We start from the raw sequence: 230686 nt of genomic DNA, 5'->3' as shown, positions 1-230686 counted from the left end.
AAAGCCCCCGCCTATCCGCTCATCACACATGACCCCTACTTTTCAATCTGGTCGTTTACCGATCAGTTGAATGGCTCCGTAACCAAACATTGGACGGGTGCCGATCAATCCTTAAGTGGATTGATCCAAGTAGACGATCAATTTTACCGTGTACTAGGCGCAGAAAAAACAAACTACCAATCAATAGTGCCCACTCAAGAAGAGCAGGCACTGGAATTAAAATACAGTTTTGAAACTTCGGGCGCAGATTGGACGCTACCCGCATTCAACGATGCCGGTTGGAAAATAGGTGCCACACCTTTCTTGGATCGTGTTGAAGGAAAGGGGACATTGTGGAACACCCGTCATATCTATGTTAGAAGAACGGTTTCCATTCCGTATCCTAATCAGGCCAACCTATATATAATAGTTAAGCACGACGATGGCGCTGAATTGTACTTAAATGGTACACAAGTGTATGCCTCGCCCGACTATATTTCAAAATACCGGTACATCAAAGTTGACGACAAGATTCGCGCTCTTTTAAAGAAAGGTGAAAACCTCTTCGCACTTCATGTTGAAAATACCGGAGGTTATGCAGGATTCGATTTCGGTATGGTTGCTGAATTGCCTTCTTCCGTTCCTGCTAATGTTCACAACGCCATTCAAAAATCGGTTCGAATCAATCCTACCCAAACTATTGTGCAGTTTACCTGCGGAGCTGTTGATGCCACTATTACCTTCACTTCTCCCTTATTAGTGAAGAACCTCGATTTGATGGCTCGCCCCGTATCGTATATCAATTATTCTATTAAATCGAACGACAACAAACCGCATAGCGTAAAAGCTTATCTCGGCGCAGCGGCAGCAATTGCAGCTAATTCCGGAGGTCAGCAGGTGAATGTATCAATTGAATCAATGGGCGCTATTAGCAGTATCAAATCGGGTACGGTAGAGCAGCCCGTTTTACAAAAGCGAGGTGATGATTTGAGAATAGATTGGGGGTATTTCTATACAGGAGTATCCGTTCAATCGAAACCCATTCAATACATCAGTTCGGAACAAAAAGCTTTGAGTTCTTTCGTAAATGCAACCTACGGTGAAACAGCTCCTCAAACGGGAACCGGTTTTATGATGAATACCGTGGTTGATCTTGGAAAAATAAGTGCCGTTCCAAAAGATCAATTATTTCTTTTAGGATACGATGATCTTTATTCGGTGCAGTATTTCGGAACCAATTTGCGTCCTTGGTGGAATCGGAAAGGCAATCGCACCATTTCGCAAGAAATGAATGCAGCCTTAACCGAATACCCCAGGGTACTGGACGAATGTAACAGCTTTAATAAGCTAATTGAGCAAGACTTATTTAAAGCCGGCGGTCAGAAGTATAAAGAATTAGGAGTGCTGGCTTACCGACAAAGCATTGCAGCTCATGTGCTGGTTCAGAGTCCTACCGGCGAAATTCTATTCCTCAGTAAAGAGAACTTCAGCAATGGTTCTATCAATACTGTCGACGTTACCTATCCTTCAGCTCCTTTATTCATTGCCTACAATCCGGAATTGATGACGGGAATGTTGAACGGTATTTTTTATTTCAGCGAAAGTGGAAAATGGAAAAAGCCTTTTGCTGCACATGATTTGGGTACATATCCTTTGGCCAATGGGCAGACTTATCCCGAGGATATGCCCGTAGAGGAATCAGGTAATATGATCATACTTACCGCAGCAATCTGCAAAGCTCAGGGTAATGCTGCTTACGCCAAAAAGCATTGGGAGTCTTTGTCGCAATGGGTGAACTTCTTGGTAACCGATGGCTTTGATCCTGCTAATCAATTGTGTACCGATGATTTTGCCGGTCATCTCGCGCGCAATACCAATCTTTCTTTGAAAGCCATTGTAGGCATTGGTGGCTATGCCATGCTTGCCGATATGTTGGGCGAAAAAGCAATAGCAAAAAAATACAGAGATACGGCTGCGGCAATGGCGCAGCGTTGGGCAATAATGGCAAATGATGGAGACCACTATAAACTCACATTCGACAAAGAAAACACTTGGAGTCAGAAATACAATATGGTTTGGGATAAGGTACTCGGTTTGAATTTATTTCCGGAAAAAGTGTACGCGAAAGAGGTAGATTATTATTTGACAAAGCAACTAAGTTTCGGACTTCCTTTAGATAGCAGAAGAACCTATACCAAGAGTGATTGGATTTTATGGACGGCTGCTTTAACAGAAGATCGATCAAAGTTCGAAGGGCTGATTGCTCCTGTCTATAAATTTGCCATGGAAACTCCTACAAGGGTGCCTTTGAGCGATTGGCATGAAACAAAAGATGGCGCTCAGGTTGGATTTCAGGCAAGAAGTGTGGTTGGTGGCTATTATATGAAAGTGCTGAAAGATAAGTTTAGAGCAAAAGCATTGACTTCAAAGAAATGAGTACACTGAACATACTAAGAACGAATTCGGATCATCCCGATTTTCAATATCTGGTAAAAGCCTTGGATCGGGAGTTGGCCATTATTGATGGCGATGAGCATGAGTTCTTTGCACAATTCAATAAAACAGCAAATCTTGCAACGGTACTGGTTGGTTATGAAAATAACCAACCGGTTGCCATTGGTGCGCTTCGTCCATATGACAGCGAGGTAGTTGAAGTGAAACGAATGTATGTAGTGGACTCGCTTCGAGGTAAAGGGATTGCATCGCAAGTATTGGCGGAGTTAGAAATATGGGCGGCCGAACTTGGATTCAAAAAATGCATTCTCGAAACCGGGAAAAAGCAACCTGATGCCATTGCTTTGTATAAGAAGAACGGTTATGCGGTGATTCCTAATTTTGGTCAATACGCCGAAATAGATAACAGCGTCTGTTTTGAGAAGACTCTTTAAAAACACTTTCTTTCAAACAAGAACTTCATTTTCTATCTAAGTATCTTTTTGTATCTTACGGGTCACCGATTGCTGAGATATGATCGCTCGATTGTATCGAGTTTTAACACTTAAACCAACGCAATTCGGTGGAATCAAAAACAACTTCACTTAAACGGGTACTAAAACCTGTCCATGTATGGGCGCTTGCCGTGGGCCTCGTAATTTCCGGAGAATATTTTGGATGGAACTACGGATGGAAAGTAGCCGGTACCTTGGGCTTTTTCATTGCTACACTGATTGTAACGGTTTTGTATACCTGCTTTGTATTTAGCTATACCGAGCTTACCACAAAAATTCCTCATGCCGGTGGAGCTTATGCCTATGCTCAAAAAGCATTTGGAAATCTTGGCGGTTGGATTGCGGGATACGCAAGTTTGGTAGAATTTCTCCTAGCCCCACCTGCTATTGCTCTTGCATTAGGCAGCTATGTTCATTTTCTTCATCCCGGTATTTCAGTGATGACGGTTGCCATTGGCGCCTACCTGCTTTTCACGGCCGTCAATATTTTGGGAATGAAAGAGTCGGCAATTCTTAATCTAATAGTTACCATTTTGGCCATCGGTGAATTACTGATCTTCCTCGGCGTGTTGGCGCCTCATTTTGAATGGGCGAAGTTCAAAGCACATAACACAGGCTTTGGTTGGCCGGGAGTGTTCGAAGCATTGCCCTTTGCGGTATGGTTGTACCTGGGAATAGAAGGAGTGGCCATGGTAGCCGAAGAGGTGATCGATCCTTACAAAACTATTCCCAAAGGTTATATTCTGGGTATTCTCACGCTTGTATTATTGGCAGTAGGTGTGATGTTGGTGTCGGGGGGTGTAGGTGATTGGCGAGAATTGAGTTCCATCGATTATCCTCTGCCCAAAGCCATTGCAATGGCACATGGAGAACAGTCGTTTTTGGCAAAGCTTTTTGCCGGTATCGGTTTGTTTGGATTGATTGCTTCCTTTCATGGTTTAATGATTGGTTATTCGAGGCAGCTCTTTGCATTATCTAGAGCGGGTTTATTGCCACGGTTTATAGGGTGTGTAAATTCAACTTTTCAAACACCACATTGGGCTTTGATTGTAGGCGCCATTATTGGCTTATTGTCATTGGCCACAGGCACTACCGATAAAGTGATTATTTTATCTGCTTTTGGAGCCATCGTTTTGTACATTATAAGTATGTTAAGTTTATTTCGGGTTAGAAGAATACCGGGTGTGGAGAAGGGCTATCAAACCCCCTTCTATCCTGCACTGCCACTTGTTGCATTAGTGCTATCATTGGTCTGTTTAGTAGCCATGGTTTGGTACAATCAGTTTCTAGGTATCTTGTTTTTCTCTATCTTAGGCTTGATCCTTCTCTTCTATTTTTTAGTTAGAAAAACAACGTGAGCTATCAACACACCATAGGCATACATTCTTATTTGTTCAAAGACCTTAAAACTCTTTTGGCAAAGGCGAGTCCACTTCGTTCCGGCGACGAAGCGGCGGGTCTTGCGGCTACATCCAATGAAGAAAGAGTGGCGGCTCAAATGACCTTGGCCGATTTACCACTCTCATCTTTCATGAACGAAGCAGTGATTCCTTATGAAACGGATGAAGTAACCCGATTGATTTTTGATCAGCACCACGCAGAGAAATTTCAATCCATTGCCCACTTCACTGTTGGCTCCTTCCGCGAATGGCTTTTGGCCGATGAAACCTCAGGTGCTGTTATCGCTTCGATGCGTGATGCTTTTACTCCTGAAATGATTGCCGGGGTTTCTAAAATCATGCGAAACCAAGATTTGATTTTGGTGGCACAGAAATGTGAAGTCGTTACCAAATTCAGATCTACGGTAGGTTTGAAAGGGACACTGGCAACACGATTGCAACCGAACCATCCCACCGATGATCCCAAAGCGATTCTCGCTTCAATTATTGATGGATTGTACTATGCCAACGGTGATGCTACAATTGGCATCAATCCTGCAACTGATAGTCCGGAACGCGTTTTGCAATTGCTGCAATTGATAGATGAACTTCGAACACATTTTGATATTCCAACACAGTCTTGTGTATTAGCACATGCTACCACAACGCTGGCCTTGGCAGAGAAAGGGGCGCCGGTTGATCTGATGTTTCAATCAATTGGAGGTACACAGCAAACCAATGAAAGCTTTGGTATCTCTATTTCTTTACTAAAGGAAGCGCGGGAAGCCACTTTGGCCTTGAAGCGAAACGAACGCTCCCAACAAGTGATGTATTTTGAAACAGGTCAGGGCTCATCATTAAGTGCCAACGCTCATCACGGAGTGGATCAACAAACTTGTGAAACTCGTGCCTATGCTTTGGCGAAATATTTCGATCCTTTTCTGGTAAACTCTGTTGTAGGCTTTATTGGCCCTGAATATTTATACGATGGAAAGCAAATTACCCGGTCCGGATTAGAAGATCATTTTTGTGGAAAGATGTTGGGAATTCCCATGGGACAGGACATTTGCTATACCAATCATGCCGAAGCAGATCAAGACGATATGGACAATCTCTTGAGTTTATTGGTGTTGGCAGGCTGTAATTTTATCATGGGAGTTCCCGGTTCAGATGATATCATGTTGCATTATCAAAGCACTTCCTATCACGATGCGCTCTATGTGCGTAAGGTATTAGGAAAGAAGCCTGCACCGGAATTTATGAATTGGCTGGAACAGCAAGGCATGGTGAATGAATCGGGTTTATTGTTGCCCTCATCTTCTATTAAATCTCGATTGCTGTCTTATATATGAGTGAAGAATTGCCATTAAACAGTGCATTGTCGAAAGACAGTTGGGAGTATTTAAAGAAATACACCAATGCCAGAATTGCATTGGGTAGAGCCGGAACTTCATTGCCCACTCAAGAAACGCTTTCTTTCAAATTGTCGCACGCACATGCAAAAGATGCCTTGTTTACCAATTTCAATATTTCTGCAATACTAGACTCGTTGAAGCAAGCAACGCTGACTACCATTGTGGTTCATTCTAAGGCATCCAATAGAACAGCCTATTTGAAGCGACCTGATCTAGGACGTGCATTGGAAACAGAAGGATGGTGGATTGACTCGCAAGAGGCATTCGATGTATTGATAGTGGTGGCTGATGGATTATCACCGCAAGCAGTAAATGAACAGGCAGGTGCATTAGTAGTAGCGCTCTCAAACCTATTTCAGCAATCAAATTTGAAAGTGGCGCCTATTGTTTTGGCGAAGGAAGCGAGAGTGGCTATTGGTGATGCTATAAATGATCAAGTAAAAGCAGCATTGACCATTGTATTGATAGGAGAAAGACCAGGGCTATCGGCATACAATAGCTTGGGGGCTTATCTAACTTATAATGCCAAATCCGGTTTTACAGATGAAAAACGAAACTGTATCTCAAACATTCATTCGAAAGGATTGAGTATTGAACACGCCGCAGAGAAGATCTTTTCATTGGGAATGGAATCCCTTCGTAAGAGAATTTCAGGTGTTGCATTAAAAGACAAGGACTCAAAAAACGAGCTGCATCCTTAAGTTAGTGCGAAGTTTCGCCGCCCGATTTCGTACTTTTGCATTTCAATCAACTGAAGTAAACTATAAATGGAGTCTCACCAACGTAAGCAAATCATATTTGTATTAGGATTATTAGCAGCCATTTCTCCTTTCTCTATTGATATGTACCTTCCCGCTTTTGAGTCTATTTCCAAAGACTTGAACGTTAGCATGGATCGGGTATCTTATTCATTGTCGGCTTATTTTGCCGGTATTTGTGCAGGACAAATGTTGATGGGTCCGCTTCTGGATCGCTACGGTCGTAAGCCCATTCTATATATTGGATTAATTGGTTACTTACTTGCTTCCATAGGGTGTTCGGTTTCAACTTCAGTTGAAATGTTGATTGTATTTCGTTTCTTCCAAGCACTAGGAGGATGTGTTGGAATGGTAGCTCCCAACGCCATAGTACGTGATTTGTTTCCAATTACAGAGAGTCCGAAGATTCTTTCCATGTTGATTCTGATTTTAGGTGTGTCACCCATTCTCGCTCCAACGGTTGGTGGCATTGTGGTAGCTCATTTTAATTGGAATACTATTTTCTTAGTACTAACCGGCATCGTTGGTTTGATCCTATTTGCAGTATACAAGTACTTGCCCGAGAGTAAAGGTCCGAATCCCGAAATATCCTTAAAGCCAATACCCATACTTAATGGTTTTGGCAGCGTGTTGAAGGAACGACAATACCGTGTGTTCGCAGCAACGAGTTCTATTGCTGCATCGGCTGTGTATACATATCTTGCGGGCGCCCCATATATATTCATGAAATTATTTGGCGTAAGTGAACAGTCTTTTGGTTGGATCTTTGCAGTCATCGCTGCCGGATTGATCACTTCTAGTCAATTGAACCGACTTGTTTTGAAAAGAAGGAACAGCCAACAAATTCTTCGCATAGCATTGCCTACACAAACTGTAATTGGAGTATTATTAGTGGCAGGTACTTATTTCAATATTTTAGGACTTGTAGGAACTATTATAGCGCTTGTACTCTTTTTGAGTTGTCAAGGCTTTACATTCCCCAATGCAGTGAGTCAAGCCATGGCGCCGTTTAGTAAGAATGCGGGCTCCGCGGCTGCTCTATTGGGAGCGTTTCAAATGCTTTGTGGTGCACTCACTTCTTCTTTGGTGAGCCTATTTTTCGATGGTACGGCCATGCCAATGGTAGTGATCATGACAGTGGCTTCTATCATTTCTAGTTCCATTATTCTTGGTTTTGTAAAGAAGAAAGCGGCAGCCGCGTCTGCTTAAATTCGGAAATATTTCTTCCCAAAGAAATAGATCAGGGCTACATTCCAAACAAAATCTTTTCCCGGAATGGTTGATTGAATCTTTTTATTCACCACAGAAGAAAGCACAAAAGCTGTTTTGGGCGAACTGAGTGTAAATGCGGAGGTAGCATAGTAGCCCTCTGCCTTATCCAATTTCAAAAAGTATAGTTGTGGTTGTGCTCTGAAATACAAGCTGGGTGCAATTTTCACATTACCCCAATTGGCATTGATGGTCGCAAAATGAGTGTTGTTAGTAGCGCCTTCATCCCAACCGTGAGAGTACAAATAGTATACGCCAAAATTAAAGTGGGGACTTACAATATAGATCGGGGCAAATTCTACTGCTGTAAATCGAACACTCGTTAAGTATCTTTTCGTGACACCGGATACAACAAAATCTTTGCTTCTAAATACAAAGGAAGGATGCGCTCCTAATGTAAGAGCAAGTTTTTTTCCAATATTTTGACGGTAACGCCCCCATATCACAAACGACCATGGTTTACCGTCCAAAGAAAAGCGAAATTGCGGTTCGAAAGCCCATCGTTTGTGTTTGATATCAAGTTCGAAAATTGCAGCCGGCTTTCCAAGAGACAAAGTTGGGATGGGCGACATTCCATTGTTCGTGACCAAAATGTTTCCACCCACTTGAATACTGTCTTTCGATTGCCCCATAGTTTGCATCGATCCTATCACCAAAACGGATATAGAAAGTACAAATTTTCCCAAAACAGATGATTTTGGCGTGATTTTCATTCGACTACAATTTCGTAAAAACCAGTAACGTATTAAAAAATAATATCACGCGAAAATCTCCCAAATTTTCAATCGAGCCTTACAATTTGCAAGTAAAGGGTTATAAAATTCAAATAATGAACTGTTTCATTTTCGTAACTTTTAATTTGAATGCTATTGCTCTTGTTAGTGGTAGCAGCGCTAACTTGCACTTCGTATGGAACAAATAGAAAGTATCGAGTCTTTTTACAAAAGGAAATTCAACTGGATTCCTAAGAACATTCGTGAGGAGTTAGGGCACTTCAATGTGTTTAAATTGGATCCTTATGTAGGTCCAAACGCTCAGCCGGTGCCATACAAGAGAAGAGACTTTTATAAAATTACGCTCGTTATTGGGCAAAGCAGGGTTCATTATGCCGATAAGGTTGTTCAGATTGAGAAACAAGCATTGGCTTTCTCGAATCCTAGAATACCTTATAAATGGGAAAGTATTGATTCTATTAGAACCGGTTACTTCTGCATTTTCAATGATCAATTCTTTCACCAATTTGGGAAGCTTACACAATATGAAATTTATCATCCGTCGGGTCCCCATGTATTCGAACTTTCTGATGAGCAAAGAAGCTATGTGGAGTCGGTGTTTCAAAAGATGGATGTGGAGTTATCCTCCAATTATGTTCACAAATACGATGTTCTGAGAAATCATGTTTTTGAATTGATACACTATGCGTTGAAGATGCAGCCCAGTTTAAGTTTTGAGAACAAAGAGATCAATGCATCACTCCGTATTTCAACCATGTTCATGGAGCTGCTCGAACGCCAATTTCCAATAGACGATAGCCATCATGCATTGAGTCTTAGAACACCCTCTGACTATGCCGAACAATTAAATGTTCATGTGAATCATTTGAATCGATCTTTAAAAGAAGTCACTTCAAAAACAACCTCTCAAATCATAGCCGATCGCATTACACAAGAGGCAAAGATATTACTACGTCATAGTTCTTGGTCTTCTTCCGAAATTGCATACGCATTGGGCTTTAAAGAAGTAACGCACTTCAATAACTTCTTTAAAAAACAAGTAAACACAAGTCCATTAAAGTTTCGAAATGTTTGATTTTCGTAAAAAATGCATTGAGCATTGTTTTTTAAGAATTATGGAATAAGATAGGTTTGCACTTCGTATAATTTAAAAAAATGGTTATGAACTTTCAAAAGAGAAAACTTGGAAACAGTGGTTTGATGGTGAATCCCATTGGACTGGGCTGCATGGGTATGAGTTTCAGTTATGGTGAAGTGAAGAGTAAAGAAGAAATGACGCCCTTGCTTCATCGTGCAGTTGAATTGGGAGTTGATTTTTTTGATACCGCTGAAGTATACGGTCCTTATATTAATGAAGAACTAGTAGGAGAAGCCTTGGTCCCTTTTAAAGGTAAAGTGGCAATTGCAACAAAATTCGGTTTCAAGCTGAAACCTGATGGCAGTGCCGGTTACTTAGGATTAGATAGTTCTCCCAAAAATATTAAAGCTGTTGCAGAAGCTTCTTTGAAGAGACTAAAAATTGAGGCCATCGACCTATTCTATCAGCATAGAGTAGATCCCAATATTCCCATTGAAGAGGTTGCCGGAGCTGTTGCCGACTTAGTAAAAGAAGGAAAGGTGAAATATTTTGGTTTGTCGGAAGCTGGAGCTAATACTATAAAGCGCGCTCACGCGGTACATCCGGTTTCAGCTTTACAGAGTGAGTATTCTCTTTGGTATCGGAAACCGGAAAAAGAAATCATCCCCTTGCTAGAAGAATTGGGCATTGGATTGGTGCCTTATAGTCCTTTAGGAAAGGGCTTCTTGACCGGAGCCATGAAAGCAGACACGAAATTTGATGCATCTGATTTTCGTTCTACGTTACCACGTTTCCAGGAAGAGGCTATTAAAAAAAATCAACAATTAATTGAGGTGTTGCAAGAAATTGCCCAAAACAATAGCGCTACCCCGGCCCAAATTTCACTTGCATGGCTATTGGCTCAAAAACCTTGGATCGTTCCGATACCCGGTACTACTAAAATTCACCGATTGGAAGAAAACATGAGCAGTTTGCAACTTCAATTAAATGAAAATGAGGTTAAGCGCATAACACTTGCTGCTGAGGCCGTTCAAGTAATAGGCGAACGATACCCTGAACACGTAGAACGCATGAGCGGTTTGTAAGTTGGCCTCAAATTGGTGAGCGTCTCAACATTTTCAGGTTTCGTCTCATTTTTTTCATGCAATTTCTATTCTTGTTAACTTGTAGAGTATTTCACTTCCAACAAGAATTAAAACCATTTAACGATGAAATTGCTAGCAAGCTGTATTGGCTTCGCCCTCTTGCCTTCCATTGTTTTTGCTCAAAGCTGGACAGAAACTTCGAAAGGCGACTTCAACCTCATTACCAATAAATCTGGTCAAACCCTTGGTTATTCGCCTGCTTCCGGAGTGAAGATCATTACGGTGAACGGCTTGGCGTTTAAGGATTTAAATAGAAACGGACAACTCGACAAATATGAAGACTGGCGCCTCCCTGCCGAAGTTCGGGCCAAAGACTTGGCTTCAAAAATGACGGTGGAGCAAATTGCAGGCTTGATGCTTTACAGCGCCCACCAATCCATTCCCTCGGCACCAATGGGGCCTATGCGTTCGTCTACCTATAAAGGAAAGCCTTTCCCGGAAAGTGGCGCAGCACCCTCCGATTTGTCCGACAATCAATTGGAGTTTTTGAAAAAAGACAATCTCCGTCACGTCTTAATTACGTCTGTTCAATCGGCTACCGTTGCCGCTGAATGGAACAACAAGGCGCAAGCTTTTGTAGAAGCACTGGGTATGGGTATTCCGGTGAATACGAGTTCAGATCCTCGTCACGGAGTAGTGGCCACCGCAGAATTTAATTTAGGAGCCGGTGGAAAAATCTCCATGTGGCCTGAAGAATTAGGATTGGCTGCAACCTTTGATCCCGCCATCGTTCAGAAATTTGGAAACATCGCTTCTAAAGAATACCGCGCACTCGGTATTGCAACCGCGCTCTCTCCTCAAATTGATTTGAGCACGGAACCACGTTGGAACCGTTTGGTAGGAACTTTTGGAGAAGATCCAAAATTAGCCGCTGATATGGCTCGTGCCTATGTAGATGGATTTCAAACTTCATATGGTAAAGATGAGATTAAGGATGGATGGGGTTTTGGTAGTGTGAATGCAATGGTGAAACACTGGCCCAGTGGTGGTCCGGAAGAAGGGGGCCGTGATGGTCACTTCTCTTATGGAAAATTTGCAGTGTACCCCGGAAAGAACTTTCAACAACAAATGGCTCCTTTCTTAAACGGTGCGTTTAAGTTGAATGGAAAAACAAAATCTGCTGCAGCCGTAATGCCTTATTATACCATTTCATTCAATCAGGATACGGTTAATAAAGAAAATGTAGGTAATGGCTTTAGCAAATACATAATCACCGATTTGCTTCGCAAGAAGTATAAGTATAATGGTGTGGTTTGTACCGATTGGATGATCACTGCCGACGAAGGAAAAACACCTGATGTTTTCATGGGTAAGTCATGGGGAGTTGAAACGCTGACGGTTGCACAACGCCACTATAAAGTGTTGATGGCCGGAGTGGATCAGTTTGGTGGAAACAATGCTGCAGGCCCGGTAATTGAAGCGTATCAAATGGGAGTGAAAGATCATGGAGAAGCGTTTATGAGGAAGCGTTTTGAAGAATCAGCTGTTCGTTTGTTAATGAATATTTTCAGAACCGGTTTATTTGAGAATCCTTACTTAGATCCTCAACAATCTGCTGCTACAGTGGGTAAAGCTGAATTCATGAAGGCCGGTTACGAAGCGCAATTGAAAAGTGTGGTGATGATCAAAAATAAAGCAAAGGTATTGCCGGTTGCTAAAATGAAGTCTGTTTACATTCCCAAAAGAGTGATTCCTGCGGGTAGAGATTGGTTTGGTCGTGTGTCGCCTGAAAGAATTGAAGATCCCGTAAATCTTGATGTTGTAAAGAAATTCTACAATGTAACAGATGATCCTACAAAAGCAGATTTCGCCATTGTATTCATCAAATCACCTAATTCCGGAACCGGATACGATCGTGAAGATGTAACAAAGGGAGGCAATGGATATGTCCCCATCAGTTTGCAGTACGAACCTTATACGGCCACCTATGCAAGAGAAAAAAGCATTGCAGCGGGGGATCCTGTAGAACCCGGTATCGACAATCGTTCTTACAAAGGCAAAACGGTTACAACATCTAATAGTACCGATCTGAAATCAATTTTAGATACCAGAAAAGCAATGAATGGAAAGCCTGTTATTGTTTCTCTAGGGATGAGCAATCCAACCATTGTTGCCGAATTCGAGAAATCGGTAGATGCAATTTTGGTTTCTTTTGGTGTACAAGACAATGCGTTGATGGAAATTATCAGTGGTATGGTAGAACCTTCCGGTTTATTGCCTGTTCAAATGCCGGCTAATATGAAAACCGTAGAGGAACAAAAAGAAGACGTTCCTCATGATATGATTCCTTACAAAGACGAAGCCGGAAATAAATACAATTTCGGATTTGGTCTGAATTGGAAGGGAGTGATCAGTGATGCAAGAACAGTGAAGTATGGTAAGAAGTAATTAGAACAAACGATAAAGAAAGAGCCGGTGCAATAAATACCGGCTCTTTCTTTATTAGTCGTAGTGAAATCTGCACTTCACAATTTGGATTTCATCGCCTTCAATCCTGTAAATAAGGCGATGCTCATCCGTTATACGTCTCGACCAAAATCCGCTTTACTTGTATTTCAGAGGTTCCGGTTTGCCTATTCCGTCGAATGGGTTTCTTTGAATATCTTTTATGAGTAAGTTGATTCGTTTTAGTATTACTTTGTCTTCTTTTTGCCAGTATGTATAGTCTTCCCACGATTGTTCCACAAATACCAGCTTCATACTAACGTGTTTTTTTAACCATTTTTTTGCCCCTTTTCAGTTGAGCAATAGCATCGTCCAAACGCTTCTCGTTTTTCTTTGACGATAATTCGTGTTGGGTTGCACATAGAGAATTATATTCTTCTACAGAAATGATAACAATGCCAACGTCTTTACCTCTATTAATTACCAGCGTTTCATTCTCTTGTGTTACTTTATCGATATATGCTTTTAAATCTTTTCTAAAGTCAGACAATGTAGTTGTTAACATATTTGTACATATTTATGTACAAATATATGTACAATATGCTAGAAGTCCAAGTTCAAACAAAGAACCCTTTGGTCAAGTTGTAAGTTCTTGAGTTTTGCGCAGCTTCGCTGCTAGAGAATCGGAAAGATGATAGAAGAAGGAGAAATTACTCAGAGAGAATGCATAGCAAACTTCTTCTTCATTTTGAACAAAAATAGACTGAAATAGGGTAGTGTGGATGTGGGTTCGCTTCATATAATTGTGGAATACAAGGCAAAGTTTCAGTTTAGGCAGAATCGTTTTAAAAAAATTTCTTTCCTAATGCCTCAAACTAAAAACCCACAACATAAAACTCATCACTCATCTCACTCCCAACTTCTTTAAATACTCCACACTCTCTTTTATCTTCTCAAACACATCTCCTTCCACTTTATCCATTTCAACAACAAAATAATCGGCGTGTTTGGCTGCATTGATGATTCCCGGAATATTTTGTGTGCCTTTACCAACTGCAGTCATTGGATCGGGATTATCCGACACCAATTTTTCATTCCATTCAGCAGGTCCGTCTTTTACATGTAAATACCGAGCTCTCTTACCAAACTTTGTAATAATATCTGATGGAGTATAACCTGCTACCTTAACCCAATAGGTGTCTATTTCAAAAAAGATCGAAGGGTCTGTTTCTTTCAATAGATATTCAAACACGGGTTTGCCTTCCACTTTGTTTCTAAATTCCCACCAATGATTGTGTAATCCAAATTCGAGCCCCAAGCCTTTTGCAAATACAGCACTCTTATTATACATCGATATCAATTCACGAGTTCCGGCGAGGCTACTATAGCGCTTGTCTTCCGGCCACCCATGCCATATCAATCTATTGCATTCAAAAGCAGCAGCTGTTTCTACAAACACTTTTTGATTGGTGTCGAAAGGTAATTCTACATGACAAGAAGATACTTTCAAGCCCGCGGCTTTAATTGCATCGGCTGCACGTTTTAGCGTGATGTTTTCAGGCCAGAACGCCGTTTCAACATACTTAAAACCAAGAGACGCTAACTTATTCAAGCTTCCTTCTAGATCCGCTTTTATGGCATCGCGAATGGTGTAAAGTTGAATCGACAATTTGCCCTTTGCTGTAGCATCAAACGCTTGCAGTGATTGGGGAATAGCGGCAGCACCGAGGGCTCCACCTGTTAACTGAAGAAACTGTTTTCTGTTCATGTGGAAGTGGAATGTACCACAATCTAAGAAATAAATTTTTCTTGAAGAGGCTGCTTGTTTACTTCTTCCTGTTCTATTCAGTAACTTCAAGTTACAACGATGCCTTTATGCCACAGAACAACAGCTCTCCCGCCATCAACAACCGTGCAACCTCCAAAAATAGTTACGATGCCATTGTGATTGGCTCCGGTATTAGCGGCGGTTGGGCTGCCAAAGAACTCTGTGATGCAGGAATAAAAACGCTGGTACTGGAACGTGGTAGAATGGTGGAACACTTGAACGATTATCCCACTGCCATGAGAAATCCTTGGGATTTCAAGCATCATCTAAAAATGACGCATGATATTACTAGTCAAAACCCCGTTGTTTCAAGGTGCTATGCATTCGATGAAGCCACTCAACATTTCTTCGTAAAAGACAAAGAACATCCTTACGTTCAAGAAAAGCCTTTTGACTGGATCAGGGGCTATCAAGTAGGAGGCAAGAGCTTGCTTTGGTACCGCCAAACGCAACGCTGGAGTCACTATGATTTTGAAGGCCCTGCACGTGATGTCTACGCCGTTGATTGGCCCATACGCTACAATGATCTTGCTGCTTGGTATTCGCATGTGGAACGTTTTGTTGGAATCAGCGGAAACAAAGATGGATTGGAAACATTGCCTGATGGAGAATTCATTCGCCCTTTTGAGATGACTTGTGTTGAAAAAGACATCGCAAGTAAAATAATGTCGGCATATGCTGATCGACATGTAGTACAGGGAAGATGTGCGCATCTTACCGATCCCCAGCCTATTCATTTGCAGCAAGGGAGAGGCCAATGTCAAGCTAGAAATATGTGCGAGCGAGGTTGCCCATTTGGTGGATACTTTAGTTCCAATTCAGCAACGCTTCCCTGGGCAATGAAAACAGGAAACCTTACCATTCGTCCACATTCGGTGGTGCATTCTATTTTATACGATGAGCAGTTAGGAAAGGCGAAAGGGGTTCGAATTATTGATGCGGAAACCATGCAGGAACAAGAGTTTTATGCAAAAGTGATATTTGTGAATGCGGCTTGCTTGAATTCAAATTTGATCTTGTTGAATTCTATCTCACATCGTTTTCCCAATGGTTTGGGTAACGATAGTGGCCTCCTTGGAAAATTCATTGCCTTTCACAATTATCGTGGTACGGTAACGGCTTCTTACGATGGACCGATGGATCGGTATCATTATGGCAGAAGACCTACGCAACCCATGATGCCCAATTTTAGAAATGTGAAGAAGCAAGAAATGGATTTTCAGCGAGGTTATATGAGTTTTTATGAGGCCAATAGGCAAAAAGGATCAGGCGAAGGAATTGGTGAGTCATTTAAAGAATCAATTACCGAACCCGGTCCATGGAATGTGACCATGTCGATGCAAGGCGAAACCATTCCGAAAGAAAGCAATCACGTACGATTGAGCACCGATCAAAAAGATAGATGGGGAATACCGCAGCTTGTTACTTCAGTTGGATACGATGATAATGATGAACGACTGCTGAAAGATTTTCTTAACTCCGCTTCAGAAATGTTGGATGCTGCAGGTTGTACAAATATTCTACAAATAGATACCAAACAAGCACCCGGATTGGATATTCATGAAATGGGTGGGATCAGAATGGGCAATGATCCAAAAACTTCCTTACTTAATAAATGGAACGCCTTGCATCATTGTAAAAATGTATTTGTAACAGATGGCGCTTCCATGGTTTCTACCAGCACACAGAATCCGTCTCTTACCTACATGGCATTAACAGCGCGAGCTGTTAACCACGCCGTAAGCGAATTGAAGAAAGGTAATTTGTAATTAGGGGATTACGATTTCTGATTTCACTGATTTTGCCCAATTGATCAACACCTGCTTTTGGGCTTCTGAAAGTTTTGCGTTTTTGTGCAATCCAAAATAAGTATACGATGCAAGCGGCATTTCGCCCTCCTCAATTGTCTCAACTACTTCTTCCAACTTTTTTGATTGTCTTGTTGCCGGATAACTGAGAAATTCTGAAAAATTCAAATGCTCTTTTCCTTCATTTACGTGATGGTTGAGCCAAAAGCCTACCGGCTGAATTTTTGTATACCAAGGGTATTCAGTGTTGTTCGAATGACAGTCGTAGCAGGCATCTTTTAGAATGACAGCCACTTCTTCAGGTACTTTATACTTCTTATCAATGGAAGCAGTTTCAGGTCCGTTTTGGTTTTTAGTCATGGGAATCAACTGTATGATTACTATCACGCCGATGATTATATAATACTTTTTCATGCAACTTTTGGGTTTGGTTGCTCAAAATTACTGCTTCGCTTGAATCGAAAAACTGATTTTAAACAGGCGACTTCAATTCTTGAATCAGCAATTGGAAGATCCGCTTACTTTAAAACGAATTTTGTACTAGATGATACGAACAACATAGAACCTGAAACCTAAAACCCAAAATTCAAAACCTAAAGCCTAACGCCCAAGCTCCACTCCGCTCACCGCCTTCTTCACAACCGGTGCCACTTTCGTTCCAAACAGTTCAATCGACTTCATCACTTTCTCATGTGGAACAAATCCAACGCTGGCTTGTGCCATAAAGCGCGTGTTGCCGAACAGTTCGTGCTCCAATAAAATTTTATCAATAATTTGTTGAGGACTACCCACCATCAAAGCTCCATTCGGTTGGCGTAAATAATCATATTGCTCTCTGCTCAATGGCTGCCAACCTCTTTCTTTTCCTACTCGATACATCATTTGTGCATAGTGAGGATAAAAGTCATTCGCTGCTTTTTGTGATTCTTCGCCAATAAAAACGTGGTTGTTTACGCCTAATTTAAGAGCAGCAGGGTCATGGCCCACTTGTTTCCAAGCTTCTTTGTATAAATTAATGAAACGTACAAATTGCTCAGGCATGCCTCCAATAATTGCCAACATTAAAGGCAATTTCAATTGTGCCGCTCGAATGGCAGAAGCAGGCGTACCTCCGGCTGCTAACCAAATCGGCAATTCGGTTTGTGCTGCTCTAGGATAAACTCCTAAGTTGTTGATAGAAGGTCGTAGCCTTCCCTTCCAACTAACTTTTTCGCTTTTATTGATTTTTAGTAACAAGTCTATTTTTTCAACGAACAAGTCCTCATAATCATTCAGGTCATACCCAAATAGTGGAAAAGACTCAATAAAAGAACCTCTTCCAACCATCATTTCTGCTCTTCCTTCTGATAGATGATCCACAGTCGCAAACTGTTGGTAAACGCGAACCGGGTCTTCTGAACTTAATACCGTTACGGCGCTGGTAAGTTTGATGTTTTTTGTGATCATGGCAGCCGCAGCAAGTATGGTAGTAGGTGAAGAAACCGCATAGTCGGCCCTGTGATGTTCTCCAATTCCAAAAACATCGAGCCCTAACTCATCGGCGAGTTTAACTTCTTCCATCAAGTTTTTGATACGTGCTTGTGTTTTTGCAGAAGAGGAGCTATCGGGTTCCACATCTGCAAAGCTCATGATACCTAATTCCATAAAAGTAAATTGTACTGCAAGTTAGTTCCTGAAAGGCATTAAAAAATCCGGCACAAAGCCGGATTCAGTATAGTAGCTTACAAGGAAGTAAGTTATGAAACCACATTCATATCGTATACCACTACTTTCGCCCACAAGTGGCTGTAGTTTTCTACGAATTTCAAGTGGATAGGGTCTTTCTGATACGCAGCTTGCGCCTCTAAACTTTCGAAATACATTAACTCGCTCACATCATAGCTATTGTCTACAACTTCTCTTTTTTCAGTAGAGGCTGGAATGCCCACTTGAAGTTTGCTTACATGTTTAATAGCTGCCAGTGTGCGCAATCCTTCTAATAATTTGGCTCTATCGGCTTCGTTTCCGGCATTCTTTAGCCAGAAAAATACATGGTGAACAATCATGGTTTTGTCTGCTTTAGGTTTTTGTTTGTCTTGTCCGAAAATTTTACCAGCAATACCTAAGAAAAATGCGCTTGCAAGAAATTTTCTTCGATTAGATTTTAGCATACGATTTTTTGTCTGCTGGGAAGGTACTAAAAATTGAGAAACTTGTCGCAAAACAACCCCGAATTGTCGCATCGCCCCATTCTTTATTTACTCTAATTTTCTAAATTTGAAAAAACCATATGTAATATGAAGAGTGTATTTGCAACAGTTGATGAATACATCGAATCATTCCCAAAAAAGATTCAGACGGAATTAAAGAAGCTTCGTAAAACCATCAAGGCAAATGCGCCTGAAGCGGAAGAAATGATCGCCTATGGTATGCCTGCTTATAAATTAAACAAAAAACCACTTGTTTACTTTGCAGGCTATGAACATCATATTGGGTTTTATGCAACTCCAACCGGACATAAAAAATTTGAAAAGCGATTGGCAGGTTATAAGCAAGGTAAAGGCTCAGTGCAATTTCCTCTAACAGAACCCATGCCATTGGAACTAGTGGCCGATATTGTTCAATTCAGGGTTCAAGAAAACAATAGTATCAAAAAGAAATAGCTCCAAAAAAAAGTAACAGCAAATGCCTAAAGCCTAAGGCCTACTCCCCAACACATCACACCCGCTTACAATTTCCTAATCTTCACATTTCTAAAAGAAGCCCCACCTTTCCATTCTTGCAAAGCGATGCGACCCTTCGTGTGTTTGCCGTATTCAGGCATTGTTTTGAAATTACTGGTAGCTAAACTATCAAGCCACGCTGTAGATGTAAGATCTTTTTCAACGGTTAGGACCCCGTTCAAATAGAAGGAAATTTTTCCATTTTCTTGTTTGATTTCACTTTCATTCCATTCTCCCTTTGGTTTGTTGGCAGCGGGATTTTTCTGCGGACCAAAACCAAACAAACAACCACTTCTTTTTGCGGGATTCGGAAAATCGGGATGGGCATTGTCGAGCAATTGATATTCCGGTCCCGATCCCCAAGCCTTCATGATATCGGGCCTCTCAAGCACATTGATGAAAACACCGCTGTTGCCGCCTTCTGTAATTTGCCATTCAAACTTTAGATCAAAATTTTCAAACTCTTTGTCAGATACCAGGTCGCCGTGCTCCTCCAGTTTATGTCCATTAGGATTGCATACGAGTGTGCCATTCTTGACTTCCCAAACCGAGGGAGCATTGCCCATATTGTACAAATGCCATCCATTGGTGGTTTTTCCATCGAATAGTAGCTCCCAGCCGTCTTTTTGTTCTTCAGCTGTTAAAATGTTTGGACCACTTGAATTGCATGAACAGACTAGGCCTAGGACTGCAATCAGAGAGAAAATTTTTTGCATCGTTATATTTTGTGCTTTAAAGCTAAGTAAACCTCTTGTACTATTGAAATAAAGGGTCTGAAACATTTCATGACATAATAGTTAATGAGCGAAGGGACTATATAGAAGTGTCATCTTCTATCTAAGCGACTCCTCCGACCGATATTTTGAGCTGACCTTCGAGGTCCCTGAGCGCTCCGCAGGAGCAGTCGAAGGGCAGACCGTAGGTCTAGTCGAAGGGCCGATGAAGGTCCAGCGAAAAATATCGATACTTTAATAAAAAAATGCGGCGTCATTCCGAACGACTGAGTTTGCAAAGCAAACGAAGGAGAGAGGAACCTCGGAACGAGTTTTATAGAAAGAATCCAATTTTGAAGCATTAAAGCTACATGGTATTAAGTAGTTTAGTTGTTTAGTTTTTAAGTTGCTTCACCATTGACTCATGGCGCTCATGTACACGCAAGAATGCGCAAAAGCACCAATTCAAACCAGTGTCTTGTGTAAAGCGCTAAAACTTAAGAACTAAACAACTTAATAACTTAAAAACTCACCAACGAGTTTAGTGAAAAAAATAGTTTCAATAGCAACCCCTCTCTAACAAACTATATTTCTCGCATCCTTCTTCAGGCCTTCGGCCTTGCGAAGCATGCTCGAAATGGCTTCGGACATTGTTTTTGGCAGAGATAGACAAATGGTACTTAAAAAATGGAGTCATTTTATCTATATAAGAAGGATGCAACAAAGCAGATGTAGGAGAAAGGAAGCTTGCTTTTGAAACCATCGGTTTTTCTTGATTAGCCAATAGCACAACGCGTTAAACAACAATGTAGCATTTCGTTCATGTAATTCGGAACCCGTGGTTCGAAAAAAGTCAGTATATTCCATAACCAAATTGCCTGCTTATATGAAAAAGCTTCTTAAAGATAGTTTCAGTGCATCCTATTTTTGTGCATGCATTATGCTCCTTTTCCTTATTCTAACTATCAAAGCCAACGCTCAAAAACAAAAGACAGACACCATTAGCGTCGTGCAAATGATTGATATAGTGTCTTTGAAAATAGATACTATTTACTCCATCAATAAGCACATTGAAGCTCCTAATTGGCATAAGGACGGATACTTGATTGTGAATTCTTACGGCAAGCTTTACACCATTGATTTGAACACTAGACTTATGAAAGAACTTCCAACCGGTTTCGCCACGGAATGCAACAATGATCATGGCCTTTCGCCCGACCATCAATGGTTGGCTATTAGTCACAACAACAAAGCTGATACGGCTAAAAAACCCTATAAGTCTGCCATCTACATTCTTCCGGTGCAAGGTGGTACACCCAAGCCAATCACTTCATTAACACCATCGTATTGGCACGGCTGGAGTCGCGACGGCAAAACACTAGCCTATTGTGCTGAACGTAATAACAATTATGATATCTATTCAATTGATATAAATGGAGGTCAGGAGCACAGGCTTACAACTGAAACAGGATTAGACGACGGTCCCGATTATTCTTACGACGGTAAATACATTTATTTTAATTCGTATAGAACTAACCATATGCAAATTTGGAGAATGAATACAGATGGCTCTAACCCGGAACAAATGACCTTCGATGAAAACTCCAACTGGTTTGCTCATCCTTCTCCCGATAATAAATGGATCGTTTACATCGCATATACTTCTGATGAAAAACAACAGCATCTATTTGGTAAGAATGTGAAGCTCAGGTTGATGGACGTGAACACGAAAAAAGTAAAAGATTTGACACCTGTTTTCTTTGGTGGACAAGGCACCATCAATGTTCCTTCCTGGAGCCCCGATAGTAATAAAATAGCCTTTGTTAGCTATATCGTAAAATAAAAACACAACACAACCACTTGCATATGAAAAATGACAATGCATCTTCGAGAAGAAGGTTTCTTCAAAAAATTGGTGCAGCGAGTATTGCCTCTGCCGCATCTCCTTTGGCCTCTTTTGCCGCAAAAGAAAAGGCAGAAGAGAGAATGATTCGATACGAAAAGAAAATTTCAACCGGTGATAAAATTCGATTGGGTGTAATTGGGTACGGAGTTCAAGGCCATTTCGATTTAGGTACTGCTTTAAAAGTTCCCGGAGTAGAATTGGCGGGCATCTGCGATTTGTATTCCGGAAGAATTGAGAATGCCAAAGAGACCTATGGTGCCGATTTGTACACCACTAGAAATTATAAAGATTTACTCGATAGACCAGATATTGATGCGGTTCTGATTGCAACACACGATGTATGGCATGCCAAAATGGCCATCGATGCCATGGCAAAAGGAAAACATGTGTATCTGGAGAAACCCATGATCTATAAGATCAAAGAAGGCTACGATGTAATTGCAGCACAAAAGAAATACGGCAAAGTATTGCAAGTAGGAAGCCAACGTGTGAGTAGTATTGGATTGGCAAAAGCAAAAGAACTATTGGCAGCGGGTGAAATTGGAAAGCTTAACATGGTAAATGCTGTATACGATCGTCAAAGTTCAATAGGCGCTTGGGAGTACACCATTCCCAAAGATGCCAGTGCAGAAACAACCGATTGGGAGCGCTTCATTGAGATCACTCAAAAAATGGAGTACGATTCTAAGAAGTTCTTCTGGTGGCGTGCTTTCAAAGAGGTAGGAACCGGTGTGGCAGGTGATTTGTTCATTCATTTACTTAGTGGAACCCATTTAATCACCAATTCAAAAGGCCCGGAAACAATTTACAGTACAGGTCAGTTCAGTCACTGGCTCGATGGCAGAAACATGCCCGATGTAATGTCGGGAGTGATGCAATACGGCGCAAATGACAATCACCCGGCCTTTCAAATGACCTTACAAGTAAATTTTATCAGTGGAACAGGTGGGCAGGAGATCATTCGTTTGGTAGGTTCTGAAGGTACCATGGATGTTCGTGGTAACGATATTACTGTAAAACATAGCATCATGCCCGAAGCTCCGGGTTTTGGCGGCTACGACTCTTTATTTACGTTCTCGAAAAGCATGCAAGCTGAAATGCAAAAGGAATACAATGAAAAATGGACGACCGAGCAACGTAAAAAGAAAGTAAAAGAAGACGTGATTTTTAAAGCACCACCCGGCTATAGTGAACACCTCGATCACTTTACCAATTTCTTCGATGCTATTAGAACCGGAAAACCTGTGGTTGAAGATGCTACCTTCGGTTTCCGTGCAGCCGCTCCGGCTCTAGCTTGTAATGAAAGCTATTTTAATAAAAAGATCATTAAATGGGATCCCGAAGCAATGAAACTGAGATAATTAGTTTCATTGAAAGTTTGTGAATTTGTAAAAAGGGGTGCCTCGGCACCCCTTTTAAACTAATTAGCTAATCAACCAATCTTCAAATTAGTCTATCACATCCAAATGATACTCTTGCACCAACGCCGGATTCTCCGGCGATAATGTGAAATACATTCTCGCGTCTTTTTTCGAACCGTGAATAATGCAATAGCCTCGCAGTTGATTTTCAGCAACCATTTCTCCTACGCTCACAATACTTCCAATTTCATCAAATACTTTTTTCGATTGATCTTTTAAGATGTCGATAGGATAGTCGTCGAAAAAGTTCTCTGCAAAAATGTTAGGCTTTGAATTCCAAGTAGGAATAACAGCGATCAACTCTTTTTGTCTTTTTGCAAGAATTGGAGATACACCAACCAATCTTGGTTTCAAATCGGCCATCGTTATCAATGTATCAACAATTTGCAGATTCATTGCAGAGCAAGGGGCATAGGTAATGTTTCCAAAGAATATTACGCCAATGCCATATTCAGGAAGAAAGCGCCAATTACTACCGTATCCCGGCAATCCGCCACTGTGGCCAATTACCACCATCCCTCTTGCGTCACGAAGCCAGTTCAATCCATACGTGTAGCTGGTAGTGGCTATCAGCGTTTTTCCATTAGGAAGGCGGCTTGCAGTATTTAAACCAATGAAACGTGAAGGATCGTGCATTTCTCGAATTGTACTTCTTTTCACCGGAAAAGTTTCGGCATCGTTTCGCTCGGGCCAAGCGGCTTCATGCATGGCCACATAGTTGGCAAATTCTTCCACTGAAGTGATCATACCGCCCATTGATCCATAAATGCCATCGTGAAGTGGCACTTCTTTTCTCCATTTCTCATAAATATACCGATAGCCTACAGCAAACACTTCTTTCGGTACTTCGCTGTACTCGTAAGTTGTTTGCTTCATATTCAAAGGTGCGAGTAAGTATTTTTTTACATAGTCACTGTAATACATACCCGAAGCTTTATGAATAATATATCCCAACATCGCAAATCCGAGGTTGCTGTACTCATAAGCAACGCCAGGAGTATTTGAAAAGCTCAGTCCTTTCGCAATCAGGTCCAACAGTTCTTTCTCTGTGTCTTGCAATTGACGGTCGCCCCAAGGATTGTCCTCCGGAAATCCTGCGCTATGACTCATCAAATGGCGAATGGTGATCAATGGTGCGTCTTTTGTCAGTCCTTGACCTTTCATTGCCGGTATGTATTTTTCAACCGGATCGTCGAGTCGCAACTTCCCTTGATCGCGTAAATGCAAGATGGCGAGTGCCGTAAAACTCTTCGACATCGATGCAATACGAAACAATGATTTTGTTGTGGCGGGAATCTTTTCTTCTAAGTTAGCATAGCCGCCTGCTCCTTTAAATACCAACTTACCATCCACTACAATTCCAAAAGCATAGCCCGGGTAGTGATTTTTCTCTGCAAAGTCCTTGTAGAGTTTTTCAATAATCGGGAATGTTTTTTCGATCTTTTTTAGACGGTTGCTGTCGGCAAAAGAGCCGGCATGATGGTCTTTTGGGGTTTGAGCGTTCAGGAAAAGTGGAAAGCCCAAAACTAAGAGCAGTGCGATTCTCATGTAAATCAGGTTGTTTTCTTCAATTTAGTTAAAATCCCAGCAACTTATTTCAGTTTTTAATTGTCTATTAATTTTAATGTGTTTGAAACTTGGGCATTTTCAACCAAATCCGTTTTTTGATGGTATCTTGAAGCGCACCTATTGATACAAAAATTGCTCGCATTTTCCATGAGATTCAAAATTCTCTTTTTATTGCTATTCATGGCTATAGGGCTGATGCCTTTTAATTTGTTCGCTCAGCAAACAAACCCTTGCGGTGTTGTTGCAAAAATGAGTATTGAAGGCGATTCCGTTTTTTCTGCTCCTGCTTATATTACGCTTGACAATGCGAGTATCAATGCTACCGATTTTAAATTTATAGTGAATGGTTTTCCTTTTGTACTAAATAGTCCGGCCGGGGTTTCGGTAAATACGGGTTTAACCATTGTTCAACTGGTTGCCTATAATGGCAATTGCACTGATACCACAACGGTTCACTATTTCTATTCCGGAAGTTTTCCTGCTGATGTAGATTTTGCAAAACGCTATTATGCACAAGACGGAAGAGAATACGACATGAGAGGATTAACTGCTGCTGCTAATGGCGATTTATTTATCTATGGAAACAGAACCGGTGTGTACTCGTATCAAGAGGCTCAAATGGGTATTTTGATTCGTGCAAAAGCTGATGGCTGCATTAAATGGAGCAGGAAGTTAGAATTGAGCGCCAATGACCTCAGTGATATTACAAACGTGAAAGAATCTTCTGCAGGTTCAATATTCCTATTTCACGGCGAAAGTTCATTTCCTCAATTTTTCTCTAAACTTGATGCTTCAGGAAACCTGCTTTGGACGAGAGCTTTACGCAACTCAACCGGTCAATATGATCGTTTTTTTGCTTTGCAAACAACACCCGACGATGGAGCCGTTGTATTGTCAACACCTAATAATGTAATTGGCTTCGGCGTTACGCGCTTTTCTGCAACAGGTCAAATTTTATGGCAACGCTCGTTAGACTATAATCAAGTGTGGTCAAATTGGCTTAAAACCATGGTGATCAAAGATGGATTCGTATATGTAACAGGTACTGTTGGTTACAATAACTTATTAAATTCTACTGCGTCGGTATTTAAATTGAATTTGAACGATGGTGCTTCTGTTTGGCACAAGCAATACTTAATGGATGGAAAGATCCCAAGTTTGCAAGATATGGTGCCTACAACAGATGGATTAGTGTTGGCTTGCGTTTCGCCCACCGGTAATCCTCTGTTGGCAACTATCGCCGGCTACTTAAAAATTGACTTTGATGGCAATCCTGTAAAGTCTGCTCTTATTGCTGAAAACTACACTCCTGATCCTCAATTTGGGCCATATCAAGCAGGAACCATTCGCATTGCGAAATCCGGCAATAGTTTTTATCTCTCAACGTTCGGGGCGAGTGCATTGAATCTTCAAGGCGATGGTACTAGATCTATTTTGGTTCGTCTTAATAACAATCTTGATCTGGTTTGGGGAAGAGCAACGGGAGGTGTTGGCCAACCACGTTATTATTTCAATGCACCAACGGTTAAAGATGGCGTATTCATCGGTGGTAGAGAACTATCGGCGGCGTTATTGTCCAATTATTTTAGTACCGGTTTTTCCGTTTACCCGGTAGACACTTTAGGCAACAGCTCCATCTATTCTTGTGGTTTGTATGAAAAGGACGCACAGCTGATTGCTACTACTACAACAAGTACCACATTGCAATGGACTACCGATCAAGCCGGAAATTCTGTTGCAGAAGCACCACAAACTCCTTTTGCAAACTACAACCCAACGATGAGGTATACTTGTCCAAGTTTTATTGATTCCTGTAGTTTCCTTAAGCTCACAGGGCAAAGATCTATATGTAATTTGAATGTAACCTACACGTATAGAACGCATAAAAACAAAGGATGCGGACAAGCCATTCTTTGGAAAAACTCTCCAAACATTCAGGTGGTGAGTCAGTCTGATTCTTTGATTAGGGTTAGATTTACTTCAATGGGGCGCCATGTTATTTATGCAAGTACAGTGCTGGCTTGTTCTCCGTTGGAAGACTCAATAGTGATCATTGCTGATTCAAAAACACCGCCACTGAACATTGGAACGGACACCGTTTTGTGTAAAGGGAATACCATGAAATTGAGAGCCGGATTTCGGTATTCCTCTTATTTATGGAGTAATGGAGCAACAGATTCAGTAATCACGATCAATCAACCCGGGCAATATTGGTTGATGGTTAAAGACTCTTGTGACAATGAATTTCGAGATACCATTACTGTATCGGATGCGCCACCCATTCCTTTTTCTATTGGCCCCGATCGAGTTATTTGCGCCGGAGATACCGTTGAATTGAATGCCACATCGGAGTTTTTAAATTACGCTTGGAGTCCTTCGTATCGAATCGACGCTACAAGTTCTCAAAAGGTTGTGGTGAATCCATTGGTTGATACTGTTTATACAGCAATCGCAGAAAAAACACCGGGCTGTTTTGCTTACGATACAGTTCGAATAAAAGTAAATCAATCGACTCCAATTAGTCTTGGCCCCGACAAAAGCTTCTGTTCGGGCGATAGCGCTCTTATTACTCCCGGCGGTGGATTCAACACTTATCTATGGAACAACGGAAGCGCTGCTGCTTCTTTAATCGTAAAGTCGCTAGGTTCTTATTCAGTAATGGTGACGAATAATTTTGGATGTAAGTCTTACGATACGCTACAAGTAACCAATGTTTTCGCACTGCCAAAACCGGTTTTGGACAAAAATTCCATTCTCTGCGAAGCCACTACACGAACATTGGATGCAGGTGCCGGATACCAATCTTATGTATGGAATACCGGAGCGAATTCACAAACAATTGCGATCAATGGATTGGGAGTTTATGCGGTTCAAGTAACTGACAACAATGGCTGCAAGGGAACGGATACTACGCGTATCAATTTTATCCAAACCAATCCAGCTGCTTTTCTTCCGGCTGATACTGCTATTTGTGTGTATGAAAAACTTACTATAAAGCCAACTTCTCCATTCAGTACTTATTTGTGGAACGATGGAACCAACAGTTCTTCCTTGCTCATCAATAAAACCGGCAATTATTGGTTGAAAGTGAGCGATCAATACGGCTGTATTGGAACTGACTCAATAGCTGTAACGGTGAAGACCGATTGCTTGGTAGGAATATTCGTTCCATCGGCTTTCACTCCAAATAGAGATGGGAAAAACGATCTTATCAAACCTACCGTGTATGGAAAGATTGTTAAATACGAGTTTTTGATCTACAATCGATGGGGTACCATTGTATTTCGATCTACTGAGATCAATCAAGGTTGGGATGGTAAGCTCAATCGTCAAGATCAGTCCATCGGAGGCTACGTATGGGTAGTGAACTACCAATTTGAGGGCCAACCCGCCAAGCAACAAAAAGGTACCGTTGTGTTGATTCGATGATCTCACTTATTGCTTACATTTAGGTACTTATTCAATCAATTTTCTTGCATATGAAAAAGCAATTCTTGCTTATCGGCAAATTCTTGCTCTTCTTTTCACTAATGTATTTCTTCACCGCAGTCGTAAAAGCACAAGTTGCCCAAAATAATCTCTTGCCAAGAGTAGTGATTACAGCCGATCCGGAGCTGGATGACGCCAATTCTCTCATTCGCTTCTTGCTGTACAGCACAGATGTAAAAGTAGAAGGATTGATCTATGCCAGCAGTGGTTTTCATTGGACAGGCGACGGTAAAGGAACCAAATGGTATGTAGAAGGAAGAGAGTATACCAGATTTGGTTTGAAAATTTGCCCCTGTGAGCGTTATCGCTGGGACCCCAAAGAACGGTTCATTCACGATGCAGTAGAGACCTACGAGAAGGTTTACCCGAATTTAATAAAACATCATTCCAATTACCCAAAACCATCGTATCTGAAGTCGGTTATCAAATGGGGTAATATTGAATTTGATGGCGATATCTCTAAAGACAGTGAAGGGTCTAATTGGATCAAGAGCTTGTTATTAGACAACAATGCTTCACCACTATACGTAACCGCTTGGGGTGGGCAAAGTACCATTGCACGCGCATTAAAATCGATTGAAGACGAGTTTAAGGCTAAGGCCGGTTGGGATGCTATTCGTAAGAAGGTTAGTAAAAAGTTAGTGATATTGCCATCGGGCGATCAAGACGGAACCTATGAGAAATACATTAAACCGAATTGGCCGGATGTAGAATACAGAGAATTCAAGAATGCAGCAAATTTCGCATATGGGGCACAGTTGAGTGCAACTGAAGAGAATGCTTATTTTCTTACCACCTCTTGGATGAAGGAAAACGTTTCTTCTAAAGGACCCTTTGGTTCATTGTACAGAGTTTGGGGCGATGGAAAGCAGATGGTAAAGGGTGATGTGTTTGATTATTTTGGTGTTCCTGATAAAACCAATGAGGAACTCAGGGCCATGGGATACATCGTTTGGTTGCCGGTTCAAGAAAAAGGCTCTTGGCTAGGAGAGGGGGATACGTTTACTTTTATGAACTTGCTTGATAACGGATTGCTGGCCTATTGGAGAGGGGGCAATGGAGGATGGGGAGGTCGTCAGTTAACAGCGTCTGAATCAAATCCAAACTTCATGCAATTGCCCGACAGTGCTACTTTGGCAGCCAACTCGGGAATGCTGATTACGGCTAGCAGTGCTGCGGAAAGGGCGAAAAAAGCGAATGAAGGAATTCCCTATCCCAATTTCTTTCCTGCTGCGCAAAATGATTTTGCGGCACGCATGCGTTGGTCGGTAAGCGATGATTTTAAAAAGGCAAATCATCATCCAATTATCAAGCTTGATAAATTATACAAAGTGGTGATGAAGCCCGGAACCAGTTGGAATATTAAAGCAACAATCACTGACCCTGATAATGACAAGGTTTCATTTAAATGGTGGCAATTGAGGTCGTTTACCAATCAAACACAATTAAGCATCAGTGATCCTAACTCTTTATCAATTAAGATAACTGTACCTGCTACAGCTAAAGAAGGAGAAATTTTAGAATTGGTATTAGAAGTGAAAGACAATGGCAGTCCGGCTTTAACCAAGTATCAGAAGGTGTTGATTTTGGTGGGGAAGTAAGTCTGTTTATAAAATTCAGAAGGTATTCATTAGATTTATGCAATGAATTTTGAGTGGCTCAAAACGGGCATTGGTCCTTTAAAAGATCTGTTGAGTTTTCTTCATAAGGAAGGGAAAACGAATGACGTATTGAAAAAGTTGGTGATTCGTGAGCTCATCAATAATCTCAATATTTTTCACAATGCTTATTTGAATGAAGTATCTCCGGATGTTATGATTGATTTGTTATCCAACGAATCGATCAAAAAAGCAATAGATGAAAACTTCAAATTCAATAAGCTAAAGCCCGGAACCATTGAGCCCTATCATGTAAAAGACGATCGAAACAAAAAATACATTGGCTGGACTGCTGAGAAATTGATCGATAAAATTGATGAGAAAATAGAGGAGCTCAAGAATCTTAAGAAAATGAACAAGAACTCCGTTCTATCCACCAAGAACAATACTTCGCTTATGCTCAGCAATCTCTATTACAGGATGAAGTTGTTGGCAGATTTTATTAAGGGGCCGAAGTAGTGCTGTTATTTAATTTCCTAACAGCAATATTCCAATTTTGAATTGGTGAACAGGCATCCACCCACCTCTCTTTACATCTTGTAAGTTTTGATAGAAGTATGCAAACTCAAGACCGCTTAAGTGTAAACCAACTCCGGCATTCCAAATTTTTGTGCTCAACGATTTTTTAGCATCGTTTGTCATTCTTGCCGTATAGTTACTTGCAGATGCACCATAGTTTGCTGCTACAAAGAAAGATTGCTGCTTCTCATCGCCATAGCCTTTCTTCTTTGCCTTTCCGATTAGAAAATCTTTTCTCAAGCCTCCCATCAAGAATAACCATCCGTCTTTTTTCTCGCTATTTGTTTTATGGTTGATTCTGAATATATCGATGCCTGCAGTAGCAATGAGTGAAAATCCTTTTTTCCCTAGACCTACACCACCTTGAAGTTCAAAACCTCCACCGGTATTGTAAGTGTATTTGGCAGAATCATTAGCAGGTACGAATCGTTTGTAGTTTCCTCCGATATAAAGTTGTGCAAACAGGAAGTTTGAAGCGACAAGTAATAATGCTAAAATGGACCATTTTTTCATGTTCATTGATTAAGGTGTTAAGAAAACAGACGGGGGCAAGCCTGTTGTTTGAAAGTGTGAATGTATCTAAGCGTACCAATCAGTACTATACCCTTCGCCACGGATTTTTAGTGGAAAAGGCTTGAATAGTGGAAGATCGACTCAAGTTTGAAGAGAATCCGAAATCAATTAGTTTATTTGGCTCAAAAAAAGGAAATTTGCGCCTGTCCGAAGTGGTTTTCAAAAGCTAAAGAACTGATTTTCTGAAGTTTCGAAATTGACCTGATGGCCAATTCTGATCCTGATTATCAAGAAAACGCCCTAAAACAGGCGAAAAAGGGTTTAAACCCTCGAATTTTTGCCCGCTTGAGGTATTCTTAACCTTTCATTAACCCCTTAGGAAATACATTTGATTTTTAATTAAAGAATATGAAGCAACTCTTTGTTCTGTTAGTAGTTGCGGGTAGCTTTTTACAAGCCCGTGCTCAGGACTCAAGCGCAGTAAAAAAAGCCAAAAAAGACTGGAGTAAAGTAAACCTCGGAAACCGATCTAAAGATCACATTTTGCTGCAATTGGGATACAATAACTGGATCGGCAAGCCTGATACCATTGCTACCAAAGGATTTTCAAGAAGCTTCAACATGTACTTTATGTTGGACTTCCCTTTCAAAACAGATCCTCGTATCAGTGTGGCATTTGGACCCGGCTTAGGTTTCGACGCGATGTATCTCAATAAAACTTATGTTGACGTGAGCGGGAAATTGGCAAACAAACTTGGTTTTGTTGACCAAGCAGATACCAACCATTTCAAAAAAGTAAAATTGAACACTACCTATTTGGAGGCTCCAATTGAGTTGCGTTTTTCAAAAGATCCTGAAAATCCAAACAAAAGTTGGAAAGCGGCTATTGGGGTGAAAATCGGAACACTTTTAAGTGCAAGTACGAAGAATAAGACCTATCAAAGTAAAAGTGGTGGCTTGATCAACGGATATACCTTGAAAGAAAAATCGAAGTCTTATTTCAATAATACTAGATTAAGTGTGATGGCAAGAGCAGGTTACGGTATTTATAGCATTTATGCAAGTTATCAAGTAAATGCATTTATTAAAGACGGTTTCGGACCTAATATTCGCCCTTTCCAAGTGGGCTTTACGATCAGCGGACTTTAAAATCGTTAAGATAGTATCGAAACCTGTTGGGTAAAGCCCGACAGGTTTTTTTATTTTTGTAGCATAAATTAAAAGCAATTGTTAGATAAGAAGAATATAATACAGCAAGAGGAGAAAGCAGTGCTGGTTGGCTTGGTACATAAAGACCAAACCGAAGTACAGGTGAAAGAGTATTTGGCAGAATTAGCATTTCTTGCCAGCACAGCCGGTGCGGAAACCGTTAGATGGTTTTACCAAAAGCTTCCTCACCCTGATTCACGCACTTTTGTTGGTAAAGGGAAGCTGGAAGAAATCCGCGACTATGTAAAAAGCAAGGGGATTAATCTGGTGATTTTTGATGATGAACTAAGCGGGTCTCAAATTCAGAATATAGAGAAAGTACTCGAAGTAAAAACCATCGATCGAAGTGACCTGATTCTTGACATCTTTGCCCGCAGAGCGAAGACAGCGCAGGCCAAAACACAAGTAGAGTTGGCTCAATACCAATATCTGTTGCCTCGATTGAAAGGAATGTGGAAACACTTGGAACGCTTGGGTGGTGGTATTGGTACAAGAGGTCCGGGGGAAACGGAAATTGAGACCGACCGTCGTATCGTTAAAGAGAAGATTGCATTGCTCAGAAGAAGATTGCAGGAAATCGATAAGCAGAGCTATATTCAACGAAAAGACCGTGGCGAGTTCATTCGAGTGGCCTTGGTTGGGTATACCAACGTTGGCAAATCTACTTTGATGAACGTATTGAGTAAGAGTGAAGTGTTTGCTGAGAACAAGTTGTTTGCGACCTTGGATACTACTACTAGAAAAGTGGTTTTTGAAAGCACTCCTTTCTTGTTAAGTGATACCGTAGGGTTTATTCGAAAATTGCCTCACCATTTGGTGGAAAGTTTCAAGAGTACCCTAGATGAGGTAAGAGAGGCCGATATACTGTTACATGTTGTGGACGTATCTCATCCTCAGTATGAGGATCAAATAGGAGTTGTAAACAGCACATTACAGGATATAAAAGCTTTCGATAAGCCCATTGTTACCATCTTCAATAAAATGGATCAATACGAGAAGCAAACCTTCGACGAGTGGTTGGAAGATGATGTGAAGGCGGAAATTCTGAGAGAATTAAAGGAACGTTGGGAGAATCAGTTGCAGGGCAATTGTGTGTTTGTGTCGGCTACAGAAAAACAAAACATTGATCTGCTAAGAACCAGTATTCTTTACAAGGTTCGTGAGATGTACCGAATTCGCTACCCATACAAAAGTGAATTTTTCTATTAATGAGCGATCCCAACTATAAATGGTTCAAAGTGGCCGCCAGTGAAGAGGAGTTGATTTTCCCTGAAAATGGCATTCTGGAGCTGGAAGTAGGAGGAAAAACGGTCTGTTTGGGGCGTTTTAACGGAAAATTATTCGCTTTTGCTCAAAAATGCCCGCATGCCGGGGGCTATTTCTGTAAGGGTTGGATCGACGCGTTGGGCAACGTAGTTTGCCCCTTGCATCGGTATAAATTCAACATGGAAACGGGCAGAAATGTAACGGGAGAAGGATATTATCTAAAACGTTGGCCAGTAGAGCTTAGGGAAGATGGGGTATGGGTAGCCCGAGAGAAAGGATTTTTCTTCTAAAAAAGCTAAAAAATTGCATTAGAATACTTTGCAGAAATCAGAAAATTCCTATTTTTGCAACCCATTTAAAGGTATTCCTCCTTAGCTCAGTTGGTTAGAGCATCTGACTGTTAATCAGAGGGTCTCAGGTTCAAGTCCTGAAGGGGGAGCTTCAAAAGGTCATACAGTTCTGTGTGACCTTTTTTATTTTAATAATTCTTCCTGCACAGTTGGTTAGAGTCCCAACTTCCTAACCATCAGGGAATTTTGGTCCCTTATATCCCCCCAAGCCCTTAATTTTACTCTTCTTCTCCATCATGAAACAACACATCTCCTCCATCCTCAAAGTGCTCGAGCTCGCTGAGAAACTGAAAGACGAGCTGCGCCATAGCTATACCTCTACCGGACGACAAGAAAGCGTGGCAGAACATACCTGGAGAATGGCGTTGATGGCAGTGCTGATTGAGCCACTCTTAACCAAGAAAGTAGATACAGCTCGCTTACTCAAAATGATCATCATTCACGACCTCGTAGAAGCAGAAGCAAAAGATACACCCCTTACCGAAGTACTCCGCAATCCTGAACTGAAGAAAGATAAAATAGAACGCGAACGAAAAGCTATCGAAAACATTAGAGCAGCGCTTACTCATACCAACGGACAAGAAATCTACGACCTCTTCTACGAATTCGAAGCAAAAGAAACCTATGAAGCAAAAGTAGCCAACGCACTCGATAAACTTGAAGCGCAACTACAACACAATCACGCCCACATTTCTACTTGGGAAGAAATAGAGTATGAGATCACTTACATGCTCGACAAGCATGTTGTATTCGATGAAACCCTCTTCGAATTGAAGGTTCGAATTGAAGACGATGCTACCCGAAAATTAGAAGCCAACGGAATCAATACCGCTCCTCTAAAAGAGAAACACAAGAAGTACTGATTTCGAAAAAAATACTCCATAAAGCAGGATTCTTATCTAACAAGTTGTGCTATTGGCTAATCAAGAGAAACTGATGGTATCATAAAGCAAGCTTCATTTCTCCTACATTTAATCCGTTACATACTTCTTATATATTTAAAATAATTTCATTTTTTAAGTACCATTCGTCCATCTCTGCCGAAAATGATGTCCGAAGCCATTTCGAGCATGATTCGCAAGGCCGAAGGCCTGAAGAAGGATGCGAGAAATCTGGGTTGTTATTAAAAAAATCCTGTCATCCCGAACGAGCGAGGCTGCGAAGCAGCCGCAGCGAGAGAGGGACCTCAAAACGCGTTGTCATAGTAGAGGCGCTTTGGAAACAGTTTTTTTTACAAAACTCATTGGTGAGTTTTTAAGTGGTTTAGTTATTTAGTTTTTGAGGCTTTGAACAAGATACTGGCTGTACCTTGTGCTTTTGCATTGATGCGCGAACATGAGTGCCATTCATCAATAGCGCAGCAACTTAAGAACTTTAAAAACTCAACAACTCAATTACCTAACAATTAATAGCATGTAGCGCCAATGCTTCGAAATCGGATTCTCTCTGAAAAACCCGTTCCGAGGTTCCTCTCTCCTTCGTTTGCTTTGCAAACTCAGTCGTTCGGAATGACGCCGCATTTTTTTATTAAAGTATCGATATTTTTCGCTGGACCTTCATCGGCCCTTCGAAAATCCCTTCGGGATACTCAGGGACCTCGAGGGTCCAAGCTCAAAATATCGGTCGGAGGAGTCGCTTGGATAGAGGAATACACTTTTATATAGCGTCATCACTCAATAACTAGTATGCCATGAAATGTTTGAGGTCCTTTTCTTTAATAGTACAACACGTTATCATCTATTCTCTTAGACTAATAGCTGCGTCTATTCAAATTACCTGAATGCAGGTAGTAGCGCTTTACTATTCAATTGTACTTTTACAAAAATCAATTCTATGCATCGTTTGGCACTAGCAACTTGCTTACTACTGTTCTCTTGTAACGCAACCACTACCAACAAAGAAGTAAGCGCCACAGCTCCAACAGAACCAGCCAACGTTGAATCAAAAGAACCGGTAGCAAGTGATGCATCAACTGCAACTCAAACAACACCTCCTGCTTCTAACAACGACAACATGGAACAGCCTTCGCAAACATCTAATTTAGACAATCGAATTTTCGGAACTTGGAAAAACACAGAAGTCATCACAAGCGGTTCCGGCGACAATTTCGGGTCTTTCTCTTCTGAAACATTTATTGAATTTACAGCAGACGGAGTATTTGCTACATGGGCGGGACAAAGCGCCGGAAGCGGCGGCGGTCAAAGCTTTGAAAGCAATGACTCTTCTCAAAAACAATCATTGAAGTATCGAACAGAAGATCGAATGATCGTATTCGTTGATCCTTCTAGTGGACAAGAAGCAAAAACAAAATATGCTGTTGATGGGTCTCGCCTCATGCTTTCTGATGGGGCAGGACATAACAAAATTTATATCAAGGAATAACAATTAATCGCTTCTAACTTAATTTATAGCCTTCTGAAACAATTGTCCTGCCTGAGTTTCGGAAGATGCATCCGCTTTAGAGTATTTGGTTTTCTTTAACAATTTGTGATCTAAAAAGCCATTCAAATTAAAAGTGAATTAAATAAGTTCTGCCCTGTTTTTATTTCAGCCAACCTTCTTTTTCTTTGTATTCGAAAGTTGTTTCACCTCTTGCTTCTCTCTCTTAACTATTGAATGTTGTTTAGAATATATAACGTTGTAGTATATGTTATGATATTCTTTTTTGAAGTCTACACCATTGAATGTGGCGCTGGGCCTTCATTTAGGGCGATTGAAATTTGTGTGTGCTTGTGTGTGATCAGTTAACTGTGTGTTAAATGAAATTTCAATCCTTGAAAATGACAACTATTGATTGGTGTTTGTGTTGAACGAATGGGTTCCATATTTAATAGTATTAAACAGTTTGTCTATGAAACATCTAATTACACTTACAGTTTTTGCAAGCATTGCCTTGTATTCATGCACGGTAGTTCGTCAAGGTGAAGTAGGCGTCAAAAGAAGACTTGGTAAAATTGATCCCGAATACGTTCAGCAAGGTGCAGCGGGTTATAATTTATTTACTACCAAAATCATTAGGGTTCCTACTAGAACGGTAAATATTGAAGTGAAGCCGGATCTGCCTTCTAAAGAAGGCCTTACCATTCGTTGCGAAATTTCAATTCTTTATCGTTTGAAGCCGGAAGCAGCCCCGAAAATTGTTCAAAACATTGGATTGAACTACGAATCAGAAGTAATTCTTCCTGTATTCCGTTCAGCTGCTGCCGATGTTACAGCTAAGTTCCTAGCTAAAGACATGCACAGTGGAGAGCGCGCTCAAATTGAGCAAGCAATTAGAAAGCAAATGAGTGAGATATTGGAGCCTAAGGGTTTCATGATCGATAATGTACTAATGAAGAGCATTCGCCTACCGGAAGGTCTTGCTAGAACCATTGAAGAAAAACTTCAAGCAGAACAAGACGCACAAAGAATGGAATTCGTGAAGGAAAGGGAAAAGAGAGATGCAGAAAGAAGAATTATTGAAGCAGAGGGTAAAAAAGAAATTGCTCGCATTCAAGCCGAAGGAGAACAAAATGCCGCCATCATTCAAGCACAAGCTAAGAAGAGAATTTTAGAAATCGAAGCAGAAGGTAAAGCAAATGCAATGCGAATTGAGGCAGATGCTACTAGACGAGCCAATGATACTATCAATAAAACATTGACTCCATCAATTCTTAAACTCAGACAGATTGAAGCATTTAGAGCACTTTCAAATAGTAGTAATTCAAAACTAATACTAACGGATGGCAAGACTCCATTCTTGTCTCTTCCCGATAAATTTTAGTTTGTATTCTTATGGTTGTTTACGGGTTTTAATTTTTCTCAAGGTTGTTAGATTTGAACGGGTTGTATTTTTATACGACCCTTTTTTATGCCTTTTACTCAAACTTCAATTGTTTCGTTCCTTCTTAAGGAAAAATTCCTGTTAGTTTTCGAAAAAATTAATATTGTTGAAGTGAATTCAATTATTAATAATTTCATCCTGTAGAGGTTTCAATTTTTTAATACTTAAGTAAGGTTGAAACCAAGCGATTTGTATTGTCATTTTCCTAAATTTTTCTTCATGAAAAAATTGATCCTTTTGAGTGCGCAATTCGTTTCGTTGTTTTGGGCACATACTTTAGTGGCGCAAAACAACAAAGCCCCTAAACCCGTGTATCCTATTCCAACAGCCGCTCAAATTCAGTGGCATGAAATGGAGACCAATGCATTCATCCATTTTACAACCAATACCTTTACCGACAAAGAATGGGGTTATGGCGATGAAAGCGAAACGGTGTTCAACCCTTCTGCACTTAATACGGATCAATGGGCCGCTACATTGAAAAAGGCAGGTTTCAAAACCATGATTCTTACTTGTAAACACCATGATGGATTCTGCCTCTGGCCATCTGCATATACTGAGCATTCGGTTAAAAACAGTCTTTACAAAAATGGTAAAGGCGATGTGGTGCGGGAAGCACGCGACGCTGCAAAAAAATACGGACTGAAATTTGGTGTCTACCTTTCACCATGGGATCGCAACCGAGCCGATTATGGCACCCCCTCTTATGTTACCTATTACCGTAATCAATTGAAAGAATTGTTTACTAAATACGGACCTGTTTTTGAAATGTGGTTCGATGGAGCCAATGGAGGTGACGGCTTTTATGGCGGCGCCAGAGAGAAAAGAAAAATTGATGGAGCTACCTACTACGATTGGCCTACTACCTTAAACTTCGTTCGCAAAATGGAACCCAATGTCATTTTCTTCAGTGACGCAGGTCCTGGCGTTCGTTGGGTTGGCAATGAAAGTGGAATTGCAGGACTAACAAACTGGAATACAATTACAACAGATTCCCTTTATGCGGGTAAATCAGGAATGGAAGCTTTATTACAAACCGGGTCAGCCGATGGTACCAAATGGGTGCCTGCTGAGGTGGATGTTTCAATTCGTCCGGGTTGGTTTTGGCATGAATCGGAGAATGATAAAGTAAAAACACCTCAACAATTATTCGATATTTATTTGACCTCTGTTGGTAGAGGCTCCACGCTATTATTGAATGTGCCTCCCGATAGAAGAGGGGTCTTTCACGAAAATGATGTGAAGAGTTTGTTGGGCTTTAAAGAATTAGTTGACAACGCATTCGCAAATAATGTAGCGGCGAAAGCGGCTGTTACAGCTTCTTCTTACCGAGGTAAACTTGCAAGTTTTGCTCCGGCCAATATCACCGATGGAAATAAAAATACGTACTGGACTACCAATGACAATGTAACCACCGGCAGCTATACCATAAAGTTGGCAAAAGAGCAAACGGTGAAGTATGTTGTACTCCAAGAGTACATCAAATTGGGACAACGTGTAAAATCATTTTATGTAGAAGCATGGGTAGATGGTTCCTGGAAGAAGGTAGGTGAAGGAACTACGATCGGTTATAAGAGAATTTTAAGCATTGATCCGGTTAAAACCACTCAAATTAAAGTAACTATTGCCGAGGCAAAAGCATGTCCCATTATTTCTAATACCGCTTTGTATTAAAGGTGTTTTTTGAGAAGTAAATACTGAAGAATAGACCGCTTCGCGGAGGAACAGCCGTAGCGCAAAGGTTTTGAGGTTGGAGGTCGTAGAGATTGTGGTTATTTAAGTTTTTGACAGCTTGAAGCTCTAAAAGTCGTTTACTTAAGATCGCAAAGCCGCTGCGCGGTGGAATACAAACCACTGAGGTACGGTGGCACGGAGTTGTTTCGCCTTAGGCAGAGGTAATGACTTTTCGCTGCGAAACCGCTGCGATCGCTGCGCCGCTGCGGTTCAAAAAACTTCGCGATTCCTTCGCGGTCTTAGCGGACTCTGCGGTGAGTCCATTCTAACAAAAAGTCTTAAAGTAATAAAACACTCTTCATCTATATATCTCCCAAACTTTGCTCCGCCGCTAAAATCGTTCTATCTAAATCCTCATAACTCAATGCATTATTCAAGAACCACGCTTCAAAAGGTGAAGGCGGCAAATAGATTCCCTTCTCCAGCATTTTATGGAAGAAAGCCTTGAATTTATCATTGTTCGCAGCCGCTGCTGTTGCAAAGTCAATTACATCATGATCGCTGAAATGCACACTGATCATTGATCCCAATCTATTAATACGATAGGGTTTGCCATGTGCGGCTAATACTTTTTCTAATCCTTTATGTAAATACGCGGTTTTTTCGTCCAGTTCAGAAAGTAAGTTTGGATTGTTTTTTAGGGTAGATAACAAGGTGTATCCCGCAATCATAGCAATCGGATTCCCACTCAATGTACCTGCTTGGTACACCCCTCCCAGTGGAGCAATTTTCTCCATGATGGCTCTTTTGCCTCCAAAAGCACCCACCGGCATTCCACCACCAATTACTTTTCCGTAGGTCACCAAATCGGCATTGATGTTCAAGCGCGCTTGAGCTCCACCGGTAGACAAACGGAATCCGGTCATTACCTCATCAAATATGAAAACGATGCCTTCTTCATCACAGATCGCTCTTAATCCTTCCAAAAAACCGGGCTGTGGTAAAATACATCCCATGTTTCCGGCAACCGGTTCAACAATGATCGCTGCAATTTCATTCTTATTAGCAGCTACTAATGCCTTTACTTCTTCTAAATTATTATAGGCAGCCGTCAATGTATCATTCGCTACACCGGCAGTTACCCCGGGAACGGTTTGAATATTAAAAGTAGCTACACCACTTCCTGCCTTTACTAAGAATGAATCGGAGTGACCATGATAATGACCTTCAAATTTTATGATCTTATTTCTACCGGTATATCCTCTCGCCAATCGAATCGCACTCATACAAGCTTCGGTACCACTACTCACCATTCGAATCAAATCAACATTGGGCACCATTGATTTAATGAGTTCTGCCATCTTGATCTCCAATTCCGTTGGAGCACCGTAAGAAGTTGAATAAACAGCGTATTCTTGAATGGCCTTCACTACGGGTTCGAAAGCATGACCCAGAATCATTGGTCCCCAAGAAGCGATGTAATCGATGTATTGGTTTCCATCAACATCATATAAATAAGCTCCCTTGGCATTCTTGATGAACAAAGGCGTTCCGCCTACACTCTTAAATGCTCTTACCGGACTGTTCACTCCACCGGGAATGCTCTCCTGTGCTCTCGCAAATAATTCCTTACTTTTCTCAATGCTATACATCTGCGTTTTCTTTTACTAATTCTTTGATTTGAAGTTGCTTCGCAACTTCAAATCATTAATTATTAATTATTAATTGTACGGCTTCTTTCGCGAAATAGGTGGCAATTAAATCTGCGCCCGCTCTCTTAATAGAAGTGAGCGTTTCTAAAATGGCTTTGTTCTCATCTATCCAACCTTTTTCCGCCGCCGCTTTGATCATCGCATACTCTCCACTGATATTATACGCACTTACCGGTACTTCAACTTCATTCTTAATGTCTCTAATAATATCCAAATAGCTCAATGCGGGTTTTACCATCACAATGTCGGCACCTTCTTCAACATCCATCACCGTTTCTTTGATGGCTTCAAGGCGATTTCCATAATTCATTTGATAGGTCTTCTTGTCGCCAAAACCGGGCGCACTGTCCAATGCATCTCTAAACGGACCATAGAAGCAAGATGCATATTTGGCACTGTAACTCATAATGCCCGTTTGAGTGAAATTGCTTTCTTCCAAAGCAGCTCTGATGGCGCCAATACGTCCGTCCATCATATCACTGGGAGCTACAAAATCGGCGCCTGCTTCCGCATGACTCACACTCATCTTCGCCAACACTTCTACAGTAGGGTCGTTTACGATTTGACCGTTCTCAACAATACCGTCGTGACCATAACTGGAAAAAGGATCCAGCGCCACATCTGTCATCACCACCATTTCAGGAACAGCGTCTTTGATGGCGCGAATGCTTCTTTGCATCAATCCATTTGGGTTGAGTGCTTCCGTACCTTTATTATCTTTTAAAGCATCTTCACACTTGATGAATAACAATACCGACTTCAATCCCATTGACCACAATTCTTTTACTTCCTTCACGGTTAAATCTAAACTTTTTCTGTAATAACCGGGCATTGAAGCGATTTCAGAGATTTGATTCGTTCCTTCAATAATAAACAAGGGAACAATGAAATCATTTGGTGTAAGAATGGTTTCATTTACCAAGGCTCTGATGGCCGCTGATTTACGAAGGATTCTATTTCTTCTCTGTAAATACATACAATTAGTTTATTCAGTTAACAGGTATTGCTTTTGCGGGCCCATTCAATGCGTTCTTGTTCTTCTATGGCCAACCAATCTACCGGATGAAGGCATATTTCAGTTAATCGTGCTTCAGGGCTTCCGGGTGCAGGCTGATAGTTGTAATCAAAACGCACAGTAGGAGGCAAGCTCATGAGAATACTTTCAATTCTTCCATTCGTCTTCAACCCGAAAATAGTTCCACGGTCGTGTACCAGATTGAATTCTACATATCTTCCTCTTCTGATTTCTTGCCAATATTTTTGTTCAGGACTGTAATCCAGTTTCTTCCTTCTTTCTACAATAGGTATATAAGCTTTAATGAAAGCTTCCCCACAAGTTTTGGCGAACTTGAACCAAAACTCCAGAGGTTGATCTTCACTGGGTCTTTGATAATCGTAGAATATTCCCCCAATACCTCTGCATTCATTATTTCGATGCTTGTTTACAAAATAACGATCGCACTCTTCCTTGAATTTGGGATAGAAAGCTTCGTTGAATTGATCGCAAGCAGTTTTATAGGTTCCGTGAAAATGATAGGCATCTTCATTGAAAATATAATAAGGAGTAAGATCGGTACCACCACCAAACCAACGATCGATCACTGCTCCCTTTTCATTGTATAGTTCGAACATGCGATAATTACAATGAACAGTAGGAACGAGTGGACTCTTTGGGTGAATCACCAAGCTCAATCCACAAGCAAACCAGGAATGGCCATTGATCTTAAGTTGCGTCCGCATTAAATCGGTTACTTCTCCAAATACCACAGAGGTATTCACGCCGCCTTTTTCAAATACATCACCATTGGCAATCACACGGGTTCTACCTCCACCCCCTTCAGGGCGCTCCCACAAATCTTCTTGAAAGCGAGCTACACCGTCGCTTTTTTCAAGGGCGGTGCAGATCTGGTCTTGAAGATCTCTGATGAACGCAATCCACTGGTCTTTAAATTCCATTAGTATCTATATTCTTTTACGGCTTCTACAAATGCTTTCGCATGATCAACAGGAACATTCGGCGTAATGCCATGTCCTAAGTTCGCGATGTATCGCTGAGGTCCGAAGGCGTCGATCATTTCCTTAACCGATTTTTTGATTTCAGGAATGGGTGCCAACAGTTTTGCCGGGTCGAAATTTCCTTGCAAGGTAACTCTTCCACCGCTGAATTGACGGGCCAATTGAGGCGTTAAGCACCAATCGATTCCAATACCTGCTGCGTCAGATTTGCTTAAGTCCTCCAACGCGTACCAACTTCCTTTAGGGAAAAGAATTACGGGTGCATGTGGCTTTAATGCTGTGGCTATTTCAGTTAAGTAGGGTTGCGCGAATGTTTTGAAATCGGCCGGACTTAAAGAGCCTGCCCAACTATCGAAAACCTGCACTGTATCAGCTCCGGCTTTTACTTGAAGTTTCAAGTATTCGATGGTGATGCTTGTGATTTTTTTAAGTAATGCGTGCGCTAATTCTGGCTGAGTGTAAGCAAACTGCTTCGCTTTGTCCCAGGTTTTGCTTCCTTTTCCTTCTACCATATAACACAATATGGTCCAAGGTGCACCGGCGAATCCGATCAATGGCACACGTCCATTCAATTCCTTTTTAGTAAGCGCCAATGCGTCGTACACATATTTCAAGCTTTCCTCGGCACCTTCTGTTACAAGCGCTTCAATAGAAGCTTTGTCTGTAACGGTTTTAGGTAGCAGCGGACCTCTTCCTTCTTCCATCGTTACTTCAAGGCCCATCGCTTGAGGAATTACCAAAATATCGGAGAAAATGATGGCTGCATCTACGCCCACTTGGTCAATAGGCTGCAAGGTGATTTCTGTTGCCAACTCAGGGGTTTGAACGCGGGTAAAGAAATCGTATTTATTTCTTAGCTTGATGTAGTCAGGTAAATAGCGACCTGCTTGGCGCATCATCCAAACCGGTGGACGCTCCGTGCTTTCTCCTCTTAACGTCTTTAATAAAAGATCATTCTTTAAGTTGCTCATCTTCGATTGTCTAGTTTTAAATTGATTCTGCCACTTCCTTGATCATTTGTTCTTTTGATTGCTCAAGTGGCGTATAGATATTTTGTTGTGTGAATTCTTTCAAAGCTGCAGCTGTAGTGGCACCAATGGCCCACAATTGGGCGTTGGGCGGAAATTGGTTTTTGCTGTAGTAGCTATAAACGGCGCTTGGACTGAAAAATAAAATAGCATCATAGGCTTTCTGCACAATTTCCGGCGTAGCGATGTTTTTGTATACGATCCATTCTGTTAGTTGGAAACCGGCTTCGGTCAAGAGATTCGGTAAAGCATCTTTTCTTTTATCACCACAAAAGAATAAAACCGGAAAATCGGAACGCTCTTGTTTGGCAACCATATTGGCCAATTCGGCTGAATTGTTAACGTTTACAGATAACACTTGATCTCCCCAAAAGCTACGTGCCAACTGTTCTGATACTTTTCCTACACAATAGATTTTCCAACCTGTTGGTTTTGTTTTTAGAATTTTTTGAACCCCATGAATAGCGTTGCTGCTAGTAAATACTGCTATTTGTTGTCCACCAATTGTTTCGTTGATTTGTTGAACAGAAGGGCTGTCTGAGATATACTCAATGTCAATAAACGGAATCACATCAACTTGAAGATTTCGAGTTGATAAATAGCTTGACCATTGCTGGTCCAAACTACCGGTGATGAGTATTGACTTATTTTCCTGCATTTTTAATACTTTCTGCGATGCTTTTTCCTCCATTCGCAATGATGGCTGCTGCTGCTTTTGCACCCAGGATTTCAAAATCGCCGGTATCGCTTGAAATTTCAATCTCTGCTTTTTCCTTACCATCGAGGGACAGAATACTACCCTTGAATTGAATACAGTTATTTACCACAGTTGCCAAACCGCTAATTGGAGTAGAACATCCGCCCATTAATTCTTTAAGAAAATCACGTTCTACCTTAGTTGCTATTTCAGTAGCCCGATCGTTTAATTGACCTAAGGCCTCTCTGCAGTAGGTATCGGCTTCTCCGCAAACTACCATGATGGCTCCTTGCGCCGGAGCAGGCAACATCCAATCTAGGTCGATGCTGTTCTTAGGACGAAGATGAATTCTCTCCAAGCCGGCAGCAGCGAATACAGCGCCGTTCCAATTACTCTCTGCCACTTTTCTAAGTCTGGTATTTACGTTGCCACGCAAATTTTCGATGCTATGGTGTGGGTATCGATGCAACCACTGAGCTTTTCTGCGAATGCTACTGGTAGCTATTAACGCTGTTCCGGCGAAATCGTTTAAAAAGGAGGGGTCACCGTTGTACACTAAAATATCGGTATGGGAGGCTCTTTTAAGGATCGCCGCTTGTGCAATACCTTTAGGGAGTTGAGTTGGAACATCTTTCATGGAGTGAACCGCAATGTCAATTCGGCCGTTCAGAAGGGCAATGTCTAAACTTCTGGTAAATACACCTTGAACACCCATGGCATAGAGTGGGGTGGTAAGATCAAGGTCGCCTTCGCTTTTAATGAGAACCAATTCGGCTGCAAAGCCCTTTTCTTCCAGCAAAGCCTTTACGGTGTTGGCTTGCCACAACGCCAACTCGCTGTCGCGTGTTCCAATTTTAATGCTTTTGCTCATGGTGTTAATTTGTTCCGGTTGCAATGTACTCGTGGATGGCATTGATGTACTGACATCCCTTGGTGTTTTCTTCCATCAATTTTACGGCAATTCCGTTTACCACTCGTTGAATTTTTTCTTTGCACACAACGGGCTGTGTTTCCGTAACCGACTGAACATAGCTCACATACAGAGGATGAGCGTGCAATTCTTCTAATTTCGATTTAATTGCCTTCAATACCGGAACAAACTGGCGCTTGCTATGCCAATCCAGGAACTCAACAAGATGTTTATTGATGATGGCCTTCGCCTTGGGAACCTCCGCTAAACGCATATTCAAGGTTTCGTCTTTGATTTTAGACAAAGCGTCTACGTTCACCAAATCAACTTCAGGCCATTCGGCAACAGCCGGATCAATATTATAGGGGATAGAAAGATCGATGAACAACTGAGGTTTTTCTGCTCTCAAATCAGATTTTAAAATAACGGGGCTGGAAGCACCTGTGGCTACAATTACAATATCAGCCTCATTTACTTCTTGGTTGTAATAGGAATTAGAAGCCATTTTGATACCCAATTCTTGCGCTAGGGCTTGGGCTTTTTCTTCAGTTCTATTCATCAAGGTTATTTCGGTAGTACCCAAATAATCGATGATATTTTTACACGTGTTCTTTCCAATTTTTCCTGTTCCCATCAAAAGGATGCGTTTTCCTTCTATGGCGCTTATTTTTTCTTTGATATACTGAACTGCTGCAAACGCCACAGATACCGTACCTCCACTTAAAGCAGTATTTGCTTTTACATCTTTTGAAGCCTGTAACGCTGCATTGGTTAAACGTTCCAAATGAGAACCAATGCATTCTCTCTCTTTTGCAAATTTTACAGCTAGTTTTAACTGACCTACAATTTCATAGTCGCCCAATATCTGTGAATCCAATCCGGATGCCACATCAAATAAATGACGAATACCTTCTTGGCCAATCTTTACATAAGCCATTTTTTGAAAGGCTTCCAAGTTTCCTGAACTGGCATTACACAAGAGCTGCATCAAAACAGCCTCGTTTTCTGCAAATGCATAGATTTCAGTTCTGTTACAAGTAGACAATACAAACAATTCCTGTAGGCCATTCAACACCGCTTCATTTAATAATGACTCGTATTGCTCATTATTAATGGCATATAATCCGCGAACAGAAGCGTCTGTTTTTTTGTAATTGATCCCGACTACGTAAAAATTTGATATTTCCTTATTTCTATTTCCCAAGCGAATGGTTTGAATTATATACGTAGCAAAATTAAATCCGATTGCTTTGAAATCAACGTATGTGTGTCATTACAATGTCATTTGTTATAGGTGATTTTAGTCACTGATTTTCATGATGAAATTCATTCAATTGATTCAAAGATTTTGACAATTCAGTGACAGAGAAAATGGATATAAAAATTTGTTATTTATACTTTTGAAGTTTATGAGCAGAGTAATTGTTTTAATGAACTTAGGTTCACCCGATTCCACAGAAGTTAAGGATGTTCGTAGGTATTTGAATGAATTCTTAATGGACGAGCGTGTGATTGATATTCCATTTCTGGTGCGGAAACTCTTGGTAGGCGGCATCATCGTGCCTTTCAGAGCTCCTAAGTCGGCGGAAGCATATCGATCTATCTGGACAAAGGAGGGTTCTCCTTTAATTGTACTCACAAAACAATTGTTAACGGCTGTTCAATCTAAACTGCAAGATCCCGTTCGCATTGTTATGCGTTATGGAAATCCTTCTACTCCGAGTGTTTTAAAAGAGATACATCATACCTATCCCGATTTGAAAGAGATAGTATTGGTGCCTTTGTATCCACATTATGCAATGAGTAGTTATGAAACGGCTGTTGTGCAGTTCGAAGAGTTGCACAAGAAAGCGGGCTACAGCTCTACCGTAAAAACAATCAAGCCTTACTACGATCATCCTGCCTATATCAAGGCCTTGGCCGATTCTATAAAGCCTTATCTGAACAAAGAATTCGATAAGCTGGTATTGAGTTACCATGGTATTCCGGAGCGACATGTGAAGAAAAGCGATTGTACCGGAACACACTGTTTGAAAGTAAATGATTGTTGTAACGTGCCTTCTGCTGCGCATAAAGTATGCTACCGCCATCAAACCTTTGTAACCACAGATCTCGTTCAAGAAGCGCTCGGACTTCCAAAAGAAAAAGTGGAACAAACCTTTCAAAGTCGCTTGGGACGTGATCCTTGGCTTCAACCGTATACTGCTGCCCGATTAGCTGAGCTACCAAAAGAAGGAGTAAAGAGAATTGCTATTGCTTGTCCGGCTTTTGTAAGCGATTGTTTAGAAACACTCGAAGAGATTGCAGAAGAAGGAAAACACATATTTTTGGAAGCGGGCGGAGAGGAGTTCACGATGATTCCCTGTTTGAATACCGATGAGCAATGGGTCAACACTATCGCTACTTGGGTGGAGGAAATCAGTGCAGGACAAACGGAAATGCTGCTCGCTTAAAAACCTTCCATGGCTTATTATTATCTCAAAGCACTGCATATAGTGTTTGTAGTAACTTGGTTTGCCGGTATGTTTTACATGCCCCGCTTATTTATTTATGCCACTGAAGCCAATGATAAACCCGATCCGGAGAAATCAATTCTTCAAGCACAGTTTAAAATAATGATGCGACGCTTGTGGCTAGGAATTACCTGGCCTTCGGCGATCATTACATTGGTGCTTGGACTTACCGTGCTTTTCAAAGGCAATTGGCATACCCAATTGTTAGAACCTGCAGGTAAATGGGCCTTCATTAAATTGATCTTGGTATTCTTTCTCTACCTCTATCATTTTTCACTTCATCGTATTTACAAACAAGAACAAGCGGGCCTCTATAGATACAGTTCCCAACAGTTGCGCATGTGGAACGAAGTTGCCACCGTTTTCCTCATTGCCATCGTAATGCTCGCAACGGTAAAAAGCGCCATTAGCATGGTTTGGGGCATAGTAGGAATGGTGTTTCTAGTGTTAGTATTGATGCTAGCAATTAAAGTGTATAAAAAGCTAAGAGAGTAATTAAAGGGCTTTAGAGAACCAAGAAAGAACAAGAAGAAGAACAGGGGGTGGCCTTGTGGGGTAAAGCAGTAGATCAAAAAAAGTTGTTTTGGTTTGCGAAGATGTTTTTGGTCTTAACTCCTAAAGCCTAATCTCCAAAACTTCCAAGCACAAAATCTGTGTCTATCTGTTTAATCTGTAGAATCTGTGGTCTCAATATTTGTTTGTTATACTGCTCGACTAAACTTCTCCGAACCCTTTCTTGATAGATGCAGATCAAAACACTTACAAATATTTCGAATGAAGGATGAGCCAAGGGTAGTTACTTGAACTCCGTTTATATCATAATTGATCATCCCGTCGTTTTTTAGCTTCTCTAGTTCATTAATCGAGTAAACTCTAATTAATTCAAGATCGTTTAGATTGAACTTAGTAGTTCCTTTACAACTGATATCCAGTATATATTTCTTAAACGCCACATCTTCTTCCGTTAAGAAATATCCCTTCGTAACAGCCCATTCTCCGTTTTCAATTGATTCGTAGTAATCGTGAAGCGTTTTATGATTTTGCGCATAGGCGTTACCGGAATCAGAGATGCTAGAAACTCCCAGTCCAATAAGCGTAGACGTTTGTTGAGTAGTATAGCCCATAAAGTTTCTATGCAAACGACCTTCTTTTCGAGCGATCTGCAATTGATCATGTGGCAAGGCAAAATGATCCATGCCAATGTCTTCATAGCCGGCTTTTTGAAACAACTCTTTTCCCAACTGATAAAGACCAATTTTCAGTGAGGCATCAGGCAAGTGTGATTCATCAAAAAGTCGTTGCGCTTTGCTGGTCCAAGGCACATGTGCATAGCTGTAAAAGGCCACCCGATCCGGCTTCAGTACTAAACTTTGCTCAATGGTTTTTTTCATGCTTTCTAGGTTCTGCATAGGCAGGCCATAGATCAAGTCAAAATTCACCGATTCATATCCAATCTTTCTGGCGTTTTCAACGGCTGCTACTACGTTCTCGTAAGGTTGAATGCGGTTAATAATGGTTTGAACAGTAGCATCGTGGTCTTGAACTCCATAGCTGACTCTACGAAACCCTAAATTGTACAGGGTTTGCAAATGCTCAATGGTAGTATTGTTCGGGTGGCCTTCAAAACTGAATTCACGGTCTTCGTGAATCGTACAATCACTCAGCAACTCACTCAAGAAGGCATTTAAATTTTCCGGTGAGAAGAAAGTAGGGGTACCGCCTCCTAGATGAAGCTCCCTTAATAACAAGGGTTCACCGTTTAGTAATCGGAGGTACATCTTCCATTCTTTTTTCAATGCCTCAATGTATTCATGTTCTACACTGTGTTGGGTTGTGATCTTCTTATTGCATCCACAGTAGGTACAAAGCGATTCGCAAAAGGGCAAGTGGATGTATAAACTGCTTCCATCGCCGGCATTGGCTTCTTGCAATTTTTTGGCAATCGTTCTTTCCCACTGTTGTACATCTATTTCTTCCTTCCAAAACGGCACGGTTGGATAACTGGTGTATCGTGGAACCGGCACGTTGTATTTGCTCAAAAGCGATTGTGAAATCATGATACAAAGCTATTTACGATGTGCTTGAAATGAGATGAGTTAGGTCAGACCGAAGACAGAGTTTTATCAGAATCCAAATTTTCATTACGAAAGAACCGGCTTGTAATCTAGGAACGTCATTTCTAGAAAGAGTTGTGTTGTACAACCCCATTTCCTATAGTTAAACTATTGAATTTCAATTGATCGTAGTTTTGTAAAGGCTTCCAATATTGTTTCGTATATTTTGAATAATTCGAATATTTCGTTAAATTGGGTTAAATAGAATTCGCTATGAATCAATTGAAGCAATCCCCAAAGAGTACTTTAATAGACCAAGAGCTGGCAAACGAGGCCTATAGTGTCTTAAAACCTCTCGTAGAACAAGAATTGACCGCAGTAGTGTCGGTTGAACTACTTGAAGCCAATCTCAAACTTACACTGCCTTCAGAGGCTATAAAAATACTAGCGGAGAGTTTAAGGTTGATGAGCAAAGGGAGGTCTGTGGCTATAAATGCACAGAACGTTGAAATAACAACACAAGCTGCCTCGGAGCTATTAGGGTGTTCTAGGCCATTTTTTGTGAAACTGTTGGAAGAAGGAAAAATACCTTTTGTTAAGATTGGTAGGCATCGCAGAGTTCGTTACGAAGATGTTTTAGCTTATCAAAAACTTATGAAAATAGCTCAGCGAAAGCAACTAATAGAGATCATGAAAACAGATGAAGAGATAGGAGTTTATGATACATAGAGAAAAACAAAAAGTGGTGTTGGATACCAATGTAATTTATCCCGTTATTGTTCGTGACATCTTATTTTGGTTTGCACACTATGATCTGTTTATTCCTCATTGGACAGAGCATATTTTTCAGGAATGGAAGCGCATTTTGATAAAAAAAGGTATTTCAGAAAATCAAGCAACAGGATTAGTGGAGAGAGCTAATTATGCTTTTCCCAACGCTTTTGTAAAAGATTACCACTTCTTAACGGATCAATTAACACTCCCTGATCAAAATGATTGTCATGTGTTGGCAGCAGCAATTGTTTCAAAGTCGTCAATTATTGTAACCAACAATCTAAAAGACTTTCCGGAGAGTTATCTCAAAACTTTCGAAGTTACAACTAAAACAGCAGATACATTTTTAGCTGATATCATTATAAAGTATCCGGATTTAGCGCTTGATGCATTTTTAGAAATGATTAAATACAAGAAAAACCCTCCAATTTCACCAATTGAAATGCTTTCCATTTATAAAAGAATTGGCCTTTCTCAGTTTTCCGATCAGCTCACTTTGCTGCTATAAAATCCAAAAGCAATTGAATTGGATCTTGCAATAAAAAAGCCCTTCAAATTGAATTCGAAAGGCTTTTAAAGCAGTGGACCTTGTTGGGATCGAACCAACGACCCTCTGATTATGAGTCAGATGCTCTAACCGTCTGAGCTAAAGGTCCGCTCTCTTTGCAGAGAATGATTTCAACAGCCAAAACCATCGAAATCGGCTGCAAAAATAGCAAAATTCCCGATACCTTTTGCAATTCAGCTAAGCGATTGGAAATTAAGTTCCTAACCCACTATTTTTTGTTACCTTACAGCACACAACACAACCTATATTTCGATCGTGAAAAAGTTCCTAACGAATGCTTTGCCGGGCTTCTTAACCCTGCTTTCTTTAAATTCTTTGGGTCAAAGCCCCCAAGTATGGACCACTACTGCCAATCAAACAACTTTACTTCAAAAGGTATCAAACGCTCCCTCCAGCCAGGCGTCGGTAACCATAACCGTTGATCCGGCCAAAACCTTTCAAACCATCGATGGTTTTGGGTACACACTTTCCGGCGGTTCAGCGCAATTGATCAACCAATTGAATCCGGCTACCAAAAAAGCCCTGCTTCAAGAATTGTTCGGCAATCAAGGAATCAAAATTTCTTACTTACGGATCAGTGTAGCCGCTTCCGATTTGCATGATCATTCCTTTACCTACGACGAAGTTGAAAAAGGAGCTACCGATCCCGAGTTAAAAAACTTCACACTTAAGGAAGATGACGCACAGGGTACCGGCCTTATTCCTCTTTTGAAAGAAATCAAAGCCATCCAACCCGGCATTAAAATAATGGCCTCCCCTTGGACCGCTCCTATTTGGATGAAATCAAACCAATCCTATGTTGGCGGCTCTCTTCTTCCTCAATACTACGAAACTTATGCGCGCTATTTGGTAAAATACATCTTGGCCATGAAAGCCAAAGGCATCAACATCGATGCCCTTACGCCACAAAACGAACCTCAACATGGTGGCAACGACCCTAGTATGGTAGTAAGTGCAGAAGAATCTGCAGCATTTATTAGAGACCACCTCGGCCCTGCATTTCGAAAAAATGGAATCAAAACCAAGATCATTGTATGGGATCATAATTGCGATAATCCGCAATACCCTATCACCATTCTGAACGATCAAAAAGCACGACAATACATTGATGGATCCGCTTTTCATCTTTACAACGGCACACCCGACGCTTTATCTGTGGTAAAAAAAGCGCACCCTGATAAAAATCTCTATTTTACCGAACAATGGACCGGCTCAAAAGGAACCTTCGATGGCGACCTGCAATGGCATGTCAAAAACGTGATTATTGGAACACTTCGGAACTACAGCAAAATAGCGTTGGAGTGGAACCTAGCCAACGACCCGCAGTTCAATCCGCATACTCCTAGTGGTTGCACGGAATGTAAAGGGGCGCTTACGATCAATAAAAATGATGTTCAACGCAACGTATCCTACTATATAGTATCCCATGCATCAAAATTTATTCCCGCAGGGTCGAAAAGAATTTACAGCTCTGAAGCTGAAAATATCAGTACAGTGGCATGTGTAACACCCCCCGGGAAAACAGTCTTGATTGTATTAAACGAGAATAAAGCCAATACTACCATTCGAGTTTCCGGTAAAGGAAAAACTTTTACGGTAAGCGTAAATGCCAATAGTGTAAGCACTATTGTTTGGTAAACAAATTGCACATATGAAAAAAATCTGCTTTCTATTGCTCGCATCGAGCATGTCCTTCATTTCCATTGCACAAGTTGCTCGCCCGGCAAAACCTCCCGTTAAGTCCGGCGAAGTAAAGCCGGAACTTATGTCCGATTCAGCATTGCTCGACCTCGTTCAAAAGCAAACGTTTAAATACTTCTGGGACTTTGCACATCCGGTAAGCGGATTGTCGCGCGAACGGAGCAATGTTGCGTACGATTATGGCAATGAAGTGGTAACATCTGGTGGAACCGGTTTCGGAGTGATGTCAGTTATTGTAGCAACTGAAAGAAAGTGGATCACACGCGATACTGCTGCGAAATTCTTGTTAAAGATGGTGAACTTTTTATTGAAAGCAGATTCTTATCATGGCGCTTTCCCCCACTGGCTCGACGGTGCTACAGGTAAAACCATCAAATTCAGTAGGAAGGACGATGGTGCCGACTTGGTAGAAACTTCATACCTGTTCGAAGGATTGCTTTGCGCACGTCAATATTTCAACAACCCAAACAATCCGGTAGAAAGAGAACTGAGAAACAGAATTGGTTGGCTATGGAATGAAATAGAATGGGATTGGTTTACCAAGGAAGGACAAGAAGTATTGTATTGGCATTGGAGTCCCAACAATGGCTGGGCTATGAATTTTCCGGTGCGTGGATTCAATGAGTGTTTGATCATGTATGTACTGGCGGCTAGTTCCGAACGCTACCCTGTAGCCGCATCCGTATACCACAGAGGCTGGGCTCAAAGTAATTTTTTCAAAAATGGGAAAGAGTTCTACGGCATTAAATTGCCGCTGGGATTCGATTACGGCGGACCTCTTTTCTTCTCCCATTATTCATTCCTTGGACTCGATCCAAGAGGTCTTTCCGATAGTTATGCCGATTACTGGGAACAGAATAGAAATCATACGCTCATCAATCGTGAGCATTGCGTGCGCAATCCAAATAGCTTCAAAGGCTACGGTCCCGATTGTTGGGGCTTAACCGCTAGCGATACTTATAATGGATACGATGCCCATTCTCCTACCAACGACAATGGTACGATCACTCCAACTGCCGCCTTAAGCGCCTTTCCTTATACACCGGAATACAGCATGCAAGCCTTGAAAAACTTTTATTACAACAAAGGCAATAAGATATTCGGTGAGTATGGTTTTGTAGATGCATTCAATGAAACAAAAGACTGGACTGCAAAAAGTTATTTGGCCATCGATCAGGGCCCTATTATTGTTATGATAGAAAACTACCGTACCGGCCTCTTGTGGAAATTGTTTATGAGCAATCCGGAAATTCAACGTGGATTGAAGAAATTGGGATTCAAAAGCCCTCACGTAAAATAAATGCCATATGGATCGCAGACTATTCTTGGAGCAAACAGCCATGGCCGGCATAGCTTCATTATTAGGATCAATAGCCTCAATTAATGAGTTGCCACAAAAAAAGATACGCATTGCCGTAATTGGGTGTGGATCGGTTTCAACACAATACTTGCCCCATCTGTCTAAATGCGAATATGTTGAACTCGTGAGTTGTTGCGATCGAAAGTTTGATAGAGCGGAAGAAAAAGCAAAAACATATTCCATCCCTAATAAGTATGCTTCTATTGAAGCCTTGTTGAATGGAGCGGCTTTCGATTTGTTAGTGAATCTCACTGACATGCAAGAACACGAACAGTTGAATAGAAAAGCGCTTACTGCAGGCAAAAATGTTTGGAGTGAAAAGCCAATGGCCAATTCCTACGCAGGTGGCAAGGCATTGTTGGAATTAGCCGAATCAAAAAAACTCCGTTTCTGGGGTGCACCTGCTGTTGTAAACAGTCCTCAATTCGCCTTCATGAGCGAACAACTAAAAAAGGGGACCCTCGGTACCGTAGCCACTGCACATGCCCACTATGGTCATACCGGTCCTACTTGGTCGGCTTTCTTCTATGAAAAAGGTGGAGGTAGTTTACCCGATTTAGGCGTTTACAATATTGCTACATTAACCGGTTTATTAGGACCGGCCAAAGCCGTAATGGCCATGACTTCTATTGTTACTCCCAAAAGAACCGTTGACGATAAAGGAACCATTGATGTAAAAGCGGAAGACAATGCGCATATTATTCTTGATCATGGAAAAGGAGTCATGAGTCACATTCAATGCGGCTTCAATTATTTTGATCCTTATGGTCACGAAGGAAAAGGTCAAAAAAATCATACCATTAAAATTTGGGGTTCTCATGGTAATATGGGATTGATTGGTTACGATTGGGCTCCTTTTGGGGTAGAATTGGCCACCTCTTGGACCGAACCACCAGTAGTGCATGTTCCTGATCCGGGTACTTATGTTTGGCAGCAAGGTGCATCCGTAATTGCTACTGCACTGGCCACACAAACTGAACCTCGAATTAATGCCTATCATGCATTGCATGTGTTGGAAATTATTGAAGCGGCCAGAGCTTCTTCTGATCAAGGAAAGAAAATTACCTTACAGTCGAGTTTCCCTTGGCCCATGATATAAACGAACAAACCTAACATGAAAAAATTATTCTCTACAGCTCCTTTTCAATTTGAAAGAGGCATTGCGGTCATGCGAATCATTACCGGTTTGCTAATGTTGTATCATGGAAAAGACATATTCGATTCCAAGTTGATGCATGAATACGCTACATGGGACACAGTAAAAACTTTTCCTGCTCCCTTATTTATGGCTTATTTAGCTAAAGGATTAGAGTTTGTAAATGGACTGCTGTTGGCAGTAGGCTTGCTTACCCGTTTGAATGCATTATCCATGGCGGCAGTAATGCTGATCATCTGCTTCAAAATTGGGAATGGTAAGTTTTATTATGAAGATCAACATCCGTTTTTGTTTGCCATGATAGCGATCATGTTCATCTTCACCGGCCCCGGTTCTTGGAGTATTGATGAAGCCATCGAAAAGCGACTCAATAAAAATTAAATCGTACAAAATGAAAATGCTGATTGTAAAATGGAAATTATTTGTGCTTGCCATGTTGTTCGTTCAGGTATCAACAGCGCAGCAAGCCAAGCCTGCTTTTTGGGATGAAATACAGGCTTTCAAAAAGAAAGATAGCATTGCACCTCCTCCGGCCAATCCAATCTTGTTTATTGGTAGCTCTTCATTTCGCTTGTGGAGTGGATTGCAAGCCGCCTTCCCGGGATACACCATTGTAAACCGTGCTTTTGGTGGAGCTACTATTCAAGACATGATCTTCTACAAAGAAGACATTCTAAAACCTTACAAACCCCGGCAAATAGTAATGTATTGCGGGGAGAATGATTTTGCGACTTCCGATTCGGTGTCTGTTGAAACAGTTGTTGAGCGTTTCAAAATGTTCTATACTTATACGAGATCTTTATATCCGGGTATTCCATTTCATTATGTTTCAATGAAACCTAGTGTGGCAAGAAAAAGACTCATGCCTAAATACCAGGTAGCGAATGCGGCCATTGCTGCTTATATTCAATCGCAACCCAATACTGGCTATCTAGATGTGTATTCGCCAATGTTATTACCTGATGGTAATCCAAGACCCGATATCTTTATACAAGACAATTTGCATATGAATCCCAAAGGATACGCAATTTGGATTCCTATCATCAAGCCCATTCTAATCAAAGACAAGTAAAACAACAAGAAATGAGATCATTGTTTATTGCAGCTTCTTTACTTATTGCTACTACCACTGTAGCACAAACAGCTGCACAAAAAAAAGCCACCTTCATCAATAATTTGATGAAGCAAATGACCCTCGATGAAAAGATCGGTCAACTCAATCTAGTAACACCTGGCGGAGCAGTTACCGGCTCTGTTGTGAGCAGCGATGTGGAAGCCAAATTGAAAAAAGGCCAAGTTGGCGGTCTGTTTGGAATTGATGGCCCTGCTAAAATTCGTCAAGCACAAGAAATCGCAGTTAAAGAAAGCCGTTTACACATTCCGCTGATTTTCGGATTGGATGTGATTCACGGTCATAAAACCGTATTCCCCATTCCCCTCGGATTGTCGGCAAGTTGGGACATGGCTTTGATTGAACGCAGTGCGCGCATTGCAGCCAATGAAGCCACCGCCGATGGATTGAATTGGACGTTCTCTCCCATGGTCGATATCTCCCGCGACCCACGCTGGGGACGTATCTCAGAAGGCAATGGTGAAGACCCTTACCTCGGTTCTCAAATCGCCAAAGCAATGGTGAAAGGATATCAGGGAGACGATCTTTCAAAAAACAATACCCTCTTGGCTTGTGTAAAACACTTTGCATTATATGGTGGTGCAGAAGGAGGACGTGATTACAATACCGTTGACATGAGTAAAGTGCGCATGTACAACGAATACCTTCCCCCTTACAAAGCTGCAGTAGAAGCTGGAGTAGGAACAGTGATGAGTTCTTTCAATGTGATCGACGGCGTTCCCGCAACCGGTAACAAATGGTTGCTCACAGATTTATTGAGAAAGCAATGGGGTTTTAAAGGAATGGTTGTAAGTGATTACACTTCTGTAAACGAAATGAGCAATCACGGTGTAGGTGACTTGCAGGCAGTTTCAGCTCAGTCCTTGAACGCCGGTTTAGAAATGGACATGGTAGGAGAAGGATTCTTGACAACACTTAAAAAATCTTTGAAAGAAGGAAAAGTAACACTTGCGCAAATTGAAACAGCTTGTCGCCACATCCTCGAGGCAAAATATGATCTTGGTTTGTTTGATGATCCGTATCGCTACTGTAGTGAAGACAGAGCAAAGAATGAAATCTTGAGCGCTGCCAATCGAGCAGAAGCTCGCATGATTGCAGCCCGTACGTTTGTTTTATTAAAAAACGAAAAGCAATTACTTCCTTTAAAGAAAAACGGTACCATAGCGGTGGTGGGTCCCTTGGCCGACAGCAGAAGAAACATGTTAGGTACTTGGAGTGTAGCAGGGCAACACGATAAATCTGTTACTGTTTTGGAAGGAATTAAAGCAAGTGCCGGATCAACAAATGTGTTGTATGCAAAGGGGGCTAATCTTTCGGATGATCCTGTATTTGCAAAGAAGATCAACGTTTTTGGAACTGAAATTGAAATCGACAAACGTTCTCCTGATGAAATGATAAAAGAAGCATTGGAAGCTGCTTCTAAAAGTGATGTGATTGTTGCAGTAGTGGGAGAAGCAGCTGATATGACAGGAGAAGCATCTTCCATGGCAAGCTTAGATATTCAACCCAGCCAGAAGAAACTTTTACATGCCTTGAAAGCAACCGGTAAACCCATTGTAATGGTACTATATACCGGACGTCCTTTGACTTTGAATTGGGAAGCTGCGAATATGGACGCCATCCTTAATGTGTGGTTTGGCGGTACCGAAGGTGGTAATGCAGTGGGCGATGTATTGTTTGGTGCGTATAATCCTTCAGGTAAGCTTTCGGCGTCTTTTCCTTATTCAGTAGGTCAAATTCCTGTGTACCACAGCATGTTGAATACAGGCCGACCCTACAACAACGAAGAGTTTTCGAAATTCAAATCGAACTACCTCGATATTCCCAATCAACCACTGTTCCCTTTTGGTTTCGGATTGAGCTATACAAAATTTGAATACAGTGCGGTAAGCCTTTCGGCGAGCAGCTTGAAAATTGGAGGGACCATTAAAGCAACTGTAACCGTAAAGAATACCGGTTCATTCGATGGAGAAGAAGTGGTGCAATTGTATTTGCGTGATGTGGTAGGTTCTATTTCAAGACCCATGCGTGAACTGAAAGGATTTCAGAAAATATTTTTGAAAGCAGGTGAATCAAAAGAAGTAACTTTCATCATACATTCTAACGATTTAAAATTCTACAACAGCGCGCTGCAGTTTGTGAATGAAACCGGCGATTACGAATTGTTCATTGGAACCAATTCCGCCGAAACACAAAAAGCAGCGTTCAAGTTGACAAACTAACATGCTAACAAACCTTTCATATGATTCGTAAATCATTCTTAATGGCTGCAGTGCTTACTGCAGCCATTTCTGTTTCTGCTCAAGAACTTTATCTGAAACCAGCTCAAGCCACTACCGGATGGAGCAGTTTTGAAAATTTAAACGGAGTCAAAAATGCAGGTGGCCAAAGAAACAAGGAAGCCAAAGGAGCTGCATTCGCATCCGTAAAAGCCGGAGAAACCAAAGTACTGCTCGATGTAAAAGGAACAGGCATCATACAGCGCATTTGGTGTACTATAAGAAACAGAGAACCTAAAATGCTTCGTTCTTTGAGATTACAAATGTTTTGGGATGGTGATGCAAAGCCGGCTGTAGATGTGCCCCTAGGAGATTTTTTTGTAGCCAATACCGGCAAAACTGTTGCTTTTCAATCGGCCTTATTTGCAAGTCCGGAAGGCCGGTCTTACAATTGTTTTATTCCTATGCCATTTCGTAAAGGAGCCAGAGTTTTATTGATCAATGAAGGGACTGAAGATCAGAAAATGCTTTATTTCGATATCGACTTTATTAAAGTGCCTTCCTTACCGGCCAATGCTCAATATTTTCATGCATTTTGGAATCGACAAGCCAACAATCCACTCAAGAAAGACTATGAGATTCTTCCCGGCTTAAAAGGAAATGGAAGATTTCTTGGTGTTAGTGTAGGTGTTTTTGCAAACAAAGAATATGGCAATACTTGGTGGGGAGAAGGCGAAGTAAAAATGTATATCGATGGAGATCATAAGTATCCAACCATCAACGGTACAGGAACAGAAGATTATATTGGAACAGGATGGGGATTGTCGGCATTTTCAAACTGGTATCAAGGTTGCCCCGTAGCAAGCGATAGTTTGAAAACCTACGGGTTTTATCGCTGGCATTTACCCGATGCCGTGTATTTCAAAAATGAGATCAGCGTTCGCTTACAAGAAATTGGAGGTGGAGAGGATACAGAAGTGAAGGCGGCTTTTTTAAAGGGCTTACCAGTGATTCCGATTTCTGTTGATGGTGAAAACGGTTATACCAATTTATTTGAGTTAAAGAAACTACCTGCTATTACTGATGCAGATTTTCCAAAAGGTTGGGTAAATTTTTATCGCGTAGATGATTACAGTTCAGTAGCCTATTTTTATCTTCAAACAACCAGTAGTAACTTACCAACTTTGGCACCACTAGCCGAACGTATAGCAGGTATAAAATAACAACATGAATCAAATTAGAAACATCATATTTGATTTAGGAGGCGTACTCTTGAATCTCGATGTCAACAAAAGTTTGAAAGCATTTCGTGATTTAGGGTTCAGTAATATTGAAGAATATTTTCGAATAGGGCATGCTGCTTCCTATTTCAAAGAATACGAAGTAGGGGCCATCAGCGATCAAGAGTTTGTTGCCGCCATAAAAGCAGAATTGTCATCAGCTGTTTCAGAAGAACAAATCATTGAAGCATGGAACGCTATGTTGCTCGATTTCCCTGAACACCGACTCAATTGGTTGAAAGCACTCCCCGCCAACTACCGAATCTTTTTATTTAGCAATACAAATGGCATTCACCTCGAATCTTTCAAGGCAAGTTTTGAAAAGCGCTACGCCTTTAACATGGATGAATTGTTCGAACAAGCCTATTATTCTCATATCGTAATGATTCGCAAGCCGGATATTGCCTCCTATCTCAAAGTGGTCGATGATCATGGCTTGATCAAAGAAGAAACTCTGTTCATCGACGATGCCTTAGTAAATGTAGAAGCGGCTATCAGCGCAGGAATAAAAGGGTTTCATTTAACGGGAGGAATGGATGTGACGGAGGTAATTGATAATTAAGAATTAATAATTAATAATGAAACAGCCGTTGTACAGGAGGGAGGAGTGAGGATAGAGGAGGGAGGAAGTGAGGAACGAGGAAGAGAGGAGAAGAGGAGAGCTGCGCAAACGCTGCGGTCGCTGCGCCGCTGCAGTGAAAAAGAACAGGGGGAAGAACAGGGGGGCTTTGCGAAATCTTTGCGTTCAGCGGTGAATGTATTTTCTAAAGCCCAACGCCTAAAGCCTATCGCCTAATCCCTCAAACCCAAAACTCACCACTTCTCTTCACTCTTTGATCTCTTCAAAATCGATATAATCATCATCCGAAGCATTCTTAGCGCGATTGGAATTCGATTGTGTTTTTACATAAGCAGGCTCCTGCTGCTGCGGTCCATATTGCTGCTGCATGGTTTCTTGAAAAGTACGCACCTGACGTTTGAATTGACGTGTAGCGCGAATAACAGGAATCAGAAAATTGAAGACAAATCTGAAAACAAAATACCCCAAAAGGATCCATAAAACGGTTGACCAAGTCATGATGGCGTAAAGTTACTGTAGTTGGAGGATGATTGGTGGGGTTTTAACAAAACGGTAGTTCTAATTTGCCAATTAGACAATTTGGGAGCGTGAAAATTGAATAAAAGTCACGAAAACAGCTTGTCAAACACTCGATCCATCCATCCCTGCACCTTATCGTGCTTCAAAAAACTGCCCACAACATGCCCCATAAAGCTCTCTTTCACCGCGTCTACACCGGGCTTCAGAGAGTTTTTTAGCAGCTTCCCGCTATTGTCATGAAAATACTCCCACTTGTGCTCTAAGTCCATTTCCAAGGTTTTTTGTTTCAACTCTAACTCGCTGATTTTCAGATTTAAATCGTTAAGACTCCGAATTCTCTTACTCATAAAAAATGATTTTATTCCTCTGTTTCCTGAGATTTTTGAAGGAAAAGTCTGATCAATGGATTGATAAACAATACTTTACGAAGCAATGTGGCCAAAATTAGCAACAGTACAATGAATCCGGTGGCTATTGCGAATCCGGCAATATAACTTCCGGTGATTTGGGTGAACCAAAACCCTACAACAAGTCCTACAAAAATGATCACCAAAAACACTAAAAACAAGGAAATGATAATCCAGATAAGGGTTCCAAGGATTTGTGAGATCGAACGAACGGCCTTTAATTGGGCCGTCTCCAGCCTGGTATTTACATAATCCATCAATAATTCCTGCACCTGTTTGAAGAAGGATCCAAGATTTTCCGGTTGTGACATACACTCAATTTCTCTCAAGTTCCGTAAATCTTACCACAAAATACTAGGACTAAAGTCATTTCTAAGCTTGATTTTGAATGCTTTTTGGAAGTAATAGGCTATTTACCTTACCTTTGCCTCGGATTTGAAGATAGAAGGGAACGGGGACGTTCCCTTCTTTATTTTTCGGTTATGAATGCAGATCAAGCAATAGACATTATTAAGAAACTGATTTTAGACCTGCTGGCAGATCAACTTCAGTACTTTTTGGTAGAAGTGAAAATAAAACCTACCAATAACGTGAAAGTATACCTCGACGGTGACCAGGGAATTACCATTGAAAAATGTATTTCTATCAACCGACCATTGTACAAACAATTGGAAGAAATGAAACTCTTCCCCAATGATGACTTTTCATTGGAAGTTTCATCTCCCGGTTTAGATGAACCCCTTAAACTTCATCGTCAATACGTAAAGAATGTTGGTCGCCCGGTAGAAGTGATTCTAAAAGATGGCGTGAAAGTAGAAGGCAAGCTGTTAGCTGCCACAGAAGAAGGAATCACTGTTGAAGAAGTAAAAGGGAAAAACAAAAAGAAAGAAGTGCTAGCGCACGAATTCTTATTCGATAACATAAAATCAACCAAACTTCAGGTAGTATTTTAAAATACCGGTTTACCGGATGTAAAAACAAAAGATTATGGCAAGTATTAATCTGATAGAAGCTTTCCACGATTTTAAAGAGGCGGAAAACATTGATCGCCCTACGATGATGAAAGTAGTAGAAGATGTATTCAAAACCCTATTGCGTAAGAAATATGGTGCCGATGACAACTTCGACGTAATTGTGAACGCAGAGAAAGGTGACCTTGAAATCATCCGCCGTCGCCTAATTGTGGAAGACGGAGCCGTAAATGATCCTTTGGCTGAAGTTGCCTACAGCGAAGCAGTGAAAATTGAACCTGACTTCGAAGTAGGGGAAGAATTGTATGAAGAAGTAAACATCCTCGATTTCGGTCGCCGTGCAATCCTTGCCGCTAAACAAACCTTGGCAAGCCGTATCAGCGATTTGAAAAAGAATGTATTGGTTAAAAAATACGGTGATCGCGTGGGCGATATCATCACCGCAGAAGTATATCAAGTTTGGAAAAAGGAAATTTTGTTGATCGACGAAGAAGGAAACGAATTGATCCTTCCTAAATCGGAACAAATTCCGCAAGATTATTTCAAGAAAGGTGAAAACACACGTGCCGTTGTGAAGAAAGTTGAATTGAAAAACAACGCACCTGTGATCATTCTTTCTCGTACTTCTCCTTTGTTCCTCGCGAAATTATTGGAGATTGAAGTGCCTGAAATTTTTGACGGATTGATCGTGATCAAAAAGATCGTTCGTGAACCGGGTGAGCGTGCAAAAGTAGCTGTTGAAAGTTACGACGATCGTATCGATCCGGTGGGCGCTTGCGTAGGTATGAAAGGTAGCCGTATCCATGGTATCGTTCGTGAATTGAAAAACGAAAACATCGACGTGATCAACTGGACCAGCAATACTCAATTGTTGATTCAACGTTCACTCACGCCTGCTCGTATTACAACTATTGATCTCGATACAGAAAACAAACACGCCAATGTATACCTCAAACCCGACCAGGTTTCTTTAGCCATCGGTAAGAAAGGGGTAAACATCAAATTGGCACAGGAATTAACCGGTCTTAGCATCGATGTATTCCGCGATAACGAAGGTGAAGATCATGAATTCGACATCGACCTCGATGAATTCAGCGATGAAATTGAAACATGGATCATCGACGAATTGAAGCGTGTAGGTTGCGATACGGCTAGAAGCGTATTGGAATTGACCGCTGAAGAACTCGAACGCAGAACTGATCTTGAAAAAGAAACCATCACCGACGTTAGAAGAATCTTAAAAGAAGAATTTGAAAAAGAATAAGCATACTGCCATCTGTCGGTAGTGTTGCTTTAGAAACATTAAAATAACTGAATGTCAGAACTTAAATTACCTAGATTGTTGGCTGCTGCCAAGGAGTTCAATGTTGGACAAGACACCATCATTGAATTTCTTGCTGCCAAAGGTTTTAACAGAGACGATCTGAAACCCACTTCCAAAATCACTGAAGAAATGTACCGTAGCTTACAGCAGGAGTTTCAAAGTGATAAAGTGGCGAAGCTGAAAAGCGACCAGATCGATCTTCCAAAAGGAAGCATTGAGGCTAAGAAGAAGAAAGACGAAGAGGCGGCAGCACAAACTAAAAAGGAATCAACTCCAAAAGCAGAAGAAGCACCTGTGGCGGCTCCTGTAACTCCTGTAGTGGAGCCAAAAGTGGAGATTGAAGAGAAGAAAGTAGAAGAAGCTCCTGTTGTAAAAGTGGAAGCTCCTGAAATTGAAGGTCCAAAAGTTTTCGATAAAATCGACTTATCGGCCATCGATTCTTCTACCCGTCCAAAGAAAACCGCGAAGAAGAAAGAAGAAGAAGCGGAACCAGCTCCTGCGCCGGTTCAACCAACTCCTCCTCCTGTAGCAGAAGTAGAAGAGCCTAAAGCGGAAATTCCCGCCGAAGAACCGGTAGCTTCTGAAGATCCCGAAAGTGATCAACCTCCTGTGATCGAAAACATTCGCGCAGAAAAATTAGAAGGTCCTAAGATCCTCGGCAAAATTGAATTGCCTGTTGATAGCGATACCCGTCCAAAACCGGGCGATGAGAAGAGAAAGCGCAAGCGTATTCCCATCGAAAAACGCGACAACACTGGTCAACCTCAACAACAAACTCAAGGACGTCCCCCTGGTCAGCAAGGCCCGCAAGTATTCAAGCGCGGCGATCAGCAAAACAGAGGCGGACAACCGGGCCAAGGTGGAGGTCATCAACAAGGTGGTGGACGCCATAACGACAGACGTGGCGGCAACAACCAAAACAATCGTGGTGGAAACCGTGATCGCACTCCAAGAGAGGCCAAAGAAATCGACGAAAAAGAAATTCAAAATAAGATTCGTGAAACTCAAGCCAAACTGGCCGGTACCGGCGGTAGAGGTAAGAGCTTGAAAGCGAAATACCGTCGTGAAAAACGTCAAGGCCTAGCCGAACAAGGCGGAGGTGAAGAAGGAATGGATATGAAGCTTCAGGTAACTGAGTTCATTAGTGTGAGCGAATTGGCTAATCTGATGGATGTAAGTTTCGCTGATGTAATCAGTAAGTGTATGGGCCTCGGACTGATGGTGAGTATCAACCAACGTCTCGATGCCGAAGTAATTGAATTGGTGGCAAACGAATTTGGCTTTACCGTAGAGTTCATCGATATGGAAAAGCAAATGGAAATGGAAGAAGAAGAGGAAGAAGATGCAGAAGAAGATCTTTCACACCGCGCTCCAATTGTTACCATCATGGGTCACGTTGACCATGGTAAAACCTCTTTGCTCGACTATATCCGTAGTGCAAACGTAGTAGCAGGTGAGGCCGGTGGTATCACCCAGCACATCGGTGCCTATGAAGTAACACTACCAAATGGTAAGCAAATTGCTTTCTTAGATACGCCGGGTCACGAAGCGTTTACGGCGATGCGTGCTCGTGGTGCTAAAGTAACCGACATTGCAGTAATTGTAGTAGCTGCCGACGATGCAGTGATGCCTCAAACTAAGGAGGCTATCAGCCACGCACAGGCGGCGGGTGTTCCAATGATTTTTGCAATCAATAAAATCGATAAAGACGGAGCCAATCCTCAAAAGATCTACGAACAACTTTCTCAAATGAACTTGTTAGTAGAAGAATGGGGTGGTAAATATCAAAGTCAGGAGCTCAGTGCTAAAAAAGGATTGAATGTAGATCTATTGCTCGAAAAAATTCTTTTAGAAGCTGAATTGCTTGATTTGAAAGCCAATCCTGATAAAGAAGCATCCGGTACCATTATCGAAGCTACGCTTGATAAAGGTAGAGGCTATGTAGCAACAGTATTGGTTCAAAACGGAACCTTGCAACAAGGTGATATCGTGGTATCCGGCCAGTATTATGGTCGTGTGAAAGCGATGTTCAATGAGCGTAACAAACGTAAAGACACGGCTCCTCCTTCTACACCGGTTTTGATTCTCGGTTTGAATGGTGCACCACAAGCAGGTGAGAAGTTCAAAGTGTACGAAGATGAAAGTGAAGCAAAAGAAGTAGCGAACCGCAGAGCACAGATATTACGTGAACAAGGTATCAGAACTAAGAAACATATTACCCTCGATGAAATTGGTCGTCGTTTGGCGCTTGGAAACTTCAAGCAGTTGAACTTGATCATCAAAGGGGACGTGGATGGTTCGGTAGAAGCGTTGAGCGATTCATTGCAGAAACTTTCTACGGAAGAAATTGTAGTGAGCGTGGTTCACAAGGCGGTGGGTGCCATCACTGAAAGTGATGTATTATTGGCCACTGCTTCGGATGCCATCTTGTTAGGTTTCAACTGCCGTCCTTCAGCTCAAGCTGCTCGCTTGGCCGAAAACGAAGGCGTGGAAATCAAGCTGTACTCGATTATCTATAATGCCATCGAAGAAATCAAGAGTGCGATGGAAGGGATGTTGGAGCCTACCATTCAAGAAAAAATTACAGCCAATGTGGAAGTGCGCAACGTATTCAAGTTCGACAAAGCCACGGTTGCCGGTTGTTATGTTCTCGAAGGAAAGATCAGCAGAAACTCGAAGATTCGTATCATCCGCGATGGTATCGTGGAATTCCCCAAAGGCGAAGGACAGTCGGCGGAATTGGCCTCTCTCAAACGCTTTAAGGACGATGTTAAAGACGTGGCTTCCAATATGGAATGCGGCTTAACCATCAAGAATTTCAATGACATCAGAGTGGGCGATATCGTAGAAGCCTTTGAAATTGAAGAAGTAAAACGTACGCTCTAATTACTGAGCTACACCCAATAAAGAGATCCCGGAGGCAACCCCTTTGGGATCTCTTGTTAAAAACCTTGTTAAATAAGAACGCTTTGTTCCTCAAAACCCTCTTGAAAAGCTATTTTTGAGAATATCATTTTTGATTATGCGTCAATTAACTCTACTCGTTCTGGCCGCTTTTGTTTCAGTAACCGCCATGGCACAACGTCCCATCATTGCCGATAAAATTGTTGGCATTGTTGGAGACAAAATTATCCTTCGTTCAGATATCTATAACGAGATCTCCGACCGTCAACGTCGCAACGAACCCGTTCCGGAAGGTGCTCCATGCTATCTCCTCGATCAGATGTTGATCATGAAGGCGCTTACCTTGCAAGCAGAGAAAGATTCCATTACCATTTCGGATGAAGAAGTAGACGCTATCATTGAAAACCGCGTTCGTAAGTTTGTTCAAGACCTCGGTTCCGTTGAAGCAGTAGAAGAGATTGCCGGTAAAACCATTTACCAATTAAAAGAAGATTTCCGTAGACCTATTTACGATAACGAGTTGGCGAACAAAATGAAAAAGAAGGTAGTTGAAAATGTTCGCATCACTCCACAAGAAGTAAAAGAGTATTGGGAGAAAATTCCAAAAGACAGTTTACCTTTTTACGAAAGTGAAGTTGAAGTAGGAGAGGTGCTCATTTATCCTAAAGCCAGTCGCGATTTTGAAGTATTGGCACAAGATGAATTAGCCGACTACAAACGCCAAGTAGAATCGGGAAAGGCTCGTTTTGAAACACTTGCTACTCTATATACAGACGATCCGGGAAGTAAAAACAATGGCGGTCAATATTCTATCAATAGAAACGAAAAGAATTTCGATCCAACCTTTGTGCGTCAAGCATTCCGTTTGAAACCCGGTCAAATTTCTCCGGTGTTCAAATCAAAGTTTGGATATCATATCATTCAGATGGTTGCTCGTCAAGGTGATGATGCAACGGTTCGCCATATTCTTCGCATTCCAAAAATCACTGAAACGGAAGTAAACGAAGGAATCATGAAATTAGATTCTGTGAGAGCGAAGCTGATTGCAGGCACTATTAGTTTTGGAGAAGCTGTTAGCAAGTACAGCGAAGATGAAAATGCCAAGTATCTCGCAGGGATGAAGCAAAGCTACAATGGTAGCACCTATGTTACCATCGATCAACTTGATAAAGACCTCGTATTAATGTTGGGTAAAATGAAAGTAGGCGAATACTCAAAGCCTGTTGTATTCAACGACGAGCGTCAAAAGAAAGCCATTCGTATTGTTTATCTCAAATCTCGATCAGAACCTCACCGCGAAAACTTCAAAGACGATTTTAACCGCATTGCCGAGCGTGCGTTGGAATTCAAAAAGCAGGAGGTTTTAGAGAAGTGGTTTGCCACCAAAATCCCCAACTACTACATCATGATTGATGATGAATTCAAAGGTTGTGGAAACCTCAGCAATTGGTGGAAATACGTGTCTACGTCTACTAATTAAGGGTTACCCCTTAATTTTATAAATTTCTTAGGCTTTTTCCAGCCATTAAAGGGCTATTTCTTTAGATTACATAAGTATTTACCAGTAAAAACCCTTAGAGATGGGTTTTCGGAGTAAGTACTTTAATGTATAACTAGGGAAACCCTATATGCATAACCAGCTAAGTAAATCCAATATTGCCACTGAACGTTCCGTAAAGATGTTCAAAACAGATAAGCAATTTCATCTGCTTACAGATGCAAACTGCTTAGCAGATCGTATTGGAATATTACCAAAGGGAACCCCACTCCTCTCATTTCTAGAGCTTAATAGCCAAGAGTCTTGCCACATACAAGTACAAAACTTCGATCCGGCACAGCAGAATACCTTCACTTGTACTATCAAAAACATCACTTGTGTTTTCTCTGTGTTGTTCAATGAAACGGAGGATCTATGGGAATGGGCCATCATCGATCAATTCGAGCCTTTTGCTGTAAATCAAGTAAGTAGCGATTTAGTAGAAGCTGAAAAAATAGAAGAACTCTTTATTGCCAAACAAGAACTCGATCAAATTCTTGCGAACGTTTCTGAAATCGTTTTTAAGTTCGATAATGAGGGTACACTTATATATGTTTCACCGGAAGTGTCAAGAACATATGGATATGTTGTTTCTGAAATGATCGGTACCAACTTCCTTAGTTATGTTTATCCGGCAGACCTTCAAATAGCTGTTGATGCATTGAAAGAAATTGTTGTGTCCCATAAGCCGGCACACAATATTCTCTGCAGAGCGGTATCAAAAGATGGCAGCATTCGATGGCTATCAACTTCTGCTAACTATATTTTTGATAAAGATGGAAGACCCGCTTATGGAGTGGCTTTAGCAAAAGACATAACTGCCAATTACGAAGCACTACAACAATTAAAAGCATCCGAACAGCGCTACACAACCTTTCTTAAAAATACAACCGAAGCAATTTGGCGAATTGAAATACCCGGTGGAATTGACATTGAGTTAACTCCTGAAGAACAAGTTCAACAGATATGGGAGAAGGCATATATAGCGGAGAGTAATGACGCCTACGCAAAAGTGTATTCTTATGCCGATGCACTTCAATTGCAAGGCAAGAAAATTCAAGATTTCATTTCTTCAATTGAAGAGATTAATAAAGAGTCGTACATCGAATTTATTAAAAGTAGATATAAGCTTTCCGATACGGCAACGGTAGAAACAGATCGCTTCGGAAATAAAAAATACTTACTCAATAACCGTATTGGCATCATTGAAGATGGAAAGCTGGTTCGAATTTGGGGTACCCTTCGCGATATTACCGAACAACGTCATGCTCAACTGGCATTAAAAGAAAGTGAGGAACGTTATCGCTTGTTTATCAAACAATCAACGGAGGCTATTTGGCGTGGCGACTTCACTGAACCTATTGATACAAGTTTACCCGCAGAAGAGCAAGTTAAGTTGATGTTTGAGCGCGGCTACTTGGCCGAATGTAACGATCAAATGGCTACCATTCTCGGCTTTACTGTTGCTGCAGACTTATACGGTGCTAAAATGAATGATTTTGTACCCATTGACCACGAGTTCACTCAAATAGCATCTTTGATGTTCGTTCGCAATGGCTATCGAATGTTTAAAGGCCCCTCAGTTCAAACTACAAAGGATGGTATTAAAAAGTATTTCCTTAATAATTTAATAGGAATAGTTGAGGATGGGTTTTTGACACGCATCTGGGGAATACAAACCGATGTAACAGAACAACGCTTGGCCGAGAAAGCGTTGAAAGATAGTGAAGAAAGGTATCGTGCGTTTATCAAACACAGCTCGGAAGGTATTTGGCGTATTGAAGGGGTTCCATACCCGCTCTCCCAATTTAACGAAGACGGACTGATCGATTTCATATTCGAGCATGCAACGGTAATTGAATGCAACGATGCATTTGCTAAAATGTACGGGTATGAGAAAGCAGAAGAGATGAATGGAGTGCGCTTAGACGCAATACTGCCAAAATCAGATCCATTTAATATTGAATATTTAAGATCTTTTATACGGAATGGTTTTCGATTGGAAAATGTTGAGAGCCATGAAATAGATCGCTTTGGCAACCCAATTTACATGATGAACAGCTTGGTGGGTATCGTCCAGAACGATCGACTGGTGCGTGTTTGGGGTACGCAGAAAGACATCACCAAACTCAAAATTGCCGAGAAAGAATTGACCAATCGTGAATTGCAATACCGAGCTCTTGCAGAAAGCGTACCGGTGCTTATTCATCGGTTGAACAGAAAATTCCAATTCACCTATGTAAATAGTGCAGTGAAGCACACATTTAATGTACAACCCGATCAATTCATAGGCAGAGATCCCAAAGAGCTTGGTTTACGCGATGAATTGTGGAAAGTACTTCGCTCAAAAGGGCAACCTGTTTTTGAAACAGCAAAAGCCGAATCGTTCACGTTTACCATTCCTTCAGCCTCTCGCCCCGGTAGTTACTATAATCTGTTGATCAATGTTTCTCCTGAAATAGATGAAACCGGATTTGTACATTCAATTATCGCTATCGCAAGCGATATCTCTGAATTAGCGAAAGCGCAAGATGAATTGTTATACAAAGACAAATTACTCTCGTTCCTTTCCGATACAGCCAATCAGTTTTTAAAAGAAGAAAATTTTGAAATCATTCTTCCTTCTGTATTGAATCATTTAGGTACTGTGATCTCAGCCGATCGGGTATATATTTTCAAACATGAAGGAGATCACGCAAACATCTACTCAACTTGGTTCAATGATGCGGTTTCGCCAATTGGCAATGCCTCCATCATGTCTACGCTTGATTATGCCAGTTATGGCAATCTTAAGTTGGCTTTCAAAGAAAATGTAGGCTATGATTTTGAAAAAGGCAAAGCGAATAGCGAAGGCTGGAACAAGTTGATGCAAGTGCAACATGTAATGTCTGGAATTGTTGCGCCTATATTTAGTGATCAGAGTTTTTGGGGTGTGGTAGTAGTTGATTCCTGCACTAACATTCGATCTTGGAATACGGTGGAGAAAGACTTTCTAAAAGCCTTTGCTTCCACAATGTCATCGGCAATAACACGCCGCATGTCAATCCAACAAATCAGTGAAGGAGAGTCTCGTTTCCGCTTGATGGCCGATAATGCTCCGGTAATGTTGTGGGTAAGTGATGTAGATGATGAAATAGTTTACATTAATCAGCCTTTTTCTGTATTTACGGGGTATACCTTAGAAGAACTTCGAACAAAGCGTTGGGAATCGTTGGTACATCCGGATGATAAGAATATTGCCCTACTTCCTTACAGCGAGCATTTTAAAAAGCGCGAACCGGTAACACTGGAGTATCGACTTCGAAACAAAGACGGAGAATACAGATGGGTACTAGACGAATCCATTCCAAGGACCTTATCGGATGGCACTTTTCATGGCTTCATGGGATCTCTGATCGATATCAATGATAGAAAAATAAACGAAGAAAAGATCAGGTATCAGGCACGTGTTATTCAAGAAGTATCTGAAGCGATCATCTCTGTTGATCTAAAGTTCATGGTCACCTCTTGGAACAGGGGCGCTGAAATGATCTATGGCATACCAGCTGATCAAATTCTTGGGAAGTATCTGGGCGAAAAAGTAGTCTATACTTTTATTGGTGATACGTTTGAAGACTCCATCAACCACATGACTAAGTATGGCTATTGGAGTGGCGAAGTGTTCTTTACTAGAGCTGACGGTAAAAAAGTTTATTTGCATAGTTCGGTTACTTTCTTAACAGATGAGAAAGGAAAACATATCGGCTATGTTGCTAATAATCGAGATATTACTGAAAGACGTAAATCGGAAGAAGCTCTTCGAATTAGCGAAGAACGTTATCGTACAGTGGTGAATGCATTAGGAGAAGGCATCATTTTAAACGATGCAAATGGAGATGTGATTGCCGTGAATGCAAGTGCTTGCGAGATCACAGGATTTAATGAGGCAGATCTGAAATCAAAACGAAATATCGGTCCCGATTTCCAACCCATTCATGAAGATGGAAGCCCCTTCCCAATGGAGCAACATCCATTCAATATCACACTTCAAACCGGAAAATCAGTTCAGGGAGTAATTATGGGTATTCGCAAACCCGACGGAAGTTTGAATTGGATTACGGTAAATACGGAGCCTATTTATTATTCAGAACAAAGAGTGAAGCCGGATGCAGTAGTGGCCTCCTTTGTAGATATTACGGAAAGAAAGACAGCTGAAATTGAACTCCAGCGAAATGAAAAGCAACTGAGAGAATATTCTGAGCGCATCAATGATATCCTGAATAGTATCACCGATGGGTTCATTGCGGTAGATAATCAGATGACGGTATTCTTGTGGAATAAAGAGTTTGAAAAATACACGGGCGTAAGAACCGTTGATGCCATTGGCAAACCGGTGAAAGCCATTTTCCCCGGACTAGATTTGGCCACCTTGAACATGTTTGATCAAGCATTGAAACAACGTAAAACCTTGGTTCAAGAAAGCTTCAATGCGCCTTTCGGTATTTGGTTTGAAATTACAGCCTATCCCTCTACTCAAGGATTGTTTATTTACTTCCGAGACATTAGCTCAAGAAAACGTCAAGAATTTTTATTAGCGCTTGAAAAGCAAGTGTTGGAATTAAATGCCCGACCCCATGCTTCTTTGAAAGTTACCGTTGACTATTTATTGATCGGTTTAGAAAGAGTGATGCCGGGTATTCATTGTTCCGTATTAGGATTGGAAGATGATAGTCAAACCTTGTATACAATTTCAGCACCTAGCATTCCGGAAGCTTATTGTAAAGCAATCGAAGGACTTAAAATAGGTCCTCGTGAAGGATCTTGTGGGGCAGCTTTATATCGTAAAGAAAATGTAATAGTAAGCGACATTACAACACACGAATACTGGGAAAAGTACAAAGATATTGCTCTTCAATTCGGATTAAGGGCTTGTTGGTCTTACCCAATTATTAGTGCACAGAATCAGGCCATAGCTTCTTTTGCCTTATATCATGAACAAGTAACCTATCCTTCGGTAGAAGAAATGCCCATTATTGAGAGAATGGTCAACATTCTTCGCGTGATCATCGAAAGCAAACAGTTTGAAGAACGTATCAAAATAAGCAACGAACGTTACCTGCTGGCCACTATGGCTACCAATGATGCTATTTGGGACTCTGATTTGATCGGAAAAACAATCTATTGGGGCGAAGGATTCCATACGCTGTTTGGTTATAAGGCCGGATACTTTACTGATACCAATCAGGTATATGAGCAATACATCCATCCGCAAGATCGTGCAAGAGTTGTGGAAGGCTTGAATAAATTCATTGCTTCCAGTAGCCAACAAGTGTGGCAGGAAGAATACCGCTTTAAAAGAGCCGATGGTAAGTATGTTTTGGTAAGTGATAGAGGTTTCTTGATTTACAATCAGCAAGGAAAAGTGAGCAGGATGGTGGGCTCTATGCAAGATATTACAGAGAAGCGCGAATTGGAGAAGAAATTGTTAAAGCAAGAATTGAACCGTCAGAAACTGGTAGCTCAAGCAGTAGTGGATGCACAAGAGAAAGAACGTTCGCTAATTGGAAAAGAACTGCACGATAACGTGAATCAAATTCTTTCTACTGCAAAATTGTATCTAGAAGTAGCGAAAAATGAGGAGCAGGAAAAGAATACTTATATCGACATGAGCGTGTCGAATATTTCAAACGCTATTAATGAAATCAGAACCATTTCAAGGTCCTTGGTTCCTGCTAGTATCGGTGATTTAGGGTTAGTAGAATCGATTCAAGACTTAGTAGAAAGCATCAAGCTTGCAAGAAAATTTGAGGTAGAATTTGCGTTTGATGCAGATATCGACAACCTGATTTCTGAACAACAAAAGTTGATGTTGTTCCGCATTACACAAGAACAAATCAACAATGTAATTAAGCATGCAAATGCAAAGCACTTGTATATAAAATTGGGAGTAGAGGCCGGCAATATCAGTCTACAAATTATTGACGATGGACAGGGTTTTGATCCGGAAAAATTGAAGTCGAAGAAAGGAGTGGGCTTATCGAATATTGCGAGCAGGGCGGAACTCTTCAACGGTAAAATGCACATTATTTCAGCACCCACGCAGGGCTGCACATTAAAAATAGATGTACCAATTCTAAACCTTTAAAATTTTAAGTTATGCAGAAAGTAAGTATTCTAATTGCCGACGATCACAAGCTGATCAGAGAAACCTGGAGTTTTATTTTAAACAACGACCCCCGCTTCGAAGTAATTGCCGAATGTGGTGATTCGGAACAAGCCGTAGAACTGGCTCGTATCAAACGTCCACAAATCATTTTGATGGACATCAACATGACACCTATTTCAGGCTTTGAAGCCACCGAAAAAATCCGCAAAGTATCACCGGCTTCGCGTGTAATTGGTGTATCAATGCACTCCCAACCAGCCTACGCTAAAAAGATGTTGCAAATTGGTGCTCGCGGGTATGTAACCAAGAACTCTTCTAAAGAAGAAATGATCAAAGCCATCTTGGAAGTACAAAGCGGCAACAAATACATTTGCGACGAAATCAAAAACAATATCTCCGAATTGGTATTGGAAGAAAACAAAGACACTCCAAATGTAAATGCCTTAACAGAAAGAGAAATTCAAATCATCAACCAAATTAAAGAAGGATTCTCTTCAAAAGAAATTGCGACGCATTTGAACATTTCTTTGAAAACCGTAGAAGTTCACCGCCACAACATTCTAAAAAAGTTGAAATTGAAAAACTCTGCCTCTCTGGTTAACTTCATTAACAGTACGGCAACTTATATCTAAAAAGATCCAACAAAATTTTAGAGGGTACATCCGGCCTAAAGATAAACCCGTAAATCGTTATAGGTTTTGTCTGTAAAGTGCTTGAATAGGGCTTGCAATACTTGCAACGCCCTTTTTTTATTTCTTTCTTGTATACCGATACGAATCCAATATCCTTTAAAGGGTCAAAGTCCAATGTCCACTGGTTAGAGTTTAGTGATTAATCCAATTCCATTGAATAAATCCAAGAAAATCAACATCCTGTAGTTAAACCTCGGTCACACACTTCATTTTACATTCCTATGAAGAAATCGCCCCCCATGCCTATGAAGACTGAGGGGCTTTTTTCTTTTAACATCTTCCTTTCGGTAGTTTCATAAATCGGCTTAACTTTGCGCTTTGATTTACAATCGTAATTCACTTCATGAGCGATGCAATAAAACATGAATGCGGGCTGGCATTCATTAGATTACGTAAGCCGTTTTCGTATTATCAACAACAATATGGTACCGTACTGTGGGGGCTCAACAAGCTCTACCTCCTCATGGAAAAGCAGCACAATCGTGGTCAGGATGGGGCAGGGGTAGCAGCCGTAAAGTTGAATGTGGAGCCCGGGTACCCCTTCATGCAGCGTATCAGAAGCAATGCCAACCAACCCATTGTTGACATTTTCACCAAAATCAACAACGAAGTAAAAGAACTCGAACGTTTTCAAAGCGATATTACCCGCCACCCGGGTCTCATGAAAGGCCATATCTCCTTCCTCGGAGAATTGCTGATGGGCCACCTTCGCTACGGCACCCAGGGTAAAAACAACGTAGAATTTTGCCATCCTTTCATAAAAAGACATACGGTTCCGGCTCAAAACCTCGCATTGGCAGGGAATTTCAACCTTGTCAACACCGAAGAATTGTTCGCACTGGTAAACATCGATCCGGGTGAATTCCAAAAACAAAGTGACTTGGCCGCTATGATGGAAGTGATTCATCATTTCTTAGTAAAAGAAGACGAAGGTTCACCGGAAGATCTAGACGTATTGGATGTGCTGAGAAAGGCTGTGCCTTTGTTCGACGGCGGATTTACCGTTGGTGGCTTGATCGGGAACGGCGATAGCTTTGTTTTCCGCGATGCCCATGGCATTAGACCAGCCTATTATTATATCAGCGACGACGTAATTGTGGCTGCCTCTGAGCGCGCTGCTATTCGCACCGTGTTCAATGTGGGCGAAAACGAAGTTCATGAATTATTGCCGGGCAAAGGAATTGTGGTGAAAGCAAGCGGCGATTATGTGATCGATGAAGTGGTGCCTGCCAAAGAACGCAAGGCTTGTAGCTTCGAACGCATTTACTTCTCCCGCGGTAGCGATGAGAAAATATACAGAGAAAGAAGCCGATTGGGTTACAACCTAAGCGAGCAAGTACTTGCTGCCGTTAACCATGATCTGAAAAATACCATCATCTCCTTTATTCCGAATACGGCTGAAGTAGCCTTCTACGGTCTCCAAAAAGGACTGGAAGACTATCTCACGAATGTAAAAATTCAGCGGATCTTGTCTTGGGGCAAAGATTTCGACGAAGAGAAACTGAGTGAAATGCTTACCCGTCGCGTGCGTGTAGAGAAAATTGCCATCAAAGACGTTAAAATGCGCACCTTCATTACGGAAGATGCGAGCAGAAACGAAATGGTGCAACACGTATACGACATTACCTACGGTACTGTTGAGAAAGGAAAAGACACTTTGGTGGTGATCGACGATTCCATTGTGCGTGGTACAACCCTTAAGGAAAGCATCGTTCGCATGTTGGGTCGACTTCAACCAAAGAAAATCATCATCGTATCTTCTGCACCACAGATCAGATACCCCGATTGTTACGGTATTGATATGAGCAAGCTGGGTGATTTCATTGCCTTCCGCGCTGCTATTGAACTTTGGAAAGAATCGGGCAAAGAACACCAATTACAAGACATTTATACTCGAGTAAAGGAATTGCAACGTACAGGTAACTTGCACACTGAAAATGTGGTGCAACAAGTATATGCGCCTTTCACTCCGGAAGCTATTTCCCGCAAAGTGGCTGAATTGATCACTCCAAAAGGAACACCGTTCCCGGTTCAAGTGATTTTCCAAACCATTGAGAGCTTACACGAAGCTTGTCCTACCAATACCGGCGACTGGTATTTCACCGGAAACTATCCTACTCCGGGAGGTAATAAGGTAGTGAACAAGGCTTTCATCAATTATATGGAAGGAAAGAATGTTCGTGGATACTAAGGCGTTAAACTTGGCAAAAAATTTGCTTTAGATAGTTGCCGTTGCGATGCTGACCTATGATGAAAACGGCATTGGTAAACTGTCTGATTCCTTGGTAAAAACTTTTTTGAATGTTAAGGGGAATTTCTTCCCCTTTTTTATTTCTTTTGAGCTATGAAACAATTGGTATTGGTACGACATGCAAAGAGCAGTTGGGAACTGGGAGACGTTACCGATTTTAACAGAACACTCAACGAGCGCGGTTTGCGGGATGCCCCTGAAATGGCTGCCAGAGTAAAGAAGCGCGCCATCATGCCCGATTTAATCATTACCAGTACCGCGGTGAGAGCCAAAACAACGGCCACCATTTTCAAAGAAATACTACAAGTTCCCGATAGCGCCTTTCAATTGGACGATGAGTTGTATTTGGCAGAATATACCTATTTCATGAAGTTGGTGGCGTCTTGCTCCGACGATGTCAATACCTTGATGCTCTTCTCTCACAATCCCGGAATTACGGCATTCGCTTATTTGATAAGTTCCAAGATCAATGTTAGAATAGACGATATTCCCACTTGCGGTGTGTTCAGTGTGCACATTGATACTGAACATTGGAAAGATTTTTTGAATGCTCCGGTAACCGATTGGTTTTTTGACTATCCCAAATTGGTTTAGGTATCCAAAGGAGCGGTTGATTTCCTATTCACCAACAATACCCCTGCAACAATTAATAAGGCTGCCAGCACCTTGAATGGTGTGAAGCGTTCACCTAAGAAGATCACCGCTATGATGGCTGCGAAAATCGGCTGCGTGTAGATATAGGTTCCGGTAATGCCTGCACCCAAATGATGAATGCCATAAAGATTGAATAGGTAGGTGCAGAAGGTAGCACCCAGTACGATGAAGCTTACGGCGGCAATATCGGCCACTTGAAATTCCGACCAAGGGATGGCTGCAAACTGATTCCAACCGAAGGGAAGTGTAAACAGCAGTCCGAAGGTAAATACCCATCGAATCACGTGAACCGGATTGTACGCTTTCATTAGAGGCTTTACTAGCACAAAATAGAAGGCGTATGAAATGCCGTTGATGATTACGAAAATATCACCCCATAAAATATCAGAAGCGTTACCACTGTGTTCTTTCTGCAAGGCCAGCAAAACAGCACCGCTGATGCCAATCACCAATCCTGCAACTTTGGTGAAGGTAGCGGGTTCTGTTCCAAGCCAAGCTGCTACCATGGTAATGAAGATGGGGGTAACAAGAATGAGGAGGGAAGCGTGAATGCTGAGTGTCATCGATAATCCTTTGATGAACAGCATTTGATTCACAAAAATGCCGGTGAAGGCACATAAGATGAATCGACCAATATGTTCTTTTTTGATTCCTGCCTTGGTACTGGAGAAGAAGAGTAAGATCCACAAGAGAATGCTGCTAACGCCTACTCGAATCACATTCAAACCAAAAGGCCCGACCATTTTTTTAGTGATGTATTGAACCACCGAAAAGTTGATTCCAAAAATTAAATTGGCGGCCAATACTGCAGCATGTGCCTTGCTATTCTTCAATGGAAATTGTTTTTGCAAAAATAGCGCAGTAAAATCAATTGACAGCATCTGCCTCCACTTTCATCAAACACATTAGGTTTGATTTGATCTGTTGATGAAGTTGTTCTTTATTGAATTGTTGAGAAGAATGAAACGGTTGGAATACTGTTGATTGAACAAGTTGCTCAATCGATTCAAAAGAGGCTTCTCCTTGATTTAGGCATGCAGCCCAGCCCTTATCAGCAAAGCGTTTCGCGAGGTATTCTTGTTCTGCCTGACCAGGTGTGGGAATAAGAATGGCTTTGCATCCGAGTAATGCATAGTCCATTAAAGAACTGTATCCGGATCGGCTGATGATGTATTCTGAGCTCGCGATCAATTTGTTTAATTGATTGGCGTCGGCATAACCAATTCGTTCAATACAATCGTCTTGACTGCTTTGTGGGTTTGTTACTGTGCCGCACACTATAGTGAGGGCTTGCTTGTTCTTTTTGAAGCCATTGGTAAGCGACTGTTCTAAAATGCTTCGTTGAGGTTCGGGTCCGGATAGAATGGCGAGGTATTTTCTTTTCTTCTCAAGATTGTTCTCTGGTATCAATCTGGAAATTGGTCCGATGTAGTGAACGGGAAGCGAATGTGACTTCGAAGTCTGCGACAAAGTACCTCCTAAAGAGAGCCTTTGGTCTTCAAGATCGGGAACCCAAATTTGATCAAAGTGTTGGAGGTGTTTTTTGTTGAGGAAGGCTAAGAAACGGTCTACCAGCGCACCCAAACTCGATTTAATCTTCAGTTGGTGGGTGATAAACACGCTTGGAACGCTGGGGTGGTAAAAGCCATAGCGATTATCTGAGACAATCAATTGGGCTTTTCTCTCAGCCAAAAACAAGGTAATCCACTTATTTTCAAATTTGATTTTTGTCAATATTTTTATGGATTGCCGGATTATTTTCAACAGGGTTTTTACCCGGGTTTTTCCGAAGGAAATTTGGTAGCCGGGGAGGGTTTGAAATTCGGCATTGGGAAACTGGGAAACGAGTAATTTGTATTGATTTGAATCACAGGCAATTACGATATGCCACTGTTGTTGCTGGAAGTACTCAATGATGGGAATGGACCGTGAAACATGCCCCAGACCCCAATCTAACATAGCAAAAACGACGGTAGGTTTGTTAAAAGAACTGTTATTTTCACATTTATTAGCCAACCTACACACGATTTTTAATGTAAAATAGTTTTAAATTAGTAAAATTCCATTCTATGAAGAAAGTCAACTTATTTATTTTTGTTTTGTTTGTATCACTAGTGGTTACTTCCTGCGCGAGCAGTAACCGTGCGATGGGTGGATCATCGAAAAAATGCGGTTGCGGTTTGAACAGGGGATTTGTTGGATATTAAAAATCTTATGAACAAATGAAGGCTCCCAATAGAGACATGCTTGTATTGGTAAAAGAACAAGGGGTTAGTTCCGAGTACATTCAAATGGAAATGGAACGAATCCACCAATTGTTGATCTCATTCGAAACCATCGATCGTTTGGTGAATGCCCACGAAGTGATGGACCTAAACCGTTACAAAAGATTGAACAAATACAACGCCGTTGTCCGCGTAATGCAGGAGACGAATTTGAAACCATTCATTTTTATCGTCAACAAAAACTAAACGCCTTGTAAAAGGTTGTTCAAGTAAAGAGATAAAGAAAGGGAGCCATTGGCTCCCTTTTTATTTTTTCTGTTACGTTGATTTTTGAATCCCAGCGGTGCGTCGTTTGCGCGGCGAATGGCTAGCCACTAACTCAATTTCGCCATAGCGCTCTCCAATAGGGCAATAACGTCGGCAATGGCTTCTTCTTTGCAAGTTCCTACACTGAGGCGGTACCAAGGATTGTCTTTACTGCTTCCAAATGCATAAAACGGAACAATCGCAAGTTTTGCCTCATTCAACAAGTAGGCGGTAACATCGGCTTGATTGTTCAAAAGAGTGCCATCTGCTTTTTTCTTTCCTACGGCATCAATTTTAATGGTCAAATAGATGGCTGCTTCCGGAGCAATGGCATCAACCGGGTATCCTTTTGATTTAAGTTGTTGAAAGCCCTCGTATATTTTAGTCAAGCGAACCGAAACTTTTTGCTTGAATTGTTTCAAGTACGTTTCAATTGCGCCACGGTCTTTTAGGTAAACAGCCACCGCTTTTTGTTCAGCCATCGGTGCCCAAGCACCTACGTGTGTAAGAATGGCTTTCATTTTATTGATGATAAAAGCGGGCCCTGTACTCCAACCTACGCGAACGCCGGTTGCTGCGAATACTTTACTGATGGCATCGATGTAGATGGTGTAGTCTTTCATTTCGGGTCGCAGACTAACGGGGTCTACGTGTTTGATACCGCCATACGTGAGGTGCCAATACATTTGATCGTACATCACATAGAGTTTTTTCTCTCCGGCGCCTCTGCGTTTGTTTTCTTCCAATACCATGTCGCAAATGGCTTCCAGTCCTTCTTTGGTGAACGTAGTACCGGTAGGGTTTTGAGGAGAACAAAGTGCTAACAAAGTAGCGGAGCTGATATGGGGTTTCAAGAGTTCAGCGGTGGGCATGAAGTTTGTTTCGGCAGTCGCTTCAATTACTACATGTTCGCCGTCTACGAAATGGGTATAGTGGTTGTTGTTCCAGGAGGGAACGGCGTATACAATTTTATCGCCTTCGTCGCAGATGGCGCGGTAAGTAGCATAAATTAGGGGGCGGCCACCGCAGGCAATGAGTATTTCGTCGGTAGTATAATCGAGTCCTTGCCAGTCTTTGATAAAACTCTTCAGGTTTTCACGCAAATCGAGGTTTCCTTCGGCGGCGGGGTAGTTGGTGAAATGTTGGCGATAGGCCGAAATGATGGCTTCTTCCAATTCTTGTGGAATAGGGAAGATAGCGGGGTCAAAATCGCCCACGGTAAAATTATACACGGTTTCGCCTTTGCGGATTTTCTCGCGGATTTCGCCTCCCAATTTTACAATTTCGGAGCCGATCAATGTTTCAGCTAATTGACTCAATTTCATGGCGCAAAAATAACGGCAATTTTTAAAGCTACCAAGTGTTAGGAATTTTGAAAAAGAATAGGGGGAAGAAGAGGGAGATGGAGAAGAATAGGGAGAGGGAGAAGAATAGGGAGAGGAAGAATTTTCAATTCCATAGGGAAGGACGGGATAAAGGGAAAACTTTGCGAATTCTTTGCGCTTTTCCAAACTTTGCGGTAAGGTAAAATAGCTGAATTTTGGAGTGGCGCCATGAATTAGCGTCGAGTATATTCAATCCCGCATGAGTAACACTTCGGTAGGTAGATCGGTAAAGCCACGAGAAGAGGCGCGTGTATCCAACCCTGTATGAGTTGCAAATCGGTGGTCATATTGGTACGTCCACAAAATGGGGTTAAGTGCATTTTACCCCGGAGGGGTTTCATATCGGTAGAACCAAGAAATGGGGTCAGGTGTATTCAACCCCGGAGGGGTTGCATCTCGGTAGCCATATCGGTAAACCCACGAAACGGGTTCAGGTGTATTTTACCGCGGAGGGGGTTATATATTGGTAGCCGAATCGGTAGTCCTACGAAACGGGGTCAGAAGTAATTTACCCCGGAGGGGTTACATATCGGTAGCCATATCGGTAAACCCACCAAACGAGGTCAGGTGTATTCAACCCCAGAGGGGTTGCATCTGTTGTAGTAGATGTTTTGGATTATGAATAAATGGACCGTTTTCCCGGTATTTTTATACAAATTGATCGTTTAATTATTCAATTTTGCCGAAAGCTGCAAGGCAGCTCTGATAGTTTGGCAAATATATGATTTATAAGTAGATACACTTATTTCAAAAAAATATTCAAATATGCTTGCACGTTACAACCTAATTGATGCTTATTTTTATCCTTTAAACCAATTCTAAGTGCTATGCGATCTTATTTTTCAAGGACAATTTATGTCCCATACCCACACTTTTCCCCAGTCTACACAGACATAGTCTCGAACATATTTCAATCTTCTTTTATTTTTTAGTTTTTACAACGCGCTGTTCAAATAATTTATTTCATTCTGTTGAATATGAAGTCACTAATTAAGCTAATTATTATAACGGTAACAGTATTATTTACATTACAAATAAGAGCGCAAAATAATCCTTATAAGGAAGTAACTATTGCGTCACCAACGGCTGCTTCTTTGGGTAAATATGCTGATGTGCCAGTAAATTCTCACACTGGCTTACCTCAAGTATCAATTCCAATTTACACAGTGAGATATGGTTCAATTGGTTTGCCGATTGGTTTGAGTTACTATGCCGGAGGTTTAAAAGTTATGGAGCCTTCAAGTTGGGTAGGAGCAAATTGGTCATTAAATGCAGGAGGAGTTATTACGAGATCAGTGCAGGGCGCTCCGGATGAAAGAAATATTAGCAGTACTACTGCTCAAGACTATGGCCATTTAAGCAATAAAGGTTATAACAATTATCTGTGGGTTCCAGGTGCTCCTCCCTACAGCTATTCGCCATCTTTTTCTTTTTCTCAACGACAGGATTACCTTGAATTCGCTACAGGACGTAAAGACGGTGAACCTGACATATTCTACTTCAATTTTGCTGGTACATCTGGTAAGTTCTATTTTCATGACGATGGTTCGGTTATAACAGTACCTCAGCAAGATTTGGTTATTAAATATGGCTATACCCCAGGTGTCGGAAAAAGCATAGATAGTTTTGTTGTAATTGTACCGGACGGGACCAAATATTTTTTTGGAAGAACGTCGAACACAACTGATGTAGATCCGGTTGAAAAAACATTTCCGTTCGACGGAGTAAATACCTATCAAGGGCAAGTAGTTTCTAGTTGGTATTTGAACAGAATTGAATCAGCGGATGGAGTGTTTGCGATAAATTTGACGTATGTCTCTGAGAATTATTCTTACTATACTTATTCTGCTTTTCCTGTTGATGCAAGTAGCACTGGCACCAATGAATACAAAGTTTATAAGAACATAACAAATGGCGTAAGATTGGCACAAATCAGCTGGCCTAACGGAGTGGTTAATTTTAATGCAGCTAGTACAGGAAGGTTGGATTTGAATGGAGATGCTATTTCATTTATTGACGATGCAAACACACAGGCTAAAGCCTTACAGTCTATTTCGATTTCAGACGGTGCTTCTGTTTGCAAATCATTTAATTTCACATATGGTTATTTTCAGGATAATACTACCAATGTTCCCTCGAATTTTGTGCCAGGTAATAATTCGAATCCGATAATCACAAAGGATAGAAACCGGTTAAGGTTAGAAACGGTGCAGGAATCATCCTGTGATAACTCGGTTGTTATTCCCGCTTACAGCTTTGAATACTTCACAGAATTTGTTCCAAGACGACTAAGTTTTGGAGTAGATCATTGGGGATTCATAAACGGGGCAAATTCAAATACAGGATTAATCCCTACTTATACTGTTAATGACTTTACACAGGTCACTGGTGCGAATCGTGATGCTGCTTGGCCTGCAATGCGTGGTGGCGCTTTGAAGCGGATAAACTATCCTACTGGAGGCTATACGGATTTCGAATTTGAAGCGAATACTACGTGGATTAGTTTTAATAAAAAAGAGTGGCAGTTCCGATTTACCCAAGCCGCAGGTGGAGATGCAAGCCCCAATTGGGTCATCAGTACTAGAACTTTTACAGGGAATACGTATAGGATATCATTTACCAATTCTAGTGTTGGGTCCCAAGCTTTCTTAAATGTTTATCGAGTGTCCGACAACTTTCAAGTAAATGGATGGGTGCTTGAGGCAGGGGCAACTTTTACAACAAATTTGACATATCCTGCAGGATCGTATCGCATTGAAATGAAAAAGCTTACCAACACCAGCGGTTACCCTGCCATTGCAAACTTTGATGAATGGGTTACGACACCTATTCAAAAAGACGAAACAGTAGGGGGGTTGAGAATAAAGTCAATAACCAATTATGACGGTGTTTCAACTGCCAATAATATGGTTACTAGTTATTCCTATTCTTCCAATGGCAAAAGCACGGGCATACTATACAGCAGGCCAACTTATGTTTATAAAATTAGAAATGATATTTGGCGAGACGTTGGTTTCCAAGATGGTCCGAATTGTGGCTTATATGGCTGTGTGGATTGTAATGGCTCTGCGTTTGCTAAAAGTGGATCAACTATTCGTCCTCTATCAACAACGCAAGGTAACCATATTGGATACAATGAAGTAAAAGAAAGCAAAGTAGGTGGAGGATATACTGTTTATCGTTATTATGGCTCCAATTTATGGGATCTAAACGTTTCAGATGTTGCTGTAAGGTCGATTGTTACAAATGCGGGATGTGAGCCAACGGTTGTTAACTATCCATTTATTCCCTATCCATTTGAATACAAGCGAGGTGAATTGAAGTATGTCGGTATCTTCAATGAGGCAGGACAAATCTTAAAGGAGACCGAGTATTACCACACCTATATAGAGGATTCTATTAAGACTCCTGCATTGATGGTGTCTGTTTCTCCCATTGGTTCTGTAGATCCAATGCTTCCATCTTACTATAATTTAGTGACTTCCAAGAAAGTGCAAATGCAAGTAGTTGAGAAGGACTATGCGCAGGGCTTTGCTGCAGGTATGATGAAGTCTTCCAATACTTATTTTGAGAGTCCCTATCATACAAGTACGACCAGAACTTCTGTAGTGTCTTCAAAAGGTGAAGTATTGGAGAATAGAATAAAGTATAGTTTCGACTACAGGGTTGCTAGTTGTGATACCATAAAAGATGGATGGAATGCCTATGCTACCGCTGCTGCAGCTGCACTACTTCGCTACAACCAAAGGAAAGATACTTGTTCTACACACCTTTGTCGTTGGTGGGCTTGGCAAGCTTATATTAAGGAACTGGCGGATGCGAGAATCTCGTACGTTAACACTCGAAAAGCCAATATTTCAAATGACAATAGCCAATTCAATACCTGTATGTTGAATTGGAAGAACATAAATGCTGACGCTAACTTGAAGCCTGTACTTGAACTACGTAGTAGAAATATGAATGTTCCAATAGAATCTACCTCATGGAACGGTTCAAATATTATAAGTGCCAATTTTGTTCAATATGGATATTCGCTTGCCCCTACAACTATGCCAGTACCTGCCAAAGTTTTTTCAATCCCACTTTCCAGTCTCGCTTCAACTTTTTCTCCGTCTGTTGTGAGTTCTTCGACTATAACTAAAGATGCCAGATATGAGGAAGAGTCAAATGCAAAATTTAGTAATGGAAACTTGGTAGAAATTGTTCCAAAATCCGGGGTTATGACTTCTTATGTTTGGGGATTAAACAATGCGGTTCCTATAGTTAAAGCGACTGGTGTTTCGTATGCTAACTTAAAATCGGCTTACGACGCAGTTAGTGGAAATTTAGCTACACTTCGAGGACATTCCTTGCTGACCAATGCATTTGTAAATACATATGAGTATAACACCATCCTAGGCCTATTGAAGGAGTCAAATCACAATTCCCGAAATCAGACGTATGAATACGATGGGCTGTTTAGGCTCCTAAGGATGCGAGATCATAACAACAACATTATTAAACAATACGAGTATAAATTCCGCTTTGGAGTTTGCGCACCGCTATGGCAGAATGAAGGAGCCGTTTATTGCGAGTCTGTTGCAGGTTCCAATACTGGTAACCAAGTACAACTACAAAGAGATACCAACCCATGCAGTACTACATACAATACAACAAGAACAGTCGTTGTTACCTATAATACAAATTCCTGCCCCGTTTCACTCTGTAATTCAGGGAATTGTTTAGGTCCAGATAAAAAATGTATTAATGATGTATGCACTACGGGCTGGAAAGTGTACACGGGTTCTACGTACGATTACTCGCGTGGACTGTATATCTGTACATTCCATTACGAATGGTCTGATGGTTCTTGGTCGCCAAACTACCAAGAGGAAAGTGCTTCTGATTGTAGTTTTATTATGTAAAAAATAGATGAATATGAAAGCTTTACTGATCATTTTGGTCATGGTATGTTCTTATGCTGTTAAAGGGCAAGAAGCAAGTTCAGCAGATTTAATTGCTGAGAAAATTGCTAATAGGATGAGAGATTCGCTGGATTTGTCTGGAAGTATTCGCGACAGTATTGTTACCATTAACAAACAAATTAACTCTGCAAAGAAGGAAAAGATGGTAGCTGGTGGAGTTTATGATGAGATTCGAAAGCAGATTCAACAAATTGAGAACAGACGAGATTCTTTGTATCAAGCGATACTGCCTGCAGATAAATTTTTGTTGTACAAACAAAAGAAATCGATGCTGATTCGAAATGACTAAAACTGTCCTATTGTAACTATTATTCAATTTCACATGAAGTATTGTTTTCTTTTGATACTAATCTTGATAGGTAAGGGTCAGATTCTGGCTCAAGATTCGGTGACTATCGTTGGATATTCGCAAATAGTTGACATTGGAAAAATGGGAGTGACTGCGAAAGCAATGGTTCATGATATCGAAAAAGCGCAGAAGCGTTATGTAAAAAAGTTTCAAAAGATAGAGAACAAACTATTGAAGAAACTGTACAAGATTGATAGCAGTAGAGCTCAAGTACTCAAAGCAAGCAACCGTGTTTTTTTTGGGTCTATTGAGAGTAGTATTAAGAAAGCCTCTAATGCCAACTATTTTGGAAGACTTGACACATTGATTACTGGACTCGATTTTTTACAAAAGCATTCGAGTGGATTTTCTCAAGCAAGCAATAGTATCAAGGCCTTGTCAAATTCCACCAAGAGTTTGAATGAATTTAAACAAAAGCTTCAAGAGGGGAGAGAGCTTTCTGCACTACTTGAAGAAAGAAAGGCTTTTCTTAAGGAGACGCTAAAGGGTATAGATGTCTCAAAATATTTTAAAAGCTATTCAAAAGAGTTGTATTATTTGAACTCAAGTATTATCGAGATAAAACAAGTGTTTCGTGAACCTCGGAAGGCTGAGGAGAGAATATTGTTTCTATTAAACCAAACGTCACAGTTTAAAGAGTTTTTAAGAGAGCATTCTGAGTTAGCCACTTTATTTCGAATTCCAAACGATCCTTCCGATCCAAGCGGACTGAGTGGTTTAGCTGGACTACAAACAAGATCTCAAGTCGCAGCATTGATTCAACAGCAAATTGGTCCAGTTGACTTTCAATCTGTAAGACAGAATTTGAATGAGGCCCAAGGGCAACTAGAACTGTTAAAGTCGAAGCTGTCTAAAAATCCTGATGCAACTGATGATCTACCAAATTTCAAACCTAATCATCAAAAATCCAAAAACTTTTGGCGGCGTGTAGAAATTGGGTCTAATGTACAGTCAAATCGTGGAAATAGTTTTTTTCCGGTGACAAGTGATGTAGGGTTAAGTGCTGGGTATAAATTAAATGATTTTAGCGTGGTTGGTATTGGCTCCAGTTTCAAGTTGGGATGGGGTGAAGGTGTTCGAAACATTCGTTTTAGTTCACAAGGGGTTGCGCTCAGATCTTTCTTGGACATCAAACTGAAAGGAAGTTTTTGGGCAACAGGTGGGTTTGAGCTGAATTATTGGAATAGGATCAATTCATTGTCGGTTTTTTCTAACTTGAATCCATGGCAAAAATCCGGTTTAATAGGGGTGAGTAAAATAGTATCGCTGAACTCGAAGTTTTTCAAAAAAACAAAAGTTCAAATATTGTGGGACTTTATCGGTAAATCAAACTCACCTAACTATCAGCCTTTTGTGTTTAGATATTCTTACAACTTTAGATAGATATACCAAACTATTCATTAAACCAATTCTTTTGAGTGATGCGTTTCAATTTTGATTTTAAAAGAATCCTGATATATTCAGTTGAATTGAGCTTTTGTGTGTTGGGGTACAGTCAAGTAAAAGCTCAAACAAGCTACAATAGTTCGATTGAAGTAAATTACGTTCGTGTTTGGGAAGCTTCTGCTCCCGAATCAAATGCGACTGTTTTGCCAACTCGTCCGCTGAGAGATGTTAAAATGTCTACCCAATATTTTGACGGATTAGGTCGCCCATTGCAAACAGTTGTGAAACAAGGGTCTTTAGAGACAGGAGGTTCGGCGGTAGATATGGTCGTTCCAAATTTGTATAATGTTTTGGGCCAAGAGGTGAATAGTTATTTACCTTTCGCAGCAACTACAACGGGAGGTAACGCATCAATCAGTGATGGTGGATTTAAGTTGAATCCATTCCAGCAGCAGGCTGCATTTATGAACGCTCAATACACTGGTCAAGGTGAAAGCTACTTTTACAGTCAAGTGAATATCGAGGCTTCTCCTTTAGCAAGGGTGTTGAAAACACTGCCTCCGGGTCTTAGTTGGGTTGGTTCAAATAGAGGTGTGGTTAATGAGTATACTTTCAATCAGGCAGAAGAAACCAACGTAAAAAAGTGGACAGTTGCGCAAACTTCGGGAAGTATACCAACCGTAACCGGTGCGTATGGAGCTGGCGAGTTGTACCGCATGGGAACAGTTGATGAACATGGTAATACGGTATATCAATATAGTGATAAAAATGGAGCTGTTGTTTTGAAGAGTGTTCAATTGGGTACCGATTGGGCTCATACATTCTATGTTTATGATGAGTTTGGTAGATTGCGGACTGTGGTTCCTCCCAAAGCAGTGGCGGCCATCAATACGACTTGGGTGCTTACCACAGCTATTATGAATGAACTCTGCTATCGCTATGAATACGACAAGCGTGGACGTCTGATTGTCAAAAAAGTTCCGGGGGCAGAGGAAGTTAGAATGGTGTATGATGCTAGGGATCGATTGGTAATGACACAAGATGGCAATATGCGAATTGCCAATAAGTGGTCTTATGTTGTTTATGACACCTATAACCGGCCAATAGAAACAGGAGTTTTGGTTAATAGCAGTACTCATACTGTCTTGATGGATGCCGCCTATAATAGTATTTCCTATCCTAGCACAACCGGTTCAACGGTTTTGACAAAGACATTCTACGACAATTACTCTTGGTTAGCTTCTAATGGCAACCCATTCAGTTCATCAAGGTCAGTAACGGATGATGCTTTGCTATTAGCTGCTTCTTCCTCCTATCCCTATACACAGTTTCCGACTCAGTCTACATTAACTAAAGGCCTGCCTACTGGATCGATGGTTAATGTATTGGAAAGTACACAGAACTTGTATACTATCAGTTATTATGATGAATATGGTCGAATGATTCAATGTCAAAAGCAGACACTAAATAGTGGGGTAACCATTGTTACGAACCAATACAGCTATTCCGGACAATTACTATCAAACTATACAAGTACAAAGATCAGTAATACAGGTGCTACCATTGGAAGTCTGACCAAATATGAACACGATGATTTGGGTCGAATAAGTTTAATCAAAAAGCAAGCCCGTTCGTCAACGGGTTTGAATAGTGCAGAGAAGGTATTAGTTCAGAGTGAATACGATAAATTGGGACAATTGAAGAAAAAGACATTTTCTCCTGGATTTGGAACAAGTGGATTAGAATCTCTACAATATGAGTATAATGTTCGTGGTTGGTTACTAGGGGCCAATCGGAATTATACAAAAGATCAAAATAGTACCAATTATTTCGGGTTTGACCTAGCCTATGATAAGATTAGTGGAGTTTTAGTAGGCGCCCAATCGTACTCAGCAGCACAGTATAATGGCAATATTGCGGGAATGACATGGAAAAGTAAGGGTGATGGTGAGAAGCGAAAATATGATTTTACTTACGATGGGATGAATCGTTTGTTAAAAGCCGATTTTACACAGTACACGAGTGGCACATTTAACAAGTCTGCTGGATTTAATTTTGATGTAAAGATGGGGGATGGTGTAAATGCCAACACTGCCTACGATCTAAATGGTAACATCTTGAGAATGCAGCAGTTTGGTTATAAGTTATCAGGAAGCGCTCAGATCGATGATTTAACCTATACCTATGCGACCAATAGCAACAAATTAGTAAAAGTAACTGATGCCTTCAACGATGCAGCAACTAAATTGGGTGATTTTAAAGATGGCTCGAATGCAACGACTGATGACTATACTTTTGACAATAATGGCAATACTATAACGGATCAAAACAAAGACATTACAAGCATAAGCTACAATATTCTAAACCTGCCGCAAGTTGTAATAGTCAATAAGACACCTACAGATATCGAAAAGAATAGCACCATAACTTATACGTATGATGCTTCGGGGAATAAATTAAGGAAAGTTGTACTTGATAAAACGGTGACGCCCAACAAAATAACGACCACCTTATACGCTGGCGGACAAATTTACGAGAATGATGTATTGCAATTGATTGGACACGAAGAGGGGCGTATTCGATTTGTGCCGGCTGATGGTTCAACTGCAGCTAGCTTTCAGTTCGACTACATGCTGAAAGACCATTTGGGCAATGTTCGGATGGTATTGACTGATGAGCAAAAGGTAGAGGCTTATCCTGCGGCTACAATGGAAACAGCAACGAGTACCGCGGAGAATTTACTCTATGCTAATATCAATTCCACCAGATCTACTAAGCCTGCAGGATATCCGGCAGACAGTTACTCTAGCCCTAATACGTATGCTGCTAAAACCAGTGGAAGTGGTAATAAATTAGGGCCAGCTATTATCTTAAAAGTAATGGCAGGCGATAAGTTTAATGTACGAGTAAGTAGTTGGTACAAAACAGGGGGAGTAAGTCCACAAACGCCTACCAGCGCCTTGAATGACTTAGTTAGTGCACTGACCAACTCGTTTGCCAATATGGCTTCTTCAAAGGGGGGACCTACGGCAACTGAATTTACAAGCAGCGGTCTACCCTCCAATGTTGCCAATAGCTTTTTAACTAGCCAAACTACAGTTGCCGGTCGCCCTAAAGCTTATTTAAACTGGATATTGGTTGATGAGCAGTTCAAGTTTGTAAGTGGTAATCCGGATATTGTTGGAGCGAATGAAACCTTTAAGATACATCAGTTTACGGATTTGCCTGTGACTAAGAATGGTGATTTGTACGTTTATGTTAGTAATGAAACACCAAATATTGATGTTTACTTTGATAATTTACAAGTTACTTTGAGTAAGGGGCAGATACTGGAGGAGACGCATTATTATCCTTTTGGATTGACGATGGCCGGAATCTCGGCAAAAACTAATAATTCATTAATAAATTATTTAAGATGGAATGCCGCAAGTCAATTTGAAACACAAGAGCTAATAAATGGAAATAGTCTAGATATATATTCTACATTTTACAGGAGCCTAGATCCACAATTGGGTAGATTTTTGCAAATCGATCCATATGCCAATATTCAGGAAGACTACTCGCCATACCAGAGTATGGACAACAATCCCATAATAAATGTTGATCCACTTGGAGATTTTGCTACTAGAATGGGAGCATGGTGGCACAGATTATGGCATGGTGGTGGCAAAATTGAAAAGAATGAATATGGTGAATGGTCGGTAACCAAAACAAAGATTGTAAATTCGACGAGTTCGGCAGGAGTAACAACTACGGCCATAGTAGCATATAGGTACTACGGGGAGGGAAGAAATCAATATTCTAATGCTGGAGAGGATTACCTGAGACAGGAAGAAATGAGATGGGATATATTTGTAAAAGGAGATCGATCAATATACAAAGAATATCCTTCTCAGGACGAAGCCAATCGTGCGACAATAAATTTAGCTGCTTCTATGGTTTTGCCAAACCCTTTTCTTAAAGGTGGGACTTTGTTTGCGAACAAAGCAAAATTTAGTAAGGAGATTTTATTGTTAGAATCGCAAAGGATGAGAATGCTGAGAATAGTTCAAAACCCAAAGCTTCGTAGCTGGATTGAAAAACTTTGGAGAGCAGGGGCTAAATATGGAGATGGTTCTACTGGAGCAATAATTAAACTTGAAAAAAGCGAAGGTGTAATAACATCTGCGAGCGGCTCGCATGTTCAAAAAGGTGAAGAAGCCTTAGCTGCGATGGCCAAATTTTTGAAAGGTAATTATGGTGAGCTTTGTGAGTCGGATCGGCAAATTGTATTTGAAGTAATTCAAAATCTGACTGATGGAACTGGACTTAGCTTTAAAAAGTAATTTAAGTTGTATGAATAAATTAAATGAGATTGATACGTTTACATTTCAAAAGCTTGCGGAATTATTGTTTGAAACCGTTCCCGAATTTCATGAGTATTGCCTTAAGTCTAAGATTTTTGATGATTTCGAGGTTGGAGGATATTCATTTATGAATGAATTTTCAATAAGGCTAGCAAATGAAATTAACACTTATACATCCTCTGATTTTATAAGTCATTCTTTTACTTATATTAATCTAATTGGTACTAGTAAAAATCTAGAAGTTTTGAATATTCTAAAGGTTGGTATTTTGGAAATACTTTTTACATCTGGCCAAGTTTGTAGAGATTACACTTCAACGATGCTAAATAGTAATGTACAAATTTTGTTCAATGATTATTCAAGATTTTATAGTTAGAATTTCAAGAATATATTGACTAGGCTAGAGATTTGTGATTTTATGCTACCGCTAATTAAATTTGAGTAAGGCGTGTAATGGGTTTATTTCCCTATTCTAAAGCACCAAAAAGATATTAAATGCTTAAAATTACTTTTTTAGAGTTGACCGAACTATATTTGAAAAGCAATAATTGTCATTCCTTTGTGGAGAATCTACGGTGAAAGTACAAGCAACGAAGTAATCTATTTCTTAGGATATTTAATAGTCAATAAAAAGATGACAATACCTAATCCAATCTACTATAAAGGAGACGAGAAAACACCAATTTCCATTTATGATATTTTACAGTCATTCAGAGTAGAGCCGGGTTCTCCAAAGGACAAGGAGAGGCAACGCATTTTAAACTACTTAAATGAAATTCAGTTCCCTAAAAATGGTGTGTTTGTTGAATCGAAACGCTAATGTCGGAATTAATTTAACTGTATTAGTATTACGATATTGGTGGAAGACTTATGTCAGAATAGATTGAAGATAGTAGTTTGTAACTACATTGAATCTTATGTGATTTGTACACGAAATTAGGTCTTGAAGATGTATTGATTGCCAGAGAATGAATTTGTGGGTAACATGAAATAGATTTTAAAATGGATTTAACAGGAAAAGAAACTTTCAAAGAGAATAAGAGGCTATTAATTGTATTCTTATCGATAGTTTTTTTGCTTTTTGCTAATCAACTTTATAGAAGAAATAAAGTTTACAACAACGGTGTTTATTCGATTTGTACAATTGTATATTCCGAAGGCTATAAAGGTGGAATCATGTCAAGAGTAAAATACGAGTATAAAGGAAAGCAATTCACCGATTTGGTCCATACGCCAGGAGGAATGAAGACATTTGGCGATGCTTACTTTATTAAGTTACTTCCCGATAATCCAGATGCATTTGTTTTTTTAGAGGATTTTCCAGTGCCGGCTTGTTTGTTAAATGTAAAGGTACCCCCTGACGGTTGGAAGGAGTTGCCCACTTGTAAATAATAATGGTTTAAATTGTTAGAAAGAAAGTATCAAATTAAAAAACAGTTTTACGAGGTTGCGAAGTATCGTCGATTTCCATTTCTAGTGTATTTTATAATTTTTTTGCGCAGTGGATATTTCCAAGCCTTTTATCATCCTTTCTCTTAACCGATACCCTTCAATGACTTTAAAGATTTATAATGAAACTATTATATCTTATCAATTACAGTTTCTGTGCTAAAGTAGCTAAGAAGCCAAAAATTCCAATCGAGGATATTGCTTCTTCAATTACGAGTACTGAGTGTTTTTTCGCACTAATTGCAATTGAGATTATACTGATCTCCTTTTTGCCGTTTACTATAAACCCATATGTTGGAGTTGGTATTAGCGGCGGGATTTGGTATTTCACTCACTATCCGATCCGTTATTATATCAAAAAAAGAATTGTTCAACTCGACTTGAAGCAAGTGTATAGTCAACTCAATAGTAGAGTCATAGCACTATATGTTTTTCTTTGTCCGTTTATCAATCTTGTAATTTTCTGTTTGTTGATTATCGTAATCATCCGGAAGCTTTTGTAGGACATTAAGAACATTCATATAATCAAAAACGCCTACAAAATCTTGTAGGCGTTTTTGTTAGTGCATTTCTAAGACTTGGCAATTTACTCAATCGCCTTCCAACTCTTAAACAAGGAAATCTTCGTGCTTTCTACCAAACTTTGATAGGCTTTCCATTTGGTGTCGAAGAACCCATTCACGGTTTTAGCGAGCTCGGCAATTTCCTTCTCGGAATTTTCCACCAAAGCGGTTTCAAAACTTCCGGGGGCTAGCAGTCGAGCGCCGATATAATTGTAGGCTTCGTAGTAGCGCGATTGAATGGTTGGATCCAAGCTGGCCGATAATCCTTGCTTGTCTACCTTCTTACCGGAAATTTTTTCTCGTAATACTTTAATAGAGTCTAAGATCGGTTTCGCACTGTTGCGCAAACTATCGGCCTCTTTTCCTTCTATCTTATCCAAACTGGCATTTACCTTGTTGATGATCTCTTCCGCTTCATTGAAACGATCGGTGATGGCAATCAACTTGTCGCCGCTGGCTCTCAAACGCTTCGCCAACGCACGCTGTGCCAATTTCGCTTCGTTCTTATTGCCAATGCGTGGATCGTCTTTTACTACAATCATGGTTGAATCGCTTTCGCCATTGTAAGTGAGCAGAACTTTATACGTACCCGCCAATGCCTCGTCTCCGCCGGGTTCATCAGCATCAGGCTTTGGTTTTGGACTTCCGGGGAAACGATAGCCCTTTTCTTCCATATACCAATATTGACGCTGGAAACCACTGTCTACATTCCATCTCAATGAACGAATTTGATTGCGTTGCTGATCGTAGATCTTTACATACACCGTATCGCTCAAAGTCTTCTTGGTGGTGTCCGCAGGCTTTTTCGTTTTGTTGATTAAAAAGGAAATCGCCGCTCCATAAGGCCTGTTCGATGCATCGTACAAACCGGCCAAGCTCCATTCGTAACCCATGGCAGGACGATAATTCGCTTTGTACGCTTCAGGAGCAGGAAATACCGTCAACAATTTTGAAAGCTGCCCTTTCTTTGCGGCCAATGCTCTGAGCGGACGAATGTCATCCAATATCCACAAGCTTCTTCCGAAAGTAGCGATGGCCAAATCGGCTTCTCTTTCTTGAATAGCAAAATCATAGGTTGAAACAGCAGGATAACCGTTTTTCCATTGTTGGAAGCTGGCTCCATTGTCCATGCTCACCCACAAGCCATGTTCAGTTCCAACAAAAATCAAATTGGGTTCAACGGGGTCTTGAATCATCGTAAGCGCATAGCCTTTTACTTTAGTATCGTCTGCCAATCGAGTCCAGGTTTTTCCGAAATCGGTGGTGCGGAAAATATAAGGTTTGAAATCTCCTCTTCTATAATCGTTGGTTACTACGAAGGCTTCACCGGCATTGTAATTGGATGCGCGAATTTGAGGTACCCAAGCGCCGGTGGGCATTCCGGGAATCTTACCTCTGAAATTGGTCCAGGTTTTTCCGCCATCCGTCGTGAGCTGCACATTGCCATCATCGGTTCCCACCCAAATTACCCCTGCTTGTTTAGGAGAAGGAGCAATGGCGAGAATGGTATTGTAAGTTTCCGCGCCGGTGATGTCCAAAGTCAATCCACCGTTTTCGTTTTGTTTTTGCTGTTCCGGATTGTTCGTGGTTAAATCGGGTGATACTACTTCCCAAGTAGCTCCTTTATTGGTGCTTTTGAATAAGAATTGACTTCCGTAATAGATCGTTTTAGAATCGGTGGGGTCTTGCGCCATCGCCGAGTTCCAGTTGTAACGGAGTTTTACTTTGGGATCGGTTACGCCCGGACGTAAGAACCAGCTTTCTGCTGTTTTGATATTTGATTTTCCGAGATAGCCTCCTTGGCTCATGCTGTAGATCCAATTGGGGTCATCAGGGTCGGCCATTACATCGAAGCCATCACCACCACCCACATTGGCCCAATAATAGTTGCGGATACCGCCATTGGTCCAAGTGTAAGCAGGTCCATGCCAGCTACCATTGTCTTGCATACCACCCATTACATTGTAAGGAATTTGATTGTCTACATTGATATGATAGAATTGTCCAATAGGAAGCTTCTCATCGAATTGCCAAGTTTTGCCTCTATCGTGTGAAACAGCGATACCACCGTCGTTACCGTCGATGATAAAATTGGGGTCTTTGGGGTTGATCCACCACGCGTGGTGATCGGGGTGTACACCACTGTAGGGGATGAGGGTTGAAAAGCTCTTGCCACCATCTTCCGTAAGGGTTACGGTAGAATGGATATCATAGATGCGGTTTTCATTCGCGGGGTCTACATAAATTTCTTGGAAATAGAAGGGGCGGTCGGTTACTTCGGGGCCGGCATTCACCAAGCTCCAGTTCAATCCACCGTCATCACTTCTGTAGAAGCCGTTCTTTGAAGATTCGATTTTTGCATACACTCTTGAGGGCATGGATCTTGAAAAGGAGAGACCAATTCTTCCGATATTGCCTTCGGGCATTCCGTTTTCTTTATCCAGTTTCTTCCAGTTCTTCCCACCATCGTAGGTAATATAGAGTCCGCTGCCAGGTCCGCCGCTTTTGAACACCCAGGGTTGGCGGCGGTGCTGCCACAATGCCGCAATCAATTTATTAGGGTTAGAAGGATCCATCACCAATTCACCACAACCGGTGGTATCGTTGGCGTAGAGAATTTTCGACCAAGTTTCTCCTCCATCCGTTGTTTTAAACACACCTCTCTCAGGATGTTCTCCATAGGGGTTGCCAATAGCGGCAGCATATACTACTTGTGGATTGGTAGGGTCGATGATAATGCGGTGGATGTTGCGGGTTTTGTCCAATCCCATCTTTTTCCAGGATTTTCCCCCGTCCATCGATTTGTAAATACCTTCTCCAATATTTAATGAGTTTCTGGGGTTTCCTTCACCTGTTCCGGCCCATACCACGGCGGGGTTGGACTGTTGAATGGCGATGGAACCGATGTTCAGCAAGGGCTGTTCGTCGAAAACCGGCGTCCATTCATTGCCGCCATTGGTTGTTTTCCAAACACCTCCGGAAGCTGCTCCCAAGAAGATGATATTGGGATTGCTGTGAACGGCATCAATGGCGGTAATACGACCGCTCATGCCTGCCGGACCAATGTTTCGAGGCTTCCAATTTTTAAAGTGTTGATTGATATTTACTTGCTGTGCGGCAACCGCCCCCGAAAAGAACAGGGCGACTGTGAGGAATTTCCATTTCATTAAGCAGAGATTTTGAGTCTAAATGTACTACAAAGATGGTAATTAGGTATTAGGCTTTGGGCTGTTAGGCATTAGGCCTTAGGTTGCTGGCGCAAGCAGCCCGTCCCGAGAGCACAGCGATTCGGGACCGGCAGTGCCCGAACAAAACGCTCCAATAAATAAATTTAGGGACCTAACGCAAGCCCTTTGCAACTCGTATCTTCTTAAAATACATCTATTAACAAACTGCTTTCACAAGGATTTCGTGAAAAACACGTTATATATTGATAATTTAGTAGTTAGAAGGACCATGACCATGAAGAAACTCGTTACGCTTACCTTATTATTGACCGTTTTTGCGGCTGTAAAAGCTCAAACCGGTTATTCCATTGCTGTTACCCTAAAGCCTTTCAAAAATTCAAAAGTATACCTAGGCTATTATTACGGTACAAAAAAAGCCTTGGCCGATTCTGCCATCCTCGATCAAAACAGCAAAGGCGTTTTTAAAGGGAAAAAAGCACTTCCGGGAGGCATCTATTTTGTAGTATCTCCGCGAATGGAGATCTTATTCGAACTACTGCTCGATAAACAACAACAATTTCAAGTAAGCGCCGATACAGCAAAAATTCCGGCTTCCATTGTATTTACCAATTCACCCGAAAACAGTTTGTTCTCTCGCTACAGCAAATTTGCCGGCGAAGCAGGATTGAAATCTGTTCAAATAGGTCAGCAATTAGCACTTGCAAATGCTGCTGATAGTGTAAAGTTGATTGAAGAGAGAAAGAAAATTGCAGAATCAGTTGATAAGTTTCGCGACAGCATCATCAAAAAGAATCCGCAAGCTTTGTTGGCCACGCTGTTCAAAGCCATGCGCGATCCGGTGATACCTCCGGCAGATAAGCATCCCGGAGGAAAGTACGATTCGGTTTATGCATACAATTATTACAAATCGCATTTTTGGGATGGCATCAGTTTCTATGATGAGCGACTGATTCGTACGCCCTTCCTCGAAAACAAACTCAATCGATACTTCAGAGAATTGGTAGTGCCTGCACCCGATTCATTAATTAAAGAAGTAGATCGGATTGTTGTGTACAGCCGGGCCAACGATGAAACCTTCAAGTATTACATGGTGTACTTCGTTCAGAAATACATCAATCCGGAATACATGGGTCAGGATGCCGTTTTTGTACATCTGTTCGAAAAATACATCAATACCGGACATACGAATTTCTTTACCAAGCAGTACATGGATTTCATGACCAAACGGGCCTATAGTTTAATGGCGAACCTGATTGGTCAACCGGCTGCAAATCTGGAAATGGTAGACACCACTGATCATCCCTTGCCCTTGTATGCCGTTCAAGCACCCTTAACTGTAGTGTGCTTCTGGGATCCAACCTGTAGCCATTGTAAAGAAACAGTTCCTAGGGTAGACTCGATGTACAAAGCCAAATGGAAGGCGCTTGGTGTGGCCATTTATGGAGTAATGACTGATGGCGGTAAAGACAATTGGAAGGAATTCATTCAAAAACACGATCTATCGGGATGGTACCATGTTTATCAAACTCCTGCAAAAGCAGCAGAGATTGAAGCGGCGAACAAGCCGGGCTACAAACAGTTGTACGATGTGTATCAAACTCCGATCTTATATCTTCTTGATAAAGACAAAAGAATTGTAGCGAAGAAATTGAGTTATGATCAATTAGACGAAGTGATCACCTTAAAGTTAAAATCGAAGTAATCTTCTATGAAGAATTTGTATAAAGTTTCGCTGATCGTATTGATGCAAGTAGTGGCATTGAAAAGCTTTTCACAAGTATTGTTTACCTATGGCTCTAAATCGGTAACCCGTGATGCTTTTGTAGAAGCCTATAAAAAGAACAATGCCGGCTTACCAATGGATGAGAAAAACCTTCGCATCTATCTTGACTTGTACATTCGATTTAAGTTGAAAGTTCAAGCAGCGTACGATTTGAAAATGGACACGCTGCCCACTCAAGTAGCAGAGGTCAATAATTTTCGTTCTCAGGTAGCTGATAGCTATATGATGGACGAAAGTAGTTTGAACAAATTGGTAGACGAGGCGATGGAAAGAAGTAAAAAGGACTTAGAATTGGCGCATATCTTTTTGTCCATCAAGCCCGGAATGACCGAAGCTCAACAGAAAGAAATTCAAAAGAAAGCACAATTGATCTATGAAAAAGCTTCGAAGGGTGCTGATTTCGGACAATTGGCCGCAAGTTTCTCAGACGATGAATTGGCTAAAACAAGAAAAGGATACATCGGATACATTACCGCTTTGAACCTTCCTTATGAAATTGAAACCCTTGCTTACGCAACCAAACCGGGTACAGTGAGCAAGCCTTATCGTTCAAAAGCAGGAATTCACATCATTAAAGTGATGAAGTCTAGACCCGCAATTGGAAAGGTTAGTGTTTCACAGATCCTAATTGCATTTCCTCCCGATCCAAGTGCGGCTCAGAAAGCCAAAGCCAAGAAGTTAGCCGATTCACTGTATGTGTTACTAAAAAAGGGTGCTGATTTTAAGAACCTCGCCAAAAACTATTCGGGTGATAACTTGAGTTATGAAAATGGTGGGCAAATTCCCGACTTTGGTATTGGCAAATACGATGCTTCTTTTGAAGCGGCTGCGTTTGGATTGAAAGCACCTGGAGAAATTTCAAAACCCGTGCTCACCGCCTATGGGTATCATATTTTGAAATTAAACAAACGTGTGCCATTACAAGCCGATCTAAACAATCCGAATGATAAAGAACTATTTCGTCAGTATGTAGCTGCCGACAATCGGATTTCAATCGCATCGAATATTCTATTGAATAAGATCTTTGCCCTAACTGATTTCAAAAAGGCGAATTTCAATTCAGCCTTGTTTAATATGATAACAGACAGTGTGTGGGCTGCTTCTACCTATACTCAAGCACCGGAATTAAACGACGCCACAACGCTCTTCTCCTATAAAGGCAAGAATGTAACTTTAAAAGATTGGCTGAATTATATTGAAGTGATTCGGAACTTTGAGAATATGCGCGGCGCTAAAACCAATGAAGCGCAATTAGATCAGTTCATTCAAAATACCACATTCGAGTATTATAGAGAACATTTAGAAGAATTCAATCCGCAATTTGCAGCGCAGATCAAGGAGTTCGCTGAAGGAAATTTACTTTTTGAAGTGATGCAGAAACAAGTATGGGAGGCAGCTGCGGCTGATTCGGTTGGATTACAAGATTATTTTCAAAAGAACCGCGACAAATACTGGTGGGAAGCCAGTGCCGATGCGCTGATTTTTTCTGCGAACAATCAAAACACGTTTGAGCAAACCTCCGCTGCTTTACAGGCTGATCCCAACTCTTGGAAGAAGATGTTAGAAATGGCGAATGGTACTTTGCAAGGAGATTCGGGAAGATTTGAACTGGGACAAATTCCTGTTGTAGAAAGAACTCGCTTCTCGGAGAAGTTGATCACTGCCCCGGTAATGAATGAGCAAGACAAAACCCTCACTTTCGCATATATCATTAAAGTATACCCGAATCGAGAGCCTCGCAAGTTTGAAGACGCCAAAGGCTTGGTGATAAACGATTATCAACAAATTTTGGAAGAGAAATGGGTAAACAGTTTACGTGCAAAGTATCCCGTTAAAGTAAGCGATGCGGAGTTTAAGCAGTTGTTGAATAAGAATTAACCTGTTTCTGTTTGAAAGGCTGTTACTCTTTAGGCAGCAATAGCGGAAGCAATTCACTTGCTTCTTTCATTTCCGTAAAGAAAGGGTGTTCAATTTTGTGGTGCACTTTTTCATGTTCCCAAGTGATGTGAAACGGAATGTGAACGCCATGTCCGCCAAGTTCCAAAACCGGTAATACATCCGACTTTAAGGAGTTTCCGATCATCATCAGTTCGGTTGCCGGAATATCGAGATGCTTGATCAGTTTTTGATAATCTCCCATTTGCTTGTCGCTCATGATCTCTATGTGATGGAAATAATGTTCTAGCCCCGATTTCTTTAGTTTTCTTTCCTGGTCCAATAAATCACCTTTAGTAGCTACCACCAAACGGTAATGTGGTTTTAGCTGATGGAGAACAGACTCGATATTGGGAAGCAGTTCAATAGGGCGATCGAGCAGATCTTTTCCCAAGGCCAGTATTTTATCTACTAATTCGAAAGAAGCTGTTTGGTTGGTAATTCGTGAAGCTGTTTCAATCATCGAGAGCACAAAGCCTTTCACGCCGTAACCATAGAGTGCTAAATTCTGCATTTCTGTTTTGAACAACTCTTGATGCGTTGTATGCAGGGGAAGATAATCCTCCAATAGCGCAGCGAACTTATCTTCGGTTTCTCTGAAGTACGGCTCGTTTACCCAAAGGGTATCGTCTGCATCGAAGGCAATTACTTTAATATTAGACAGGCTCATTGCTTGTGGGATCGTTTAGGCGAAGTCCTTTAAGGGCTTCTTCGTGAAGATAATCCTTGCGTTTCAATTCAAAATTTCTACCCAAGTAAAGGCGACGAACTTGCTCGTCTTCTGCCAATTCTTCTGCAGTACCGTGTTTAAAGATCTTTCCTTCAATCAATAGGTAGGCACGATCACAAATAGAAAGGGTTTCATTTACGTTGTGGTCGGTAATAAGAATACCGATGTTTTTGTATTTCAGTCTGGCAACAACACTTTGAATGTCTTCCACCGCAATAGGGTCCACGCCGGCAAAAGGCTCGTCCAACAATATGAACTTTGGACTTACGGCCAGGGCTCGTGCAATTTCAGTTCTTCTGCGCTCACCACCACTGAGACTATCGCCTTGGTTTTTGCGAACATGGTGAAGGCGGAACTCATCTAATAATTCCTCTAATTTGTCGGCTTGTTCTTTCTTGGAGAGCTTGGTCATTTCGAGTACGGCCTTGATATTATCTTCCACACTCATTTTCCTAAACACACTGGCTTCTTGCGGTAGGTATCCAATACCCAGTTGAGCTCTTTTGTACATGGGCATTTTCGTGATCTCTTCTTGATCGAGGTGCACTGCCCCTTCTTCCGGTTTAATTAGACCAACCACCATGTAAAAGGTAGTGGTTTTGCCGGCACCGTTAGGGCCTAACAATCCAACAATTTCTCCCTGTTTTACATTGACAGATACGTTGTTAACAACGGTACGTTTTCCGTATACTTTAACGAGGTTACTGGTGTAAATTTCACTGCTCACGCAAATATCGATTTTATACAAAAATACCGTAATACTTCCATTTAAGCCCTATTGTGAATTGAATTTAACAGCATTTGTATTAAATTAAAAGCTTAAGTAAGTTTGCACTACAATAAATCACTCGATGAAAGTAATAGACCACATAAATAATTCGAAAAGCACCCTGGTTTCATTTGAAATCCTGCCTCCTTTGAAAGGGAAAACCATCAATTCTATTTATGAGCATTTGGACCCCTTAATGGAGTTCAAACCATCTTTTATCAATGTTACCTATCATCGAAGTGAGTTTGTGTTCAAGAAAAAGGCCGATGGCACTTTTGAGAAAGTAGAGGTAAGAAAGCGCCCCGGCACCGTTGGTATTTGTGCGGCTATCATGAACCATTATAAAGTGGATGCTGTTCCTCACCTTATATGCGGTGGTTTTAATAAACGTGAAACAGAAGATGCGTTGATCGATTTGAACTTCATTGGTGTAGACAATGTATTGGTGTTGAGAGGTGATGCTGCCAAGAACGAAACGGTATTCGAACCCGAACCCGGTGGAAATAAAAATGCATTGGAACTTTTAAAACAAACCGTTGATTTGAATCACGGGATTTATTTGGAAGAAGACATTCGCGAAGGCTTCCGTACCAATTTCTGTATAGGCGTTGCCGGATATCCTGAAAAACATATTGAAGCTCCCAACTTACAATCGGATATTGAGTTTCTGAAAGCAAAAGTGGCTGCAGGAGCCGATTACGTAACTACTCAAATGTTCTTTGATAACAAAAAATACTTTGAATACGTAAGCGCTTGCAGAGCCGCAGGTATTGAAATTCCCATTGTTCCGGGCTTGAAACCATTGACTTCAAAAAAGCAACTTTCGGTTATTCCTAGAACTTTCAACGTTGATATTCCAACTGAATTGAGTTCTGAAATTATGAAATGCAAAGTAGATGCGGATGTAGAGAAAGTAGGTACGGAGTGGTTGTTGCAACAATCGAAGGAATTGAAAGCAGCCGGAGTGCCGGTATTGCACTATTATACACTTGGTAAGCCAAGAGTGATCTACAATGTTGTAAAAGAAATTTTCTAACTTTCACGAAGGCTATCTAAAACGATAGCCTTTTTTATACCATGGACTTTTCAACTTTCCCCAAAATAGAACTGCATTTGCATTTGGATTGTAGCCTGAGTTACGAAGTAGTTCAGAAACTCGCTCCCCATGTAAGTTTTGAAGAATACCGCCGTGACTTCATTGCACCGCCTAAGTGCACTGATCTGGCCGACTATATAACCAGAGCCATCAAAGGTTTTGAATTGATGCAAACAGAAGAGCAGCTTCGTTTGGTGACCCTCGATTTATTTCAGCAGTTGAAGCAAGACGGCGTTGTATATGCAGAAATTCGATTTGCACCCTTGCAACATGTGTTTCAAGGATTAACTGCAACAGAAGTGGTAACCATAGTAGATGCGGCCGTTGAAGAAGGCATTCGAGCTACAGGAGTAGAAGGGCGTTTATTGCTTTGTACCCTTCGCCATTTCAAAGAAGCTCAAAGTATGGAAACGGTTCAATTGGTGGAAGCCTTTCGCAATCGATATGTGGTTGGCTTTGATATTGCTGCTGATGAGGCCGGCTTTCCAATTGACGAACATAAATCGGCCTTTAACTATGCTCGCTCCAAAGGAATTCCTTGTACGGCGCATGCCGGTGAGGCAAAAGGAGCCGAAAGCGTTTGGGAAACATTGGAGCATTTTACCCCCACTAGAATTGGGCATGGCGTAAGAAGTGCCGAGGACCCCAATTTATTGGAGCATTTAAAAGCAAAAGACATTCATTTGGAAGTATGTCCTACCAGTAATGTACAAACCAATGTATTCCCCAGTTTGAAGGAGCATACCGCCACTACTATTTATGATGCGGGCGTGTCGATGAGCATCAATACCGACGCGCGAGCCATTTCTGATACCACTCTTGGCAAAGAATACGACATTATGTTAGAAGAGTTCAAATGGACCATTGACCATCTGAAACATTGCAATTTTGAAGCGCTGCGCCATTGCTTTGCCCCCGAAACGCTGAAAGAAGAAATTAAAGCCAAATTAAATTCGGCTTACCGGCACTGGATATAGCGCCTATTTTACTGAATCCTGACGCTTTGCTTTTTTTGGGTGGGATAACTTTCTTATTTTGCTACCAATGAAGTTTCTATCGCCTGCCATATCATCCCTTGCACGTCTTCGCCTCTGGCGAATTGACGGCTGGAAAAGCCATCCCATCACGGCACAGCGAGAAGTGCTTCAAAACTTGGTCACAGCGGCCCAGTATACAGAGTTTGGTCGCAAATACCAATTCAACAAGCTGTTCAATATTCGTTCCTTCAAGCAGGCTGTGCCCATTCATGAGTATGAAGACATGAAGCCGTATATCGATCGGATCATGAATGGAGAGCAGAACGTGCTCTGGAATACGCCCGTAACTTGGTTCGCTAAAAGTAGCGGCACTACCAGTTCTAAGAGTAAATTCATTCCGGTAACGGACGAGAGTTTGGAAGATTGCCATTACAAAGCAGCCAAAGACGTACTTTCCTTATACTATGTTTTCAATCCCGAATCCGATTTGCTAACCGGCAAAGGATTGGTGATTGGAGGCAGTCATACCATCAATCCATTAAATGAAGACGCGAATTATGGCGATTTAAGTGCCGTTTTGCTTCAAAACTCTCCATTCTGGGGACACTGGATTCGCACTCCGGATCTTAGTATTGCACTGATGGATGAATGGGAGTCGAAAATTGAAAAATTAGCAGAGAGTACGATCAAGGAAAATGTCACTTCAATATCGGGAGTGCCTACTTGGACCTTGATTCTATTCAGAAGAATATTAGAGCTAACCGGAAAATCGACCATTTCGGAAGTATGGCCCTCACTTGAATTGTATATGCATGGTGGTGTTTCCTTCACCCCATACAAACAACAATTTGATGAGTTAATTGGGAAGAAGATCAATTACCTGGAAATGTACAATGCCAGCGAAGGCTTCTTCGCTGCACAAGATATACCCGGTAATGACGGCATGTTGCTGTTTACCGATCACGGTATTTTTATGGAGTTCATGCCGGTAGAAGAATATGGAAAAGAGAATCCAAAAACCATTGGCCTCGGCGATGTAGAACTAGGGAAGCATTACGCGCCTGTAATTAGCACCAATGGTGGGTTATGGCGTTATCTATTAGGCGACACTATTGAATTCACGAGTTTAGCGCCGTTTAGGATAAAAGTAAGTGGCCGACTCAAACACTATATCAATGCCTTTGGAGAAGAGCTGATGGTTGCGAATGCCGACAAAGCCATTGCTGAAGCTTGTGAAGCCACAGGAGCCATTGTGAACGATTATACGGCAGCTCCCGTTTATTTCGGGGAAACAGGGAATGGTGCCCATGAATGGTTGATTGAGTTTGAGCGTGCACCAGACAATTTGGAAACCTTTACCATGCATTTAGATGCTTCTTTGAAAGCCGTTAACTCAGATTATGAAGCCAAGCGTCACAAAAGCATTGCTTTGGGCCTACCTATAGTGCATGCAATCAATAAAGGGGTTTTCACGCAGTGGTTGAAAACAAGAGGAAAGCTAGGCGGGCAACACAAAGTGCCTCGTTTATCGAATAACAGGGTATATGTAGAAGAAATCAAAGAGATTGGCGCGAACGTATTTAAAATTCAATAGCATAGAGTATTTTTGCGCTTCCAAAACAAATCAACATGAAATTATTAGAAGGAAAAGTAGCGATCGTTACCGGTGCGGCAAGAGGTATTGGAGAAGCCATTGCTATAAAGTTTGCAGAACAAGGAGCAGCTGTTGCTTTTACATATGTAAGTGAATCAAGTGCCCCTAAAGCGGCAGCTTTGGAAGAGAAGTTGAAAGGCCTAGGGGTGAAAGCAAAAGCATATAGAAGCAATGCAGGTGTTTTTGCAGATTGCGAAGCTTTTGTAAACGATGTGTTGAAAGAATTCGGCACAATTGACATTTGTGTGAACAATGCAGGTATTTCAAAAGATAACTTGTTGTTGCGTTTAACTCCTGATCAATGGACAGACGTTATTAATACCAACTTGAACAGTGTGTTCTATATGACCAAGCTTGTAATTAAACCAATGATGAAAGCTCGTTTTGGTTCAATTATAAACATGAGCTCTATTATTGGCGAAACAGGTAATGCCGGACAAAGCGTTTATGCTGCCAGTAAAGCAGGTGTAATTGGCTTTACTAAAAGTGTTGCGAAAGAATTGGGAAGTAGAAACATTCGTTGCAATGCCATTGCTCCCGGTTTTGTTGAAACGGATATGACTTCTTATTTGCAAGAAGGCGGCAATGCTGAAACCTATTTGAAAAATATTCCTTTGGGGAAATTTGCCAAAGCGGAAGATATTGCGAATGCAACTTTATTCCTTGCGTCGGAAATGGGCGCCTACGTTACCGGTCAAACCATTAGTGTTTGCGGTGGCTTGAATATCTAAGAAGGATCAACAAATTGATAGTAAATGCCTTCTCTAAAAGAAGGCATTTTAATTTTAAAGTGAGAACTTATGGTAACCTTATTAATTGTAGTGTTTTGCTTGGGGTATGCTGCGATAGCATTTGAGCATGTGATTCGACTTAATAAGGCAGCCACTGCATTGATAACAGGTGTTCTTTGTTGGACGATCTATGTTACCATGTCGAATGAAACTGATCTTGTTAATCATCATTTAGAATCACATTTGGGCAGCATTGCCGGCATCTTGTTTTTCCTTCTCGGCGCCATGACCATTGTTGAATTGATTGATTCACATGAAGGATTTGAAATCATTACTCAACGAATTCGAAACATAAGTGCAAAGAAGTTGTTGTGGACCGTAAGCTTGTTGGCATTTTTTCTTAGTGCCATTCTCGACAACTTGACTACGGCAATTGTGATGGTATCTCTTGTTAGGAAATTGGTGGGCGATTCCAAAAAGCGCTTGTTGCTATGCGGAATGATTGTAATTGCCGCTAATGCAGGAGGAGCTTGGTCGCCTATTGGAGACGTTACAACAACGATGTTATGGATCGGTGGACAACTTACAACATCCTCAATTGTAATACATTTATTCATTCCTTCTTTGATCTCATTGTTGGTTCCTTTATTCTTGGTGGGCTCTCAATTTCAGGGTCCTGCTCTTGAAGCGCCGATATCCGAAACTTCTAATGCAACGCCTATTTCGAATCGAGATCGTTCTATCGTTTTTTATAGTGGATTGGGTATTCTTATACTGGTGCCGGTTTTTAAAACCTTCACGCATTTACCTCCCTATATGGGTATGTTGCTTGGTTTGGGAATAATTTGGGTGATCACTGAAATACTTCACGCGGGAAAAAGTAGTGAGGATAAAAACTTCTTCAGCGTGGTATACGCCATTCGAAAAGCGGATACCCCGAGCATCTTATTTTTTCTCGGCATTCTTTTGATGGTAGCAGTATTGGAAACAACCGGTGTGCTTGTAGCTGCGGCAGAGGGTTTACAATCTTCTATCGGCAACAATACTATTATCGTTGGATTGATTGGATTGTTTTCGGCAGTAGTGGACAACGTGCCACTGGTAGCCGCTTCAATGGGAATGTATTCGCTTGATCAATTCCATGTTGACCATAACTTTTGGCTATTCCTCGCATATTGTACCGGAACAGGGGGCAGTATTTTGATCATAGGATCTGCAGCCGGTGTTGCAGCCATGGGAATTGAAAAGATTGAATTTGGATGGTATTTGAAAAAGATCGCATGGATTGCTTTAATCGGGTATTTGGCCGGTATAGCAACTTTTTTGTTATTGAATGGCTTAGTGTAGTACTAAGCCTTTTTAAACTTCTGAATCGCGGCTCTGGTAAATTCACTTAAAACCAAACTGCCACTAATTGCGGCTCTCTCAAAAAGCAGGTGCTCCCAATGCTCGGTACCTTCCCATTGTATTTTTTTCAATGCGGCCATGGCATCCGGATTATAATTCATCAATTGAAGAGTCAGTTTGTTCACAGCATCGTCCAATACCTCTGCCGTACTATATAAATCAGTAAACAAGCCTCTTTCTTTTGCCCAAGTAGCAGAACGCCAATTGCCGGCGTCAATTGATAATTCACAAAAGGCAGCTTTGCCGATTTTTCTTTCTACAGCGGGTCCAACTACAAATGGACCGATGCCTACTGCTAATTCGCTGAGCTTCACTGATGCCGTATCAAGTGCAATGGCATAGTCAGCGGCAGCGGCAATACCCACACCTCCTCCAACACATTTGCCTTGAATACGAGCAATTACAAATTTTGAACTGGTACGAATGGCATTGATCACATGCGCAAAGCCACTGAAAAATTTCTTTCCTTGTTCTTCTGTTTCTATGGCAATCAACTCGTCGAAGCTAGCACCTGCGCAAAAAGCTTTCTCGCCTGCAGATCTCAATACAATCACTCGAATATTGTGATCTTTTCCGGCTTCTACAATTGCATGCGATAATTCTTCCAGAATAGCTGCAGGTAAAGAATTGCTTTGAGGATGATAAAACTCAATTTGAGCGATATGATTGTCAACAGTTGTTTTTACGTAAGCAGTATTCATTGCTGTTAATGATTTAAAATTGCGAAACTGTTTTATTTAGCTAAGTTTCTTGTATAATTTTTTTTCGCTTTGTCTCTTGTCGTATTCAGCCTTGTGCTAACTCAAAAGCTGCTGTCTTAATCTACAAATGAACGATTTGCACATTTTTGTAATCAACTTTCAGATAGTAAAGAATGAGCGAGCGCTTTGTCGGACTTACAGTACTACATTACTCCGAGTCCTCGAGCCTCCGTGTTTATTCTCCCTTCTTTTGAACCATCGTTAAAATGGTGGCGACCCCTACAATCGGATCATCTGTTGTGTCCATCATTTCAACATACCATTTTACAATGCCTTTGGAAAGATCTGTTGCTTCTTTTTTATCGGAAGGCAATTTTTCTTTGCAAGTAAAGCGAATATAAATAGATGCTCCGGGATAAACCGGTTTGGTGAATCGAAGTTCATCTATTCCATAGTTTAATAGAACCGGATTCTTTTCATAGCTGTCTACGAACAGACCTGCCGCAATGCTCATGATAAAATATCCATGTGCCACTTGTTGTTCGAACATAGTGCCCTTGAAATCAGTATCCGTTAGGTGTGCGTAGAAATGATCTCCGCTTAAATCGGCAAAACGAGTGATGTCTTCACTTGTAATTACTCGTTTATCGGTGATGATCTGATCACCAATTTGTAATTCTTCGAAATACTTTTTAAAAGGATGTTTTCCGGGATCAATTCCAGGTGCGTGTGGTTGATGCACTTGAGTAATGGCTCTTATCATGGCCGGAGAACCTTGTATGGCCGTTCTTTGCATATAATGTTTCACACCTCTTAATCCTCCCATTTCTTCTCCACCCCCGGCTCTTCCCGGTCCGCCGTGCACCAATAGTGGCAAGGGAGAACCATGACCGGTACTTTCTTTTGCACACTCATCGTTCAATACTAAAACGCGTCCGTGATGAGTAGCTGCTTCAATGGTATACTGCGCTGCATGCGAAGGGTTTCCGGTTACAATGGTTGTAACCAATGACCCTTTGCCTTTCTTACTCAATACGATCGCCTCTTCTAAAGTTTTATAAGGCATCAATGTGCTCACCGGACCAAATGCTTCTACTTCATGAACTGCTTCTGTTTCAAAAGGGCGTTCGTTAAGTAATAGTAGTGGCGATAAGAAAGCGCCTTTTGTACTGTCGGCATCTACTACCGATACACTATCGAGTGAGCCATAGATCAATTGAGATGCTGCTAACAATTTTTGGACCTGTGCCAGTACTTCTTTCCGCTGTTGTTCTCCGGCAAGCGAACCCATTCTCACTTTTTCATTCAATGGGTTTCCAATTACTGTTTGAGCCAGGGATTTTTTTAGGTCTTCTGCAACCGCTTCTAATTTACTATCAGGAACCAATATCCGACGAACACCGGTACATCTTTGACCGGCTTTCAAGGTCATTTCTTTTCTGATCTCCTTTATAAAAACATTCCAATTCTCAGAGCCGGGCTCTACATCCGGTGCTAAAACAATACAATTCAAACTGTCGGCTTCCATGGTGAAGGAAGTGTTCTCTCGTAAAATATTCGGATTCGATTTCAAGAGCAATCCGGTGCTGGCACTTCCTGTAAACGTTACTACGTCTTGTGAGGTTACATGATCCAATAGATCGCCGGCACTGCCACATATCAGTTGCAATGCGCCTTCCGGTAATATTTTAGAAGCGATCATCTCTTGAACTACAGCATTTGTAAGATAGCTGGTAACGGTGGCAGGCTTTACGATACAAGGCATACCGGCCAATAAGTTAACAGCAATTTTCTCTAACATTCCCCATACAGGAAAATTAAAAGCGTTGATATGAATGGCCACTCCTTCTTTCGGTGTAAGAATATGGGTGCCCATAAAAGTATTGCCCTTGCTTAGGTTGTGAGCTTCACCGTCAATACAAAAGGGTGTGTCTGGAAAGCGTCTTCTTAATGATGCGTTGGCAAATAGGTTTCCAATGCCGCCTTCAATGTCTACCCAGCTATCGGCTTTTGTAGCACCTGTTTGATAACTAATATCATAAAACTTTGGTAAGTGTTCGCGCAAATGAATCGCCATTGCTTTCAACATCCGTCCTCTTTCATGGAAACTCATTTTTCGCAAAGCGGGGTTTCCCTTGGTACGCGCATACTGAGCAATGTCGTAAAATCTTAAACCTTTTGTTGAAGCCGAAGCGATGGCTTCGCCGGTAACGGCATTGAATAAGGGTTGGCCTGTATCATCAGCTTTGATCCAGGAACCAAATACGTAATTTTCCAATTGATACATAACAAGCAAGCAAATATTGATCAAAGTTAGAAAATAAAAACTAGGGGAACGTAGATTTTATGTCCCGTCAACTTTAACCCAGTTTGCACCTATTAAAAACGTAAAATATCTGTGTCATGTGTTTTATTTCTTGGTAATTTCATCGCGTTAATACACCAACAGCCACATGTCAAAATTTTACAGAAAGCTATACGCGGTCCATAAATGGGCCGGCTTGATATCAGGTATTTTCATCTTGTTATTTTCGATCACCGGAACCTTATTGGTTTTTGGTGAAGAATTAGATGAGGGACTGAATGAAGAATGGAGAGAAATTCAACAGAAAGGCGATCATATTTTATCGCTGGATAGTATGTATAAAATTGCATTGGCAAAGTTTCCGGACGCCACAGCCATTTCTTGGGTCAATCCGGAAAGTGCCGATGGGCATGAAACCTATGAGTTTCGGGCATACACCAATGACGGCAATGTATGGACTTATGATCTGGGAGTGGTTTCGATGAATCCTTATACCGGAGAAGTGTATAGAGCGGGTAAGTTGAATACGCTTGAGGGTGGACTGATGAATTGGATCTATCAATTTCATTTCAGTTTTCAAATGGGTATTCCGGGAGCGCTTTTTACCGGATTGTTTGGAATCAGTTTGGTAATATCAGCATTAACCGGCCTACTCATTTATCGCAAACACCTTCTTCGTGCTCTTTTGTTTCGATTGCCACTTCGTAAAAGGAGTTTTCGAATTCTGAATTCCAATTGGCATCGAACAATTGGTGTATGGTCTTCATTGATCGCCATTATCATTTTCTTTACCGGATTTTGGTTGAATCTTTTTGTATATGAAAAAGAGACATGGGAGAAAAACAAACATGCTGTAAAAGGACATGTTGACTACTCTGGTAAATTCGATTCTTTGTACAAAGCCGTACTTAAAGAATACCCCGGATTTGAAGCCATGGCGGTTCGAATGCCAACTCAAAAGGGCAAGCAGGTGATGATTCACGGCGACTTGCCCGAAGATGGTTTCTTCTTCAAAGGGGAGAATCAGTTTGCTTTCGACCCTGTTACAGGTGCTTTGCATCACAAGCACTTATTAGGAGATATGTCGGCTGGCGAAAAGCTCGATGCATTGGCATTTCCTTTGCATACTGGTCGTTTTGGTCCTGAATGGATAAAAGTACTGTACGTTATCTTTGGACTCTGTCCGGGATTACTTTCTATTACAGGTTTTATATTGTGGAAACGTAAATATGTAAACTGATCTGTGTTAATTTATAAAAGCGATTTATATGAAACGTTTGATTATTGGTTTTTCACTTGTTCTTTCACTTGCAGCATGCAGTGAACAAAAACCTGCTTCCGATAAAGTGAGTACTGAACCTACTGCCGCTCCTACTGCACAAGTAAAGTTGGCGAATGAAAAAGATCCTTCTTGCGGAATGGCCATTAGCCCCGATGCAAAGGATACTGCTCATTATAAAGGGAAAGTGTATGGTTTTTGCTCCGAGTCTTGCAAAAATGAATTTGTTAAAGACCCGGCCGCCTACGTGAAAGAATAAAATATTGGACTAGCTTTACTTAAAATTCGAACTCATGAGTCATCAATCATCAAGCAATAGAAGAGATTTTTTGAAGAGTGCTACATTGGCCGGAGCGGCCGTTACCATTTTGCCGTCTTGGGCAAAAGGGTATTCGCCACTCATTGCAGATCCAATTGGATATACGCAACAGGCATTGCCTTATGCTTATACTGCACTCGAGCCAATTATTGATGCCATGACCATGGAAATCCACTATACCAAACATGCCGCTGCTTATACCAAGAACTTGACGGATGCAGTAACGGCAGAGAAGGTAGATGTGAAACAAGTAAGTTTAGAAGGACTACTCTCTAAGATATCCGGCTTTAGTGCTAAAATGCGCAACAATGCCGGTGGTCATTACAATCATGAACTGTTCTGGAAATCAATGAAAGCCCCCGTTGCTTCTAATGCACCTTCAGGTAAACTAGCAGCAGCAATACAAAAGGATTTCAACTCCTTTGATGCTTTCAAAACGCAATTCACAGATGCAGGTAAAAACCGCTTCGGTAGCGGTTGGGCATGGTTGGTACTCACCAACGATAAAAAGCTGGTAGTAAGTTCTACTCCAAATCAAGACAATCCATTAATGGACGTTGCAGATGTAAAGGGCTATCCTGTTTTAGGATTAGACGTGTGGGAACACGCGTATTATTTAAAGTATCAAAATCGTCGCCCCGATTACATCAACGCCTGGTGGAATGTAGTAAACTGGGATTTTGTTGCACAACGTGTGGAAGGACTTCTCTAAATTTTTTACTATGAAAAAGACATTCTTCTTTTTAGCAATAATGGCATTTGCCGTTTTATCGTGCAAACCATCCGCAAAGCCCGAAGAACAGAGAACAAACGGTTTCTCCGATGTTCCTAAAACAAAACAAGATTCATTGCTTAAAGAAGTAATGGACGGCCACGATGTAGGTATGGCCAAAATGAGTAAGATCACAAAACTCTTAAGTGATATTCGTACTCAATTAGATAGCTTGGCAAAAGTTCCCAAAAATAAAGTGGACAATAGCTATTTGCTAGCTTTAACCCAAGCACAAGAAGAATTGAATTCTGCTGAAAACAGTATGAATATGTGGATGGAAAAGTTCAGTATGGATAGTTTAGAGAATGATATTCCTAAACGCATTCAATATTTGGAAGGAGAGAAGTCGACCGTAGAAGCGGTTAAGAAGAGAATATTAGAGTCAATCAGTAAAGCCGATTCTTTATTGAAGAAATAAAAAAGTAAAGCCGCTTCATTTGAAGCGGCTTTTTTATGGAATCTAAAATTCTTACATTCTTTTATCAATTTCGCTGCTCAAAGCTGCGAAGATCTCATCAATGGTTCCTTCGCCTTTTACCAGTTCAACTTTGTTGTACTGACGGTAATAGTCGGCCACTGCCATTGTTTTCTTTTCGTATTCTTCAATTCTAGAACGAATAACCGCTTCATTGGTATCGTCACTTCTTCCGGAAGTTTTTCCGCGATTCAACAAACGAACCACGAGTTCTTCTTTACCTACTTGCAAAGCCAGTACAACATTGATTGCGCTGTTTTTGCTGGCGAGTAATTTGTCGAGTGCTTCAGCTTGAGCGGTGGTGCGAGGAAAACCATCGAACAAAAATCCTTTTGCTTGAGGATTGTTTTCCAAGGCAACATTGATCATTTCAATAACTACCTCATCAGGAACCAATTGACCTTTGTCCATCAGACTTTTAGCTGCCAATCCAAGCGGAGTTTGAGCTGCAATCTCACTTCTCAAAATATCACCGGTGCTTAAATGCTTTAATCCGTAACGAGCAATTAGTTTTTCCGACTGCGTGCCCTTCCCACTTCCCGGAGGGCCAAATAAGATTAAATTGAACATTTGCTTGCTTATCTTAGTGTATGGACAAATATAAAGGATAGAACCAAATAAATTGCCATTAAATTTGGTCTCTCTTGGCCCTCAAACAATATGTTAAGATTGCCTGTATGTCGGTTTTCCGACAATCCCAACGAACCCTTACTTCGTAAATTTGTTATGAATAAGAACACACGTATGAAAAGACAGATTTCAATACTGCTAATGGCTTTATTATCATTGGGTTTGCAGCATTGCACACAAGCCCAACAGCCCGTAGCAAAAACGACAAAAGCAACTATGGACACAAAAAAAGATAGTTCTGTTTATTCCAGAACAGACACTAGTAAAGTAAACCTCACCGAGGAACAATGGAAGAAAATTCTACCTTCTGATGTGTACTATATCGCACGTCAAAAAGGGACTGAAAGACCTTGGACCAGTAAGTTTGAAAAATTCGATGAAGTAGGCACCTATTACTGCGCAGCTTGTGGTAATGCCCTTTTCAAGAGCAATACAAAGTTCGACAGCGGTTGCGGATGGCCGAGCTTCTATGAACCTATTACAAAGGGAAGCATCGTGTACCAACCCGATAATTCTCATGGTATGTCGAGAACAGAAACCTTGTGCGGTCGTTGTGGCGCGCATTTAGGACACGTTTTTGAAGACGGTCCACCTCCAACCGGATTGCGCTACTGTATTAACGGTGTAGTGCTCGATTTTGAGAAAGCGAAAGAAGCCGAGAAAAAATACAATGAATCAAAGCCAAAGTCTGGCGAATAAGCTATAAGGTGAAAAACCAGTGTTGCCCGAAAATCAGGAAGCCCCTATTCCTTTTTTTCGGGCATCTTGTTTTTAAAAAGGGAGAGAATGACTCCGCTTAGTATTACTAATAGAATTCCGATAGAAGCGATCCATCCTGGATTGGGATCGCCTAACACAATTCCCACCATCAACCCAAATACAATATTGCTGTATCCGATGGCTGCTACAATACCTGCTTTATCGTTGGAGTAGGCCAGCGTCACAAAGTATTGACCCAAGAGGGCGCTGATCCCCATGCCTGCCAAATACCAAAGACTGTCCGAGCTGATTGTTGGAAACTCCGGAAAGAAAAAATGATCCGTGGCAACCCATCCGGTGGCTCCTATACACATCCCTAACAAAGGAAGTACGATGCCACTCACTAAAAAGGACAGTACTATGATTCGGGTATCGTAGTATTTATTCAGCGACCCGATTGACAAATAGGCCATGGCAGAAAACAATCCATGAAGTAATCCAATAGCATGGTATTGCCAATTGAAATCGATATCGGGTCGATAGATCAACAAAACCCCGATAAATCCCAACACAATACAAACCCAACTAATGCTATTCAATTTTTCTTTCAAGAACCAACCTCCAATCAATGCGATGTAGAAAGTATTGATAGAGTTGTACGTCATTGCTGCCCCAATGGTTAGATGTAAAATATTGAAAAGCAGTGTGTAGAGGGCAAAACTGCCCATGATGCCGCGGAACAGTAGCAAGCCAAATCGACCGCCACTTTGTTTTACAGGTTTTATGAGAAAGGAGGGTAGAAGGGCTAGCAATCCAACCATGTTTCTGAAAAAAACCAATTGAGCGGCATCATAATGAGGTTTGAGAACCTTTGCAAACCCGCTCATAACAGCAAAGGCAGCAGCGGCTAACAGCATGAAATAGATGCCTTTATAAGAAGTTCGGGGGTTTTGGTTCATGAAGAACAAAGGTAGTATACCTGCCTCAAGTACAAGCGGATGGGTTATATTTGTAAGGTGAAAAGAAAAAAGAAAAATGTGGTGCTTCCCGCCATTCGAGTGGAAGATCACGCCGGCGAAGGACGTTGTTTGGCCAGAGTAGATGGCAAAGTGATTTTTATTGAAGACGCCGTTCCCGGAGACCTAGTAGATGTTCGCATCTCTAAGAGCAAGAAAGATTGGGCCGAAGGCAAAGCAATACATTTCCATGAAATGTCGAAAGATCGTGTGCAGCCTTTCTGTACACATTTTGGTGTTTGTGGTGGTTGCCAGTGGCAAATGCTTCCTTACAACAAACAACTTGAATACAAGCAAAAGCAAGTATTCGATGTGTTGCACCGAATTGGAAGAGTACCACTCCCCGAAATAATGCCCATTGTAGGGGCCGATAACGATCGTTACTACAGAAATAAAATTGAATACACTTTTGGCAACAAACGATACCTCTCCGCTGCAGAGTTGAATGATCCCAATGTATCGTCTTATTCCGATGTGGGTGGATTCCATGTGAGAGGGTTCTTCGATAAGGTTGTAGACATTGATACTTGTCATTTACAAGCAGAACCTACCAATGAAATTCGCAAAGCAGTGAAGAAATGGGCGATCGACCATCAGTGGCCTTTTTACGATATCCGCATGCACACCGGGTTTTTAAGAACCATGCAAGTGCGTTTGTGTAGATCGGGCGAGTTAATGGTGAATGTAGTAGTGGCCGAGAATAAACCGGATCAGCTTAAACCTTTATTGGATCACTTAGTAGCGAACTTTCCTCAAATCACTACTTTGTTGTATACCATCAATACCAAGGCGAATGACAGTTTATATGATTTAGAACCGATTGTGTACCACGGGAAGGGGTATGCGATGGAGACGCTGGAAGATTTTCGATTCAAAATCGGTCCTAAATCGTTCTTTCAAACCAATACCGCTCAGGCTGAAAAACTGTATCAAGTAACCCGTGATTTTGCCGAATTGTCAGGAACGGAAACGGTATATGATTTGTACTGTGGAACAGGAAGTATTGGCATTTTTGTGAGTAAGGGAGCTGCCAAAATCATTGGAGTAGAAACCATTAAAGAGGCTATCGACGATGCAAAGGAAAATGCTGCTTTGAACGAACTAACGAATACGAGCTTTTATGCCGGTGATGTAATTGACATATGTGACGATGCTTTCTTCGCTCTGGAAGGAAAACCGGATGTGATCATTACAGACCCTCCAAGAGCAGGAATGCATGAGAAATTGGTGCAAAAGCTATTAGACATGGAAGCTCCGCGCATTGTATACGTAAGTTGCAATGTGGCCACACAAGCTCGTGACTTAAATTTATTGGGAGCAAAATATGAGGTCACCAAAATTCAACCGGTTGATATGTTTCCACATACCCTTCATATTGAGAATGTGGCGCAACTGATTCTTAGAAAATAGAAAAGATCACCTATGTATTACAGACCCGGAAATAGAATGACGCCAGTTGTAAAAGGCCTAATCATTGCGAATGTCATTGTTTGGATTCTTCAAATCTATTTCGCTAAGATTGGATTCAACCTGGAAGAATATGGCGCATTATGGACCTTCCAAACCGGCAATTTCAAGGTTTGGCAACTTGTAACCCATATGTTCATGCATGATACAGGTAACCCTGAGATGGGGAATATAGATATCATGCACATCTTGTTCAATATGATTGCTTTGTTCATTTTTGGACATCATTTGGAAGATCGGTGGGGATCCAAGCGATTTCTGGAGTTTTATATGATCTGTGGTCTTGGTGCTGCTGCGGCAGAACTGATAATTGGCCAAGCCTATGCCGTTGTGGGAGCATCGGGCGCTATTATGGGATTGATGGCCGCATTTGCTTATTTATTTCCAAATACTGAGATGTTTATTGGGTTTATTCCTTTCCCAATAAAAATGAAATACATAGCAATAGGCACTATTTTGATTGATTTGTTTGGTGGATTGGATTCTAGTAATAACGACCATATCGCGCACTGGGCGCACTTGGGTGGTGCGCTTGTAGGTCTGGTATTGGTAATTTATTCCAATAGAACTAACCGTAAAACCTTTTATTAATCAACCTGTTTGAGTTTTAGTTGTTAATTCAATAAATAAAGATCTTATGCGTGAACGAAGTTCAAAACCTTTGTTTGGAGAGTCCGGAAATTCCTTGATTTTATTGATTGCCATTCTGGCCATCGTGTTCTGCCTGTTCAAATTCTTACAGCTGGTGTATACTGTAGACAAAGAAAATACAGACGCGGCCATCCAGCATTACCGCTTAACGGTATTCAATAAAATGATTCTACCAGCCCGATTGGAAGCCTTCTTATCCCAAGTTTGGTCCTTCTTTACTTATATGTTCTTTGAATTCGATGTGTTTAGCCTTATCAGTAATTTGATTTGGTTGTGGGTATTTGGATTCATTCTTCAAGACTTGTCGGGAAATCGTTCCATCTTCCCCATTTTTATATACAGCAGTTTAGTAGGCGCCGCCATTTTCTTGATTACAATGAACCTGGTACCCGCTTTCAAACCCTATTCCGGCGGATCCTATTTGCTCGGTGCTTCTACCGGTGTTATGGGAATTGCAGTTGCTACAACTGTACTGGCGCCTAATTATAGATTGTTTCCTATGATCTTAGGAGGAATCCCGCTTTGGGTGATCACCGTTATTTTTGTGTTGATTGACTTTGCGCGCGTAGCCGATCAAATAATGCAAGGCACCCATATTTCTCAGTTGGCTGCCGCAGCTTTTGGTTTCATCTATATGAATCAATGGAAAAAAGGCAACGACTGGGGAAATGGAATGAACCGATTTTTCAATTGGTTCGGAAATTTATTTACTCCTCCTAAACCCGCTAAGGAAACCTTTCGCGGGGCATATTTCTATGATACTGAAAAAACCCCTTTTAAAAAAGTGCCTAATTTAACACAGCAAAGAATTGATGCCATTCTAGATAAGATTGGTAAAGAAGGATACAACAGACTATCAGATGAAGAGAAAGAGATATTAAAAAGAGCTGCCAACGACGATTCACTTTAAACTATGTCAACAGCTCTACGCAAAATATCATCACGTATAGCCATCGGTTTTACCATAGCCGTATGTTTGAGTTTTGTGATATCAGTATTACAAGTGTACCTCGATCCTAGATCATGGTGGGTTCTTACTTTTTTCGGATTGATATTTCCGGTTCTTTCGATCGTTGTTTTTATTCTTTTTGTCAGTTGGGTGTTGGCAAAATCCCGCTGGGCACTACTTCCGCTGGCTTCTCTAATACTCGCCATCCCCAATATTCGCAACAGTTGGGGTTTTCATTTTTCATCCAACTTCGATAAAGAAGTAAAAGAGAAGAACAGCATCCGCGTCTTGTCGTGGAACGTAAGTTGGTTCGATGGGCAAAAAAAGACAGATGCTTCAAAGAAATCTTCCGGCAAACAGATTTTCGATTATATAAAGGAGCAATCGCCTGAAATTCTTTGTCTTCAAGAATTTCTCAACAACGATTACCGAGAGGAAGTGAATAGTACGCTGGAAAAACTGGAGGCGATGGGTTTTCGATATCATTACTATGTGCCCGATTACATCATTCGCAAAGGAAATACAGACGCCGGATCTGCCATTTTCAGCAAACTTCCAATTGTAAACAATGGGAATATTCAATACAACGGATCTCTGGAAAAGAGGTCTGCAGAACATTTGCTTTTTGCCGACATCAAGATTCCCTCCGGCGATACTATTCGTGTTTTTACCACCCACTTGCAGTCTTTTCTGTTAAAAGCGAACGATTACCGCGATTTGGAGATCATTCGCAATGCCGATGACAGTCTTTTAAGCGCTTCAAAATCGATTCTGAGAAAGCTCAAAGCGGGATACCTATCAAGAGCCAATCAAGCAGAAATTGTAAGAGCAACAATGAAAGAGAGCCCCTATCCGGAATTGATTACCGGCGATTTTAATGATGTTCCCAACTCTTACGCCTATTTTACTATCAAGGGAAGTAGAACCGATGCTTTTTTAGCCCGTTCTTGGGGACTGGGACGTACTTTCAACAATGTATCTCCTACGCTTCGAATCGATTATATCATTACCAATCCAGGTTTTCAAGTTTTGTATTACCGTTGTGAGAAACTACCCTATTCCGACCATTTCCCCGTTTTGGCTGATTTGCGCTGGATTCAGCCATAAAAATTGCTATCTTCGTCCTATGGCAAAGCACCCCTCTATATGCTGCTCTTGTTGTTGTTCCGATTTAACAGGAACCATTTAATTTTGTCGAAACCTACGACAAACGAAATTTCAACTCTAATTCAAGTCAGGATTGCAAACATAAATTCATGAGTCAGTTAAAAGTTTATAATTCATATACGCGTCAGAAAGAAGTATTTAATTCAATTACGCCGGGGCATGTGGGTATGTATGTGTGCGGACCCACCGTTAGTGGCGAAAGCCATTTAGGTCATGCGCGACCTTTTATTACATTCGACGTAGTGTATCGTTATCTGCAATTTTTGGGAAATAAGGTTCGCTATGTGAGAAACATTACCGATGCCGGACACTTTGAAGAAGAGGGAAGAGAAGCCGAAGATAAAATTTCGAAAAAAGCCGTTTTGGAAAAGCTCGAGCCAATGGAATTGGTGCAGAAATACACCAATCTGTTTCATTGGGCAATGAAGCAATTCAATAACCTGGAGCCATCAATTGAACCCACTGCAACCGGTCATATTGTAGAGCAAATTGAGATGATCAAAACCATCATCAAGGAAGGCTATGCATACGAAGTAAATGGATCGGTTTATTTTGACGTGAAGAAATATGCCGAAAGCTATCCATATGGAAAGTTGAGCGGTAGGGTAGTGGAAGATTTATTGGAAACTACGCGCGATTTGGAAGGGCAAGACGAGAAGCGCAACAAACAAGATTTTGCATTGTGGAAATCGGCCGCTCCTGAACATATCATGCGTTGGAACAGTCCTTGGGGCGTTGGTTTCCCGGGATGGCATATTGAGTGCTCTGCAATGAGTAGCAAGTATCTTGGAACAGAATTCGATATTCACGGTGGTGGAATGGATTTGATGTTTCCGCATCATGAGAGTGAAATAGCTCAAAGCTCTATTTGCCATGGAGGCCATGTGCCTGCCCGTTACTGGTTACACAATAACATGATTACCATCAATGGTAAGAAGATGGGTAAGAGTTATAACAATGTAATCAAGTTAACGGAATTGTTCAGTGGTCAGCATCCATTGTTGGAACAAGCGTATGCACCCATGACCATTCGTTTCTTTATTCTGCAAACTCATTATAGAAGTACCCTCGATTTCAGCAATGAAGCCTTACAAGCCGCAGAAAAAGGAATGAAGCGTTTGTGGGAATCCTATGAATCATTGAAGAAATTAGCACAAACGCATTCCGGCGATCAGGAGGGCTCCGATAACGCCTTGGTGGCCAAAGTAACCAAGCTAATGGAGGAAATGGATGAATCCATGAATGACGACTTGAATACAGCCAAAGTATTGGCAAGTATGTTCGAGTTGGCTCCAGTAATTAATTCTGTAAAGGATAATCATATTTCGATTAGCGCCATTGGTACAAAAACAATTTCATTGCTTTCTTCGAAGTTCAAGGCATATTTAGAAGACATCTTTGGTCTTAAGGCAGAGAAAGCACAAGACGATAACAAACTGAATGGTGTGTTGGAGCTGCTGATAAATATTAGAAAAGATGCTAAAGCGAAGAAGGACTATGTAACTTCCGACAAGATCAGAAATCAACTACAGCAACTGGGTATTTTGTTAAAAGACGATAAAGACGGAACGGTAACGGTAAGTTTTGAGTAAACAATTCGCTCCTCATTAGCAACCGTTCACTCCAAATTATAAGCCTTCGGGTGGGTACTTCGTAACCTCCGAAGGCTTTTTTGTGTAGTAATAAGTCATAAAAACACATGACTTATGACACAAAACAGTTTGCTGCGATTCAGAAAACTATCCCTTATTTTTTTCGCATTCATTCTTACTGCGGTATCATGCTCTAAAATGCCTCCCGGTGGAGATGATGAGAAAAAAACCATCTTCCAACGCATTGCATCTGATGGTCGTTTCACCATCTTAACAGCAGCGGTGAACAAAGCAGGTTTAACCACTGCATTAAATAGCAAAAAAAACAATCTTACTTTATTCGCTCCAACGGATGATGCGTTTAGAAGTGCCGGATTGGGAGATCCAAAAGTATTAGCAGAAATTGACGAGCAAGCCTTAAAAAATATTCTTCTTTACCATGTATTAGGTTCTGAAGTAAAATCAAGAGACATTCCTCAAGCAGCCAACACTGCTGTAACCACACTTGCGAATAGCAGCATCTTTGTTACAAAAACAGCCAATTCAAGAGTGTTTGTGAATGGAATCAGTGTTATCCAGAGAGATCTTGATTGCGTAAATGGTGTGATTCATGCATTGGGTGGTGTATTGCTTCCTGCTTCTGGAAACATTGTTGCAACGGCACAGTCGAATCCTGATTTATCATTCCTAGTGGAGGCAGTATTAAGAGCCAGTCAAGGTTCTACCAACGTAGCTGCAGTGTTGAGTAGCGCGGGTCCATTCACTGTATTTGCACCTACCAATAAAGCGTTTCAGGATGCCGGTTTCCCAACCATTCAATCTATTCAAGCCGCAGATCCTAACACACTTACCAAAATTCTTACCTATCACGTAATTGCAGCACGTGTGTTCTCTTCCGATTTAGTGAACAATAGTACGCCGGCAACCGTAAACGGAGGAACAGTAAAAATTTTACTTAGCTCCGGTGCGCAAGTGAAAGGCAATTCTAATACAGTTCCTTCTAATATCATTAAAACAAACATTCTTACAACCAACGGTGTAGTTCATGTAATTGACCGCGTGTTGTTGCCTTAATTTTTTAACTATTAAATGAAATCTTATGAAATTGAAAAGAGTAGGTTCTTGGGCATTATTCCTTGCGTTGTTTTCCACTACAATGGTAGCTTGTGAAAAAGACGAAGACAACACCAACAACCCCGGTACCATCACCGATGTAGTAGTAAACGGAGCAAGTTTTACCTTGTTAGAAAAAGCAGTAGTAAGAGCAGAATTGGCCACTACATTGGCTACAACGCAAAACTTGACAGTTTTTGCGCCAACTGACGAGGCCTTTATCAATGCGGGTTTAACAGAAGCAGTGATAAACTCTAAATCAAAAGAAGAGTTACAAGAAGTGTTGAAGTACCACGTGTTGACTTCTAAGATACCTGCAAGTTCTGTTCCGGCTGGTCCAAACGCAGCTGTGGCAACATTTGGTGGCAAGAATATCTATGTTACGAAATCCGGAGCCAATGTATTTGTGAATGGTGTGCAAGTAGTAACAGCCGATGTAGCTGCCAGCAATGGTGTGATTCACGTAGTAAACCGCGTAATTGTACCCCCTGCAGGAAACATTGTTCAAACTGCGCAAGCGGTTCCAACTCTTAGCTACTTGGTTGCCGCTGTACTGCGAGCCGATGCTAGCGGAACCAGTATTTCAGGAGCTTTGAGTGGAGCAGGTCCATTGACTGTTTTTGCTCCTACAAATGACGCTTTCATTGCAGCCGGTTACCCAACCATTGCATCGATCAATGCGGAGGATCCAAACAAATTAAAGAATATTTTGTTGTACCACGTTATTGGAGCGCGCGTGTACTCTTCTGACCTTACAGAAGGAGCACAGCCGGTTACATTGCAAGGTGGTAAAGTAACCATTACCCTCTCAGGAGGAGCGAAGGTAAAAGGTGCTACCAATACTTCTGCAACGGTAATTGCATCCACAGATATCACAACAACAAATGGTGTTGTACATGTGATCAACGGAGTTTTATTGCCATAGGTCTGTGAAAAATCAATCGCGTCAGCTTTGTTTCGAAACAAAGCTGACGCCTATTTAAAAGGCGATGTTCAACCATAAGTACAGATACCTGTTTATTTTCATCTTGGCACTCTATACCTATATCAACACGGTATTGTGCGAAGTGTACTTCTATTTTAACATCGATATCAAATGGTATTATGCTTTTCTTACGATCTTATTAATTACACTTGGAGCTTGGGAATCTTCCCGTTTGGTGAAGCCTTTGGTGCAAAGAAAAATGCAGGCTGTTTACCAGAATAAAGTAAAATACTTGATCGTATTCTTTCTTACTAGCTTGAGTTTGTCGGTGCTTTGGACCGTTGCCGTTATTGCCATGATGGGACTCGGTTTGCACGAACTCGATATTGAAAGCAGTATGATTCCTTTGAAGTTAAATCTAATTTATGCTTCACTGGTAACTTTACTTTTTCATCTCATGTATGCTGTATTTTACTTTTTCAAAGCATACCAGCGCCATTGGATGGAAGCGCAAGAACTGAAGCAAGTAAGCACCCAGGCGCAACTTCAATTGATCAAGTCGCAAATCAATCCTCACTTTTTATTCAATAATTTGAATGTGCTTTCGGGACTTATTATTAAAGAAAACCCGGTTGCAAATGAGTTTATAGAGGATTTTTCTAAAGTGTATCGCCACATTCTCAGTAGTCAAACGCAAGAATTGGTTTCACTCGATTCGGAACTTGAATATGTACAATCCTATGTACGATTGCTGGAAAAGAGGTTCCCCAATAGTCTTTTGATAAAATTTAACATCGCTTCAGGTCAACGTAAACAATTGATAATTCCGGTTGCACTGCAAATGTTGATTGAAAATGCGATAAAGCACAATATCGTTTCATCCTCAAGACCATTATATATTACTATTACCGCTAATGAAACAGGTTTAATCGTTTCAAATAACCTTCAGAAAAAAGAGGCAGTTGAGTATTCTTCTATGATCGGTTTGCAAAACATTCAAAAGCGGTACGAACTTATTTCAGGGAAACTTGTTCAAGTAGAAAGCACCGAAACCTTATTTTCTGTAACACTACCACTACTTTATCCAAATGAACAAGCTTCGAGTTTTAATAGCTGAAGATGAAAAAGTTGCTGCCGATCGTCTCATTCATCAACTTCATGCCATTGATCCCTCCATTGAAATTATTGCTGTTTGTGAGTCGGTTGAAGAATTGATTTCACTCGTTAAAGATGGGTTCATACCCGATTTAATGTTTCTCGACATTCAATTAAGTGATGGTTCTAGCTTTCAGTTTTTTGAAGCTACCCAATACAAAGGTCCGGTGGTGTTTATTACAGCTTACGATCAGTATGCATTAGAGGCCTTCAATTTTCATAGCATTCATTATATATTAAAGCCTGTTACAAAAGAGGCATTGAATAATTCACTTCAGAAATTCAAGCAGTATTCGGGTAAAGCTGTTTTCAATTATAAAGAATTGGTAACAGAATTGAAAACAGAAAGCAAGTTCAAATCCAGAATATTGGGTAGAATTGGACAGAAATTATACTTCTTGAATGTTGCCGATGTTTCTTTCTTTGAAGCAGAGAATAAAATCGTTTCTGTTGTTGACATGCAAGGGAATCGATACCTTTTAGATACAACTTTGGAAAAATTGGAGCAAAGCTTGAATCCATCCCTCTTTTTCAGGGCTAATAGGAGCATCCTCATTAATTTGGAGGCAATTGAATACTTGAAGCCCTATTTCAATAATCGACTTCGTTTGTATTTAAAAGGAGCAGGAGCCGACAGGGAGTTATTAGTGAGCCGTGATAAAGTTTCTGTATTCAAGCAATGGGCAGAGGCATTATGATTTTTTCGCTCTTATTATTTCCCTCTTCCACTTGGGGCCGGGTAGTTTTTCAATTTCAAAGCCCGCTTCTTTCATCGCTTTTTGAACACTCGATTTGCTACAATAAGTGACCAAAATTCCTCCGCTTTTTAATGTATCAAACATTTTTGAGAAAATGGTGGATGTCCACATTTCCGGCTGAGCGGCAGGGGCAAAAGCATCAAAAAAAATACAATCAACTTGCGGTGTTGGTTTATCAATGTGTATGTCTGCAAGTCTTTTAGTAAACGTAAATTTTTCTGTTAGTGCAACGGATTGATTCCACTCACATTCACACATGGTATGGTAAAGTGGAACAAGTATTGGATTATTCAAAAGGCCGGAATAATCCAGTGCTTCGTAAATAGACGAGTCTAAAGGGAATTTTTCAAATCCTTCATACACAATTTCGATTCCGCTTCGTATTGAAAATTCAAACGCTAATAACGCATTCAAACCGCTTCCAAATCCCATTTCGAACACTTGTATTTTTGAACGGTCTTTTAGATACTCTAAACCGGCTTCTCTAAATACATGAACCGATTCTTGAAAGGCACCGTGGCGTGAATGATAGGTGACGTCTAGCTCTGGTATCTCAACCGTTTTTGATCCATCTTTTGTAGTGAATAATCGCCGGTTCATTTCACAAATTTATTTATAATTTTAAAGACCGTAGTTTAAAAAAAAATCAATGGCACATCCTTATATCGAACATTTATCGAAAGACAAGAAGTTACAGAAGATCATTGCTGTTCAAGGCGAGCTTTCTATTAGGAAGCGTAGCGATTTGTGTACTTATTTATGTGCTTCTATCATGAGCCAGCAATTGTCAGTTAAGGCAGCCGATACAATTTATAATCGATTCTTGGACTTGTTTGAAAAGAGAAAGCCAACTGCGGAATTGATATTGCAAACCACACATGAACAATTGCGAGCTGTTGGTTTGTCAAATGCGAAGGCTCAGTATGTGAGAAATGTAGCCGGTTTTCATATTGAAAAGGGGATGGATGCTAAGAAACTTGATAAGATGACAAATGAAGAAGTGATCGGATACCTTACTGACATTAAGGGTGTTGGGAGATGGACGGTTGAAATGCTGCTGATGTTTGCTTTAGGAAGAGAAGATGTGTTTGCGGTAGACGATCTTGGTATACAACAAGCCATGACGCAGTTGTATAAATTGGATGCTACAGATAAAAAAGTTCTAAAAGAAGCAATGATTCGAAAATCAAAGCAATGGGCCCCTTATAGAACCTATGCCTGTATGTATTTGTGGAGATGGAAAGACAGTTAATAAGTAAACCCAAAACTGGCAAATGGTGCCCAGTAAATCGGATTTGGATTTTTAGCCTTTGATGATAATATTGCCTTTTGAAGCGCGCCTGCAGGAAAGTACAAACTCGGTTGTTGCAGTTGTTTGATAAATTCAATCATAAGCTCTTTGGTTTTTTCATCGTCTACGCTCCATAAACTTAATATCACATCCTTTACTCCGGCTTTGAAGAATGCCCTCCCAATTCCAATAAATCCGCCTGAATACACTTTCCCGTATCCGGTTTGGCAAGCACTGAGTATTGCTAATGAAGCTTTCAGTCTTAGATTTTGGATACTTCTTGCTCTCCACAAACCATCGGGATATGAGTTACTTGGCGCAAACGCGAGGAAACTTCCATCTAATAACTTATCGAAGTCAAAATAGCCATGTGTTGCAAAATAGAGAAGATCGGCTTTTTTACTTAATTCAATTATAGTATCTACGGTTGCCAGTTTTCCTACAATGGCAGTGGTTCCTAGAAGCGAACTAATTTCTCTGGCTTCCTGTTCTGCTGCGGGTAGTGGAACTAATCGTAGGTCAAGATTCTGAGAAAATTGAGGATTTCCCACTACCAAAGGATTTTTTTGAGACAAGGATCTCGGCGTCCCCAAGTTCATTTCATCATCAATAAATTGACTTACTTGGCATAAATGCGGTACAAAACTGTACGACAGCCTGTCTACTAAGTATACCCCTTGTTCAAATGGTTGAAGTATATGAAAAGGAATTTGCCCAATATTGAACTCCGGAATTATTAGTAGATGTTCAACTTTTTCTAAGCCTATCCTAAACTCTTTTGGTAGCAGAATATTGGTTGCTTTTTGAATCGTTTTAGTTAAACTTGGTTTTGCTTCTTTTGAAGGCGTGCCAAGCACCGCGCCTCTGCTAATAATGGCCTTGTCAAGGCTGCGTCTGTCTACTTCTAAACTTCGTCTAATGTCAAACTCAAGTTGCACAAGGCTGTCTGTGGGGAATGCAATGTCTTTTTCTATAAAGCTATGTTTGTTAATAAACCAAGTACGCAAACTGTCGTTCTCAACACTGTAGAAAAGAAGGCCAATTTTTCCGGATTGTTCTCCATAGGCTTCTAAAAGTTTATAGACTTCCGTAAAGTAGTTTGTATTTACATCATAACTACACGCGAAACTGGCCCCTCTCTTCTGATAGAGATCTTCGAGTTTGGTGATGCTTTTACCATAGTAGCCATTGAATCGCTTCATCTTTTCTCTAAATTCCGTATTCACCTGACAGTGAGTTACAGTATGAATTAAAAAACAGAGGAGCAGAATGGAATACTTCAAAGCGATGGGTTAGTTTTTTGGTTTTACTACTTTAGTGCCGGTCCATTTGTCGTGCCACATTTCATTTTCATCGAAAAAAATGCTAACGAACTCGAGTGGAATCAATCTTACCAAACTCCGTTTAAAACAATCGATTAGCGTAAGTTCCGAGCCTTCTATAGTAACAGCTTTAGTTCTCGTGATCATTTTTCCGAAGGTTCTCCCGCCAAAGCTTGCTTCTAGTAGCGTATAATAAGAGATATAGACAAATAAGGTAATGCCGTAAAAGGTTGCATTGTCCGGTTCACCTGAATTAGTTAGTGTTACCGATTCGGAAATCAGTATAAATACCCAAACAATCACGAGAATGATGTTTACTAAAAACAAGTCGATGATAAAATTTAGAAATCGACTTACCATTGGTGCAATGGGGTCCTCGAATTGTTTCTCAAATTCTTTTAGAAGGTCTTGCTGCATATCAGAGAATATCGTTAACAATATAGGAAACAATAATCGCTTCTGCTAGTACTAGGCCTCTAAGTCTTTATTGAGTGCAATCCACAGGGCATCTTTTAGTTGTTGGATGCCTTTCTGAGTCATTGAAGAAAAGAAGATTACGGGAAGCTCTGAAGGTAATTCCTTACGGATGGCGTCCATTAATTCTTGGTCCAGCATATCGCTTTTACTTACTCCAATTACGAATTGCTTATGGAGTAATTCTTCGTTGTATTCCTTAAGCTCGTTGTGTAAGATGTCGAATTCCTTTTTATGATCATTGCTATCGGCCGGAATTACGAATAGCAATACGGGGTTACGTTCAATATGACGTAAGAATCGATGACCAAGTCCTTTTCCTTCTGCCGCGCCTTCGATGATTCCGGGTAAATCGGCCATACAGAAACTTTTGTTTTCTCTATGAGCTACCATACCCAATTGGGGCACCAAGGTAGTAAAAGCGTAATCTGCAATTTTGGGTTTTGCAGCCGATACAACCGAAAGCAATGTACTTTTTCCGGCATTGGGGAATCCTACTAAACCCACATCCGCCAAAACTTTCAACTCTAAAACTTTCCAGCATTCCTGGCCGGGTTCGCCCGGTTGGGCATGTTCAGGTGCCTGGTTGGTGGCTGTTGCAAAATGAGCATTTCCCAATCCGCCTCTTCCCCCTTTGATCCAAATTACCTCCTGACCATCTTCCAATATCTCTGCTTCCTGGATGCCTGTTTCCTCGTCTATAGCCACAGTACCCAAGGGTACTTCAATAATGATGTCTTTGCCGTTTCTACCGGTACAATTGTTTCCACTGCCTCCTTCGCCGTTCTCTGCCAGTACGTTTTTCATGTAACGCAGGTGGAGTAAGGTCCACACGTGTTTGCTGCCTCGTAAAATGATATGACCACCTCTTCCGCCATCGCCACCATCAGGGCCTGCTTGAGGGTTGAATTTGGTGCGCGCGAAATGCTTACAGCCGGCACCACCATGACCACTTCTGCAAAAAATCCTGATATAATCGATAAAATTCTTGTCCATGAGCCTGCAAAGATAGCTCTTTCGAAGCCCTTTCCGAAATACCACTATCCGAAGCCCTTAACTACACTGTAATAAATATAATTTCAGAAAAATTTGAAAGTTCAGAATATGCGACATATCTTTGACTTGTCAAAAGCAAAGAACCATGAATACACTTGCTTATATCGTATACCTCTGGTTCACCTTTACGATCACAGTACTGGTAGGTCGGAGGTTTTACAAAAATGGCCGCCTTTTCATCTTGAATTTGGCGAAAGAAGAAGCGCTCACCGATTCTATAAATAAGCTGCTGCTAGTGGGGTACTATCTTTTGAATTTGGGATATGCAACACTCATATTAAAAGGCTGGGAGCCGATTGAAACAAAAGCTCAGTTAACGGAGGTCATCATTTCTAAAACAGGTCGTATTATTCTCATCCTCGCAGTCATTCATTATTTCAACATGATTGCGATCTATTTCGGAGTAAAGAAACAATTATCTATTCATCATAAATAACAAGGTTATGAACACGAACTTAAACTTCACAGCGTATTTAATTTATCTTCCTTTGGTCATCGTTCTTACTTGGTATGTTGCCTACACGCTCTTCAAACACAGTCAGGTTTTTATGAACGATATATTTAGTGGAAAAGAAGCCATTGCGAAAGCTACCAATCGATTAATGGAAACCGGTTTCTATTTGCTGAATTTGGGCTATGCTTTTATGATAATGGAAGTTTATACCACCATTCAAACCAAACAGTCATTACTAGAAATTCTATCTAATAAAATCGGCGGTTTTTGTATTTATCTAGGAATCATGTTGTTTTTCAATTTGTACCTGTTCTTCAGAGGCAGAAGAAAAGCGAGAGAAAGAGCAAGACTATTGCAAGTGAATGCTGCTGAATTGAAGTAAACGGTGTTAGTATTGTTGTGTATTTTGTTCGGCTGTTTTGGTTTCCAAAATAGCCGAACTTTTTTATTCTGGAGCGAAACTTAAAACTTAATTACTTAACTACTTAGCGCTTGGTGCTATTGGCTAATCAAGAAAAACCGATGGCATCAAAAAAGCAAGATTGCTTTCTCCTACATTTGCTCTTTTGCATACTTCTTATGTATTTAAAATGATTTCATTTTTAAACTACCATTCGTTCATCTCAGCCGACAACGATGTCCGAAGCCATTTCGAGCATGCTTCGAAAGGCCGAAGGCCTGAAGAAGGACGCGAGAAATCTGGGTGTTTATTATACCTCCCCGTCATCCCGAACGAGCGAGGCTGCGAAGCAGCCGCAGCGAGAGAGGGACCTCAAAACGCGTTGTTATGGAAGAAGTGCTTTTGAAACTGTTTTGTTCACTAAACTCGTTGGTGAGTTTTTGAGTGATTTAGTTGTTTGGTTTTTGAGTTTAGGCATTACAAAAGATCCCGGTTTAAATTTGTTCTTTTGCGCATTATTGCGTGAACATGAGCGCCATTCACCAATAGTGCAGCAACTTAAGAACTTTAAAAACTCAACAACTCAATTACTTAGCAATTAAAAGCATGTAGCGCCATTGCTTCGAAATTGGATTGTTTCTGCAAAACCCGTTCTGAGGTTCCTCTCTGCGCTTTTTTGCTTCGCAAAAAATGCTCGTTCGGAATGACGCCGTAATTTTTTATTAAACATTCGATTTTTTTCGTGGCCCCCACATCGGCCCTTCGATAATCCCTTCGGGTACCCTTCGACTGCTCCTTCGGAGCGCTCAGGGCAAGCTCAGGGACCTCGTGTGACCTACTCAAGATATCGGTTGGAGGATTCGCTTGGATAGAAGACTACACTTTTATACAGCGTCATCGCTTATTAACTAGTATGTCATGAACTGTTTGAGACCCTTTATTTCAATAGCACAACACTTAATTACATAATAACTCAACTACTTTCTCCTCGGCCTGTATTTTCCTTCTTTCACCAAATGCAATTCGGTAGGTGCTAAGAGTGGTTCACATGCTTCCCAACCACTGCTTAAGTTTTTTGGAAGTTGTTGGTACAAGGCAGTACCCTCTTTTTTCCAATCCATCATTTCGTCGCTCACTTCTTTTATGATTTTTGCAGGATTTCCCGCCACCAAACTTCGTTTGGGAATTTTCATGCCTTGCTTTACAAAGCTCAGCGCCCCTACTATGCATTCTTCTTCCAGTTCTACTTCATCCATTATAACTGCATTCATGCCTATTAAACAATGTGACCCAATAATGGCTCCGTGAATAATGGCACCATGTCCAATATGCGCTCCATGCTTTAACACAACTTGTACACCCGGAAACATATGAATGGTACAATTCTCCTGAACATTGCAACCGTCTTCAATGATAATTTGACCCCAATCGCCTCGAATGGCTGCACCGGGTCCAATATAACAGTCCTTCCCAATGATTACATTTCCGGTCACCGCAGCTTGGGGATGCACAAAACTGTTGGGATGAACTACAGGTTTAATTCCTTCGAACGAATAAAACATGGATTTGTATTATAGTGAACCGGAATCAATCAGTTTTTTCGATGTTCTAAAGCAAGTTCCTTTGAACAAGGCCACTTGAACATCTTCTTGATTGGTGATCGTAATTACATAGACTCCGGTGCTTCTTCCATTGTGAATTTCCTTTGCTTCTGCTTTCAATACATCCCCTACATGAATTGTTTTTGTAAAGGTGATAGAGCAATCCAATGCCACAGATAAGTTGTTACGATTGTTACATGCAAAAGCAAAGGCACTGTCGGCTAGTGAAAAAGGAATCCCACCGTGTATAATGCCAAAACCGTTCGCCATTTCAGCCCGAACAGCCATTTTTACCAAACTATATCCTTCTTTTATTTCGAGAATTTCGATGCCTAACCATTGGCTAAATACATCTTGACTGGCCATGTGTTTTACCACATCTATCGCTAATACATCGTTGCTCATGTTGTGTTTTTTATGGTGTTTAGGGTTACTTGCCTTTGAATTCTGGTTTTCTGCCTTCTAAGAATGCAGCTACACCTTCTTTAAAATCTTCACTGTTGGCCGCTTCTTGTTGCAATCGGTCTTCTAATTCTAATTGTGATTCCAAATCATTTCTCACCGAACCTGCCAAGGCTTGTTTAATCAAGCCCAACGCTTTGGTTGGCATTTCACGCAATTGTTGCGCTAGTTTTTCAACCTCAGATTCAAAACTATCCGCAGCCACTGTTTTATAGATCATACCCCATGCTTCGGCATCTTTCGCGCTAATTTTTTCACCGGTAAACATGATGGCTTTTGCTTTCTGCATTCCAATCAATCTCGGTAAAACATATGTGCCGCCACTGTCCGGTATCAATCCAATTTTTGAGAAGGCTTGTACAAAAGATGCCGACTCACTTGCAACAACTATGTCACAGTTCAATGCAATATTTGCTCCCGCTCCTGCAGCTACTCCATTTACGGCAGCAATTACAGGCTTTTTCAAATAGTTGATCGCCTGTACAATTGGATTGTAATAGTCGCTCAACTGTGTTTCCATCATTGCAATACCGAGTTCTTTTACTTCTGCCAGATCTTGCCCTGAACAAAAGCCTCTTCCTCTTCCACTAATAATTACCACACGCACATCTTCATTTGCACAACGTTCCAAGGCCTCTAATAAACGAGTGGCCATTTCACGAGTGAAAGCATTTAAGGTTTCGGGCCTGTTTAAAAAAATACGGGCAATACCTTGATCAATAGATAATTCTATACTATTCATAATGCTGCTTACTTAAATGTACGCCATTTTTTAATGGCACTTGAAATAATCGAAAGGCTCATGGCAGTCTAAGCACTTGTAAAGTGCCTTGCACGCGGTAGATCCAAACAAACTTATTTGTTCGGTGTGATACGATTTGCATTGCGGACATTGTATCGGAGCTTCACTTTTTACCGGAGGAGCAATGCCGTATTCTTGAAGTTTCTTTCTTCCTTCTGCAGTGATCCAATCTGTTGTCCAAGCGGGTACTAATACCTGTTTGATGGTCACTTTCGGAAATCCAAGTTCTATCAATTTCAGTCGAATGGAACTGGCTATAACATCCATTGCTGGACATGCGGTATAAGTAGGGGTGATGGTGATTTCCAATTGATCACCGAACTGTTCTATTTTCCTTACAATGCCCATGTCCATAATACTGAGAACCGGAATCTCAGGATCGGTAATAGAACGAAGTTCTTTTTCAATATCTACGCCTTGAACTACCATTGCGAATTGGGATAAGTGCGTTGCATGTATTGCATCTCTGCTAAAAGACGACCCATATGTTCCGTATGAATCCCCGATTTGCCTCCCTGATGCATAAACGTTTTCTCGGGCATTAGTAGCGTAGCTTCTTGTAAAGTAGCTTCAACGGCTTCATGCCATTTTGTATAAATGTCCGTAAGAAGGGTTCCTATGATGCTTGTTTCGTAGTCAGTGGCTTTGAAGAGTTCGCCGGTGTAGCCCCACCAATCAGTAAGTGCATATTGAATGCGTTCATGACTTTCCGTAGTTCCATCTCCCAAACGAATAACCCAGTCTCTACTCCAAGTAACATGATAGTCTACTTCTTTTTTCGTTTTTTGAGCAATTGCAGCAATTTGTGGATCATTATGCCTGCTTAATTGCTCAAATAATAATTGTTGGTATTGACTAAAGAAGTATTGCCTTAATGTAGTATAGGCCCAATCGTTAACAGGAAGTTCAACCAATAGTACATTGTTGAATTCACGCTCAGTTCTTAAGAAGGCCAGTTTGTCTTCATCGGTATCTCCGATCAATTCCGCAGCATATTGATAAAACAAACGAGCCTGGCCAATAAGGTCTAGCGAAATATTGGTAATGGCAATGTCTTGTTCTAAAACCGGGCCGTGACCACACCATTCGGCGTTTCGTTGTCCCAGAATCAAAGCATTGTCGGCGGTAGCTAAGCAGTATCGTATTAAATCTTGACTCATGTTCTTCTCCTACATATGGTTCAATTCATCCGGCAAATCATAAAATGTTGGATGACGGTATATCTTATCTTTTGCAGGTTCATAAAAACTACCGGCATCATCGGGATTGCTAGCATGAATGTGTTTTGATTCTACTACCCAGATACTAACCCCTTCCATTCTTCTTGTATACACATCTCTAGCGTTCTCTATTGCCATTTGTGCATCAGCCGCGTGCAAACTTCCTACATGCTTGTGATCTAGACCCTGTTTGCTGCGAATGAATACTTCCCACAAAGGCCAATCGTTTTTGGAAGCAGCATGATTTGATGTTTGATTTCCGGATCCTGCATCAGGAATGTCTCCGTAAAACTGTTTGATAATAAAAGAAGACTTCATAACAATTTTTTATGCTGCTTTAGTTTTTTCAAGATTCGCTTTTTTGTCGGCATGTGCTTTGGCTGCTTCTCTTACCCATGCGCCTTCATCCCAAGCTTTTTTTCTAGCTTCTAGGCGTTGTTTGTTGCAAGGACCGTTTCCTTTTACTACATTCCAAAACTCCTCCCAATTGATTTCTCCAAAATCATAATGTCCTTTTTCTTCGTTCCACTTTAAATTGGGATCGGGTAAAGTCATGTCAAGAAACTTGATTTGTTGTGCAATCATGTCAACGAAATTCTGACGCAACTCGTCGTTCGATTTTCGTTTGATCTTCCACTTCATGCTTTGATCGCTATTCGTACTTTCTGTGTCTTTTGGTCCAAACATCATCAGCGAAGGCCACCACCATCTATTGATCGCATCTTGGCACATGGCTTTCTGTTCCGCAGTTCCCTTGCTGAGCGTAAGTAAGATCTCAAAACCCTGACGTTGATGAAAACTTTCTTCCTTACAAATTCTTACCATCGCTCTGGCATAAGGACCATAAGAAGTACGGGTAAGCATTACCTGATTCATGATGGCTGCTCCGTCTACCAACCAACCGATAGCGCCCATATCGGCCCAAGTGAGTGTTGGATAGTTGAAGATCGAAGAATACTTTGCTTTTCCACTATGAAGATCATTGATGGTCTCCTCTCTCGAAATGCCCAGCGTTTCACAAGCCGAGTACAGGTACAAACCATGACCGGCCTCATCCTGTACTTTCGCCAATAAAATCGCTTTTCTTTTTAAAGACGGGGCACGGCTGATCCAGTTCCCCTCCGGCAACATCCCAACAATTTCACTATGTGCGTGCTGACTTATTTGTCGAATATTCGTTTTTCGATAGGCTTCAGGCATCCAATCTTTCGGTTCGATCTTGATTTCCTGATCAATTTTGTCTTGAAAAGCCTTTTCTAACTGTTCCAGATTCATAATTGCAAGCTTTGAATAAAGATACAAGTAAAACACAGAAATGCTAACGATTGTTAACTTTTAAGGCGATAAATTATTGTGAAAGACCAACTATTTGTCATCGAAATCAATGGAAACTTCCGGACTGGTTGGGATGCTTTGACAAGTTAGGATGTAGCCGGCTTTGATTTCGTCTTCTTCCAGTCCCCAGCTAACCTCCATTGAAACGGTTCCGGATTTCAATTTTGCTTTACAGGTACAGCACATTCCTCCTTTACAAGCATAGGGAAGATCGGCGCCTTTTGAAAGTGCGGCATCCAAAAGACTTGTAGATTGGTTGGCCGTAACTTCGAATTGCAATGTGCGTCCATCTACCGTTACTGTTAACTTGGTTTTAGATACCGTTGAAGCGATCGTTTCCGCGTTTGCTTTCGTTTTTACCGGACTGCTGCTATTGAACAGTTCAAAATGGATCTTTTTCTCTGATACATTTTTGCTAATCAGAAAATCGCGGACGCAGAAGATCATTTGTTCGGGACCGCAGATAAAAAACTCATCTGCCTTTTCCAGATCAACCAGCTTTTCCAACTGATTTAATTTATTAGTATCAATTCTACCAAATTGAAGGGTGTTGTCAGTTTGCTCTCTGCTAAGCAAATGAATCAATTGAAACCTGTCGAGGTATTTGTTTTTGATGGACTCTAGTTCTTCAAAGAAAATGATGTCCATCCTAGTTTTATTACCGTAAAGCAAACTCACGGTGCTCGATGGTTCTGTATGCAGAATCGACTTTAGTATAGATACGATAGGGGTGATGCCGCTGCCCGCTGCTACCAGCACATAGTGTTTGGATTGCAGTGGATCGAGTTTGGTAAAGAACCGCCCGGATGGCGTCATTACTTCCAGCTCATCACCTACTTTTAATGAGGTATTGGCATAGGTACTGAAAGCGCCACCTTCAACTTTCTTGATGGCTACGCGCCATTTGTTTTCAAATGGTGCGGAGCAAAGCGAATAGTTTCTTCTAAGCTCTTCTCCATTCAAAACCTTTTTTAAAGTAAGATTTTGCCCTTGAGTAAAGGCAAAAGAATCCTGCAGGGCTTTCGGAATATCGAAGCCCACCACTACGGTGTCGGAAGTTTCTCGTATGAGTTCAGCTACGCGGAGCGTATGAAAATGTAGCGACATAAATAAAAGCAAGCAAGCAAATGAAAAATCCTATTTCTTCAACCCTTCAACTAAAATCATCACCATGTTATCTTCCAGCATTTCAGCACTGATGCGTTTTACACTTCTGTGCCAGCTTTCAATACCACTTACCGCATGAAGCATGATAAGAACGGCTGTAGGAGCATCAATATTCTTGATTTCTCCCTTGCGCATTCCCTCTTCAATAATGGTGGCTATGCGTTGACGGTAGGAGCGACGTTGGCTCTGCATGTTAGACAGGTAAGGATCGGTTAAATGTTTCCATTCTCTGTCCATCACATACACTTCCTCGTAATGCTCAATGATCTGTTTGATGTGAAAACGAAGGATTGCCTCTAATTTGGCAATGCTTCCTTTGTCACTAGCTTCCACTTCAGACATGTGGTTCATGAACTGATTGGCGGTCTTAAAACAGATCTCTTGAAGAATTTCGGCTTTCGATTTGATGTGATTGTAAAGGCTGGCTGCCTCTACTCCTACATGTTCTGCCAAATCGCGCATCGAAGTGGCACTGTATCCTTTTTCCCGAAACAAGCGGGCTGCTTTCGCAATGATCACGTCTTTTCGTGTATTGCTTTTGCTACTTTTTATCTTAGCCATACGTTCAGTTTAACTTTGTAAAGATAAAAGATTACTAACAGTCATTTGTTGAAATTTATCTATTTGTTATGGAAAAATGAACTGTTTTGACTAACAATTCAACTAAAAAAGGGGTAAAAACCTGAACTGTATTCAATCAGGCTACTTTTTCGTAGTTTTGCGCGCTCGCTCAAGCATCGCCTTGGCCGATGCACCCCATCAAATTTTATAACTAAAACCCACTCAAGAGGCATATGTCTTTGATTGTTGTTGGAACAATGGCCTTCGATGCTATTGAAACTCCTTTTGGAAAAACTGATAAAATCATCGGTGGATCCGGTACCTACGTGGCCTATGCAGCCAGTAATTTTGTAAAGCCCGTAAAGCAAGTGTCCATTGTAGGATACGATTTTCCAAAAGAAGAAATGGACAACCTCACTTCTCGTGGCGTTGATTTGGAAGCGGTAGAAATCAAACAAGACAAAAAATCATTCTTCTGGAGCGGGAAATACCACCTCGATATGAATACCCGCGATTCCTTGGTGACAGATTTGAATGTGTTGCTCGATTTCAATCCTCAAATTCCGGATTCATATCAGGGTGCTGAATACTTGATGTTGGGAAACCTCGATCCAAAATTGCAAAAGCAAGTAATTGAGCAATTGAAAGTGCGTCCGAAATTGATCGTGATGGATACGATGAACTTTTGGATGGAAATTGCCATGCCTCAGTTAGAAGAAGTGTTGAAAATGGTGGATGTATTGATGGTGAACGATAGTGAAGCACGCCAATTAAGTGGTGAATTCTCTATCGTGAAAGCTGCGAAGAAGATCATGGCCATGGGCCCGAAATATTTGATTATTAAGAAGGGTGAGCATGGAGCTTTGTTGTTCCATGAAAATCAGGTGTTCTTTGCGCCTGCGCTTCCTTTGGAAGAGGTGTTCGATCCAACCGGTGCCGGTGATACTTTTGCAGGAGGTTTCATGGGGCATATCGCTAAAACAAATGATATTTCATTTGAAAACATGAAACGCGCTATCATTGTAGGTTCTGCAATGGCTTCTTTCTGTGTAGAAAAATTCGGACCAGAACGTTTGCGCGAGATCACCAAAGCCGATATCGATGCCCGTATTCAACAATTCGTTGATTTGGTAAATTTCGATATCGTGATTAATTAGTTGATTTGATAGTTTGTTGATTAGATAATTAGAGTCCCGCGAAGCGGGACTCTTCTGTTTTATACTTTCCATGTGTATTCAAATCGAATGCTAATTTTTCTTATTCAAAAAAACCTCACTGGAGGGCATTGTACTATTGAAATCAAAGGCTCTAAAAAACCGCGTCATTCGTTTAAAGTGCGTCTATTTCGAGCGGCAGCGAGAAATCTGGGTTGCTTAATATAATCCCCCGTCATCCCGAACGAGCAAGACTGCGAAGCAGCTGCAGCGAGAGAGGGACCTCAAAACCTGTTGTCAGAGAGGTGAAGCTTTTGAAAGAGATTTATTTCACTAAACTCGCTGGTGAGTTTTTGAGTTGTTTAGTTTTTGAGTTTGGGCATTACAAAAGATACCGGTTTAAATTTGTTCTTTTGCGCATTCTTACGTGAACATAAGTGCCATTAGTCAATGGTGAAGCAACTTAAAAACTAAACAACTCAATTACCTAGCACTTAATGGCGTGAAGCGTCAATACTTCGAAATCGGCTTCTTTCTGCAAAGCCCATTCCCAGTTCCCTCTCTGCGCTTTTTTGCTTTGCAAAAAATGCTTGATCGGGATGACGGGCGTGGGGTGTAAGGACCCAGATTTCTCGCATCCTTCTTCAGGCCTGCGGCCTTTCGAAGCTGCTCGAAATGGCTTCGGACATCGTTTTCTGCAGAGATTCACAAATGGGACTCAAAAAATGAAATCATTTTAAATATATCAGAAGTATGCAACGGAGCAAATATAGGAGCAAGTAGTCTTGCTTTTTGATGCCATCAGTTTTTCTAGATTAGCCAATAGCACAATGCGTTCACTTTATTAAGAAAATTAACACTAATTAATTCACAACAGTAAGCATTCTCTTTACCCTCTTTGTTTCACCATCGGTGTTCAATAATTCCGCCAATAAAACATAATGCCCTGAATTCAAGGGAATGTTATGCTCATCAGTTCCATTATAAAAAATCTCTGATTTAAGCCCAAGCGTGTATTGCTCTACAACTTTTCGAATAAACCTACCCGTAATATCATAGAGTTTGATCGTAACTTGCCAGTTGGGTCTGTTTAAAGAAAATTGAATACTGAGCCGATCGTTTCTTCCATCGTTGTTCGGACTTATGTATTCCGGTGAAAGCTTCATCACACCGCCTTCAGTTCTGGTACTGTCAATTGTGCTAGCACTATTCACTAAGCCCGGTGTACCGAATCCAACACTGGCAGCTGCAGAGGTCCAATTAAAGGCTTTATCGGTAGGGCTTTTGACTGAAATTCTTTCCAAAGCAACCCCTTCCGGATTGTTCAAAAGCCCGTAATGCATGTCTTTATGATAGCGAAACTCGTCAATTAGAATGCTGGCCTGATAGCGCAATGCAACCCAACCTTTGTCATCGGGTAAAGAAGGCAATTGAACTATTTTAAATAGGTGCAATGAATCGTGCATCGGATAATGGCTTCTCACCCATTCCGGTTTTTCAGAGAACACTATTCTTTCGCCGGGGTACAAGAAAAAGGGCCGTTCCGTTAATGGATAAGAATTGCTGAAGATGCCCGATTCGGAACGTTGACTGATCACCAATTCTTTTAGGTTCACTGCGTTTGTTCCCGCATGATAGCATTCGATATAATCAGCACCTTCCGGTGGTGGATCGAAGAGCAATTCATTGATCAGTACAGCACCCGGTTTTGGAGCAAGTGCCATTCCACACTTGGCTTCTTGTTTAGTGCCCACCTCTCCATAACAATTTGAAATTTTTTCTATAGCAAGATCGTAAACTATTATACTATCAAGATCACTGTTGATACTTAACCTTGCTTGTTGAAACAAAGGTGGCAACAGTTCACGCTTCAAAATGCTCCCGGAATATCCTTGGATCGTTATTGGTATAGTAAAAAAGGCTGCACTGTCGATGGTTTGATTGAAGTCTACCACTACCGTTCTTCCATTTATTGCTCTCGCGTTGTCAATACGGATAGCTGTTTTTGTTTCATTTTGGCCTCTAACGCTATTTGGCTTTCCGGGTGTTCCGCCTATTGCAAAAGTAGATGCTTTCCAATTTACAGATCCGGAACAAGGCCTGAGAAGATCGATAAGTTCAAGACTCCAACCTCCTGCTTTTTTGTAGTCATTCAAGTACCAGTCATCAGTATACGCAACACTGAATACTGTTTGATTGGTAGGAGATAGAATGGTTAATGTATCTCCGTCATTGTTCAAGGAGGGAAATGAGCTCAAGGCTAATGTTGGTCCGAGCATGGCATACGAACTCAAGGCTGAATTGCTGCAAAGAATAACATAACTCTTGGGGCCTAATTTATAATGAGTAGATATGATGCCGGTAGTGCTCCCATCGGTGAGTTTCCATTTGAATAAGTCGATACTGTCATTACCGGAATTGTACCATTCTACAAATTCATAGGGTGGCAATGCTACAGCCGGACTCGGATCGGCAAAAATTTCGGAAATGAACAAGCTGTGGTGAAATGCCTGCTGGCACCGGCTTTCATGGCTCAGTAAGGCGCATAGTAAAAGCGCCACAAGTTGTTTTTTCATGAACATTTGTTAGGATTCAAAAATAAAAATTTGCTTGACTGCACATTACGATTTAGTTTTGCGGCACAATATGAATACAATGAAACATATTAAACGCACGAAGAAACGTTCCTAAGGGAAGGTTAGCAGCGTTGTATATGTATATATAAAAGCTTGATTAGCCTTCCTTCACGGGAAGGCTTTTTATTTTTAATTAAAACAAAAAAAACAAAACAATGAAAGTTGCCGTAGTTGGTGCTACTGGCCTGGTAGGCACTAAAATGTTACAAGTATTGGCTGAAAGAAATTTCCCTGTTACTGAATTAATTCCTGTTGCTTCTGAAAAATCTGTTGGTAAAGAAGTAAGCTTCAAGGGTAAACAGTACAAGGTAGTGAGCATGACCGACGCCATTGCTGCCAAACCTGCCGTAGCCTTGTTTTCTGCCGGTGGCGGAACTTCATTGGAATGGGCTCCTAAATTCGCAGAAGCGGGGATCACTGTTATCGATAATTCATCGGCTTGGAGAATGGACCCCACTAAAAAATTAGTTGTTCCTGAAATCAATGCTGATGCGTTGACAAAAGAAGATAAAATCATTGCCAACCCTAACTGTTCTACTATTCAAATGGTAGTAGCCCTGAACCCACTGCATAAAAAATACAAGTCCACACGTATTGTGGTAAGTACCTATCAAAGCGTAACTGGTACGGGTGTGAAGGCTGTTGATCAATTGATGGGTGAGCGCGCCCTAGCGGTAAAAGGAGAACAATCGGCTTACCCAATGGCGTACAAATACCCTATTGATTTGAACGTGATTCCTCAAATCGATGTTTTCCTAGACAATGGCTACACCAAAGAAGAAATGAAAATGGTTTTAGAAACCAAAAAGATCATGCGCGATGACAGCATTCGTGTTACTTCTACCACGGTTCGTATTCCGGTAATGGGCGGACACAGTGAGAGTGTAAACATAGAATTTGAAAATGAATTCGAATTGAGCGAAGTGAAATCATTGTTAAGTGGTGCACCCGGAGTTGTTTTGGTCGACGATCCTGCTACACAGCAATATCCAATGCCCAAAGATGCACACGAACGCGATGAGGTTTTTGTTGGTCGCTTGCGCAGAGATGAAACGCAGCCTAAAACCCTCAACATGTGGGTAGTAAGCGATAACCTCCGCAAAGGAGCCGCTACCAATGCAGTACAAATTGCCGAATACCTCATGGCAAACGGATTGTTGTAAGATAGTCAACCCCCATAGTAAAGAAAGAGCCCCAATCGGGGCTCTTCTTTCATATAGTAGCGTAAGACTGATCCTCTAAAATCTCCCATTGCAGCGCAGCTGCCCCAAGCCCCAAGCCTAAGGCCTAAAGCCTAACGCCTAAGGCCTAAAGCCTAACGCCTAAAGCCTAACACCCAAAACCTACCCCACTGCCGTATTCAGAAACTCCACCAACGGCATCAATGCTTCAAAATGCTTTACGCAGGTTTTTACAAATTGCTTGCTCATGAGTTCTTCATTTTTAAGTGGACGAAGTGCCACAAAACTTTTCAATCTCAAATAAGCTTCAGCTTCATTGTCTTTTTCATAGCCTTTAGGAATACGCGACAATTGGTCGGAATAATCCAGGTCTCCATAGCTGGTTTTAAATGCTTTGTTTTTTAGAATGGCTTGAAAGTCTTTGAAATTGTAATCGATCTCTTGTCGAATTTTTTGCAAACCATCGCCCATTGGCATGTACATACCACCTCCAATAAATGCCTTTCCGGGTTCGATATGAACATAATAACCCGCCAACATTCCTTTCTTTCCGCCTTTGCTTATACTAATACCAAAATTCGTTTTATACGGTTCCTTGTTTTTGCTGAATCGAACGTCTCTATTGATACGAAACAAACAATCGGATGGTTTCAGATGACCGATCGACGCATCAATGCTTGCATATTGCTTTATAAGCTCGCCGGTGAACGTAATGATATTTGATTTAGCTGCTTCGTAAAGTGAACGATTCTCGTCAAACCAAGCTTTGTTATTGTTCTTGCTCAGTTTGCTTAAAAAGTTCAGTGTAGACTCATGTATCATTAACTTAATGAATTAAGAATTAAGAATTAAGAATTAAGAATTAAGAATTAAGAATTAAGAATTAAGAATTAAGAATTAATTTGACTTAAACATCTATCTGTTCTAATCCGTGCGATTCATGGTTATAAGAAGACAAGTCAAAAGTGTCTGCCAGTGCTGCGCCGCCGCAGTGAGAATTTCTTAACCACAGATTCGCACAAATTGTGACGGATTTACACAGATTAGCCTCTAAAATTCAAACAGCATCATTGAATACTCGGGTTCAAATCTGTGTTAATCTGTTCTAATCTATTAAATCTGTGGTCAAAAAAAGCCTAACACCGAAAGCCTAAAGCCCAATGCCTAAATACTGTACATCCTTTATAAAAAGAAAAACGGGCTTTGGTCGCATGCAAAGCCCGTTTTCTATTCCTACTTTAGTTACATTATTTATTTCACCTGTTTCCAGTTCTCGCCGCTTTTAATGCGGTACATGGTCATTTCACTAACCTTGTACTTTTCAGCGAGTTTTTTGATGGTGAGTTTTCTGTTTTTGTCGAGTAAAACTTTCTTGATCTCTGCTACTTTTTTAGCGTTTAATTTCAAGCCTTCAGTTCTGTTAGCTTGTTTGATCTTGTAAGCTTTTTTCGCAGGGCTGTTCTGTTGGTGAGCGATCATCTCATCCAAAGTTGCCCATTGAAGATTTTTAGCTGCATTGTCAGTTTTGTTATGATTCAAATGAATCACATACTTCTGCTTTGCAGGTGGTTTTGCCAAGAACAAACGTGCGATTTCGCGGTGAACATACAATGTTCCGTTGTTTCCCGGACGGTGTAAATTGAGGGTCCTGTAGCCGGTTGTAAGAGACCCGGTGAGCAACTTTCCATCTTCATGTACATCTTCGTAGTAACTAGCGATGCGGCCATGAGACGAAAGGCCATACTTTTTTCTGAGGTGTTTCCAGCCCGGAAACTGAAGTTGTTTCCACACCTCTTCTTGAATTTTTTTTACCATTGCTTTTCCTTTTGCTAAAGTTAATAAATAATTTAACTAGTCTGCACAACCTAAATTGATGATTTTTGTCATCCATTGATCATTTTAATGAATTCGGCTTCGCTTAGTAGTTGGATTGAAGGAATCTTTTTAGCTTTTTCAAGCTTTGATCCGGCGTCTTCTCCCGTTACTAAATAGTTTAATTTGCTACTAACACCGCTAACGATTTTCCCACCCTTCGATTCCGCCAAAGCCTCTGCTTCACTGCGTTTCAAAGTGGTAAGTGTACCGGTAAAAAGGAAGGTTTTTCCACTCAGTGCACCGTCTGTAACAACTGATTGCTTGGTGCTTTTTAATTGCAACCCCAAAGCTTCCAGTTGTTCCAACATTTGAATGTGCGATTCTTTATGGAAGTATTGATAAATACTGTTTGCAACTTTCGGACCAACATCTTCCAGTGCCAGAAGTTGCTCAACAGTAAAATTCTTGAAATCAAGTAAATGCTCTACGGTTTGCGCCAACACTTTTGCCGTCGTTTCTCCAACATATCGAATCCCCAATCCGAAGATCAATCGATGCAAAGGCTGTTGTTTCGATTGTTCAATAGCCTCCTGCAATTTAATAATACTTTTCTCACCAAAGCCATCCAATCCACGAATGGTATCAAAAGGTAGCTCATAAATACCGGGAATATTGTGTAAATACCCCTTTTCATAGAACTTCCGCACATTTGCTTCACCAAATCCTCGAATGTCCAATGCATCTTTACTGGTAAAATGAATGATCCGCTCTACTACTTGCGCCGGACATTCATCGTTTCCACAGCGCCATACAGCTTCTTCTTCCGGTTTTTCCAACGCACTGTTGCAGATAGGGCAATTCTTTGGGAATACAATGGCAGTCTCGCCTCCATCTCTTAGTTCATCTAAGCTTTTAACAATATAGGGGATCACATCGCCCGCGCGCTCCACTAAAACAGTGTCGCCTATCATCAAATTTTTCTCTTTAATCACTTCTTCATTGAAAAGGGAAATAGAACTCACTGTAACACCCCCTATAGGCACGGGTGTAATTTTAGCCACTGGAGTAATGGATCCGGTTCTTCCCACTTGAAATTCTACGCCGATGAGCTTGGAAGTTGCTTGTCGCGCTTTAAATTTAAAAGCAATCGCCCAACGGGGATGGTGAGAGGTCATGCCCAATTGCTCTTGTAACTGTATATCGTTCACCTTTATCACCATTCCATCAATCTCATAAGGTAAATCATCCCGCCCGGCCTCATAGGCCTCGCAGTAGTCGATCACAGCTTGAATCCCTTTCACCACTTTTTTCTCTTTCACAGGGCTCTTAAATCCCAATTCCCAAAGCAATTCCAAGCTTCCACTGTGCGACTGTAATTGTGTAGTCATTTCTTGACTTGCACTTGGTACGGTATAACTAACATGGTAGAGGAATGCCTCCAAGTTTCGATTGGCAACTTCTTTGGGATCTTTGATGCGCAAGCTTCCTGCCGCTGCATTTCTTGGGTTCGCCAAAGGAGGCAAATTTTGCTGCGCCAATTGATCATTGTATTTCTTGAAGTTGGCTTTGTTAAGCAGTACTTCGCCTCTTATTTCTATTTGTTGGATTCCTTTTGCCAAAAAACCCGCACTCAAGGGAACCGATTTGATCTGTTTGATATTCGTTGTAATATCATCCCCCGAAACCCCGTCTCCTCGAGTGGCACCTCTACTCAAATAGTCGTTTTCATAGATCAGAGAAATACTGGCTCCATCAAATTTGGGCTCAACACAGTATTCCAATTCTTCTTTTCCCGAAAGTTCTCTGGCTTTTCGGTCCCAATCGAGCAAATCTTCCGCATTGTACGAGTTCTCCAAACTTAACATCGGAACCAAATGCTGAACATTCTCAAAATTCGAGTTCAATCCTTTGGCAACACGCTGCGTAGGTGAGTCGGGTCGAATCCAATCAGGGTGACTCGCCTCTGCTTTTTCTAACAATTTATATAAGTCATCGTATTCTTTGTCGGCCAATAGTGGATCAGCCATCACATAGTAACGATGTTCGTGGAAACGAAGAACTGCCCGCAAATCGTTCAACTCTTGCTCGTTCTCGATCGTTTTTTTAGGCAGTAATTGATTGGTAAGACTCTGAAGTTCACGGGTTTCAACAGCAGAAAACATAGGTCATTTTTTACAAAAATAGGGGATTGCCTCACCAAACTATTGCCTCAATATAGTTCTGGTCCAGTACTTGTTGTACTACGTTTCGAACAAAGTTTTTTGAAGCTTCGCAGAATCTTCCTAAATTGTGTATATAATACACAATGTGTACTAACGAACTTGCTGCCAACAGAGTGCTTGCTTTAGAGTGGATTTTTTGAATGGCCGCTTTTAATAAAATATTGTTTATGAGAACCTTACATTCAAACAAAGCCAAAGCTTTTCCACATTTCTTCCGCTTACAAACTTCCTATAGTATATTAAGACCTAAATCAATTCCTATGCAAAAATCAATACTCTTGATTTTTACAGCGCTTCTTTGTGTGTTCACGTCACAAGCTCAGGTGCTTACTACAACGCCTACTTTTCCAAAAGACAATTCTGATATGTCTATTATCATTGATTGTAGTAAGGGCAATCAGGGGCTGTTTAACTATTCCAACACGAATGATGTGTACGTGCATGTTGGAGTTATCACCAATTTGAGTACTTCACCAGCCGATTGGAAATATGTAAAATTTACTTGGGGAACAACCGATGCCAATGCAAAGGCCACCTCCCTTGGCAACAATCGCTACCAATATACAATTACCAATATCAGAGCCTTTTTTGGAGTACCTGCTTCTGAGACCATTCGAAAAGTTACGTTCTTGTTGAGAAACGGAGCCGGAACCAGCGTTCACCGTAATAGTGATGGCAGTGATATGTATATTTCGATTTATTCAGATGCATTTGCGGGAAAATTCTTGAAGCCTGCTTTGGAACCCCGTTTTACGCCGGTTGTGGAACCTTTTAATTTATTTATTGGAGATACCATGCGTGTTACATGGGCTGCCAATGCAGTAGCTGATCTAAAATTGTTTTTTAACGGCAATCAAATAAACAGCGTATCAAGTTCAAATGCTATTGTTGATTCTTTTAAGATCAACTCATATGGTAATCAGCAATTAGTAGGAAGAGGAACTTCCGGCGCCACTACCATTTCTGATACCTTGAACTTTTATGTACCGCCGGCCACTACTGTATCGCCTTTGCCGGCAGGTGTGAGAGATGGAATCAATTATGAACCGGGCGACACATCGGTAACGCTTGTGCTATACGCACCTAATAAAACTCGAGTATCGGTAATTGGGGAGTTTAACAATTGGATCGAAAGCCCAGAATCGCAAATGTTCCTCTCTACTGATGGTAAGCGCTTCTGGAAAAGAATTACAGGATTAACAAAAGGAACTGAATACTCTTTTCAATACCTCGTAGATGGAACTATTCGAATTGGAGATCCTTACACTGAAAAAGTGCTAGACCCCAATAACGATGCTGCAATAGGGAGCAATTTATATCCCAATCTTAAAAGCTATCCAAACGGAAAAACTACAGGTATTGTAAGTGTACTTCAAACGGCAAAGCCAAGCTATACTTGGCAGGTGCCTAGTTTTACTCGTCCGGATAAAAGCAGTTTGGTAGTGTATGAATTACTTCTACGCGATTTTGTGTTCACGCACGATTGGAAAACCGTAAAAGATTCTATCAATTATTTCAAACATCTCGGGGTGAATGCCATTGAGCTCATGCCTTTTAATGAATTCGAAGGCAATAATAGCTGGGGATACAATCCTTCTTACTATTTGGCTCCCGATAAATATTATGGTACCGATACAAAACTGAAAGAATTTATTGATGAGTGTCATAAAAATGGAATTGCAGTGATTATGGACATTGCCTTGAATCATTCATTTGGGCAATCTCCAATGGTGCAGTTGTATTTCGATAATGCAAACAACCGACCTGCGTCGAACAGCCCTTGGTTCAACCCTGTACCTCGTCATGCCTTCAATGTGGGCTACGATATGAATCACGAAAGTGATGCAACCAAGTATTTTGTAAGCCGTGTTGTTGAACATTGGTTAAAAGAATACAAGTTGGATGGATTTCGATTCGATTTGTCAAAAGGCTTTACGCAAAACATCACTTGTGACGGAAATGGAAACAATTGCAATGTGGGATCATGGAGCAATTACGATGCATCTCGAATTAATATCTGGAAAGCTTACTACGACACACTTCAATTGAAGTCACCCGGGTCTTATGTGATCTTGGAACATTTCGCAGATAATTCGGAAGAAAAGGTATTGAGCGATTACGGAATGATGTTGTGGGGCAATATGAATTATAATTTCAACGAAGCAACCATGGGATACATCGGTAACTCCAATTTTGCAGGAGCCCTCCATACAGAAAGAGGTTGGAGCAAGCCAAATTTGGTGAGCTATATGGAGAGTCACGATGAAGAACGTTTGATGTATAAAAACATCAATTTCGCTGCCACTACTCCTACATATGATATCAGAAATATTTCCATAGGATTGAAGCGAAATGCGATGGCAGCTTCTTTCTTATTCATGATGCCCGGGCCCAAAATGATTTGGCAGTTTGGTGAGTTGGGATTCGATTACTCTATTAATACTTGTCAGAATGGATCGGTTAACAGCAATTGTAGGCTAGATATTAAACCACTGGTTTGGGATTATTTGCAAGAACCTAATAGAAAAGTACTTTATGAAGTTTATTCTGGCTTATTGCAACTTCGTCAGAATCCATTGTTCAAGGCAGCCTTTTCAACCAATAGAGTAGAACACAGTTTAGGCGTAGCTACTAAATGGCTCAAACTAACTACAGATACCAGTAATATTTTAGTGGTTGGGAATTTCGATTTGAGCAACTCCTCAATTAATGTGACCTTCCAGAATGCCGGTACCTGGTACGATTACTTTACGGGTGGCACCATTGCAGCAACAGGCTCGCAGCAAACCATCAATTTGCAACCGGGCGAGTACCATGTTTATGTGAACAGAAATGTGACCTATCCATTATCAGCGGTTACCCCGGTAATTGATATTCCTTTCAATGATAAAAAATTGAGTTTGTCGGTATTCCCGAATCCTGTTCAGCAACAAGCAACAATTCAATATGAGTTACCGGAAAGTGGAACCGCTCAGCTAAAACTATACAATATTACAGGGCAACAAGTGGCCGTTTTGGTGAATAAGTTCCAGCCTCAAGGACTTCATACAATAACAGTAAATCAATTGCAATCACTTTATAAACTAAGAGCAGGAACTTATTTCTTGCAAATGGAATTTGGCGGAAAACGATTGGTGCAAAAACTGGTGCTTCAATTTTAATCACAATAGAATATATTTGAAGCCATCATGAATACGGCGTCACACAAAACAATTAAGAACATCTTACTGGAAAGCAAGGAGTACTTCAAAATTGCCATTTCGGTAGACTGTGTAATTCTTGGCTTTGAAAACGGAGAATTGAAAGTGTTGTTGATTAAATCTGACCTGGAAGAATTCAAAGACGAATGGTCGCTTTTAGGAGATCTTGTTCGTCCTGATGAGGACTTGAACACCGCTTCGTACCGAATTTTGAAAAGCCGAACCGGATTAGAGGATGTGTTTTTGGAGCAGGTATATACTTTTGGTGACTTGAACAGGCATCCGGCCGGCAGGGTTATCACAACTGCCTATTATTCTTTGATCAATATTAACGACCATCAGTTAAAACTGGCGCACAATCAAATTCACTGGCACCCGGTGAATGAGCTAAAATCGATGGCCTTCGATCACAAATTGATTTTAGATACTTGCATGAAGCAACTAAGGGAGCGAGTAATGGAACACCCGATTGTTTTTAACTTGTTGCCGGAGAAATTTTCACTCCGTGAATTGCAGAGTATTTATGAAGCTATCCTCGGAATTAAACTTGATCGTCGAAACTTCCGAAAAAAATTCTTTTTAATGGATTGGTTAGTAGATGTTGACGAATTGGAAGAAGATGTTCCACACCGTCCGGGAAAATTGTATCGTTTCAATAAAGAAAAGTTTCAAAACTAATTTGAAAATTAGTGGATTCGTTAATTTGTAACGAACCCTTTCTGCAGCATTCACAAATGATCGACTTTACAAACTGCCCCCTTCCACAAGTCTTGATGGTAATGTAAGTTCTTGCACGAATGTTTTACCCGACATGTGGTCCATCATTCGCTTAATAGCGAGTTTGCCTAAATCGGCTCCACTTGTTTCTACAAATGATATCTCAGGGTCGTACATGCGAGGAATGAAATTATTATTACAGATCGAAATGATTCCTATTTCGTTGGGTACGTTCTTTTTTAGTTTTTGTATGGCTCTCATTACGCCTGTTAAGATTTCATCACTCATTGAAAAGATCGTATCAATAAAGCCGGTTTTTGCCCCATATTTTAAAGTAAGCATAAAAGCATCGTCGGCATTGTCGGCATGTTCACTGATTACCTCCATAGAACTTGATTGACTTTCAATTACAGAGAGGAATGCTTGTTTCCTTTTTTTGGAGATCGACATTTCTTCATTTCCGAAAATGGCCAATACTTTTTTCTTTTGTTTTCTGATGATTGTTAAAGCCGCCATGGTAGCAGCTTCCGTATCAGCAAGACAAATTTTGTTACATGCCTCGAAATCGGGCACCTTATCGAAAAATATAACAGGGATGTCTACCTCATCTAATTTTAGAAAGGGCTTTATGTCTTTTGTGTTAGCGGTAATTGATACAAAAACGCCGGCTACTCTATTCATTCTACAGATTCTCAGGTTCTCTAGTTCTATTTGTGGATCGTCACTCGATTGTAGAATAATAAGAGCATAGCCCAATCTTCTTGCGTCTTCTTCTAAAGCGGCAATAAAAGAATGATAAAAATAATTCGATATAACGGGAACGATTACGCCAAAAGTCTTGCTTTTATTGGTTCTTAAGTTAATAGCATGCGTATTCGGTTCGTATTCCATCAACGAAGCCAGCTCCATTACCTTTTGTTTGGTTTGATCGGAGATGTCGGGATGGTTTTTAAGCGCTCTTGAAACGGTTGATATACTTAAGTTGAGGCTTTGGCTAATATGTTTGAGTGTGGCTTTTGTTCGCATAAGTGGTTTGGTACTGAAAATTATGCAAAATACTTATCCACCGCAAACATTTGCGAAGATGTTTGCGAAATTGTTTGCAAAAGGATATTTGTTGGGAAGCCCTGATATGTGTTAGGAGACAAGTAATTTAGTGCTGATTAAGGTGTGTTGATTCAATGTATTGATTTATAATGACTTATGTTATTTTAGATCGTACAGTCTAAAGATTGAGAGATGTTATGAATGTCATTTTCAAGACTTTAGGCAAGTTATCGCGGCTTATTTGAGAGGCAGCGCTTTTCGAAATCTACTTGTCTTAATGTATTAGATACACTGTTATCATATAAGCCCGATAACATTTTAGTGGGGGGGTAGTCCCTAACTTTTTTTTGAAAAAACTTGTTAAGAAATCTTAAAAGTTCCAAAAAAAGTTTAAAATTGTAGTCTCGTGTGTATAAAATACACATTATTGTTTATAGGTTTTTTTATTGATAACCAATTATAACCATTGTTTATGACCCTCAAACGACTGCTAACAGCCAGTATGATGCTGTTGCTTGCACTCACCGTTTCTGTGTCTGCATTTGCACAGGACAAGGTGATCTCAGGTAAGGTAACTGACTCCAAAGATGGTTCTCCGGTAGTAGGAGCATCAGTGGTAGCCAAAGGCTCCAATTCTGGAGGTTCAGTTACAGGCGCAGATGGATCGTTCAAGATCTCTGTAGCCGCTAATACCACCACACTCGTAGTTTCTTACGTTGGTTATGGAACACAGGAAATTTCTATTGCAGGTAAAACTTCAGTAGACGTTTCATTGTCGTCTTCAGGATCAAATTTGAACGAAGTAGTAGTGGTTGGTTATGGTACAGCCCGCAGAAAAGATCTTACGGGATCTGTTGCTTCTGTTAAGGCTAAAGATTTCAACCAGGGTATCGTAACTGCGCCTGATCAATTGATCCAAGGTAAAGTTGCCGGTGTTCAGGTAATTAACAACTCGGGTGCTCCCGGTGGTGCAACTACCATCCGCATTCGTGGTATCTCTTCAATCCGTTCAGGTAACCAACCCTTGTTCGTAGTAGATGGAGTTCCTTTATCAGGTGGCTCTCCTGCTCCAGGTTTGGGTACTGCACTTGGTGGTGCTCCTGGCGACAACCCCCTCAACTTCTTGAACCCTAACGACATCGCCTCTATGGAGGTGTTGAAGGATGCGTCTGCTACAGCCATCTACGGTTCTCGTGGTGCGAACGGTGTTGTTATCATCACTACTAAGAAAGGACAAAGCGGTGCTCCGAAAATTGAGTTCAACACTTCTGCAAGTGTTTCTTCTATCATGAAGAAATTAGAAGTTTTGGATGGCAATGGTTTCAGAGCTGCTTTATCTAAGTATGGCTTAACGAGCGGAAACTTCGGTGGTAATGTTGATGCGATGGATGCTATCACACAAAGTGGTATCTCTCAAAATCACAACATCGCTATCTCTTCAGGTAACGACGCTGGTCGCTACCGTATCTCAGTTGGTTACCAAAACCAACAAGGTATCATTAAAGAATCTGGTTTCAAGAAGTATTCTGCTTCTTTCACCGGTTCTTACAGACTGCTCGACAACAAAAAATTAGGACTTGATTACAGCATTATCACATCAAATACTGTAACATCAGGTGCTCCAATTTCTAACGACGCAGGTTTCCAAGGTTCATTGATCGCAAACGCTTTACAATGGAACCCAACTGCTAAATTGGATTGGACTCCGGCTAACCCAATTGGAACTGGTCTTGGTGCTACCACTATCAACCCAATGGCATTGTTAGCTGCATACGATGACCAAAACTCTGTTACACAAGTTTTGGCTAACATCTCTCCTAGCTACAAAATCACAAACGATTTGGAATACAAGTTCCTCTATGGTATCAACTATGGTGTTGGAGAAAGAAGAACAGAAATCCGTCGTTGGTTAAACATTCAAGGTAACAGAGGTTTCGGACAGATTGCAAACAACCGTTCTATCAATCAGTCTTTAACTCATACTTTGAACTATACAAAAGATATCACAAGCAACCTTTCTTTGAATGCACTCGTAGGTTATGAGTACTTGCGTTTCGATTACAAAGGATCTGGTATGCAAGGAAACAACTTTGTTGATTATCCTGGTATCAAGTACACAGATTATATGCAAAACGTTCCATCTGCAGACAGAAGCATGTATTCTTTCGCAGATCCAGTAACTGAATTGCAATCTTATTTCGGCCGTGTAAACTTAGGCTACAAAGACAAGTATTTGTTGACTGCAACAGTACGTCGTGATGGTTCTAACAAATTCGGTAAAAATAATACATACGGTACCTTCCCTTCTGTTGCCGGTAAGTGGATTGTATCAAATGAAAGCTTTTTGAAAAACAACAAACTGTTCAGCAACTTAGCCGTGAGAGCTAGCTGGGGTCAAACAGGTAACCAAGAGTTCCCTGCAAACGCTCCTCTTCGCGTGGTTAACATTGGACAGGGCGACAACCAAAGCGTAGCAAGTTTGGAAAACCCAGATATTAAGTGGGAAACAAACACTCTTGCGAACATTGGTGTTGATTTCAGTGTTTTAGATGGTAGATTAAGCGGTAGTGTAGATTATTATAACAGAAAAACTACAGATCCTATCTTCCAACAAATTGTAACACAACCTGGTCCTCCTTTCCGTTACTGGACTAACTTACAAGGAACCATTGTGAACTCAGGTGTGGAAGTAGCATTAAGTTTAGCTGCTATTAAATCTAAAGACCTTAACTGGAACGTAAATGTGAACGCTGCTTTCCAAAAGAACGAGTTGAAAGATTTCGTTGGAGCAGTACAAACAGGTAGTTTAAGTGGTCAAGGTATTTCTGGTGCAACTGCACAGCGCTTGGTTAGCGGTCAGCCTTTGAACGTTTATTATTTGCGTTCATTCTTAGGCATCGACAAAACTACCGGTCAGAGCAACTACAAGTTGAACCCTGATGGTAGCGAAAACCTAAGCTATGTAGGTTCTCCTAACCCTAAGATGATTGTTGGTTTCTCTACTGATTTGACTTACAAAAAATGGTTCGCAGCTATCAACTTAAATGGTGCATTCGGACATTATTTGTACAACAACACAGCAAACTCAGTATTGCCAATCGGTAACATCATCGCAGGTAGAAACATCACTAAGTCTCTTGTTGGCGGATCAGTTACAGAGAGCACTTCTAACCCAATTGCTCCTTCTACTCGCTACCTCGAAAAAGGTGACTACATCAAGTTAGCAAACATGACCATCGCTTACCGCCTTGGAAACATTGCTAAAGTGATCAAAAATGCAAACGTTGCATTAACCGGTCAAAACTTGTTCGTTATCACTAAATGGAGTGGTTTCGACCCAGAGGTTAATACAGATAAGAATGTGAACGGTGTTCCTTCTTTAGGTATCGAGTATACTCCTTATCCAACAGCTAGAAACATTCAATTGTCATTCTCATTCAGTTTATAAACTCTTTTAAATAGTAATTAAAATGAAGAATCTAAAATTGCTGGTGCTGTTACTGATCACCGTGTTTAGTTTCTCTTGTACCAAGTTGGAGCAAAACCAACGCGGTGCGCTAAACATCGAAAGCAGCACTGTAAACGCTGCCGGTCTGTTACAGAGTGCCTATGAAACTTTAAACAACCCCTTCCAGGATCAGTCACGTTTTTGGGCTGCTTCTGAGCACACAACCGATGAGGCCATCGGACCCACTCGTGGTCCAGACTGGGATGATAACGGGGTTTGGCGTGTATTGCATAACCATACTTGGAATGCAGATCACCAATTCTTGTCTGATACATACCGTGAATTGCTTCAAGCTCAATTCGCTGCATCATCAGTACTTGATAAAAGTCCTACACCTCAACAAGCAGCAGAAGCTCGCTTCATCAGAGCGTTGTCTATGTTCGCTGTATTGGATGGATGGGATCAAGTTCCTTTCCGTTCAGATCTGAAGGATCTTAAGAAACTTCCTGAAATTAAGAAGGGTGCTGCTGCAGCCGACTTCATCATCAGTGAGTTGAATGCAATCATCAACGATTTACCTGCTGGTAGCTCAAGCAATATCATCAAAGCAAACAAAAACGCTGCTCGCGTATTGATGATGAAATTGTACCTCAACAAAGGTGTTTACGCTAACCGCGCTACTCCAACCTTTGCTGCTGGCGATATGCAACAGGTAATCACTTTGGCTGACCAAATTACTGGTTACAGCTTAAGCTCTAACTTCTACGATAACTTCAGCCCTGATAACTCAACAAAATCAACTGAAATTATCTACGCTCTCGAAAATACAAATGGTGTACGTGGTGGTAACAACCAATCTCGTTGGTATTGCACACTTCACTACAACCAACGTCCTAGCGGTTGGAACGGTTTCACTACCTTGTCTGACTTCTACGATAAATTCGAAGCGACTGATAAACGCCGTGGCGATAGCTACACTGGTGTTACCAATGTATCTGGTTTGCGCGTAGGTTTGTTGGTTGGTCAACAATTCGATCAAAACGGTACTGCATTGAAAGACAGAAGTGGTGCTCCACTTTCTTTCACTCGCGACGTGAAAATCAAAGAAACAGGTACCAACCTCGAGGTTACAGGTATCCGTGTTATCAAATATCCACCTGATTACGCAAAAGAGTTCCCTGCTGAGAACGAATACGTAATCTTCCGTTGGGCTGATGTTATGTTGATGAAAGCTGAAGCTTTGCTTAGAACAGGTAACGCTGCTGCAGGTTTGGCAATCGTTAACCAGATCCGCGCTAACCGTGGTGCTACTGCTCTTGCTTCTTTAACTGCCGACAACTTGTTGGATGAAAGAGGAAGAGAGTTGTACTGGGAAGGTTGGAGAAGAAATGACTTGGTTCGTTTCGGTAAATACTTGAACGCTTACCAAGAAAAACCAGCTTCAACTTCTGAGCGTCTGTTGTTCCCTATTCCTAACGAACAACTTGCTGTAAACCCAGCTTTAAAGCAGAATCCTGGTTATTAATAGTAGGTTCTTAACATTACTATACGGCAAAAGGGTCATATTTTTATGGCCTTTTTGCTATTTTAAATGGACTACTTTTCGAATTAAGCATTTGATAAATATGACCACCTCTATTTCAAAAATATTTGGCACCGGAATCTTTGTAACTATATTGGCTTGCTTCGCTTGTAACCCAAAGGCAACCACCAATAACCCTAATGCCTTGTTTGAACTAAAATCAAATACCGGCATCAACTTCATCAATAAAGTTTCTAATAGCCCCGATTTTAACATCTTCAGCTATCGCAATTTCTACAATGGCGGCGGTGTTGCAATTGGTGATATTAATAATGATGGACTGGCAGATGTGTTCATGACCTCTAAAATGAGTGAAAACAAACTCTACTTAAACAAAGGAGCATGGAAGTTTGACGACATAACAAGCACTGCTAAAATTCAAGTAGGTAATCAGTGGAGTACTGGCGTAGTAATGGTGGATATTAATAGTGACGGGTGGCTCGATATTTACGTGTGCAATGCAGGGTTTATTAACGGACAACCACCTGTAAGCAAACTCTATATAAACCAACATAACAATACGTTCACCGAAGAAGCAGAAAACTATGGCCTACAAAACAAAGGCGGATACGCTACACACGCCGCTTTCTTCGATTATGATTTGGACGGCGATTTAGACGTGTTTATCATTAATAACAGCTTTATTCCAGTTAATACCCTTAATTACGAAAACAAGCGCGAACTAAGGGCAAAAGACTGGCCCGTTGCCGATTACCTCAAAGGAGGTGGCGATCGATTTCTTAGGAACGACAATGGCAAATACATCGATATTAGTACAGAGGCCGGTATCTATGGCAGTTTGATCAGCTTTGGTTTGGGTGTAACAGTGGGAGATGTAAACGGTGATCATTATCCGGATGTATACGTTTCTAACGACTTCTTTGAAAGAGACTACCTCTATATCAATCAGAAAAATGGAACCTTTAAAGACGAACTGGAGAATTGGGTTCAGCACCTTAGTCACTCTAGCATGGGCGCTGATTTGGCTGATATTAACAACGACGGCTATCCTGACCTCTTCGTTACTGAGATGCTTCCTGATAATGATTTTCGCTTAAAAACGACTACCTCTTTTGAAAACATCGATGTTCAACAACTGAAAGTTAAAACAGGGTTTTACTACCAGTTCATGCAAAACGTATTGCAAGTAAACGATAGAAACGGCAAGTTTAAAGAAACAGCCTTCTATGGTGGTGTAGCAGCCTCCGATTGGAGCTGGGGTGGGCTTATCTTCGATGCCGATAATGATGGTCTCTCCGACCTTTTTGTTTGCAATGGTATCTACAATGACGTAACCAACCAAGACTTCATCGACTTCTTTGCTAACGACGTAGTTCAAAAAATGGTGATGACAGGGCAGAAGGAACAATTCGATGAAATTATCAAGAAAATGCCTTCAGTGCCCATTCCAAATAAGGCCTTTCATAATATTGGTCATATGAAATTTAAAGACGAAGCTGAAAATTGGGGCTTCGCTACACCTTCGTTTTCTAACGGCGCAGCATATGGGGATTTAGACAATGATGGAGATCTGGATATGGTGATCAATAATGTAAACATGGAGAGTTTTGTGTATCAAAACAAAGCCAATGAATTGCAAAAGAATAACTTTATTGGCGTAAGCCTAAAAGGAAAGGATAAAAACACCTTTGCTATTGGTTCAAAAGTTAAGATATTCAAAGGAAAAGAGATCATCTATAAAGAGTTGATCCCAAGCAGAGGCTTTCAAAGTTCTGTAGACTACAAAATAATTGCAGGGCTGGGAAAAGAAAAAGCAGATTCGATTGTAGTGGAATGGCCCGATAACAAAATATCGGTGATGCGTACTCCCGAATTGAACAAAGTACACTCTTTTAGCTGGGAGCAGGCTGTTGCAGGAAACACCGGAGGTACCGCGGCGCCTACCCCTGTTTTAAGTTTTCAAGACAGTGCTTTTGTGAAACATCAGGAAGATGGGTTCATTGATTCATATTACGATCGCAACATTCCGCTATTTGTTTCTCATGAAGGTCCGAAAGCAGCCAAAGGGGATGTAAACGGAGATGGGTTGGAAGATCTCTATGTTGGGGGCGCTAGTCGTCAGGCCGGTCAACTGTATCTTCAATTGTCTAATGGTCGTTTTCAACAAAAGCTTAACCCTGAATTTGAAAGATTTGCCGAGTCAGAAGATATGGGAGTGCTATTCTTTGATGCAGATGGTGATAAGGATTTAGACTTGTTTGTAGGTTCGGCCGGCAACAACCGGGATCCGGACAGCAAAGAGTTGAATAACCGTCTATTTAAGAACGATGGCAAAGGAAATTTCAAATTCGACAGTACTGCATTGCCTTCAAGTAGCACCAACAATGCTTTTGTAGTGGCGCTTGATTTCGATAGCGATGGCGATTTGGATCTTTTTGTTGGAAGTAGAAGCATTTCGTTGAATTACGGTCCAACGCCAACTTCTTTTCTTCTTGAAAACAATGGCAAGGGAGTGTTTACAGATGTAACACCACAGAGAGCAACTGGGTTAGAAAAACTTGGACTACTAACGGGAGCAGTATGGGTAAATATCAATCAAAGTCCGGAAAAAGAATTGGTGGTGGCAGGTGAGTGGATGCAGCCCAAGGCTTTTAGTTTTAGTGGCGGCTCTGCTAAAGAAATAGAAATTGGATTGTCGAAAGAAAATGGATGGTGGCAATCAATTGCTGCTGGAGATTTAGATGGTGATGGAGACGAGGATTTGATTCTGGGAAACATCGGAGAAAACTTTTACTTGCAACCTTCTACTCATGCTCCTGTAAAAATGTGGATCAATGATTATGATAAAAACGGATCTGTAGAAAAAATAATTACGAGAACGATCAATGGGAAGGATGTGCCTGTTTTCTTGAAGCGAGAATTAACTGATCAAGTGGTGTCGATCAAGAAGCAGAATTTGAAATACGAAGAGTTTGGAAAGAAATCGATTCAAGAACTGTTCTCTGCCGACGTGCTGAAATCTTGTGAAGTAAAAACATTTACCAACGGAAGCACGATGGTGGCATATAACGATGGAAAAGGCCAATTCAGTTTGGTGCGACTGCCCGATGAAGTTCAGTGGAGTTCTGTGAATGCAATAACTGTGGAGGATATTAATGGCGACGGCAAGCCCGAGATCATTGCCGGAGGTAATCGATTCAATATGTTGCCACAGTTCTGCAGATTGGACGCGAGCTTCGGGCAAGTATTAATTTCCGATGCGGCAAAGAATTGGAGACTGCTGTCATCCCAAGAATCAGGGTTGATGATTACGGGCCAAATCAGAGACATCATTCAATTGAATTCAGGAAAAACGAAAAGACTATTGTTCCTGATCAATGATGAAAAACCGAGAATCTATAAAGTGAATTCCAAATAGAAGAAATGAATCAGTTGTTGGTATATAAAACCTTTCGGTTGTTTTTAGGATTGTTGATGAGTGCCTTTTTAATGGTGGCATGCACATCAAAATCAGATGTGCCCGCTTTGTTCGAGGTAGTGAAAGAAAACGAATCCGGAATCAATTTTACAAATAAGTTGACTCCCACAGCCAGCTTCAATATGTTTAAATACATGTACTTCTACAATGGGGCGGGAGTAGGTGCAGGCGATTTTAATAATGATGGTTCTATTGATTTGTTTTTTTCAGGAAATCAGGTTCAAAACAAATTATATCTCAACCGTGGAAAGTTGAAATTCGAAGATGTTTCTGAGAAAGCTGCGATCCCAAATGATGGAGGATGGTCTACCGGTGTATCGGTTGTAGACATCAATCACGACGGAATGCTCGATATCTACATTTGCAGGGTTGGTAACTTTGAGACTTTGAAGAGCAAGAATCAGTTTTTGATCTGTCAGTCCATTTCAAAAGAAGGTATACCCCTGTATAAGGATATGGCAACTGAAATGGGGTTAGCCTTTTCCGGATTCTCTACGCAAGCGGCTTTTTTCGACTACGATTTGGATGGTGATTTAGACATGTACCTGATGAACCATTCGCTTCGATTCAATGGAACTTTTTCAGAAAGAAAAACATACGAGAACACCTACGATAGTTTAGCAGGTGATCGCTTTTACAAAAACGAAGGCGGTCGATTCACAGAAATCACTCGAACGGTTGGCATCAATAGTTCCATCATCGGATATGGTTTGGGAATAGCAACAAGTGACATCAACAACGACGGCTATCCTGATCTTTATATAGGGAATGATTTTCATGAAAATGATTATCTCTATATCAATCAAAAGAATGGAACTTTTAAAGAAGTGTTGAGAGATCAGATTCTGCACACCAGTCAATTCTCGATGGGAGTAGATGTTGCCGATGCCAACAACGATGGTGCACCGGAGATCATATCAATGGACATGCTTCCTTCCGACTCCTATATTTTACGCAGGTCATTAGGCGAAGATTCTTATAATTTATTCAACTACAAAATTGGGTTTGGCTACAACCATCAATACACTCGGAATAATTTACAATGGAATCAAGGAAATGGACAATTTAGCGAGGTGGGATTGTATTCAGGCGTGTATGCCACTGATTGGAGTTGGGCCCCATTATGGATGGATTTTGATAATGATGGATGGAAGGATTTGTTCATTTCGAACGGCATTCCAAAACGACTTAACGACATCGACTATGTTAGTTTTGTTTCAAACGAAGAACTGCAAGCGAAGATTCGCGAGAATACACTCGAGGATAAGGACATGGCCTTGCTAAAGAAATTCCCTGAGATCAAACTTCCCAACCGTTTCTTCCTCAATAAAAAAAATTTGCAGTTTGAAGACCTTACAGGACGAATCAAAGGGGACCAGCCAACTTTTTCTAATGGCTCTGTATATGCCGATCTTGATAATGATGGTGATCTCGATATCGTGGTGAACAATGTTGACGATCCTGTGCTCATTTATAAGAACACTACCAATGATAAAAAGGAGCACCCCTCTATTACGCTCTCACTAAAAGGCGACTCCTTAAATCTCAAGGCAATTGGTGCAAGGGTACTGGTGTATCAAAAGGAATTGTTGAAGTCGTTTGAGAAGTTTCCGGTGAAAGGCTTTCGGAGCTCGATGGAAGTTCCGATGACCATAGCAGTTGGGCCTGAAAAAATAGATTCCGCTTTTCTGATTTGGCCCAATAATACCTATCAAAAATTGGATTTGACTAAAGGAGAAATGATCAACCTTTCGTTTGCAAAAGATTTGCCTGTTTTTGACTATGCCGGTCATTTTAATGTGCAACTTCCTTTGGAGGTTACTGATATTACAGCTAGGGCCGGATTGGCAATTAAGCATGAAGAGAATCTTTTTAATGAGTTTGATAGAGAGCCATTGATTCCTCAGATGATTTCTAGAGAGGGCCCGGCGCTGGCAGTGAAAGATATTAATGGAGACGGCTTAGAAGACTTCTTTATTGGCGCCTCCAAAACTTACCAGCCCGGAGTATACCTTCAAACAATAGATGGTAAGTTTAAACGACTACCTCAACCAGCCTTAGAAGCGGATACCATGTTTGAAGAAGCCATGGCTGTTTGGGCTGACATTAACAAAGATGGAACGCAGGACCTTATTTTGGGTGACGCTGGAAATGAGTTTTATGGCAACGATGTTCATCAAAGCCCTCGAGCTTTTGCAAACGATGGGAAAGGGATGTTAACGGAAATTGCAAATGCATTCAACAACGTTTATACTACTCCGGGAGCTTTAGTACTGAACGATTTCGATGGAGATGGCGCTATAGATATTTTCATTGGTGGAAGAACTGTACCCTTCGATTACGGGGATCGTCCACTTTCTTATTTGCTTAAGAACGATGGAACCGGTCATTTCACAGATGTTACAACTAAATGGAATGCTGAGTTACAAGACGTTGGGATGGTTACCGATGCAGAATGGGTGGATTTAGATAAAGACGGTAAAACAGATTTACTGCTCTCGCTTGAATGGGGTAACGTATTATGGTTTAAGAAAACAAACAATGGATTTGAAAGGAAACTAGTGGGCGAGGAGAAGGGCTGGTGGTACAAGGTAAAATCTGCGGATATAGACAATGACGGAGATCTTGATATTGTGGCCGGAAATCTTGGGTTGAACAGTAGGTTAAAAGCAACCAAGAAAGAGCCAGTAAGGATGTATTTTCAAGATTTCGATGGCAATGGTAAGAAAGAACAAATTCTAACCTATTATCTTGGAGGCGAAGAAGTTCCTTTTGCGAATAAAGAAGAATTGCAGAAACAATTGCCACTTATAAAGAAGAAGTTTTTGTATGCAGAAGATTTCGCGAAGGCGAAGTTGGATGAGATGTTTGAGCCGGCAAAGTTGAACAGTGCTTTGATACGTACAGCGAATTTTTTCGAATCGGTTGTGTATGTAAACGATGGGAAAGGAAATTTTAAAGCACAAGCATTGCCTTGGATGGCTCAATTGTCGCCCATACGGAATATATTGGCAGAAGATTTTGATAAAGACGGGAAACTTGATTTGTTGCTGACGGGCAATTTCTATCATGCCAATATTCAGATGGGGAGGTACGACGCCAACTATGGAACCGTATTATTGAATAAGAACAACAATCAATGGCTTCCCTTTATGTTAAAAGGCAGGGCCTTGAGTGGTGAAGTGCGTCAGTTAACTCCAATAAAAGTGGCACAACTGAATTCGTTTTTAGTAGCAAAGAATAACGACAGCGTTCGGTTGATTCAATTGAAACCTACCATTTCAATTAAAAAATAGGGTAGTATATTCTTGTTATCCATTTACTGGTATCCGGTTCAGCAGATCTGTCTGTTACCAGCATTTCGAAGGGAATAGCTGGAGGCGTTTTTTTGTAGTCCCGAATATAAACTTCCGCTTGTTTAAGCGCTTGTTTTGTTGTGTACGGTCCACCTTTTACTTCCCCTTCTAGAATGTTTCCAAGAATCAATCGCTTGAGAAATATAGTTTTTGTATCTGGGAGTATTTTGTTTGTTGGAATTCCAATCATTGTTTCAATTGTATTGTTGCCCATATCAGAAAAATGCAACATTGGATAATTGGTTTCTTTAGCTCCATTTTTGGCAATATAGGATCGAATTGTATTTATGTTTTTGTAAATAGTTGCAACATCGGGATATCCAATAGTTTCAAATTTTGTAGCCATTAAAACGGTGTCTTTCACTTTAGCCTCTCTGATTTCGTAACCATAAATATTCGATTTCTTCTCAACAAACTGTTTGAGAGAATCAAGAACCTGATTCATCGTATTCAGCAGCTTGGTGGCCTTTTTGTATTCAGTATATCTAACCCAGGGATTGTAGCCGATGTTCCAAGAGCATTCCCAGCCAATTGAAACAGAATCTGCATCAATAGAAACCACCTGCATTTGACTTCCAATCATTGGTTTGCTTGGATCTGTTTTGATCATTACTTCTTGACTATTGTATGAGGGCGTGCCAAATGCAAACTGGAATTCGCCGGAGCTTGATGGGAACCAATTCTTCCAATTCTGTTCTGATGATATCATTCGAAACACTGCAAATTGATTTGCATTAGCGGGTACTTCGGTAGAAACCTTAAGGGTGGTAGGAATAAATATATAGGTGCATGCAATGGCAATGAGTAGGATTCCAAGAGTTGCCAAGAAGATCTTTTTCATATTCAAATCAATTGACGTAAAGGTACATAACAATGACAAAGGATGCTTGCTTCCGGCCTGTCATTTTACGGAGGCTTGATGAGTTAAAATAAATTCTATATACGTTTCAATAGGAGCATTCGTACTAGCAATGGCTTCTTGAATTTCCTCTCTATTTACTTGTGCGGCAAAGGAGGCTGTTTTTAGTTTCTTCAATACGCTCTTTACGTCCATCCCTTCGTAACGGGTGGGGCGAATAAGAGCTGCGGCATGTATGAAACCGGAGAGTTCGTCGAATACATAGATCATTTTGTCCATTACTGAAACGGGCTGTACGCCAAAATGACGAGGGCCGTGCGAAGCGATGCATTGTATGATATCGGGATCAATATTGCGTGCTTCTAGTTCTTCGATGATGATACGGCAATGATCGTTGGGGTATTTTTCCCAATCGGCATCGTGCAATAAGCCGGCTAGTTCCCATTTACGAGCGGTGATTTCATCGGCGCCTTCTTTTTCGAGAGCCCAAGCTTTCATAACGGCGGCCACTTGTTTCATGTGCAGTCGCAGGCGTTCATTGGGCACCCATTCTTCCAGAAGGGCATTGGCTTCATCGAGGGTCAGCAAATTTCCTTTGTTTTCGGGTTTACCGAAGCTTGTTCTTCCGAGGTGTAATGACATAAGAATGAAATGAGCAGCAATTTAAGCGAAAGGGCGGCAAAAATAACCATTTTACTGTTGTTTCTAACACATTGATAATCAGCCTCTATTTGATATGATATTTATTATGTTACAAAATATTTATTGATAATCAATAAGATATGAAGGCTGCTGTAAAAATAGGTTCCGGAAATTTAGGTTGAGAGAATGGAGATGGTTATCTTTGCGTCCCTTTAGGCTATGAAAATAGGGTTAAAGGGGGCAGAAAAGCGGGATGGCGCGTCTGTTCTATTTTTTAAACGCATCGGTGAATACCGGTAAAAAGTTATTAAAATGAGTAAACTACATTTCACTACCAAACATGCGAATGCGGCTACCGTACAACGTAATTGGTATGTTGTTGACGGTACCAATCAAACCGTGGGACGCATGTGTGCTAGAATTGCTTCAGTTCTTCGTGGTAAGAACAAGGCATATTATACGCCACATGTTGATTGCGGAGATTATGTGATTATTATCAATGCAGACAAGGTTAAGTTCACAGGAAACAAAATGGAAGAGAAAGAGTACATCACTTTCTCGGGTTATCCTGGTGGTCAAAAAATTGAGATCGCTAAAGATTTGTTGAAACGTCGTCCTGAAGCTTTGTTGGAAAGAGCGGTACGCGGTATGTTACCAAAGAACCGTTTGGGTCGTAAGATGATCAAGAAGTTATTTGTGTATGCCGGCGCTGAGCATCAGCATGGAGCACAACAACCCAAAGAGTTGAAGTTCTAATTTAAACGAAACTAAAACATCTCATCAGTTGTGCGCCGAAAAGGCAAACGACATAAAGCTTAAATAAAAATGGAAAAGCAAAAAAATGGTGTAGGTCGTCGTAAAGAAGCTGTAACCCGCGTATTTATTTCAAAGGGTAGCGGTAACATTACTGTGAACGATAAAAACTACAAAGAATATTTCTCTTTAGTATACCTTCAAAATCAGGTTGAGTTGCCTTTGAAAGTGGCTCAGCTTTCTGATAAATTAGATGTTAAGATCAATGCTGCCGGTGGTGGTATCAAAGGTCAGGCAGAAGCTGCTAAATTAGGTATTGGTCGTGCTTTGGTTGAAATGAACCCAGAGTTACGTCCTGCTTTGAAAGCAGCGGGCATCCTGAAAAGAGATCCTCGTTCTGTTGAACGTAAGAAGTTCGGTCATAAGAAAGCCCGTAGAAGCTTCCAGTTCAGTAAACGTTAATATCGGTTGGGTATTCCAACTGTGTGGATGGTTCTTGCGGAACTCATCTTACATCGAAAAAAACATTGTAAACTTTTTATACAAGAAAAATGGAAAACAACACTTCTCTTCAACAACAACTTTTAGAAGCCGGTGTACACTTCGGTCACCTGCGTAAGAAGTGGAACCCTAAAATGTTGCCTTATATCTTCGCTGAGAAGAAAGGTATTCATATCATCGATCTTAACAAAACCACTGAAAGCTTGCAAGAAGCTGCTGCTGCTATGAAACAAATGGCACGTAGTGGAAAGAAGATCATGTTTGTTGGTACTAAAAAACAAGCTAAAGAGATCGTTACAGAATGTGCTAGAAAAGTAAACATGCCGTACGCAACAGAACGTTGGTTAGGTGGTATGTTAACTAACTTCAATACCGTTCGTAAGAGTGTAAAGAAAATGCAGAGCATCGATAAAATGTTGAACGACGGTAGCGCTGAAAGCCTTACTAAAAAAGAGCGTTTGACCTTGGGTCGTGACCGCGATAAAATGGATAAAGTATTGGGTGGTATCGCTCAATTAGGACGTGTTCCTGCTGCTTTGTTCATTATCGATATTGGCCACGAGCACATCGCTTTGGCTGAAGCAAAGCGCCTTGGTATCACTACCTTCGGAATGGTAGATACGAACTGCGATCCTAACAAAGTTGATTTCGCTATTCCTGCGAACGACGATGCTACTAAATCAATCGCTATCATTACTCAGTACATCACTGCTGCAATTGCAGAAGGATTGGCTGAAAGACAAGCTGCTAAAGATGAAGAAGTAGAAGAATCAAGTGATGACGAAAAAGAAAAGAAAGCAGCACGTTTACAAGCTGAAGCAGAAGCAGAAGGTGGCCGTGGTGGTCGCGGTGGTGGTAACAGAGGCGGTCAAAAACGCCGTGTTCCCGGTGGTGCAAGCCGTCGCCCAGCTGGTAAATAAGCGAATGGTATTTTATCAATAAACATTTAATATAAAAGATATGTCAACTGTAACTATATCTGCAGCCGATATCAATAAACTCCGTCAAGCTACCGGTGCCGGTATGATGGATTGTCGTAAAGCGCTTACAGAATCAAACGGTGATTTTGAAGCAGCGATCGACTGGTTGCGTAAGAAAGGTGCTAAAGTTGCTGCATTAAGAGGTGATCGTGAAGCGAAAGAAGGTGTGGTGTTGGCGAAAACTACTGCAGACAACAAAACCGGTATCACTCTTTGTGTGAGCTGTGAAACAGACTTCGTTAGTAAAAATGCTGACTTCGTTGCGTTCGCTCAATCAATTATGGATGCTGCCGTTGCAAACAATGTGAAATCATTAGATGAATTGAACGCTGTTTCAATCAACGGTGCTAAAGTTGCCGACTTAGTAAACGACAAATTGGCTTCTATCGGTGAGAAAATCGGTATTACCAAATTTGAGCGTGTAGATGCTCCATACGTAGCTTCTTACATTCACGGTGCAAACCGTTTGGGTGTATTGGTGGGAATGGATAAAGAATCTGCTGAAACAGGTAAAGACGTTGCAATGCAAATTGCTGCAATGAGCCCTGTTGCTGTTGATCCTTCAGGAGTAGATGCAAGCGTAATTGAAAGAGAGCGCGCTATCGTTACTGAGCAAATTAAGAACGATCCTAAGATGGCAGGAAAACCTGATGAAATGATCGCTAAGATCGCTGAAGGTAAATTGAATGCCTTCTTCAAAGAGAGCACTTTGTTGAGCCAAGCTTTCGTAAAAGACAGCAGCAAAACTGTAGGTGACTACTTGAAGAGCGCTGGTGATTACAAGGTAACCGAATTCAAACGTGTTGCTTTAGGATAATCTCCTTCGTTAAGAAATATGTGAGAGCCCCCGGATTTCCGGGGGCTCTTTTCGTTTGATCAGGATTTACAGGATTAAAGGATTCACAGGATTAGTGATTTAGTTGGATAGGATAGATATATTTTTCATTGGAAACGATTCAGAGCTGGAGTTAACGACGCTGTAGGCGTCGAACATTAGTAGCGGTAATGAATATCGTTAACAGGGCAACACGACCCTGTAGGGGTCGAACATTAGTAGCAGCAATGAATATCGTTAGTAGGGTAATACGACCCTGTAGGGGTCGCACATTAGTTGTTTTTGATTGGTTAATTTCCGTGATTCGAATTCATATAAAGAATTCACAAGCTCTTTCCTTCCTACCTTCACATAAAATTTATTCTCATGGCTACTGAAAGAGTTGGATTTATTGGATTGGGCAATATGGGATTGCCAATGGCGCTCAATTTAGAAAAAGCGGGTTTCGATTTGAGTGTGTACAACAGAACAGTCGGAAAAACCGATGCCTTTAAAAGTTCTACGAAGAAAGCTGCAACAATAGAGGAATTAGTAAGTCAATCCGATATTATCATCACCATGCTCACCAATGACGCTTCCGTTGAAGAAGTATATACTAAAGCACTTTCGGTAGATGTAAAAGGAAAGCTCTTTATTGATATGAGCACCATCTCTCAGCAGTTGTCTGTTTCCTTGAGTGAAAAGCTAAAAACTCATCGTGCTTCGCTCTTAGATGCACCGGTAGCAGGAAGTACGAAACCGGCTGCTGACGGCACTTTAATTATTATGGTGGGTGGTGAAACCTCCGACTTAGAAAGAGCCATGCCTTACTTTGAAAAAATGGGTCGACTGGTGAAACACCTTGGTGTAAATGGAAAAGGACTGGCTGCGAAGATTGCAATCAACTATTTTCTTTCAATTCTGTATCAAGGATTGGCGGAAGGTGTATTGGTTGCAGAAAAATTGGGAGTGGAGCGCAGCGCATTGCTCGATATCATCAATGAAAGTGCCGTGGGTAGCGGTGCTACAAAAATCAAAACTCCGCTATTGAACGCTCATGAATACCAACCTGCATTTGCCCTAGATCTGATGTTAAAAGATGTATTACTCGCTAAATCGGCTGGTGCCGTTTATCCATTGGGTGCAGTTGCCATTGAATCGTATCAAGAGGCGCAGAACAAAGGGTTGGGAGCGGAAGATGTAATTGGTATTATAAGATCACTATCTTAGTACACGCTATTGATACTTTTTCAAAACTGCAATCAACTGATCTATTTCTGTTGCACTGTTGTAGAAAGAAGGAGAGATACGTATCATGTGATCGTATACTGAAATATTGATCCCTTCTTTTTCCAGCGCAGGTTTTAGTAGTTTGCCGGCGTCTTTGAAGGCAAAGCAAACAATGGGTCCTTCCGTTTCTTTTAGTGTTAGGGGTATGAATCGACCTCCTGCAATTTCGTTTTGAAGTTTATTGATCAAAGGCTGCCTGTAGGCTGCGATATTCGAGACGCCCAGCGAATGCAACAATTGCAAGGAATAACGCAAGGCGGCAATGCCGCTATTCGCGAAAGTGCCCACTTCGAAATGCCCGCTCATGTCTTGCCTCGCTTCTGAATCAAAACTAGTGCTGCCGGGTGTGTCAAAGGGAAGTACGTGAGACACTTCATTGGTCATTTGCCTGTAACCAATTGCCATTCTCTTCATCATTGGTAACAAGTCTTTCTTTACATAAAGAAATCCTATTCCAAAATCACCCATTAACCATTTGTAGGTTGCGCAAGCGCAGAAGTCAACGTTTGTATCTTTTACATCAATCGGAATAGCGCCTGCCGCTTGAATGATATCGGCATAAACCAATGCTCCTTTTGCATGAGCCAATTTACAAACCTCTTTTAAAGAGTGTTGAAATCCGGTAGTAGCGGAAACCAGTGATAGCGCTACTAATTTAGTACTGGGTTTAATGGCTTGGTCTAATTCATTTAAGTCAATTTGATTGTTCCTGGGTTTTACCACCGTTACTTTGTTCCCGGAAGCTGCCAATTGATTGTACAAATGCAAGGAGCCGTGAAAATGAAATCCGTCTGTAACAATAGACTCGGTTGTGCCTGGTAGTGAGAGTCCATTCACTACCATGTTTTCTCCATACATAGTGCTAGGAATCCAAGCTATTTCAGAAGGGTCTGCATTGATGAGTTGGGCAAAACTTGCTGCAACTTCTGCTCTTTCAAAGGCATCATAGCCCGGTGCTTCTTTTTTGTTTTGCATTCGATCGTTTAGAAACCGATTGATTTCTGCACGACTGCCAATGCTCATAGGATGCGTATATGCTGCATTGAGGTAATTGCCTTTAATTTCAAACAATTGCTTTGCCGGGAAAGTTCCGGTGAAAGAAGGAATGGTGGATTGTACAGGAAGCTGTGTGAGCGCCGGTAAACCGGTCATTAACGACACAAATTTTCTTCTCGAGAAATCCTGATTCCCCATTCAAGTTGATTTGATTAAAGATAATAAAATCTTACGGATGCGTTCAAATTCAGGCCACTAGCAAAGTACAAGTGAAGCGGGCATGCCTGAACATATTATCGATTTCAACCTAAAACAATTTTCTTATCTTGCGCACCAAACTACCAACACATGTTACCCAAATACAAAAGGATATTATTGAAGCTATCGGGCGAAAGTTTGATGGGAGATAAGAGTTTTGGATTAGATCCTGCCGTTATTGAAAAATACGCCAGAGATATTAAGGAAATCGTTGATTTAGGTGTACAAGTGGCTGTAGTAATTGGAGGTGGTAATATCTACCGCGGTATGAATGAAGGTGAAACGGGAATTGAGCGTGCTCATGGCGATTATATGGGGATGTTGGCCACGGTAATCAACGGTATGGCCATGCAGGCAATGTTGGAAAAAGTAGGCGTTTATACACGTTTGCAGAGCGCCATTAAAATGGAACAAGTGGCTGAGCCTTATATCCGTCGCCGTGCCATCCGTCACGTAGAAAAAGGACGTGTAGTGATCTTTGGAGCAGGAACGGGCAACCCATATTTCACCACTGATACAGCCGGTTCTTTGAGAGCCATTGAGATGCAAGCGGATGTAATTTTGAAAGGAACACGTGTTGACGGTATCTATACTGCAGATCCCGAAAAAGACCCTACCGCTACCAAGTTCAATACCATTACCTTCCAGGAATGTATCTCGAAAAACTTGCGAGTTATGGACATGACGGCATTCACACTTTGTATGGAAAACAGCCTACCTATCATTGTGTTTGACATGAATAAACCTGGAAATTTACGCCGTGTGGTTAGTGGAGAGAAAGTAGGGACCCTTGTAAGAGGTTAATAACCAATACGGTAAAAAATATTTTAGAAAGCACTTGCAAATACGGCAAGTGCTTTCTAATTTTCGGACTGATTCCTATTTTGGAATCCCTCCAATTCTGATTCAAAATCCCTTGAAAGATGGTTTACCTTGTTCTTCCCGTGAAGGGCAATTAATGCTTATTTCCGAACCATTATGAACACGCTATCTATCATCCTGGGTATTCAAATCAGTCTCTTGGAGATCATCATCTTCCAAGTAGGCGCTGCTATTCTGGGATTCGCTATTCACTTCTTCATCTCTTCCAAGAAAAATATACAAATAGAAAGAAAGCCTGTTGAAGCAGGTATCAGCGATGCTGATCAATGGCGCCTGAAGTATTACGAGGAACTCGATCTTCACGAAAAACGTCAAGAAGAACTTAGAAAGAAAGTTCAAGATGCACAAGACTTAGAGGAGCAGTTTGAGGAAGAGTTGTCGGAAATGAGGAGAGAAACCAAAAGAATGATTCAAGAACAAGAGGCGGAGAAGAATAGATTAAAAGAAGAATTCGAAAAACAATTACAAGAGATAAAGGCGCAATTTGAGGAGAAAGAAAAGGAATTACAAGCCAAGCCGGCTGAGCTTCCAACTCTTGACTATTTAGATGAACTAAAGAAAACACAGACGAGTTTATTGGATCACAATCAGCGGATCAGTCGTTTGCTCGAGCAGATCGATTTTCTGAAAGACGCAGAGCAAAAGCACATGGCAAGCACTCGTTTAAATGAGCAATTGCAAGCTGAGTTGAGAGATATCAAGCGCATTTTAAATGAAAAGGAAGCCGAGCTGAAGCACGCTAAACAGCAGCAGGATCTTGCCAAGGAAATGCAGGATCGATTGAAGCAAGCTTATGGCGAATTCAGCAATTTGCAAGAGAAGATTCATAAAGTAGAAACCCATATTGTTCAACCACAGAATCGAAATTTTGAATACGAAGAATTGCAACAGTCGTATTTTAAGTTGAGTAAAGAATTTGATGAGTTGAAAACGAAGCATTTGTCGATGATGGAGGAAAACCAACGCTTGTCGCGTCTTTTGACGGATGTGGAAGACAAATTGCGAGAAGCGAATTTCAACCGTCAACAATTAGCGAAGAAGGTAAATTTCCTTGAGGAATTGAACGGCGATTTGCAACAAGTAGCTGAGCATAATAAAAAGCTGGAAAATCAATTGCGTAGAATCGGGGAAATTGAAGGATTGTTGGCGAAGATTTCAGCGATGCAAGGGGGAGAAAGTAACCCAACGATGTAGTTCACATGTCATGTTAGTTATACAGCGCGGAGCAGTACTCCGCGCTTTTTTATTTTAGGACCTCCTGATCGGATAAAAGTCAGTTTTTTAAAAACAAAAGGGCTGTAATTTTGTACCTCAATAAAAGAGAAGTGTATGGCAACAATTGCGGATATCAGGAAGGATTACAAGATGCACAGTTTATCGGAGAAAGAAGTATCAAATGATCCAATTGCTCAGTTCAGTCTATGGTGGGAAGAGGCCCAAAAAGCGGAGATTTTAGAGGTAAATGCGATGACATTGGCCACTGCATCGGTTGATGGAGTTCCATCGGCTCGAATTGTGCTTTTGAAGGATTATGATCATCGTGGGTTCGTGTTTTACACCAATTATACGAGCTATAAAGGCAAGGATTTGTTGGAGAACCCTAGAGCTTGTTTGGTCTTTTTCTGGAAGGAATTGGAGCGCCAAGTGCGAATTACAGGTATTGTAGAGAAGGTAAGTGGATCGGAAAGCGATGTATACTTCAATTCAAGACCGGAGGGAAGCAGAATAGGAGCATGGGCTTCGCCACAGAGTACGGTAATTGAAGGTCGGGAATGGTTAGAGCAGAATGAGCAGCAATGGGCGGAGCGGTTTAAAAGCGAGCCTTTGAAGCGTCCTGACCATTGGGGCGGATACCGAGTAAAGCCCGTTACAGTGGAGTTTTGGCAGGGAAGGCCTAGCAGATTGCACGACCGAATACAATACAGCTTAGAAGATAATGGGGCTTGGAAAATTGAGCGTTTGGCCCCTTAAAAGAAAAAAGGAAAATGACAATGTCGTTTTCCTTTTTTTAATTATTTGGCGTCTTTCTTAGCTACCGCTTTTTTTGTTCTTGCTGGACGGCTCTTACCGAAAGAACCTTTGAAAGTTTTGCCTTTTTTGGTTTTTTTATCACCTCTACCCATAAAATGTATTTTTTACCTGTTTTTTAGATTGCTGCAAAAATAAAACAGCTCCGGCACATAGACAAGAGCTATATACCGGAGCCGATAAAATGCTTTTTCGGGTGCAGCATTATAATTTAGCAGAAAGCTCTTTACCAGCTTTGAAGCGAGCAACTTTCTTTGCTTTGATTTTGATAACAGCACCAGTTTGAGGGTTGCGACCGTTACGTGCAGCTCTCTTTGATACGGAGAAAGTACCAAAACCTACTAAAGTTACTTTACCACCACCTTTTAAAGTTTTAGTAACTGCTTCGATGAAAGAATCCAAAGCAGCGTTTGCTTGAGTTTTTGTAACGCCAGCATCGTCAGCGATTTTGGCAATTAATTCAGCTTTGTTCATGATGTAATATTTAAATTTTATTAGCGGAGACAAATTTAACCGCTTTTCAATACCAACAAAATTTTTCTTATAAACAATCACATTTTTTTAAGTGTGTGTAAGCCGCACGGGACAAGGGTTGCACCATTTTTTGCAACAAAATGATTTCTTATAAATGAAATGTGAATGAGCTGAAACTCGCTCTGGTGGCCTGTTTCACGATATTTCGGCTGTAATCCTTGTGCGGTGCGGTTTTCAGAGGAATTTACAGTTATTTTTCAATTACCCAAATCTATTATTTTCTTATCCACACTCAGTTCACAACCTCCATTAGCGTGCGAAAAGTCATGCATCGATCGCCCCAAAGCTGTTTGCTTTCTTCACGCAAGGCAGGTGCATGCTGCTGAATATAGGTTTCGTAGTTCGCTCTGTCGGCCGCATACAATTGCAATGCATAAGTAGGGCCCTCTTCTTCGTCGATATCGAGTAGTTTTACGAATTGGTATTTCTCGAAGTAGCCGGTGTTCATGATGTCGGGAATGTGTTTTTCCTGCATCCATTTCATGTAAGCGGCTCCAATGGCCCATTCGAACTTGATGGTGATATTGTAGATAAACATAGAGATACTTGATAATTGTTTGGTGTAGTATTGTACTAGAGCAAAATTAAGTAATACCACTGATCAGGATTTACAGGATTAAAGGATTTTCAGGATGGCTGCTTTCCCTCCTCATTCCTCTTGTCCTCTTATCCTAGCTCCTCTTTTCCTCGTCTCCTCATTTCTCTCCTCATTCCGTTAACAGCTTTTTAATTCTTTGATACATGAAAGAAACGACGAGTAATAGAACACCTAATAGAATGAAAGCAATGATTTTGCCGGCCGGATTGATATTTTGGATATCGTAAGTAAACAATTTCACCAATGTAATGCCAAACAACACGAGCGCTGCAATACGCAAGGTCTTGAGCTTTTTTTGTAGGCCAATATAGATGGCAACAAAAGACACCAATGCCCATACTATAGTAAGACCTGCTTTTTGAAATAGTTGACTGTTTAAATGATACGATGCGAGGTCATTGCTTGTTAACCATACAAAAGCCAATTTTGTTTCATTGCTGAATACGAAGGTTGCAGTAAAGACGATGAACCATGTGTACGATTTTCCCAAGCTTGCTCGAAGCGACTCTTCTTTCATAAATGCTCGAATACCCACATAGAATATCCACACCATCATTGGGAAGATGAGCCAGTAGGCATTGAACCAAGATTGATATTTGCCAATGCTAAACAAATCTTCCTGGATACTATTCATATATAATCCGGAGAAGAGATAGTAAAATGCTGCAAAACCGGGCGCAATTAGTACCGCTTTGTTAATAATGGTTAGTCCTAATTTTGGAAGCACCTGCGAAACGAGAATGAGGTAAAGCATTACCCATAGTTGAAGATAGACACCATTGACACCCGCTTCCGCTAATCGATGATTGAATTGGTAATCGATTTCTGCAATTCCGGCGATGAAAAGTAGCAATATGGGTACCAGTCTTGTTACAGGTTTCCATATCAGATGTATAGTATCAGGTGCCTTCGTTTGTTTACTTTTATTGAAGAAGTATATCAATAGTTGACTTGCTACAACAAACAAGCCGGTTAAACATGCTTTGTTGACAATGATCGGAAGCGGTCCTATGTCGAATCTATAGATAGCTGTCCAATCACTAATTAAACTTACTACTGTAAACACGTAGAGAATAATAGAAGCATAACGAATGAGTGATTGCTGAGTGCGAATAAAAAACCAAGCTAGTAGCGTTGCTTCTACTGCCCAGAAAAGGGTAATGGTATACCCGCCAAATTGGATAGGTATTGCCATCGTAATCAGTCCAATTGATAAGCCGGTAAGCAATTGAACAAGGTTTCTGTCTGCGTTCATATTTGCAAATACACGTGCTGCGATAAAACTAAGTGCTGCAAGCACTGCAGAAAATAGACCTTGGTATTGCTCCCATTGACTGTATTCAAGTGTGGTATATCCGGCACCAAAATAGAGCATGTACAAGGTGAGTAGTTGAATGAACTCAATTGACTTGAAAGGTCTTTTCAATAGAATATTATACAGCACTTGTATTCCAAAGAATTCGAGGAAGAAGATGCTGTAGAATAAAAAGAGTGTTTTTGCGAGTGCCGGATCAGAGCTGATTGGAGCTGAAATATAAGAACCGCCGGTTAGCAATATGGTAAATCCAAGGGCGACTGGTGAGAGTATGGTCCAACGTTTATAGAAGCTTAGAACGAGTAATCCTCCATTTAAAATGGCGATATAAGTAAACAGTGCTTGATAGTTGTTTTGTCCATTGCTTACCAAAAGAGGTGCTATAAATCCTCCAACGGTGGCAAGAATTGCAATCTCCATTCGATCGTACCAAACAGCAAGTGCTACGCCTAATAGTGTAACGCCCACCATGCATACAAAGGCGGTGGTTTGAGAGATCAGTTCATATTCTTGGAATGCAAATGCAAAGCTGAAATAAAATACAGCTAATCCGCCGCCTACTAGTACCGATGAAAAAGAACGGTAGTTCCTTTTAAGTAGATGTGCCAATACAAGTAAAAGAAGTCCTACGAAAAGAGAAATGCCAATTCTTGTTGCTTCTCCAATCCAGTTCTTGTCGATTGCGTATTTGATAAAGAAACCGATGCCCAGCACTAATACGGCAATCCCGATTTTGTTGAACAAGTTCTCGCCTATAAATTTTTCAAGATCGGGATTGTTCTTTAACCAATTGTCCCACCAACTTCCTTCTGACTTCGAAGAAACAGGCGCTTCCTCAACGGGTTGCCATGTCGGCAAAGACGATTGTTCAATTATTTCGGGTTGGGGCTCCTCTTTAGGAGTAACCAATTCTACAGGACTTGCCTCTACAATCGTAATTTCTTTGTAAACAGGTTTGGGTGGTTCGGGTGTTACAGGTGCTTTTATTGGCGCTGAACTTTCTTCTTTTTTAATACTTGGTTTTTCTGCCGAAAGCGAATTGATCTCGTTGCGGAGTTTTTTGATTTCGGGAAGTGAGGTGTTTGAGCTGCTCATAGATCGCGTCGTATTTCGAGGAGCGCGAAAACGCAATGTAAATAATAAAAGCGGCGACAAGCAGTACAAGGACAAATTCCATGACGGTTAGGTTTCATGGAAATTAAGCATTTCTGAGGAAATGGGAGTAGTGCCGGCTATTTTAACGTATTCTTAAGCGGTATGAACGAGTCCTCATAAAAAGGTGTAATCCATTGTCTTTTAAATGGGCTGATGGTTGAATTTTCAAAGCGATGGATCTAACGATTTTCTAGAACAATTAAGCAATTTATGAGTTTCGATCATTTTTATACAATTACAATTCTGCTCATTGTGAAACCACATGCGACCCTTCCAGGGTCGAATGCATTGTTGATCATTTTTTTCTACGACCATACGACCCCTCTTGGGTCGGGGGCCAATGAAATGAATGGCTTGTTTCTTCCTTGAGGCTGCGATTCTGTTGAATATAAATGAATTGTTTCCATACTAGGGACGGGATCATAATACAAATGAATGTGTTGAGTCATTTCTTGAGTTGGGTTCATCACAAAACAAAATGCTTCCTCTCCGGAGTGGGAAGCCAAACAAAAATGTATGGATCGCCTCCTCAATCCGGCTAGGATACTAATAAAAGCGAACAGATTGGCTGCCCTCTATATTCCAATTGCAACAAACGGATTGGACCCATTGATATTAGGAAAAGCACAAAATGGCACTGCTAGTCTTTTAACTCCAAATAAACTGGACAATGATCAGAATGCTTTACATCGGGATAAATCTCTGCGTCTACAATTTTATTCTTTAACGGTGTTGTTACATTGATATAATCAATTCTCCAGCCTTTGTTTTGCAGTCGTACACTTGGAAAGCGTTGGCTCCACCAACTGTAGCGATGTGGTTCCGGATGTATTTCACGGAAACTGTCAATCCATCCTTTCGCGAAAAACTCATCCATCCAAGTTCTTTCTTCAGGCAAGAAGCCGGAAGATTTTTTGTTTCCTTTGGGATCGTGAATGTCTAATTCAGTATGTGCAATATTATAATCGCCGCAAAGAATGATGGATTCTTGCTGCTTCTTTACTTCTTGTAAATACTGGTCAATTTCATCAAGCCATTGGTATTTATAGGTTTGACGTTCATCGCCGCTGGTACCTGATGGAAAATAAGCGTTTATTAAACGGATCTTTCCGAATATTAGTTGGATAACGCGGCCTTCATCATCACTCATTTGATGTCCGGTACCGTAGATCACGTTGTCGGGTTTTATTTTACTGAAAACGGCTACGCCACTGTATCCTTTTTTCTGAGCGCTGTACCAATAGTCGTGAAAGCCTAGATCGGTGAATTGTTTGTAGTCAACATTATCGCGGTGTGCCTTGGTTTCTTGAATACAAATAATATCGGCCGGATCTGTTTTCAACCAATCGATCAACCCTTTGTTCATCGCCGCTCTGATACCGTTAACATTATAACTAACAATGCGCATGAGATTATTTATTAAATTGAAAGGCAATTTACAATATTACTATGGATACAAATACAGACAAATTAGCCGTTCCTCCCATAATTCCACCCAAAGAACATATCTATTTAGACGGTCCTCGCAAAAGAACCTTTGAATTGAGTTTTGCCTTTCGCGTTTTTCAACAGTTTATCAAAGGATTTCGCGCTTTGCATTTTGTGGGCCCCTGTATTACTGTTTTTGGCAGCGCTCGGTTCAAGGAAGATCATCCCTACTATATTGCTTCTCGAAAATTTGGAGCAGCCATTGCGCAAGCCGGCTTTACTACTTTAACCGGTGGTGGTCCGGGCGTAATGGAAGCAGCCAATAGGGGAGCTCATGAAGCAGGAGGGAGTTCAGTGGGTTGCAACATCCGATTGCCCTTTGAGCAAGTGCCCAATCCCTATACCGACGTATCCATTACAATTGATTATTTCTTCGTTAGAAAGGTTTTGCTAGTGAAATACTCCTATGCCTTTATTATCATGCCCGGTGGTTTTGGCACTATGGATGAGTTTTATGAGACCCTAACTCTTGTTCAAACCAAAACAATTGAACAATTTCCGATTGTTTTATACGGAAAAGAGTACTACCAAGAACTCTGGGATTACATGAAGGTGATGGCCAAGCAAGGAACCATTGATCAAAACGACTTAAAACTGGTATTGCTCACCGATGATATTGATGAAGCCATGCAACATATCAGAACCTATATTAAATCTAACTATGAAGTAAAGCCGAGGAAGAGACTGTGGTGGTTGTTTGAGAAGAAATGAGTTGAGTTATAAGTTTAGAGTTTTAAGTTTTGTGTCGAAAGAATAAGTTAGTCGAAATAAGATTGGTTCCTTAAACGTCTTTTTTAAATGACGTGTTCTATACAAGCAAAAATGAAGGAAATGCCTTACGCAAGATCCTTCATTTCTGTTATCTTTTGTGATTAAGTTTCTGTTTCGAAGCAACTACTCATAACTTACAACTCACTACTCCACTAAAACGCAAACCCCAAACTCAAGATCGCTTCTGCTGTTCCAAAAGCCTGCTTCGCATGACCTTTGTAGATCTTCAGGTTCGAATAGCGCGCGTAGTCTAATTTGCCGGAGAATTCGAGGTATACGTGTTTGTAGAAGGTGGAACGAACTACTGCTTCGGCACCCATGTTCCAACCGCCTAATTGAAATAAAGGATCGTTTTTCTGACCAAAGAAACTGTTCTCTACGTGGGGAATCACAGGACCAACACCTATTTTTCCAAAGTAATCGATCTTAATGGTCTTCGCTTTGTTCTCCACGCCTTGCCAACGCTTCACCAAGTTGAAAAGAAGAAAATTAGCGCCATTGTTCAGGAAGTAAAAGAACCCATTGGCTTCATTGAATACAATGTTGGAATCGATAGGTGCATTGTTTCTTCTACCGGTAACATGGATGGTTTGTCCATCAGTAATGATGTACTTGGTGTGGTCGAAATTGATTTCAACTCCAAGGTCTTTTTTATTATTGAACATATAACCAATCCGGTAATTGTACTGTGGAATGGTCAATGCTTTTGTGAAAAGCGCATCGTTCCAGCCCGGACGGTTGTGAGCTTTAACGTTGTTGAGTTTGTAGTAGTTGCCTAAAGAAGGCTGACTTACCGTTACCGTACTTCTAGTGTAGGCTTCAGCATTGTAGCCCCATGAAAAATAGAAAGTACCTTTTTGTTTCTTCTTGTCTTTTGTTTGAGCAATTACACTTGTGTGAGCCAATAATAGGATACCGGCCACTAACATCATGATTCTTTTCTGCATAAAGATTCGTTGTTTGGATTTGCGCCGCAAATCTAGCACGTAAAAATGTTTTTCGTTTGTTATTCCAAAATGGGTCTGAGCCATTTTGTCATTATTTCAGTGGTGCTCTCTTTTCTTACAGTATAGTCGTTGAGTTGGTCCTGCTGAATCTTTCCAACACCGAAGTATTGGCTTTGAGGATGACTGAAATACCATCCGCAAACAGAAGATGCAGGGTACATGGCAAGTGATTCTGTTAGTTGAATATTGGTGGTGGCTTCGCCGCCTAAAAGATCAAACAATTTGTATTTTTCAGTATGGTCCGGACAAGCTGGGTAACCCGGTGCCGGACGAATACCTACGTATTTTTCTTTGATCAGTTCTTCGTTGCTCAGTTTTTCTTCTTTCACATAACCCCACCATTTGGTTCTTACTTGAGCATGCAAGTATTCAGCAAAGGCTTCAGCTAAACGATCGGCCAAAGCTTGCAACATGATTTTATTATAATCGTCATGTGCCGCCTCAAATTTCTTAATAGGAGCATCAATACCATGAATGGTGACGCTGAAAGCTCCGATATGGTCTTTCTTGCCTTCTGATTCAGGACAAATAAAGTCTGCTAATGATAAATTCGGCTGACCTGCGGCTTTCTTTATCTGTTGACGTAAGAATTCAAGATTTACTTTTTTAGCTCCATCTTTTACAACCACTGTATCGGCACCATTGCTATTAGCTTCCCAGAAGCCAATTACACCAGTAGCGTCCAACCAGTTTTCTTTGATCACTGTATCGAGGAGTGCATTCGCATCGTTGAACAATTTCGTAGCTTCTTTGCCTACTACACCATCGGCTAAGATGGCAGGATATTTTCCATGCAATTCCCAAGCGATGAAGAAGGGCGTCCAGTCAATATAGGGACGCAATTCAGCAATTGGAACAGACTTGAATTGTTTGATTCCGGTGAATTGTGGAGTAGATGGTTGGAACTCATTCCAGTTGATCGCCGTTTTTTGTGTGCGGGCCGTTTCCAAAGGAATGTACTCTTTCACCGTTCTTCTATTGAAGAAATCTTCTGCAAGCGTCGTGTATTCTGTTTTGATCGTATCCAGAAAATCGGTCTTTTGTTCTTTGCTCAACAAAGAACCGGCAACAGTTACGCTTCTGGAAGCATCCAATACATGCACCACACCCTCATTGTATTCGGGGGCAATTTTAACAGCCGTGTGCATTCTGGAAGTAGTAGCACCTCCAATAAGTAGGGGCTGCTTCATGCCTCTGCGTTTCATTTCGTGCGCAACGTTTACCATTTCATCGAGCGAAGGGGTAATTAATCCGCTCAAGCCAATGATGTCAACGTTTTCTTTTTGCGCAGTATCTAAGATTTTATCGGTAGGAACCATTACACCCAAGTCGATAATATTATAGCCATTACAGCCCAATACAACTCCTACGATGTTTTTCCCGATATCGTGTACATCGCCTTTTACGGTTGCCAACAAGATAGTAGGTGCATTCGAAGCTTCTTGTTTTTCAGCCTCAATATAAGGGGTAAGCCAAGCCACACTTTTCTTCATTACACGCGCACTCTTTACCACTTGAGGTAAGAACATCTTACCCGCGCCAAACAGATCACCCACTACATTCATGCCTGCCATTAAAGGGCCTTCAATTACTTCGAGCGGTTTTGAATATTTTACGCGCGCTTCTTCCGTGTCTACGTCAATGTATTCGGTGATACCATTTACCAACGCATGTTTTATGCGTTCTTCTACACTGGTATGTCTCCAAGCATCGTCTTTCTTTTCTTCTTTCCCTTTTGCCTTAACTGTTTCAGCAAAAGCGATGAGTTTTTCGGTTGCTTGGTTATTGTCGTTGTTTCTATTTAAGATCACATCTTCGCACAGGTTCCTTAACTCGGGTTCAATTTCATCGTATACCACCAATTGTCCGGCGTTAACAATGCCCATTCCCATTCCCGCTTTGATGGCATGAAATAAGAATACGCTGTGCATCGCTTCACGAACGTGATCGTTTCCTCTGAATGAGAAAGAAAGGTTACTCACGCCACCACTTACTTTGGTGAGCGGCATTAAGCGCATGATCTCTCTGGTAGCTTCAATAAAATCTACACCGTAATTATTGTGTTCTTCCAATCCTGTTGCAACAGCAAAAATGTTTGGGTCGAAGATGATGTCTTGAGGATCGAAACCAACCTGTTCAGTTAAGATTTTATAGGCTCTGTGACAGATTTCAATTTTACGTTCTTTGGTATCAGCCTGTCCTTTCTCATCAAAAGCCATTACGATAACGGCTGCACCATAAGCTTGACAAATAGTAGCTTGTTCAATGAACTTGGCTTCTCCTTCTTTCATGGAGATGGAGTTCACGATACATTTTCCTTGCACGCATTTCAGCCCGGCTTCAATGATCTCGAATTTCGAAGAGTCGATCATGATGGGAATACGCGCAATATCGGGTTCGCTCTGTAATAGATTTAAGAAAGTAGTCATGGCTTGAACACCGTCGAGAAGAGCATCGTCCATGTTTACATCCAACACTTGAGCGCCGTTTTCTACTTGTTGGCGGGCTACACTCAAGGCTTCTTCATAATTTCCTTCCTTAATAAGTCGCGCGAATTTTTTCGAACCGGTTACATTCGTTCTTTCACCCACGTTCACAAAATTGGTTTCCGGGCGAATAACCAGGGGTCCTAATCCACTTAATCGTAAAAAGGGTTTTATTACAGTAGCAGTTGACATAATGGTTAGTTCAGTTCTGTTTCAACAATAGGTAATGGACGAGGTTTGATCGTTTTTACGTGATCAGCAATGTGTTTGATATGATCGGGGGTAGTGCCACAGCAGCCACCAACAATATTTACAAATCCTTCTTGAGCCCAATCTTCAAGGTAGTGACCGGTGTCTTCCGGACGTTCGTCGTATTCGCCCATTGCGTTGGGCAAACCGGCGTTGGGGTAAGCTGATACAAAGCAAGAAGCGATCTGAGACAATTCAGCGATGTGTGGGCGCATTTCTTTTGCACCCAAGGCACAGTTCAAACCTACACTGAGTGGGCGCGCGTGTGCTACCGAAGTGTAGAAGGCTTCCAGGGTTTGACCACTCAAGGTTCTTCCCGATGCATCGGTAATGGTACCGGAGATCATAATGGGAAGTTCTTTTTTACCTGTTTCGCGGAAATATTTTTTAGCGGCGAAGATGGCTCCTTTGGCGTTCAAGGTATCGAAGATGGTTTCGATGAGAAGAATGTCTGCTCCACCATCTACCAATCCGCTTATTTGTTCGTAATAAGCTGCCACTACTTCATCGAATGTAACCGCACGAAATCCGGGGTTGTTTACGTCCGGACTCAAGGAAAGGGTTTTATTCAAAGGGCCAATGGCACCTGCCACGAACTTGGGCTTGGTATCTTCGGGGTGTTGTTCTTTGTATTGCGCAATGGCGTCTTTGGCGCATTTCACTGCGGCAACGTTTAATTCGTAGGCAAGTGATTGCATGTCGTAGTCGGCCATGGCAATCACCGTGCTGCTGAAAGTATTGGTTTCAATAATATCAGCTCCTGCTTCGAGGTATTGTTTGTGAATGGCAGTGATGATATCAGGACGTGTAATGTTCAACAAATCGTTGTTGCCTTTTACATCGGAATGCCAATCTTTGAAACGATCGCCACGGTAGTCTTCTTCCTGCAATTTGTAGCGTTGGATCATGGTACCCATTGCGCCATCGATCACTAGAATTCTTTGTTCCAGTTCTTTTCTAATATCCATTCATAAAGGATTTAGTGTACAATAGTTGAGCGGATGCCGGACGGCTAAAAACGTGAAGAAATTCGGAAATAGATTTTAACACGTTTATTAGTTCCGTTTCTGGCCGAACAATAAACAGATCCGCCTGCGCAAAGGTACAACAGTTTGAATTGATAACAAACTACCTATTGGCCACATAGTTCTCAATGGGCATGCGGTTTTGAAGGCTTCTTCCAAGGGTAAGCTCATCGGCATACTCTAATTCGCCGCCAAAAGCTACCCCTCTGGCAATCGTCGTGATTTTTACACCCAAGGGCTGGAGTTTCTTTTGAATGTAGTAGATGGTAGTATCTCCTTGAATAGTAGGGTTTAAGGCAAAAACAATTTCTTCGGTCCCCTCTTTTTGTACGCGGTTAGCGAGCGACTCAATATTCAATTGGTCGGGCCCAATTCCGTCGAGTGGAGAAATAATGCCCCCCAACACATGGTAGGTTCCATTGAATTGTTGGGTGTTTTCGAGCGCAATCACGTCTTTAATGCTTTCCACAACGCAGATAATGTTTTGCTTTCTCATCGGATTCGAGCAAAGCAAACAAATGTCGTTATCAGATACATTGTGACAACGGGTGCAGAATTTGATGTTCGTCCGCATTTTAATAATGGCCTCTCCAAAAGCACTTACTTTTTCAGTGTCTTGCTTTAAAAGGTGTAACACCAATCTTAATGCTGTTTTCTTCCCAATGCCCGGAAGTTTGGAGAATTCATTCACCGCGTTTTCTAACAATGTACTCGAGAGTTGCATGGGGCAAAGATAGGATATAAGGAGGGGGGGAAATTAAGAATTAAGAATTAATAATTAATAATGAAACAGCCGGAGTACAGGAGGGAGGAGGGAAGATGGAGGAGAGAGGAAATACAGAAAAGGAAGAGGGGGAGGAACAGGGGGGTAATTAACAATTAATAATTAATAATGAAACAGCCGGAGTGCAGGAGGGAGGAGGGAAGATGGAGGAGAGAGGAAATACAGAAAAGGAAGAGGGGGAGGAACAGGGGCGGTAATTAAGAATTAACAATTAATAATTAATAATGAAACAGCCGGAGTACAGGAGGGAGGAGGGAAGATGGAGGAGGTAGACTATCCATCCTGAAAATCCTTTAATCCTTGAATCCTGATCACAGGTCCAAATCAATTTCATTCTCCCAATTAGCCTTGATCGTAATTTTTCGCTTTATGGGAATGGCGATTTCAGGTTGTTTGCGATTGGGGTAATATTGACCGGCATCCCATTTGCCATTTTTGTTGTCGTCGTAAAGAATTCGAAGATCATAGTCGCCTGGCACGAAAAGCTGACTGGTAAAGGTTTTGTCGGTGAATACATGAGAATACACTACTGCATCAGACTGTACAAATTGCAATACCGGGTTTTTACTGAGGTCTAAGTTTGTAAAGCGCAAACGAACAATGCCGTATGCCGATTTCTTCTTAGACTTGAAACTCAGTGTATCGGTTTTCGATAATTGGCGTCCCAAAGTGTCGACTGCAAAATCCTTGTCAACAATGATCACATATTTTGTGTCTTCTTCCCAATTGTATTTCAACGAGAGTTTTGAATTGGTGCTGTCTGAAACCAATGTATAGTTTTTGATTGGCTGCATGGAGTCTTTGAAAAAGCGCAACTTCGTACTGTCGTAAGTTCTAAGCGGAGTAGTTTTGAAGGAGATTTCCAGCGGCTTCAACAAATCCTGTTCACCGGCATTGACATTGGTTTCGTAACGGAGTTTCTTGTCTGCTGCATTTTTTGCTGCCGGACCTTTTGTAGATGCAATAGGCTTTACCGGTTCTTCTTCTTCAGCATAAGCATACAAAGTTAAAGGAGCTGTTTTCCCAATGATAACCGGTTCATTCGAAAAAGCAAACAGTTGTCGATTGCTGGTATAGGTACGTGTACCACTTTCGTCTTTAAAGGCAAATAAGTAGTACGTTCCTGCGGCTACATTTTTGAATTCAAATTTACCTTCCTTATCCAATCGGGTGATGTAACGAGGCTTTTGTTTTGAAACGGTAGAATCATCGTTCTTACGGTGCAGTACAGCAATTAAGGTGCTGTCTGTTTTACCGGTTTCAGCCATTATTACATTGCCGTTGTAGGTATTGTTGTCGATAGAATCGCCGGTTGCAAATACATAGCGGAAATTCTTCAAAACATTGTTCTCGTTTACGTCTCTGATACCGTTGCCAAAATCAAATGTATAGGTGGTATTAGGCTCTAATGTGTCTTTGATGGTAATGGTCACCACTTTTAATTTTGACTCAACTATCGGATTGATTTTAGGCGTAGGGCTTACAATCAGGTTTTGGGTGATATTGTCGAGATTCACGTACTCATCAAAAACCAGGTTGATTTTTTTCTGGGTTACATTGGTGGCGTTTGCTCCGGGTTTAGCGGCCATCAAAACCGGCGGTAAACTATCTTTCGGCCCACCCAAGGGAGGTGCCATATTTGCACAACCCGATTGGCTTACCCAAAATGGAATGCTCAAAAAATAGATTGCAAGAGATGTCAGTACCGACCAGCTAAATTTCTTCATAACAGAGGCGTAAAATTACAGTCTTTCCCAAGAACTAATTGTCAAGATTTCCATAAACATTAAGAAAGATCTTCTTCTCCGTCGGCGCTGAGCTCGTGAAGCGCTACCGCCATATTATTGGTTTTCACAAATTCACACCAATGGCAGTCGGCTTTCCCGCATCCCGTATAGAAGTCCCGAGCCTGAATTTTCTCCCAAACCTCCACAATTTGCTGCTTAACGGTGGTTACATCGGCAGCAGTGATATCCACTTTTGCGCGCTCCGATTTCTTATCGTTGGTTGGTTCAATAAAGTCGAATTCAGTACTCACTACTTTCCAATCTTTCTGTTCATAATGATCAATCAAGATCTTATAAAACACCGCCTGACGCCAATAATCTCCTCCATTGGGGTCTTTGTCGTTCGGCCTTTTCAGCTTTTTATCCGCTTTTTCAGGATCCCCCGTTTTATAATCTACTACATTCACTTCTTTTCCATTGAATTCCAGTTTATCGAGTTTTCCTTTCAATGGAACGCCGTTCACTACCACATTACGGATGTTGCGCTCAATGGCAACTATTTTGTTGAAGCGACTGATATTGTTGTCATAGTAAGTGGAAAGTATTTCATGACCATACTCCATTCTTCTATTGAACTGCTCTTGGGTAAAACTTTCGCGATGGCGATGCATGTACCAATCAAAATCCCTTGTAAATTGGTCCTTACCCGGAAACTCATTGGCGGGGTGTTCTTGCATTCCTTTGAAGAGCTTTTCCAAAGCAAAGTGCACAGCAGATCCAAATTCAGTGCTTTCGTTTTTTGGTGAAGGAATGCGAACCAGGTTGTTGAAATAGAAATTGAGCGGACAGTTCAAATAATTGTTCAAAGCCGTTACGTTCATCGTAAACTTCTCCAATATTCGATCGATAAAGTCGGCTTCTATTTTTTCAATTTCAGGTGCAATGATGGTGTTGAAAGGAATACTCTGGTATTCCATGATCGTTTCCGGATCTATCACCCTCGATTCAATGGCAGTGCCATTGCTGTCTATGATCTCCGCAATGAAGCGAGTTGGCTCCAAAGCTTTTCCTTTTTCATTGTTTTTTGAATAAGTAATGATCAACTCCTTTTCGGCCCGTGTGATGGCCACATAGAACAAGCGTCGGAGTTCTTCTTCCGAAGCATTGCCCGCCATAGTGCTAAACACAGTATCGGGTAGCTTGAAGCCTTTGCTTCTGTTGGCTTTTTTCTCCCAAGATTTTGCATCGCAACCGGCTACAATTACATGTTCAAATTCCAATCCCTTAGAGCCATGGTTGGTGAGTAAATTCACCCCTTTCTCTGAACCGCTGGTTTCCATCAAAGGCAACTCAATACCTTCTCTCTCCATGATATCAATTACGCCTACAAATTCTTTTAAATGCAAAGAAGGATTACGATGGGTTTCATCTTTTACAAAATTAAATAGAGAAGTGAGCGCTTCTAAATCATGGTGCTTGTTAGGGCTTTGCATAATGCTGCTCAAAATCCCTGTTTCTCTTATGATCGATTCAAACAATTGTTGTAAGGTGACATTGTAAGCATCGCCAATGAATTTTTCAGCCAGCGTGATGGCCTTTTTTAGACCCGGATGAATACCGGTGGCAAAAAGATCACGTGGCGCTTCCGTGGCTTTGTCGAATAGATATTTGCGCAAACTGCTGCCGTCTTCACTGTATCTTTTTTCTGCTACCGTAGAAGTGATCTTGGCAATTTCGATAGGGGGTATGCCGTACCAATTGGCGTGTAATAACTCGAACAACATCTCGTCTCCACCATAAGGTGTATCCAATTCTGCATTGATGTATCGAAGATGCAACAGTATTTTATTGATCAATGGAATTCCGAACAAATTGAATCTTCGCTTGCTGTAAAAAGGAATGTTTTTGAGTTTGAGATAGTCTTGCAACTCCGAGCCAAAAGCATTTTCACGATACAGTACAGCGATAGAAGCCGGGTTTACACCATTTTGAATCCATTTACTAATTTGATCTGTAATTCCAATCAGTTCTACTCTCTTGTTTTCAAACTCTACAATTCTAGGTTCAGGAAAACTGCCCTGCCATTTCGGATTGGAAGCGATCAATTCTTTTGTAAGATTCGGAATTTTCTGTACCAATCGTTCATTGTTTCGATCGATCAATGATTTTGCAATATTGAGAATGGGTTGCGTTGAACGATAGTTATTCGACAATACAATGGTCTTAATCTGGGCTTTGTATTGATCGGCGATTTCTACCATGTTTTCCAAATTGGCTCCTTGGAAACGATAAATACTTTGATCGTCATCGCCCACTACAAATATGTTCGGCTGCTCCCAATAATTGATCAATAGGGACACTAACATGTTTTGAGTACCGCTCGAATCTTGGTATTCGTCTACCAATATGAATTGATATTTTTCTTGGTATTCGAGCAATAGGGATTGGTTTTCTTTGAATGCTTGTATCACCCAATTGATCATGTCGTCGAAATCATATCGATTTCTTTTTCGCATGGCCTCTTGAAATCGTTCGAATTCATTGACGGCCGCTCTCAGCTTTTCAACTTTCTTTACTTCGATTTCAACTCTATCGGTTCTTACATCTCCTTTTTTGAAATTGCCCACGGCCTTTTTGGCGATGTTTTCGTCTCTGAAAGGAAGATCATTAATATACCGGTCGATGGCGTCATTGAGGAACTGGGGAGTCCATCCCTCTTTTTTCATGGTAGAGAAAAGGCTGAGGAGGGATTTGGTTTCGAAATACACATCGCCACGGTATCTTTTCAAAGGATTGCCTTTTTTAAAACCGTCGATGAGTTCTTTCATGAGTTCGATTTGTTCTAGCTCAGAGATGGGGTCGAGATAGGTCTTATCGAACAGTGATAGGTTGTCTTGAATAATTTCATTGCAGAAGGAGTGATAAGTATTGATGTTCACCTTGTAGGCATCGGGTCCAATGAATTGCAGCAAGCGCTTTCTCATGGCTATTACACCGGCATCGGTGAATGTAAGGCAAAGGATGTTTTCAGGGTTTACATCTGTTTTCAAAAGGATGTTTCCGATGCGGCAGGCAAGAATCTGCGTTTTTCCGGTACCGGGTCCGGCAATTACCATTACGGGCCCTTCTATGGCGTCAACGGCAGTTTTTTGCTGATCGTTCAATCGTTCGTATTCGGCATTGAATTTTTCTACTAGTTTTTCTCTGATAAAGCTCATGTTTCAAAGATAGGAATTCGTGTTTCAATGGCTGTTAGCAAGCAGTAAATCACTACTTCGGCTCCCATAAGTGGAAACCTTTATCCTTTGATAATTAATAACTTATGAAGCTGAAATAAAGTTGTTGCAAGGATCGGGAAACTGTCTTTTTTTGGGAATAAATCAATCCGACCCTTCGTTAAGAAGGTTGCGCAATAATCCAATATGAAGAACACGCATAACCTTAAAATTTTTATTCTTGAAGATGATACCTGGTATGGGTCCATGCTTCAACATTACCTTTCCTTGAACCCCGATTTTGAAGTAAAGCGATTCGAAAGTGCGAAGGAGTTCTTTTCTAAATTACACGAACTGCCTGATGTAGTAACGCTTGATTATTCCATGCCGGATATGGATGGAGATTTGGTTTTGAAGAAGATCAAAGACTCATATCCTAATATTCAGGTAATCATTATTTCCGGGCAGGAAGATGTGGGTACTGCCATCAACTTACTAAAGAGCGGTGCGTTTGACTATATTGTTAAAGACGAGGACACAAAAGACCATGTGTGGAAGAGCCTGATGCACTTGAGTGAGATCAATGGTTTAAAACAACAGGTGGAACAATTGAAAGAACAAGTTGGAAAGAAATATGATTTTTCGAAGTTTTTAATTGGTAAGAGTGACCCCATACAAAAGGTATTTGCACTCATCGAAAAAGCTTCTAAGAGTAATATTACGGTTTCCGTTACAGGTGAAACCGGTACCGGTAAAGAAATGGTTGCGAAAGCCATTCATTATAATTCCGATAAGTCGAACAAACCCTTTGTTGCCGTAAATGTGGCTGCTATTCCAAAAGATCTGATTGAAAGTGAATTGTTTGGTCACGAAAAAGGTGCGTTTACAGGAGCCGTTACTAGAAGAATTGGAAAATTTGAAGAAGCCAATAATGGTACACTTTTCTTAGACGAAATTGGCGAATTAGATATCAACTTGCAAGCTAAGTTGTTAAGAGCATTGCAAGAAAGAGAGATCACAAGGGTAGGGGGAAATGAAGTGGTGCAGATTAACGCACGCATCATTGTAGCTACTCACCGGAATTTATTGGATGAAGTGGCAGCGAAACGATTTCGGGAAGACTTGTATTATCGCTTGATCGGTTTACCTATTTCTTTGCCTGCCTTAAGGGAAAGGGGAACAGATATTCTGCTTTTGGCAAAACATTTTGTGGACCAGTTCTGCAAGGAGAACCAAATGGAGAAAAAATCGTTAAGTGAAGAATCGCAACAAAAGTTACTCAATTATCCATTTCCCGGAAACGTGCGTGAGTTGAAGTCAGTGATGGAATTGTCGGTGGTTTTAAGTGATGCAGAGACCATTCAACCCGAAAACATTAGTGTTCAAAACAGCAATAGCATTAATAATATCATGGCGAAAGAAAAGTCGCTGAAAGAGTATGAAGTGGATATTATTCAATACTTTTTAGATAAGTACGATCGCGATGTATTATTGGTTGCGAAAAAATTAGATGTTGGGAAATCGACTTTGTACCGGATGATTCAAGCCGGCGAACTAGTAACAAAATAGCAAGCATATGAAAGGAATGGTATTCACGGGTTTTCTGGAAATGGTTGAGAATCAGTTTGGATTTGTAACAGCCAGTAAGATCGTAAACGAATCGAACTTGCAGTCAAAAGGTGTATATACTTCGGTAGGTACGTATGATCATAAGGAGATCGTGAACTTGGTGGTATCCTTAAGTAATAATACCGGTATTCCCATTCCCGACCTGTTAGAAGCATTTGGAAAGTATTTGTTTGCTATGTTGGCAAAATCGTATCCTCAAATGATCAATCGAGATGCCGGACTGTTCGCCTTCCTTTCAAAAATTGATAATTACATTCATCCGGAGGTGTTGAAATTGTATCCGGATGCTGAGTTGCCAAGGTTTTCAGTGATCAACTACACAGAATCGGAATTAGTGCTCACTTACCATTCTGCAAGAAAAATGGAGCATTTAGCACTAGGATTGTTTAAAGGCAGTATCGATCATTTTAGCGAAACTGCCACTGTTGATATGGAGCCATTAAGCACAGGAGATACAAAATTTATTTTAAGAAAGTAGTTGATGCAGGTAGACTTGACCCATGAAATTGCTGCTTTAAAGGAAATCTTAGAGCGGGAGCGACAGGCACGGAAAGCCGTTGAACTGATTTTAGAACAAAAATCTTCAGAGCTCTACGCTATTAACCAGAAGTTAGAAGAAAAAGTAAAAGAACGTACCGAGGTTCTTACCAATAAAAACGAGGAGTTACTGGCAACCAGCACCAGAATGATGTTATTGGTGCAAAACCTGCAGAATGCTGTATGGATGGAAGACGAATTTGGCAATACAGTACTCGTTAATCAGCAATTCTGCGATTTGTTTCACTTGCCGTTTGCGCCAGCCGATTTAGTGGGTTGCGAGTCGAAAGTAATACTCAATCGTATTGCAGGAAGTTTTAAAGAACAAGGGATATTTGATGTTATCCACGGTAATTATTGGGCAGAACGTGCACCGGTTGGAGCAACCGAAGTTCATTTGCAATACGATCGAATTGTTCTCGTTGAGTTTATTCCAATATGGGCAAATGGTATTTATAAAGGGAATTTGTGGGTACTGAAAGACGTAACTCAGCAACGAATTGCTGATCAAAAACTTAAAGATCAGAAAGCTTTCTATGAAGACATCTTGAACAATGTTCCGGCAGACTTAGCGGTAATAGACAAGGATCAACGCTATATGTTTGTAAACCCTAAAGCGATCCGAAATCCTGAAGTAAGAGAATGGATTATTGGGAAAACGGATGCAGATTACTGCAGGATGAGAGGTAAAAACATGGAGATCGCAAAGAAGCGACAGGAACGATACGATTTAATTAAGAAGTTTAAGAAAGAACAACAGTGGGAAGAACAATCTGTTAAACCGGATGGTTCCATGGAATATATTTTTAGACACCTGGCGCCGATTCTAGATGAGAAAGGGGAAATCAGGATGTTTATTGGTTATGCAACTGATATTACAGCCCGAAAAATGGTGGAGAAACGTGCCAGTAGTCTTTGGTTTTCTTTGGAAAGGCTTGGAGACAATGTATGGGAACATGATTTCCAAACCAATGAAACATTTTTCTCGAAGCAAGAGTTTGAGATGTTGGGTACAAAAGAAGAGCCAATTGAAAGCAATGCGAAGCTCTGGTGGGATCGTGTACATCCGGAAGACCGAAACATTTTAAAAAAGAATGATGAACTGTATAAAGCAGGATTGATTGATCATCATAGTTTGGAATACCGCATTTATCACAATGATGGCTCTATTCATTGGGTGTTGGATAGGGGAATGGTCACCGAAAAAAGCACCAATGGGCTGCCTTTGAAGATCTTAGGTACGCATACTGATATCACATTTATTAAAAACATTCAAAAGGAAGGGATCAAATCGGCTGAGCGTTATCAATCATTGATTGAAAATAGCTTGGCACTTATTTGCACACATGATTTGAAAGGACTCTTTCAATCGGTAAATCCCGCCATCTTAAACGCGTTCAATTACACGTCTGAAGAAATGATCGGAAAGCCGGTTTCAGATTTTATGCCGGAAGATCAGAGGGCCTTGTTCCAAGAATTGTATCTCGATAACATCAGAAAATATAAAAAAGCCGAAGGTGTTTTTTCCGTATTAGCAAAAGATGGAAGAAAAATTTACCTGTTGTATCATAACTTTTTGATGGAACAAGAGGATGAAGAGCCTTATGTAATTGGGTTCTCTTTGGATATCACAGAAAGGATCAAAGCAGAAAAAGAACTGAAAATAGCAAAGAAGGCTACTGAAGAGATTGCAAAGGCAAAAGAAGCCTTTTTGGCAAATATGAGTCATGAGATTCGTACACCAATGAATGGAGTAATGGGGATCGCCGGATTATTGGCCAAAACGGCACTCAATCCACAACAACAACAATACTTGAAACTGATTCAAGAATCTTCGAAGAATCTGTTAATGATCGTAAACGATGTATTGGATTTGGAAAAGATTGTAATGGGGAAGCTTCAATTCGAAAATGTACCTTTTCGATTGGCCGAAAGAGTGGAAATGTGTATCCAGGGATTTACTTTCAAGGCTGAAGAAAAAGACATTGTTCTCGCATTTGACAACAAGCTTAAAGACAATTTGGTTGTAACGGGTGACCCTTACCGATTGAGCCAAGTTTTAAATAACTTAATTAGCAATGCCCTCAAATTTACAGAGAAGGGAAGTGTTCGAGTAGTGTTGACGGAACTTAGTGCAGAAGGAACGCGTCATCAAATAGAAGTAAGAATTGAAGACACCGGCATAGGAATACCGGCCGACAAGCTAAAAGAGATTTTTGAACCTTTTGTTCAAGCCAGTAGTTCGGTTTCGAGGATGTATGGTGGAACAGGGCTAGGACTTAGTATCTGCAAAGAAATTGTATCGATGATGGGTGGCTACTTTGATGTGAAAAGTGATTCCGGAAAAGGGTCGGTTTTTACATTCATTGTTCCGTTTGAGGAGAGCACGGTAATTCCGGATTCAGAGAAAACAACCACTGAAATTAATTTTCAAAGTTTAGGTTCTAGAAGAGTGTTGGTGGCTGAAGATGTAGAATTAAATCAATATCTTGTAAAGCATATTTTGCAATCCTGGGGCTTCGAAGTGTGTTTGGTTAACAATGGGGCAGAGGCTTTATCGAAAGTACAAGAAGAACCTTTTGATCTGGTTCTAATGGACATTCAAATGCCCATACTAGATGGAATGGAGGCTACCCGACAAATTAGAAAACTAAGCAATCCATCCGTTGCTTCTATTCCAATTATCGCCCTAACCGCGAATGCATTAAAAGGAGATAGTGAGAAGTATTTGGGTGCGGGAATGAATGATTATCTTGCCAAGCCTTTTGATGAAACAAAATTATTTATCGCAATTTCAAATATCTTACAACCCCAGAACATGGGTAGCATGAGCCTGGCTCACAAAAATTCTAAAATGGAAACATTCGACAAACTCTACGACCTAAGTATGGTGGAAACAATCTCCGGTGGCGATCAAGGATTCGTTAAGAAAATGGTGCAATTATTCGTAGATACGATGCCGGCAACCTTATCTGATTTACAACAAAATGCCGCGGCAGGGAATTGGGAGCAAACAGGAAAAGTGGCGCACAAGCTAAAAAGTACCATCGATTCTATGGGTATTACTTCTCTCAAAGAAGATATTAGAACCGTAGAGTCAAATGGAAAAACTGCTACCAATACTGATGCCATTCAACCTTTGGTAGAAAAAGTAGTGAAGATCGTAAATGCATGCATCGATCAAATAAAGACTGAATTCGGACTCTAATTTTGAATCGAACAATTTTACCGCTGAAGGGTTATTAGTATACACAATCATTAATATGTCTGTATACTCACTGAAACGGGTTCAATGGATGCCCATTACACTTGAAAAAGCTTGGGATTTTTTTTCCAGCCCGGCAAACCTTCAAACCATCACTCCCAAAGAGATGGGGTTTGAAATCATCTCCAGTTTTCACGGGTCAAAAATGTATGCCGGACAACTGATTGAATATCATGTTCGTCCTGTTCTCGGTATAAAAATGTATTGGATGACTGAGATTACTCATGTGGAAGACAAGAAATTCTTCGTCGATGAGCAACGATTTGGCCCCTATGTAATGTGGCATCACCAACATCATTTTGTTGAAAAAGACGGAGGCGTTGAAATGACAGATATCGTTCATTATAAGATTCCGGGATGGTTTATTGGTGATATTGCTAATAGCTTGTTCATTAAGAAGAAATTGGCTTCCATTTTCGACTATCGTTTCGACAAAGTGAAAGAACTTTTTGGTTAACAACTCTTGCTTAATTGTTATAAACGAAAAGGCCTGCAGTTCTACTTGCAGGCCTTTTTATTTTGATTAGAACTCAAAGCTTATCCCGGAATACGGTTGATGTATTTTTCAATCTCTTTGATTTGCTTCACAATTTCAGGACTAGTAGGTTTTAATGCTTTTGTTTTTCTAAAGAATTCCTTTGCTGCTCTGAATTCTCTCTTGTTCATCATAATAGTACTCATTTGCAAATAGGCTGCTGCTTCGTTTTCTTTATCAGGCAATCCCTCGCGAATGGCTTGACGGATATAGCTTTCGCCTTGTTTCATATTGCCCTTTTGAAGAGAGATCATACCCATTTGAAGCATGCTGGCTCCCTTTACTTCTTTCATTGGTGAGCCCAAGTCCAATCCTTTCTTCATCATTTGTTCAGCACCATCAAAGTCTTGGCGCATCATCGCCATTTGACCTTTAACTGTATAATAAGCTGAACGAATGGGTTTGTATAACAAATTAGGGAAACGAATGCTATTCAATACTTGTTCGGCGCCTTCCATATCACCGGCTTCCAAATACTCTTGAATGATGCGTAAGGGTCCAATAAAAAAGTGACCGGCGATCAAAATTACGCCTACAAAATGTGCGGGGAAGCCTGGCCAGAAACCGGCGTTCAAGTTCACTACTACACCCAATGCAATCAACGCCAAACCAATATAAAGGCGGTAACGAATAATAATATTATAGAATTTCATAAAAAAGCCCCTGTTACGAAAAGACGCATCAGGGGCACAAAACTACATAATTTAACGGTATTGGAAACTGCTTTCTAACTACTTAATTATCAATGGGAATCTTCAAAACTGTAAACGAGTAAGGAGGGCACTCATAAGGGAGGCTATTCCCTTTACTGTTTATTATGATCTGTTCAGGAGTTACGGCCGTTGGTTTCGCAAATGTGTTGTAAAGGTCAATATTGTTTTTTAGGACCTGACCTTTAATCAATGCTTTTGCAGAAACCGTGCCTTTAATCATGAATTGAATCGGCTGCGCTTTTGGTAATGTATTTACAATTTTAATGATCAATTCTTTGCTGGCAGTGTCTACCACGGCGCTGGCATACAAACTGTCTTTTCCTGCAAGCGGCTGATTGTTTTCAAGAATCTTTACGCCATGAGTTCCTCGATTGGTTGAATACATTTGTTGTACAAAGTAATTGGCAGTAGGAATACTCCATAAACTATTGAACCAAATTAAGTCGGGGCTCCATTGCCACGCATCGGCGTGTGCCAGTAGTGGCGCATAAGAGGCCATTCTTACCACATCGGCATTCCGTTCTAATCCCGTCATGAAGGCCGCTTCACTCATGGCGGCAAACCAAGTGCTTCTTGCCATGCCATCTGTATTGGGTATATGAGAAGCGTATTCTCCTGCAAAAATTTTGGGACCATTGCGGTCATAGTTATCATACCTGCTAGCCGATCTGAAAAAGAAAGAAGGCGGAGCGTAGTAGTGTTCGTCTAATATGTCGGCCCCTAATTTTCTCAAACGGGGGTTAAGGTAATTAAACAAATCACCACCTGAAAAGGGGCCAACACTTGATACCAATTGGATCTCGGGATATTTTTTGTGAATGGCATCTGCAAATACAGTGTAACGCTCTAAGTATTGTTCGCCCCATTGTTCGTTTCCAACTCCCATAAATTTCAACTCAAAAGGAGCAGGATGTCCCATTTGTGCTCGCAAACTTCCCCATTTCGATTTTGCGTCTCCTTTTGCAAATTCAATCAGGTCAAGCGCATCTTGAATATAGGGTTGCAAGTCGTCTATCTGAACCAATTCGGCAGTGTTGAATTGACAGGCCATTCCACAGTTTAAGATCGGTAATGGACTGGCGCCAATATCTTCAGCCAACAAGAAGTATTCATAAAATCCCAATCCGTAACTCTGAAAATAGTCTGGAGCATCGCGGTATTTGAATTCAGTATTCCATCTGTTGATTTGCGGAACACGATCGCGCAATGCGCCAACTGTTTGTTTCCATTGATAACGGTTGCTTAAGTCACGTCCTTCTACAATACAACCTCCGGGGAACCGGATAAAGCCCGGTTTTAAATTCGCCAATAATTGAACCAAATCTCTTCTTAATCCACCGGGTCTGTTTTTCCAGGTATCTGTTGGAAACAGTGAAATCATATCAACGTCAACATTCCCTGCTTTTGAAAAGTGAAGCAACAAACTGCCTTTCGGATTGGTTGCACTGCTTTTGATTGTGGCGGTATAAGTTTTCCACTGATTCCCTTCAATTTTAATGCTGGCTTTTCCGATTGTCTTTTTATTCGAATCTAAAAGACATACTGTTAAGTCCGTTGCTTTTAGTTCTTTCAATCTTGCGTCTATGCTAAACTGATAGCTTTGCCCCTCCTTAAATCCCATGCCTCTAAATCCTTCGTTGCTAAAGGCAAAGCCTGAACTATCATTAGAAATTCGAAGTTGAGCGTAGCGACTGTTGGCACCTGCCTGATTCATAATTAAGATGATGCCGTTTCTATTGTTCTTTTCGTCAATATCCCAGCCCATCAAGGGTTCATTGAATTGAAAGGAACGGTTTTTCACCATTTCGGCATAGATACCACCATCCGCAGCAAAGTTGATGTCTTCAAAAAAGATCCCCCACATATTGGGGGATATATCGAATGACTTGGCGGTGGCGTCTACCTGCACCAGATGAGGTGTTTGAGCAATTCCTACATAGTAAAGGAAGCTTGCCAACAAAACTGTTAGGAGTCTTTTCATAGTTCTTATTTCAAAGTCAAAACAACAACGCTTAGTTTCGGAAGCGTCACTACCAATTCATTTCCTTCTTTTTTAAAGCCAGAGAATCCAGTAATCGAAACTTGATTTGGTTTTTCAAAACTATTTACGGAGTTGAAAGCCGGTGCAGTAAGAATTTCACCAGTGGCTCCATTCCATTTTAAGTCGTTTAAAGAAAGGCGAATGGTTTGAGCTTTGTTAGCATCGATGTTTACAAAACTAATATGGATCGCGCCGGTTGAATCTTGCGAGGCAGAGGCATTCACTGCCGGAATTTTTTGAGTACCACTTTGGTAGTCGGGGCTGGTGAAATTCAACTCCAAAAGAGTAGCGTCTTGATGTACTTTGAATAAATCGAATACATGATAAGTAGGAGTGAGAATCATTTCTCTTCCCTTGGTCAAGATCAGCGCTTGTAAAACATTGATTGCTTGCGCTAAGTTTGCTAAACGAACGCGATCGGCGTGTTTGTTGAAAATGTTTAAGGTGCTGGCTGCAATCAATGCATCGCGCATACTGTTTTGTTGATACAAAAATGCAGGATTAGTGCCGGGTTCTACATCCGTCCAAATGCCCCACTCATCAACGCAAAGCGCCACTTTTTTGTTAGGATCGTAACGATCCATGATTGTACTGTGTTTTGTAATCAGTTCATCCATGCGCAATGCTTTTTGCATGGTTGTAAAGTAGATTGGTTCGTCAAATACAGTAGCCGAGCCTTTTTTATTCCAATCGAACGGTAAAGTGTAGTAGTGTAATGAAACGCCCCACATCATATCGAGTGGAATCTTTTTCATAAGTGTTTCAGTCCAATTGAAATTCCAATCACTGGCGCCAGAAGCAATTTTTTTCAATGTGGCATCTGGGTAATCTCTGCAATAAGTAGCATACCTGCGGTATTGGTCAGCATAGAAATCAGCAGTCATTGATCCGCCGCAGCCCCAGCTTTCATTTCCAACTCCCCAAAACTGAACATTCCAAGGTTTATCTTGACCGTTTTGTTTTCTTAATTGCGCCACAGAACTGCTGCTTGGTGAGTTAACATATTCCACCCATTTATTCATTTCTTCTACTGTACCGCTTCCTACGTTGGCAGATAAGTAGGGTTCTGTTCCAATAAGCGTGCAAAGTTCAAGAAACTCATGTGTTCCGAAGCTATTGTCTTCCGTTACATTTCCCCAATTGGTGTTAACCATTCTGGGGCGTTTATCGCGAGGGCCAATTCCATCTCTCCAATGGTATTCGTCGGCAAAACAACCACCCGGCCAGCGGAGGTTAGGTATCTTAATTTTTTTCAATGCCTCCACAATGTCTAATCGAATACGGTCTTTTTTAGGTACGCCCAAAGTATCGCTCACCCAGAAGCCATCGTATATACAACGACCTAAGTGTTCTGAAAAATGGCCATAAATATGACGGCTGATTTGAGGTGCATCGGCTTTTTTGTACATGGTCATTTTAGTTTGTGACCATACATTGGAAACCAGCGATACCAAAAGAGCGGCAACTACGATTTTCTTGTTCATGTGTTTGTTTTATTATAACCAAGTAAAAGGATCTTTTGAAGCAATATGAGTTACTTTCAGTTCCGGTACTTTCTTCTGCAACCATTCACTTACCCATTCCATACCCGGTTCTTCGCTTACCGAGTGCCCCAGCACAACTAAGGCAGTTTTATGTTGCAAGGCCAACCCGTCTCTGATGTATTCAATAGTTTCCCATTCAATGCCTTCGCCAATAATCAATACGTCAGGTTGTTCTTTTTCAATAGTACTCATATGAGCCGCTGAGCCCCAAGCCCCTGGCATAATTGCAATCTTAGTGCAGGCATGGGCATCGGAACCAATGTAGCGCAGCATTTTTAGGGAAAGACTTTTCTTGCAGTGTTTCGCTAGTTGTTTCAATTCCATTGTTGGAATGTCGAATACAAACTTTCCATTCTTATAATATTCAAGCCAACCTAATTTTCTGAGCAAACCATAGGTAATTGCATCCGGATTAATTCTATGGCAATAGTCGTGGTATCTGAAAATGGTGATGCCCTCTTTTTCCATTAACGCATCTTTGTCACTTATAACTGAGTTATTAGCGATCAAATTTTTCTTGTCGTCGCCATTGAAATAAGTGGGCTCGTGAACTACAATTAAATTGGCTTTTAAAGAAGCTGCTTGTTTTATAACTTCTACAGTCGGAAACATGGTGGTTACAATTCCTGTTACCGGCGCGTCTGCTTTACCAAATTTTATTGTGTCTACAGTTGTGGGCAAACGAACGCCTTTCGCTTCGGCAATTAGGATATTTATAATATCCTGAACCGTGTAGTTTTTTTGATGGAGGGCCAAAGCTTGATCGTGAAGCAGCAAAGCTCCCGCGCTCAAAATAGATGCGTTTTTGAGAAAGTGTTTCCGATTCATATAGAAGCTTTCGTTTTTAGTTCGATGTTGATCGCGCAATAGCGATTTCCATTCCACGTATCTCTGCCAAACCTCTCAATCTACCAATAGCAGTATAACCCGGATTGGTTTTCTTTTTCAAGTCGTCGAGCATTTGATGTCCATGGTCCGGACGAACAGGAATGCTGATACCTCTTTCTTGTTGAATGGCGTAAACGCGCTTAATGATTTCATAAAAGTCGGCATCTCCTTCTAAATGGTTGTCTTCATAAAAATCACCCCATTCGTTTCTCTTGGTATTTCGCAAATGGAGGAAGTGGATGCGCTCTCCAAATTGGGTTACCATTGAAGGTAGATCATTATCGGCTCTTACCCCATAGCTACCCGTACAAAAACATAATCCATTAGTGATATCAGGAATAGCTTTGATCAGATAGTCAATATCGGAAGCTGTGCTCACTACTCGAGGAAGACCAAGGATGGGGAAGGGGGGATCGTCGGGGTGAATGGCCAATACCACGCCACATTCTTTTGCCACAGGCACAATTGCTTTTAGGAAATGTACCAGATGCTTTCTCAAAGTATCGGCATCAATTTCTTTATAAGGCTCCAATGCTTTTTGGAATTGATCGAGGGTGAATGATTCTTCACTGCCCGGTAGCCCTGCAATTATGTTTTTTTGAAGGAGAGTTTTCTCGTCTTCGGTCATGCTCTCCCACTTTTCTTGTGCTCGAATCAATTGGTCATTGGTATAAGAGGCTGCCGCCAACGGACGCTGTAACATGAAACAATCAAACGCTATGAATGCTGCCATTTCAAAACGCAATGCCTTACTGCCATCTTCTACTTCAAAAGACAAATCGGTCCTGGTCCAATCTAACACTGGCATGAAATTATAGGTAACTATTTTCACGCCACAGGCAGCTAAATTCCGAATCGATTCTTGGTAGTTGAGAATGTATTGTTCGAAACCGGTTGTTTGTGTTTTGATGGCCTCATGAACCGGAATGCTCTCTACTACGCTCCATTTTAGTCCGGCCGCTTCTATGATTTCTTTTCTTTTTTGAATTTCTTCGATAGACCAAACTACTCCGTTAGGAATGTGATGTAGTGCGGTAACTACCCCCGTGCAACCTGCCTGTTTAATATCTGCTAAACTAACCGTATCATTCGGGCCGAACCAGCGCATGGTTTGCTCCATTAAAATTCCGGCATTTTTATATGTTGGCGCATTCGTTATCATACCTCAGAATTGTCCTTAAAAATAAGAAAACTTCTTTTTATTTGAAGCATTCTTCAGAAAAAGTGTAAAAATGACAATTATTTTAATATCGGATGCTTATACTCGGATAATTTGAATGGTGGTTTGAATTAAAATATAAGTTGTTGTGTGAGTAGTTGGTTGGCTGAAAATGGCAGTATCAAATTGTGCTCGTTAGCCTAACTGTTGTTCTGAAGTTCAGTTCACTCACATTTCCAGCAGGTCCCAATTATTAATTCTTAATTATTAATTAAAAAAGGCCCGAAGGCCTTTTTTATAAGTGTGTGTCTACAAAATTCTTGCAATACTCTTTGATTTGGGCTCGTACGGACGCAAAGGCCGCCGTAATTTCAGCTTCTGTTCCTGTGGCTTTTGCCGGGTCAGGAAAATTGTAATGAAATTTTTGAGCTTTACTTGGGAATACCGGACAGCGTTCTTTTGCATTGTCGCAAACGGTAATGATGTAATCAAAATCAATTCCGGTGTATTCAAGCACATTATTTGAAGTATGCCCACTAATGTCGATGCCATCTTCTTTCATGGTGGCAATGGCTTTCGGATTTACTCCGTGGGTTTCTACTCCGGCACTGTATACAGTGGCTCTGTTCCCTGCAAAATATTGCAAATAACCATGTGCAATTTGACTTCTACAACTATTTCCTGTACAAAGAATAAGAATGTTCATATGAAAGTTTTGTGTTTAATTAGCAACAACCCGGAGCACAACAAGCTTTTTCCTCCTTGGTTGGTTTTTCGGCATATACGGTAATGCTAAAAATACCAAACTGACCTGATTTTACTTCCTGAATTTGCGCTTCAGTTAAATATTTTGAAAGAATGTCGTCCGGTATGATGATTGGCTTTGATTTTTGAACTTGGATGTTTTTAAAGCCATTTGACTCAATTAATTCAAGGTATACTTGTTTCTGAATGGCACCCGATACACAGCCGGCATACATTTCAGCTTCGTTGCGCAATCCATCAGGGAGCTTGCCTTCAAGTACTACATCTGAAATGGAGAAGTGAGCGCCTGGTTTCAGTACACGATAGATCTCTTTGATCACACCATCTTTATTTGGAACCAAATTCAATACGCAATTGCTCACAATTACATCGGCTACATTAGAAGTGATGGGCATTTGCTCTATATCGCCCTGACGAAATTCTACATTGTTATAACCAAGTTTGTCGGCATTGGCTCTCGCCTTTTCAATCATGGCCGGGGTAAAATCGATTCCAATTACTTTACCTGTTTCGCCTGTTTCAGCTCTGGCAATAAAGCAATCGTTTCCTGCTCCGCTTCCTAAGTCCACTACTACATCTCCTTTTTTAATACCTGCGTATTGAGTAGGCAAACCACATCCTAGTCCGAGATCTGCGTCGGCAGTATAACCTTCCAGTCCGGTGTAGTCGTCTGTCATAATATTATACACTTCTGTAGAGCAGCATCCGCTTCCGCAGCAGGAAGAGGCATTTGTTTCTTTCGATTGTTGAGCGATCTCGGTATATTTTTCTCTTACCAGATCTTTCAATTCTTGATCCGTTGTCATCTTTTTAATTTTTTAATGTTATCGTAATATTGCGATTGATTTGGCCAAAAAAAATCAACCGCAGTTGTTGCAAGGTTTTTCGTAGCTATCGAAAAACTCATTTAGCATGGCTTGTGCGCTCGCCCAATTGGTTTCATCAATGCAATAACAAATGCTTGTGCCGTCGATATTTCCTTTGATGATGCCCGCTTCTTTCAATTCTTTTAAATGTTGTGAAACGGTACTTTGCGATAAGGGGAGCTCGTCTACTATATCACCACAAATGCACGCTTTTTTGCTGATCAGCAAGCGAACAATTGCTACCCGAGCCGGATGTGACAAGGCTTTGGCGATTTTCGCCACGCGATTGTCTTTTACTGAAAATTCATCTGCTTTAGTTGCGCCCATATTCAAATTTATATCGCAATATTACGATGATGTTTGGAAACTCCAAATTTTTTCTTTCTTTTTTCGAAAAATTGTACAACCTTTTTTCTCCTATCTTGTTTATAGGCTTCACAGAATACCTTACCATGAATTCACGAAATGTCTTTGTTCTTGCTTGTTTTCTATTTATATTTCAATTAGTTACGCTTACTGCTCAATCACAGAGTTCAGGGCGCATTTCCGGAAAAGTGACTAATAAAGTGACAGGAGTAGCCCTTTCGGGAATTTCGATAATTGTTCAACCCGGGGGAAGGGGATTGGTAACCGATTCCCTCGGTGCCTTCCGAATTTCGGGGTTGAATTACGGGGCTTATTCTATTTCAGCCAGCTCAATTGGTTATAAACCAACCACCCTTTACAATCTTAACCTTACTTCCGGTAATGAACTCACCCTTTCAATAGAATTGGAGCCGGAAGCAACCGAACTGAAAGAAGTGGTGGTAAAAACAACCAAACGTACCGCTCGGGTAGCCACTCTGGAAACACCTTTGAGTGTTCAAAAACTCACTACAGAAGAAATTAAAGCGAATCCGGGAGGAAATTTCGATATCAGTAAAGTAATCCAAACCCTTCCCGGTGTGGGCGGTGGTGTAGGTGGCGGAGGTTTTAGAAACGATATCATTATTCGCGGTGGCGCACCAAATGAAAATGTTTTCTATTTGGATGGAATTGAAATTCCGGTGATCAACCACTTCCAAACACAGGGCAGCGCAGGTGGGCCACAGGGCATTTTGAATGTTTCGTTTATTGAAGAAGTGAAACTCAGTACTTCTGCTTTTGATGCTCGATACGATAACGCGGCGAGTTCAGTATTCCAGTTCAAACAAAAAAACGGTAATCCCACCAGAATTCAAGGTAACATACGTTTAAGTGCAACCGAATTAGCGGCCACTTTAGAAGGGCCGCTCTCTAAAAACAAGAAAACAACTTTCTTGGCTTCGGCCCGTCGCTCATATTTACAATTACTTTTCACGGCTTTGGATCTTCCCATTCGACCCAACTATTGGGACTTTCAAACGAAGGTTACGCATCAATTCAATAAGAAAACAAGTCTTTCGGTTCTCGCCATTGGTGCTATTGATGAATTCAGTTTTGCAGTTCCAAAAGAAGCAAGCCCAGAAAAAGTATACATATTGAATTCTAACCCTCTTATCAATCAATGGAACTATACTGTAGGTATTACATTGAAGAAACTAGTGAACAGAGGCTATTGGAACCTGGCTTTGAGCAATAACAATTTCGATAATAAGATTGATCGTTATGAAGACAATCAGTTGAAGGATCCAAACCAACAAACCTTGAGATACCGTTCTCAAGAGAAAGAATGGAAACTGCGTTGGGATATCAATCAATCAAAAAATGGCTGGCGTTGGAGCTACGGTGCCATGGCTCAATTGGCCGATTTTACTAACAATACCTACAGCGTGATTCGCAAACAGGTTACCGATGCAAACGGTGCAGTGCTTCAACCTGCTGTGATTGTAAATTTCAATAGCCCTTTGGGAAATTTTTTTAAATACGGAGCCTTTGCGCAAGTATCGAAGCGTTTACTGAACAATCGTTTGGGTTGGAGTGCCGGCATTCGTACTGACATGAATAGTTTTACAACCAACGGCGCTGATGGTTTGAGAACACTTTCTCCAAGAATGAGTTTAAGTTATGTGTTGAGTGATCGTTGGACTGCCAATGCTTCTATTGGACGCTATTATAAAATTGCACCGTATACCATTCTTGGGTATGCAGATAATAACAACAACTTGGTAAATAAAAATGCCGACTATTTGCAGAGTGACCATTTTGCAGCGGGGCTTGAATTCTTACCAAACGATGGCTTACGTTTCACATTGGAAGGCTTCTACAAGAAATATGGCAACGTACCTGTTTCGGTTAGAAACGGAATTTCTTTGTCGAATTTGGGCAGTGATTTTAATGTATTGGGAAATGAGGCTGTTACCACCAATGGAAAAGGCCGGGCTTATGGCTTTGAATTTTTTGCGCAAAAGAAATTAACGGAACGCTTCTTTGGAATTGTTTCCTATACTTTTTATAGAAGTGAATACACCGGCAATTCAGGCATCTACATTCCAAGCAGTTGGGACAATCGTCATTTGCTGAGCATCACAGGAGGCTATAAATTCAAAAAGAACTGGGAGTTAGGTTTGAAATTCCGTTATCAAGGGGGGGCTCCCATTACACCATATGATTTGGCTGCTTCTCAACTCAACTATCTTAGTTTAGGTCAAGGAGTATTGAATTATGCTTTGTTAAATACGCAACGGTTGGGCGCATTCAATTCCAGTGATATACGCATCGATAAAAAATGGAACTTGAAAAGAACAACTCTTGATCTGTTTTTAGACATCACCAATTGGTATGGTGCGCGCACCAGTGAACAAGATAGCTATAGCTTTACAAGAACAGCAGATGGTAAGAATTTCGTTACTACAGACGGTCAAGCGATAAAGGCAGATGGTTCCAACGCCATTCCAACTTTCATCAATAATAGCAGCGTGCAAGTAACGCCCACCATCGGGTTTATTGTTGAGTTTTAGAAGTTCATTCGGGTACAAGGCTATAACAATCAATTCGCTAGTGAACAATATTGAATTCTTGAGGGTTAATTCTTAATTTGATCTGTATCTTTGTAACCTCAAATCAATTTTTTACATGAAAACAGCTCGAATTCTGGTGATGATTCTTTTGGTGGGAATGCTGCTTTCTATCTCTGTTGACGTGGCTGCCCAATGTTCTATATGTACAAAAACAGCCTCTCAATTGGGCGAAAAGCCCGCTAAAGCGCTGAACGGTGCCATTGTTTACTTGGCTGCAGCTCCTATTTTGATCATGAGTTTTATTGGCTACCGCTGGTGGAAACACAATCGATAGTGAATTATGCTTAGGTTAGTTTTCAGTAACTTAGGCAAAATTCACTGTATATGTTCAGAACACTGCTTCTCCTATTACTTCCCCTGTCTCTTTGGTCGCAAACCCTTCCTACTATTGAGGAAAAGACGAAAAATTTTACAAAAACTGATGGATTTTTCCCTATTTATTGGGATGAACCTTCCGGAAAGTTATATGTAGAAATTCCTCAAATGAATACCCAATACCTGTATGCCATGTCGCTGCCGGCCGGTTTGGGGTCAAATGATATTGGTTTAGATAGAGGCCTAATGGGCGGAGGTAGAGTAGTGGTTTTCTCTAAAATCGGAAGAAAAGTGCTGATGATCCAGCCCAATTTCGATTACCGAGCTACCAGTTCCGACCCGGCAGAAAAAAGAGCCGTAGATCAGTCTTTTGCCCAATCGGCTCTGGCTGGATTTGCAGTTGAAGCCCAATCGGGCGATCGTACGTTGGTAGACATGACTGATTTCTTATTGCGCGACGGAATGCAAGTTTCGAATCGCTTGAGAAGAATGCAACAAGGAAACTATTCACTCGATAAATCACGTTCCGCGCTGTATTGGCCTCGTACTAAAAATTTCCCTTTAAACACAGAAATTGAAGTAACACTTACCTATGCCAGTGCTGATGGTTCTGCCGGCAATTATGTTCAAGAAGTGGCGCCTTCCACCGAAGCCATCACGCTTCGAATGCATCATTCATTTGTACAGCTGCCCGATGCCAATTACAAACCACGCCTATTTGATGCGCGTTCTTCTTTTATCAACACCAGTTATTTCGATTACAGCACACCGGTATACGAACCTATCGCGAAATACTTCGCTATTCGTCACCGCCTTCAGAAGAAAGACCCAAAAGCGAAAGTTAGTGAAGCAGTAAAGCCGATTGTATATTATCTCGACAATGGCACGCCTGAGCCCATTCGCTCTGCTTTGTTAAAAGGAGCACAATGGTGGAATCAAGCCTTTGAGGCAGCGGGATATAAAGATGCATTTCAAGTTCAAATATTGCCGGATTCAGCAGACCCTATGGATATTCGTTATAATATGATCAATTGGGTACATCGTTCTACCCGTGGATGGAGTTATGGTGCTTCTGTAGTAGATCCTAGAACGGGTGAAATCATCAAAGGTCAAGTGAGCTTGGGTTCGTTGAGAGTGCGTCAAGACTATTTGATCGCGCAAGGCCTGCTGGCGCCTTTCGAGAAAGGATTGCCCAAAGATGATCCTATGTTGAAAATGGCCTTAGAGCGTTTGGAACAATTGGCAGCACATGAAGTAGGACATACATTAGGATTGATGCACAACTATGCTTCCAGCGTTAACAATAGAGCCAGTGTGATGGACTATCCTCACCCATTGATCAAACTAAAACGTAATGGCGATATTGATCTTACAGATGCATACGATCACAAGATTGGGGATTGGGACAAGGTTGCCATCACATGGGGATATCAAGATTTTGCAGAAGGTTCAGATGAGGCAAAGGAATTGAATAAGATATTAACCGATGCTACCAAAAAAGGATTGCAGTTTATCAGCGATCGCGATGCACGCGCACCCGGTGGTGCTCATCCGCAAGCCCATTTATGGGATAATAATACGAGTGCTGTAGATGGATTGAAAGAAGTGGTAGCGGTAAGAGGGAAAGCACTCTCGAAGTTTGGAATCAATTCCATTCGTCCCGGTCAACCTATGGCCTTTTTGGAAGATGCCTTGGTTCCCGTATACCTCTATCACCGCTATCAAGTTGAAGCGGTTACTAAAATTGTGGGTGGCTTGAATTATACCTATGCATTAAGAGGCGATGGTCAACTGATAACTGGTGCTATTCCCAAAGAAAAGCAATTGGAGGCCTTAAATGCGACTTTGGAAACTCTTCAACCCGAGTTTTTGGAATTGCCTGAATCAATTGTGAATTTGATCCCTCCGCGTCCGGCAGGATATGATTTCACGCGCGAATTGTTTAAAAAGAGAACCGGATTAGTATTTGATCCTTTGGCGGCTGCTGAAACCGCGGCTGATTTGCCTTTGAGCTTCTTGTTTAACAGCGAACGCTTAAGCAGATTGGTTCAATTCGAAATGAAAGGAGGGTTAGGGTTAAACGATATGCTGCAAAAAACATTGGACGCTACTTGGAGAGCACCTAGGGTTAGTGGTACCAAACAATTGATTCAACAACAAACAGAACAGTTGGTGCTAACGTACTTGTTGGCTTCCAGCATCGATGAAAATGCGAGCTTCTCTGCACGTGCAGTGGTAAAGAAAGTGCTTGAAGATCTGAAGACCTATATAGAAGAAAAAAAGAAAGCGCCGGGGAATGATAGTTATGCGGCGCATTTAGTGCTGGCGCTCGACAGAATGAAAGCACCGGAAAAAGCAAAGCCTACCATTCATGCGGCCATTCCTCCGGGAGCGCCTATTGGATGTGAAGAATAAAAAATAGAATGAAAGTATTGAGAAGGGAAGCAATTGCTTCCCTTCTTATTTTGAATAGCCTTAATTTCGCAGCATGCTCTCAGTAGTGATCATCACATTTAACGAAGAAAAGAACATTGAACGCTGTCTGGCTTCTGTAAAGGGCTGGGTAGACGAGATCATAGTGTTGGATTCATTTTCTACTGACGCAACAGTGTCAATAGCCACCGAAATGGGAGCAAAAATCAGTCAACAGAAATTTGCAGGGTATATTGAGCAAAAAAACGATGCGCTGAATTTGGCTACCGGTGACTGGGTGCTTTGTTTGGATGCTGACGAGGCTATTGATGAACAATTGAAAGCTTCCATTTTGCAAGCGATTCAACAAGAAAAGGTTCTGGCTTTTAAAATGAATCGTTGCACCAATTACTGCGGCAAGTTTATCAAACATGGTTCTTGGTATCCCGATCGCAAGCTTCGATTGTTTAAACGAGAACTTGGGAAATGGGGAGGCATCAATCCGCACGATGAAATTATAATGAGCAATGCCGAAGCGCCCTCCTTACTGCAAGGGGCTATTCTTCATTATTCTTACAATACACTTGAAGAACATATTCAGCAGAACAACAAGTTCAGTACCATATCTGCTCTTGCTTATTACAATCGAGGCAAAAAGGCGAGTTGGTTTAAAATGATCGTTAACCCATGTTGGGCCTTTTTACATGGATATATTTTCAAAGCCGGCTTTTTAGACGGGTTTGAAGGATATGTAATTGCTAAAAATGTAGCGCATCTCACGTTCTTGAAATACTATAAATTATACGCCCTGCACAAAGGCATTCCGGTAAAATAAAAGCAACTCAATACAGCCTAACAAAGCGTAAGTTTGCAACATCATGAAGATCTCAGGATTTACTATAATAAAGAACGCTGTAAAGAATGACTATCCGATAGTGGAAGCCATTACTTCTATCCTCCCGGTTGTAGATGAGATGATTGTTTCCATTGGTGATTCGGAAGACGATACCGAGGGATTGATTCGTTCTATCAATTCTCCCAAAATTAAGATCGTACACTCGGTATGGGATCCTTCCATTCGTTCAGGTGGAACCATTTTAGCAGTAGAAACCAATAAAGCGTTCGAGCATATTTCACCGGATAGCGACTGGGCTTTTTATATTCAAGCCGATGAAGTGGTGCATGAGAAATACCATACGGCTATTAAAGAAGCGGCTCTTCGATACAAAGATGATCTGCGTGTAGAAGGATTGTTGTTTCACTATACCCATTTTTACGGCACTTACGATTATGTAGGTGACAGCCGTCGCTGGTATCATAAAGAGGTTCGCATTATTCGCAACGATCGGAAAATTCAAAGCTTTCGAGATGCACAAGGTTTTCGAGTGGGTAACCGAAAGTTAAATGTTAAACAGATCGATGCATACATCTATCATTATGGTTGGGTGAAAAGCCCCCAACAAATGTTGCAGAAGCAGAAGAATACAGTGGGATTCTGGAGTGATCAGGAAGATGTAAACAGACGTATTCAAGAACAACAAGTATTTGAATTCTCCGATTTTGATTCCTTGGCTTTGTTCGAAGGCACGCACCCTGCAGTTATGCAACAAAGAGTAAAAGAGAAAAATTGGGACATTCGTATTGATATTTCGAAGAAGAAATTTTCTTTTAAGAATAGAGTGTTGTATTGGTTTGAAAAACAAACAGGCCTTCGTTTGTTTGATTTTAAAAATTACAAGATCATTTAGGGAATTCATGTCGGCAGCCATTATTCAACATGTAAAATCCGGTGACATCAAAGCACTAGCGCGTTCTATTTCGATGATCGAAAATGAAGCGCCCGGCTATGAAGAGTTGTTGCTGGAGTCGGCCGCTACCGCGGTGCCTATTATTGGCATTACCGGTCCTCCGGGTGCCGGTAAGAGCACTTTGGTGGATGGTTTGATCAAGCAGATTGTTGAAGCCGGAAAAAGGGTTGCTGTATTGTGTGTAGATCCTTCTTCTCCCTTTAATTTGGGAGCATTGTTGGGCGATCGAATTAGAATGAGCAATTGGTACACACATCCCAATGTATACATTCGCTCTTTGGCTTCTAGAGGCGCATTGGGTGGATTGCATCCTAAAATTGTGGAGATCACCGAGTGGCTCAAAGCTGCTCCTTTCGATTACATAATCACAGAAACGGTGGGCGTAGGTCAAAGTGAAGTGGAGATCACCGGTTTGGCCGATCTAACAGTAGTAGTGGTAGTTCCGGAGGCAGGTGATGAAGTACAAACCATGAAGTCGGGCATAATGGAAATCGCCGATTTGTTTGTAGTGAACAAGGCAGATCGTCCGGAAGCAGATCAATTCGTTCGAAATCTTAGGTTAATGTTGGCTCCTGCTTTTCATCGTTCCCAAATAGAAATACCCGTTGTAAAAACCATTGCTTCTACCGGTGAGGGGCTTGGTGAATTGTGGGCTGCCATTCTAAAGCAATTGAGCTTGCAGTCATTTAATGAACACAAGTCTTGGTTGTTGGCTGAAAGAGCCTTTCAATTGATTCAAGCCCGACGCATGAAAGGCGTGCATAAAGAAGTCATCAAAGAAATGATAGCAAAAGAGTTGAAGGAAGGGTCCTTTAATCTCTATCAATTTGTAAGCAAGATGGATAATTGAGTGTTATTTATAGTAAATTAATAGTTCTATTAGTGGCGTATGACGAATTTCATTCCTATTTTTCCTTTAGGCATTGTAGTGTATCCCGGAGAGAAACTCCATTTACACATTTTTGAACCCAGGTATAAACAATTGATTCGTGAATGCCATGCCAGTGGCAAAACATTTGGTATTCCATCTGTTGTTGGCGATCGATTGCAAGAATATGGTACTTCGGTAAAACTGGTTGAAATTGTAAAAGAGTATGAAAACGGAGAGATGGATATTAGAACGGAAGGACTTCAAGTATTCCGAATTTTAGAAGTGGTGAAAGCAATTCCTGATAAGCTTTACAGTGGTGCTATTGTGAATTATCCCAATAATGCCACGTATTACAGCGATCGCACCATGATTCAAAAAATTGTTGCAGGTATCAAAGAATTGCATCGTTTGCTGCAAGTGTCGAAGGATTTTAAGAAACCGGAGCAGGAATTAGGAGCATATGATATAGCGCATCATATGGGATTGTCACTAGAAGAAGAATACGAAGTGTTGGGGCTGTTTGAAGAAAAGCAACGTCAAGAGTACCTTCGCCGACATCTGCAAAAAGTATTACCAATGTTAGCAGAAATGGAAAAGTTGAAGGAGAAGGTAAAATTGAACGGCCATTTCCGAAATCTCTCACCTTTCGATTTAAACCTCTAGTTTTACGAAAATTTTTCAAATTGTCGACCTGCACTATTTGCTTTGATTTTGGAAATACTCGAAAGAAATGCGCGGTATTTCAAGACAGAGAATTGACGGAAGTGATTGTTCTTCCCGATGATTCCAATGAAACCATTCAGGGGTTATTAGGCCGCGTGAAGCCTCAAAAAACCTTGCTATCATCGGTGGTGAATCACAATCCGGAATTAGAAACCATCTTAGCCTCTCAAACCCGTTTTCATAAACTCAATCATCTATCTAAAATCCCGATTACCACTCCGGTAGGTAAACCCGAAACCATTGGTGCCGACCGGTTGGGGCTGGTGGTAGCTGCCCGAGACCTCTTTCCTAATAGCAATAACTTGGTAATTGGCCTCGGATCGGCCATTACCTATAATTTCATCAATAAGAATCATGAGTTCTTAGGAGGGGGTATTTCCCCTGGTATGGAGATGAGATTCAAGAGTTTACATCAATTAACGGCACTTCTTCCTTTGGTTGAAAAAGACTGGAATTTCCCCCTGGTAGGATACGATACCCGTACCAATATTTTAAGTGGAGTCATCCTTGGAATGGCCAAGGAAATAGACGGTATGATAGACGCTTACAAGGAAAAATATGATAACTTTAACGTCCTCATAACCGGGGGCGATGCGGCCTATTTTGTCTATCACTTGAAAAACAAGATATTTGCGGACTCTAACTTAATCTTTAAAGGCCTATATGCAATCAGTGAGTTTAACAATGACTAAGAGAATCAATGTGTTAGCACTTATTTGCTTCGGATTGATCTCTGGGGTAAAGGCGCAAACACTTAACTCCCCCTATTCCCGATATGGTATAGGCAACACCTTGAGCAATCAAAACATCCTAACCCGTGCAATGGGAGGGGTGGCTTCAGCTTATGGCGACTATCAAACCATCAATTTCTACAATCCGGCATCTTATGGCAATCTTCAAACCGTTACCTACGATGTTGGATTAGAATTGGAAAACTTGACAATCCGTTCTTTCAATCCTGTTCAGAAATTCTCAAATGCCAGTCCTATCATTTCAAATGTGAATTTGGGCATTCCATTAAAAAAGAATGGTGGCTGGGGCTTGGTTTTTGGTTTACGCCCCAACAGCAGAATTGGATACAAAGTATTAAAAAGCGAGCGTCTCAATTTTGGCTCCGGTGCTACCGACAGCGTTTCAACTTTGTTTGAAGGCAATGGAGGAACACAACAGGTATTCTTAGGAACCGGTTTTAGAATCAAGCGTTTTACATTTGGAGCGAACTTGGGATATATGTTTGGAAGCAAAGATCACAGCACACGCCGCATTTTTATTAATGACAGTTTGTTGTATGCCAAATCAAACAGCGAAACAAAGTCTAACTTTTATGGCTTTGTGGTAAATGCAGGAGCGCAATACAATGCGAAGCTGAATAATAAATATGTTCTTCGCATGGGTGCTCAAGCAACCTTGCAGCAGAATTTAAAAGCGACCCGTGATGTAGTGCGTGAAACATACAATTACGATGCAAATGGCGCTGAACTTCGAATTGATAGTGTGTATGCAGTAGCCGGTCAAACAGGAAGAGTGCAATTGCCTTTAAGTTATAGTGCCGGTTTTATTTTGGATAAAAGTGGTCAATGGCAAATTGGAGTTGAATACGCTGCAGCTAAATGGTCGAAGTATCGTTATTTCGGCGAAACTGATCAAGTTCAAGATAGTTGGGAAATCAGAACAGGTGGACAGTTGATTCCTAAAGCAGGTAAATCTTACTGGGGAAGTGTTGCCTACCGCGCAGGGTTTAACTACGGTGTTGACTACATTGCTGCTGACGGCGATCTTAAAAAATTCTCCTTTACTTTCGGCGCCGGTTTGCCAATGCGACGTGTAACCTATACAAATCAATTTAGCATTATCAATACGTCTCTAGAATTCGGACAAAGAGGCACCAATGCCAGCTTGGTAAAAGAAAACTTTGTTCGTTTTTCAGTTGCTTTCTCAATGAGCGATATTTGGTTCATTAAGCGTAAGTACGATTAACAAATGCAAGTAACGAAGTCAAATACTTTCAAATTAGTAAAAGCAGCTTTATTGGTAAGCTGCTTTTTTATGTTTTCCTGTGAGAATGATCAGAAGCAGGTGGACGAAATGTTTAGCAAAAAAACAGCGGTGGAAGAAGCTGCAGGTGTTGAGAGTTATCTGAGTCAAGGCGGAAAAGTTAAAGCGAAACTAACGGCGCCTTACATGCTTCGCTATTTGATTGATTCACCTTATCTAGAATTCAATCGAACCCTCCATGTAGATTTTTACAACGATTCTAATCAAGTTGAAAGCATCCTTGATGCACATTACGCTAAACATAAAGAATTTCAGAGAACTGTTTTATTGCGCGACAGTGTTGTGATCATAAACAAAGTAAACGGCGATACCCTTAAAACCGATGAACTTTGGTGGGATCAAAACAAACAAGAATTTTATACCGATAAAGTGGTTCATATCTATCAAAGAACCGGCTATACCATCGGGAAATTCGGACTTCGCGCCAAACAGGATTTCAGCGAATGGTGGATCCTAGGGTCTTCCGGTCAGCGAATGGTGAGTGACGATGGCATTCCACAGTAAGGCCATTTCAACCTGATGATCCAAAAGGCAGTTCACTGCCCTTTCAAATCTCTTTGCCACTTCTTAACAATTAATTCTTCCTGTGTTAGAACCCAACAAGGGTTAAATTTGTAATTCACTAATCAACAAATCCTCAAATCAACTAATTAATATATGGAATACCGTAGAATGGGCCGTTCCGGCCTCCAATTAAGTGTGCTGAGCTTTGGTAGCTGGGTAACCTTCCACAAACAAATTGAAGATGGAACCGCAGATACATTGATGGGAATGGCTTATGATGCCGGCATCAATTTTTTCGATAATGCCGAAGCCTATGCCTTGGGCGAAAGTGAGAAAATGATGGGCCGCGTATTGAAACAAAAAAATTGGGACAGAACTTCCTATACCCTCTCTTCAAAAGTATTTTTCGGTTGGAGGGGAAAAGCAAACAAGCCCAATCAAACAGGGTTGAGCAGAAAGCACATTGTAGAGGCTTGTCACGAAGCCCTCGGTCGCTTGCAAACCGACTATCTTGATATCTTTTTCTGTCATCGTCCCGACCCTACTGTTCCCATTGAAGAAGTAGTGTGGACGATGCACAACCTTATTCAACAAGGGAAAGTTTTGTATTGGGGAACCAGTATGTGGAGCGGCGCTGAAATTATGGAGGCACACCGAGTTGCACAGCAATATCATTTAATTTGTCCGGTTGTAGAACAACCTCAATACAATATGTTCGAGCGTTTTAAAATGGAGCAGGATTATGTGCCGGTTTTTAGAAATGTTGGATTGGGAACTACTATTTGGAGCCCATTAGCAAGTGGATTCTTGACTGGAAAATACCTCGATAAAGTTTCTGAAGATTCAAGATTGAACATGCCCGGATTCGAGTGGTTAAAAGAGCGTTGGGTACAAGAAGAAAAGATTGAAAAGGTGAAAAAACTATCGGTTTTGGCGAAAGAACTAAATGTAAGCTTGGCTTCTCTTTCTATTGCTTGGACTATCAAGAATCCGGATGTAACAACGGCTATTTTAGGTGCTACCAAACCGGAACAATTGACAGAGAACTTAAAAGCATTGGAGGTGCTACCCCTGCTTACTCAAGAAATAATGGATAAAATTGAAGCCATTCTTCAAAACAAACCGATTCTAGTATTGGTATAACAATCGATTGATAGTACTTAGATATTCCGCAGGTCTAGAAACTTACCTGCGGAATTTTTTTTAATTCAAGGCTCTTAGTACCTTTTTGGAAATTTTGGGTTCATGCGATTCCTACTACTGCTGTTGCTCCTACCATACACCGTTTTTACACAATCGAATTATTTCTCCCTTGAAGTCAATAAAACCGTGTATTATTTCAATGCGAATCAAACAAAACAGGCGGGGCTTTCCTTAACAGTTATCATTCCGGATACCGCGGGATTGCGTTACTATAATTTAACCAACACTTCGAATGATACGATCGTTATTCGAAACATGGTGCCTAGTGGAGTAAGTGCAGGCAATGTTTATATTACCGGAATGGGTGAGCATGGACTTAGTAGGTCACATCTTTTTATTCCCGGAAAAAAGCCTGTAAATGTAGTGTTGCCCGATAATGCATGGGAGTTGGGCTTCAGTTGCTCAGCAAATTATGTAGAATCGGGTAAGGCTCTTTTAGTTAGAAGAGATCGTGCTAGTATCACAAATGGCCAAAGGCGAAGATTCGAAACCATTCTTTATCCCGGAGGCTCGGTTCGATACATCGAACACGAAGAGGTTTACTCCGGCAACTGGCAGGATGCCCTTCGAATTGTTTTTCAATACAGAAAACTCTATGATATTGGGCATTTCGATAATGCGCTCTTTGAACGAAAAGATTTGTCGTGGATGCGTCATAGCTATGTTATTCATTTAATTCAAGCTTGGGATAAATTCTACTACGATATCAGTGATAAGAAATTTCATTTGAATGAATTTGAGGCAAAAGCGAAATCATTGTATGGAGGCAATGAGGTAATTGGCATTTGGCCAACCTGGCCTTCTTTAGGACTGGATCAAAGAAACCAATTTGACCTTTTTCGTGATTTACCCGGAGGAACGGCAGGCTTGAAAAAGCAAGCGAAAGAACTTCGTGCCGTGGGAACTCGATTTTTTGTTTGCTACAATCCATGGGATGAAAGTACAAGAGCAGAAGGACATTTAGCCGGTATAGGTAAGTTAATTGAAACCACTGATGCCGATGGAGTGGTGTTGGATACAAAAGGAGAATCGAGTAAAGAATTGCAAGAAGCAGCCGATAAAGTGAAACCGGGTGTAATTATGTACAGTGAAGGAATGGCTGTTCCGAAAGATATGCCAGGCATTGTTTCAGGTAGAGTACACAATGCACTGTACTATGTACCCATGTTGAATTTGTGTAAATTCATAAAACCCGATTTTGCCATTTTTCGGGTAGCTGAACTTTACAAAGAACCGATCAAACGAGAATTTGCAACTTCTTTTTTCAATGGATATGGAACAGAGCTCAATATTTTCGCTCCTGGGCAACCTGAATGGGTAGACGAACAATACCGGTATCTAGGAGCCACTTCAAGAATTTTACGCGAGAATACCAAAAACTTTACTGAAGGAACTTATACACCGTTGCTGCCAACTTCACACGATCAAATTTGGGTGAATGAATGGGCCGGCGCTTCCAAAACATTGTATACAATCTATTCTTTGATTCCGGAAGGCTTTACCGGAGATTTGTTTGAAGTAGAAGAAAAACCGGGATATCATTTTGTAGACCTCTGGCATCATGAATTATTGAAGCCGAGTTATAAAGCCGGGAAAACCTTTATTCCTGCAAAAACAACCGCATTCAATGCCTCTTATTTAGGAACCAATAATGAAGGTGAAGTAGATGCCATTGCACAACTACCTCAATTGATTCAATCAGCACTTCGAGGCGATCAATTGATCATTAAAGTTCCAAAAGGATACGAGTTTCAGTTGTGGACTACTACAACTTCTTACAGTCAAAAGCCTTTAAGCTGGAACTCTTGCGATACTGCCATTTCCCTGTACAAATCAATTGGAAGGTTTGAAGGAAAATTGATTCTCCGATTGTTAAAAAACAATGATTTAATTGACGAAACCATTCAAACGATACAGCCCGGAAGATCCAGAAAAATAAGCGATGTTCCTGTTGTTGGTGGTGCTGCAAAGAGTTTGAATACGATGGCATTGATTCCGGCAGGAAGTTTTGTGTTTAAAACAAGTCATGGCGACGACTTCATTCCCTATCCAACAGAGAATGAAGGTGAACAAGTGCAACTGCCTTCATTCTACATGGATCGTTTTCCGGTGACGAATGCGGAGTACTATGCTTTCGTTAAAGCCTCGCGTTACATTCCATCTGATACCAATCGTTATTTAAAACATTGGGTAAAGGGAAAGTACAAACCTGAAGAAGCGAATTATCCGGTTGTTTACGTTAGTTACGAAGATGCCAAAGCCTATGCGATATGGGCCGGGAAACGCTTGCCAACTGAAATAGAATGGCAATATGCAGCTCAAACTCCTGCCATGAACGAATGGCCTTGGAAGCAAACAAACCCTGTTTCAAGAAAGGAAACACCTGTTACCGAAACCTTGACTACCATTTCAATTGAAGGCATCGACAGTACCTATTGTAATTTAGGTGATGGAAAACTTTATAGTGTTGGCTCCTATCCGAAAGGCGCAAATCCATATGGATTGCAAGATCTTACCGGATCGGTGTGGCAGTTAACGAACGACGAGTACATCAATGGAAGTTATCGCTATATTATCATGAAAGGAAGCTCCTATTTTAAGCCTTCAGGAAGTTGGTGGTATGTACAGAGCGGTCCTCGTGAATTGCACTATCGACAGTATTTGTTGCGTATTGATCAGGGTTTTGAGAGAAATGCAACAGTTGGATTTCGATGCATGAGACCCTATTAGTTGTTTCTTCGAACAATGGTTTTCGCTGGCAATGTTACCATACCTTTCTTAGTTTTCATTTGAATAAAATAGACGCCTTCGGGTAGGTCTGTTACATTAAACGCCCAAAGATTGGTTCCGGGTTGAAGCCTGTTCTGATGTGTTTTCACTATTTGTCCGGTTACTGTTACAAATTCGATGAGTACTTCCTCTGAAATAGAATGATGATCATATTCAATTCGAACAAGATTGTTGGCCGGATTAGGGCTCACTAGTAATTCTGAACTGCTTCTGTTCGATACAAGGTAAATGTGGGAAGAGTATACATAAGACCCTGCTTTTGTTTTAATGATGATCCGATAATATCCGGATCGATTAAGCGGGCTGATCCAAAAGTAGTCTTGCTGGCCGATACCTTTTGATGACAAACTATCCATCGGAATAAAGGTTGTACCATTTTGAGACCATTCAATTGTGTATTGCTGAATAAGTTCCCCTGATGGGCTTGACCAATTCAAGTAAATATTGTTGTTCTTAAGTGTCCCTTGGAAGCTTGTTAATAATTCGGGTAGAATATAACCGTTACAGTCAAGAATATTAAAATATACAATTTGGTCACTGCACCCGCTAGCCGGTGTCATTTGTAGGCGATACCTGCCCGGTTGCATGCCACTTACATTTACATTTGGAGAAGAATTATCGGTACCTGTTGTATAAGAGTCTGTTAATTCAAATACATTGTCGTTATCTGTGTCGTAGGCTAGTATATAGCTTACAGGAAACAACGTACCGGATCCGCTCAATAATACACTGACGGCGCCATTATTCGTACAACCATTGGGTTGAGTAATGCTCAGTGTAGCGGTTACAGAGGCCACATCGCCCGTAGTATTGTTCGAGGCGCCACCGCTTTGTTGAGTATCTTTCACCCAGCCACAATCACCATCTAAAATTCGAGCGAAACTATTACCCCTACCGGTAGATTGTCCAATGGTTTCATATGTAATTGAATAAGAAGTCAAGTTGAATGTTTGTGCGCTACAACCGCTGATGCTAGCGGTTGTAATGGAGCTAGAAGATTCAGCCGGCAAAGCTCTAACCACCGCATCAATAACTTGCATTGATGAGTTTAGCAACACTACTTGTTCATTAGCCGACCCGCCATCTGTAAAGAATCCATCTCCGGTAGTTGGTATGGTTCCACTAGTACAGCCGCAGGTGGTCCAGTTCAGGTCTACCGTAACGGCATTGTTGATATTTGCACAGCCCGAGGCAATGGTGTTTTGTCCGGATATTACATAGAACTGCCCTGGTTGTAAAATGGTATTGGCCGGAATGGTAACGCTGAAGTCTCCGTCGGTTAAAACGTAACATCCAATGTTAATGGGTCCAGGCCCCATATTGGTAAGTTCAACAAATTCGGAAGTAACGCCACATGAGTTGTTCGGCCATGGTAGGTATTCGTTGATTACTACGCGACCTTGCGAATACGCTAATACGGGGAATATTAGGCAAAGAAGAAGACCATATAGTTTTCCAAAAGGCACGGTAGGATTTTGAGTAAAATACGGCGAGCAAAGCCGCACTGCAAGTGGATCCTAAAAATTTTTAGGCTACTAATGGTTTTCTTTGAGGTATAGAAACAAAAAAACCTGAAGTGGAAAATCTTCAGGCTTTTTAAAAACGTTTTGTACGAAACCTTAACGGCTATTCATAGGTACAAATTTACGTTTTTCAGAGTTACTTGGATCGCGAACGGAATCTTGGATTTTAAACGGTCTCTTGAACGATGTTCGAACTGGTTTTTCTTTTTGGACTTTTGGACTTTACTGTGTTTTTCTTAGGACTAATTGGATATTGGTCTTTCTTGGACTTTGGATTGGTTCTTCTTGGATTTTGGATCGTCCGTGTTCATCATTCAATCAACAATACAAAGATACCTCGCAGTTCAAATCTATTCAAGAGCAGTATTGCTCGTTTTTTGAACTATCATTTTTACCAAAGAACTCGGAAAAATACGATACGGGATTGGGTAGTTTTTCTAAATATTCCCCCTAAACGACTGTTTTTTCGTGTTTTAGCTTAATTTCAGCTATTAAATGAGTTGCTATGCAGTTTGAAAATAAAGTGGTTTTAATAACAGGCGGAAGTCGTGGAATCGGTAAAGCCATCGCGCTTAAGTTGGCAAGCGAAGGTGCGCACACGGTTATTGTAGGCAAAACAGCTGAGCCGCATCCAAAACTTGACGGGACCATTCACACCGCTGCAGAAGAAATTGCAAAAGCTGGTCCGGGAAACGTACTACCCATACAAGGCGATATTCGTTATGAAGAAAGCATTCAGCATATTGTAAAAACTACCATTGACACCTTCGGGCGCATCGATATTTTGGTGAACAACGCTTCCGCAATTAGCTTAACGCCTACACCGCAAACAGAATTCAAGCGTTGGGATTTGATGCATCAGATCAATGTTCGCGGAACATTCTTTATGTCGAAAGAATGCATTCCTCACTTAGCAAAGGCGCACAACCCGCATATTCTCAATCTTTCACCGCCTCTGAACCTGGATCCCAATTGGTTTGGAAAGCATCTCGCCTATACCATGAGCAAATATGGAATGAGCATGGTAGTGTTGGGTTTGGCAGAAGAATTAAAAGAACACCGTATTGGTGTAAATGCCTTGTGGCCTAAAACAACCATTGCCACAGCTGCAGTTCAAAACCTTCTTGGTGGTGATTTCTTAATTCAACGCAGCAGAACTACCGATATCGTAGCCGATGCCGCCATTGAAATTCTTCAACGCCCTTCATTTGAATGCACGGGTAATTTCTTCATTGATGAAGATATACTACGTGAAAAGGGAGTAACTGATTTCACCAAGTATGCAGTGAATCCGGAGCAGAAGTTGATGCAGGATTTGTTTGTGTGAGAGCAGGAAACGAGGAGTCGAGGAGACGAGGAAACAAAGAAAGAACAAGAGCAGGAACAGGGGGGATAATTAATAATTAATAATTAAACAGCCAGCAGTCAGGCTGATTGAAGATCGGAGGCTAATCTGTGAGAATCTCTTGTAATCTGGGGTATCTGTGGTAAAAAAAGAGGGAGGAAGGTGGATAGAGGACGGAGGAAATACAACGATACTGCCAACGCTGCGTTACAGCTGCGCACGCTGCGCTGGTTCCTGAGCGGGCCGAAGGCACAGTCGAAGGACGCTGCGGTAAAAAACATGAAGATGAAGAAACCTTTGCGATCTCTCTGCGCCCTTTGTGACGAAAATTAGCTTGAAGATGAATTCAGTACCTCAATAACCCAAAGCTTTGTTGATTACAATGACCACTCCATTCGAGTTTAAGTGATTCATCGCCTCCAGCCTTGGGCGAGAATTGCGCTCTTTTTCTTACATTTAACGATCAGTATTTATTCTTTCCAATAAAACATCGTTACACATGAGAAAAATTGCAATGAGCCTGCTTTTACTGAGCAGCTTATCGGTTATGGCACAAAAGAAAAAGCCTGCTGCAGATCCCGCTGAAAAAATTAAGACACAAGCTACACAAGACATTCAGTCTGGTTACGATAACTATAAATCAGTAGCACTTCAAATCTGGAACTATGCTGAAGTAGGATACAAAGAAGTAAAAAGCTCTGCCCTCTTGCAAGAAACACTGAAAAATAATGGCTTCACTGTTCAATCAGGTGTGGCTGAAATTCCAACTGCGTTTGTTGCAACCTATGGCAGTGGAAAGCCGGTGATTGGTATCTTGGCTGAATTTGATGCCCTACCGGGTTTGGCCCAAACCAACAGTCCCGAGAAAACACCCATAGCCGGCAAAGAAGCAGGTCATGGTTGCGGACATCACTTATTCGGAACAGCATCAGTAGCTGCCGGAATTGAAATCAAAAAATTAATAGAAGAGAAAAAGTTTACCGGTACCATTAAAGTATTTGGTTGTCCGGCCGAAGAAGGTGGAAGCGGTAAAGTATATATGGTGCGTGCCGGATTGTTCAATGACGTAGACGTGGCCATTCACTGGCATCCCGGCGCTGAAAACGGAGTTACACTTACCAGCGCATTAGCGAATAAATCTGCAAAGTTTCGTTTCAAAGGAATTTCAGCGCATGCAGCAGCATCACCTGAGAGAGGTCGTTCTTCTTTGGATGCAGTAGAAGCAATGGACAATATGGTTAACATGATGCGCGAACATGTTCCCCAAGAAACCCGCATTCATTATGTGATCACTAATGGCGGCAAAGCCCCCAATGTTATTCCTGATTTTGCTGAAGTGTATTATTATGTACGTCATCCAAAGCGCGATCAAGTAAAAGCAATTTTTGACCGCGTAGCGAAAGCTGCAGAAGGTGCGGCCTTAGGTACGGAAACTAAAATGGAATTCGAAATCATCGGAGGTACACATGATCTGTTGTTAAACCGTTCTCTTGCAGATGTAATGCAGAAGAACTTAGAAAAAGTAGGCGGGGTAAAGTACACTCCCGAAGAAATTGAATTTGCAAAGAAAATTCAATCTACTTTCGGATACAAAGCGCCCGATATCAGCAATGCAGATAGTATTAAAGCGCTAAAAGTTGTGAACGATGCAGGTGGAGGTTCAACCGATGTAGGAGATGTGAGCTATGCGGTTCCTACAGTAGGAATGAGCGCCGCAACTTGGGTTCCCGGAACAGCAGCGCATAGCTGGCAGGCTGTTGCTTGTGGTGGTACTGAAATTGGCATCAAAGGATTGATGGTTGCAGCTAAAACAATGACATTAACCGCAATTGATCTCTACCTCAATCCAGCACTTGTTGAAAAAGCAAAGGCGGAATACCAGGCTGCTCTTGGCGACTATAAATATGAAGCCTTGTTGGGTAATAGAAAGCCTGCGTTGAATTACAGAGATTAGTTGGTTGATTTGTGAATTTGATGATTCGGTAATTAGTGTGATTACTTCAAATAATCGTAACGAGTAGGAGTGAGAGCATCTTGCCAACAAAGTTTAGCATTTGAATGCTTTGGTTGGTTTTTATGTTGCGAACTTGACGCAGAAGGGGTCACACAATACGTTTAAGTGGATAAATGATTTTTTAAAGAAAATAAAAAATCCCGCCTTGGCGGGATTTTTCTATTAACAAGTTAGTGAACTAACCAATGAACAAATTCACCAATTAACCAATTGACTCCGGTCTCATTTGTGGGAAGAACAACACATCCTGAATGCTTGGTTGGTTAGTCATCAACATACACAAACGATCGATGCCGATACCAATACCCGAAGTAGGTGGCATACCATATTCCAATGCGCGCAAGAAATCGTAATCGATGTACATCGCTTCGTCATCTCCACGTTCCATTAATTTCACCTGATCTTCGAAACGTTCACGTTGATCGATAGGATCGTTCAACTCACTGTACGCGTTTGCAATTTCTTTACCGTTCGCCATTAACTCGAAACGCTCTACAAGCCCGGGTTTATCGCGGTGCTTTTTAGTGAGCGGACTCATTTCTACCGGGTAATCAATGATAAAGGTTGGTTGAATGTATTTTCCTTCAGCTTTGCCTCCGAAAATTTCATCGATCAGTTTTCCTTTACCCATGCTCTTATCGGTATGGATGCCCAATTTTGAACACACTTCTCTCAGTCCGTCTTCATCCATTTCACTCACGTCAAATCCGGTATGCTCTTTAATGGCATCGTAGATCGTAACGCGTTTATAAGGAGCTTTGAAATCGAGTTGTTTGTCGCCCACTTGAACAACAGTAGTACCGTGAAGGGCGATGGCAATGCGCTCCATCAAATTCTCGGTAATCTCCATCATCCAATAGTAGTCTTTATAGGCGGTGTACCATTCCAATACGGTAAACTCCGGATTGTGCGTACGATCCATTCCTTCGTTGCGGAAGTTGCGACTGAATTCATACACCCAATCAAACCCTCCAACTATCAAACGCTTCAAATACAATTCATTGGCGATACGCATGTAGAAAGGAACATCCAATGCATTGTGATGTGTTGCAAATGGACGAGCTGCTGCGCCACCGGGTATTGATTGTAGTACAGGGGTGTCAACTTCTAAAGCACCCAATCCGTTCAAATATTCACGAATGGTATTTACCAATTTCGTGCGTTTAACAAACGTATCTTTTACTTGAGGATTGATGATCAAATCAGCATAACGCTGGCGGTACTTAAACTCAGGATCAGTTACTGCATCAAAGGTTTCACCCTCTTTTTCTTTTACAATTGGAAGCGGTTTCAAACTCTTTGTGAGTAGTGTTAGTTCTGTTACGTGAATAGAAGTTTCACCTGTTTTGGTAGTGAACACAAAACCCTTCACACCAATGATATCACCGATATCGATCAAGTGCTTCCATACTTTATCGTACAAGTTCTTGTCTTCGCCCGGGCAAATATCATCTCTGCGGATATAAGCCTGAATTTTTCCTGAACCATCTTGGAGTACAGCAAAGCTTGCCTTACCCATGTCACGAACACTCATAACACGGCCAGCCAAACATACATTCGCGAAGTCGGCCTTATTCTCCTCACCCTTATAATCACGCTTTATAGCAACAGCGGTTTGATTTACGGGGTATAATGGAGCAGGGTAGGGGTCGATCCCCAGTTCCTGTAAGGCTTTGAGCTTCTCTCTTCTAATCAGCTCTTGTTCAGATAATTGAGACATATTCTATTGATTGTTAAAAATAAGTTTCCCATTTTCAGGGCCTGCAAAATTAGGACGAAACAACGGCTGTACCAAGTTTGCCTTTCTAGCCCTCAGTGGAGGTGAGCAGCACCTGCCACGCATCCTTAACCCTTCCTTCGTCGAGCAGTTTTTTGGCCAACAAATGGCATTCTTTTTCCATCTCAGCTGGACTTACACTGTAGTATTGAATGATTTGCTTTAGTTCCGACAATTCAAAACTGGGATCTATTACGGGATAGTCGTGTACATTTCCGAGTTGTCCTAAATTATTACCCGTTAACACGGTACTGTTTCTAATGGCTGCCGGCAGTTGATCAACTCCAATGCCGAGTTGAGTATTTGGCTTTTCCACTTGAAACAAATTCGATTCGTTTACTACACAATACCAATCGCCTCCAAGTCGAGCAACATGATTGATCTTTCGCTGGTCAACTTTTTTATTTTCATCTAAAAGCGAATCATCAATGTGCATGCACAAAACTTCACATATCACTAAATTTCCTGCTCCGCCTCCTGTTCCTAAAGCTTTTACTTCAAGAACTTTGCATTCCATTTTAATCAAGCTCTCTTTTACCATAGAAGGTTTTACAAGTGTTGCTTTTTCTTCTGTAAAGCCTGCTTTGATAAACTCGTTTACACCTTTTGGAAATTCACAACTACTCAAGCTCATTTGTTGCACCATATCGTAGGTAACCACATGTATTACTACCTCAGGTACGGAAAGTACATTTTGAAGCGTGTGTTTCGAGCTGTTATCGCGCACCCGTAAACTTGGTGAAAACACCAATATGGGTGGATTCGATGAAAAAAGATTGAAAAAACTAAAAGGACTTAGATTCATATTGCCCTCTTGATCAATCGAACTTACAAACCCGATTGGGCGAGGCGCTACCGCATGTTGCAAGTAGTACTGTTTCTCTGCAGGTTTCAGTTGGTCAAATGCTAGCGTCATGTCTTTTTATTTTTTACGGGCAAGAATACTAAAGTCGGAGTCTTCCGCTACAATGGTATTTTCGAGTTTACCCAAACCTTCAATCTCCATCACTACACGGTCGCCATCTTGCAACCACTGTTCTTGGTAATTCGGATCGTTGCGTTTGCCGGTTCCATTCAATTCAAGAAAGCAACCGGTACCAACAGTACCACTACCTATAACATCGCCTGCATATAGGTTCACACCGTAAGATGCGCGTTCAATAATTTCTGCAAAAGTCCAATCCATATCACCTACATTTCCTTCACTTACTTGCACATCGTTCACCCAGCACTTCATTGATAGGCTCCAGTTTTTTCCTACATGACCCGGTTTGGGTTCTTTTTCAAATGCTGCTAACTCATCGAGCGTTACCAACATTGGCCCAATAACTGTCGAAAAATCTTTTCCCTTTGCAGGTCCTAAGTTCAATAACATTTCTTCCATCTGAAGTGTTCGAGCACTCATATCGTTCATGATCATTAAACCGGCAATATAATCGTCTGCTTCTTCTGCTTTAATATTTCTGCCGTGTTTGCTAATTACAATGGCGGCTTCCAACTCAAAATCCAGTTTGTTGAAATGATCGGGCATGCACAAAACGGGACCGGGTCCTTGAATACTATGATGGTTGGTGAAATAGAAAATGGGGTATTGATCGAATTCGGGAATCATAGGCGCGTTTCTATTTCTGCGCGCTGATTCCACATGTTGACGAAAAGCGTAGCCATCTCTACAACTAGGAGGGAAGGGTACGGGTGCAATGATTTCCACTTCGCCGGGATTTTTTCCTTTTGAGGAAGAAATCTTTCCTTCTTTTACTAAAATTTCACCGCCTTGAGCCATGGGCAAATAATCGTCCCAATAGTTCAGGAACATACCCATGCTGTGAGGCAAATCGGGGTGCAATACTTCCATGTCGTACAAAAGCCCATTTATAAGCGCAGCTAAACGGTCTTGTCCTTCTTCTAAATACGATACAAATTTCATAGCAATAACATTAGGCCTGCAAGTTAGCACAATCCGCTGCTCAAAAATGGTTTCAATAGGCCGTTTTTTGATTGTAACTTAATGCCATGAAGCGAATACTTTCCATTGCCTTGGTGTTTATAATGATGGGTTCTTTTAAAACGCGTCTTTACAACCCCTCATGGATTCGAATCAATTTGGTTGGATACCGAACACAGGCTCCCAAAGTGGCCGTTTGGTGCAGTAAAGAAAATGAGCAAATTCAGCAGTTCCAAATTGTTGATATCCTCAGTGGAAAGCCTGTTTACACAGGTAAGAAAGTGGAAAGTTTTGGAGCTTATGGTCCTTTTAAAGCAGTAACAA

At 41.1% G+C, this 230686-nt stretch carries 188 protein-coding genes, 2 tRNA genes and 1 pseudogene (2 of these 191 only partly in view); 115 read left to right on the top strand and 76 right to left on the bottom strand.

The window, feature by feature from the left end; translation table 11 throughout:
• The 6 genes from ACQ2HE_RS01170 to ACQ2HE_RS01145 form a co-directional block, all read left to right on the top strand.
• Positions 1-2415: the 3' portion of a glutaminase family protein gene (locus ACQ2HE_RS01170; RefSeq protein ID WP_430895359.1), read on the top strand. 63 nt of this gene lie to the left of the window's left edge; only the last 2415 of its 2478 coding nucleotides appear in the window; its start codon lies off the left edge, out of view; it ends in the stop codon at positions 2413-2415.
• Positions 2412-2867, top strand: a complete 456-nt coding sequence (locus ACQ2HE_RS01165; protein WP_430895361.1) for a GNAT family N-acetyltransferase — start codon at positions 2412-2414, stop codon at positions 2865-2867. Before ACQ2HE_RS01170 ends, ACQ2HE_RS01165 begins: the two co-directional genes overlap by 4 nt.
• Positions 2868-2995: 128 nt before the next feature.
• Positions 2996-4285: an ethanolamine permease gene (gene eat, locus ACQ2HE_RS01160; RefSeq protein ID WP_430895363.1), complete on the top strand. Its 1290-nt coding sequence runs from the start codon at positions 2996-2998 to the stop codon at positions 4283-4285.
• The gene (locus ACQ2HE_RS01155; protein WP_430895365.1) at positions 4282-5658 is read left to right on the top strand and encodes an ethanolamine ammonia-lyase subunit EutB; all 1377 of its coding nucleotides are present in this window, start codon (positions 4282-4284) and stop codon (positions 5656-5658) included. The genes eat and ACQ2HE_RS01155 overlap by 4 nt, the downstream gene beginning before the upstream one ends.
• Positions 5655-6422 (top strand): ethanolamine ammonia-lyase subunit EutC, encoded by a 768-nt coding sequence (gene eutC / locus ACQ2HE_RS01150; protein WP_430895367.1) that lies wholly within the window; start codon positions 5655-5657, stop codon positions 6420-6422. The genes ACQ2HE_RS01155 and eutC overlap by 4 nt, the downstream gene beginning before the upstream one ends.
• A 66-nt stretch (positions 6423-6488) precedes the next feature.
• Positions 6489-7688 carry a multidrug effflux MFS transporter gene (locus ACQ2HE_RS01145; protein WP_430895369.1) on the top strand — a complete coding sequence of 400 codons (1200 nt, stop codon included), beginning with the start codon at positions 6489-6491 and terminating at the stop codon, positions 7686-7688.
• On the opposite strand, the gene ACQ2HE_RS01140 is transcribed toward ACQ2HE_RS01145, so the two are convergent.
• Positions 7685-8461: a hypothetical protein gene (locus ACQ2HE_RS01140; RefSeq protein WP_430895371.1), complete on the bottom strand. Its 777-nt coding sequence runs from the start codon at positions 8459-8461 to the stop codon at positions 7685-7687. The two genes, ACQ2HE_RS01145 and ACQ2HE_RS01140, sit on opposite strands and share 4 nt — an antisense overlap.
• Before the next feature lie 196 nt (positions 8462-8657).
• Between ACQ2HE_RS01140 and ACQ2HE_RS01135 the strand changes: the two genes are divergently transcribed.
• The 3 genes from ACQ2HE_RS01135 to ACQ2HE_RS01125 all read left to right on the top strand — a co-directional run bounded on the left by ACQ2HE_RS01135 (position 8658) and on the right by ACQ2HE_RS01125 (position 13093).
• Positions 8658-9557: a helix-turn-helix domain-containing protein gene (locus ACQ2HE_RS01135; protein WP_430895373.1), complete on the top strand. Its 900-nt coding sequence runs from the start codon at positions 8658-8660 to the stop codon at positions 9555-9557.
• A gap of 86 nt (positions 9558-9643) precedes the next feature.
• Positions 9644-10645 carry an aldo/keto reductase gene (locus tag ACQ2HE_RS01130; protein ID WP_430895375.1) on the top strand — a complete coding sequence of 334 codons (1002 nt, stop codon included), beginning with the start codon at positions 9644-9646 and terminating at the stop codon, positions 10643-10645.
• Positions 10646-10768: 123 nt separating this feature from the next.
• A complete protein-coding gene (locus ACQ2HE_RS01125; protein WP_430895376.1) occupies positions 10769-13093 on the top strand; it encodes a glycoside hydrolase family 3 protein in 2325 nt (774 codons plus the stop codon).
• Positions 13094-13147: 54 nt separating this feature from the next.
• Here the strand turns inward: ACQ2HE_RS01125 and ACQ2HE_RS01120 are convergent.
• The 3 genes and pseudogenes from ACQ2HE_RS01120 to ACQ2HE_RS01110 form a co-directional block, all read right to left on the bottom strand.
• Positions 13148-13405 (bottom strand): annotated as a pseudogene (locus ACQ2HE_RS01120) (Txe/YoeB family addiction module toxin).
• Between the two features lies 1 nt (position 13406).
• Positions 13407-13655: a type II toxin-antitoxin system Phd/YefM family antitoxin gene (locus ACQ2HE_RS01115; protein WP_430895377.1), complete on the bottom strand. Its 249-nt coding sequence runs from the start codon at positions 13653-13655 to the stop codon at positions 13407-13409.
• Positions 13656-13994: 339 nt separating this feature from the next.
• On the bottom strand, positions 13995-14858 hold the full coding sequence (locus ACQ2HE_RS01110; protein ID WP_430895378.1) for a sugar phosphate isomerase/epimerase family protein: 864 nt from the start codon (positions 14856-14858) through the stop codon (positions 13995-13997).
• Between the two features lie 107 nt (positions 14859-14965).
• Between ACQ2HE_RS01110 and ACQ2HE_RS01105 the strand changes: the two genes are divergently transcribed.
• Positions 14966-16687: a GMC oxidoreductase gene (locus tag ACQ2HE_RS01105; RefSeq protein WP_430895379.1), complete on the top strand. Its 1722-nt coding sequence runs from the start codon at positions 14966-14968 to the stop codon at positions 16685-16687.
• Here ACQ2HE_RS01105 and ACQ2HE_RS01100 read toward each other — a convergent pair whose 3' ends face one another.
• The 3 genes from ACQ2HE_RS01100 to ACQ2HE_RS01090 all read right to left on the bottom strand — a co-directional run bounded on the left by ACQ2HE_RS01100 (position 16688) and on the right by ACQ2HE_RS01090 (position 18876).
• On the bottom strand, positions 16688-17140 hold the full coding sequence (locus ACQ2HE_RS01100; RefSeq protein ID WP_430895380.1) for a heme-binding domain-containing protein: 453 nt from the start codon (positions 17138-17140) through the stop codon (positions 16688-16690).
• 186 nt (positions 17141-17326) lie between these two features.
• Positions 17327-18370, bottom strand: a complete 1044-nt coding sequence (locus ACQ2HE_RS01095; RefSeq protein WP_430895381.1) for an LLM class flavin-dependent oxidoreductase — start codon at positions 18368-18370, stop codon at positions 17327-17329.
• Between the two features lie 92 nt (positions 18371-18462).
• Entirely contained in the window at positions 18463-18876 is a 414-nt protein-coding gene (locus tag ACQ2HE_RS01090; RefSeq protein ID WP_430895382.1) for a Dabb family protein, read from the bottom strand.
• A 126-nt stretch (positions 18877-19002) separates the two neighbouring features.
• Here ACQ2HE_RS01090 and ACQ2HE_RS01085 point away from each other — a divergent pair, with 126 nt between their 5' ends.
• Complete coding sequence (locus tag ACQ2HE_RS01085) at positions 19003-19368, top strand: iron chaperone (protein ID WP_430895383.1); 366 nt, start codon at positions 19003-19005, stop codon at positions 19366-19368.
• A 65-nt stretch (positions 19369-19433) separates the two neighbouring features.
• Here ACQ2HE_RS01085 and ACQ2HE_RS01080 read toward each other — a convergent pair whose 3' ends face one another.
• Positions 19434-20144, bottom strand: a complete 711-nt coding sequence (locus tag ACQ2HE_RS01080) for a 3-keto-disaccharide hydrolase (RefSeq protein WP_430895384.1) — start codon at positions 20142-20144, stop codon at positions 19434-19436.
• 883 nt (positions 20145-21027) lie between these two features.
• Here ACQ2HE_RS01080 and ACQ2HE_RS01075 point away from each other — a divergent pair.
• Both ACQ2HE_RS01075 and ACQ2HE_RS01070 read left to right on the top strand, forming a co-directional pair.
• The gene (locus ACQ2HE_RS01075) at positions 21028-21984 is read left to right on the top strand and encodes a TolB family protein (RefSeq protein ID WP_430895385.1); all 957 of its coding nucleotides are present in this window, start codon (positions 21028-21030) and stop codon (positions 21982-21984) included.
• A gap of 23 nt (positions 21985-22007) precedes the next feature.
• The gene (locus tag ACQ2HE_RS01070) at positions 22008-23408 is read left to right on the top strand and encodes a Gfo/Idh/MocA family protein (RefSeq protein WP_430895386.1); all 1401 of its coding nucleotides are present in this window, start codon (positions 22008-22010) and stop codon (positions 23406-23408) included.
• An 87-nt stretch (positions 23409-23495) separates the two neighbouring features.
• Here the strand turns inward: ACQ2HE_RS01070 and ACQ2HE_RS01065 are convergent, their stop codons facing one another.
• A complete protein-coding gene (locus ACQ2HE_RS01065; protein WP_430895387.1) occupies positions 23496-25016 on the bottom strand; it encodes a serine hydrolase domain-containing protein in 1521 nt (506 codons plus the stop codon).
• A 168-nt stretch (positions 25017-25184) separates the two neighbouring features.
• Here ACQ2HE_RS01065 and ACQ2HE_RS01060 point away from each other — a divergent pair, with 168 nt between their 5' ends.
• The 3 genes from ACQ2HE_RS01060 to ACQ2HE_RS01050 are packed head-to-tail and all read left to right on the top strand — an operon-like array spanning position 25185 to position 30643.
• Positions 25185-28466: a gliding motility-associated C-terminal domain-containing protein gene (locus ACQ2HE_RS01060; RefSeq protein WP_430895388.1), complete on the top strand. Its 3282-nt coding sequence runs from the start codon at positions 25185-25187 to the stop codon at positions 28464-28466.
• 50 nt (positions 28467-28516) lie between these two features.
• The gene (locus tag ACQ2HE_RS01055; RefSeq protein ID WP_430895389.1) at positions 28517-30127 is read left to right on the top strand and encodes a nucleoside hydrolase-like domain-containing protein; all 1611 of its coding nucleotides are present in this window, start codon (positions 28517-28519) and stop codon (positions 30125-30127) included.
• A gap of 42 nt (positions 30128-30169) precedes the next feature.
• Positions 30170-30643, top strand: a complete 474-nt coding sequence (locus tag ACQ2HE_RS01050; protein WP_430895391.1) for a hypothetical protein — start codon at positions 30170-30172, stop codon at positions 30641-30643.
• Between the two features lie 9 nt (positions 30644-30652).
• On the opposite strand, the gene ACQ2HE_RS01045 is transcribed toward ACQ2HE_RS01050, so the two are convergent.
• Positions 30653-31216: a hypothetical protein gene (locus ACQ2HE_RS01045; protein ID WP_430895392.1), complete on the bottom strand. Its 564-nt coding sequence runs from the start codon at positions 31214-31216 to the stop codon at positions 30653-30655.
• A 408-nt stretch (positions 31217-31624) separates the two neighbouring features.
• Between ACQ2HE_RS01045 and ACQ2HE_RS01040 the strand changes: the two genes are divergently transcribed.
• The 8 genes from ACQ2HE_RS01040 (at position 31625) to ACQ2HE_RS01005 (ending at position 39538) form a co-directional block, all read left to right on the top strand.
• Positions 31625-32365 carry an outer membrane beta-barrel protein gene (locus ACQ2HE_RS01040; RefSeq protein WP_430895394.1) on the top strand — a complete coding sequence of 247 codons (741 nt, stop codon included), beginning with the start codon at positions 31625-31627 and terminating at the stop codon, positions 32363-32365.
• A 78-nt stretch (positions 32366-32443) separates the two neighbouring features.
• Positions 32444-33634: a GTPase HflX gene (gene hflX / locus ACQ2HE_RS01035; RefSeq protein WP_430895396.1), complete on the top strand. Its 1191-nt coding sequence runs from the start codon at positions 32444-32446 to the stop codon at positions 33632-33634.
• Positions 33634-33981 (top strand): Rieske (2Fe-2S) protein, encoded by a 348-nt coding sequence (locus ACQ2HE_RS01030; protein WP_430895398.1) that lies wholly within the window; start codon positions 33634-33636, stop codon positions 33979-33981. The genes hflX and ACQ2HE_RS01030 overlap by 1 nt, the downstream gene beginning before the upstream one ends.
• 75 nt (positions 33982-34056) lie before the next feature.
• Positions 34057-34130: transfer RNA gene (locus ACQ2HE_RS01025), tRNA-Asn, on the top strand.
• A gap of 147 nt (positions 34131-34277) precedes the next feature.
• Positions 34278-34904 (top strand): HD domain-containing protein, encoded by a 627-nt coding sequence (locus ACQ2HE_RS01020; RefSeq protein WP_430895400.1) that lies wholly within the window; start codon positions 34278-34280, stop codon positions 34902-34904.
• A gap of 970 nt (positions 34905-35874) precedes the next feature.
• The gene (locus tag ACQ2HE_RS01015) at positions 35875-36423 is read left to right on the top strand and encodes a hypothetical protein (RefSeq protein ID WP_430895402.1); all 549 of its coding nucleotides are present in this window, start codon (positions 35875-35877) and stop codon (positions 36421-36423) included.
• Between the two features lie 469 nt (positions 36424-36892).
• The gene (locus ACQ2HE_RS01010; protein WP_430895405.1) at positions 36893-37804 is read left to right on the top strand and encodes a prohibitin family protein; all 912 of its coding nucleotides are present in this window, start codon (positions 36893-36895) and stop codon (positions 37802-37804) included.
• A 279-nt stretch (positions 37805-38083) separates the two neighbouring features.
• Positions 38084-39538 carry an alpha-L-fucosidase gene (locus ACQ2HE_RS01005; RefSeq protein ID WP_430895407.1) on the top strand — a complete coding sequence of 485 codons (1455 nt, stop codon included), beginning with the start codon at positions 38084-38086 and terminating at the stop codon, positions 39536-39538.
• Between the two features lie 362 nt (positions 39539-39900).
• Here ACQ2HE_RS01005 and hemL read toward each other — a convergent pair whose 3' ends face one another.
• Genes hemL through hemA form a run of 7 tightly spaced genes read right to left on the bottom strand, consistent with a single transcriptional unit; the run spans position 39901 to position 47105 of the window.
• Complete coding sequence (gene hemL, locus ACQ2HE_RS01000) at positions 39901-41190, bottom strand: glutamate-1-semialdehyde 2,1-aminomutase (RefSeq protein ID WP_430895409.1); 1290 nt, start codon at positions 41188-41190, stop codon at positions 39901-39903.
• A 55-nt stretch (positions 41191-41245) separates the two neighbouring features.
• Positions 41246-42226, bottom strand: a complete 981-nt coding sequence (gene hemB / locus ACQ2HE_RS00995; protein WP_430895411.1) for a porphobilinogen synthase — start codon at positions 42224-42226, stop codon at positions 41246-41248.
• A 17-nt stretch (positions 42227-42243) separates the two neighbouring features.
• On the bottom strand, positions 42244-43206 hold the full coding sequence (hemF, locus tag ACQ2HE_RS00990) for an oxygen-dependent coproporphyrinogen oxidase (protein WP_430895413.1): 963 nt from the start codon (positions 43204-43206) through the stop codon (positions 42244-42246).
• A complete protein-coding gene (gene hemE, locus ACQ2HE_RS00985; protein ID WP_430895415.1) occupies positions 43206-44237 on the bottom strand; it encodes a uroporphyrinogen decarboxylase in 1032 nt (343 codons plus the stop codon). The genes hemF and hemE overlap by 1 nt, the downstream gene beginning before the upstream one ends.
• Positions 44238-44253: 16 nt before the next feature.
• Positions 44254-44952: a uroporphyrinogen-III synthase gene (locus tag ACQ2HE_RS00980; RefSeq protein WP_430895417.1), complete on the bottom strand. Its 699-nt coding sequence runs from the start codon at positions 44950-44952 to the stop codon at positions 44254-44256.
• Positions 44939-45862: a hydroxymethylbilane synthase gene (hemC, locus tag ACQ2HE_RS00975; protein WP_430895419.1), complete on the bottom strand. Its 924-nt coding sequence runs from the start codon at positions 45860-45862 to the stop codon at positions 44939-44941. The genes ACQ2HE_RS00980 and hemC overlap by 14 nt, the downstream gene beginning before the upstream one ends.
• Positions 45863-45866: 4 nt before the next feature.
• Positions 45867-47105: a glutamyl-tRNA reductase gene (hemA, locus tag ACQ2HE_RS00970; protein WP_430895421.1), complete on the bottom strand. Its 1239-nt coding sequence runs from the start codon at positions 47103-47105 to the stop codon at positions 45867-45869.
• Positions 47106-47310: 205 nt separating this feature from the next.
• Between hemA and hemH the strand changes: the two genes are divergently transcribed.
• Positions 47311-48354: a ferrochelatase gene (gene hemH / locus ACQ2HE_RS00965; protein ID WP_430895423.1), complete on the top strand. Its 1044-nt coding sequence runs from the start codon at positions 47311-47313 to the stop codon at positions 48352-48354.
• Between the two features lie 9 nt (positions 48355-48363).
• Entirely contained in the window at positions 48364-48909 is a 546-nt protein-coding gene (locus ACQ2HE_RS00960) for a CopD family protein (protein WP_430895425.1), read from the top strand.
• A 206-nt stretch (positions 48910-49115) separates the two neighbouring features.
• On the opposite strand, the gene hemN is transcribed toward ACQ2HE_RS00960, so the two are convergent.
• Positions 49116-50471, bottom strand: coding sequence for an oxygen-independent coproporphyrinogen III oxidase (gene hemN, locus ACQ2HE_RS00955; RefSeq protein WP_430895427.1), 1356 nt, complete (start codon positions 50469-50471; stop codon positions 49116-49118).
• 270 nt (positions 50472-50741) lie between these two features.
• Here hemN and ACQ2HE_RS00950 point away from each other — a divergent pair, with 270 nt between their 5' ends.
• Positions 50742-51197 carry a helix-turn-helix domain-containing protein gene (locus tag ACQ2HE_RS00950; protein WP_430895429.1) on the top strand — a complete coding sequence of 152 codons (456 nt, stop codon included), beginning with the start codon at positions 50742-50744 and terminating at the stop codon, positions 51195-51197.
• Positions 51187-51750, top strand: coding sequence for a PIN domain-containing protein (locus ACQ2HE_RS00945; RefSeq protein ID WP_430895431.1), 564 nt, complete (start codon positions 51187-51189; stop codon positions 51748-51750). Before ACQ2HE_RS00950 ends, ACQ2HE_RS00945 begins: the two co-directional genes overlap by 11 nt.
• A 74-nt stretch (positions 51751-51824) precedes the next feature.
• Here the strand turns inward: ACQ2HE_RS00945 and ACQ2HE_RS00940 are convergent.
• Positions 51825-51898 (bottom strand) — tRNA-Ile (locus tag ACQ2HE_RS00940).
• A 167-nt stretch (positions 51899-52065) separates the two neighbouring features.
• On the opposite strand from ACQ2HE_RS00940, the gene ACQ2HE_RS00935 reads away from it, so the two are divergent.
• Genes ACQ2HE_RS00935 through ACQ2HE_RS00900 form a run of 8 tightly spaced genes read left to right on the top strand, consistent with a single transcriptional unit; the run spans position 52066 to position 61220 of the window.
• Positions 52066-53448 carry a glycoside hydrolase family 30 protein gene (locus ACQ2HE_RS00935; protein WP_430895433.1) on the top strand — a complete coding sequence of 461 codons (1383 nt, stop codon included), beginning with the start codon at positions 52066-52068 and terminating at the stop codon, positions 53446-53448.
• 13 nt (positions 53449-53461) lie between these two features.
• A complete protein-coding gene (locus tag ACQ2HE_RS00930) occupies positions 53462-54811 on the top strand; it encodes a glucoamylase family protein (protein WP_430895435.1) in 1350 nt (449 codons plus the stop codon).
• Positions 54812-54818: 7 nt separating this feature from the next.
• Positions 54819-55970: a Gfo/Idh/MocA family protein gene (locus ACQ2HE_RS00925; protein ID WP_430895437.1), complete on the top strand. Its 1152-nt coding sequence runs from the start codon at positions 54819-54821 to the stop codon at positions 55968-55970.
• Positions 55971-55985: 15 nt separating this feature from the next.
• Entirely contained in the window at positions 55986-56408 is a 423-nt protein-coding gene (locus tag ACQ2HE_RS00920) for a DoxX family protein (RefSeq protein WP_430895439.1), read from the top strand.
• Between the two features lie 10 nt (positions 56409-56418).
• Positions 56419-57099 (top strand): GDSL-type esterase/lipase family protein, encoded by a 681-nt coding sequence (locus ACQ2HE_RS00915; RefSeq protein ID WP_430895441.1) that lies wholly within the window; start codon positions 56419-56421, stop codon positions 57097-57099.
• A gap of 11 nt (positions 57100-57110) precedes the next feature.
• Positions 57111-59381, top strand: coding sequence for a beta-glucosidase BglX (gene bglX / locus ACQ2HE_RS00910; RefSeq protein ID WP_430895443.1), 2271 nt, complete (start codon positions 57111-57113; stop codon positions 59379-59381).
• 20 nt (positions 59382-59401) lie between these two features.
• Positions 59402-60601: a glycoside hydrolase family 172 protein gene (locus ACQ2HE_RS00905; RefSeq protein ID WP_430895445.1), complete on the top strand. Its 1200-nt coding sequence runs from the start codon at positions 59402-59404 to the stop codon at positions 60599-60601.
• 4 nt (positions 60602-60605) lie between these two features.
• Positions 60606-61220 (top strand): HAD family hydrolase, encoded by a 615-nt coding sequence (locus ACQ2HE_RS00900; protein WP_430895447.1) that lies wholly within the window; start codon positions 60606-60608, stop codon positions 61218-61220.
• 264 nt (positions 61221-61484) lie between these two features.
• Here ACQ2HE_RS00900 and ACQ2HE_RS00895 read toward each other — a convergent pair whose 3' ends face one another.
• The 3 genes from ACQ2HE_RS00895 to ACQ2HE_RS00885 all read right to left on the bottom strand — a co-directional run bounded on the left by ACQ2HE_RS00895 (position 61485) and on the right by ACQ2HE_RS00885 (position 62475).
• Positions 61485-61736 (bottom strand): DUF4834 family protein, encoded by a 252-nt coding sequence (locus ACQ2HE_RS00895; protein WP_430895449.1) that lies wholly within the window; start codon positions 61734-61736, stop codon positions 61485-61487.
• Between the two features lie 107 nt (positions 61737-61843).
• Positions 61844-62104 carry a hypothetical protein gene (locus ACQ2HE_RS00890; RefSeq protein WP_430895451.1) on the bottom strand — a complete coding sequence of 87 codons (261 nt, stop codon included), beginning with the start codon at positions 62102-62104 and terminating at the stop codon, positions 61844-61846.
• Between the two features lie 11 nt (positions 62105-62115).
• Positions 62116-62475 carry a hypothetical protein gene (locus tag ACQ2HE_RS00885; protein WP_430895453.1) on the bottom strand — a complete coding sequence of 120 codons (360 nt, stop codon included), beginning with the start codon at positions 62473-62475 and terminating at the stop codon, positions 62116-62118.
• Positions 62476-62646: 171 nt separating this feature from the next.
• On the opposite strand from ACQ2HE_RS00885, the gene ACQ2HE_RS00880 reads away from it, so the two are divergent.
• From ACQ2HE_RS00880 to ACQ2HE_RS00845, 8 genes are all read left to right on the top strand, one after another.
• Positions 62647-63117, top strand: a complete 471-nt coding sequence (locus ACQ2HE_RS00880) for a ribosome maturation factor RimP (protein WP_430895455.1) — start codon at positions 62647-62649, stop codon at positions 63115-63117.
• Between the two features lie 34 nt (positions 63118-63151).
• On the top strand, positions 63152-64399 hold the full coding sequence (gene nusA / locus ACQ2HE_RS00875) for a transcription termination factor NusA (protein WP_430895457.1): 1248 nt from the start codon (positions 63152-63154) through the stop codon (positions 64397-64399).
• Positions 64400-64450: 51 nt separating this feature from the next.
• Positions 64451-67345, top strand: a complete 2895-nt coding sequence (gene infB / locus ACQ2HE_RS00870) for a translation initiation factor IF-2 (RefSeq protein ID WP_430895459.1) — start codon at positions 64451-64453, stop codon at positions 67343-67345.
• Between the two features lie 136 nt (positions 67346-67481).
• Positions 67482-68843, top strand: a complete 1362-nt coding sequence (locus ACQ2HE_RS00865) for a peptidylprolyl isomerase (protein ID WP_430895461.1) — start codon at positions 67482-67484, stop codon at positions 68841-68843.
• Between the two features lie 148 nt (positions 68844-68991).
• Complete coding sequence (locus ACQ2HE_RS00860) at positions 68992-75024, top strand: PAS domain S-box protein (RefSeq protein ID WP_430895463.1); 6033 nt, start codon at positions 68992-68994, stop codon at positions 75022-75024.
• 11 nt (positions 75025-75035) lie between these two features.
• On the top strand, positions 75036-75677 hold the full coding sequence (locus ACQ2HE_RS00855) for a response regulator (RefSeq protein WP_430895464.1): 642 nt from the start codon (positions 75036-75038) through the stop codon (positions 75675-75677).
• A 403-nt stretch (positions 75678-76080) separates the two neighbouring features.
• Positions 76081-77928 carry an amidophosphoribosyltransferase gene (locus ACQ2HE_RS00850; RefSeq protein ID WP_430895466.1) on the top strand — a complete coding sequence of 616 codons (1848 nt, stop codon included), beginning with the start codon at positions 76081-76083 and terminating at the stop codon, positions 77926-77928.
• A 153-nt stretch (positions 77929-78081) separates the two neighbouring features.
• Positions 78082-78582: a SixA phosphatase family protein gene (locus tag ACQ2HE_RS00845; protein WP_430895468.1), complete on the top strand. Its 501-nt coding sequence runs from the start codon at positions 78082-78084 to the stop codon at positions 78580-78582.
• Here the strand turns inward: ACQ2HE_RS00845 and ACQ2HE_RS00840 are convergent.
• Together ACQ2HE_RS00840 and ACQ2HE_RS00835 are read right to left on the bottom strand one after the other, a co-directional pair.
• Complete coding sequence (locus ACQ2HE_RS00840) at positions 78579-79475, bottom strand: DMT family transporter (protein WP_430895471.1); 897 nt, start codon at positions 79473-79475, stop codon at positions 78579-78581. The two genes, ACQ2HE_RS00845 and ACQ2HE_RS00840, sit on opposite strands and share 4 nt — an antisense overlap.
• A gap of 34 nt (positions 79476-79509) precedes the next feature.
• The gene (locus ACQ2HE_RS00835; protein WP_430895474.1) at positions 79510-80601 is read right to left on the bottom strand and encodes a glycosyltransferase; all 1092 of its coding nucleotides are present in this window, start codon (positions 80599-80601) and stop codon (positions 79510-79512) included.
• Positions 80602-80864: 263 nt separating this feature from the next.
• On the opposite strand from ACQ2HE_RS00835, the gene ACQ2HE_RS00830 reads away from it, so the two are divergent.
• Positions 80865-81113 carry a hypothetical protein gene (locus ACQ2HE_RS00830; protein WP_430895475.1) on the top strand — a complete coding sequence of 83 codons (249 nt, stop codon included), beginning with the start codon at positions 80865-80867 and terminating at the stop codon, positions 81111-81113.
• Between the two features lie 128 nt (positions 81114-81241).
• Here the strand turns inward: ACQ2HE_RS00830 and ACQ2HE_RS00825 are convergent, their stop codons facing one another.
• The gene (locus tag ACQ2HE_RS00825; RefSeq protein WP_430895476.1) at positions 81242-82498 is read right to left on the bottom strand and encodes a pyridoxal phosphate-dependent aminotransferase; all 1257 of its coding nucleotides are present in this window, start codon (positions 82496-82498) and stop codon (positions 81242-81244) included.
• 1037 nt (positions 82499-83535) lie between these two features.
• On the opposite strand from ACQ2HE_RS00825, the gene ACQ2HE_RS00820 reads away from it, so the two are divergent.
• The 8 genes from ACQ2HE_RS00820 to ACQ2HE_RS00785 all read left to right on the top strand — a co-directional run bounded on the left by ACQ2HE_RS00820 (position 83536) and on the right by ACQ2HE_RS00785 (position 95555).
• A complete protein-coding gene (locus tag ACQ2HE_RS00820) occupies positions 83536-87462 on the top strand; it encodes a hypothetical protein (RefSeq protein WP_430895478.1) in 3927 nt (1308 codons plus the stop codon).
• A gap of 13 nt (positions 87463-87475) precedes the next feature.
• Positions 87476-87811 carry a hypothetical protein gene (locus ACQ2HE_RS00815; protein WP_430895480.1) on the top strand — a complete coding sequence of 112 codons (336 nt, stop codon included), beginning with the start codon at positions 87476-87478 and terminating at the stop codon, positions 87809-87811.
• A gap of 363 nt (positions 87812-88174) precedes the next feature.
• Positions 88175-89254 (top strand): AAA family ATPase, encoded by a 1080-nt coding sequence (locus ACQ2HE_RS00810; protein ID WP_430895482.1) that lies wholly within the window; start codon positions 88175-88177, stop codon positions 89252-89254.
• 38 nt (positions 89255-89292) lie between these two features.
• Positions 89293-93582, top strand: a complete 4290-nt coding sequence (locus tag ACQ2HE_RS00805; RefSeq protein ID WP_430895484.1) for a DUF6443 domain-containing protein — start codon at positions 89293-89295, stop codon at positions 93580-93582.
• The gene (locus ACQ2HE_RS00800; RefSeq protein WP_430895486.1) at positions 93554-93979 is read left to right on the top strand and encodes a hypothetical protein; all 426 of its coding nucleotides are present in this window, start codon (positions 93554-93556) and stop codon (positions 93977-93979) included. Before ACQ2HE_RS00805 ends, ACQ2HE_RS00800 begins: the two co-directional genes overlap by 29 nt.
• Positions 93980-94237: 258 nt before the next feature.
• Positions 94238-94423, top strand: coding sequence for a hypothetical protein (locus tag ACQ2HE_RS00795; RefSeq protein ID WP_430895488.1), 186 nt, complete (start codon positions 94238-94240; stop codon positions 94421-94423).
• A 182-nt stretch (positions 94424-94605) separates the two neighbouring features.
• On the top strand, positions 94606-94995 hold the full coding sequence (locus ACQ2HE_RS00790; RefSeq protein ID WP_430895490.1) for a hypothetical protein: 390 nt from the start codon (positions 94606-94608) through the stop codon (positions 94993-94995).
• Between the two features lie 179 nt (positions 94996-95174).
• Positions 95175-95555 carry a hypothetical protein gene (locus ACQ2HE_RS00785; protein ID WP_430895492.1) on the top strand — a complete coding sequence of 127 codons (381 nt, stop codon included), beginning with the start codon at positions 95175-95177 and terminating at the stop codon, positions 95553-95555.
• An 83-nt stretch (positions 95556-95638) separates the two neighbouring features.
• On the opposite strand, the gene ACQ2HE_RS00780 is transcribed toward ACQ2HE_RS00785, so the two are convergent.
• On the bottom strand, positions 95639-98782 hold the full coding sequence (locus ACQ2HE_RS00780) for a WD40/YVTN/BNR-like repeat-containing protein (protein ID WP_430895494.1): 3144 nt from the start codon (positions 98780-98782) through the stop codon (positions 95639-95641).
• Positions 98783-99026: 244 nt separating this feature from the next.
• Between ACQ2HE_RS00780 and ACQ2HE_RS00775 the strand changes: the two genes are divergently transcribed.
• Together ACQ2HE_RS00775 and ACQ2HE_RS00770 are read left to right on the top strand one after the other, a co-directional pair.
• Positions 99027-100505: a redoxin domain-containing protein gene (locus ACQ2HE_RS00775; RefSeq protein ID WP_430895496.1), complete on the top strand. Its 1479-nt coding sequence runs from the start codon at positions 99027-99029 to the stop codon at positions 100503-100505.
• Positions 100506-100511: 6 nt separating this feature from the next.
• Positions 100512-102464 carry a peptidylprolyl isomerase gene (locus tag ACQ2HE_RS00770; RefSeq protein ID WP_430895498.1) on the top strand — a complete coding sequence of 651 codons (1953 nt, stop codon included), beginning with the start codon at positions 100512-100514 and terminating at the stop codon, positions 102462-102464.
• A 22-nt stretch (positions 102465-102486) separates the two neighbouring features.
• Here ACQ2HE_RS00770 and ACQ2HE_RS00765 read toward each other — a convergent pair whose 3' ends face one another.
• Complete coding sequence (locus ACQ2HE_RS00765; protein ID WP_430895500.1) at positions 102487-103191, bottom strand: HAD family hydrolase; 705 nt, start codon at positions 103189-103191, stop codon at positions 102487-102489.
• Positions 103178-103978 (bottom strand): LPS export ABC transporter ATP-binding protein, encoded by an 801-nt coding sequence (lptB, locus tag ACQ2HE_RS00760; RefSeq protein ID WP_430895502.1) that lies wholly within the window; start codon positions 103976-103978, stop codon positions 103178-103180. The genes ACQ2HE_RS00765 and lptB overlap by 14 nt, the downstream gene beginning before the upstream one ends.
• Positions 103979-104102: 124 nt before the next feature.
• Here lptB and ACQ2HE_RS00755 point away from each other — a divergent pair, with 124 nt between their 5' ends.
• From ACQ2HE_RS00755 to nhaD, 5 genes are all read left to right on the top strand, one after another.
• Complete coding sequence (locus ACQ2HE_RS00755; RefSeq protein WP_430895504.1) at positions 104103-105056, top strand: methylenetetrahydrofolate reductase; 954 nt, start codon at positions 104103-104105, stop codon at positions 105054-105056.
• A gap of 41 nt (positions 105057-105097) precedes the next feature.
• The gene (gene add, locus ACQ2HE_RS00750; RefSeq protein WP_430895506.1) at positions 105098-106093 is read left to right on the top strand and encodes an adenosine deaminase; all 996 of its coding nucleotides are present in this window, start codon (positions 105098-105100) and stop codon (positions 106091-106093) included.
• Positions 106094-106160: 67 nt separating this feature from the next.
• Positions 106161-107687: a GH3 auxin-responsive promoter family protein gene (locus tag ACQ2HE_RS00745; RefSeq protein WP_430895508.1), complete on the top strand. Its 1527-nt coding sequence runs from the start codon at positions 106161-106163 to the stop codon at positions 107685-107687.
• A gap of 35 nt (positions 107688-107722) precedes the next feature.
• Positions 107723-108478 (top strand): 3-oxoacyl-[acyl-carrier-protein] reductase, encoded by a 756-nt coding sequence (gene fabG / locus ACQ2HE_RS00740; RefSeq protein WP_430895510.1) that lies wholly within the window; start codon positions 107723-107725, stop codon positions 108476-108478.
• A 69-nt stretch (positions 108479-108547) separates the two neighbouring features.
• Positions 108548-109825: a sodium:proton antiporter NhaD gene (gene nhaD, locus ACQ2HE_RS00735; RefSeq protein ID WP_430895512.1), complete on the top strand. Its 1278-nt coding sequence runs from the start codon at positions 108548-108550 to the stop codon at positions 109823-109825.
• 2 nt (positions 109826-109827) lie between these two features.
• On the opposite strand, the gene ACQ2HE_RS00730 is transcribed toward nhaD, so the two are convergent.
• Both ACQ2HE_RS00730 and paaZ read right to left on the bottom strand, forming a co-directional pair.
• The gene (locus ACQ2HE_RS00730) at positions 109828-110586 is read right to left on the bottom strand and encodes an enoyl-CoA hydratase/isomerase family protein (RefSeq protein WP_430895514.1); all 759 of its coding nucleotides are present in this window, start codon (positions 110584-110586) and stop codon (positions 109828-109830) included.
• 235 nt (positions 110587-110821) lie between these two features.
• Positions 110822-112873, bottom strand: coding sequence for a phenylacetic acid degradation bifunctional protein PaaZ (gene paaZ, locus ACQ2HE_RS00725; protein ID WP_430895516.1), 2052 nt, complete (start codon positions 112871-112873; stop codon positions 110822-110824).
• A 166-nt stretch (positions 112874-113039) separates the two neighbouring features.
• Here paaZ and ACQ2HE_RS00720 point away from each other — a divergent pair, with 166 nt between their 5' ends.
• From ACQ2HE_RS00720 to ACQ2HE_RS00705, 4 genes are read left to right on the top strand one after another with little or no spacing between them, the layout of a single operon-like run.
• Positions 113040-114131, top strand: a complete 1092-nt coding sequence (locus tag ACQ2HE_RS00720; RefSeq protein ID WP_430895518.1) for a PepSY-associated TM helix domain-containing protein — start codon at positions 113040-113042, stop codon at positions 114129-114131.
• 28 nt (positions 114132-114159) lie between these two features.
• Complete coding sequence (locus ACQ2HE_RS00715) at positions 114160-114429, top strand: YHS domain-containing protein (protein WP_430895520.1); 270 nt, start codon at positions 114160-114162, stop codon at positions 114427-114429.
• 34 nt (positions 114430-114463) lie between these two features.
• Positions 114464-115201: a superoxide dismutase gene (locus tag ACQ2HE_RS00710; protein WP_430895522.1), complete on the top strand. Its 738-nt coding sequence runs from the start codon at positions 114464-114466 to the stop codon at positions 115199-115201.
• Positions 115202-115211: 10 nt separating this feature from the next.
• A complete protein-coding gene (locus ACQ2HE_RS00705; protein WP_430895525.1) occupies positions 115212-115679 on the top strand; it encodes a viral A-type inclusion protein in 468 nt (155 codons plus the stop codon).
• 51 nt (positions 115680-115730) lie between these two features.
• On the opposite strand, the gene ACQ2HE_RS00700 is transcribed toward ACQ2HE_RS00705, so the two are convergent.
• On the bottom strand, positions 115731-116306 hold the full coding sequence (locus tag ACQ2HE_RS00700) for an adenylate kinase (protein WP_430895527.1): 576 nt from the start codon (positions 116304-116306) through the stop codon (positions 115731-115733).
• Between the two features lie 174 nt (positions 116307-116480).
• Here ACQ2HE_RS00700 and msrB point away from each other — a divergent pair, with 174 nt between their 5' ends.
• The gene (msrB, locus tag ACQ2HE_RS00695; protein ID WP_430895529.1) at positions 116481-117065 is read left to right on the top strand and encodes a peptide-methionine (R)-S-oxide reductase MsrB; all 585 of its coding nucleotides are present in this window, start codon (positions 116481-116483) and stop codon (positions 117063-117065) included.
• A gap of 44 nt (positions 117066-117109) precedes the next feature.
• On the opposite strand, the gene ACQ2HE_RS00690 is transcribed toward msrB, so the two are convergent.
• Entirely contained in the window at positions 117110-118024 is a 915-nt protein-coding gene (locus ACQ2HE_RS00690) for a DMT family transporter (protein WP_430895531.1), read from the bottom strand.
• A gap of 57 nt (positions 118025-118081) precedes the next feature.
• Between ACQ2HE_RS00690 and rlmD the strand changes: the two genes are divergently transcribed.
• The 9 genes from rlmD to ACQ2HE_RS00645 all read left to right on the top strand — a co-directional run bounded on the left by rlmD (position 118082) and on the right by ACQ2HE_RS00645 (position 127798).
• On the top strand, positions 118082-119491 hold the full coding sequence (gene rlmD / locus ACQ2HE_RS00685; RefSeq protein WP_430895533.1) for a 23S rRNA (uracil(1939)-C(5))-methyltransferase RlmD: 1410 nt from the start codon (positions 118082-118084) through the stop codon (positions 119489-119491).
• Between the two features lie 12 nt (positions 119492-119503).
• A complete protein-coding gene (locus ACQ2HE_RS00680; RefSeq protein ID WP_430895535.1) occupies positions 119504-120139 on the top strand; it encodes a rhomboid family intramembrane serine protease in 636 nt (211 codons plus the stop codon).
• Positions 120140-120185: 46 nt separating this feature from the next.
• Positions 120186-121109, top strand: a complete 924-nt coding sequence (locus ACQ2HE_RS00675) for a rhomboid family intramembrane serine protease (RefSeq protein ID WP_430895537.1) — start codon at positions 120186-120188, stop codon at positions 121107-121109.
• A gap of 3 nt (positions 121110-121112) precedes the next feature.
• Positions 121113-122255 (top strand): endonuclease/exonuclease/phosphatase family protein, encoded by a 1143-nt coding sequence (locus tag ACQ2HE_RS00670; RefSeq protein WP_430895539.1) that lies wholly within the window; start codon positions 121113-121115, stop codon positions 122253-122255.
• 149 nt (positions 122256-122404) lie between these two features.
• On the top strand, positions 122405-123907 hold the full coding sequence (gene cysS, locus ACQ2HE_RS00665) for a cysteine--tRNA ligase (RefSeq protein ID WP_430895541.1): 1503 nt from the start codon (positions 122405-122407) through the stop codon (positions 123905-123907).
• A 114-nt stretch (positions 123908-124021) separates the two neighbouring features.
• Positions 124022-124981, top strand: coding sequence for a fasciclin domain-containing protein (locus tag ACQ2HE_RS00660; RefSeq protein ID WP_430895543.1), 960 nt, complete (start codon positions 124022-124024; stop codon positions 124979-124981).
• Positions 124982-125006: 25 nt separating this feature from the next.
• A complete protein-coding gene (locus ACQ2HE_RS00655) occupies positions 125007-125945 on the top strand; it encodes a fasciclin domain-containing protein (RefSeq protein ID WP_430895545.1) in 939 nt (312 codons plus the stop codon).
• Between the two features lie 64 nt (positions 125946-126009).
• Positions 126010-127062, top strand: coding sequence for a sensor histidine kinase (locus tag ACQ2HE_RS00650; protein WP_430895547.1), 1053 nt, complete (start codon positions 126010-126012; stop codon positions 127060-127062).
• Positions 127034-127798, top strand: coding sequence for a LytR/AlgR family response regulator transcription factor (locus tag ACQ2HE_RS00645; RefSeq protein WP_430895549.1), 765 nt, complete (start codon positions 127034-127036; stop codon positions 127796-127798). Before ACQ2HE_RS00650 ends, ACQ2HE_RS00645 begins: the two co-directional genes overlap by 29 nt.
• Here the strand turns inward: ACQ2HE_RS00645 and mnmC2 are convergent.
• Complete coding sequence (mnmC2, locus tag ACQ2HE_RS00640) at positions 127793-128458, bottom strand: tRNA (5-methylaminomethyl-2-thiouridine)(34)-methyltransferase MnmC2 (RefSeq protein ID WP_430895551.1); 666 nt, start codon at positions 128456-128458, stop codon at positions 127793-127795. The genes ACQ2HE_RS00645 and mnmC2 overlap by 6 nt on opposite strands.
• Positions 128459-128507: 49 nt before the next feature.
• On the opposite strand from mnmC2, the gene ACQ2HE_RS00635 reads away from it, so the two are divergent.
• Positions 128508-129110, top strand: coding sequence for a DNA-3-methyladenine glycosylase family protein (locus ACQ2HE_RS00635; RefSeq protein WP_430895553.1), 603 nt, complete (start codon positions 128508-128510; stop codon positions 129108-129110).
• On the opposite strand, the gene ACQ2HE_RS00630 is transcribed toward ACQ2HE_RS00635, so the two are convergent.
• The 3 genes from ACQ2HE_RS00630 to obgE all read right to left on the bottom strand — a co-directional run bounded on the left by ACQ2HE_RS00630 (position 129107) and on the right by obgE (position 131941).
• Positions 129107-130375, bottom strand: a complete 1269-nt coding sequence (locus ACQ2HE_RS00630; protein ID WP_430895555.1) for a CHAT domain-containing protein — start codon at positions 130373-130375, stop codon at positions 129107-129109. The two genes, ACQ2HE_RS00635 and ACQ2HE_RS00630, sit on opposite strands and share 4 nt — an antisense overlap.
• 66 nt (positions 130376-130441) lie before the next feature.
• The gene (locus ACQ2HE_RS00625; protein ID WP_430895557.1) at positions 130442-130888 is read right to left on the bottom strand and encodes an RDD family protein; all 447 of its coding nucleotides are present in this window, start codon (positions 130886-130888) and stop codon (positions 130442-130444) included.
• Positions 130889-130939: 51 nt separating this feature from the next.
• Complete coding sequence (gene obgE, locus ACQ2HE_RS00620; protein WP_430895559.1) at positions 130940-131941, bottom strand: GTPase ObgE; 1002 nt, start codon at positions 131939-131941, stop codon at positions 130940-130942.
• Between the two features lie 145 nt (positions 131942-132086).
• Here obgE and ACQ2HE_RS00615 point away from each other — a divergent pair, with 145 nt between their 5' ends.
• From ACQ2HE_RS00615 to ACQ2HE_RS00605, 3 genes are all read left to right on the top strand, one after another.
• On the top strand, positions 132087-132437 hold the full coding sequence (locus ACQ2HE_RS00615; protein ID WP_430895561.1) for a hypothetical protein: 351 nt from the start codon (positions 132087-132089) through the stop codon (positions 132435-132437).
• Between the two features lie 7 nt (positions 132438-132444).
• Positions 132445-132837, top strand: a complete 393-nt coding sequence (locus ACQ2HE_RS00610; protein WP_430895563.1) for a hypothetical protein — start codon at positions 132445-132447, stop codon at positions 132835-132837.
• A gap of 254 nt (positions 132838-133091) precedes the next feature.
• Entirely contained in the window at positions 133092-133457 is a 366-nt protein-coding gene (locus ACQ2HE_RS00605; protein ID WP_430895565.1) for a hypothetical protein, read from the top strand.
• Between the two features lie 375 nt (positions 133458-133832).
• Here the strand turns inward: ACQ2HE_RS00605 and ACQ2HE_RS00600 are convergent, their stop codons facing one another.
• The 9 genes from ACQ2HE_RS00600 to ACQ2HE_RS00560 all read right to left on the bottom strand — a co-directional run bounded on the left by ACQ2HE_RS00600 (position 133833) and on the right by ACQ2HE_RS00560 (position 140003).
• Positions 133833-134417: an acyltransferase gene (locus ACQ2HE_RS00600; protein WP_430895567.1), complete on the bottom strand. Its 585-nt coding sequence runs from the start codon at positions 134415-134417 to the stop codon at positions 133833-133835.
• 9 nt (positions 134418-134426) lie between these two features.
• Positions 134427-134861, bottom strand: a complete 435-nt coding sequence (paaI, locus tag ACQ2HE_RS00595) for a hydroxyphenylacetyl-CoA thioesterase PaaI (protein WP_430895569.1) — start codon at positions 134859-134861, stop codon at positions 134427-134429.
• A gap of 25 nt (positions 134862-134886) precedes the next feature.
• On the bottom strand, positions 134887-135660 hold the full coding sequence (locus tag ACQ2HE_RS00590) for an enoyl-CoA hydratase-related protein (protein WP_430895570.1): 774 nt from the start codon (positions 135658-135660) through the stop codon (positions 134887-134889).
• A 30-nt stretch (positions 135661-135690) separates the two neighbouring features.
• Positions 135691-136149 (bottom strand): 1,2-phenylacetyl-CoA epoxidase subunit PaaD, encoded by a 459-nt coding sequence (gene paaD, locus ACQ2HE_RS00585; RefSeq protein ID WP_430895572.1) that lies wholly within the window; start codon positions 136147-136149, stop codon positions 135691-135693.
• Complete coding sequence (gene paaC, locus ACQ2HE_RS00580) at positions 136143-136880, bottom strand: 1,2-phenylacetyl-CoA epoxidase subunit PaaC (protein ID WP_430895574.1); 738 nt, start codon at positions 136878-136880, stop codon at positions 136143-136145. Before paaC ends, paaD begins: the two co-directional genes overlap by 7 nt.
• Before the next feature lie 9 nt (positions 136881-136889).
• Positions 136890-137258, bottom strand: a complete 369-nt coding sequence (paaB, locus tag ACQ2HE_RS00575) for a 1,2-phenylacetyl-CoA epoxidase subunit PaaB (protein ID WP_430895576.1) — start codon at positions 137256-137258, stop codon at positions 136890-136892.
• Between the two features lie 9 nt (positions 137259-137267).
• Positions 137268-138215 (bottom strand): 1,2-phenylacetyl-CoA epoxidase subunit PaaA, encoded by a 948-nt coding sequence (paaA, locus tag ACQ2HE_RS00570; RefSeq protein WP_430895578.1) that lies wholly within the window; start codon positions 138213-138215, stop codon positions 137268-137270.
• Between the two features lie 90 nt (positions 138216-138305).
• The gene (gene paaE / locus ACQ2HE_RS00565; RefSeq protein ID WP_430895580.1) at positions 138306-139382 is read right to left on the bottom strand and encodes a 1,2-phenylacetyl-CoA epoxidase subunit PaaE; all 1077 of its coding nucleotides are present in this window, start codon (positions 139380-139382) and stop codon (positions 138306-138308) included.
• A gap of 30 nt (positions 139383-139412) precedes the next feature.
• Positions 139413-140003 carry a TetR/AcrR family transcriptional regulator gene (locus ACQ2HE_RS00560; protein WP_430895581.1) on the bottom strand — a complete coding sequence of 197 codons (591 nt, stop codon included), beginning with the start codon at positions 140001-140003 and terminating at the stop codon, positions 139413-139415.
• A 233-nt stretch (positions 140004-140236) separates the two neighbouring features.
• On the opposite strand from ACQ2HE_RS00560, the gene ACQ2HE_RS00555 reads away from it, so the two are divergent.
• A complete protein-coding gene (locus tag ACQ2HE_RS00555; RefSeq protein WP_430895583.1) occupies positions 140237-141160 on the top strand; it encodes a PfkB family carbohydrate kinase in 924 nt (307 codons plus the stop codon).
• An 860-nt stretch (positions 141161-142020) separates the two neighbouring features.
• On the opposite strand, the gene ACQ2HE_RS00550 is transcribed toward ACQ2HE_RS00555, so the two are convergent.
• On the bottom strand, positions 142021-143733 hold the full coding sequence (locus tag ACQ2HE_RS00550) for a lamin tail domain-containing protein (protein ID WP_430895585.1): 1713 nt from the start codon (positions 143731-143733) through the stop codon (positions 142021-142023).
• Between the two features lie 215 nt (positions 143734-143948).
• Between ACQ2HE_RS00550 and ACQ2HE_RS00545 the strand changes: the two genes are divergently transcribed.
• Entirely contained in the window at positions 143949-144956 is a 1008-nt protein-coding gene (locus ACQ2HE_RS00545; RefSeq protein ID WP_430895587.1) for an aspartate-semialdehyde dehydrogenase, read from the top strand.
• A 180-nt stretch (positions 144957-145136) separates the two neighbouring features.
• Here ACQ2HE_RS00545 and ACQ2HE_RS00540 read toward each other — a convergent pair whose 3' ends face one another.
• From ACQ2HE_RS00540 to ligA, 3 genes are all read right to left on the bottom strand, one after another.
• Positions 145137-145796 carry a DUF2461 domain-containing protein gene (locus ACQ2HE_RS00540; RefSeq protein WP_430895589.1) on the bottom strand — a complete coding sequence of 220 codons (660 nt, stop codon included), beginning with the start codon at positions 145794-145796 and terminating at the stop codon, positions 145137-145139.
• Positions 145797-146225: 429 nt separating this feature from the next.
• Positions 146226-146789: an NUMOD4 domain-containing protein gene (locus tag ACQ2HE_RS00535; RefSeq protein ID WP_430895591.1), complete on the bottom strand. Its 564-nt coding sequence runs from the start codon at positions 146787-146789 to the stop codon at positions 146226-146228.
• 68 nt (positions 146790-146857) lie between these two features.
• On the bottom strand, positions 146858-148951 hold the full coding sequence (gene ligA, locus ACQ2HE_RS00530) for an NAD-dependent DNA ligase LigA (protein WP_430895593.1): 2094 nt from the start codon (positions 148949-148951) through the stop codon (positions 146858-146860).
• Between the two features lie 320 nt (positions 148952-149271).
• On the opposite strand from ligA, the gene ACQ2HE_RS00525 reads away from it, so the two are divergent.
• Both ACQ2HE_RS00525 and ACQ2HE_RS00520 read left to right on the top strand, forming a co-directional pair.
• On the top strand, positions 149272-152172 hold the full coding sequence (locus ACQ2HE_RS00525) for an alpha-amylase family glycosyl hydrolase (protein WP_430895595.1): 2901 nt from the start codon (positions 149272-149274) through the stop codon (positions 152170-152172).
• Positions 152173-152199: 27 nt separating this feature from the next.
• On the top strand, positions 152200-152889 hold the full coding sequence (locus ACQ2HE_RS00520; protein ID WP_430895597.1) for an NUDIX hydrolase: 690 nt from the start codon (positions 152200-152202) through the stop codon (positions 152887-152889).
• Positions 152890-152955: 66 nt separating this feature from the next.
• On the opposite strand, the gene ACQ2HE_RS00515 is transcribed toward ACQ2HE_RS00520, so the two are convergent.
• On the bottom strand, positions 152956-153954 hold the full coding sequence (locus ACQ2HE_RS00515; RefSeq protein ID WP_430895599.1) for a LacI family DNA-binding transcriptional regulator: 999 nt from the start codon (positions 153952-153954) through the stop codon (positions 152956-152958).
• A 493-nt stretch (positions 153955-154447) separates the two neighbouring features.
• On the opposite strand from ACQ2HE_RS00515, the gene ACQ2HE_RS00510 reads away from it, so the two are divergent.
• The 4 genes from ACQ2HE_RS00510 (at position 154448) to ACQ2HE_RS00495 (ending at position 165740) form a co-directional block, all read left to right on the top strand.
• Positions 154448-157423: a SusC/RagA family TonB-linked outer membrane protein gene (locus ACQ2HE_RS00510; RefSeq protein WP_430895601.1), complete on the top strand. Its 2976-nt coding sequence runs from the start codon at positions 154448-154450 to the stop codon at positions 157421-157423.
• 22 nt (positions 157424-157445) lie between these two features.
• Entirely contained in the window at positions 157446-158948 is a 1503-nt protein-coding gene (locus tag ACQ2HE_RS00505; protein ID WP_430895603.1) for a RagB/SusD family nutrient uptake outer membrane protein, read from the top strand.
• A 100-nt stretch (positions 158949-159048) separates the two neighbouring features.
• Positions 159049-162384: a VCBS repeat-containing protein gene (locus ACQ2HE_RS00500; protein ID WP_430895605.1), complete on the top strand. Its 3336-nt coding sequence runs from the start codon at positions 159049-159051 to the stop codon at positions 162382-162384.
• Positions 162385-162389: 5 nt separating this feature from the next.
• Entirely contained in the window at positions 162390-165740 is a 3351-nt protein-coding gene (locus ACQ2HE_RS00495) for a VCBS repeat-containing protein (protein WP_430895607.1), read from the top strand.
• Here the strand turns inward: ACQ2HE_RS00495 and ACQ2HE_RS00490 are convergent.
• Both ACQ2HE_RS00490 and ACQ2HE_RS00485 read right to left on the bottom strand, forming a co-directional pair.
• Complete coding sequence (locus tag ACQ2HE_RS00490; RefSeq protein ID WP_430895608.1) at positions 165730-166641, bottom strand: GyrI-like domain-containing protein; 912 nt, start codon at positions 166639-166641, stop codon at positions 165730-165732. The genes ACQ2HE_RS00495 and ACQ2HE_RS00490 overlap by 11 nt on opposite strands.
• A gap of 60 nt (positions 166642-166701) precedes the next feature.
• A complete protein-coding gene (locus ACQ2HE_RS00485; RefSeq protein ID WP_430895610.1) occupies positions 166702-167301 on the bottom strand; it encodes a hydrolase in 600 nt (199 codons plus the stop codon).
• A 312-nt stretch (positions 167302-167613) separates the two neighbouring features.
• Here ACQ2HE_RS00485 and rplM point away from each other — a divergent pair, with 312 nt between their 5' ends.
• The 5 genes from rplM (at position 167614) to ACQ2HE_RS00460 (ending at position 171579) form a co-directional block, all read left to right on the top strand.
• On the top strand, positions 167614-168057 hold the full coding sequence (gene rplM / locus ACQ2HE_RS00480) for a 50S ribosomal protein L13 (RefSeq protein ID WP_430895612.1): 444 nt from the start codon (positions 167614-167616) through the stop codon (positions 168055-168057).
• Between the two features lie 69 nt (positions 168058-168126).
• A complete protein-coding gene (gene rpsI, locus ACQ2HE_RS00475; protein WP_430895614.1) occupies positions 168127-168516 on the top strand; it encodes a 30S ribosomal protein S9 in 390 nt (129 codons plus the stop codon).
• 89 nt (positions 168517-168605) lie between these two features.
• The gene (gene rpsB, locus ACQ2HE_RS00470; protein ID WP_430895616.1) at positions 168606-169475 is read left to right on the top strand and encodes a 30S ribosomal protein S2; all 870 of its coding nucleotides are present in this window, start codon (positions 168606-168608) and stop codon (positions 169473-169475) included.
• A gap of 40 nt (positions 169476-169515) precedes the next feature.
• Positions 169516-170352 carry a translation elongation factor Ts gene (gene tsf / locus ACQ2HE_RS00465; RefSeq protein WP_430895618.1) on the top strand — a complete coding sequence of 279 codons (837 nt, stop codon included), beginning with the start codon at positions 169516-169518 and terminating at the stop codon, positions 170350-170352.
• A 384-nt stretch (positions 170353-170736) separates the two neighbouring features.
• The gene (locus ACQ2HE_RS00460) at positions 170737-171579 is read left to right on the top strand and encodes an NAD(P)-dependent oxidoreductase (protein ID WP_430895620.1); all 843 of its coding nucleotides are present in this window, start codon (positions 170737-170739) and stop codon (positions 171577-171579) included.
• 6 nt (positions 171580-171585) lie between these two features.
• On the opposite strand, the gene ACQ2HE_RS00455 is transcribed toward ACQ2HE_RS00460, so the two are convergent.
• On the bottom strand, positions 171586-172833 hold the full coding sequence (locus ACQ2HE_RS00455; protein ID WP_430895622.1) for an aminotransferase class V-fold PLP-dependent enzyme: 1248 nt from the start codon (positions 172831-172833) through the stop codon (positions 171586-171588).
• 150 nt (positions 172834-172983) lie between these two features.
• Between ACQ2HE_RS00455 and pyrH the strand changes: the two genes are divergently transcribed.
• The 3 genes from pyrH (at position 172984) to pdxH (ending at position 175746) form a co-directional block, all read left to right on the top strand.
• Complete coding sequence (gene pyrH / locus ACQ2HE_RS00450; RefSeq protein ID WP_430895624.1) at positions 172984-173697, top strand: UMP kinase; 714 nt, start codon at positions 172984-172986, stop codon at positions 173695-173697.
• A 174-nt stretch (positions 173698-173871) separates the two neighbouring features.
• The gene (locus ACQ2HE_RS00445) at positions 173872-174969 is read left to right on the top strand and encodes a coiled-coil domain-containing protein (protein ID WP_430895626.1); all 1098 of its coding nucleotides are present in this window, start codon (positions 173872-173874) and stop codon (positions 174967-174969) included.
• A 135-nt stretch (positions 174970-175104) separates the two neighbouring features.
• On the top strand, positions 175105-175746 hold the full coding sequence (gene pdxH / locus ACQ2HE_RS00440) for a pyridoxamine 5'-phosphate oxidase (RefSeq protein WP_430895628.1): 642 nt from the start codon (positions 175105-175107) through the stop codon (positions 175744-175746).
• A 41-nt stretch (positions 175747-175787) separates the two neighbouring features.
• Here pdxH and ACQ2HE_RS00435 read toward each other — a convergent pair whose 3' ends face one another.
• From ACQ2HE_RS00435 to ACQ2HE_RS00420, 4 genes are all read right to left on the bottom strand, one after another.
• On the bottom strand, positions 175788-175898 hold the full coding sequence (locus ACQ2HE_RS00435) for a 30S ribosomal protein THX (RefSeq protein ID WP_430895630.1): 111 nt from the start codon (positions 175896-175898) through the stop codon (positions 175788-175790).
• Between the two features lie 109 nt (positions 175899-176007).
• Complete coding sequence (locus ACQ2HE_RS00430) at positions 176008-176277, bottom strand: HU family DNA-binding protein (protein ID WP_430895632.1); 270 nt, start codon at positions 176275-176277, stop codon at positions 176008-176010.
• Positions 176278-176569: 292 nt separating this feature from the next.
• A complete protein-coding gene (locus ACQ2HE_RS00425) occupies positions 176570-176935 on the bottom strand; it encodes a DUF4286 family protein (protein WP_430895634.1) in 366 nt (121 codons plus the stop codon).
• A 109-nt stretch (positions 176936-177044) separates the two neighbouring features.
• Positions 177045-179345, bottom strand: a complete 2301-nt coding sequence (locus ACQ2HE_RS00420; protein ID WP_430895636.1) for a DUF2339 domain-containing protein — start codon at positions 179343-179345, stop codon at positions 177045-177047.
• 270 nt (positions 179346-179615) lie between these two features.
• On the opposite strand from ACQ2HE_RS00420, the gene ACQ2HE_RS00415 reads away from it, so the two are divergent.
• Positions 179616-179774 carry a hypothetical protein gene (locus tag ACQ2HE_RS00415; protein WP_430895638.1) on the top strand — a complete coding sequence of 53 codons (159 nt, stop codon included), beginning with the start codon at positions 179616-179618 and terminating at the stop codon, positions 179772-179774.
• A gap of 271 nt (positions 179775-180045) precedes the next feature.
• Here the strand turns inward: ACQ2HE_RS00415 and ACQ2HE_RS00410 are convergent, their stop codons facing one another.
• Positions 180046-180813: an exodeoxyribonuclease III gene (locus tag ACQ2HE_RS00410; protein ID WP_430895640.1), complete on the bottom strand. Its 768-nt coding sequence runs from the start codon at positions 180811-180813 to the stop codon at positions 180046-180048.
• Positions 180814-180854: 41 nt separating this feature from the next.
• On the opposite strand from ACQ2HE_RS00410, the gene ACQ2HE_RS00405 reads away from it, so the two are divergent.
• Complete coding sequence (locus tag ACQ2HE_RS00405) at positions 180855-181604, top strand: LOG family protein (protein WP_430895642.1); 750 nt, start codon at positions 180855-180857, stop codon at positions 181602-181604.
• A gap of 212 nt (positions 181605-181816) precedes the next feature.
• Here ACQ2HE_RS00405 and ACQ2HE_RS00400 read toward each other — a convergent pair whose 3' ends face one another.
• From ACQ2HE_RS00400 to ACQ2HE_RS00375, 6 genes are all read right to left on the bottom strand, one after another.
• Complete coding sequence (locus tag ACQ2HE_RS00400; RefSeq protein ID WP_430895644.1) at positions 181817-182611, bottom strand: hypothetical protein; 795 nt, start codon at positions 182609-182611, stop codon at positions 181817-181819.
• Positions 182612-182670: 59 nt separating this feature from the next.
• Positions 182671-185349, bottom strand: coding sequence for a methionine synthase (metH, locus tag ACQ2HE_RS00395; RefSeq protein WP_430895646.1), 2679 nt, complete (start codon positions 185347-185349; stop codon positions 182671-182673).
• 5 nt (positions 185350-185354) lie between these two features.
• Positions 185355-186374 (bottom strand): homocysteine S-methyltransferase family protein, encoded by a 1020-nt coding sequence (locus ACQ2HE_RS00390; protein ID WP_430895648.1) that lies wholly within the window; start codon positions 186372-186374, stop codon positions 185355-185357.
• Between the two features lie 160 nt (positions 186375-186534).
• Positions 186535-187155 (bottom strand): recombination mediator RecR, encoded by a 621-nt coding sequence (gene recR, locus ACQ2HE_RS00385; protein ID WP_430895650.1) that lies wholly within the window; start codon positions 187153-187155, stop codon positions 186535-186537.
• Between the two features lie 371 nt (positions 187156-187526).
• The gene (locus ACQ2HE_RS00380; RefSeq protein ID WP_430895652.1) at positions 187527-188942 is read right to left on the bottom strand and encodes an Ig-like domain-containing domain; all 1416 of its coding nucleotides are present in this window, start codon (positions 188940-188942) and stop codon (positions 187527-187529) included.
• A 59-nt stretch (positions 188943-189001) separates the two neighbouring features.
• On the bottom strand, positions 189002-192160 hold the full coding sequence (locus ACQ2HE_RS00375) for an ATP-dependent helicase (protein ID WP_430895654.1): 3159 nt from the start codon (positions 192158-192160) through the stop codon (positions 189002-189004).
• A gap of 204 nt (positions 192161-192364) precedes the next feature.
• On the opposite strand from ACQ2HE_RS00375, the gene ACQ2HE_RS00370 reads away from it, so the two are divergent.
• From ACQ2HE_RS00370 to ACQ2HE_RS00355, 4 genes are read left to right on the top strand one after another with little or no spacing between them, the layout of a single operon-like run.
• Complete coding sequence (locus ACQ2HE_RS00370) at positions 192365-193726, top strand: sigma-54-dependent transcriptional regulator (RefSeq protein WP_430895657.1); 1362 nt, start codon at positions 192365-192367, stop codon at positions 193724-193726.
• Positions 193727-193733: 7 nt separating this feature from the next.
• Complete coding sequence (locus ACQ2HE_RS00365) at positions 193734-194264, top strand: heme NO-binding domain-containing protein (protein WP_430895659.1); 531 nt, start codon at positions 193734-193736, stop codon at positions 194262-194264.
• Positions 194265-194267: 3 nt separating this feature from the next.
• Positions 194268-197531 carry a PAS domain S-box protein gene (locus ACQ2HE_RS00360; protein WP_430895661.1) on the top strand — a complete coding sequence of 1088 codons (3264 nt, stop codon included), beginning with the start codon at positions 194268-194270 and terminating at the stop codon, positions 197529-197531.
• Positions 197532-197586: 55 nt separating this feature from the next.
• The gene (locus ACQ2HE_RS00355; RefSeq protein WP_430895663.1) at positions 197587-198045 is read left to right on the top strand and encodes an SRPBCC family protein; all 459 of its coding nucleotides are present in this window, start codon (positions 197587-197589) and stop codon (positions 198043-198045) included.
• A gap of 80 nt (positions 198046-198125) precedes the next feature.
• Here ACQ2HE_RS00355 and ACQ2HE_RS00350 read toward each other — a convergent pair whose 3' ends face one another.
• The 8 genes from ACQ2HE_RS00350 to ACQ2HE_RS00315 all read right to left on the bottom strand — a co-directional run bounded on the left by ACQ2HE_RS00350 (position 198126) and on the right by ACQ2HE_RS00315 (position 206426).
• The gene (locus ACQ2HE_RS00350; RefSeq protein ID WP_430895665.1) at positions 198126-198776 is read right to left on the bottom strand and encodes a tetratricopeptide repeat protein; all 651 of its coding nucleotides are present in this window, start codon (positions 198774-198776) and stop codon (positions 198126-198128) included.
• A gap of 82 nt (positions 198777-198858) precedes the next feature.
• Positions 198859-200817, bottom strand: a complete 1959-nt coding sequence (locus ACQ2HE_RS00345) for an alpha-L-arabinofuranosidase C-terminal domain-containing protein (protein ID WP_430895667.1) — start codon at positions 200815-200817, stop codon at positions 198859-198861.
• 5 nt (positions 200818-200822) lie between these two features.
• Complete coding sequence (locus ACQ2HE_RS00340; protein WP_430895669.1) at positions 200823-202361, bottom strand: alpha-N-arabinofuranosidase; 1539 nt, start codon at positions 202359-202361, stop codon at positions 200823-200825.
• Between the two features lie 12 nt (positions 202362-202373).
• Complete coding sequence (locus ACQ2HE_RS00335) at positions 202374-203249, bottom strand: Nif3-like dinuclear metal center hexameric protein (RefSeq protein ID WP_430895671.1); 876 nt, start codon at positions 203247-203249, stop codon at positions 202374-202376.
• Positions 203250-203265: 16 nt separating this feature from the next.
• Entirely contained in the window at positions 203266-204471 is a 1206-nt protein-coding gene (gene uxuA, locus ACQ2HE_RS00330) for a mannonate dehydratase (RefSeq protein ID WP_430895673.1), read from the bottom strand.
• 292 nt (positions 204472-204763) lie between these two features.
• A complete protein-coding gene (locus ACQ2HE_RS00325) occupies positions 204764-205174 on the bottom strand; it encodes an arsenate reductase ArsC (RefSeq protein ID WP_430895675.1) in 411 nt (136 codons plus the stop codon).
• A gap of 19 nt (positions 205175-205193) precedes the next feature.
• The gene (locus ACQ2HE_RS00320) at positions 205194-206039 is read right to left on the bottom strand and encodes an arsenite methyltransferase (protein WP_430895677.1); all 846 of its coding nucleotides are present in this window, start codon (positions 206037-206039) and stop codon (positions 205194-205196) included.
• Positions 206040-206093: 54 nt separating this feature from the next.
• Positions 206094-206426, bottom strand: a complete 333-nt coding sequence (locus ACQ2HE_RS00315; RefSeq protein WP_430895679.1) for an ArsR/SmtB family transcription factor — start codon at positions 206424-206426, stop codon at positions 206094-206096.
• A gap of 125 nt (positions 206427-206551) precedes the next feature.
• Between ACQ2HE_RS00315 and ACQ2HE_RS00310 the strand changes: the two genes are divergently transcribed.
• The 12 genes from ACQ2HE_RS00310 to ACQ2HE_RS00255 all read left to right on the top strand — a co-directional run bounded on the left by ACQ2HE_RS00310 (position 206552) and on the right by ACQ2HE_RS00255 (position 221698).
• Entirely contained in the window at positions 206552-209017 is a 2466-nt protein-coding gene (locus tag ACQ2HE_RS00310; RefSeq protein WP_430895681.1) for a TonB-dependent receptor, read from the top strand.
• 115 nt (positions 209018-209132) lie between these two features.
• Positions 209133-209351 (top strand): hypothetical protein, encoded by a 219-nt coding sequence (locus ACQ2HE_RS00305; protein ID WP_430895683.1) that lies wholly within the window; start codon positions 209133-209135, stop codon positions 209349-209351.
• A 50-nt stretch (positions 209352-209401) separates the two neighbouring features.
• Positions 209402-211807, top strand: coding sequence for a zinc-dependent metalloprotease (locus tag ACQ2HE_RS00300; protein WP_430895685.1), 2406 nt, complete (start codon positions 209402-209404; stop codon positions 211805-211807).
• A 73-nt stretch (positions 211808-211880) separates the two neighbouring features.
• Complete coding sequence (locus ACQ2HE_RS00295) at positions 211881-212639, top strand: glycosyltransferase family 2 protein (protein ID WP_430895687.1); 759 nt, start codon at positions 211881-211883, stop codon at positions 212637-212639.
• A 43-nt stretch (positions 212640-212682) separates the two neighbouring features.
• Positions 212683-213552 (top strand): glycosyltransferase family protein, encoded by an 870-nt coding sequence (locus ACQ2HE_RS00290; protein ID WP_430895689.1) that lies wholly within the window; start codon positions 212683-212685, stop codon positions 213550-213552.
• A 7-nt stretch (positions 213553-213559) separates the two neighbouring features.
• The gene (gene meaB / locus ACQ2HE_RS00285; protein WP_430895691.1) at positions 213560-214462 is read left to right on the top strand and encodes a methylmalonyl Co-A mutase-associated GTPase MeaB; all 903 of its coding nucleotides are present in this window, start codon (positions 213560-213562) and stop codon (positions 214460-214462) included.
• 39 nt (positions 214463-214501) lie between these two features.
• Positions 214502-215146 (top strand): LON peptidase substrate-binding domain-containing protein, encoded by a 645-nt coding sequence (locus ACQ2HE_RS00280; protein ID WP_430895693.1) that lies wholly within the window; start codon positions 214502-214504, stop codon positions 215144-215146.
• 20 nt (positions 215147-215166) lie between these two features.
• Entirely contained in the window at positions 215167-215898 is a 732-nt protein-coding gene (locus tag ACQ2HE_RS00275; protein WP_430895695.1) for a type III pantothenate kinase, read from the top strand.
• Positions 215891-217183, top strand: coding sequence for a hypothetical protein (locus tag ACQ2HE_RS00270; protein WP_430895697.1), 1293 nt, complete (start codon positions 215891-215893; stop codon positions 217181-217183). The genes ACQ2HE_RS00275 and ACQ2HE_RS00270 overlap by 8 nt, the downstream gene beginning before the upstream one ends.
• A 3-nt stretch (positions 217184-217186) precedes the next feature.
• On the top strand, positions 217187-217765 hold the full coding sequence (gene lptC, locus ACQ2HE_RS00265) for an LPS export ABC transporter periplasmic protein LptC (RefSeq protein ID WP_430895699.1): 579 nt from the start codon (positions 217187-217189) through the stop codon (positions 217763-217765).
• A gap of 153 nt (positions 217766-217918) precedes the next feature.
• On the top strand, positions 217919-218908 hold the full coding sequence (locus ACQ2HE_RS00260) for a potassium channel beta subunit family protein (protein WP_430895701.1): 990 nt from the start codon (positions 217919-217921) through the stop codon (positions 218906-218908).
• Positions 218909-219010: 102 nt separating this feature from the next.
• Entirely contained in the window at positions 219011-221698 is a 2688-nt protein-coding gene (locus ACQ2HE_RS00255; protein ID WP_430895703.1) for a formylglycine-generating enzyme family protein, read from the top strand.
• Here ACQ2HE_RS00255 and ACQ2HE_RS00250 read toward each other — a convergent pair.
• The gene (locus ACQ2HE_RS00250; RefSeq protein WP_430895705.1) at positions 221695-223224 is read right to left on the bottom strand and encodes a lamin tail domain-containing protein; all 1530 of its coding nucleotides are present in this window, start codon (positions 223222-223224) and stop codon (positions 221695-221697) included. The two genes, ACQ2HE_RS00255 and ACQ2HE_RS00250, sit on opposite strands and share 4 nt — an antisense overlap.
• Before the next feature lie 562 nt (positions 223225-223786).
• Here ACQ2HE_RS00250 and ACQ2HE_RS00245 point away from each other — a divergent pair.
• The gene (locus ACQ2HE_RS00245; RefSeq protein ID WP_430895707.1) at positions 223787-224608 is read left to right on the top strand and encodes an SDR family oxidoreductase; all 822 of its coding nucleotides are present in this window, start codon (positions 223787-223789) and stop codon (positions 224606-224608) included.
• A gap of 517 nt (positions 224609-225125) precedes the next feature.
• The gene (locus ACQ2HE_RS00240; RefSeq protein ID WP_430895709.1) at positions 225126-226580 is read left to right on the top strand and encodes an amidohydrolase; all 1455 of its coding nucleotides are present in this window, start codon (positions 225126-225128) and stop codon (positions 226578-226580) included.
• A 262-nt stretch (positions 226581-226842) separates the two neighbouring features.
• On the opposite strand, the gene lysS is transcribed toward ACQ2HE_RS00240, so the two are convergent.
• The 3 genes from lysS to ACQ2HE_RS00225 form a co-directional block, all read right to left on the bottom strand.
• Positions 226843-228360, bottom strand: coding sequence for a lysine--tRNA ligase (lysS, locus tag ACQ2HE_RS00235; RefSeq protein WP_430895711.1), 1518 nt, complete (start codon positions 228358-228360; stop codon positions 226843-226845).
• 85 nt (positions 228361-228445) lie between these two features.
• Positions 228446-229333: a flavin reductase family protein gene (locus ACQ2HE_RS00230; protein ID WP_430895713.1), complete on the bottom strand. Its 888-nt coding sequence runs from the start codon at positions 229331-229333 to the stop codon at positions 228446-228448.
• Between the two features lie 6 nt (positions 229334-229339).
• Positions 229340-230344: a fumarylacetoacetate hydrolase family protein gene (locus ACQ2HE_RS00225; RefSeq protein ID WP_430895715.1), complete on the bottom strand. Its 1005-nt coding sequence runs from the start codon at positions 230342-230344 to the stop codon at positions 229340-229342.
• 86 nt (positions 230345-230430) lie between these two features.
• On the opposite strand from ACQ2HE_RS00225, the gene ACQ2HE_RS00220 reads away from it, so the two are divergent.
• Positions 230431-230686, top strand: the 5' end (the start) of a protein-coding gene (locus ACQ2HE_RS00220; protein ID WP_430895717.1) for a glycoside hydrolase family 9 protein. The gene runs 1517 nt beyond the window's last position; 256 of the gene's 1773 nt are visible here — the first part of the coding sequence; its start codon is at positions 230431-230433; its stop codon lies beyond the right edge, outside the window.

The sequence above is a fragment of the Endoryza foliicola genome, from assembly GCF_050589245.1.
Classification (GTDB): Bacteria; Bacteroidota; Bacteroidia; order Chitinophagales; family Chitinophagaceae; genus Endoryza; species Endoryza foliicola.
This window is presented reverse-complemented; position numbering and strand designations above follow the sequence as displayed.

What these genes read in the sequence shown, in the direction of transcription:
- ACQ2HE_RS01165 (WP_430895361.1), top strand. Translation starts at nt 2,412, where the DNA reads ATGAGTACACTGAACATACTAAGAACGAATTCGGATCATCCCGATTTT.
- eutC (WP_430895367.1), top strand. Translation starts at nt 5,655, where the DNA reads ATGAGTGAAGAATTGCCATTAAACAGTGCATTGTCGAAAGACAGTTGG.
- ACQ2HE_RS01145 (WP_430895369.1), top strand. Translation starts at nt 6,489, where the DNA reads ATGGAGTCTCACCAACGTAAGCAAATCATATTTGTATTAGGATTATTA.
- ACQ2HE_RS01140 (WP_430895371.1), bottom strand. Translation starts at nt 8,461, where the DNA reads ATGAAAATCACGCCAAAATCATCTGTTTTGGGAAAATTTGTACTTTCT.
- ACQ2HE_RS01135 (WP_430895373.1), top strand. Translation starts at nt 8,658, where the DNA reads ATGGAACAAATAGAAAGTATCGAGTCTTTTTACAAAAGGAAATTCAAC.
- ACQ2HE_RS01130 (WP_430895375.1), top strand. Translation starts at nt 9,644, where the DNA reads ATGAACTTTCAAAAGAGAAAACTTGGAAACAGTGGTTTGATGGTGAAT.
- ACQ2HE_RS01125 (WP_430895376.1), top strand. Translation starts at nt 10,769, where the DNA reads ATGAAATTGCTAGCAAGCTGTATTGGCTTCGCCCTCTTGCCTTCCATT.
- ACQ2HE_RS01115 (WP_430895377.1), bottom strand. Translation starts at nt 13,655, where the DNA reads ATGTTAACAACTACATTGTCTGACTTTAGAAAAGATTTAAAAGCATAT.
- ACQ2HE_RS01110 (WP_430895378.1), bottom strand. Translation starts at nt 14,858, where the DNA reads ATGAACAGAAAACAGTTTCTTCAGTTAACAGGTGGAGCCCTCGGTGCT.
- ACQ2HE_RS01105 (WP_430895379.1), top strand. Translation starts at nt 14,966, where the DNA reads ATGCCACAGAACAACAGCTCTCCCGCCATCAACAACCGTGCAACCTCC.
- ACQ2HE_RS01100 (WP_430895380.1), bottom strand. Translation starts at nt 17,140, where the DNA reads ATGAAAAAGTATTATATAATCATCGGCGTGATAGTAATCATACAGTTG.
- ACQ2HE_RS01095 (WP_430895381.1), bottom strand. Translation starts at nt 18,370, where the DNA reads ATGGAATTAGGTATCATGAGCTTTGCAGATGTGGAACCCGATAGCTCC.
- ACQ2HE_RS01090 (WP_430895382.1), bottom strand. Translation starts at nt 18,876, where the DNA reads ATGCTAAAATCTAATCGAAGAAAATTTCTTGCAAGCGCATTTTTCTTA.
- ACQ2HE_RS01085 (WP_430895383.1), top strand. Translation starts at nt 19,003, where the DNA reads ATGAAGAGTGTATTTGCAACAGTTGATGAATACATCGAATCATTCCCA.
- ACQ2HE_RS01080 (WP_430895384.1), bottom strand. Translation starts at nt 20,144, where the DNA reads ATGCAAAAAATTTTCTCTCTGATTGCAGTCCTAGGCCTAGTCTGTTCA.
- ACQ2HE_RS01075 (WP_430895385.1), top strand. Translation starts at nt 21,028, where the DNA reads ATGAAAAAGCTTCTTAAAGATAGTTTCAGTGCATCCTATTTTTGTGCA.
- ACQ2HE_RS01070 (WP_430895386.1), top strand. Translation starts at nt 22,008, where the DNA reads ATGAAAAATGACAATGCATCTTCGAGAAGAAGGTTTCTTCAAAAAATT.
- ACQ2HE_RS01065 (WP_430895387.1), bottom strand. Translation starts at nt 25,016, where the DNA reads ATGAGAATCGCACTGCTCTTAGTTTTGGGCTTTCCACTTTTCCTGAAC.
- ACQ2HE_RS01060 (WP_430895388.1), top strand. Translation starts at nt 25,185, where the DNA reads ATGAGATTCAAAATTCTCTTTTTATTGCTATTCATGGCTATAGGGCTG.
- ACQ2HE_RS01055 (WP_430895389.1), top strand. Translation starts at nt 28,517, where the DNA reads ATGAAAAAGCAATTCTTGCTTATCGGCAAATTCTTGCTCTTCTTTTCA.
- ACQ2HE_RS01050 (WP_430895391.1), top strand. Translation starts at nt 30,170, where the DNA reads ATGAATTTTGAGTGGCTCAAAACGGGCATTGGTCCTTTAAAAGATCTG.
- ACQ2HE_RS01045 (WP_430895392.1), bottom strand. Translation starts at nt 31,216, where the DNA reads ATGAAAAAATGGTCCATTTTAGCATTATTACTTGTCGCTTCAAACTTC.
- ACQ2HE_RS01040 (WP_430895394.1), top strand. Translation starts at nt 31,625, where the DNA reads ATGAAGCAACTCTTTGTTCTGTTAGTAGTTGCGGGTAGCTTTTTACAA.
- ACQ2HE_RS01030 (WP_430895398.1), top strand. Translation starts at nt 33,634, where the DNA reads ATGAGCGATCCCAACTATAAATGGTTCAAAGTGGCCGCCAGTGAAGAG.
- ACQ2HE_RS01020 (WP_430895400.1), top strand. Translation starts at nt 34,278, where the DNA reads ATGAAACAACACATCTCCTCCATCCTCAAAGTGCTCGAGCTCGCTGAG.
- ACQ2HE_RS01015 (WP_430895402.1), top strand. Translation starts at nt 35,875, where the DNA reads ATGCATCGTTTGGCACTAGCAACTTGCTTACTACTGTTCTCTTGTAAC.
- ACQ2HE_RS01010 (WP_430895405.1), top strand. Translation starts at nt 36,893, where the DNA reads ATGAAACATCTAATTACACTTACAGTTTTTGCAAGCATTGCCTTGTAT.
- ACQ2HE_RS01005 (WP_430895407.1), top strand. Translation starts at nt 38,084, where the DNA reads ATGAAAAAATTGATCCTTTTGAGTGCGCAATTCGTTTCGTTGTTTTGG.
- hemL (WP_430895409.1), bottom strand. Translation starts at nt 41,190, where the DNA reads ATGTATAGCATTGAGAAAAGTAAGGAATTATTTGCGAGAGCACAGGAG.
- hemB (WP_430895411.1), bottom strand. Translation starts at nt 42,226, where the DNA reads ATGTATTTACAGAGAAGAAATAGAATCCTTCGTAAATCAGCGGCCATC.
- hemF (WP_430895413.1), bottom strand. Translation starts at nt 43,206, where the DNA reads ATGGAATTTAAAGACCAGTGGATTGCGTTCATCAGAGATCTTCAAGAC.
- hemE (WP_430895415.1), bottom strand. Translation starts at nt 44,237, where the DNA reads ATGAGCAACTTAAAGAATGATCTTTTATTAAAGACGTTAAGAGGAGAA.
- ACQ2HE_RS00980 (WP_430895417.1), bottom strand. Translation starts at nt 44,952, where the DNA reads ATGCAGGAAAATAAGTCAATACTCATCACCGGTAGTTTGGACCAGCAA.
- hemC (WP_430895419.1), bottom strand. Translation starts at nt 45,862, where the DNA reads ATGAGCAAAAGCATTAAAATTGGAACACGCGACAGCGAGTTGGCGTTG.
- hemH (WP_430895423.1), top strand. Translation starts at nt 47,311, where the DNA reads ATGAGCAGAGTAATTGTTTTAATGAACTTAGGTTCACCCGATTCCACA.
- ACQ2HE_RS00960 (WP_430895425.1), top strand. Translation starts at nt 48,364, where the DNA reads ATGGCTTATTATTATCTCAAAGCACTGCATATAGTGTTTGTAGTAACT.
- hemN (WP_430895427.1), bottom strand. Translation starts at nt 50,471, where the DNA reads ATGATTTCACAATCGCTTTTGAGCAAATACAACGTGCCGGTTCCACGA.
- ACQ2HE_RS00950 (WP_430895429.1), top strand. Translation starts at nt 50,742, where the DNA reads ATGAATCAATTGAAGCAATCCCCAAAGAGTACTTTAATAGACCAAGAG.
- ACQ2HE_RS00945 (WP_430895431.1), top strand. Translation starts at nt 51,187, where the DNA reads ATGATACATAGAGAAAAACAAAAAGTGGTGTTGGATACCAATGTAATT.
- ACQ2HE_RS00930 (WP_430895435.1), top strand. Translation starts at nt 53,462, where the DNA reads ATGAAAAAAATCTGCTTTCTATTGCTCGCATCGAGCATGTCCTTCATT.
- ACQ2HE_RS00925 (WP_430895437.1), top strand. Translation starts at nt 54,819, where the DNA reads ATGGATCGCAGACTATTCTTGGAGCAAACAGCCATGGCCGGCATAGCT.
- ACQ2HE_RS00920 (WP_430895439.1), top strand. Translation starts at nt 55,986, where the DNA reads ATGAAAAAATTATTCTCTACAGCTCCTTTTCAATTTGAAAGAGGCATT.
- ACQ2HE_RS00915 (WP_430895441.1), top strand. Translation starts at nt 56,419, where the DNA reads ATGAAAATGCTGATTGTAAAATGGAAATTATTTGTGCTTGCCATGTTG.
- bglX (WP_430895443.1), top strand. Translation starts at nt 57,111, where the DNA reads ATGAGATCATTGTTTATTGCAGCTTCTTTACTTATTGCTACTACCACT.
- ACQ2HE_RS00905 (WP_430895445.1), top strand. Translation starts at nt 59,402, where the DNA reads ATGATTCGTAAATCATTCTTAATGGCTGCAGTGCTTACTGCAGCCATT.
- ACQ2HE_RS00900 (WP_430895447.1), top strand. Translation starts at nt 60,606, where the DNA reads ATGAATCAAATTAGAAACATCATATTTGATTTAGGAGGCGTACTCTTG.
- ACQ2HE_RS00895 (WP_430895449.1), bottom strand. Translation starts at nt 61,736, where the DNA reads ATGACTTGGTCAACCGTTTTATGGATCCTTTTGGGGTATTTTGTTTTC.
- ACQ2HE_RS00890 (WP_430895451.1), bottom strand. Translation starts at nt 62,104, where the DNA reads ATGAGTAAGAGAATTCGGAGTCTTAACGATTTAAATCTGAAAATCAGC.
- ACQ2HE_RS00885 (WP_430895453.1), bottom strand. Translation starts at nt 62,475, where the DNA reads ATGTCACAACCGGAAAATCTTGGATCCTTCTTCAAACAGGTGCAGGAA.
- ACQ2HE_RS00880 (WP_430895455.1), top strand. Translation starts at nt 62,647, where the DNA reads ATGAATGCAGATCAAGCAATAGACATTATTAAGAAACTGATTTTAGAC.
- nusA (WP_430895457.1), top strand. Translation starts at nt 63,152, where the DNA reads ATGGCAAGTATTAATCTGATAGAAGCTTTCCACGATTTTAAAGAGGCG.
- infB (WP_430895459.1), top strand. Translation starts at nt 64,451, where the DNA reads ATGTCAGAACTTAAATTACCTAGATTGTTGGCTGCTGCCAAGGAGTTC.
- ACQ2HE_RS00865 (WP_430895461.1), top strand. Translation starts at nt 67,482, where the DNA reads ATGCGTCAATTAACTCTACTCGTTCTGGCCGCTTTTGTTTCAGTAACC.
- ACQ2HE_RS00860 (WP_430895463.1), top strand. Translation starts at nt 68,992, where the DNA reads ATGCATAACCAGCTAAGTAAATCCAATATTGCCACTGAACGTTCCGTA.
- ACQ2HE_RS00855 (WP_430895464.1), top strand. Translation starts at nt 75,036, where the DNA reads ATGCAGAAAGTAAGTATTCTAATTGCCGACGATCACAAGCTGATCAGA.
- ACQ2HE_RS00850 (WP_430895466.1), top strand. Translation starts at nt 76,081, where the DNA reads ATGAGCGATGCAATAAAACATGAATGCGGGCTGGCATTCATTAGATTA.
- ACQ2HE_RS00845 (WP_430895468.1), top strand. Translation starts at nt 78,082, where the DNA reads ATGAAACAATTGGTATTGGTACGACATGCAAAGAGCAGTTGGGAACTG.
- ACQ2HE_RS00835 (WP_430895474.1), bottom strand. Translation starts at nt 80,601, where the DNA reads ATGTTAGATTGGGGTCTGGGGCATGTTTCACGGTCCATTCCCATCATT.
- ACQ2HE_RS00830 (WP_430895475.1), top strand. Translation starts at nt 80,865, where the DNA reads ATGAAGGCTCCCAATAGAGACATGCTTGTATTGGTAAAAGAACAAGGG.
- ACQ2HE_RS00825 (WP_430895476.1), bottom strand. Translation starts at nt 82,498, where the DNA reads ATGAAATTGAGTCAATTAGCTGAAACATTGATCGGCTCCGAAATTGTA.
- ACQ2HE_RS00820 (WP_430895478.1), top strand. Translation starts at nt 83,536, where the DNA reads ATGAAGTCACTAATTAAGCTAATTATTATAACGGTAACAGTATTATTT.
- ACQ2HE_RS00815 (WP_430895480.1), top strand. Translation starts at nt 87,476, where the DNA reads ATGAAAGCTTTACTGATCATTTTGGTCATGGTATGTTCTTATGCTGTT.
- ACQ2HE_RS00805 (WP_430895484.1), top strand. Translation starts at nt 89,293, where the DNA reads ATGCGTTTCAATTTTGATTTTAAAAGAATCCTGATATATTCAGTTGAA.
- ACQ2HE_RS00800 (WP_430895486.1), top strand. Translation starts at nt 93,554, where the DNA reads ATGGAACTGGACTTAGCTTTAAAAAGTAATTTAAGTTGTATGAATAAA.
- ACQ2HE_RS00795 (WP_430895488.1), top strand. Translation starts at nt 94,238, where the DNA reads ATGACAATACCTAATCCAATCTACTATAAAGGAGACGAGAAAACACCA.
- ACQ2HE_RS00790 (WP_430895490.1), top strand. Translation starts at nt 94,606, where the DNA reads ATGGATTTAACAGGAAAAGAAACTTTCAAAGAGAATAAGAGGCTATTA.
- ACQ2HE_RS00785 (WP_430895492.1), top strand. Translation starts at nt 95,175, where the DNA reads ATGAAACTATTATATCTTATCAATTACAGTTTCTGTGCTAAAGTAGCT.
- ACQ2HE_RS00780 (WP_430895494.1), bottom strand. Translation starts at nt 98,782, where the DNA reads ATGAAATGGAAATTCCTCACAGTCGCCCTGTTCTTTTCGGGGGCGGTT.
- ACQ2HE_RS00770 (WP_430895498.1), top strand. Translation starts at nt 100,512, where the DNA reads ATGAAGAATTTGTATAAAGTTTCGCTGATCGTATTGATGCAAGTAGTG.
- ACQ2HE_RS00765 (WP_430895500.1), bottom strand. Translation starts at nt 103,191, where the DNA reads ATGAGCCTGTCTAATATTAAAGTAATTGCCTTCGATGCAGACGATACC.
- ACQ2HE_RS00755 (WP_430895504.1), top strand. Translation starts at nt 104,103, where the DNA reads ATGAAAGTAATAGACCACATAAATAATTCGAAAAGCACCCTGGTTTCA.
- add (WP_430895506.1), top strand. Translation starts at nt 105,098, where the DNA reads ATGGACTTTTCAACTTTCCCCAAAATAGAACTGCATTTGCATTTGGAT.
- ACQ2HE_RS00745 (WP_430895508.1), top strand. Translation starts at nt 106,161, where the DNA reads ATGAAGTTTCTATCGCCTGCCATATCATCCCTTGCACGTCTTCGCCTC.
- fabG (WP_430895510.1), top strand. Translation starts at nt 107,723, where the DNA reads ATGAAATTATTAGAAGGAAAAGTAGCGATCGTTACCGGTGCGGCAAGA.
- nhaD (WP_430895512.1), top strand. Translation starts at nt 108,548, where the DNA reads ATGGTAACCTTATTAATTGTAGTGTTTTGCTTGGGGTATGCTGCGATA.
- ACQ2HE_RS00730 (WP_430895514.1), bottom strand. Translation starts at nt 110,586, where the DNA reads ATGAATACTGCTTACGTAAAAACAACTGTTGACAATCATATCGCTCAA.
- paaZ (WP_430895516.1), bottom strand. Translation starts at nt 112,873, where the DNA reads ATGTATCAATTGGAAAATTACGTATTTGGTTCCTGGATCAAAGCTGAT.
- ACQ2HE_RS00720 (WP_430895518.1), top strand. Translation starts at nt 113,040, where the DNA reads ATGTCAAAATTTTACAGAAAGCTATACGCGGTCCATAAATGGGCCGGC.
- ACQ2HE_RS00715 (WP_430895520.1), top strand. Translation starts at nt 114,160, where the DNA reads ATGAAACGTTTGATTATTGGTTTTTCACTTGTTCTTTCACTTGCAGCA.
- ACQ2HE_RS00710 (WP_430895522.1), top strand. Translation starts at nt 114,464, where the DNA reads ATGAGTCATCAATCATCAAGCAATAGAAGAGATTTTTTGAAGAGTGCT.
- ACQ2HE_RS00705 (WP_430895525.1), top strand. Translation starts at nt 115,212, where the DNA reads ATGAAAAAGACATTCTTCTTTTTAGCAATAATGGCATTTGCCGTTTTA.
- ACQ2HE_RS00700 (WP_430895527.1), bottom strand. Translation starts at nt 116,306, where the DNA reads ATGTTCAATTTAATCTTATTTGGCCCTCCGGGAAGTGGGAAGGGCACG.
- msrB (WP_430895529.1), top strand. Translation starts at nt 116,481, where the DNA reads ATGAAAAGACAGATTTCAATACTGCTAATGGCTTTATTATCATTGGGT.
- ACQ2HE_RS00690 (WP_430895531.1), bottom strand. Translation starts at nt 118,024, where the DNA reads ATGAACCAAAACCCCCGAACTTCTTATAAAGGCATCTATTTCATGCTG.
- ACQ2HE_RS00680 (WP_430895535.1), top strand. Translation starts at nt 119,504, where the DNA reads ATGTATTACAGACCCGGAAATAGAATGACGCCAGTTGTAAAAGGCCTA.
- ACQ2HE_RS00675 (WP_430895537.1), top strand. Translation starts at nt 120,186, where the DNA reads ATGCGTGAACGAAGTTCAAAACCTTTGTTTGGAGAGTCCGGAAATTCC.
- ACQ2HE_RS00670 (WP_430895539.1), top strand. Translation starts at nt 121,113, where the DNA reads ATGTCAACAGCTCTACGCAAAATATCATCACGTATAGCCATCGGTTTT.
- cysS (WP_430895541.1), top strand. Translation starts at nt 122,405, where the DNA reads ATGAGTCAGTTAAAAGTTTATAATTCATATACGCGTCAGAAAGAAGTA.
- ACQ2HE_RS00660 (WP_430895543.1), top strand. Translation starts at nt 124,022, where the DNA reads ATGACACAAAACAGTTTGCTGCGATTCAGAAAACTATCCCTTATTTTT.
- ACQ2HE_RS00655 (WP_430895545.1), top strand. Translation starts at nt 125,007, where the DNA reads ATGAAATTGAAAAGAGTAGGTTCTTGGGCATTATTCCTTGCGTTGTTT.
- ACQ2HE_RS00650 (WP_430895547.1), top strand. Translation starts at nt 126,010, where the DNA reads ATGTTCAACCATAAGTACAGATACCTGTTTATTTTCATCTTGGCACTC.
- ACQ2HE_RS00645 (WP_430895549.1), top strand. Translation starts at nt 127,034, where the DNA reads ATGAACAAGCTTCGAGTTTTAATAGCTGAAGATGAAAAAGTTGCTGCC.
- mnmC2 (WP_430895551.1), bottom strand. Translation starts at nt 128,458, where the DNA reads ATGAACCGGCGATTATTCACTACAAAAGATGGATCAAAAACGGTTGAG.
- ACQ2HE_RS00635 (WP_430895553.1), top strand. Translation starts at nt 128,508, where the DNA reads ATGGCACATCCTTATATCGAACATTTATCGAAAGACAAGAAGTTACAG.
- ACQ2HE_RS00625 (WP_430895557.1), bottom strand. Translation starts at nt 130,888, where the DNA reads ATGCAGCAAGACCTTCTAAAAGAATTTGAGAAACAATTCGAGGACCCC.
- obgE (WP_430895559.1), bottom strand. Translation starts at nt 131,941, where the DNA reads ATGGACAAGAATTTTATCGATTATATCAGGATTTTTTGCAGAAGTGGT.
- ACQ2HE_RS00615 (WP_430895561.1), top strand. Translation starts at nt 132,087, where the DNA reads ATGAATACACTTGCTTATATCGTATACCTCTGGTTCACCTTTACGATC.
- ACQ2HE_RS00610 (WP_430895563.1), top strand. Translation starts at nt 132,445, where the DNA reads ATGAACACGAACTTAAACTTCACAGCGTATTTAATTTATCTTCCTTTG.
- ACQ2HE_RS00605 (WP_430895565.1), top strand. Translation starts at nt 133,092, where the DNA reads ATGTCCGAAGCCATTTCGAGCATGCTTCGAAAGGCCGAAGGCCTGAAG.
- ACQ2HE_RS00600 (WP_430895567.1), bottom strand. Translation starts at nt 134,417, where the DNA reads ATGTTTTATTCGTTCGAAGGAATTAAACCTGTAGTTCATCCCAACAGT.
- paaI (WP_430895569.1), bottom strand. Translation starts at nt 134,861, where the DNA reads ATGAGCAACGATGTATTAGCGATAGATGTGGTAAAACACATGGCCAGT.
- ACQ2HE_RS00590 (WP_430895570.1), bottom strand. Translation starts at nt 135,660, where the DNA reads ATGAATAGTATAGAATTATCTATTGATCAAGGTATTGCCCGTATTTTT.
- paaD (WP_430895572.1), bottom strand. Translation starts at nt 136,149, where the DNA reads ATGGTAGTTCAAGGCGTAGATATTGAAAAAGAACTTCGTTCTATTACC.
- paaC (WP_430895574.1), bottom strand. Translation starts at nt 136,880, where the DNA reads ATGAGTCAAGATTTAATACGATACTGCTTAGCTACCGCCGACAATGCT.
- paaB (WP_430895576.1), bottom strand. Translation starts at nt 137,258, where the DNA reads ATGAAGTCTTCTTTTATTATCAAACAGTTTTACGGAGACATTCCTGAT.
- paaA (WP_430895578.1), bottom strand. Translation starts at nt 138,215, where the DNA reads ATGAATCTGGAACAGTTAGAAAAGGCTTTTCAAGACAAAATTGATCAG.
- paaE (WP_430895580.1), bottom strand. Translation starts at nt 139,382, where the DNA reads ATGTCGCTACATTTTCATACGCTCCGCGTAGCTGAACTCATACGAGAA.
- ACQ2HE_RS00560 (WP_430895581.1), bottom strand. Translation starts at nt 140,003, where the DNA reads ATGGCTAAGATAAAAAGTAGCAAAAGCAATACACGAAAAGACGTGATC.
- ACQ2HE_RS00555 (WP_430895583.1), top strand. Translation starts at nt 140,237, where the DNA reads ATGTCTTTGATTGTTGTTGGAACAATGGCCTTCGATGCTATTGAAACT.
- ACQ2HE_RS00550 (WP_430895585.1), bottom strand. Translation starts at nt 143,733, where the DNA reads ATGAAAAAACAACTTGTGGCGCTTTTACTATGCGCCTTACTGAGCCAT.
- ACQ2HE_RS00545 (WP_430895587.1), top strand. Translation starts at nt 143,949, where the DNA reads ATGAAAGTTGCCGTAGTTGGTGCTACTGGCCTGGTAGGCACTAAAATG.
- ACQ2HE_RS00540 (WP_430895589.1), bottom strand. Translation starts at nt 145,796, where the DNA reads ATGATACATGAGTCTACACTGAACTTTTTAAGCAAACTGAGCAAGAAC.
- ACQ2HE_RS00535 (WP_430895591.1), bottom strand. Translation starts at nt 146,789, where the DNA reads ATGGTAAAAAAAATTCAAGAAGAGGTGTGGAAACAACTTCAGTTTCCG.
- ligA (WP_430895593.1), bottom strand. Translation starts at nt 148,951, where the DNA reads ATGTTTTCTGCTGTTGAAACCCGTGAACTTCAGAGTCTTACCAATCAA.
- ACQ2HE_RS00525 (WP_430895595.1), top strand. Translation starts at nt 149,272, where the DNA reads ATGCAAAAATCAATACTCTTGATTTTTACAGCGCTTCTTTGTGTGTTC.
- ACQ2HE_RS00520 (WP_430895597.1), top strand. Translation starts at nt 152,200, where the DNA reads ATGAATACGGCGTCACACAAAACAATTAAGAACATCTTACTGGAAAGC.
- ACQ2HE_RS00515 (WP_430895599.1), bottom strand. Translation starts at nt 153,954, where the DNA reads ATGCGAACAAAAGCCACACTCAAACATATTAGCCAAAGCCTCAACTTA.
- ACQ2HE_RS00510 (WP_430895601.1), top strand. Translation starts at nt 154,448, where the DNA reads ATGACCCTCAAACGACTGCTAACAGCCAGTATGATGCTGTTGCTTGCA.
- ACQ2HE_RS00505 (WP_430895603.1), top strand. Translation starts at nt 157,446, where the DNA reads ATGAAGAATCTAAAATTGCTGGTGCTGTTACTGATCACCGTGTTTAGT.
- ACQ2HE_RS00500 (WP_430895605.1), top strand. Translation starts at nt 159,049, where the DNA reads ATGACCACCTCTATTTCAAAAATATTTGGCACCGGAATCTTTGTAACT.
- ACQ2HE_RS00495 (WP_430895607.1), top strand. Translation starts at nt 162,390, where the DNA reads ATGAATCAGTTGTTGGTATATAAAACCTTTCGGTTGTTTTTAGGATTG.
- ACQ2HE_RS00490 (WP_430895608.1), bottom strand. Translation starts at nt 166,641, where the DNA reads ATGAAAAAGATCTTCTTGGCAACTCTTGGAATCCTACTCATTGCCATT.
- ACQ2HE_RS00485 (WP_430895610.1), bottom strand. Translation starts at nt 167,301, where the DNA reads ATGTCATTACACCTCGGAAGAACAAGCTTCGGTAAACCCGAAAACAAA.
- rplM (WP_430895612.1), top strand. Translation starts at nt 167,614, where the DNA reads ATGAGTAAACTACATTTCACTACCAAACATGCGAATGCGGCTACCGTA.
- rpsI (WP_430895614.1), top strand. Translation starts at nt 168,127, where the DNA reads ATGGAAAAGCAAAAAAATGGTGTAGGTCGTCGTAAAGAAGCTGTAACC.
- rpsB (WP_430895616.1), top strand. Translation starts at nt 168,606, where the DNA reads ATGGAAAACAACACTTCTCTTCAACAACAACTTTTAGAAGCCGGTGTA.
- tsf (WP_430895618.1), top strand. Translation starts at nt 169,516, where the DNA reads ATGTCAACTGTAACTATATCTGCAGCCGATATCAATAAACTCCGTCAA.
- ACQ2HE_RS00460 (WP_430895620.1), top strand. Translation starts at nt 170,737, where the DNA reads ATGGCTACTGAAAGAGTTGGATTTATTGGATTGGGCAATATGGGATTG.
- ACQ2HE_RS00455 (WP_430895622.1), bottom strand. Translation starts at nt 172,833, where the DNA reads ATGGGGAATCAGGATTTCTCGAGAAGAAAATTTGTGTCGTTAATGACC.
- pyrH (WP_430895624.1), top strand. Translation starts at nt 172,984, where the DNA reads ATGTTACCCAAATACAAAAGGATATTATTGAAGCTATCGGGCGAAAGT.
- ACQ2HE_RS00445 (WP_430895626.1), top strand. Translation starts at nt 173,872, where the DNA reads ATGAACACGCTATCTATCATCCTGGGTATTCAAATCAGTCTCTTGGAG.
- pdxH (WP_430895628.1), top strand. Translation starts at nt 175,105, where the DNA reads ATGGCAACAATTGCGGATATCAGGAAGGATTACAAGATGCACAGTTTA.
- ACQ2HE_RS00435 (WP_430895630.1), bottom strand. Translation starts at nt 175,898, where the DNA reads ATGGGTAGAGGTGATAAAAAAACCAAAAAAGGCAAAACTTTCAAAGGT.
- ACQ2HE_RS00430 (WP_430895632.1), bottom strand. Translation starts at nt 176,277, where the DNA reads ATGAACAAAGCTGAATTAATTGCCAAAATCGCTGACGATGCTGGCGTT.
- ACQ2HE_RS00420 (WP_430895636.1), bottom strand. Translation starts at nt 179,345, where the DNA reads ATGAGCAGCTCAAACACCTCACTTCCCGAAATCAAAAAACTCCGCAAC.
- ACQ2HE_RS00415 (WP_430895638.1), top strand. Translation starts at nt 179,616, where the DNA reads ATGAGTTTCGATCATTTTTATACAATTACAATTCTGCTCATTGTGAAA.
- ACQ2HE_RS00410 (WP_430895640.1), bottom strand. Translation starts at nt 180,813, where the DNA reads ATGCGCATTGTTAGTTATAATGTTAACGGTATCAGAGCGGCGATGAAC.
- ACQ2HE_RS00405 (WP_430895642.1), top strand. Translation starts at nt 180,855, where the DNA reads ATGGATACAAATACAGACAAATTAGCCGTTCCTCCCATAATTCCACCC.
- ACQ2HE_RS00400 (WP_430895644.1), bottom strand. Translation starts at nt 182,611, where the DNA reads ATGCAGAAAAGAATCATGATGTTAGTGGCCGGTATCCTATTATTGGCT.
- metH (WP_430895646.1), bottom strand. Translation starts at nt 185,349, where the DNA reads ATGTCAACTGCTACTGTAATAAAACCCTTTTTACGATTAAGTGGATTA.
- ACQ2HE_RS00390 (WP_430895648.1), bottom strand. Translation starts at nt 186,374, where the DNA reads ATGGATATTAGAAAAGAACTGGAACAAAGAATTCTAGTGATCGATGGC.
- recR (WP_430895650.1), bottom strand. Translation starts at nt 187,155, where the DNA reads ATGCAACTCTCGAGTACATTGTTAGAAAACGCGGTGAATGAATTCTCC.
- ACQ2HE_RS00380 (WP_430895652.1), bottom strand. Translation starts at nt 188,942, where the DNA reads ATGAAGAAATTTAGCTGGTCGGTACTGACATCTCTTGCAATCTATTTT.
- ACQ2HE_RS00375 (WP_430895654.1), bottom strand. Translation starts at nt 192,160, where the DNA reads ATGAGCTTTATCAGAGAAAAACTAGTAGAAAAATTCAATGCCGAATAC.
- ACQ2HE_RS00370 (WP_430895657.1), top strand. Translation starts at nt 192,365, where the DNA reads ATGAAGAACACGCATAACCTTAAAATTTTTATTCTTGAAGATGATACC.
- ACQ2HE_RS00365 (WP_430895659.1), top strand. Translation starts at nt 193,734, where the DNA reads ATGAAAGGAATGGTATTCACGGGTTTTCTGGAAATGGTTGAGAATCAG.
- ACQ2HE_RS00360 (WP_430895661.1), top strand. Translation starts at nt 194,268, where the DNA reads ATGCAGGTAGACTTGACCCATGAAATTGCTGCTTTAAAGGAAATCTTA.
- ACQ2HE_RS00355 (WP_430895663.1), top strand. Translation starts at nt 197,587, where the DNA reads ATGTCTGTATACTCACTGAAACGGGTTCAATGGATGCCCATTACACTT.
- ACQ2HE_RS00350 (WP_430895665.1), bottom strand. Translation starts at nt 198,776, where the DNA reads ATGAAATTCTATAATATTATTATTCGTTACCGCCTTTATATTGGTTTG.
- ACQ2HE_RS00345 (WP_430895667.1), bottom strand. Translation starts at nt 200,817, where the DNA reads ATGAAAAGACTCCTAACAGTTTTGTTGGCAAGCTTCCTTTACTATGTA.
- ACQ2HE_RS00340 (WP_430895669.1), bottom strand. Translation starts at nt 202,361, where the DNA reads ATGAACAAGAAAATCGTAGTTGCCGCTCTTTTGGTATCGCTGGTTTCC.
- ACQ2HE_RS00335 (WP_430895671.1), bottom strand. Translation starts at nt 203,249, where the DNA reads ATGAATCGGAAACACTTTCTCAAAAACGCATCTATTTTGAGCGCGGGA.
- uxuA (WP_430895673.1), bottom strand. Translation starts at nt 204,471, where the DNA reads ATGATAACGAATGCGCCAACATATAAAAATGCCGGAATTTTAATGGAG.
- ACQ2HE_RS00325 (WP_430895675.1), bottom strand. Translation starts at nt 205,174, where the DNA reads ATGAACATTCTTATTCTTTGTACAGGAAATAGTTGTAGAAGTCAAATT.
- ACQ2HE_RS00320 (WP_430895677.1), bottom strand. Translation starts at nt 206,039, where the DNA reads ATGACAACGGATCAAGAATTGAAAGATCTGGTAAGAGAAAAATATACC.
- ACQ2HE_RS00315 (WP_430895679.1), bottom strand. Translation starts at nt 206,426, where the DNA reads ATGGGCGCAACTAAAGCAGATGAATTTTCAGTAAAAGACAATCGCGTG.
- ACQ2HE_RS00310 (WP_430895681.1), top strand. Translation starts at nt 206,552, where the DNA reads ATGAATTCACGAAATGTCTTTGTTCTTGCTTGTTTTCTATTTATATTT.
- ACQ2HE_RS00305 (WP_430895683.1), top strand. Translation starts at nt 209,133, where the DNA reads ATGAAAACAGCTCGAATTCTGGTGATGATTCTTTTGGTGGGAATGCTG.
- ACQ2HE_RS00300 (WP_430895685.1), top strand. Translation starts at nt 209,402, where the DNA reads ATGTTCAGAACACTGCTTCTCCTATTACTTCCCCTGTCTCTTTGGTCG.
- ACQ2HE_RS00295 (WP_430895687.1), top strand. Translation starts at nt 211,881, where the DNA reads ATGCTCTCAGTAGTGATCATCACATTTAACGAAGAAAAGAACATTGAA.
- ACQ2HE_RS00290 (WP_430895689.1), top strand. Translation starts at nt 212,683, where the DNA reads ATGAAGATCTCAGGATTTACTATAATAAAGAACGCTGTAAAGAATGAC.
- meaB (WP_430895691.1), top strand. Translation starts at nt 213,560, where the DNA reads ATGTCGGCAGCCATTATTCAACATGTAAAATCCGGTGACATCAAAGCA.
- ACQ2HE_RS00280 (WP_430895693.1), top strand. Translation starts at nt 214,502, where the DNA reads ATGACGAATTTCATTCCTATTTTTCCTTTAGGCATTGTAGTGTATCCC.
- ACQ2HE_RS00270 (WP_430895697.1), top strand. Translation starts at nt 215,891, where the DNA reads ATGACTAAGAGAATCAATGTGTTAGCACTTATTTGCTTCGGATTGATC.
- lptC (WP_430895699.1), top strand. Translation starts at nt 217,187, where the DNA reads ATGCAAGTAACGAAGTCAAATACTTTCAAATTAGTAAAAGCAGCTTTA.
- ACQ2HE_RS00260 (WP_430895701.1), top strand. Translation starts at nt 217,919, where the DNA reads ATGGAATACCGTAGAATGGGCCGTTCCGGCCTCCAATTAAGTGTGCTG.
- ACQ2HE_RS00255 (WP_430895703.1), top strand. Translation starts at nt 219,011, where the DNA reads ATGCGATTCCTACTACTGCTGTTGCTCCTACCATACACCGTTTTTACA.
- ACQ2HE_RS00245 (WP_430895707.1), top strand. Translation starts at nt 223,787, where the DNA reads ATGCAGTTTGAAAATAAAGTGGTTTTAATAACAGGCGGAAGTCGTGGA.
- ACQ2HE_RS00240 (WP_430895709.1), top strand. Translation starts at nt 225,126, where the DNA reads ATGAGAAAAATTGCAATGAGCCTGCTTTTACTGAGCAGCTTATCGGTT.
- lysS (WP_430895711.1), bottom strand. Translation starts at nt 228,360, where the DNA reads ATGTCTCAATTATCTGAACAAGAGCTGATTAGAAGAGAGAAGCTCAAA.
- ACQ2HE_RS00230 (WP_430895713.1), bottom strand. Translation starts at nt 229,333, where the DNA reads ATGACGCTAGCATTTGACCAACTGAAACCTGCAGAGAAACAGTACTAC.
- ACQ2HE_RS00225 (WP_430895715.1), bottom strand. Translation starts at nt 230,344, where the DNA reads ATGAAATTTGTATCGTATTTAGAAGAAGGACAAGACCGTTTAGCTGCG.